At 61.7% G+C, this 163,297-nt stretch carries 151 protein-coding genes and 1 pseudogene; 84 read left to right on the top strand and 68 right to left on the bottom strand.

Annotation, left to right across the window (positions count from 1 at the left end):
• Positions 1-74: 74 nt before the first annotated feature.
• The 5 genes from AC13EY_RS15945 to dnaA form a co-directional block, all read right to left on the bottom strand.
• Entirely contained in the window at positions 75-4,442 is a 4,368-nt protein-coding gene (locus AC13EY_RS15945; RefSeq protein WP_482877565.1) for a DEAD/DEAH box helicase, read from the bottom strand.
• Positions 4,443-4,643: 201 nt separating this feature from the next.
• Positions 4,644-7,058 (bottom strand): DNA topoisomerase (ATP-hydrolyzing) subunit B, encoded by a 2,415-nt coding sequence (gene gyrB / locus AC13EY_RS15940; RefSeq protein WP_228246024.1) that lies wholly within the window; start codon positions 7,056-7,058, stop codon positions 4,644-4,646.
• A gap of 18 nt (positions 7,059-7,076) precedes the next feature.
• Positions 7,077-8,171, bottom strand: a complete 1,095-nt coding sequence (gene recF, locus AC13EY_RS15935; RefSeq protein ID WP_269688372.1) for a DNA replication/repair protein RecF — start codon at positions 8,169-8,171, stop codon at positions 7,077-7,079.
• Between the two features lie 6 nt (positions 8,172-8,177).
• Positions 8,178-9,281 (bottom strand): DNA polymerase III subunit beta, encoded by a 1,104-nt coding sequence (gene dnaN, locus AC13EY_RS15930; RefSeq protein ID WP_482877563.1) that lies wholly within the window; start codon positions 9,279-9,281, stop codon positions 8,178-8,180.
• Between the two features lie 49 nt (positions 9,282-9,330).
• Positions 9,331-10,812 carry a chromosomal replication initiator protein DnaA gene (gene dnaA, locus AC13EY_RS15925; protein ID WP_088275899.1) on the bottom strand — a complete coding sequence of 494 codons (1,482 nt, stop codon included), beginning with the start codon at positions 10,810-10,812 and terminating at the stop codon, positions 9,331-9,333.
• Between the two features lie 601 nt (positions 10,813-11,413).
• On the opposite strand from dnaA, the gene rpmH reads away from it, so the two are divergent.
• The 5 genes from rpmH (at position 11,414) to mnmE (ending at position 15,337) form a co-directional block, all read left to right on the top strand.
• The gene (gene rpmH, locus AC13EY_RS15920; protein ID WP_074496262.1) at positions 11,414-11,548 is read left to right on the top strand and encodes a 50S ribosomal protein L34; all 135 of its coding nucleotides are present in this window, start codon (positions 11,414-11,416) and stop codon (positions 11,546-11,548) included.
• 14 nt (positions 11,549-11,562) lie between these two features.
• On the top strand, positions 11,563-11,958 hold the full coding sequence (rnpA, locus tag AC13EY_RS15915) for a ribonuclease P protein component (protein WP_088275898.1): 396 nt from the start codon (positions 11,563-11,565) through the stop codon (positions 11,956-11,958).
• A complete protein-coding gene (gene yidD / locus AC13EY_RS15910) occupies positions 11,951-12,202 on the top strand; it encodes a membrane protein insertion efficiency factor YidD (RefSeq protein WP_088275896.1) in 252 nt (83 codons plus the stop codon). Before rnpA ends, yidD begins: the two co-directional genes overlap by 8 nt.
• Positions 12,199-13,893: a membrane protein insertase YidC gene (gene yidC, locus AC13EY_RS15905; protein WP_482877561.1), complete on the top strand. Its 1,695-nt coding sequence runs from the start codon at positions 12,199-12,201 to the stop codon at positions 13,891-13,893. The genes yidD and yidC overlap by 4 nt, the downstream gene beginning before the upstream one ends.
• A gap of 73 nt (positions 13,894-13,966) precedes the next feature.
• Positions 13,967-15,337 (top strand): tRNA uridine-5-carboxymethylaminomethyl(34) synthesis GTPase MnmE, encoded by a 1,371-nt coding sequence (gene mnmE, locus AC13EY_RS15900; RefSeq protein WP_228246021.1) that lies wholly within the window; start codon positions 13,967-13,969, stop codon positions 15,335-15,337.
• Between the two features lie 3 nt (positions 15,338-15,340).
• On the opposite strand, the gene AC13EY_RS15895 is transcribed toward mnmE, so the two are convergent.
• The 4 genes from AC13EY_RS15895 to codB all read right to left on the bottom strand — a co-directional run bounded on the left by AC13EY_RS15895 (position 15,341) and on the right by codB (position 20,053).
• Positions 15,341-16,678, bottom strand: a complete 1,338-nt coding sequence (locus AC13EY_RS15895) for an MFS transporter (protein WP_228246020.1) — start codon at positions 16,676-16,678, stop codon at positions 15,341-15,343.
• A gap of 86 nt (positions 16,679-16,764) precedes the next feature.
• Entirely contained in the window at positions 16,765-18,021 is a 1,257-nt protein-coding gene (gene codA / locus AC13EY_RS15890) for a cytosine deaminase (RefSeq protein WP_228246019.1), read from the bottom strand.
• Entirely contained in the window at positions 18,018-18,773 is a 756-nt protein-coding gene (locus AC13EY_RS15885) for a PucR family transcriptional regulator (RefSeq protein WP_216359007.1), read from the bottom strand. Before AC13EY_RS15885 ends, codA begins: the two co-directional genes overlap by 4 nt.
• Positions 18,770-20,053 (bottom strand): cytosine permease, encoded by a 1,284-nt coding sequence (codB, locus tag AC13EY_RS15880; protein ID WP_088275891.1) that lies wholly within the window; start codon positions 20,051-20,053, stop codon positions 18,770-18,772. The genes AC13EY_RS15885 and codB overlap by 4 nt, the downstream gene beginning before the upstream one ends.
• Before the next feature lie 594 nt (positions 20,054-20,647).
• Between codB and mnmG the strand changes: the two genes are divergently transcribed.
• The 17 genes from mnmG (at position 20,648) to AC13EY_RS15795 (ending at position 36,556) form a co-directional block, all read left to right on the top strand.
• On the top strand, positions 20,648-22,546 hold the full coding sequence (gene mnmG / locus AC13EY_RS15875) for a tRNA uridine-5-carboxymethylaminomethyl(34) synthesis enzyme MnmG (protein WP_228246018.1): 1,899 nt from the start codon (positions 20,648-20,650) through the stop codon (positions 22,544-22,546).
• Positions 22,547-22,551: 5 nt separating this feature from the next.
• A complete protein-coding gene (gene rsmG, locus AC13EY_RS15870; protein ID WP_434006952.1) occupies positions 22,552-23,187 on the top strand; it encodes a 16S rRNA (guanine(527)-N(7))-methyltransferase RsmG in 636 nt (211 codons plus the stop codon).
• A 17-nt stretch (positions 23,188-23,204) separates the two neighbouring features.
• On the top strand, positions 23,205-24,008 hold the full coding sequence (locus AC13EY_RS15865) for a ParA family protein (protein WP_228246017.1): 804 nt from the start codon (positions 23,205-23,207) through the stop codon (positions 24,006-24,008).
• A 17-nt stretch (positions 24,009-24,025) separates the two neighbouring features.
• The gene (locus AC13EY_RS15860; protein ID WP_228246016.1) at positions 24,026-24,886 is read left to right on the top strand and encodes a ParB/RepB/Spo0J family partition protein; all 861 of its coding nucleotides are present in this window, start codon (positions 24,026-24,028) and stop codon (positions 24,884-24,886) included.
• A gap of 299 nt (positions 24,887-25,185) precedes the next feature.
• Positions 25,186-25,584: a F0F1 ATP synthase subunit I gene (locus tag AC13EY_RS15855; protein WP_088275955.1), complete on the top strand. Its 399-nt coding sequence runs from the start codon at positions 25,186-25,188 to the stop codon at positions 25,582-25,584.
• 18 nt (positions 25,585-25,602) lie between these two features.
• Entirely contained in the window at positions 25,603-26,478 is an 876-nt protein-coding gene (gene atpB / locus AC13EY_RS15850) for a F0F1 ATP synthase subunit A (protein ID WP_088275885.1), read from the top strand.
• A gap of 71 nt (positions 26,479-26,549) precedes the next feature.
• Positions 26,550-26,804 carry a F0F1 ATP synthase subunit C gene (gene atpE, locus AC13EY_RS15845; protein ID WP_088275884.1) on the top strand — a complete coding sequence of 85 codons (255 nt, stop codon included), beginning with the start codon at positions 26,550-26,552 and terminating at the stop codon, positions 26,802-26,804.
• Positions 26,805-26,869: 65 nt separating this feature from the next.
• A complete protein-coding gene (locus AC13EY_RS15840; RefSeq protein WP_088275883.1) occupies positions 26,870-27,340 on the top strand; it encodes a F0F1 ATP synthase subunit B in 471 nt (156 codons plus the stop codon).
• 11 nt (positions 27,341-27,351) lie between these two features.
• Positions 27,352-27,888 (top strand): F0F1 ATP synthase subunit delta, encoded by a 537-nt coding sequence (locus AC13EY_RS15835; RefSeq protein WP_228246015.1) that lies wholly within the window; start codon positions 27,352-27,354, stop codon positions 27,886-27,888.
• 29 nt (positions 27,889-27,917) lie between these two features.
• Complete coding sequence (gene atpA, locus AC13EY_RS15830) at positions 27,918-29,462, top strand: F0F1 ATP synthase subunit alpha (protein WP_228246014.1); 1,545 nt, start codon at positions 27,918-27,920, stop codon at positions 29,460-29,462.
• A gap of 76 nt (positions 29,463-29,538) precedes the next feature.
• Positions 29,539-30,402 (top strand): F0F1 ATP synthase subunit gamma, encoded by an 864-nt coding sequence (atpG, locus tag AC13EY_RS15825; RefSeq protein WP_088275879.1) that lies wholly within the window; start codon positions 29,539-29,541, stop codon positions 30,400-30,402.
• A gap of 35 nt (positions 30,403-30,437) precedes the next feature.
• Positions 30,438-31,814 carry a F0F1 ATP synthase subunit beta gene (gene atpD, locus AC13EY_RS15820; protein WP_088275878.1) on the top strand — a complete coding sequence of 459 codons (1,377 nt, stop codon included), beginning with the start codon at positions 30,438-30,440 and terminating at the stop codon, positions 31,812-31,814.
• Between the two features lie 42 nt (positions 31,815-31,856).
• Entirely contained in the window at positions 31,857-32,300 is a 444-nt protein-coding gene (locus AC13EY_RS15815; protein WP_088275877.1) for a F0F1 ATP synthase subunit epsilon, read from the top strand.
• 204 nt (positions 32,301-32,504) lie between these two features.
• Positions 32,505-33,866: a bifunctional UDP-N-acetylglucosamine diphosphorylase/glucosamine-1-phosphate N-acetyltransferase GlmU gene (glmU, locus tag AC13EY_RS15810; protein ID WP_482877555.1), complete on the top strand. Its 1,362-nt coding sequence runs from the start codon at positions 32,505-32,507 to the stop codon at positions 33,864-33,866.
• 105 nt (positions 33,867-33,971) lie between these two features.
• Entirely contained in the window at positions 33,972-35,186 is a 1,215-nt protein-coding gene (gene cfaB, locus AC13EY_RS15805; protein WP_228246012.1) for a C17 cyclopropane fatty acid synthase CfaB, read from the top strand.
• 63 nt (positions 35,187-35,249) lie between these two features.
• Entirely contained in the window at positions 35,250-36,104 is an 855-nt protein-coding gene (locus AC13EY_RS15800; protein ID WP_228246011.1) for a flagellar brake protein, read from the top strand.
• Positions 36,101-36,556 carry a DUF192 domain-containing protein gene (locus tag AC13EY_RS15795; RefSeq protein WP_228246010.1) on the top strand — a complete coding sequence of 152 codons (456 nt, stop codon included), beginning with the start codon at positions 36,101-36,103 and terminating at the stop codon, positions 36,554-36,556. The genes AC13EY_RS15800 and AC13EY_RS15795 overlap by 4 nt, the downstream gene beginning before the upstream one ends.
• Position 36,557: 1 nt before the next feature.
• Here the strand turns inward: AC13EY_RS15795 and AC13EY_RS15790 are convergent, their stop codons facing one another.
• From AC13EY_RS15790 to AC13EY_RS15745, 10 genes are all read right to left on the bottom strand, one after another.
• A complete protein-coding gene (locus AC13EY_RS15790) occupies positions 36,558-36,911 on the bottom strand; it encodes an NADH:ubiquinone oxidoreductase (RefSeq protein ID WP_228246009.1) in 354 nt (117 codons plus the stop codon).
• 25 nt (positions 36,912-36,936) lie between these two features.
• Positions 36,937-37,905 carry a CobW family GTP-binding protein gene (locus tag AC13EY_RS15785; protein ID WP_228246008.1) on the bottom strand — a complete coding sequence of 323 codons (969 nt, stop codon included), beginning with the start codon at positions 37,903-37,905 and terminating at the stop codon, positions 36,937-36,939.
• 54 nt (positions 37,906-37,959) lie between these two features.
• A complete protein-coding gene (locus AC13EY_RS15780) occupies positions 37,960-38,343 on the bottom strand; it encodes a DUF3301 domain-containing protein (protein ID WP_228246007.1) in 384 nt (127 codons plus the stop codon).
• Between the two features lie 30 nt (positions 38,344-38,373).
• Positions 38,374-39,579: a GGDEF domain-containing protein gene (locus AC13EY_RS15775; protein WP_228246006.1), complete on the bottom strand. Its 1,206-nt coding sequence runs from the start codon at positions 39,577-39,579 to the stop codon at positions 38,374-38,376.
• A gap of 107 nt (positions 39,580-39,686) precedes the next feature.
• The gene (tsaA, locus tag AC13EY_RS15770; protein ID WP_228246005.1) at positions 39,687-40,388 is read right to left on the bottom strand and encodes a tRNA (N6-threonylcarbamoyladenosine(37)-N6)-methyltransferase TrmO; all 702 of its coding nucleotides are present in this window, start codon (positions 40,386-40,388) and stop codon (positions 39,687-39,689) included.
• On the bottom strand, positions 40,385-41,323 hold the full coding sequence (locus AC13EY_RS15765) for an alpha/beta fold hydrolase (RefSeq protein ID WP_228246004.1): 939 nt from the start codon (positions 41,321-41,323) through the stop codon (positions 40,385-40,387). Before AC13EY_RS15765 ends, tsaA begins: the two co-directional genes overlap by 4 nt.
• A gap of 92 nt (positions 41,324-41,415) precedes the next feature.
• Positions 41,416-41,940, bottom strand: a complete 525-nt coding sequence (locus AC13EY_RS15760; RefSeq protein ID WP_373315121.1) for a DUF3299 domain-containing protein — start codon at positions 41,938-41,940, stop codon at positions 41,416-41,418.
• An 80-nt stretch (positions 41,941-42,020) separates the two neighbouring features.
• Complete coding sequence (locus tag AC13EY_RS15755) at positions 42,021-43,010, bottom strand: response regulator (RefSeq protein WP_088275863.1); 990 nt, start codon at positions 43,008-43,010, stop codon at positions 42,021-42,023.
• Positions 43,011-43,018: 8 nt separating this feature from the next.
• Complete coding sequence (locus AC13EY_RS15750; protein WP_228246002.1) at positions 43,019-46,681, bottom strand: PAS domain S-box protein; 3,663 nt, start codon at positions 46,679-46,681, stop codon at positions 43,019-43,021.
• A 126-nt stretch (positions 46,682-46,807) separates the two neighbouring features.
• Entirely contained in the window at positions 46,808-47,461 is a 654-nt protein-coding gene (locus AC13EY_RS15745; protein ID WP_228246001.1) for a TetR/AcrR family transcriptional regulator, read from the bottom strand.
• A 160-nt stretch (positions 47,462-47,621) separates the two neighbouring features.
• On the opposite strand from AC13EY_RS15745, the gene AC13EY_RS15740 reads away from it, so the two are divergent.
• Positions 47,622-48,842 (top strand): acyl-CoA dehydrogenase family protein, encoded by a 1,221-nt coding sequence (locus tag AC13EY_RS15740; RefSeq protein WP_228246000.1) that lies wholly within the window; start codon positions 47,622-47,624, stop codon positions 48,840-48,842.
• A 425-nt stretch (positions 48,843-49,267) separates the two neighbouring features.
• Here the strand turns inward: AC13EY_RS15740 and AC13EY_RS15735 are convergent, their stop codons facing one another.
• The 5 genes from AC13EY_RS15735 to AC13EY_RS15715 all read right to left on the bottom strand — a co-directional run bounded on the left by AC13EY_RS15735 (position 49,268) and on the right by AC13EY_RS15715 (position 55,143).
• Positions 49,268-50,350 (bottom strand): 5-(carboxyamino)imidazole ribonucleotide synthase, encoded by a 1,083-nt coding sequence (locus AC13EY_RS15735; protein ID WP_228245999.1) that lies wholly within the window; start codon positions 50,348-50,350, stop codon positions 49,268-49,270.
• A gap of 10 nt (positions 50,351-50,360) precedes the next feature.
• A complete protein-coding gene (purE, locus tag AC13EY_RS15730; RefSeq protein WP_088275953.1) occupies positions 50,361-50,852 on the bottom strand; it encodes a 5-(carboxyamino)imidazole ribonucleotide mutase in 492 nt (163 codons plus the stop codon).
• Between the two features lie 164 nt (positions 50,853-51,016).
• Positions 51,017-51,724 carry a carbonic anhydrase gene (locus AC13EY_RS15725; RefSeq protein WP_228245998.1) on the bottom strand — a complete coding sequence of 236 codons (708 nt, stop codon included), beginning with the start codon at positions 51,722-51,724 and terminating at the stop codon, positions 51,017-51,019.
• Between the two features lie 111 nt (positions 51,725-51,835).
• Positions 51,836-53,647: a sodium-extruding oxaloacetate decarboxylase subunit alpha gene (gene oadA, locus AC13EY_RS15720; protein ID WP_228245997.1), complete on the bottom strand. Its 1,812-nt coding sequence runs from the start codon at positions 53,645-53,647 to the stop codon at positions 51,836-51,838.
• Between the two features lie 80 nt (positions 53,648-53,727).
• Entirely contained in the window at positions 53,728-55,143 is a 1,416-nt protein-coding gene (locus tag AC13EY_RS15715) for an acetyl-CoA carboxylase biotin carboxylase subunit (RefSeq protein WP_088275855.1), read from the bottom strand.
• A gap of 222 nt (positions 55,144-55,365) precedes the next feature.
• On the opposite strand from AC13EY_RS15715, the gene AC13EY_RS15710 reads away from it, so the two are divergent.
• Entirely contained in the window at positions 55,366-56,316 is a 951-nt protein-coding gene (locus AC13EY_RS15710; protein WP_323133555.1) for a LysR family transcriptional regulator, read from the top strand.
• Here AC13EY_RS15710 and AC13EY_RS15705 read toward each other — a convergent pair.
• Positions 56,310-56,516, bottom strand: a complete 207-nt coding sequence (locus AC13EY_RS15705) for a PA3496 family putative envelope integrity protein (protein ID WP_228245996.1) — start codon at positions 56,514-56,516, stop codon at positions 56,310-56,312. The genes AC13EY_RS15710 and AC13EY_RS15705 overlap by 7 nt on opposite strands.
• 95 nt (positions 56,517-56,611) lie before the next feature.
• Here AC13EY_RS15705 and AC13EY_RS15700 point away from each other — a divergent pair, with 95 nt between their 5' ends.
• The 4 genes from AC13EY_RS15700 (at position 56,612) to AC13EY_RS15685 (ending at position 61,678) form a co-directional block, all read left to right on the top strand.
• On the top strand, positions 56,612-57,718 hold the full coding sequence (locus AC13EY_RS15700; RefSeq protein ID WP_088275852.1) for a sugar diacid recognition domain-containing protein: 1,107 nt from the start codon (positions 56,612-56,614) through the stop codon (positions 57,716-57,718).
• 712 nt (positions 57,719-58,430) lie between these two features.
• Positions 58,431-59,789, top strand: a complete 1,359-nt coding sequence (locus AC13EY_RS15695; protein ID WP_228245995.1) for a GntP family permease — start codon at positions 58,431-58,433, stop codon at positions 59,787-59,789.
• Positions 59,789-60,937 carry a glycerate kinase gene (locus AC13EY_RS15690; protein ID WP_228245994.1) on the top strand — a complete coding sequence of 383 codons (1,149 nt, stop codon included), beginning with the start codon at positions 59,789-59,791 and terminating at the stop codon, positions 60,935-60,937. The genes AC13EY_RS15695 and AC13EY_RS15690 overlap by 1 nt, the downstream gene beginning before the upstream one ends.
• A 42-nt stretch (positions 60,938-60,979) precedes the next feature.
• The gene (locus AC13EY_RS15685) at positions 60,980-61,678 is read left to right on the top strand and encodes a DUF1294 domain-containing protein (RefSeq protein ID WP_228245993.1); all 699 of its coding nucleotides are present in this window, start codon (positions 60,980-60,982) and stop codon (positions 61,676-61,678) included.
• A gap of 27 nt (positions 61,679-61,705) precedes the next feature.
• On the opposite strand, the gene AC13EY_RS15680 is transcribed toward AC13EY_RS15685, so the two are convergent.
• Entirely contained in the window at positions 61,706-63,916 is a 2,211-nt protein-coding gene (locus AC13EY_RS15680) for a TonB-dependent receptor domain-containing protein (RefSeq protein ID WP_228245992.1), read from the bottom strand.
• 263 nt (positions 63,917-64,179) lie between these two features.
• A complete protein-coding gene (locus AC13EY_RS15675; RefSeq protein ID WP_228245991.1) occupies positions 64,180-65,769 on the bottom strand; it encodes an ABC-F family ATPase in 1,590 nt (529 codons plus the stop codon).
• Between the two features lie 189 nt (positions 65,770-65,958).
• Between AC13EY_RS15675 and AC13EY_RS15670 the strand changes: the two genes are divergently transcribed.
• From AC13EY_RS15670 to AC13EY_RS15645, 6 genes are all read left to right on the top strand, one after another.
• Positions 65,959-66,666 carry a response regulator transcription factor gene (locus tag AC13EY_RS15670; protein ID WP_228245990.1) on the top strand — a complete coding sequence of 236 codons (708 nt, stop codon included), beginning with the start codon at positions 65,959-65,961 and terminating at the stop codon, positions 66,664-66,666.
• Entirely contained in the window at positions 66,654-67,997 is a 1,344-nt protein-coding gene (locus AC13EY_RS15665) for a HAMP domain-containing sensor histidine kinase (protein ID WP_482890426.1), read from the top strand. Before AC13EY_RS15670 ends, AC13EY_RS15665 begins: the two co-directional genes overlap by 13 nt.
• A 141-nt stretch (positions 67,998-68,138) precedes the next feature.
• Positions 68,139-70,196, top strand: a complete 2,058-nt coding sequence (locus AC13EY_RS15660; protein ID WP_228245988.1) for a TonB-dependent receptor domain-containing protein — start codon at positions 68,139-68,141, stop codon at positions 70,194-70,196.
• Between the two features lie 97 nt (positions 70,197-70,293).
• Positions 70,294-70,596 (top strand): iron transporter, encoded by a 303-nt coding sequence (locus AC13EY_RS15655; protein WP_228245987.1) that lies wholly within the window; start codon positions 70,294-70,296, stop codon positions 70,594-70,596.
• On the top strand, positions 70,593-72,167 hold the full coding sequence (locus AC13EY_RS15650) for a PepSY-associated TM helix domain-containing protein (protein WP_228245986.1): 1,575 nt from the start codon (positions 70,593-70,595) through the stop codon (positions 72,165-72,167). Before AC13EY_RS15655 ends, AC13EY_RS15650 begins: the two co-directional genes overlap by 4 nt.
• A complete protein-coding gene (locus AC13EY_RS15645; protein ID WP_228245985.1) occupies positions 72,164-72,496 on the top strand; it encodes a DUF3325 family protein in 333 nt (110 codons plus the stop codon). Before AC13EY_RS15650 ends, AC13EY_RS15645 begins: the two co-directional genes overlap by 4 nt.
• A gap of 2 nt (positions 72,497-72,498) precedes the next feature.
• Here the strand turns inward: AC13EY_RS15645 and AC13EY_RS15640 are convergent, their stop codons facing one another.
• Entirely contained in the window at positions 72,499-73,119 is a 621-nt protein-coding gene (locus tag AC13EY_RS15640; RefSeq protein ID WP_096004906.1) for a flavin reductase family protein, read from the bottom strand.
• 79 nt (positions 73,120-73,198) lie between these two features.
• Complete coding sequence (locus AC13EY_RS15635; protein ID WP_228245984.1) at positions 73,199-74,287, bottom strand: NADH:flavin oxidoreductase/NADH oxidase; 1,089 nt, start codon at positions 74,285-74,287, stop codon at positions 73,199-73,201.
• Positions 74,288-74,388: 101 nt separating this feature from the next.
• Between AC13EY_RS15635 and AC13EY_RS15630 the strand changes: the two genes are divergently transcribed.
• Entirely contained in the window at positions 74,389-74,691 is a 303-nt protein-coding gene (locus AC13EY_RS15630) for an ArsR/SmtB family transcription factor (RefSeq protein ID WP_088275839.1), read from the top strand.
• A gap of 33 nt (positions 74,692-74,724) precedes the next feature.
• Entirely contained in the window at positions 74,725-75,432 is a 708-nt protein-coding gene (locus AC13EY_RS15625; protein ID WP_323133554.1) for a restriction endonuclease, read from the top strand.
• On the opposite strand, the pseudogene modC reads toward AC13EY_RS15625, so the two are convergent.
• The 3 genes and pseudogenes from modC to modA all read right to left on the bottom strand — a co-directional run.
• Positions 75,428-76,501 (bottom strand): annotated as a pseudogene (gene modC, locus AC13EY_RS15620) (molybdenum ABC transporter ATP-binding protein); the annotation flags it as partial. The gene AC13EY_RS15625 and the pseudogene modC overlap by 5 nt on opposite strands.
• Positions 76,498-77,193 carry a molybdate ABC transporter permease subunit gene (modB, locus tag AC13EY_RS15615; protein ID WP_228245982.1) on the bottom strand — a complete coding sequence of 232 codons (696 nt, stop codon included), beginning with the start codon at positions 77,191-77,193 and terminating at the stop codon, positions 76,498-76,500. The pseudogene modC and the gene modB, both read right to left, overlap by 4 nt.
• Positions 77,194-77,195: 2 nt before the next feature.
• Positions 77,196-77,945: a molybdate ABC transporter substrate-binding protein gene (gene modA / locus AC13EY_RS15610; RefSeq protein WP_228245981.1), complete on the bottom strand. Its 750-nt coding sequence runs from the start codon at positions 77,943-77,945 to the stop codon at positions 77,196-77,198.
• Between the two features lie 76 nt (positions 77,946-78,021).
• Here modA and AC13EY_RS15605 point away from each other — a divergent pair, with 76 nt between their 5' ends.
• Together AC13EY_RS15605 and AC13EY_RS15600 are read left to right on the top strand one after the other, a co-directional pair.
• Positions 78,022-78,783: a TOBE domain-containing protein gene (locus AC13EY_RS15605; protein ID WP_482877545.1), complete on the top strand. Its 762-nt coding sequence runs from the start codon at positions 78,022-78,024 to the stop codon at positions 78,781-78,783.
• A 32-nt stretch (positions 78,784-78,815) separates the two neighbouring features.
• Complete coding sequence (locus AC13EY_RS15600; protein ID WP_088275833.1) at positions 78,816-79,370, top strand: DUF1003 domain-containing protein; 555 nt, start codon at positions 78,816-78,818, stop codon at positions 79,368-79,370.
• Here AC13EY_RS15600 and AC13EY_RS15595 read toward each other — a convergent pair.
• A complete protein-coding gene (locus AC13EY_RS15595) occupies positions 79,361-80,521 on the bottom strand; it encodes a benzoate/H(+) symporter BenE family transporter (RefSeq protein WP_228245979.1) in 1,161 nt (386 codons plus the stop codon). The genes AC13EY_RS15600 and AC13EY_RS15595 overlap by 10 nt on opposite strands.
• 123 nt (positions 80,522-80,644) lie before the next feature.
• On the opposite strand from AC13EY_RS15595, the gene AC13EY_RS15590 reads away from it, so the two are divergent.
• Positions 80,645-81,226 (top strand): helix-turn-helix domain-containing protein, encoded by a 582-nt coding sequence (locus AC13EY_RS15590; protein ID WP_482890425.1) that lies wholly within the window; start codon positions 80,645-80,647, stop codon positions 81,224-81,226.
• On the opposite strand, the gene AC13EY_RS15585 is transcribed toward AC13EY_RS15590, so the two are convergent.
• Positions 81,214-81,492: a peptidylprolyl isomerase gene (locus AC13EY_RS15585; protein ID WP_083723822.1), complete on the bottom strand. Its 279-nt coding sequence runs from the start codon at positions 81,490-81,492 to the stop codon at positions 81,214-81,216. The two genes, AC13EY_RS15590 and AC13EY_RS15585, sit on opposite strands and share 13 nt — an antisense overlap.
• A gap of 18 nt (positions 81,493-81,510) precedes the next feature.
• On the bottom strand, positions 81,511-82,569 hold the full coding sequence (gene arsB, locus AC13EY_RS15580) for an ACR3 family arsenite efflux transporter (protein ID WP_228245977.1): 1,059 nt from the start codon (positions 82,567-82,569) through the stop codon (positions 81,511-81,513).
• A gap of 98 nt (positions 82,570-82,667) precedes the next feature.
• On the opposite strand from arsB, the gene AC13EY_RS15575 reads away from it, so the two are divergent.
• The 3 genes from AC13EY_RS15575 (at position 82,668) to arsJ (ending at position 85,334) form a co-directional block, all read left to right on the top strand.
• Positions 82,668-83,024, top strand: coding sequence for a metalloregulator ArsR/SmtB family transcription factor (locus AC13EY_RS15575; protein WP_269688673.1), 357 nt, complete (start codon positions 82,668-82,670; stop codon positions 83,022-83,024).
• Positions 83,025-83,094: 70 nt separating this feature from the next.
• A complete protein-coding gene (locus AC13EY_RS15570; protein ID WP_228245975.1) occupies positions 83,095-84,102 on the top strand; it encodes an ArsJ-associated glyceraldehyde-3-phosphate dehydrogenase in 1,008 nt (335 codons plus the stop codon).
• Positions 84,102-85,334, top strand: coding sequence for an organoarsenical effux MFS transporter ArsJ (arsJ, locus tag AC13EY_RS15565; protein ID WP_228245974.1), 1,233 nt, complete (start codon positions 84,102-84,104; stop codon positions 85,332-85,334). Before AC13EY_RS15570 ends, arsJ begins: the two co-directional genes overlap by 1 nt.
• On the opposite strand, the gene hexR is transcribed toward arsJ, so the two are convergent.
• Entirely contained in the window at positions 85,309-86,178 is an 870-nt protein-coding gene (hexR, locus tag AC13EY_RS15560; protein ID WP_088275824.1) for a transcriptional regulator HexR, read from the bottom strand. The genes arsJ and hexR overlap by 26 nt on opposite strands.
• 162 nt (positions 86,179-86,340) lie before the next feature.
• Here hexR and zwf point away from each other — a divergent pair, with 162 nt between their 5' ends.
• Complete coding sequence (gene zwf / locus AC13EY_RS15555) at positions 86,341-87,780, top strand: glucose-6-phosphate dehydrogenase (protein WP_228246056.1); 1,440 nt, start codon at positions 86,341-86,343, stop codon at positions 87,778-87,780.
• 7 nt (positions 87,781-87,787) lie between these two features.
• Here zwf and AC13EY_RS15550 read toward each other — a convergent pair whose 3' ends face one another.
• Complete coding sequence (locus AC13EY_RS15550) at positions 87,788-90,655, bottom strand: putative bifunctional diguanylate cyclase/phosphodiesterase (RefSeq protein WP_228245973.1); 2,868 nt, start codon at positions 90,653-90,655, stop codon at positions 87,788-87,790.
• A 207-nt stretch (positions 90,656-90,862) separates the two neighbouring features.
• On the opposite strand from AC13EY_RS15550, the gene uvrD reads away from it, so the two are divergent.
• The 7 genes from uvrD to lepB all read left to right on the top strand — a co-directional run bounded on the left by uvrD (position 90,863) and on the right by lepB (position 97,129).
• Entirely contained in the window at positions 90,863-93,037 is a 2,175-nt protein-coding gene (uvrD, locus tag AC13EY_RS15545; protein WP_228245972.1) for a DNA helicase II, read from the top strand.
• A 197-nt stretch (positions 93,038-93,234) separates the two neighbouring features.
• Complete coding sequence (locus AC13EY_RS15540; RefSeq protein ID WP_228245971.1) at positions 93,235-94,335, top strand: TRAP transporter substrate-binding protein; 1,101 nt, start codon at positions 93,235-93,237, stop codon at positions 94,333-94,335.
• A gap of 79 nt (positions 94,336-94,414) precedes the next feature.
• Positions 94,415-94,876: a GNAT family N-acetyltransferase gene (locus AC13EY_RS15535; protein ID WP_228245970.1), complete on the top strand. Its 462-nt coding sequence runs from the start codon at positions 94,415-94,417 to the stop codon at positions 94,874-94,876.
• A gap of 82 nt (positions 94,877-94,958) precedes the next feature.
• A complete protein-coding gene (locus AC13EY_RS15530) occupies positions 94,959-95,360 on the top strand; it encodes a nuclear transport factor 2 family protein (protein WP_228245969.1) in 402 nt (133 codons plus the stop codon).
• 64 nt (positions 95,361-95,424) lie between these two features.
• On the top strand, positions 95,425-95,826 hold the full coding sequence (locus tag AC13EY_RS15525) for a thiol-disulfide oxidoreductase DCC family protein (RefSeq protein ID WP_228245968.1): 402 nt from the start codon (positions 95,425-95,427) through the stop codon (positions 95,824-95,826).
• A complete protein-coding gene (locus AC13EY_RS15520) occupies positions 95,819-96,214 on the top strand; it encodes a DoxX-like family protein (RefSeq protein WP_228245967.1) in 396 nt (131 codons plus the stop codon). Before AC13EY_RS15525 ends, AC13EY_RS15520 begins: the two co-directional genes overlap by 8 nt.
• A 54-nt stretch (positions 96,215-96,268) precedes the next feature.
• On the top strand, positions 96,269-97,129 hold the full coding sequence (gene lepB / locus AC13EY_RS15515; protein WP_228245966.1) for a signal peptidase I: 861 nt from the start codon (positions 96,269-96,271) through the stop codon (positions 97,127-97,129).
• Between the two features lie 4 nt (positions 97,130-97,133).
• Here lepB and AC13EY_RS15510 read toward each other — a convergent pair whose 3' ends face one another.
• The 3 genes from AC13EY_RS15510 to AC13EY_RS15500 are packed head-to-tail and all read right to left on the bottom strand — an operon-like array spanning position 97,134 to position 100,535.
• Complete coding sequence (locus tag AC13EY_RS15510; RefSeq protein WP_228245965.1) at positions 97,134-97,847, bottom strand: dual specificity protein phosphatase family protein; 714 nt, start codon at positions 97,845-97,847, stop codon at positions 97,134-97,136.
• Positions 97,834-98,577 carry a phosphatase PAP2 family protein gene (locus tag AC13EY_RS15505; RefSeq protein WP_228245964.1) on the bottom strand — a complete coding sequence of 248 codons (744 nt, stop codon included), beginning with the start codon at positions 98,575-98,577 and terminating at the stop codon, positions 97,834-97,836. Before AC13EY_RS15505 ends, AC13EY_RS15510 begins: the two co-directional genes overlap by 14 nt.
• Entirely contained in the window at positions 98,574-100,535 is a 1,962-nt protein-coding gene (locus AC13EY_RS15500) for an LTA synthase family protein (protein ID WP_228245963.1), read from the bottom strand. The genes AC13EY_RS15505 and AC13EY_RS15500 overlap by 4 nt, the downstream gene beginning before the upstream one ends.
• A gap of 122 nt (positions 100,536-100,657) precedes the next feature.
• On the opposite strand from AC13EY_RS15500, the gene AC13EY_RS15495 reads away from it, so the two are divergent.
• The 6 genes from AC13EY_RS15495 (at position 100,658) to AC13EY_RS15470 (ending at position 106,616) form a co-directional block, all read left to right on the top strand.
• The gene (locus AC13EY_RS15495) at positions 100,658-101,335 is read left to right on the top strand and encodes a response regulator transcription factor (protein WP_228245962.1); all 678 of its coding nucleotides are present in this window, start codon (positions 100,658-100,660) and stop codon (positions 101,333-101,335) included.
• Positions 101,332-102,594 carry a sensor histidine kinase gene (locus AC13EY_RS15490; protein WP_228245961.1) on the top strand — a complete coding sequence of 421 codons (1,263 nt, stop codon included), beginning with the start codon at positions 101,332-101,334 and terminating at the stop codon, positions 102,592-102,594. Before AC13EY_RS15495 ends, AC13EY_RS15490 begins: the two co-directional genes overlap by 4 nt.
• Before the next feature lie 138 nt (positions 102,595-102,732).
• The gene (locus AC13EY_RS15485; protein ID WP_088275807.1) at positions 102,733-103,425 is read left to right on the top strand and encodes a class I SAM-dependent methyltransferase; all 693 of its coding nucleotides are present in this window, start codon (positions 102,733-102,735) and stop codon (positions 103,423-103,425) included.
• Entirely contained in the window at positions 103,422-104,132 is a 711-nt protein-coding gene (locus tag AC13EY_RS15480; protein ID WP_482877539.1) for a lipopolysaccharide kinase InaA family protein, read from the top strand. Before AC13EY_RS15485 ends, AC13EY_RS15480 begins: the two co-directional genes overlap by 4 nt.
• The gene (locus tag AC13EY_RS15475) at positions 104,122-104,526 is read left to right on the top strand and encodes a diacylglycerol kinase (protein ID WP_088275805.1); all 405 of its coding nucleotides are present in this window, start codon (positions 104,122-104,124) and stop codon (positions 104,524-104,526) included. Before AC13EY_RS15480 ends, AC13EY_RS15475 begins: the two co-directional genes overlap by 11 nt.
• Positions 104,527-104,552: 26 nt before the next feature.
• Entirely contained in the window at positions 104,553-106,616 is a 2,064-nt protein-coding gene (locus AC13EY_RS15470; RefSeq protein ID WP_228245959.1) for an LTA synthase family protein, read from the top strand.
• A 30-nt stretch (positions 106,617-106,646) separates the two neighbouring features.
• Here AC13EY_RS15470 and AC13EY_RS15465 read toward each other — a convergent pair whose 3' ends face one another.
• Genes AC13EY_RS15465 through AC13EY_RS15455 form a run of 3 tightly spaced genes read right to left on the bottom strand, consistent with a single transcriptional unit; the run spans position 106,647 to position 109,016 of the window.
• On the bottom strand, positions 106,647-108,023 hold the full coding sequence (locus AC13EY_RS15465; RefSeq protein WP_228245958.1) for a TRAP transporter large permease: 1,377 nt from the start codon (positions 108,021-108,023) through the stop codon (positions 106,647-106,649).
• Positions 108,023-108,583: a TRAP transporter small permease subunit gene (locus AC13EY_RS15460; protein WP_228245957.1), complete on the bottom strand. Its 561-nt coding sequence runs from the start codon at positions 108,581-108,583 to the stop codon at positions 108,023-108,025. Before AC13EY_RS15460 ends, AC13EY_RS15465 begins: the two co-directional genes overlap by 1 nt.
• Positions 108,584-108,623: 40 nt before the next feature.
• Entirely contained in the window at positions 108,624-109,016 is a 393-nt protein-coding gene (locus AC13EY_RS15455; protein WP_088275800.1) for an acyl-CoA thioesterase, read from the bottom strand.
• 246 nt (positions 109,017-109,262) lie between these two features.
• On the opposite strand from AC13EY_RS15455, the gene AC13EY_RS15450 reads away from it, so the two are divergent.
• The 5 genes from AC13EY_RS15450 to phoU all read left to right on the top strand — a co-directional run bounded on the left by AC13EY_RS15450 (position 109,263) and on the right by phoU (position 115,928).
• Positions 109,263-110,231, top strand: a complete 969-nt coding sequence (locus tag AC13EY_RS15450; protein WP_088275799.1) for a PstS family phosphate ABC transporter substrate-binding protein — start codon at positions 109,263-109,265, stop codon at positions 110,229-110,231.
• 118 nt (positions 110,232-110,349) lie between these two features.
• Entirely contained in the window at positions 110,350-112,626 is a 2,277-nt protein-coding gene (locus AC13EY_RS15445) for an ABC transporter permease subunit (RefSeq protein WP_228245956.1), read from the top strand.
• A gap of 17 nt (positions 112,627-112,643) precedes the next feature.
• Entirely contained in the window at positions 112,644-114,314 is a 1,671-nt protein-coding gene (gene pstA / locus AC13EY_RS15440; RefSeq protein WP_228245955.1) for a phosphate ABC transporter permease PstA, read from the top strand.
• Positions 114,315-114,341: 27 nt separating this feature from the next.
• Positions 114,342-115,175, top strand: coding sequence for a phosphate ABC transporter ATP-binding protein PstB (gene pstB, locus AC13EY_RS15435; RefSeq protein ID WP_088275795.1), 834 nt, complete (start codon positions 114,342-114,344; stop codon positions 115,173-115,175).
• Positions 115,176-115,193: 18 nt separating this feature from the next.
• Entirely contained in the window at positions 115,194-115,928 is a 735-nt protein-coding gene (phoU, locus tag AC13EY_RS15430) for a phosphate signaling complex protein PhoU (protein ID WP_088275794.1), read from the top strand.
• A 61-nt stretch (positions 115,929-115,989) separates the two neighbouring features.
• On the opposite strand, the gene AC13EY_RS15425 is transcribed toward phoU, so the two are convergent.
• Positions 115,990-116,289: a c-type cytochrome gene (locus AC13EY_RS15425; RefSeq protein ID WP_228246055.1), complete on the bottom strand. Its 300-nt coding sequence runs from the start codon at positions 116,287-116,289 to the stop codon at positions 115,990-115,992.
• 279 nt (positions 116,290-116,568) lie between these two features.
• Here AC13EY_RS15425 and AC13EY_RS15420 point away from each other — a divergent pair, with 279 nt between their 5' ends.
• Positions 116,569-117,723 carry an iron-containing alcohol dehydrogenase gene (locus tag AC13EY_RS15420; protein WP_228245954.1) on the top strand — a complete coding sequence of 385 codons (1,155 nt, stop codon included), beginning with the start codon at positions 116,569-116,571 and terminating at the stop codon, positions 117,721-117,723.
• Between the two features lie 185 nt (positions 117,724-117,908).
• The gene (locus AC13EY_RS15415; RefSeq protein WP_088275790.1) at positions 117,909-118,817 is read left to right on the top strand and encodes a response regulator; all 909 of its coding nucleotides are present in this window, start codon (positions 117,909-117,911) and stop codon (positions 118,815-118,817) included.
• On the opposite strand, the gene phoR is transcribed toward AC13EY_RS15415, so the two are convergent.
• The 4 genes from phoR to AC13EY_RS15395 all read right to left on the bottom strand — a co-directional run bounded on the left by phoR (position 118,814) and on the right by AC13EY_RS15395 (position 122,419).
• A complete protein-coding gene (gene phoR, locus AC13EY_RS15410; RefSeq protein ID WP_228245953.1) occupies positions 118,814-120,106 on the bottom strand; it encodes a phosphate regulon sensor histidine kinase PhoR in 1,293 nt (430 codons plus the stop codon). The genes AC13EY_RS15415 and phoR overlap by 4 nt on opposite strands.
• Before the next feature lie 64 nt (positions 120,107-120,170).
• Positions 120,171-120,860, bottom strand: coding sequence for a phosphate regulon transcriptional regulator PhoB (phoB, locus tag AC13EY_RS15405; RefSeq protein ID WP_088275789.1), 690 nt, complete (start codon positions 120,858-120,860; stop codon positions 120,171-120,173).
• A gap of 108 nt (positions 120,861-120,968) precedes the next feature.
• Complete coding sequence (gene ubiA / locus AC13EY_RS15400; RefSeq protein ID WP_228245952.1) at positions 120,969-121,859, bottom strand: 4-hydroxybenzoate octaprenyltransferase; 891 nt, start codon at positions 121,857-121,859, stop codon at positions 120,969-120,971.
• Between the two features lie 29 nt (positions 121,860-121,888).
• Positions 121,889-122,419 (bottom strand): chorismate--pyruvate lyase family protein, encoded by a 531-nt coding sequence (locus AC13EY_RS15395; protein WP_228245951.1) that lies wholly within the window; start codon positions 122,417-122,419, stop codon positions 121,889-121,891.
• A gap of 146 nt (positions 122,420-122,565) precedes the next feature.
• Here AC13EY_RS15395 and rubA point away from each other — a divergent pair, with 146 nt between their 5' ends.
• From rubA to AC13EY_RS15380, 3 genes are all read left to right on the top strand, one after another.
• A complete protein-coding gene (gene rubA, locus AC13EY_RS15390) occupies positions 122,566-122,733 on the top strand; it encodes a rubredoxin RubA (protein ID WP_088275787.1) in 168 nt (55 codons plus the stop codon).
• Positions 122,734-122,775: 42 nt separating this feature from the next.
• Positions 122,776-123,930: an NAD(P)/FAD-dependent oxidoreductase gene (locus tag AC13EY_RS15385; RefSeq protein WP_228245950.1), complete on the top strand. Its 1,155-nt coding sequence runs from the start codon at positions 122,776-122,778 to the stop codon at positions 123,928-123,930.
• 210 nt (positions 123,931-124,140) lie between these two features.
• Positions 124,141-124,413 (top strand): HU family DNA-binding protein, encoded by a 273-nt coding sequence (locus AC13EY_RS15380; protein WP_088275784.1) that lies wholly within the window; start codon positions 124,141-124,143, stop codon positions 124,411-124,413.
• A 51-nt stretch (positions 124,414-124,464) separates the two neighbouring features.
• Here the strand turns inward: AC13EY_RS15380 and AC13EY_RS15375 are convergent, their stop codons facing one another.
• The 3 genes from AC13EY_RS15375 to AC13EY_RS15365 form a co-directional block, all read right to left on the bottom strand.
• Positions 124,465-125,877: an aminoacyl-tRNA deacylase and HDOD domain-containing protein gene (locus AC13EY_RS15375; RefSeq protein ID WP_482877531.1), complete on the bottom strand. Its 1,413-nt coding sequence runs from the start codon at positions 125,875-125,877 to the stop codon at positions 124,465-124,467.
• Positions 125,878-125,973: 96 nt separating this feature from the next.
• Positions 125,974-128,049 carry an ATP-dependent DNA helicase RecG gene (recG, locus tag AC13EY_RS15370; protein ID WP_228245948.1) on the bottom strand — a complete coding sequence of 692 codons (2,076 nt, stop codon included), beginning with the start codon at positions 128,047-128,049 and terminating at the stop codon, positions 125,974-125,976.
• Between the two features lie 18 nt (positions 128,050-128,067).
• A complete protein-coding gene (locus AC13EY_RS15365) occupies positions 128,068-128,982 on the bottom strand; it encodes a hydrogen peroxide-inducible genes activator (RefSeq protein WP_228245947.1) in 915 nt (304 codons plus the stop codon).
• 161 nt (positions 128,983-129,143) lie between these two features.
• On the opposite strand from AC13EY_RS15365, the gene AC13EY_RS15360 reads away from it, so the two are divergent.
• Complete coding sequence (locus tag AC13EY_RS15360; protein ID WP_228245946.1) at positions 129,144-129,986, top strand: SDR family oxidoreductase; 843 nt, start codon at positions 129,144-129,146, stop codon at positions 129,984-129,986.
• A gap of 212 nt (positions 129,987-130,198) precedes the next feature.
• On the opposite strand, the gene AC13EY_RS15355 is transcribed toward AC13EY_RS15360, so the two are convergent.
• The 4 genes from AC13EY_RS15355 to gmk all read right to left on the bottom strand — a co-directional run bounded on the left by AC13EY_RS15355 (position 130,199) and on the right by gmk (position 133,778).
• Complete coding sequence (locus AC13EY_RS15355) at positions 130,199-130,579, bottom strand: RidA family protein (protein WP_228245945.1); 381 nt, start codon at positions 130,577-130,579, stop codon at positions 130,199-130,201.
• 17 nt (positions 130,580-130,596) lie between these two features.
• Positions 130,597-132,741, bottom strand: a complete 2,145-nt coding sequence (spoT, locus tag AC13EY_RS15350; protein ID WP_228245944.1) for a bifunctional GTP diphosphokinase/guanosine-3',5'-bis pyrophosphate 3'-pyrophosphohydrolase — start codon at positions 132,739-132,741, stop codon at positions 130,597-130,599.
• 64 nt (positions 132,742-132,805) lie between these two features.
• On the bottom strand, positions 132,806-133,066 hold the full coding sequence (rpoZ, locus tag AC13EY_RS15345) for a DNA-directed RNA polymerase subunit omega (RefSeq protein ID WP_088275776.1): 261 nt from the start codon (positions 133,064-133,066) through the stop codon (positions 132,806-132,808).
• Positions 133,067-133,154: 88 nt separating this feature from the next.
• Positions 133,155-133,778, bottom strand: coding sequence for a guanylate kinase (gene gmk, locus AC13EY_RS15340; RefSeq protein WP_228245943.1), 624 nt, complete (start codon positions 133,776-133,778; stop codon positions 133,155-133,157).
• Between the two features lie 128 nt (positions 133,779-133,906).
• Between gmk and AC13EY_RS15335 the strand changes: the two genes are divergently transcribed.
• The 3 genes from AC13EY_RS15335 to AC13EY_RS15325 all read left to right on the top strand — a co-directional run bounded on the left by AC13EY_RS15335 (position 133,907) and on the right by AC13EY_RS15325 (position 136,469).
• A complete protein-coding gene (locus AC13EY_RS15335; protein ID WP_228245942.1) occupies positions 133,907-135,184 on the top strand; it encodes a DUF2254 domain-containing protein in 1,278 nt (425 codons plus the stop codon).
• Between the two features lie 102 nt (positions 135,185-135,286).
• On the top strand, positions 135,287-135,598 hold the full coding sequence (locus AC13EY_RS15330) for an EthD family reductase (protein WP_088275773.1): 312 nt from the start codon (positions 135,287-135,289) through the stop codon (positions 135,596-135,598).
• Positions 135,599-135,713: 115 nt separating this feature from the next.
• Positions 135,714-136,469: a GntR family transcriptional regulator gene (locus AC13EY_RS15325; protein WP_228245941.1), complete on the top strand. Its 756-nt coding sequence runs from the start codon at positions 135,714-135,716 to the stop codon at positions 136,467-136,469.
• Positions 136,470-136,508: 39 nt separating this feature from the next.
• Here the strand turns inward: AC13EY_RS15325 and AC13EY_RS15320 are convergent, their stop codons facing one another.
• The gene (locus AC13EY_RS15320) at positions 136,509-137,867 is read right to left on the bottom strand and encodes an NCS1 family transporter (RefSeq protein WP_228245940.1); all 1,359 of its coding nucleotides are present in this window, start codon (positions 137,865-137,867) and stop codon (positions 136,509-136,511) included.
• Between the two features lie 96 nt (positions 137,868-137,963).
• Entirely contained in the window at positions 137,964-138,707 is a 744-nt protein-coding gene (locus AC13EY_RS15315) for an aspartate/glutamate racemase family protein (protein ID WP_088275769.1), read from the bottom strand.
• A gap of 150 nt (positions 138,708-138,857) precedes the next feature.
• Here AC13EY_RS15315 and puuE point away from each other — a divergent pair, with 150 nt between their 5' ends.
• From puuE to AC13EY_RS15300, 3 genes are read left to right on the top strand one after another with little or no spacing between them, the layout of a single operon-like run.
• Positions 138,858-139,799, top strand: a complete 942-nt coding sequence (gene puuE / locus AC13EY_RS15310; protein WP_228245939.1) for an allantoinase PuuE — start codon at positions 138,858-138,860, stop codon at positions 139,797-139,799.
• Complete coding sequence (locus AC13EY_RS15305; RefSeq protein WP_228245938.1) at positions 139,796-140,641, top strand: bifunctional allantoicase/(S)-ureidoglycine aminohydrolase; 846 nt, start codon at positions 139,796-139,798, stop codon at positions 140,639-140,641. The genes puuE and AC13EY_RS15305 overlap by 4 nt, the downstream gene beginning before the upstream one ends.
• A 22-nt stretch (positions 140,642-140,663) precedes the next feature.
• Positions 140,664-141,152, top strand: a complete 489-nt coding sequence (locus AC13EY_RS15300) for an ureidoglycolate lyase (protein ID WP_228246054.1) — start codon at positions 140,664-140,666, stop codon at positions 141,150-141,152.
• 45 nt (positions 141,153-141,197) lie between these two features.
• On the opposite strand, the gene AC13EY_RS15295 is transcribed toward AC13EY_RS15300, so the two are convergent.
• On the bottom strand, positions 141,198-142,064 hold the full coding sequence (locus AC13EY_RS15295; protein ID WP_228245937.1) for a YicC/YloC family endoribonuclease: 867 nt from the start codon (positions 142,062-142,064) through the stop codon (positions 141,198-141,200).
• 120 nt (positions 142,065-142,184) lie between these two features.
• Between AC13EY_RS15295 and rph the strand changes: the two genes are divergently transcribed.
• Together rph and AC13EY_RS15285 are read left to right on the top strand one after the other, a co-directional pair.
• Complete coding sequence (rph, locus tag AC13EY_RS15290) at positions 142,185-142,904, top strand: ribonuclease PH (protein ID WP_088275940.1); 720 nt, start codon at positions 142,185-142,187, stop codon at positions 142,902-142,904.
• 150 nt (positions 142,905-143,054) lie between these two features.
• Complete coding sequence (locus tag AC13EY_RS15285) at positions 143,055-143,447, top strand: DUF4870 domain-containing protein (protein ID WP_088275763.1); 393 nt, start codon at positions 143,055-143,057, stop codon at positions 143,445-143,447.
• Between the two features lie 152 nt (positions 143,448-143,599).
• Here AC13EY_RS15285 and AC13EY_RS15280 read toward each other — a convergent pair whose 3' ends face one another.
• Complete coding sequence (locus AC13EY_RS15280; protein ID WP_088275762.1) at positions 143,600-144,379, bottom strand: exodeoxyribonuclease III; 780 nt, start codon at positions 144,377-144,379, stop codon at positions 143,600-143,602.
• Positions 144,380-144,582: 203 nt separating this feature from the next.
• On the opposite strand from AC13EY_RS15280, the gene pyrE reads away from it, so the two are divergent.
• Entirely contained in the window at positions 144,583-145,227 is a 645-nt protein-coding gene (pyrE, locus tag AC13EY_RS15275; protein ID WP_228245936.1) for an orotate phosphoribosyltransferase, read from the top strand.
• Positions 145,228-145,356: 129 nt separating this feature from the next.
• A complete protein-coding gene (locus tag AC13EY_RS15270; RefSeq protein WP_228245935.1) occupies positions 145,357-145,962 on the top strand; it encodes a DUF4124 domain-containing protein in 606 nt (201 codons plus the stop codon).
• 21 nt (positions 145,963-145,983) lie between these two features.
• On the opposite strand, the gene AC13EY_RS15265 is transcribed toward AC13EY_RS15270, so the two are convergent.
• The 5 genes from AC13EY_RS15265 to coaBC are packed head-to-tail and all read right to left on the bottom strand — an operon-like array spanning position 145,984 to position 151,568.
• Positions 145,984-146,445 carry an acyl-CoA thioesterase gene (locus tag AC13EY_RS15265; protein ID WP_228245934.1) on the bottom strand — a complete coding sequence of 154 codons (462 nt, stop codon included), beginning with the start codon at positions 146,443-146,445 and terminating at the stop codon, positions 145,984-145,986.
• The gene (gene argB, locus AC13EY_RS15260) at positions 146,445-147,350 is read right to left on the bottom strand and encodes an acetylglutamate kinase (RefSeq protein ID WP_088275758.1); all 906 of its coding nucleotides are present in this window, start codon (positions 147,348-147,350) and stop codon (positions 146,445-146,447) included. Before argB ends, AC13EY_RS15265 begins: the two co-directional genes overlap by 1 nt.
• A gap of 26 nt (positions 147,351-147,376) precedes the next feature.
• Positions 147,377-149,848, bottom strand: a complete 2,472-nt coding sequence (locus tag AC13EY_RS15255) for a phosphomannomutase/phosphoglucomutase (protein WP_276530403.1) — start codon at positions 149,846-149,848, stop codon at positions 147,377-147,379.
• 43 nt (positions 149,849-149,891) lie between these two features.
• The gene (gene dut, locus AC13EY_RS15250) at positions 149,892-150,347 is read right to left on the bottom strand and encodes a dUTP diphosphatase (RefSeq protein WP_228245933.1); all 456 of its coding nucleotides are present in this window, start codon (positions 150,345-150,347) and stop codon (positions 149,892-149,894) included.
• Between the two features lie 9 nt (positions 150,348-150,356).
• A complete protein-coding gene (gene coaBC / locus AC13EY_RS15245) occupies positions 150,357-151,568 on the bottom strand; it encodes a bifunctional phosphopantothenoylcysteine decarboxylase/phosphopantothenate--cysteine ligase CoaBC (RefSeq protein WP_228245932.1) in 1,212 nt (403 codons plus the stop codon).
• 143 nt (positions 151,569-151,711) lie between these two features.
• On the opposite strand from coaBC, the gene radC reads away from it, so the two are divergent.
• The 3 genes from radC (at position 151,712) to rpmG (ending at position 152,987) form a co-directional block, all read left to right on the top strand.
• Positions 151,712-152,386 carry a RadC family protein gene (gene radC / locus AC13EY_RS15240; protein WP_228245931.1) on the top strand — a complete coding sequence of 225 codons (675 nt, stop codon included), beginning with the start codon at positions 151,712-151,714 and terminating at the stop codon, positions 152,384-152,386.
• A 197-nt stretch (positions 152,387-152,583) separates the two neighbouring features.
• On the top strand, positions 152,584-152,820 hold the full coding sequence (rpmB, locus tag AC13EY_RS15235; protein ID WP_088275752.1) for a 50S ribosomal protein L28: 237 nt from the start codon (positions 152,584-152,586) through the stop codon (positions 152,818-152,820).
• 11 nt (positions 152,821-152,831) lie between these two features.
• Positions 152,832-152,987, top strand: a complete 156-nt coding sequence (gene rpmG / locus AC13EY_RS15230) for a 50S ribosomal protein L33 (RefSeq protein ID WP_088275751.1) — start codon at positions 152,832-152,834, stop codon at positions 152,985-152,987.
• Between the two features lie 94 nt (positions 152,988-153,081).
• On the opposite strand, the gene AC13EY_RS15225 is transcribed toward rpmG, so the two are convergent.
• Together AC13EY_RS15225 and desA are read right to left on the bottom strand one after the other, a co-directional pair.
• The gene (locus AC13EY_RS15225) at positions 153,082-153,972 is read right to left on the bottom strand and encodes a peptidoglycan DD-metalloendopeptidase family protein (protein ID WP_228245930.1); all 891 of its coding nucleotides are present in this window, start codon (positions 153,970-153,972) and stop codon (positions 153,082-153,084) included.
• 87 nt (positions 153,973-154,059) lie between these two features.
• On the bottom strand, positions 154,060-155,244 hold the full coding sequence (gene desA / locus AC13EY_RS15220; RefSeq protein WP_228245929.1) for a delta-9 fatty acid desaturase DesA: 1,185 nt from the start codon (positions 155,242-155,244) through the stop codon (positions 154,060-154,062).
• Positions 155,245-155,393: 149 nt separating this feature from the next.
• On the opposite strand from desA, the gene AC13EY_RS15215 reads away from it, so the two are divergent.
• Both AC13EY_RS15215 and AC13EY_RS15210 read left to right on the top strand, forming a co-directional pair.
• On the top strand, positions 155,394-157,658 hold the full coding sequence (locus AC13EY_RS15215; protein ID WP_228245928.1) for a putative bifunctional diguanylate cyclase/phosphodiesterase: 2,265 nt from the start codon (positions 155,394-155,396) through the stop codon (positions 157,656-157,658).
• Positions 157,651-158,334: a cupin domain-containing protein gene (locus AC13EY_RS15210; RefSeq protein WP_228245927.1), complete on the top strand. Its 684-nt coding sequence runs from the start codon at positions 157,651-157,653 to the stop codon at positions 158,332-158,334. The genes AC13EY_RS15215 and AC13EY_RS15210 overlap by 8 nt, the downstream gene beginning before the upstream one ends.
• Here the strand turns inward: AC13EY_RS15210 and AC13EY_RS15205 are convergent.
• Positions 158,311-159,108 carry an undecaprenyl-diphosphate phosphatase gene (locus AC13EY_RS15205; protein ID WP_088275746.1) on the bottom strand — a complete coding sequence of 266 codons (798 nt, stop codon included), beginning with the start codon at positions 159,106-159,108 and terminating at the stop codon, positions 158,311-158,313. The genes AC13EY_RS15210 and AC13EY_RS15205 overlap by 24 nt on opposite strands.
• Before the next feature lie 178 nt (positions 159,109-159,286).
• Here AC13EY_RS15205 and AC13EY_RS15200 point away from each other — a divergent pair, with 178 nt between their 5' ends.
• Together AC13EY_RS15200 and AC13EY_RS15195 are read left to right on the top strand one after the other, a co-directional pair.
• A complete protein-coding gene (locus AC13EY_RS15200; RefSeq protein ID WP_228245926.1) occupies positions 159,287-160,306 on the top strand; it encodes a cyclase family protein in 1,020 nt (339 codons plus the stop codon).
• A 238-nt stretch (positions 160,307-160,544) separates the two neighbouring features.
• Positions 160,545-162,689, top strand: coding sequence for a methyl-accepting chemotaxis protein (locus AC13EY_RS15195; protein ID WP_228245925.1), 2,145 nt, complete (start codon positions 160,545-160,547; stop codon positions 162,687-162,689).
• Positions 162,690-162,903: 214 nt separating this feature from the next.
• Here the strand turns inward: AC13EY_RS15195 and AC13EY_RS15190 are convergent.
• Positions 162,904-163,297: FAD-binding protein (locus tag AC13EY_RS15190; RefSeq protein WP_482876723.1), on the bottom strand; the 394-nt coding region annotated here is incomplete at its 5' end.

Below are 163,297 nucleotides of genomic sequence, written 5' to 3'. Positions count from 1 at the left end.
CAGCGACTGCTCGAACCCATCGGATATATACCGCCGGCAGAGGCTGAGGCAAACTACTATCGGCAACTAGCCAGTCAGGCTTCCAAGGTGGCGGCTTGACTTAAACCAAACAGCCTCCGCGAAACCCGGGGCGGTTCAAAGTGCGCCAGACCAGCATCGGTAATGGCGGCGCGGCGGCGCAAACCACCTTCAACTGGCTCTGCAAAAAGGTCGTCTTTGGACGCTTGGGCGGTTTCGTCGTAGAGATAGAGTGGGAAGCATTGCGTACCTCCATCTGTCTGTAGCTCTGGCGGGCAATTCACCATCAACGCAAGTTGGCCAACCTCGGCGGGGCGTTGCTTAACCATGATGAGCAGATTTTCTGCCTTGGCATCCGGGAAGATTCGCGGCATCTGACCAACACGGTGGACTACGTTCGAATCATAAGTGAAGGCTTGCTTTGTAAATGGCCGGTAGACCATGGTTCCAATACAATCTGGACGAAGCCTAAGCGGGGCGCCATCAGCGGCATTAGCAAATAAACTGCTAGTCCAACTAATGCGTGTCGCATCGCTGGATAACAGTGGCCTTACCTGGTCGATTCGCTCCTTTTTCGATCCTTGGAGTGATGCCGCACCAACGCGCTGAATCTCTGCGTTATAGAAATCCAGCATTGATACGACGTTGAGCTTCACCTTCGACACACTGGAGTTGATGACCCAGGCATCGCGTCCGGTCTCTAGCCCTCTGGAGTAGTTTTCAAAAAGCACTTCAGAACCTGTGTCGTCCTTGGCCCCCAGGACGATAAACTGACCAAAGCTATCATCACGCTGCTTTAACCAGTCACCATGCTCGTCCGGGATTACATGCTGCCAGCTTGGTATTCCGGCTACGCTGGCATAGCTGACGATCTTCTCCAGCTTTTCTTCGCGGCTGAGATAGTCGCCAATATCATGGAAGTGGATCTGCCCATGAGCCTTCGCTTCTGGGTTCTTTACCAACAGCGAGATAGCAATCGGGGCCCGGCTGCCGCTGCCGAAAATCTTGCCACCTTCCTTCCGAGAGGTTTCGCCGCTGGTACGTTGGTTGCCACGCAGATGGAACACATACAGGCTGGAGAATTCGTCTACCAGGCACTTTCGAAGACCGTCAGCAGTATTGGCCTCTACAAAACCAGCGTTGGTCACGAACCCGATGATGCCGGCATTACCAATACGATCACTGGCCCAGCGAATTGAGCGAATGTAGCTGTCATAGAGTGCGTTCTTATTGTTCGCGTCTGAACGAGCGGCATAGGTTGTTCGGATGCGTTCATCAAGGCTGGGGTAAGGCACATTCGCGTTGTTGGCATTGGCATCCCCTTGCCCCACAGAATAAGGGGGGTTCCCCACTATCACCCGAATATCCAACGCCTTCTGACGCTTGCGCCGGGCACTGTTGTCCTCCAGCAGCGCATCCACCAAATCGTCCTTCTCGTACATCTGGAAGGTGTCAGTCAGACAGATGCCTTCAAACGGCGTGTACTCGTCGATCACTTCGCCGTGGTAGGCCGCCTCGATGTTGATCGCTGCAATGTAGTAAGCCAGCAGCACCAGCTCGTTGGCGTGGATTTCGTGCTTGTACTTGTGTGGCAGCTCCGCCGGTTTGATCAGGCCCGACTGAATCAGGCGGGTGATAAAGGTGCCAGTGCCGGTGAAGGGGTCGATGATATGGACACCCTTGCTGCCCAGGGTCTGGCCGAACTCCTGCTGTAGCAGGTCGTTGACGCTGTGGAGGATGAAGTCCACCACCTCGACCGGGGTGTAAACGATGCCCAGCCGCTCGGTCATCTTCGGGAAGGCATTGCGGAAGAACTTGTCGTACAGCTCGACGATGATCTTCTGCTTGCCCTGGGCGCTGGTGATGCCGGCAGCCCGTTGGCGGACGCTGGCGTAGAACTTCTCCAGGGTGTCGGCTTCCTTGGCCAGGTGATGCTCGTGAAGCGCGTCCAGCACGCCTTGCATGGCCTTGGACATGGGGTTGTGGCTGGCGAAGCTGTATTCCTCGAACAGCGCGTCGAACACCGGCTTGGTTACCAGGTGCTGGGCGAGCATTTCGACAATCTCGCCATCGCTGATGCTGTCGTTGAGGTCGTCGCGCAGCTCGGCGGCGAAGGCGTTAAAGGCAGCCTGCTCCTGCGTGTTAGTCGGGTTCTCCAGAATGCCCTGAATGCGGTCGATGTGGGTGCGGGCGATCTTGGCAATGTCGTTGGCCCAGTCTTCCCAGTGATGGCGGTTGCCGCACTTCTCAACGATCTTGGCGTAGATGGCCTTTTCGATTTCACCCACTTCGTAGGTCAGCTCGGCCTGCTGGGTGAGCTGGCCTTCAGCATCGTGCTTGCTGCGTTTTTCGCCGATGCCGTACTGACCTTTGCCGGCCTTGCCGTTGCTGGTTCCGCTGGACTTCTTGGCCTTCTTGTCCACCTTATCGGTGATGGCGATGACTTCCATCTTGCGCGGGTCGGAGCCGATCAGATCGAGCTTGTTGACCATGGCGTCAAAGCTGTCGTCATGCGAGCGCAGCGCCTGGAGCACCTGCCAGACCACCTTGTAGGTCTGGTTATCGTTGAGCGCTTCGTGAGGCTCCATGCCTGCCGGGATGACCACAGGTAGTACGACATAGCCACGCTTCTTGCCGGGTGCGTTGCGCATCACCCGGCCAACGGATTGCACTACGTCCACCTGGGAGTTGCGCGGGGTGAGGAACAGCACGGCATCCAGTGCCGGAACGTCCACGCCCTCGGACAGGCAACGGACGTTGCTGAGGATGCGACAGGTATTGGCGGGCGGCTCATCCTTCAGCCACTTGAGTTTGGCTTCCTTCTGGCTGGCATTCATGCCGCCGTCAACGTGCTCGGCCTCGCAAATCAGGCGCGAGGCTTCGTCGATGCTCTCGGATTCCTGATAGGCCTCGACCACCGACTGGAACATGCTGGCGATGTTGATGGAGCTGACCTTGTGCTTGGTACCTTTGTAGTTGGGTGAAATGACCTGGCAGAAGGCCACGGCACGCTTCATAGGCTCGTCATCACCTATCAGCTGCTCATGCAGGCCCTGTTTGGCCAACGCCTTCCAGCAGCCGACGATCTTGGCCGCGTCATCCACTTTGAGCTGGTTGTTCTCGTCCTTCAGCATGTCCTGAAGGCGACGGCTGATGGTGCTTTCCTCGACGGTGAGTACCAGCACCTTGTAATCGGTGAGCAAGCCGCGCTGAACGGCCTCGGAAAAGTTGATGACGAACAGCTCTTTGCCGTACAGCGCCTCATCATCCATCGAGCACAGGGTGACTTCGCCGGATTCAGCCTTGACCTTGGCGCTGTCACCGTAGATGCGTGGCGTAGCGGTCATGTACAGGCGTTTGGCCGCGCGGATGTAGTCGCCATCATGAACGCGCACGAAGTTGCTTTCGTCATCGTCGCCAAAGGTGGCGCCGGTAGTGCGGTGCGCTTCGTCGCAGATCACCAGATCAAAAGCGGGCAGGCCATGGTCTGCCTGGGCACGGCTGATCACGTCGATGGAGTGATAGGTGGAGAACACCACGCTCATGTGCTCGGCATCGTGGCGCTTGAGCATTTCCACCGCGAGGCGATCCGCCTTGGTGGTGGCCGGATAACGCAGCTCGTGAGTGAACACCTGAACCGCGTCATCCTCTGCCTTGCGCTTCTTGCCTACGTCGCTGTCGGAGCAGACGGCAAAGCTGTGGAGCGGCGTTGCGCTTTCCTGCGTCCACTCGGTAAGGGTCTGCGACAGCAGCGACAGGCTGGGCACCAAGAACAGTACGCGCTTGCCCTTGCCAGCCAGCTGCTCAGCGATCTTCAGGCTGGTGAAGGTCTTGCCAGTGCCACAAGCCATAATCAGCTTGCCACGCTCGGCGTCCTTGAGGCCGGCCGCCACGGCGTTCAATGCCGTCTGTTGGTGATCGCGCAGTTGCTTGCGCGCCTTAAGCACCACCGTCTGGTTGGATTGGTATTTGGCCCAGTCGATCTGGCTGTCTTCCAAAGCTTGCAGGTCGATCTTGCTGACCGGCGGCTGCTGGCCCTGCAAGGCGTCCTCGGCGTGCTCACTCCAGTTGTTGGTGGTGGTCACGATGACGCGGTGCGAGAACGGCGCCTTGCCCGAGGCAGTGAAGAAACTGTCGATGTCCTTTTTCTGGACTTTGTAGTCCTCGGCGTACAGCTTGCACTGAATCGCGTGGTACTCGCCGGTGCCCTGGGTGCGCGCCACCAGGTCGATACCTGCGTCCTTGCCGCTGAGGCCCTGCTCCTTGGCCCACTCTGCGTACATCCACACCTTGTCGTACAGATCACGGTAGGTGGCCTCATTGCGCAGGTAGGCGCAGATCAGCTCCTCGAAGTAGGTGCCTTTTTCGCGTTCAGTGACTGAGGCGGAACGAAAGTTATCGAGCAGAGCGGAGAGGGTGGACATTGCGAATTCCTTTTGATTACAGCTAGCGCAGATCTCAGGCGCTAAACTTTCTCAGTCTATCAATAGCCGCCTTAGCGAGCATCCAAAAGAAAACCCCAATAGATACGAGATCTAATGGGGTTTTCTCTGAGACCATTAGCTTTGGCCGAGCCACTTAACTTTGACCGTGTGGACAAATAACTTTGCCCACCTACAGCCTGATCAGACGTCCAGGTTGGACACCGCCAGAGCATTGGACTCGATAAATTCGCGGCGCGGTTCCACGTGGTCACCCATCAGCGTGTTGAAGATCTGGTCCGCAGCGATAGCGTCTTCAATATTCACCCGCAGCATACGGCGACTTTCCGGATCCATGGTGGTTTCCCACAGCTGCTCCGGATTCATCTCGCCCAGCCCCTTGTAACGCTGGATAGTATGACGGCGTGCGGTTTCGTTCATCATCCATTCAAGGGCTTCCTTGAAGTTGCTGATCGGCTTCTTGCGCTCGCCGCGCTGCATATAGGCGCCGGGCTCCAGCAGGGTCTGCAGCTTCTCACCCAGCTCGGCCATGGTGCGATAGTCATTGCTGGCGAACAGGTCACGATTGAAGGTGACATAGTTCGACAAACCGTGGGTAATGGACTCGACCTCCGGTAGCCAGAGATGCCGTTCCGGGTCTTCCCGAAGGCTGACACGGAACTCCTGACCGGATCGCTGCGTGGGTGCGACGCGCTCTGCAAACCCTTTAATCCAGGTCTCCATAAAGGCCTTATCGGCCAGGTTCTCCACACTCAGGCGGGGCAGATAGATGAAGTGCTCCATCAACTCCTGCGGATACAGGCGAGCCAGGCGCTTGAGCGTTTTCATCACGCTGCGGAATTCCTGTACCAGACGCTCCAGTGCCTGACCGGTGATCCCCGGCGCGCCTTCGGTAACGTACAGATAGGAATCTTCAAGGGCTGACTGTGTCAGGTACTCTTCGAGTGCCTCGTCGTCCTTCAGGTACTGTTCCTGCTTGCCCTTCTTGATCTTGTAGAGCGGCGGCTGGGCAATGTAGATGTAGCCGTTTTCGATCAGCTCTGGCATTTGACGGAAGAAGAACGTCAGCAGCAGAGTACGAATGTGCGAGCCGTCGACGTCAGCATCGGTCATGATGATGATGTTGTGGTAACGCAGCTTTTGGATGTTGAACTCTTCGCGGCCAATACCACAACCCAATGCGGTAATCAGCGTGCCCACCTCGGCAGAGGAGAGCATCTTGTCAAAACGTGCCTTCTCGACGTTGAGGATCTTACCCTTCAGCGGCAGGATGGCCTGGGTCCGGCGGTTACGGCCCTGCTTGGCAGAGCCGCCCGCGGAGTCACCTTCCACAATGTAGAGTTCAGACAGTGCCGGATCCTTCTCCTGGCAATCTGCCAGTTTGCCCGGCAGGCCGGCGATATCCAGTGCGCCTTTGCGGCGGGTCATTTCACGGGCCTTGCGGGCGGCTTCGCGTGCCCGGGCGGCATCAATCATCTTACCCACTACGGCCTTGGCCTCACCGGGCTTCTCCAGCAGGTAGTCGGCAAAGAATTTGTTCATTTCCTGCTCGACGGCGGTCTTCACTTCGGATGACACCAGCTTGTCCTTGGTCTGGGACGAGAACTTGGGATCCGGCACCTTGACCGAAATGATGGCCGTCAAACCTTCACGGGCATCGTCACCAGAGGTATTGACCTTAAGCTTTTTCAGCAAGCCTTCCTGTTCGATATAGCTGTTCAGGCTGCGGGTGAGAGCGCTGCGGAAGCCGGCGAGGTGCGTACCACCATCGCGCTGGGGAATGTTGTTGGTGAAGCAGAGAATGCTCTCGTTAAAGCTGTCATTCCACTGCATCGCCACTTCAACGCCGATGCCGTCTTCACGCTGAAGATTGAAGTGGAACACCGAGTTGATGGTGCTCTTGTTCTGGTTCAGGTACTCGACGAATGCGCGCAGGCCGCCTTCGTAGCGGAACAGTTCGTGCTTGCCAGTGCGCTCGTCTCGCAGGTTGATACCCACCCCGGAGTTCAGGAAAGACAGTTCGCGCAGGCGTTTGGCGAGGATATCCCAGCTGAATGAGATGCTGCTAAAGGTCTCGGCCGAGGGTTTGAAATGAATCTGGGTACCCGTGCTATCGGTGTCACCAACTGCCGCCAGAGGGGCTTGCGGCACACCATGGACGTAGGTCTGCTCCCAGACCTTGCCTTCGCGGCGAATGGTCAACACCAGCTTCTCCGAGAGGGCGTTTACCACCGATACACCCACACCGTGCAGACCGCCGGAGACCTTGTAGCTGTTATCGTCGAACTTACCGCCGGCGTGCAGAACAGTCATGATGACCTCTGCAGCGGACACCCCTTCCTCGTGTGCATCGACCGGGATACCGCGGCCGTTGTCACGGACACTGATCGACTCGTCGGTATGGATGGTGATGTCGATATCACTGCAGTAGCCAGCCAGGGCTTCATCGATCGAGTTATCGACGACTTCAAAGACCATGTGGTGAAGGCCGGTGCCGTCATCGGTGTCACCGATGTACATACCGGGACGCTTACGCACCGCATCAAGGCCCTTCAGAACCTTAATACTCGATGAATCATAGGCTTTGTTATCGGTCATCTTAAGTCACTCCAGACTTCATTCGGTCTGCACAATGTGCCCATGTTCCACGTGGAACATGGATAAGGGTGTGTCTGCTTGCCAGCATTCACTCAACGAATCCGCATCGACGCAGCTGATAAACACCTGACAATCGAGCGACTCGAGCAAGCGGCACAGCGCTTGCCGATGGTGACGATCCAGCTCAGAGGGGAGGTCGTCGACCAGGAATACACAATCTCGCTGCCTTTCCATCAGACCTAGCAGCCGCCCTTGCGCGATCTTCATCGCACAGACGACCAGCTTTTGCTGACCTCTGGACAACACTTCGGCGGCGTTCATCCCGTTGACCCGCAGTCGCAGGTCAGCGCGCTGTGGGCCAGCCTGGGTATGCCCGAGTGCCATATCACGATCGAACTGCGACTCCAGCACCTCAGCCAGACCGCGCTCGCGATCCCAACCGCGAAAATAGCTAAGCGTTAGCCCATCTATCTGCAGCAGCTCCGCGAGTACGCCTTCGAACACCGGCTTCAGCTGTTGCAGATACGCCTGTCGGAAGCCGTCAATCTGCTCGCCAGAAGCGACCAGCTCGGCCTCCCAGGGGGCTAGCAGCGAACGTTCGATTCTACCACGTCGCAGCAGCGAATTCCGTTGTTTGAGGCTCTTTTGCAGTCGTTGCCACGCCGGGAGAAAACGATGTTCCACGTGGAACACACCCCAATCCAGATACTGCCGACGTTGTTTGGGAGCGCCCTCAAGCAAGCGAAAACTGTCCGGGTTGATCAACTGCAATGGCAGGACTTCGGCGAGCTCGGCGGTACTACGTGCGTTCTGGCCATTGATACGAATGTCGTAGTCGGCCTGCCGACTGCGAGTAATACCAATCTTGCTGGAGTTGCCACCCGACAAAAAAACCTCGCCAAAGACAGTACAGCTATCCTGCTGGTACTGAATAACGGGCTGCAATCGGGTACTGCGGAAGGATCGGGCGAGGCCAAGAATATGAATGGCCTCAAGCAAGCTGGTCTTGCCACTGCCGTTCGGACCGGAAACGAGGTTGATACGAGGAGAGGGGAGAAGGGTCACCGAGTGCAGATTACGCACCGCGGTGACCGTCAAACGAGATAGCGGCATTGCGCGTCAGAGACGCATCGGCATGACGACGTAAAGGCTTTCGTCAGATTCGGCTTCCTGGATCAGTGCACTGCTGTTGGCATCAGACAACACCAGCTTGGCCTGCTCATGGCCGAGCACGTTCATCACATCCAGCAGGTAACTGACATTGAAGCCGATCTCCAACGGCGCACCGCTGTAATCAACCATTACTTCTTCTTCAGCTTCTTCCTGCTCGGGGTTGTTGGCCTGAATCTTGAGCTGGCCCGACTCCAGCGTCAGACGAATACCACGATACTTTTCATTGGACAGAATCGCCGTACGGCTGAATGCATCGCGCAAGCTATGCCGATCGGCCACGACAATCTTGTCGCCGCCCCGCGGCAGCACACGCTCGTAATCCGGGAACTTGCCATCGACCAGCTTGGAGGTGAAAGTGAAGTCGCCGGTGGTGGCGCGAATGTGGTGTGTACCCAGTACGACATTGACCAGGTCATCCGCTTCGCCGAGAAGACGGGCCAGTTCAAGAACGCCCTTACGCGGCACGATCAGCTGATAGCGTTCCTGATAGTCGATGTTCGCATCAACGGTGCACATCGCCATGCGATGACCGTCGGTTGCTACCGCACGCAGCTGGCCCTGATTGATCTCCAGCAGCAGACCGTTCAGATAGTAGCGCACGTCCTGCTGAGCCATGGCAAAGCTGGTGCGCTCAATCAGGCGCCGCAGCTTGCCCTGACTGACGGCGAAACTCATGGCACCCGGGCCGTCTTCAACATTGGGGAAATCGTTTGCCGGCAGGGTCGCCAGGGTAAACCGACTGCGCCCGGCCTTGATCAGTGCCTTGCCGTCTTCGACCTTGAAGTTCAGCGTGGCATCGTCCGGCAACGATTTACAGATATCCATCAGCTTGCGGGCAGGAACGGTTATCTCGCCGTCCTCGCAGGCTTCAACCAACGCGATACGGCCAACCAGCTCGACTTCCAGGTCGGTACCGGTCAGTGACAGGGTGTTGCCGTCGACCACGAGCAGGACGTTGGACAGAACCGGCAGGGTCTGGCGACGTTCCACAACGCCCGCAACCAGTTGCAGGGGCTTCAACAGAGCTTCTCGCTGAATGGTGAATTGCATTGTCTTCCTTCGACCTCGTGCTGGTTGGCAGTGATGTGGGCTGACGGGCTCAGGTCGTCAGCGTCCTCAACAGATTCTTGTAGTCCTCGCGGATATCCGCATCAGTCTCGCGCAACTCGGCAATCTTGCGCGTGGCATGCAATACCGTTGTGTGATCCCGTCCACCAAACGCATCGCCAATCTCAGGAAGGCTGTGGTTGGTCAACTCCTTGGCCAGGGCCATGGCAACCTGACGGGGCCGTGCAACGGAGCGGGAGCGACGTTTGGACAGGACGTCGGCTACCTTGATCTTGTAGTACTCGGCGACGGTGCGCTGAATATTATCGATACTCACCAACTTGTCCTGCAAGGCGAGCAGGTCCTTGAGCGACTCACGAATCAGCTCAATGGTGATGTCGCGTCCCATAAAATGCGCACTGGCGATGACCCGCTTGAGTGCACCTTCCAGTTCGCGGACGTTGGAGCGAATACGCTGGGCAATAAAGAAAGCCGCATCGTGAGGCAGATCAACCCGGGACTGCTCGGCCTTCTTCATCAGAATGGCAACGCGGGTTTCCAGCTCGGGCGGCTCGACAGCGACGGTCAGGCCCCAACCAAAACGAGACTTGAGCCGCTCTTCCAGGCCGTCAATTTCCTTGGGGTACCGGTCACTGGTGAGAATGACCTGCTGCCCGCCTTCAAGCAGCGCGTTGAAGGTGTGGAAGAACTCTTCCTGCGAGCGCTCTTTCTTGGCAAAGAACTGAATATCGTCAATCAACAGCGCATCGACCGAACGGTAATAACGCTTGAAGTCGTTGATGGCGTTCATTTGCAGCGCCTTGACCATATCGGCGACGAAACGCTCGGAATGCAGATACACGATCCGGGCAGCCGGATTCTTCTTCAGCAGATGGTTACCAACCGCGTGCATCAAGTGGGTCTTGCCCAGGCCAACGCCCCCATAAAGGAACAGCGGGTTATAGCCATGCTTGGGATTGTCCGCAACCTGCCAGGCTGCAGCGCGGGCCAACTGGTTGGACTTGCCCTCGACGAAGTTCTCGAAGGTAAAACTGCGGTTAAGCAGACTGGTGTGCTTGATCAGGGTCGGCGGCGCCTGCGGCTGATCTGCAGAATTACCGGCCAGTTCAGCGGCTGCCTCGGCAGTACCGCTGTGATCAACCAGCGGTTGCGGCTGAGACTCGACCACCACCGGCGTAACCGGAGCAGCTACCGGAATCGGTGCAGGGGCAGCTGTCGCTGACTGCAGCGGTCGCGGCGCAGGCGCGGAGACCGGCGCGGCAGCAGTACGACGACTGCCAATCAGCAGCGACACCATCGGCGCCTGCCCCTGAGACAGATCGTCCATCAACTCCTGGATGCGATTGAGGTACTTGTCATTGACCCAGTCCAGCACGAACCGGTTGGGTGCATACAGACGGATCTCCGCCTGGTCGCCATCGACCTGCAACGGACGAATCCAGGTATTGAACTGTTGGGATGGTAGCTCATCACGCAAAAAATCGATGCATTGCTGCCAAAGTGCAACAGACACTGAATTCCCCCGGGACCACTGATGCCAGCGGCTGTTATTGAGTACAAAAAAGAGACTTCAGACCGCACTGAAAAGCGGTACTGACAGAGCGCTCTATTCTATCTGCTCCCCCCCTACTTATCCACACGCGTGACCGAAGCCGGGCTAAAAAAGTATCGCCAACGCCGACCCTCGACGTGCAGCAGAAACGATGAAAAAACGGTAACACCCGCGAAATCAGGGCGCCGTAGAAGCTGTGGACAAGGCAGCCTCAACATTGTTGGCAACAGAGCACGATCAATGGGGATAACTCCACCTGTGGATATCCCGCCCGGTTATCCACAGGTGGAGCACAGGAGTCAGATAGGTCAGGCAACCGGATGTCAACAGCCTTATGCTTAGGGCAACCCGTTGAGCTATATGGGAAAATTCAGGTTACCCACAGAAATGTGGTCGCCTATACATAGCTATATCTTTAATCTCTTAAACAATCTCTTTTCTTATATTTTTATCTATTCACGGGACGTTGAAAGGAAATTGACCACGGCACACTTTTTCTCTAGAATCACCGGTCCCTCGGAGGGGCACTTTGCTCTGATGTAACTTACTCAGGTATCTGAAGATGAAAAGAACGTTCCAACCCAGCGTACTGAAGCGCAAGCGCAACCACGGTTTCCGTGCTCGTATGGCTACCAAGAACGGCCGCGCTGTTCTGGCTCGCCGTCGTGCCAAAGGCCGTGCACGCCTGTCAGCCTAAGACCCGGTTTCCAGGTGGATCTCGGATTCGGCCCTGAATACAGGTTACTTAAACCTGGCCAGTTCAAAACCGTATTCGATGGAGCCACCTGCAAGGCCTCAGGACCCAGTCTGCTGCTGCTGGCCAGAGAAAACTCTCTGAGCCACGCGCGACTGGGTCTGGTCATTGCCAAGAAAAATGTCCGGCATGCGGTAGACCGCAACAAGGTCAAACGCATTGCTCGTGAATCGTTCAGACAGCATCGCGCTGAACTGGGCAATCTGGACATTGTCGTACTCGCCCGCAAGGGAGTAGGCGACCTGGACAATGCTGCGTTACATGCTCTGTATCAGGGCATGTGGCGCAGGCTGATCAAATCTGCTGCCAAAAACCGCTCACGTGACCCTGGACCCTCGTCATCCAATGCGTAGCATCGCGTTAGGGCTGATCAAGGTTTACCGCTACGCTATCAGTCCCCTGATGGCCAGTCACTGCCGTTTCTATCCCTCCTGTTCCTGCTACGCCCAGGAAGCCATCGAACAGCATGGTCTTCTCAAGGGAGGCTTGCTCAGTGCGCGCCGCCTCGGACGTTGCCACCCATGGAATCCCGGTGGGTATGATCCGGTACCCCCAGCTTCTGCCAACCGACCGAACCGAATGGCCAACAAACCATGAACCTCCAACGAAATATCCTCATTGGTGCACTGCTGGTTATCACCTATCTGATGGTGGTGCAGTGGAACAAGGATTTTGTCCAGCAGGATCTTGCGCCCGCAGCCCAGACGCAAGTAACCCCCCAGGACAGCAGTGACCTGCCCGGCGATCCTGGCGCCGTTGCCGATCCGCTGAACAGCGACGTTCCCGCGGCGATCAGTGCCGACGGTGAGGCACTGACGCCGGCCCAGGTGACGACTCCTTCGGCTGACGGTCAGCTGGTTCAGGTGAAAACCGACACCCTGGAACTGAGCATCAACCCGGTTGGTGGTGACATCGTTTCACTCACCCTGCCTCAGTATCCGACTCGCAAGGATCGTCCGGATCTGCCGTTCCAGCTGCTGGAACAATCGGGTAACCGTACCTACATTGCTCAAAGTGGTCTGACAGGGCAACAGGGCCCGGACAAGTCCACCGGCCGTGCACGCTACAGTGTCGAGCAGAACAGCTACACCCTGGCAGACGGCCAGGAGCAGCTGGTTGTTGACCTGAAATCCAGCAGCGACGGCGTGGATTTCACCAAGCGCTTCACCTTCACCCGTGGCAGCTATCTGGTCGACGTCAGCTACCTGATCGACAACCAGAGCGCGCAGCCCTGGAGCGGCAGCCTGTTTGGTCAGATCAAGCGCGATGGCAGTGGTGATCCGTCCAGCTCTACCGCAACCGGTATGGCCACCTTCCTCGGTGCCGCCTACTGGAGTGCCGATAACTCCTACACCAAGTTGAGTCTGTCCGACCTGGACGACAAGCAGCTGAGCGAGAGCTTGTCCGGTGGCTGGGTTGCCTGGCTGCAACACTACTTTGTCAGCGCCTGGGTTCCGAATGCCGAAACCAAGCACACCTACCGCACCCTGAAGGACCGCGGTGGCAACTACATCGTCGGCTTCACCAGCCCGTCGGTTCAGGTTGCAGCTGGTGAACAGCAGACCATTTCTGCCAGCTTCTACGCCGGCCCGAAAATTCAGGACGACCTGAAAGCCATTTCTCCCGGTCTGGAATTGACGGTCGACTACGGCTTCCTCTGGTGGATCGCCCAGCCGCTGTTCTGGGTTCTGAGCCTGATCCACGGCTTCGTCGGCAACTGGGGCTGGAGCATCATCCTGCTGACCTGCCTGATCAAGCTGATCTTCTTCCCGCTGTCTGCAACCAGCTATCGCTCCATGGCCAACATGCGCCGCGTTGCACCCAAGCTGCAGGCGCTGCGTGAGCAGTATGGCGATGACCGTCAGAAAATGTCCCAGGGTATGATGGAGCTGTACAAGAAGGAGAAGATCAACCCGCTGGGTGGCTGTCTGCCGATTCTGGTGCAGATGCCGGTCTTCATCGCCCTGTACTGGGTACTGATGGAAAGCGTCGAGATCCGTCAGGCTGAATGGCTGGGCTGGATCACCGACCTGTCGCTGAAAGACCCATACTTCATCCTGCCGATCATCATGGGCGCGACCATGTTCCTGCAACAGCAGCTGAACCCGACGCCGCCGGATCCGATGCAGGCCAAGGTAATGAAGATGCTGCCGATTGTCTTCACCTTCTTCTTCCTGTGGTTCCCGGCAGGTCTGGTGCTGTACTGGGTAGTCAACAACTGTCTGTCGATCGCACAACAGTGGTACATTACCCGCCAGATCGAAAAGGGCGCTGCGAGCAAGGACTAAGGTTCGGCACACCGCCAGTCAAACGCCCCGTTTTCGGGGCGTTTTGCTATCCACTGAAAACACCGGAGCCGCCATGAGCAAGCCTTATCATGCCGATACCATTGCCGCGCTGGCGACTGCCCCCGGCCAAGGCGGCGTCGGTATCATCCGGGTCTCCGGTCCCGGAGCCCGAGACATTGCCCAGCGCATCGCCCGCCGCGAGCTGCAACCGCGCTATGCCCACTATGGCCCGTTCTGGTCAGGTGAGCAGACACTGGACGAAGGTATCGCGCTGTTCTTCCCCGGCCCGCATTCCTTTACCGGTGAAGACGTGCTGGAGCTGCAGGGCCACGGCGGCCCGGTGGTGATGGATCTGCTGCTCAAGGCCTGTCTGGCAGCTGGTGCTCGTCAGGCGCGTCCCGGTGAGTTCAGCGAACGAGCATTTCTCAATGACAAGCTGGATCTGGCCCAGGCCGAGGCCATTGCCGACCTGATCGAGGCGAGCTCCGAGCAGGCCGCGCGCAACGCACTGAATTCGCTGCAGGGCGCGTTCTCCCAGCGCGTGCACAGCCTGACCGAGTCGCTGATTGCGTTGCGTATCTATGTCGAAGCGGCCATCGATTTTCCCGAGGAAGAGATCGACTTTCTCGCCGACGGTCACGTGCTCAATCAGCTGCAGCAGGTGCAGGCAGACCTGCAGCAGGTCCAGCGTCAGGCCGGGCAGGGCGCACTGCTGCGCGACGGCATGACGGTGGTGATCGCCGGTCGACCCAACGCCGGCAAGTCCAGTCTGCTCAATGCTCTGGCCGGGCGCGAGAGCGCCATCGTCACCGATATTGCCGGCACCACGCGGGATATCCTGCGCGAACATATCCACATCGATGGCATGCCGTTGCACATCATCGACACCGCCGGCCTGCGCGACACAGAGGATCAGGTTGAGCGCATCGGCGTGCAAAGAGCGATGGCAGCAATCAGCGACGCTGACCGGATTCTGCTGATGGTCGATGCCAGTCAGCCGGAAGCGAAGAACCCGGAGTTGCTGTGGCCCGAGTTTCTCGAACAACGCCCTGATCCGGCCAAGGTCACGCTGATTTACAACAAGGTAGACGTCACCGGCGATGCGGTAGCAGTCGAAACGGCGGATGATGGCTCGGTGGTCTTGCACCTGTCGGCCCGTCAGGGTGATGGTATCGACCTGCTACGCGAGCACCTGAAGGCCTGCATGGGCTTTGAGCAGACCGGCGAGAGCCTGTTCAGTGCCCGCCGCCGTCACCTGGAGGCGCTGGAAGAAGCCGCCACGTATCTTCAGCACGGCTTTGATCAACTGACCCTGATGGGGGCCGGCGAATTGCTGGCCGAAGACCTGCGCATGGCGCAGCAGGCGCTCGGCAAGATCACCGGCGAGTTCTCCGCCGATGATCTGCTGGGGCGGATTTTCTCCAGCTTCTGCATCGGCAAGTAACCTTTATCCCGAGCGCGGCTGGCTTAGCCGCAAGGTACTGACAGCCGCTGCAAGGCAGGCAAAGCAACCGGCGGCGATCAACGCGGCATGGGTGCCATTGTCGACGAACAGGTTGAACATCAACGCCACCAGCGCCGCACCGCTGGTCTGGCCAACCAGCCTGGCGGTGCTCAGCATGCCACTGGCGCCGCCACTGCGGTGCAAGGGGGCAGCGGTAATGATGGTGTGATTGTTGGGCGACTGGAACAGCCCGAACCCGGCGCCGCACAGCACCATCCAGCCGAGTATTGCGCCAGTTCCCGGCTTGTCCGGCAATGCTGCCAAGCCCCAAAGACCTCCGGCGAACAGCAGCATGCCAATACCACCCAGCAAGCCCGCGTGAAAGCGCTCCAGCAGCCGCCCGGCCAGGGGCGCGCTAACCATGGTCGCCAGCGGCCAGGGCGTCATCAGCAAACCGGTTTGCATGGCATTGAGTCCAAGCTGCTGCTGGAAGTAGAAGGGGATGGAGACCATCGCCAGCATCTGCCCGGCGAACGCGGTGATCGAACTGCCGATCGACAGGGCAAAAATGGGAATGCGCAGCAGATCCACCGGCAGCAACGGCATGCTACGGCTCAGCTGTCGGCGCACGAACAGCCAACCCAGCGGGCCGCCAATCAACAATGGCCCGAGCAGCCACCAGCCGGCGTGGCCCTGGGCTACACCGGTGACAGCCATAAAGAAGCAACCCAGCGTAAGTACATTAAGCACTGCGCTTGGCAGATCAAAGCGCAGGCTCGGTACACCTTCATTGGCGGGCAGAAACTTCCAGCCCAGCAGCAGGGCCAGCAGGCCGACGGGGGCGCTGACCGCAAACAGCCAGGGCCAGCTGGCGAGCGACAAAATGACTGCTGCCACGCTGGGGCCGGCAGCGGCGGCCACCGAGACGATCAGGGTATTGAGCGCCACACCGCGGGCCAGGCGTGCGCGGGGATAAATCAGTCGGGTCAGGGCGCCGTTGACGCTCATCACCGCTGCAGCGCCCAGCCCCTGCAGCATGCGCGCAAGGGTCAGCTGCAACAATGAATCACTCAGGGCGCAGACTATCGACATGGCAGAAAACACCGCCAGCCCGATCAGATAGATACGCCGGTAGCTCCACAGGTCGCCAAGCGAAGCCAGAGGCAGCAAGCTGACCGCTATCACCAGCTGGTAGGCGTTGACCACCCAGATCGAGTTGGCCGCACTGGTGCCCAGATCATTGGCGATGGTGGGCAATGCGACATTGGCAATCATGCCGTCCAGCACGGCCATGGTCACGCCCAGCGCAATCGCAATGATCGCGCCGAGTCGTGCGGGCATGGGTAATCCGTCGTTGCTGGCAGGTGACACAACTCGCCTCGATAGCGCAGAACCAGCCGGTCACCTTAGCATAGAGGCGTGCGTTATCAGCTCCAGCCAGCCACCTCGTGGACCGGAGCGGCACGCTGCACCAGGCAGCGACCATCGCGCACCGATGCAAGAACCGGGCTCTGATTCAGCAGTACCTCATACGGCGTTGTGCCGTTGAGCACCATGCAGCGTGCGGGGTTGCCGACCGCGATGCCGTACTCGGCAAGATTGAGCGCCGCAGCGCCGTTATCGGTAACGATTTCCAGCGCGGTTTCTATCCGCTCCATACCCAGCATGTGGCAGGCATGCAGGCCGACATCCAGCGTGCGCAGCAGATTACCGTTGCCCATCGGATACCAGGGGTCACGGATCGAATCCTGACCAAAGCAGACCTTGAGACCGGCATCCAGCAATTCGGGTACCCGGGTGATGCCGCGGCGTTTCGGGTAACCGTCAAACCGGCCCTGCAGGTGCAGATTCTCGGTCGGCAGTGCCACAAAGCGCAGCCCCGACTTGCCGAGCAGGCGGAACAGCCGGCTGCAGTAGGCGTCTTCGTAGGAGTGCATGGCACAGGTGTGGCTGGCGGTAACCCGGCTGCCGTAATCGCGACTCAGGGCCTCGGCGGCGAGCACTTCCAGAAAGCGCGACTGCGGATCGTCGATTTCGTCGCAGTGCACGTCCACCAGGCAATCATTGGCTTCGGCCAGATCCATCAGCAGCTTGACCGACTCCACGCCGTAATCGCGAGTGAACTCGAAATGCGGGATACCGCCAATCACATCGGCACCCACCGTCACCGCGTCACTCATTAGCTCCTTACCGCCCGGGAAGGACAAAATGCCCTCCTGCGGGAAGGCAACAATCTGCAGGTCAACAAAGTCGCGCACGCGGTCCCGCACCTCAACCATCGCCCGCAACGCCGTCAGCTGCGGATCGGTCACATCAACGTGGGTACGCACGTACTGAATACCGTGAGCAGCAAACAGCTTGAGCGTTTGCTCGGCGCGGCTGATGACATCATCGCGGCTCAGCATCGCCTTGCGCTCGCCCCAGCACTCGATACCTTCGAACAGGGTACCGCTCTGGTTCCAGCGCGGCTGGCCGGCGGTGAGCGCAGCATCCAGGTGAATGTGCGGCTCGACAAAGGGCGGCAGCAGCAGGTTGCCGCCGGCATCCAGTTCATCGGCGGCAGCGACCACATCCGCGCTCTGGGGCTCGATCCGGCTGAACCGCCCTGCGCTGATCTCGACCCGATACAGGCCGGTTTCACCAGGCAGGCGAGCATTAACGATGGCAGACAGGGTCTGGGTCATGGGGTATCTCCACATTCGGGTGTCATAGTGGGCTCGTGCATCAGCAGATGAGCCAGAATCAGGTTGTAGATGTCTGTCGGCTTGGCCGGGTCCAGCCCGGTCTCACGGAACAGACGATCGAGGCGGTTGCGCACCGAGTTGCGATGGCTGCCCAGTGCAGCGGCCGCCGCGCTGATATTGCCGCCATGTCGCAGCCAGGCATCGATAGTCGGCGCCAGGTGCTGTAGCAAGGTCTGATGTTCGGCAAACCAGGGGGCGACGAAGTCGGCGCGCGCGCCCGCATCGCCAATGCGTAGCTGCAGCTTCTCCAGCAAACTGCCCGCTCGGCTTTCAGCATCCCGCCAGGCCAGCTGTTCACGTTGCACAATGGCCCGTCCGATGACCTCGGTCACCGTCACCATCGGCAGCGAATACGGCTGCTCAAGCAATGGCAACTGCTGCTGATCTGCCAACTTCAGAAGGGCCGCAGGCAAGCGACCGATGTAGGCATCACCGGTCAGAATCACCAGGCCGGCAACCTTGGCCGCCACCCCCTCGTAAAGCAGCTCAAACAGGTTATCGACGCTGTGGTGGCGACCAATGCCGGTGATGAACACCAGCTCTCCACCCTTGATCCACGGCGTAAAGGAACGGTTTTCCGCGACATACGGCCAGCGGACAACACGCTGCGCACCGGCGTGACCGGCACGCAGACGAATAGCCCCAAGCCCGGGTAACAACGGGACATCCTCGGTGCGCAGCAATGGACTCACAGGTTGCTCATCAGCGCCGCGCGGCGCTCCTTGACCGCACTGACCAGCAGGGCCAACAAGGCGTAGGACGCGGCAGCGACCAGTACGCCAACCACCGGCGCAATCCAGTTGGAGGTATAGGCCACCAGCGAACCCAGTGCGTAGGCTATCAGACCGATAACATTGAACGCGGGCAGGGCAGTGGAACCCAGATCAGCGTAGCGGCCGCGCCAGGTCACAAAATAGTTGGCCATGATCACGCCACCGACCGGCGGGATAAAGGTGCCGAGCAGAATCAGGAACGGGATCAGCCACTCATACATACCCAGTACCGCCAGCAGCGTGCCAATTGCCGCGCCGATCACGGTGATGGTCCGGCGACGCTCGGTGCGCAGCAGGTTGCAGCCGGCCACGGCAAAGTTGTAGACGGTGTTGTCCTGGGTGGTCCAGAGATTGAGGAACAGCATCAGCACGCCCAGCGTCGCCAGCCCTTGTGCCACCAGAATGTCGACGATGTCGGCCTGTTGATAGACCAGCGCGCCGAAGGCGCCCACCAGCGTCATCAGCCCGTTACCGATAAAGAACGCCGCCAGGGTCGCGATGACGGCTGCCTTGCCGGACTTGGCAAAACGGGTCCAGTTGGTCGCCTGGGTACCGCCACTGACAAAGGTCCCGAACACCATGGTGATGGCTGCAGCCACACTGAGCTCCGCACTGGGTGCGATGGCGCTCAGACCGGACAGGCCACCGGCGTCTTTGGTGGCGATCCCGAGGCTCACCGCGATCAGAATCAGCATCGCAGGTACGGCAAAGCGTGACAGCAGATCCAGACCTCGGTAGCCAACGAAGGCACTGATACAAAAACCGAACCCGAACACCACCATCAGCGGCAGCGTCAGGCTATCGGGCAGGCCGGTCATTTTCACCAGCAACAGCGCCATGGTTGCCGTACCCCAGGCGTACCAGCCGATCTGGGTAAAGCCGAGAATGAAGTCGGACAGCTTGCTGCCGATCTCACCGAAGGCGTAGCGGCTCATCAACGCCGTATTCAGCCCCGAGCGCGCGGCAATATAGCCCAGAATGGCTGCATAGGCGCCGAGCAGCAGGTTGCCAATTAACAGAACCCACAGAGTCGTAGAAAAATCAAAGGCAGCGCCGACACTGCCACCTGCCCACATGGTGGCACTGAAGAAGGTAAAGCCCAGCAGCACAAAACTCATCGACCACATGCTCTTGCGGGCGGTTTCCGGTACCGGACTCAACGGGTAATCGGGGTCCGTGGTGCGCTCTGACTGGTTCATCCTGGTATCTCCGCTTTGCTGAAAAAGGACGTCTGCGTGCATGCAGACGTACATCACCGGTGATTTAGCAACCGCTGTGCCAGTCCATGGATTTCCCGGTGAAGAGCGAGCATCGATGCGCAAATGCATGTGCAATCTGCACAGCATAGCTATAAGCATGCACCCGAACAGCGCGGTAAAAGTGAAAAAACGGCGTATAAGGTCTGTGGAAAACCCGGCCCCAACCCGGTCGATAACCCTGGGGACAGCCTGAGGTGAAATCCCCCTGTGGATAAACACCTCAGTTACCCACAGGCAACGCACCGCTTGCACCCCCATCCAACGACCGCTTTCACACAACCTTTTGAGTTGTGCAAGATTCTGATCTATAAGGATTTATATGAGTTATTCACAGAAAAGTGGCTACGTATATACATTAACTAATTCAAGGTTTATATAAATCTTTCTTTTCTTATCTATATCTATCTGGACGTTTTTCCACACTCGGCACGTTGTACAAAAAGTGTTCAGCCAAAGCTGCAATTTTTTCCCCTTGGGCCTATAATCAGTCCCTTTTTTCCGCGTCAGGCACAGGCCTGACAATCGAGGTGACAGGTGGATTTCCCCAGCCGTTTTGACGTCATAGTGGTAGGCGGTGGCCATGCCGGTACCGAAGCTGCACTCGCTGCTGCCCGTATGGGGGTGAAAACCCTGCTGCTCAGCCATAACGTCGAAACCCTCGGTCAGATGAGCTGCAACCCGGCGATTGGCGGGATCGGCAAGAGCCATCTGGTCAAGGAGATCGATGCGCTGGGTGGTGCGATGGCACTGGCTACCGACAAGGCCGGTATCCAGTTTCGTGTTCTGAACAGCCGCAAAGGCCCAGCCGTGCGTGCCACCCGTGCCCAGGCTGACCGAGTGCTGTACAAGGCGGCTATTCGTCATACCCTGGAGAATCAGGAAAACCTATGGATCTTCCAGCAGGCCTGCGATGACCTGATTGTCGAAAACCAGCAGGTTCGTGGCGTGGTTACCCAGATGGGTCTGCGTTTTCTGGCTGACAACGTGGTACTGACCACCGGCACCTTCCTCGGTGGCCTGATTCACATCGGTCTGGACAACTACTCCGGCGGTCGCGCGGGCGATCCGCCCGCCATCGCACTCGCGCAGCGCCTGCGTGAACTGCCGCTGCGGGTGGATCGGCTGAAAACCGGCACCCCGCCGCGCATCGACGGTCGCAGTGTCGATTTCAGCCAGATGACGCCACAGCCAGGTGATACGCCGATTCCGGTCATGTCGTTCATGGGCAATGCAGCAATGCATCCGGAGCAGGTCAACTGCTGGATTACCCATACCAACGAGCGCACCCACGATATCATCCGCGAGAACCTGGATCGCTCGCCGATGTACACCGGGGTCATCGAAGGCATTGGCCCGCGTTACTGCCCGTCGATCGAAGACAAGATCCATCGCTTTGCCGACAAGGATCAGCACCAGGTATTCATCGAGCCGGAAGGCCTGACTACCCACGAGTTGTATCCGAACGGCATCTCGACCTCGTTGCCGTTTGATGTGCAGCTGCAGATCGTCCGTTCGATCAAGGGTATGGAGAACGCGCACATCCTGCGCCCCGGTTACGCCATCGAGTACGATTACTTCAATCCGCAGGACCTCAAGTACTCGCTGGAAACCAAGGTCATCGACGGTCTGTTCTTCGCCGGTCAGATCAACGGCACCACCGGTTACGAAGAAGCCGGTGCTCAGGGTTTGCTGGCAGGTCTCAACGCCGCACTGCGTGCACAGGAGCGCGACGCCTGGTGCCCGCGCCGTGACGAGGCTTACATCGGCGTGCTGGTCGATGACCTGATCACCATGGGCACCCGCGAGCCGTACCGCATGTTTACTTCCCGTGCCGAGTACCGTCTGGTACTGCGTGAAGACAACGCCGACCTGCGCCTGACCGAAAAGGGCCGCGAGCTGGGTCTGGTCGATGATGAGCGCTGGGCGGTCTTCAACGCCAAGCGTGAAGCCATCGAACAGGAAACCCAGCGTCTGCGCAGCACCTGGATGCAGCCGAACAGCGAGCAGGGCAAGGCCTATAGTGCGCAGTACCGTACGCCGCTGACCCACGAATACAGCCTGCTGGATCTGCTGCGCCGCCCGGAAGTGGATTACACCGCACTGGTCGAACTGACCGGTGCAAGTGACATTCCGGCCGATGCCGCCGAACAGGTCGAGATTCAGGCCAAGTACGCCGGTTATATCGAACGTCAGCAGGAAGAAATCGAGCGTCTGCGTCAGCACGAGCAGACTCGCCTGCCGGAAGACCTGGATTACGCCAGCCTGAACGGGCTGTCGAATGAAATTCGTGCCAAGCTGGCCGATGTGCGCCCGCAGACCCTGGGGCAGGCCTCACGTATCCCCGGCGTGACGCCGGCGGCCGTCAGCCTGCTGCTGATCCATCTGAAAAAACGCAACGCCCTCGGCGATAGCTCGCTGGCCCGGGAGGCATAAGCGCAATGAGTCAACATGCGGTAGAGCTGGCGCAGGGCGCAAGGCAGCTGGGTGTCGCCCTGAGCGAGCAGCAACAGGAAAAACTGCTGGGCTACATGGCCCTGCTGAACAAGTGGAACAAGGCGTACAACCTGACCGCGGTGCGCGACCCGAACGAAATGGTCAGCCGTCACCTGCTCGACAGTCTGAGCATCGTCTCGTTCATCGAAGGTCAGCGCTGGCTGGATGTCGGCAGCGGTGGCGGTATGCCCGGCGTGATGCTGGCGATCATGTTTCCCGAGCGTGAGTTCACCCTGCTCGACAGCAATGGCAAGAAGACCCGGTTTCTCACCCAGGTTAAAAACGAATTGGGGCTGACCAATCTGCAGGTGGTCAACAGCCGGGTCGAGGCGTTCGAGCCAGGCCAGCCGTTTGATGGTATTACCTCGCGCGCGTTTGCCTCGCTGGCCGACTTTACCCAGCTGACCCGTCATCTAGGTACCGAACAAACCCGCTGGCTGGCGATGAAGGGCGTTTACCCCGACGAAGAGCTGGCTGCGTTGCCGGTCGACTTTAAGCTTGAGAGCAGTGCACAATTACAGGTTCCCGGTTGCGTTGGCAGCCGCCATCTGTTGATACTGCGACGGATGGATCAGGGCTGATATCAAGGGGGCTGAACGTGGGCAAGGTGCTGGCAATTGCCAACCAGAAGGGCGGTGTGGGAAAGACCACCACCACGATCAATCTCGCCGCCTCGCTGGCTGCGACCAAACGCAAGGTGCTGCTGATCGATCTTGATCCTCAGGGCAATGCGACCATGGGCAGCGGTATCGACAAGGCCAATCTGGATAACTCGGTCTACGAATTGCTGACCGGTCAATGCGAGTTTGCCGATGCGGTTTGTCGTTCGGAGCACGGTGGCTATGACCTGCTGCCGGCCAACGGCGACCTGACTGCTGCCGAAGTCGAGCTGATCAACACCAAGATGAAGGAAAGCCGGCTGCGTTACGCGCTGGTCAACGCCCGCGATCACTACGACTTCATCCTGATCGACTGCCCGCCATCGCTGAACATGCTGACGGTCAATGGTCTGGTTGCCGCCGATGGCGTGGTCATTCCGATGCAGTGCGAATACTACGCGCTGGAAGGATTGTCGGCGCTGGTCAATACCATCAGCCGGATCAGCTCGGTGCTCAACCCGAACCTGCAGATCGAGGGCCTGTTGCGGACCATGTACGATCCGCGCAACAGCCTGACGCTGGATGTGTCGGCCCAGCTCAGCGCGCATTTTGGCGACAAGCTGTATCAGACTGTGATTCCACGTAACGTGCGACTGGCCGAAGCACCCAGTTTCGGCATGCCGGCACTGGCCTACGACAAGCAGTCCCGTGGCGCCGTCGCCTATCTGGCACTGGCCGGCGAGGTGGTACGCCGCAGCAAGCAGGCAGCCAAGGCGGCTGCCGTTACCGATTTGAACGATTGACTACAAGGACATCAGGCATGGCGGGCAAGAAACGCGGCTTGGGACGGGGACTGGACGCATTGCTGGGTGCCAGTGTTGCGCCGACAGCGGACGGCGAAAGCCAGGATCAGATTCTCAAGGAGCTGCCGGTCGACCTGGTGCAGCGTGGCAAGTATCAGCCACGCCGTGACATGGACCCGCAGGCACTCGAAGAGCTGGCGGGGTCGATTCGTGCCCAGGGTGTGATGCAGCCGATTGTCGTTCGGCCGATCGGCGAGGGGCGGTACGAAATCATCGCCGGCGAACGTCGCTGGCGCGCCAGTCAGCTGGCCGGCCTGGACAGCATTCCGGCGGTGATCCGCGAGGTGCCGGATGAAGCCGCCATCGCCATGGCACTGATCGAGAACATCCAGCGCGAAGACCTCAACCCGATCGAGGAAGCCATCGCCCTGCAGCGTCTGCAGCAGGAATTCGAACTGACCCAGCAGCAGGTGGCTGACGCGGTTGGCAAGTCGCGGGTGAGTATTACCAACCTGTTGCGCCTGATGAGCCTGCCCGAAGACGTCAAGCTGATGCTTGAGCGCGGCGACCTGGAAATGGGTCATGCCCGGGCCTTGCTTGGTCTGCCGGCCGAGCAGCAAACAGTGGCTGCCCGTCAGGTGGTGGCCAAGGGGTTGACCGTTCGTCAGACCGAAGCGCTGGTTCGCCAGTGGCTGAGCCCGAAAAGGGATGCGACACAACAGCGCACCAACCCGGATATCGAGCGTCTGCAACAGGACCTCGGCGAGCGCTTGGGCGCAGAAGTGAAGCTGCAGCATGGTGCCCGCGGCAAGGGACGTCTGGTGATCAGCTACAGCTCGCTTGACGAGCTCGATGGCATTCTCGAACACATCCGCTAAGCTCTTTTGAGCGCAAAGCCAGCGTCGTTGCTGGCGTTGCGGCGGTCGTCAATTATTACAAAAGATGACTGCAGCGCGTCGCTGAATCGATTCAAACCACAACATGTAGTGCCTGGCTCCGGCGCACAACCAAACGCGCCGGCAGTGCCGCGCAGATCAGGCAGCATGCGCCTTAGCGGCGTGTAGTACGGGACCGGTTTGGTTGCCTCTGCGGGGTCGAACACATATAATCACGGCGCTTTGAGGGCAGCCCGGCAATTTATTCACGCATGCACCACCCGCAGGGGTACCGAGTACTGATGACGACTGTGAAGACCAATGCCATTCGTCGTCCCCCGCTGATCAAGTGGTTCGCGTTCCAGGCTGTCGTCGTGTTTTTGATGGGGGCGCTTTTCTGGATTAAAAGCCCTGTGGCGGCGTATTCCGCCCTGGCAGGAGGCTTCATCTTCCTCCTGCCCAATGTGTATTTCGCGATCAAGGCGTTCCGTTACACCGGTGCGCGGGCTGCGAAGCAGATCATGGGTTCTTTTTACAAGGGTGAGGCCGGCAAGCTCATCCTCTGCGCTGTCCTCTTTGCGATAGCGTTCAAAAGTATTAAGCCGATAGACGAATCGGCACTGTTTCTTACATTTGCGATCATGCTGGTCACGAACTGGCTAACACCTGCAGTAATGGGTGGAAAAACGCAGCATAGCTAAAGGACCTGAGAGAACGTTATGGCAGGCGCTACCGCATCAGATTACATCAAGCACCACCTTCAGAACCTGACCTACGGGAAACTCCCGGCCGGTTACGAACGTACCGATGGTACCGTTCTGACCCAGGACACCTGGACCATGGCTCATGGCGCTCAGGAAGCGTCCGACATGGGCTTCATGGCTATCCACGTTGATACCATGGGCTGGTCCATTTTCCTCGGTGCGCTGTTCCTGTTCCTGTTCCGCATGGCGGCCAAGAAGGCCACGTCCGGCGTCCCAGGTGGCCTGCAGAACTTCGTTGAGCTGATGGTCGAGTTCGTTGATCAGAGCGTCAAGGAAACCTTCCACGGCCGCAACAAGGTCATTGCACCGCTGGCGCTGACCATCTTCTGCTGGGTCTTCCTGATGAACTTCATGGACCTGATCCCCGTCGACTTCCTGCCGCAGCTGTTCCACATGGCCGGCGTCGAATACATGAAGGTCGTCCCGACCACCGACGTCAACGCTACCCTGGGCATGTCCCTGTCGGTATTCGCGCTGATCATCTTCTACAGTGTCAAGGTCAAGGGTGTTGGTGGCTTCCTCGGTGAGCTGACCCTGCATCCCTTCTCCTCCAGCAACATCTTCCTGAAGATCCTGCTGATTCCGGTCAACCTGCTGCTCGAAGGCGTCAGCCTGCTGGCTAAGCCGGTCTCTCTCGCCCTGCGTCTGTTCGGTAACCTGTACGCCGGCGAGCTGATCTTCATCCTGATCGCTCTGCTGCCCTTCTGGGCTCAGTGGGCTCTGTCCGTGCCGTGGGCTATCTTCCACATTCTGATCATCACGCTGCAGGCATTTATCTTCATGATGCTGACCATCGTGTACCTCAGCATGGCGCACGAAGACAGTCACTGATTCAGGCGATAACGATTTAGTTCTACCCGAAAACCCATAACTTGCAATTAACTGAAAACTGGGAGCTTTAAATGGAAACTGTAGTTGGAATGACCGCGATTGCCGTAGCACTGCTGATTGGCCTGGGCGCACTGGGTACCGCTATCGGCTTTGGTATCCTGGGTGGCAAATTCCTGGAAGGCGCTGCGCGTCAGCCGGAAATGATCCCCGCTCTGCAGGTTAAAATGTTCATCGTCGCCGGTCTGCTCGACGCCGTAACCATGATCGGTGTTGGTATCGCTCTGTTCTTCACCTTTGCCAACCCCTTCCTTGCCCAAGTTGCGTAATGCAGTCGCCGGCAACGGCGACTTCAACTTGAAGGTAATGAATACGACAGGCAAGAGGTGAAGACGTGAACATCAATTTGACGATAGCCGGTCAAGCGATCGCGTTCTTCATCTTCGTGGTGTTCTGCATGAAGTATGTATGGCCTCCGGTCATTGCTGCTCTGCAGGAGCGCCAGAAGAAGATCGCAGATGGCCTTGCAGCCTCTGATCGCGCCGCCAAGGACCTGGAACTGACTCAAGAAAAGTCGGCCCAGGAACTGCGTCAGGCCAAAGAGCAGGCAGCAGCTCTGATTGAGCAAGCTAACAAGCGTGCCAACCAGATTGTTGAAGCCTCCAAAGAGGATGCTCGCAAGGAAGGTGAGAAGATCCTGGCTCAGGCCCAGGCGGAAATCGAACAGCAGCGCATCAAGGCCAGAGACGCTCTGCGTGCCGAGATTGCTGCCATCGCAGTCGCCGGCGCCGAGAAGATTCTGGAAACTTCTGTCGACGCTGACAAGCACGGTGACATGCTGAACAAGCTGGTAGCCGAACTCTAAGCGAGGTCATCATGGCAGAACTGATTACGCTGGCCCGCCCCTACGCCAAAGCGGCATTTGAGCGGGCAAAAGCCCAACAGGCCCTGGCCGAATGGGCCGAGGTGCTGAACGCTGCTGGCCAGGTGGCCGCAGACGAGGCAACTCGCCAGCTGCTGACCGATCCGGGTCTGGCGGAACAGAAGAAAGCCGACGTCATCCTCGACTGCACCGGGAAATCGGTGAGCGAAGAGCAACGCAACTTTCTGACGATCCTCGCCGATAATCGCAGGCTTGCCCTGCTTCCCGAGATCGCGACGCTATTTAACAGCTTCCGAGCTGATCTTGAGCGTACCATCGACATCAATGTGAGCTCGGCTTTCGAGCTGACTGCAGAGCAGCAGCAGAAGCTGGCCGAGGCGCTGTCCCGCAAGCTCGATCGCAATGTGCAGATCGAAGCGGCTGTGGACAAGTCACTGATTGGTGGACTGGTTGTTCGCACCGGCGACTTGGTCATCGACGCCTCCGTGCGCGGAAAACTGACCAAACTGGCCGAGTCGTTGGGCTCCTGATTTCAGCATAAGGTTTTGAGGATAAAGGCATGCAACAACTGAATCCATCAGAGATCAGTGACATCATCAAGAAGCGGATCGAGCAGCTCGATATCGCTTCTCAGGCACGTAACGAAGGTACGATTCTTTCCGTATCTGACGGTATTGTGCGGATTCACGGTCTCGCCGATGTAATGTACGGGGAAATGCTCGAGTTTCCCGAAGGCGTATTTGGTATGGCACTCAACCTGGAGCAGGACTCCGTTGGTGCTGTAATTCTGGGTGACTACCTGGGTCTGGCCGAAGGCATGACCGTCAAGTGCACCGGCCGCATCCTGGAAGTTCCGGTTGGTCCGGAACTGCTGGGTCGCGTGGTCAACGCACTGGGCCACCCGATCGATGGCAAGGGCGACATCAACGCCAAGCACACCGACGCGGTTGAAAAGGTTGCTCCGGGCGTAATCTGGCGTAAGTCGGTCGACCAGCCCATCCAGACTGGCTACAAGGCCGTCGACGCGATGGTTCCGGTAGGTCGCGGTCAGCGTGAGCTGATCATCGGTGACCGTCAGACCGGTAAGACCGCTATGGCGATCGATGCGATCATCAACCAGAAAGGTTCTGGCGTTAAGTGTATCTACGTGGCAGTAGGTCAGAAGCAGTCGACCATCGCCAACGTGGTACGCAAGCTGGAAGAGCACGATGCAATGGCTCACACCGTCATCGTTGCCGCTTCCGCTTCCGACCCGGCTGCCCTGCAATTCCTGGCTCCCTACGCCGGCTGCACCATGGGTGAATACTTCCGCGACCGCGGCGAAGACGCTCTGATCATCTATGATGACCTGTCCAAGCAGGCTGTTGCCTACCGTCAGATCTCCCTGCTGCTGCGTCGTCCTCCGGGACGTGAAGCCTATCCGGGCGACGTGTTCTATCTCCACAGCCGTCTGCTGGAGCGCGCTTCCCGCGTTTCCGAAGAGTACGTCGAGAAGTTCACCAACGGTGCCGTAACTGGCAAGACTGGCTCGCTGACCGCTCTGCCGATCATCGAAACCCAGGCTGGCGACGTTTCTGCGTTCGTACCGACCAACGTGATCTCCATCACCGACGGCCAGATCTTCCTGGAATCCAACCTGTTCAACTCGGGTATCCGTCCGGCCGTTAACGCCGGTGTATCGGTATCTCGTGTTGGTGGCGCGGCTCAGACCAAGATCATCAAGAAACTCTCTGGTGGTATCCGTACCGCTCTGGCTCAGTATCGTGAACTGGCAGCTTTCGCCCAGTTTGCATCTGACCTGGACGAAGCCACCCGCAAGCAGCTGGAGCATGGTCAGCGCGTTACCGAGCTGATGAAGCAGGACCAGTATGCTCCGATGTCCGTCGCCGAGATGGGTGTCAGCCTGTTTGCTGCCGAGAAAGGCTTCCTGACCGATGTCGAGCAGAACAAGGTCGGTGCTTTCGAGAAAGCCATGATCGCCTACTTCAAGTCCGAGCACGCAGACCTGCTTGCCAAGATCAACGAGAAGGGCGATTACAACGACGATATCGAAGCTGCCATCAAGGCCGGCATCGAGAAGTTCAAGGCAACCCAGAGCTGGTAAGCCGACAGCGGGGCGCAGCATGAGCTGAGCCCCGCATCGTGCGACCCGGCCAAGGGCAAACCTGAAAGGGTGTGACATGGCAGGCGCAAAAGAGATTCGCGGTAAGATCGCGAGTATTAAAAGTACGCAGAAGATCACCAGCGCCATGGAAAAGGTGGCGGTCAGCAAGATGCGCAGAGCACAACAGCGCATGGCCGCCAGCCGTCCCTACGCTGAGCGTATCCAGCAGGTGATTGGTCATCTGGCCAACGCCAACCCCGAGTATCGCCATCCGTTCATGCAAGAGCGTGAAGTCAAGCGGGTGGGTTACATCGTGGTCAGCTCGGATCGTGGTCTCTGCGGTGGTCTGAACACTAACCTGTTCAAGGCCCTGGTCAACAGCATGAAAGAGTGGCGTGACCGCAACGTTGAAACCGAGCTCTGTGTGATCGGTAGCAAGGGCGCTTCCTTCTTTCGCAGCTACGGCGGAAACGTTGTCGCAGCGATCAGCAACCTGGGCGAACAGCCTGCGTTGAACGATCTGATCGGTAGCGTCAAGGTGATGCTGGATGGCTACAACGAAGGTCGCATCGACCGTCTGTACCTGGTCAGCAACGGCTTCGTCAACACGATGGTTCAGCAGCCCAAGGTGGATCAGATGATCCCGCTGGTCGCTTCCGAAGAGGAAGGCGCGCAGAAAGGCAGCTGGGACTATCTGTACGAGCCCGACGCACGACAGCTGCTGGATGGACTGCTGGTTCGTTACATCGAGTCCCAGGTCTATCAGGCGGTGGTCGAGAACAATGCCTGTGAGCAGGCTGCACGGATGATCGCGATGAAGAACGCGACTGACAACGCTGGTGATCTTATCAGCAACCTGCAGCTTATCTACAACAAGGCTCGTCAGGCAGCGATCACTCAGGAAATTTCGGAAATCGTCGGCGGCGCCGCCGCGGTTTAACGGTAACGGTTTCAACCATTTAGAGGAACCAACAAATGAGTAGCGGACGTATCGTTCAAATCATCGGCGCCGTCATCGACGTGGAATTCCCGCGCGAAGACGTGCCGAAGGTGTATGACGCGCTGCAAGTAACCGACAAGGGCCTGACCCTTGAAGTTCAGCAGCAGCTGGGTGATGGCATTGTACGTACCATCGCCATGGGTACCACTGAAGGTGTCAAGCGCGGTCTGACCGTTGCCAACACCGGTGCCAACATCTCCGTACCGGTCGGGGTCAAGACCCTGGGCCGCATCATGGACGTACTGGGCAACCCGATCGACGAAGCTGGTCCGATCGGTGAAGAAGAGCGTTGGGGTATTCACCGCGCTGCTCCCAGCTACGACGAGCAAGCTGGCTCCAACGAGCTGCTGGAAACCGGCATCAAGGTTATCGACCTGGTTTGTCCGTTTGCCAAGGGCGGTAAGGTTGGTCTGTTCGGTGGTGCCGGTGTAGGCAAAACCGTAAACATGATGGAGCTGATCCGTAACATCGCGATCGAGCACAGCGGTTACTCTGTATTCGCCGGTGTAGGTGAGCGTACTCGTGAAGGTAACGACTTCTATCACGAGATGAAGGATTCCAACGTACTGGACAAGGTAGCCCTGGTATACGGCCAGATGAACGAGCCGCCGGGTAACCGTCTGCGCGTTGCACTGACCGGTCTGACCATGGCCGAGAAGTTCCGTGACGAAGGTCGTGACGTTCTGCTGTTCATCGACAACATCTACCGTTACACCCTGGCCGGTACCGAAGTATCCGCTCTGCTGGGTCGTATGCCGTCCGCGGTAGGTTACCAGCCGACTCTGGCTGAAGAGATGGGCGTTCTGCAGGAGCGTATTACCTCCACCAAGACCGGTTCCATCACCTCCATTCAGGCCGTATACGTTCCCGCGGACGACCTGACTGACCCGTCTCCGGCAACGACCTTCGCGCACCTTGATGCGACTGTCGTACTGTCCCGTGACATCGCGTCTCTGGGTATCTACCCGGCCGTTGACCCGCTGGATTCCACCTCCCGTCAGCTGGATCCGCTGGTAATCGGTCAGGAACACTACGACGTTGCTCGTGGCGTTCAGTATGTTCTGCAGCGCTACAAGGAGCTGAAGGACATCATCGCGATTCTCGGTATGGACGAGCTGTCTGAAGAAGACAAGCAACTGGTAGCGCGCGCTCGTAAGATCCAGCGCTTCCTGTCCCAGCCGTTCTTCGTTGCTGAAGTATTTACCGGTGCGCCCGGCAAGTACGTTCCGCTGAAAGAGACCATCCGTGCATTCGGTGGCATCCTCAAAGGCGAATTCGATCACCTGCCCGAGCAGGCCTTCTACATGGTTGGTACCATCGACGAAGCGATCGAGAAAGCGAAGAAACTGTAATGGGTGTGCCCCCGCAAGGGGGCGCAAGACCGAGGCGATACAATGGCTATGACAGTGCACTGCGATATCGTAAGCGCGGAAGAAGAGCTGTTCTCGGGCCTGGTAGAGAGTGTCATTGCACACGGTAACCTGGGTGACCTGGGCATCATGCCCGGCCACGCACCGCTGCTGACCGACCTCAAGCCGGGCCCCATTCGGGTGATCAAGCAGGATGGCACAGAAGAGGTGTTTTACATCTCCGGTGGTTTCCTGGAAGTTCAGCCGAAAGTGGTCAAGGTGCTCGCTGACACGGCAATCCGTGCTGGTGACATCGACGAGGCAGCCGCTCTGGAAGCAAAGAAAGCCGCAGAACTCGCCCTCAGCGAGAAAGGCGCAGAATTCGACTACGGTTCGGCTTCTGCCCGTCTTGCCGAGGCCGCGGCCCAATTGCGGACAGTGCAGGAACTTCGCAAGAAGTACGGCGGACCGGCGCTCAACAACCGGTAAGGCTGGCGGCAAGCTTCAAGCCGCCAGCTGCAGGAAAAACCGCACGGCGCCAAGCCGGGCGGTTTTTTTTTGCGTCTCGACAGCTGCAACGGCTATCAGGCGATTAGTTGCAGGCTGGCGCGATGACCCTGTGCAGCGTGCGGCTTGCGCCGCTCGGCTTTGCTAGAATGCGCGCACTGCCATTTTTCACAGGATGTTTCCCAGATGAATCTTCACGTCGTTATTCTCGCCGCCGGTCAGGGCACCCGCATGCGTTCCAAACTGCCGAAGGTGCTGCATCCGGTCGCCGGAAAACCCATGCTGGGGCATGTGATTGACTGCGCGAGAACCCTGAAGCCGACGAAGATTCATGTTGTTATCGGGCACGGTGCCGAACTGGTGCGTGAACACCTGGATGCTGAAGACCTGAACTGGGTGCTGCAGTCCGAGCAACTGGGTACCGGCCATGCCGTTGCCCAGGCGCTGCCGGCCATTGTAGATGCAGACCAGATTCTGGTGCTGTATGGAGATGTACCTTTGCTGCGGGCCGAGACGCTGGAGAAGCTGAGCAAACAGGCGGGGACACAGGCGCTGGGCATGCTGACGGTCAATATGGTCAATCCAACGGGGTATGGTCGTATCGTCCGTGATGCATCGGGTCAGGTGCAGGCCATCATCGAGCAGAAGGACGCCTCGGCCGAGCAGTTGCTGATCACCGAAGGCAACACCGGCATCATGGCGCTCCCGGGCAGCCAGGCGGCCCGCTGGCTGAACAGCCTGTCCAACCAGAATGCACAGGGCGAGTACTACCTGACTGACGTTGTCGCCATGGCGGTGGCAGAGCAGGTGCAGGTTGAAGTGGCCCAACCGGAAGATGAACCGGAAGTGCTGGGCGCCAACAACCGCGTGCAGTTGGCGGTGCTGGAAGCCGAGTACCGCCGCCGCCAGGCTGAGCGACTGATGACAGAAGGCGTAACGCTGGCCGATCCGTTGCGCATCGATGTGCGGGGTGAGGTAACCGCTGGCCGAGACATCAGCATCGACGTCAATGTGGTATTGGAAGGGACCGTTGTCATTGAGGACGACGTCATCATTGACGCCAACTGCGTGCTGCGCAACTGCCGCATTGGCGCAGGAAGCCATATCAAGGCGTTCAGCCATATCGAAGACGCAACGCTGGCCGCTGATTGCGATGTGGGTCCTTACGCGCGCTTGCGCCCCGGCACCAACCTGGCACGCGGTGCCAGGATCGGCAACTTTGTGGAAACCAAGAAAGCCAATATCGGCGAAGGCTCCAAGGTCAACCACCTGTCCTATATCGGCGATGCGGAGGTCGGCCCTAGAGTGAACATCGGCGCTGGCACCATCACCTGCAATTACGATGGGGTCAACAAGCATCTGACCACGATTGAAGAGGGCGCCTTTATCGGTACCAATACGGCGCTGGTTGCCCCGGTCACGGTCGGCGCTCGGGCAACCACCGCTGCAGGGTCAACCATCACTGCGGATATTCCGGCCGATAGTCTGGGCGTCAGTCGTGCACGTCAGCGCAACATCGAAGGCTGGAAGCGACCGTCAAAACAGTGAGAGGCGGTTGGCAATAGCGTTCGGGCGGTTATCCGCAGCGTGAGGCATGCTCCCTCTGGTGTTCTATAGTGAAGGGAGTTTTGTTTTACCTCGGGAGATGTCCGTATGCTCGCGCAACTGGCCGCATCGTTGGGTGCGCTCAAGCTTCCGCTGCGCCTCACCCTGCCCGGCGGCGGAAGTGTGGATCTGGGGCCCTCGCCCCGGGTCGAACTGCAGATTCACGATCCCGCCTTGCTGGAAGAGTTGCAGACACCGAGTCTTGACCGACTCGGTGAAGCCTTCATTCAGCAGCGCATGGACATTCGTGGCAGCGTTCTGGATGCCATCGGTGTTGCTGACAGGCTGAGTCAGGCGCTGGTGCGGGATGAGGATGACGGCCCACCGCCGCACGATCCCCACGACCGGCAGACCGATGCCGAGGCTATTGCCTATCACTACGACCTGTCGAATGACTTTTACGCGCTCTGGCTGGACCCCGAGATGGTCTATTCATGCGGCTACTTTCGACATCCGGACGATACCCTCGCCAGGGCTCAGGTGCAGAAGCTGGACCATCTCTGTCGCAAGCTCCGCCTGCGCAGCGGCCAACGGCTGCTGGATGTTGGCTGCGGTTGGGGAGGGCTGGCCCGTCACGCGGCGAAAGAATACGGGGTTCAGGTACACGGCATTACCCTCAGCAGGCAGCAACTGAAACTCGCCCGCGAGCGGGTAGCAGCCCAGGGGCTGGGTGACCGTATTCAATTGGAGCTGCGCGACTATCGCGATCTGACGGGTAGGGAGAACTACGACAAGGTCGTCAGTGTCGGCATGTTCGAGCATGTGGGGCATGCCAATCTGCCGGCGTACTTTCAGATACTGCATCAACAGGTCAAACCGGGTGGCCTGGTCATGAACCACGGCATCACCGCGCGGCATACCGATGGCCGGCCGGTTGGCCATGGTGCGGGTGCCTTTATAGCCCGCTATGTGTTCCCCCATGGTGAACTGCCGCACCTTGCCACCGCTGTTAAAGCGATGAGTGATCAGGGGCTTGAGGTGGTCGATGTCGAGAGCCTGCGCATGCATTATGCGCTTACACTGGAGCACTGGAGCCGGAATCTCGAGGCAAACAGGGACGCGGCAGCGGCGCTGGTGGATGAGCGCGCGTTACGCATCTGGCGTATTTACCTGGCCGGCTGCGCCTACGGATTTTCGCGCAACTGGATGAATATTCACCAGATACTGGCGGTCAGGCCGCTGCCTGGTGGCGGTCATCACCTGCCGCTGACGCGAGACGACATTTATTTGCAGGGTCGGGGTGCTGGAGACAGTCAGAGATAGCGGCCACACGTCGGGGCTGCTACATTGTTCGGCACGATTGATTTGCGTTTACGGAGTATGTGCGTGTCGCTGATTCCATTGACGGAAGAAGAAATACCCCTTGGCAAGCCCCTGCCGTGGAACATTGTCGACTCCGATGGCAAGGTGCTGTTTCCGCACTCGAAGGTAGTCGATAACAAACCGCTGCTTCAGCAACTGCTCAAGCTTGGGCTGTTCCGTAACGCACAGCAGAACAGCGACAACAGTGCCGGGCCTGCGCCGGAGAAGGTGGTATCCAGGCTGGAGCAGATTCAGCTCGCCCCGGGTGATCTGGTCCAGCTGCAGACGATGAGTGCTACCAACGCAGAGCGCTATCAGGTTCGCATGATCGGCTTCCATGCACCGGTCAGCTTGCTGGTTACTGCGCCCACCAGTCAGGGCAAGCTGGTGTTCGTCAAGGAAGGTCAGCAGCTTCTGGTGCGCGGCTTTGTCGGCAAGGATGCCGTGGCCTACAAGACCCGGGTGCTGAAGTCGAACCTGTCTCCTTTCCCGTATCTGCATCTGGCCTATCCCGACAGCGTGCAGTCGATGCGTATTCGCAGCTCCGCCCGGGTGTCGGTCGATCTGGTGACTGCCATCAACCGTGAGCAGGGTGCCCAGGGTTCGGCACGCATGACCGATATCAGCGTGGGCGGTGCGCGCCTGGTCTCGCCCCGTGCAGTGGCCAACAAGGATGAGACGGTCAAGGTGTCCTTCCGTATCAATCCTGCGGGGCTGGATGTGTATATGACCTTGAATGCGCGGGTGAGGGCGGTCAGCACTGACGAGTCGCTCGACGGCCTGATTGCAACCGGTATCGAGTTCACCGATATCAGTGAACAGGACCGTCTCTATCTGACCAACATGGTCTACCAGAATCTGTTGAAAGATACCCTATGAAACCCATTGCCTGCGCTCTGGCCTTCAGCACCCTGCTGATGGCTCCCCTTGCAGCCATCGGTTCCGCCCTGACGGTGCGGCTGGCCGATACCGATTTCGTGATGGAGGTTGTGGCCGACCCGGACAGCCGGCGTCAGGGACTGATGGGGCGAGAAAACCTGCCCTTCGGTACCGGCATGCTGTTCGACTTTCCCGACGGGACGCGTCCGGCGATCTGGATGCGCAATATGCAGATCAGCCTGGATCTGGTGTTTGTGGCTGCTGATGGCCGGATAGCGCATTTGTTCGAGAGGGTACCGCCCTGTGCCGATCTGCCCTGTGCGATCTATCAGGCAGAGGCTCCGCTGCGCTGGGTACTCGAGCTGCCGGCCGGCAGTGTGGATACCCTGGGCTTGAAGGTTGGGGATAACCTTGATCTGTCGATGCTGCCTGCTGAGCCGCCGCTCAACTGAATCACGGCTGGTGCCAGCGTCCCCCGCTGATTTGCTCGCAGTAGGCCTTTAAAACCGGCGCGTCATCGGGGGCAGTGTAATAGTGGATATCCTGTTGATAAGCCACGCCCTCGGTGTGTGCGCCACGGCAGATGCCGTAGGCGTCCCCGGGGCAACTGTCCTGCATCTGAATACGGAACTCGCGACCGGGAATCCGGGGTTGGCAGAACTGTTGCTCGAACAGGGCTGGCGGAATGGTCCCGTTTTGCTGGCACATGCGCACCGGCAACTGATCGTCTGTCGACTCGATCAGGCAGGCACTGGCCAGCAAGGGTGGGCTGACCAGACAAAGCAGCAGTGTGATGACGCGGCGCATGACGGTTCCGGGTAAAACCACCACCTTACTGGCTCCGCAGGCAGGCCCGCAAGCCCTGCTCCAGTGCGCTGGTGTCAGGTTTGTGGGCAAACAGCAGTTCCAGCCGATTGTCACGACGCCATGGGCTTCGCTGCCAGTTTGTATCAGGTTGGCCAAGCTGATTGAACGAGCACCACCCTGCGTCGGTATGGATCACGCCCTTGGCGCGCAATACGCTCTGTTCGGCCAGCCAGCGCCTGAGTGCGGCTTGTTCGAATTGCTGCTGCGGTGCGATGCGCCAGCCAACGCTGTACGGTGTCTGGTTGAGCTGGTTTTCGCACTGCCAGAGATCATTCGCTTGCCAGAGTCGACCGCTGATACCCGCGTCGGCAGCAGCCGGCAGCGCTGCCAGTACCGGCTGCTGCCCCGGCGTTGTGGCACCGGGCAACAGCTGGCGTTCGACTTTGCCGTGGCTGCAGGGAATGGCATCGGGCCATTGGGTCCGGAGTATCTGCTGTTGTTGTGCACCCAGCTCATCGATCTTGTTGGCGATCAGCAGCCCGGTCAGTGGCAGTGCCTGTCGCTGCACTGGCGGCAGGCTATCCAGATCCAGCAGTTGGGATGCTTCACACACCATGATCAGTGGTTTCAGGTCGAGCACTCCCCGCCAGGGCGCATCAGCGAGCTGTTGCAGCAGGCTGACGGGATGTCCCAGGCCCGAGCACTCAATCCATAACCGGTCAGGCCTGGCCTTGCGCAGCAGGCGCGTCAGTCCGACCTGGAACGGCACGCCGTTAATGCAGCACAGGCAGCCTCCAGGTATTTCGCTCAGGCTGACAGCGTCATCAGCATTGGCGCTCAACAGCGCCTGGTCCAGCCCGATCTGGCCAAACTCATTGATCAGGATCGCCCAGCGCTCTTCAGCGGGGCGTTGCGCCAGCAATGCCCGCAGAAGACTGGTCTTGCCTGCCCCCAGCGGACCTGCGATCAGATGAGTGGGTATCTGGCTTAGCATGGTAAGGTGGGTTCCACGTGGAACAAAATATAAAGACTATCGAATATCTTATTCTTAATAGATTTTGTATATCTTGGCGCTTTCGCGCGCGGTTTCTGTCGCTGGCTCATCGTCCTTGCCATGCGGGAATGGGTGGGGTGCCAGCTCGATGTGCAACTGACGGGTTCCATGCAGATCGATATAGCCACTGTAGCGGTGCTCGCCGGTAACGGTAAATTCGAAAGCGTAACGCCGAACCAGCCCGTACCGGCCTCGATGCAGGCGGGACAGCCGCACGCCGCTGAGCGCGACGCTATCATCGAGTAGTTGCAGTGCGTTGCGCTCGCAGTGGCGGCGAACCAGGGCAAGGGCGTAATCGCGCTGGCCCAGCACCTGCCACAGCCACCAGGCGAGAAAGGTGCCGGCAATCAGCAGGGTGGCGTGAGCAAGGGTAAACACGTGGACAGGCTCGAGTGGCGGTGGTGCCGGTCAGTATGCCATGGAAGCGGGTGGTGACCACAGCTGCACCCGGTTGCGACCCGATGCCTTGGCCTGATAAAGCGCCAGGTCTGCCTGACGCAGCAACTGGTCCGGGCTGCCGCTGGTGGCCAGATCGGCCACACCGATGCTGACCTGCAGTTGGTAGCGTTGGTCCAGATAAAGGAACTGCTGCTCGGCGAGGGTTTGGCGAATGCGCTCCAGTAGCAGTTGTGCCTGTTTTGCGTCGGTTTCGGGCATCAGCAGCACAAACTCCTCTCCACCGAAACGCGCGAAGATATCCGTGCGGCGTGCCTGTTGTTCGCACAGGCGGCAGAAATTCTGCAGCGCCTGGTCACCAGCCAGGTGGCCCAGTTCGTCGTTCAGTTGCTTGAAATGGTCCAGATCAAACATGGCCAGGCAGAGCGGGCGGCCATACCGCTGGCTGCGGCCGACCTCGGCAATGAGTTCCTGATGGAAAGCTCGCCGGTTCAGGGTGCCGGTCAGCGGGTCGCGCGTAGCCTGTTCCTTCAGCTGGGCAGCCATCTGCCGACTGCGTGCGAGTACCCGCTGCGTGGTCATCAGGCTGCAGCCGACGAAGCCCAGCACCAGCGCCGGAATGGCGAAGTTGTACGACAGCAGGTAAGTAAAGGACGCATAGGGTTGAACATAGGGCGCGTCGTGCCACCAGTCGAGATAGGAGAGTGTGCCGCGCAGCAGCGTGGTGATCGAATAAACCATCAGGCTTGCCCCTACCAGTAGCCGGGCAGGTCGGGTGTCGGGGTCGCTGCGCTCTCTGAACAGCAGCCAGATGGCCTGCACCGGCAGCAGTCCGGCGATGCTGGAGTAGATGCCCATCAGCAGGTCGGAGTTGCCGTGCACCAGCCAGTAATGGGTATTGGCAATCACCATGGCGCCCACGCTGACCGGTAGTGTCCACCAGGGCAGAGGTCGGCCCATGAACCTGAAGATGCCAATCAGGAACAGGGCTTCGCCGGCGAGCTGGGCAGCGTTGCCAAGGACATTAAGCAGCGGGCTGCGGGTCACGATAAAGCCGATGAACAGCGCTACGCCACCGATCAGGGTCCAGCTACCGGCCATCCAGAAGCCCGGGCCCGGTTCCCCGGGCGCCATGCGGTACAGCGCGGTTGCGCAGAGCGCGATGGCGACCAACAGGAGGATACCCAGCAGGATTGGAGAAAAGTACAGCTGGGTCATGGCGAAAGGAACGTCCCCTGTTTACGCGTTGGCTGAGTATATCGTCATGTCGCCAGGATGCCAGGCGGATCGCCGCGTCGGACGACTGATGAGCGAGGGTCTTCGGACTAGGAACGCTGCGGCTGACTGACCTCAAGCACCCTAATCCTGTCGGGCTGCGGATAATGCCAGCGAACATTCACATCCCAGAGAGTCACGCCATACTCGCGCTCCGGGCCGGGTTGCTGGTAGGCCGGCTTCGGGTCCTGACTCAGGCATTGCTCGATCAGCGCTACCAGCGGCTGCCCAAGCCGTGTCTGATGTGCCTGTGCCTGTGCCAGTGCTGCATCGCTCCAGCTCACCGGCAGGGCTGGCGGCGGTATTGGTGCAAGCGGGTTGACGGCATTCTCAATACAGTCAGCGTAGGGCACGTAGGGCTTTATATCCAGCACCGGGGTGCCGTCCAGCAGATCCACGCCGGACAGCAGCAGGCGGTTTTGCTCAATGCCTTCCAGCCTTACCACCGATTGGCCAATCGGGTTGGGACGATGGGTAGCGCGGCTGGCAAATACGCCGATACGCTGATTGCCGCCCAGCCTGGGCGGCCGCACGCGCAGGTGCTGCGGGCCACTGGCGGCCGCGTGAAAGACAAAGATCAGCCACAGATGACTGACGCCCTCAAGCCCTTCGAGTGCTTCCGGCTGGTTGTAGGGCGGCAACAGCTCCAGGCTTGCGGTTGCGGCGGGCGCCAGCAGGGGCTGGCGCGGAATGGCGAACTTTTCTGCGAAGCAGGAGTGGATGATACCTACCGGGTCAAACTGCCAGCTCATGGGGTCAAGGTCGTCAGCGGGGGAATGCAGTCCGGGCGATCGGCGGTGATCAGATGGCTGCAGCCCTCGATTTCGATGATTTGCAGGCGTTCTGCCTGGCGGGCGCTGTGCAGCATCGCACGGGGCTCCAGAATACGATCCGCGCTGGGAACCAGAATCGCCCCGCGGCAGACGTGCTGATAGATGTCCGGGGTATTGGTCTGCATCCAGTTGGCCAGATCCAGAATATTGTGGACGAAGGTGCTGCCGCGTTTCGGGTTGAATGGCAGTGCCATGATCAGCTCGCGCTTGCGCGGATTGTCGAGTGGACCGAACAGGCTGCGGTTGGTGGCCGAGATGGGCTGCTGTTGCCAGGCAAACAGATAGAAGGGCAGAAACCAGCGGAAGAATCGTGGTACATCGCGATAGGGCTTGCCCTGGGGCAGTACCGGCGCCTCCAGTATGACCTCAACCCGCGTGAACAGGTCCGGGCGCTGGCGCGCCGCCTCCAGTACTACGGCGCCGCCGCGTGAGTGGCCATGCACGCGTATCTGTTTGCCGGTCGCCAGGTGCTGCAGGGCCTGGTTGAGTACCTCTGCGTCGTAGGCAATGGTGCCGGCGCGGGCCTTCGGCTGGCTGATCCAGTCTGCCTCGCTGAAGCGGGGCCGGTTGACCGGCACATGGTAGTCGGCACTGGTAAGCAGGATCAGCTGCAGGGATGGGTTTTCATAGTGCTCGGTGAAGTAGAGAAAATTCTCCACAAACCCGGGCATCACCAGGACAGTCTGTTCGGCATCCTGCGGGCCGCGGCGGGCCACGCAGGCCTGTCCGATTCGAAACAGTTCACCGTCGAAATCGACTGCCTGCACCTGCGGTGACTCGCGGCGCAGCAGCCAGCGACGCAGGCTGAACGCAATCAGAACGAACAGGCCGATCAGACCTATCAGCAGTTGCATGGGGCCTTCTCCTGAAAGCGGGTTTCAAAAATACGAGCTTAGCGCAGTTGATAATGGCGTGATGCCACCCGGGTGGGCGATTGCGGGCTGATCTACTCGCCATCGTAGAGCCATACCCGACTGGCCTGCAGCTGATAGCTTGCATCCGCCAGCGCGTTGCTGGTCTGCTCGACGCGCAGGGTACCCTGTACCCAGTAGGGTTGGTAGATGTCGTCGATCACCACGCCATCCGGATACTCGACCAGGATGATCTGGTTGGGCGGTGGTGGCGGCACATGGATGCAGGCGCCGGCGTACGGCACCAGAAAGAGGCTGGTGTAGCGTCCCTGATCGTCGGTTTCCAGCGGGACCGGATAGCCGCCTATACGCAACTCCTTGCCATCGTACTCGCCGACGACGCGGGTCGAGTACATCACCTCGGGGAGCCCCTCGCGTTGTCGCAGACTGGTGTCGAAGTTGCCATCGGCATCGGGTCCGAAGCCATGTTCGATATCGGGCATGTCGAGCATCGCCTGGTAGTCCTCGGCGGGCAGCAGATCGAGCCAGTCGACCGTCAACGGTTGCGCGGCATGGACTGGCAGGGCAATAGCAAGCGTCAAAAGGGCGTAGCGCAGCAGCATTGGGGTTTCCATCACAGGAGCGAGGCCGGCATCAGACCGGCGTTGGTGCGCAGTGTTCCACAGTCGCTGGTTGCCGGCTACTCGGCCCAGCGTTCGCGGATCTGATTTATTTCGTCCAGACGCCGTATAAAGCACTCGACCAGTTGCGGATCGAAGTGTCTGCCGCTCTGTTCGCGAATCAGTGCAACGGCATCCTCGACTGTCCAGGCCTTTTTGTAGGGGCGTACGCTGGTGAGTGCGTCAAATACGTCGGCGATGGCAACAATGCGCGCCTCAATGGGGATGTCATCGCCGGCGAGTCCGGCCGGATAGCCGCTGCCGTCCCATTTTTCGTGATGCCCGAGAGCAATACGCCGAGCCATCTGCAGCATGCTGGCGTTGTGCTCGCCGATGATCTGTGCGCCGATTTCCGGGTGCTTCTGCATGATCAGCCATTCGTTTTCGTCGAGCTTGCCCGGCTTTTGCAAAATGGCGTCCGGGATGCCGATCTTGCCGACATCGTGCATGGGCGCAGCGTGCAGCAGTTCTTCGGCTTCGTCCGGGCTGAAGCCGGCCTCCAGCGCGATGATGCGCGAGAAGTGGCTCATTCGGATGACATGCAGGCCGGTCTCGTTATCCTTGTATTCGGCCGCCATGCCCAGGGCCTGAACGATATTCAGACGGGTCTGGCGCAGCACTTCGGCGCGCACCAGAGACAGATGGGTGCGTACCCGTGCCTTGACGATCGGGGCGCTGACCGGTTTGCTGATGTAATCGACCGCGCCCAGCTCAAAGCCGCGTATCTCGTCCTCTACGCTGGACAGGGCGGTGACGAAGATCACCGGGATATCGCTGGTGTGTGGATCACTTTTCAGCTGCGCGCAGACCTCATGGCCGGTCATGCCCGGCATCATGACATCCAGCAGAATCAGCTGTGGCCGTTCGGCGGCAGCCAGCTCCAGTGCTCGCTGGCCGTCACGGGCAAACAGCAGTCGGTAGTCATCCTGCAGAATGTGTTTCAGCACGTGCAGGTTCGCGGGTTCGTCGTCGACCAGCAGCAGCGCCGGGCGTTTGTCCTTGAATGGCATTGGCGGATTCAGCCCTCGGTCTCGGTAGCGGCAAGGCTGCGCTCGGCTTCCAGCAGCGAGATCGCAGTCGCAAAATCAAAGTTGTCCAGCGCCTGCTCCAGAGCCTGGCGCTTGTCCTGCTCCAGCGTGTCGGCCAGTTGCTGCAGCGCCTGTTCGTTGACCTCGCCGCGGTTGAGAACCGTGATCAGATTATCGACCAAGTGCTGGCGCTGCTCTCTCGACAGAGTGCTGTGGCTCTTGTGATGCCGGCGTTGGCCAGGCTCTGGCATGGCGGCCCGGGTCTGCTCCGCGGCGGTCAGCAGGGCGTGCAGGGCGTCTGCCAGCGCAGGCGTCGGTGTTTGTGTGAGACGTTTCTCGAGTTCGGCAGCGGCCTGCTGCAGCTGCTGCAGCGACAGGTTGCCGGCGCTCCCGTTGATGCGATGAACCAGGCTGCGGGCCTGTTCGGCTGACGGTTGCTGCAGCGCCTGTTCGAGCTCTGCGAGCCGCGCCGGCAGATCGGCCAGGAAGCGCTGGATCGCCTCAATCAGCGCCTGACGATCGCCCCAGCGCTGCTCGCCAGCGTACCAGTCAACCAGCTGCGGCCCCCTGGCGGTAGCGGGCTTCAACGACACCTCATCAGCAAGTTGCAGACCCAAGACCCGGGCAATCTCGCGCTTAAGTGCCTCGCGATCAACCGGCTTGGAGGCGAAGCCCTCCATGCCGGCGGCACGGGCCGCCTCGCGGTCGCGGTCCAGCACGCTGGCTGTCAGGGCGATGATGGGGGTGGGCGGATAGCCCATGTTGGCCTCGTAGCGGCGGATGATCCGGGTAGCTTCCAGGCCATCCACCTCGGGCATCTGCATATCCATCAGGATCAGGTCAAAGCGGTCGTCGACAACGCGCTCGAAGGCACTCAGGCCATTACCGGCGCTGTACACCCGGTGGCCCTCGGCACGCAGCATCACTTCCATCAGTTGCACGTTTTCGGCGACGTCATCGGCGACCAGAATGCGCAGCGGCGGCAGTTCGATATTGCCGGCAGTTTTATTTGCCAGCTGCGCGGTGAGGTCGTCCAGCGGCTCCAGTGGCAGCCTAACCGCAAACGTGGAGCCCTGTTCCGGCACGCTGCTGACCCGGATCTCGCCGCCCATCAGCTCAACCAGCTGGCGCGCAATGGTGGTGCCCAGGCCGGTGCCGCCGAAACGCCGGCTCATTGAGGCGTCTGCCTGCGCGAACGGTTCGAAGATTTGCTGAATACGCTCGGGCTCAATGCCGATGCCGGTATCGCTGATACGCAGGCATACTCCATCGCTGTCAGCGTCGACCTGCAGGCGCACGCTGCCCTGACGGGTAAACTTGATGGCGTTACCCAGCAGATTGGTCAACACCTGCCGCACCCGCATGGGGTCACCACGGTAATGCTCCTGTTGCGCGTGATAGTCGAACTCGAGCGCCAGGCCCTTCTGACCGGCTTCCAGCGAAAATACATTGATCAGTTGTCGGCACAGGTCGCGCAGCGAGAAGGCGTGTTCTTCAAGCTGGACCGCTCCCTTCTCCAGCTTGGCAGTATCAAGAATGTCGTTAAGCAGCCCGAGCAGTGAGCGTGCAGACTGGTTTACGGTTTTCAGGTACTTGCGCTGGGTGCTGCTCAGCGACTCATTCAACAGCACTTCGCTGAAGCCGATAATGGCGTTCATCGGGGTGCGAATTTCGTGGCTCATATTGGCAAGGAAGGCGCCCTTGGACTCGGCGGCCAGTTCCGCGCGCTCCTTGGCGGCGAGCAGCGCCAATTCCATACGGTGACGCTCGCTGAGATCGGTAACCAGCATGACCACCTTTGCCGGGCGGCCATAGGCGTCGATGATGGGGTTGAAGTAGATCTGGGTGTGAATGCTGCTGCCGTTGGCATGACGCAGGGTGTATTCGCCTGCCAGATACTCGCCTTCGCGTACCTTCTGCCACTGCTGCGGATCAAATTGTCCGCTTACCAGCAGTTGCTGCAGATGCCGACCCTCCAGCTGCTCCGCCGGGTAACCGGACAGATCGATAAAGCGGCGGTTGGAGAAGATGATCCGGCCGTCGAGGTCGATATCCGCCATGCCCTGAGCCTGACTGATGGCCCGAACGATACCCTTGAACTCGGCATTGCGCAGTTTGGCATCGGTGATATCGATGATCACGCCGTCGATCCACTCGGCATTTCCCTGTTCGTCGAAAATCGCGCTGGCATATTCGCATACCCAGCGCAGTTGGCCGTCGCGATGGAAAATACGGTATTCGAGCGTGTGTTTCTCGCGTCGGCCGATGGCGCCCATGACGTGCTCAACGGTGAAGTCGCTGTCGTCCGGATGAATCAGGTCGGCGAAGCTCAGCTCTCCACTGAGGAAACGCTCGGCCGGCCAGCCGGTCATCTGTTCAACAGCGTCGCTGATGAACAGCATGCGCCAGTCTTCCCTGGGCAGGCAGCGAAAGGTAACCCCGGGGATGTTGGCAATGAGGCTGCGGTATTGCTCCTCGCGCTCACGCAGCGACTTCTCCAGCAGGTGACGCTCGGTTATGTCGCTGATAAATCCGACGAAATGATTCCGACCCTTGAGCGTCGCCTGGCCCAGGGCAACCCTGACCGGAAACAGTGTGCCATTGCGCCGGCGACACCAGGTTTCCAGATTCATCCCGGTGCGAGGGGGATGTCCGGCATTGCTGAAATCCTGCAGGAAGGCGTGTGTCTGTGCCGCCGAATCCTCGGGCAGCAGGATATCGATATGTTGTCCGACCAGTTCATCGCGCGGCCAGCCAAACAGGCTTTCTGCGGCATGGTTGGCTTCCTCGATGATGCCGCTGGTATCCCAGGTAATGATGGCATCAATGGCGGTATCGGCGATGCTGCGGATGCGCTCGGTATTGGCCTGGACCCGCTGGTACAGCTGACTGAAGCGCACCATCGCGTTGATTACGCCAACCAGACCGCCGAACACGACAACGGCGAAGGCGATCAGCAGTCCGTTGTTTTCCTGGTCGTTGAGCTGCGGCACGAAATCCGGCTGGGCGCTACCGACAAAGCGGGCTGCCGCCATACCGGCATAATGCATGGATGAAATTGCCAGCCCCATGACGATGGCGGCAATCAGCAGATGGGTGCGGCTCTCATGACCCAGACCAAAGCGCACCCAGAGCGCCAGAACCGCCATGGCCACGGCGATGATCAGCGATGCGAAAAACCATAGCGGGTCGAACCGTAACAGGGCGTCCATGCGCATGGCTGTCATGCCGTAGTAATGCATCATGCCGATTCCGGCACCAATCAGAACACCACCACTGAGCATGATTCGCCAGTCGAGATTCGGTCGTGCGAGCAGATGCAGGGCCAGCAGCGACGCAGCCATTGCCGGCAGCATCGACAGCAGCGTAGTTGCCTGGTCGTATCGGACAGGCAACGGCAGGGTGAACGACAACATGCCGATAAAGTGCATGGCCCAGATGCCGCCGCCCAGTACCATGGCTCCGCTGATCAGCGCGCCCTGGCGGGTGGGGGTGGTGGTTGCTTGCCGCGCGAGGCCGGCTACCTGCAAGCCGAGCCATGAGGCAGCGATGGCGACAAGCACCGAAACCAGTAAAAGGACGTCATGGTGGTGGCCATGCAGCAGCTGCCCTTGGTGCAGATCTGCCTGATAGAACCAGGAATGGGTCAACACGGCTCGCTCCTTACAGGCCTGGTGCGCCCAGGGGCGCAAGGAAGCGCGCGGTCATCCCGCATCCGGCGTGTGACAGCACAGGGTTATCATAGCGTCGTCGGTGCTGGCTGCCCAGCCCGCACCGTATCAGCGCTCAGCGTTTGGGTTATCGGCGGGCAAGCCCTCGGCTTGAGCGGGCTGCAGCAACGCCTGCCACTGCTGACGTATGGTCTGCAGGGCGCGTTCCCCGCCCAGTTGGCCGCGGAACAGCAGCACGCTGCCGAGGATCGTCGCGTACTGAATCATTGCCATGCCACGGGCAGTACCGGCGGGCACCAGCGGCGCAAGCAGGCGCGCGGTCTGCTCGACCCGGGCCTCGTCCACGGCGGCAACAATATCGCGGGCGTAAAGGTCGCGCTGGGCAAAGTCGCGGATGGCGAACTCGACCTTCATGCGTTTGAACTCGACCGCCGGCCCCTCGAACATCAACAGCAGTACCCGTTCAACTTCCTGCTCGGGGCTCAACTGCGGATCCAGCCCCGGTTGCCAGTAGCGCAGGCCCTTCATGCGCTGGGCCTGCCACTGATCAAGAAACAGCCGAATGAACTGCGGCAGGTCCTCGAAATGCCAGTAGAAACTGCCGCGGGTCACCTTCAGGCGCTTGGCCAGAGGCAGTACCCGCAATTGATCGAAGCCGCCCTCAAGGATGGCCTCGGTGGCGGCGTTGAACCAGTCCTGTGGGGTCAGCACGGCGCGGCCGGTTGGGCGACCGCGGCGCCCGGGTTTGCTGGCAGTCGGCATGTGATGACTCCGGTGAATGTTTCGGCCGAGCATTATAAGTCGGACGAAGCCTGCGTCATATCTATTTCCATACACAATTGACAATACACATGTGTATTGAGATTTTGTCTTCAGGACGGCTGCCATCGCAACCGCATGATCGACACCTCAGGAGTTCGCCATGTACCACCAGACCGAACGCTCACTGGATCTGCAAAAGCGCGTTTCCGATTTTATGGACGCGCACATTTTCCCCAATGAACAGCGTTACGAAGAAGAAATCCGCGCCAACGAGAAGGCCGGCAATGCCTACACCACCGTCAAACTGATGGAAGAGCTGAAGGCCAAGGCCCGCGCCGAAGGTCTGTGGAACCTGTTTCTGCCGGAAGCCGAGCACGGCCCGGGTCTGAGCAACATGGAGTACGCCCCGCTGGCCGAGCTGATGGGGCGGGTGCCGGGCATGTGGGCGTCCGAGGTGTTCAACTGCGGCGCGCCGGATACCGGCAACATGGAAGTGCTGGCCCGCTACGGCACCAAGGAGCAGCAGGAGCGCTGGCTGACCCCGCTGCTGAACGGCGAAATCCGCTCTGCCTTTGCCATGACCGAGCCACTGGTGGCGTCCTCCGATGCCACCAATGTGGAAACCCGCATCGAGCGCGACGGCGACGAGTATGTGATCAACGGCCGCAAGTGGTATATCTCTGGCGCCGCCAACGAGCGCTGCGAGATCATGGTGGTGATGGGCAAGAGCGACCCGGACAACCCGAACCGCCACCAGCAGCAGTCGATGATTCTGGTGCCGATGAATACCCCTGGCGTCACCGTGCTGCGTGATATGGGCTGCTACGGCTATATGGACCCGCCCTATGGTCACCCGGAAATCATCTTCGAGAACGTGCGCGTGCCGGCCAGCAACATGCTGCTGGGTGAAGGCCGGGGCTTCGAGATTGCTCAGGGCCGCCTTGGCCCGGGTCGTATTCACCACTGCATGCGGGTGATCGGTCAGGCTGAACGCGCGCTGGCGCTGATGTGTGAGCGTCTGAGCAAGCGCGTTGCGTTCGGCAAGACGCTGGCCGAGCAGGGCGTGTGGCGTGAGCGCATCGCCGAGTCGCGGATCATGATCGATCAGGCGCGCTTCCTGGTCATGAACGCGGCGTACCTGATGGATACCGTTGGCAACAAGGTCGCGGCCAAGCAGATTGCGATGATCAAGGTGGCAGCGCCGAACATGGCGTGTCAGGTCATCGACTGGGCGATTCAGGCCCACGGCGCCGGTGGTTTCTCCTCCGACTTCCCGCTGGCGCAGCTGTACGTCTACGCCCGGCACCTGCGCACCGCCGATGGTCCGGATGAAGTGCACCGCAACGCGATTGCCAAGGCGGAGCTCAAGCGCTTCCAGTAATGCGGTGAGTGGTGAGCAACCCCGCAGTGCCACATGGTGCTGCGGGGTTTTTGCTTGGGAACGCCTGTGAGGACGCTTTTTGTTGGGGCGTTTTTTAGGGCTAGTTGGCGCGTAATCTGACAGTTCGCTTTTCGCCTTCTCCGGCGAGCCAAGGGGGGCCGCTTGCCCGGCCCCCCTTAGCGATCCCCCCGGGCACCCGGCTACGCGGCCCTTCGGGTTCGCTGCGTTGCTCGGCCTGACGGGGGCCGGCAGAACTCGTCGCTACGCTCCTCAGACAGGCTGCCGTCCTATCTCCCGTCAGCCCTGCGCTACTCGCCCGCGTAAACGGGGATTGGTCCGTGCAGTTGTCGCTTCTGGATATTTAACCCAACAAAAAAGGCGCAACACCCAGTGTTGCGCCTTTCTCGGTTATCCCGCCAGCAAACTTATTTGCCGATCAGCGCCTCAACCTCGGCAATGCGCGCTTTCAGCGTCGCCATATCCGGGCAGCGCAGCGTCGCGTGGCCGACCTTGCGACCGGCCTTGAAGGCCTTGCCGTAGTGGTGCAGATGGCAGTGCTCAATGGCCGTGACGGCGTCGACGGCGGGGACTTCGCCGATAAAGTTCAGCATCGCGCTTTCACCGACCTTGGCGGTCGAGCCCAGCGGCAGGCCGGCGATGGCGCGCAGGTGGTTTTCGAACTGGCTGCACTCGGCGCCTTCGATAGTCCAGTGGCCGGAGTTGTGCACGCGCGGGGCGATCTCGTTGGCTTTCAGGCCACCGTCGACCTCGAAGAATTCGAAGGCCAGCACGCCGACGTAATCCAGCTTGTCGAGCACGCGGCCAACGTAGTCTTCGGCCAGTGCCTGCAACGGATGATCGGTACTGGCGATCGACAGCTTGAGGATGCCGTTTTCGTGGGTGTTGTGCACCAGCGGGTAGAAGCGGGTTTCCCCGTTGCGGGCACGTACGGCAACCAGCGACACCTCGCCTGTGAAGGGCACAAAACCTTCCAGAATGCAGGGTACGCTGCCCAGTTCGGCGAAGGCATCGGCCACATCGTCGGGGTGGCGCAGGACTTTCTGGCCCTTGCCGTCATACCCCAGAGTGCGGGTTTTCATCACCGCCGGCAGGCCGATGCGCTTGACCGCAGCATCGAGGTTATCCTGCGACTGGATGTCGGCAAACTCCGGGGTCGGGATGCCGAGGTCCTGGAACATCGACTTTTCAAACCAGCGGTCGCGAGCGATGCGCAGTGATTCGGCGTTCGGGTAGACCGGGACGAACTGCGAGAGGAAGGCGACGGTTTCGGCCGGGACGCTTTCGAACTCGAAGGTCACCACGTCGACTTCTTCGGCCAGCTGGCGCAGGTGATCGGTATCGCTGTAGTCGGCGCGGATGTGCTCACCGAGGGCCTGGGCGCAGGCATCCGGGGCCGGGTCGAGAAACGCGAACTGCTGGCCGAGCGGGGTGCCGGCCAAAGCCAGCATGCGACCCAGTTGTCCACCACCGATGACGCCGATCTTCATATCCGATTCCTCAAGCCTGACGCGGGTCTGGGTTGTTCAGCACGTTGTCGGTCTGCTGGGTGCGGAATTCCTGCAGCGCCTTGCTGAACTGCGGGTGCTTGCCGCCGAGAATGCTGGCCGACAGCAGCGCTGCGTTGACCGCACCGGCCTTGCCGATGGCCAGAGTGGCGACCGGCACGCCGGCCGGCATCTGCACGATGGACAGCAGCGAATCGACACCGGAGAGCATGGAGGACTGCACCGGCACGCCGAGCACCGGCAGGTGAGTCTTGGCCGCGCACATGCCCGGCAGGTGGGCTGCGCCGCCGGCGCCGGCGATGATCACTTCGATGCCGCGATCGGCCGCTTCTTCAGCGTATTGGAACAGCAGATCAGGGGTGCGGTGGGCGGAAACCACCTTCACTTCGTAGGGAATGCCCAACTGTTCAAGCATGTCGGCCGTATGGCTCAGGGTGGACCAGTCGGACTTGGAGCCCATGATCACGCCAACCAGTGCGGTCATCTGTAGTGCCTCGCTCATCAGGGCCGCCTCGGCGGCAGAAACCAACAAGCCACGGCAGCGGACTGGCGTGGCTTGCTTGGAGAGTGCAGACCCCGTGGGGTCTGCCGCTAAACAGACGGCGCAGTATACCCGTAATTGGGCAAATGCAGTAATGCGCCTGTCGGTTAGCTGGCGTTGCGGCCGGGGTAGCGCGCGCGCGGTGTGGCCATCGGCAGCGGGCCTTCGCCGATCTGGCGAAACTCGTTGGTTTCCGAGTCGTAGGCGCGAATGTGCGCGGTCTCGATGTCGTACACCCAGCCGTGAATGAACAGTTCGCCGCGAGCCAGTCGCGAAGCCACCGAGGGGTGGGTGGCCAGATGCTGCAGCTGAGCGATGACGTTTTCTTCGGTCATCATCGCCAGCTTGTTGTCGCAGCAGTCGCAGTTGTCTTCGACCACGATCTTGGCGACCTCGGCGTGGCGCAGCCAGGCCTTAACGGTGGGCAGTGAGTCGAGGGTTTCCGGGGCCAGTACCGCTTTCATTGCGCCGCAGTCGGAGTGGCCGCAGATAATGATGTGCTGCACGTTGAGCGCGAGTACCGCGAACTCGATGGCGGTCGACACGCCGCCCATCATCTGGCCGTAGGGTGGCACCACGTTGCCCACGTTGCGCGAGACGAACAGGTCGCCCGGCGCACTCTGGGTGATCAGCTCCGGCGCCACGCGCGAATCGGCGCAGGTAATGAACATGGCACGCGGGACCTGCTCGTGCGCCAGCTTCTTGAACAGCTCCTGCTGTTCCGGGTAGACCTCGTTACGAAAGCGGTTGAAGCCGTCGACGATCTGCTTGAGGGCTTCTTCGGCGCTTTCGTTGCGTCTGGAATCTTTATTCATGTCGCAGTCTCAATCCTTGGTTGGGCTGAACGGTAGACGATCAGTTTCCCGGTCACGACACCGACGCCGTTGCAGCGCTGCTCGCAGCGCCGCAACGGCACCCGTGTGGTGTCAGGCCTCAATCTCGATCAGGATCTCGCCCGGATTGACGCGATCACCCTTGGCGACGTTGACCGCCTTGACGGTCCCGGCGATGGCCGCCTGGATTTCGCTTTCCATCTTCATGGCTTCGCTGACCAGTACGGCCTGACCGGCCTTGACGCTGTCGCCGACCTTGACCAGCACGTCGACCACGTTGCCCGGCATGCTGGTGGTCACGTGGCCCGGTTCGCTGGCCTGCTTGCGCTTGCTGCTGCCTTCGCCAACGAAGGCATTCAGCGGCTCGAACACCACTTCTTCCGGCATGCCGTCGAGGCTCAGGTAGAAGTGACGCTTGCCGTCGCCCTTGACGCCCACACCGGTGATGTCGACACGGTAGGACTCGCCGTGAACATCAATGATGAACTCGGTCGGTACGCCTTCGCTGGCGGCAGCCGGTGCGCCTGCGCCCGGTGCCGGCAGCAGTTGCTCGGGCTTGAGGGTGCCGGCTTCGCGCTCTTCGAGGAACTTGCGGCCGATGTCCGGGAACATGGCGAAGGTCAGCACGTCTTCTTCCGACTTGGCCAGTGCACCGACTTCAGCGCGCAGGCGGTCCATTTCCGGCTTGATCAGATCAGCCGGGCGCACGTCGATCACCTCTTCGCCGCCGATGGCCTGACGACGCAGCGTCTCGTTGACGGTGCCCGGTGCCTGACCGTAGCGGCCTTGCAGGTAGAGCTTCACCTCGTTGGTGATGGTCTTGTAGCGCTCGCCGGCCAGCACGTTGAACACCGCCTGGGTGCCGACGATCTGCGAGGTTGGGGTCACCAGCGGCGGGAAGCCGAGGTCCTCACGCACCCGCGGGATTTCCGCGAATACGTCCTGGATGCGGTCCAGTGCGCCTTGTTCCTTCAGCTGGTTGGCCAGGTTGGACATCATGCCGCCCGGTACCTGGTTGACCTGCACGCGGGTATCCACGCCGGTGAAGTCGCTCTCGAACTGGTGGTACTTCTTGCGCACGGCGTGGAAGTACATGCCGATTTCCTGCAGCAGCTCCAGATCCAGACCGGTGTCGTACGGGGTGCCTTTCAGCGCGGCAACCATCGACTCGGTGCCCGGGTGGCTGGTGCCCCAGGCCATGGACGAGATAGCGGTGTCGATGTGGTCGGCACCGTTTTCGATCGCCTTGAGCTGACACATGGCGGCCAGGCCGGCGGTGTCGTGCGAGTGAATGAACACCGGCAGGTCGAGTTCGGCTTTCAGCGCCTTGACCAGATCGCCGGTGGCGAATGGGGTCAGCAGACCGGCCATGTCCTTGATGGCGATGGAATCGATGCCCATCGCTGCCATGTCCTTGGCCTGCTGCACGAAGGTTTCAACCGTATGCACCGGGCTGGTGGTATAGGCGATGGTGCCCTGGGCGTGCTTGCCGGCCGCCTTGACTGCTTCGATGGCGACCTTGAGGTTGCGCACGTCGTTCATGGCATCAAAGATGCGGAATACGTCGATACCGTTTTCGGCAGCCTTGGCAACAAAGGCGCGAACCACGTCGTCGCTGTAGTGACGGTAGCCAAGCAGGTTCTGGCCACGCAGCAGCATTTGCAGGCGGGTGTTCGGCAGCGCCTTGCGCAGGGTGCGCAGACGCTCCCAGGGATCTTCTTTCAGAAAGCGCACGCAGGCGTCAAAGGTCGCGCCGCCCCAGACTTCCAGCGACCAGTAGCCGACCTGATCCAGCTTGTCGCAGATCGGCAGCATGTCTTCGGTACGCAGACGGGTCGCCAGCAGAGACTGGTGGGCGTCGCGCAGGATGGTATCGGTAACGGTGATTTTGCGTGTGTTGCTCATTCTCTGTTCCTCATCAGCTTCAAGCGCCAAGCTGCAAGCGGTGTGTCTTGTCGCTTGCGGCTTGAAGCTTGCCGCTAGTGTCATAGTCCGGCGTGGGCGGCAATCGCGGCTGCGATGGCGAGCGCCAGCTCCTCGGGTTTGCGTTTGATCGAGTAGTTCAGCAGCTCGGGGTGGGCTTCCACGAAGCTGGTGTTGAACACGCCGGAGCGGAACTCGGCATTACGCAGGATTTCCTGGTAGTACGGGGTTGTGGTCTTGACCCCCTGCAGGCGCATGTCGTCCAGCGCACGCAGGCCGCGGTCCAGCGCCTCTTCCCAGGTCATGGCCCAGACGATGAGCTTGAGACACATGGAGTCGAAGTTCGGCGGAATGGTGTAACCGGTGTAGATCGCGGTATCGACCCGCACGCCCGGACCGCCCGGTGCGTAGTAGCGGGTAACCTTGCCGAAGGAGGGGAAGAAGTTGTTCTTCGGGTCTTCGGCGTTGATCCGGAACTGGATCGCAAAGCCCTGGTGCTGGATGTCTTCCTGCTTGATCGACAGCGGCAGGCCGGAGGCGATGCGGATCTGCTCGCGGACGATGTCGACGCCGGTGATCTGCTCGGTAATGGTGTGCTCGACCTGAACCCGGGTATTCATTTCCATGAAATACACTTCGTCGTCGGCCAGCAGGAATTCGACGGTGCCGGCGTTCTCGTAACCGACCGCCTGCGCGGCCTTGACCGCCAGATCACCGATGTAGGCGCGCTGTTCCGGGGTTAGCTGCGGGCTGGGCGCGATCTCGATCAGCTTCTGGTTGCGGCGCTGGATCGAGCAGTCGCGCTCGAACAGGTGCACGGTGTTGCCGAAGCTGTCGGCGAGAATCTGCGCTTCGATGTGTTTCGGGTTGACGATGCACTTCTCGAGGAAGACTTCCGCGCTGCCGAAGGCCTTGGTGGCCTCGGAGATGACTCGCGGGTAGGCCGATTCCAGCTCTTCGCGGTTGTTGCAACGACGAATACCGCGACCACCACCACCGGACGTTGCCTTGAGCATGACCGGGTAACCGACGCGCTCGGCTTCGCGCAGCGCCTCGTCAAGATCTGCCAGATTGCCTTCGGTGCCGGGGGTGACCGGTACGCCGGCGGCGATCATGCTGCGGCGTGCTTCGGTCTTGTCGCCCATGCGGGTAATCACATCGGCTGCCGGACCGATGAACTTGATGCCGCGCTCGGCACAGATCTTTGCCAGCTCAGCGTTCTCGGACAGGAAGCCGTAGCCCGGGTGCAGGGCGTCACAGCCGGTTTCTACCGCCAGGTTAACCAGTTGGCGCGGGTTCAGATAACCGGCCAGCGGGTCGCTGCCGACGTTGTAGGACTCGTCGGCGCGTTTGACGTGCAGGGCATAGCGGTCGGGATCGGTGTAGACCGCAACCGAGGTGATGCCCATCTCCGCGCAAGCGCGGACGATGCGAACGGCAATCTCGCCCCGGTTGGCAATCAGAATTTTCTTGATCACGTACGCGTTCCTCGTGTGGGTGATCGAGTGGATGCGGTGAACAGGTTGCGTACCGCGACCGGAATGCGTGGTTCCGGTGCGACACATTGCAAAATGTTTCCCGGCTACCCTAAGCGGACGCCTCTATTCTGTGAAATGAATAATACTTGGCTTATATATAAGTGATTGCTTATATATACTGCGGCCATACAAAGCTGCTCCGTTCATCAAGGCTAGACCATCATGCGCAAATCTTTGCTGCGAATGACCCTGCGCCAGTTGCAGGTGTTCCGCGCGGTGTGTGAGCACCGCTCCTACAGCCGCGCGGCCGAAACCATGGCACTGACCCAGCCGGCGGTCAGCCTGCAGATTCGCCAGCTTGAAGAACAGGTCGGTCTGCCGTTGTTCGAATATGTTGGCCGCAAGCTGTACCTGACCGAGGCTGCGGAGTCGTTGCTGGAGACCTCTGCTGACATCTTTGATCGGCTGGAAAGCCTGGATATGAACCTGTCGACGCTGGAAGGCAGCCTGCGTGGCGAGTTGCGCCTGGCGGCGGCGAGCAGCGTGCAATACGTCCTGCCGCATCTGTTGGCTGCGTTCCGCCAGCGCTACCCGCAGGTTACCTTTCGACTGGACGTAACCAGCCGGGCACAGATCATTCAGCGTCTGGCCGACAACCGTGATGATCTGGTGATTATGGGGCTGGTGCCGGCGGATCGCGCCCTGGAGTTCTTCCCGTTCCTCAACAACCCGATCGTGGCGGTGGTGCGGCCGGATCACCCGCTCGCGCGGCAGAGTCAGATTCCGCTGGCTAGACTGGAAGAGGAAATGGTCCTGCAGCGCGAGAGCGGGTCGGGCATTCGCAAGGCCTGCGACGAATTTCTTCAGCTCAAGCGGGTACATCTGGGCCAGACCATGCAGCTCGGGTCGACCGAGGCGCTGGTGCAGGGCGCAATTGCCGGGCTGGGGGTGGCGCTGGTGCCGGGGCATGCAGCGGCGGCCTGGATACGACAGGGGGAACTGGTCTGTCTCAATATCAGCGAATTGCCGCTCAAGCGCAGCTGGTGTGCGGTGCATGCCCGAGGCAAGCGCCTGAGCCCGGTGGCAGAGGCCTTCCTCGCCTTTTTGCGCGAGGAGAAGGCGTTGATCCGGCAGTTGGCAGAACCCTTCGAACCGTCGCCTGCGATTCAGTAGAGGCGCTGCGAACGATGAAAATCGGTCTGGCCGAGCAGTTCGGGGAAGTCGCTGAAGGAGGCCTGCAGGGCCTGGCTTTCTCGATAGGCCTCGATCGCGCGGCGATAGGCCATGCGCTTCTTGTCTTCGTTGCGACGGCGTTCGCGGCGCTGGTCCACGGCGGAGTTGAAGTCACCTGCAAATTCCGGATCAAAGGCCATGTTGGCATCTCCCGAGTCAGTGGTGTTCTGGCTTCACGGAGTCAGCATGGCCTCAGAGCATGACGCGGTGATGACAGCCGCTGAGGAGCACGAGCATGTTTGAACTGGACCGTCATCTGGCCCAGGACATCGTCAATCGAGCGATGGCTATCCTGCCGTACAACGTCAATGTGATGGATCGCCAGGGAGTGATCATCGGCAGCGGCGATGCCGAGCGCATCGACAGCCGGCACGAGGGCGCCCAACTGGTGCTTGCCAACCAGCGGGTAGTGGCGCTGGACGAGCAGGCGGCAGCCTGTCTGCAGGGCGTCAAACCCGGTATCAACCTGCCGTTGCTGCACGGTGGGAGGCTGGTTGGCGTGCTGGGTATTACCGGTGATCCAGAGCAGGTCAGGCCGTTTGCCGAGCTGCTGCGCATGACCGCCGAGATGCTGGTCGAACAGCGCGTGTTGCAGGCAGAGCAGCACTGGCGCGGTCAGCAGCAGGAGGCCTGGCTGGTCAACCTGCTGGAGCGTGGCTACCCGGTAGCCAGTCTGGAGGAGGATGCGGAACGCCTGCGCATGCGCTGGAAATGGCCGCTGCAGTGCTGTTTGCTGTGCCTGGCTACAGAAAGCGACCATCAGCATTCCCAAGGGCAACTGGTGACGCTGATGCGTGCCCGTCACCCGCACGACATCATTCTTCCGCTCGGGCTGCACGAGGTCCTTTGGTTGCGCAGTGGCAAGCCGCAACCTCCGCGCCGCAGCTGGCTGGAGCAGGCCGATCAGCGGGGCTGGCCGGTGGGCCGGGTGCTGCTGGCCGAGGCGGTCACGTCGCTCGCGGATCTGCGCGAGGCGACCGAGGCTCTGATCAGTCTGCGCGATTATGTGCAGGAGATGCGGGTGTCCGAGCGTATGGTCAGTCTGGCCGACAATCGGCTGGCGGTGCTGCTCCATCAGCAGCAGGGCAGCTGGACAGTGCAGCAACTGCTGGCGCCGATTCAGCCGCTGCGCCGGGCCGATGGCAATGGTCAGCTGGTGGCCACCCTGCGCAGCTGGTTGCAGCACAATGGCCATACTCAGGCCTGCGCCGAGCAGCTGCAGGTGCATCGCAATACCCTGCGCTACCGGCTGGACCGGATTGCCGAGATTACCGGGCTGGATCTGGATCGGATGACGGATCGAATGCTGTTGAGTATCGGGTTGGCGTTGTTTCCGGAGTAGTTGGGTGGCGGCTGCCGCTACGTTCTTACTTGAATAGGCGGTCCGCGTTTGATCGGTCCCACGCTCCTGCGTGGGAGCGCCCGTCAGGATGCTCTCGTCCGGGTCAGTGTTTTATGTCTGCTGATTTGTTTTGCGCCAGAAGCGGCTGCTAACACACGCCTAATTATCGCGCTCTGGCAAACTGCCAAAGACTTGGATGGTGGAGTGTGCACCGGGTTTCGTCCCGTTTACGCGGGCGAGTAGCGCAGATTTATCGGGAAAAAGAGTCATAGGCTGTCTGAGGAGCGCAGCGACGAGTTTTATGACTCCCCGATAAATCGAGCAACGCAGCGAACCCGAAGGTCCGCGTAGTCGGGTGCCCCGGGGGATCGCTAAGGGGGGCCGGGCAAGCGGCCCCCCTTGGCTCGCCGTAAAAGGCGAAAAGCTGATTTGGCAGTCGCACTCATGCTGTAGTCGGTTCGCTGCGACTGATGGTTTACACGCTTTCGCGAGCACGTCACTTCCGACTGGTCTTGCTCTCCGCCACCGCCCCCTAACCAGAGCGGATCTACCCAGTTTCAGGTTCATTGCTATTGGGCGAGCGAACAAGAATGCGTTGCTAATTCCCGTCTATTGTTGTGCGTGGGCATAAGGCTTTTGTCCCGCAGGCTGGGTGACAATGGCCGTTGTCATCGCCGCCCATCGCGGCAAACACAATAAAAAGGAGTTCAGCATGGGTCTGGTACTGATTCTGGTCGCCCTGATTGCCTTTATCGTTCTGGCGACATCGCGCCTCAAGTTACACCCCTTTCTTGCCTTGCTGGCGGCGGCGTTGCTGGCCGGTTTCGCCTATCAGGTGCCGACTATGGAGATCGTCAAGACGATCACCGGTGGCTTTGGCGGCATCCTTGGTTATATCGGCATTGTCATTGTGCTGGGGACCATCATCGGCGTGATTCTTGAGCGCAGCGGCGCGGCAATCACCATGGCGGAGACGGTGATCAAGCTGCTCGGCGAGCGTTTCCCGACGCTGACCATGTCGATCATCGGCTATCTGGTGTCGATCCCGGTGTTCTGTGATTCGGGCTACGTCATCCTTAACTCGCTGAAGAATGCTCTGGCCGCGCGCATGAAGGTCTCGGTCATCGCCATGAGCGTGGCCTTGGCGACCGGCCTCTACGCGTCCCACACCTTTGTGCCGCCGACCCCCGGCCCGATTGCCGCGGCCGGTAATCTGGGGCTGGAGAACAACCTTGGTCTGGTGATACTGGTCGGTCTGGTGGTGTCGCTGGTGACTGCCTTTGCCGGGATGTGGTGGGCCAATCGGTTTATCGGCAAGGACATCCCGCTGGAAGACAACGGCACCCACGTGATGGACGCTGAAGACTATGCCCAGATCCGGGCCAAATACGGTGTGTTGCCGAGCGCGACCAAGGCTTTTGCACCGATCTTTCTGCCGATCGGCCTGATCTGTCTGGGCACCCTCGCCAATCTGCCGGCCAAGCCGGTGGGTGAGGGCTTCGTCTACACGCTGCTGGCCTTCCTCGGTCAGCCGGTTGTGGCGCTGGCAGTCGGTCTGGCGCTGGCCTGCACGCTGTTGCGCGCGGACAACAAGCGTCAGGAGTTCCATGACCGCGTGTTGGAGGGTATTCAGGCCGCCGCTCCGATTCTGCTGATCACCGGTGCCGGCGGTGCCTTCGGCGCCATGCTCAAGGTGACGCCGTTGGGCGACTATCTGGGGGCGACCCTGTCGGCGCTGGGTATCGGGCTGTTCATGCCGTTTGTGGTGTCTGCTGCGCTGAAGTCGGCGCAGGGTTCAACTACCGTGGCGCTGGTGACTACCTCGGCGCTGGTTGCACCGCTGCTGCCGGAGTTGGGGCTGGATAGCGAGATGGGCCGGGTGCTCTGCGTGATGGCCATTGGGGCCGGCGCGATGACCGTGTCCCACGCCAACGACAGCTTCTTCTGGGTCGTGACCCAGTTCAGCCGCATGAGTGTCGGCACCGCTTACCGTGCGCAAACCCTCGGCACCCTGATGCAGGGCATCGCCGGCATTATCACCGTCTGGCTGCTGAGTCTGGTACTGCTCTGATGAAACTGGTTATCGCCCCTGATTCGTTCAAGGAAAGCCTGAGTGCCCGTGCTGTCGCCGAAGCCATCGCGGCGGGCTGGGCGCGGGTTTATCCTGATTCTGAACTGCTGCTCTGCCCGATGGCTGATGGCGGCGAAGGCACGGTTGATGCGGTATTGGCCGCGACCGGGGGCGAGCGGCAATGGACCGAGGTCAGCGGCCCGCTGGGTGATCCGGTAACCGCCAACTGGGGATTGTTGCCGGGGCGTCGGGCTGTGATCGAAATGGCCGAGGCCAGCGGACTGCATCGGGTCGAGCCGGCGCGGCGCGATGTGCTGAGGGCGAGCAGCTTCGGCACCGGCGAGCTGATCCGCGCGGCGCTGGATGCCGGAGTGCGGCGGATCGTGCTGGGCCTCGGCGGCAGCGCAACCAACGATGGCGGTGCCGGTTTGCTGTGCGCACTTGGTGTGCGCCTGCTGGATGCCGATGGTGGGGATCTGCCACCGGGCGGCGAGGCGCTGGCGCGGCTGCGCCATATCGACCTGACCGGACTGGATACCCGGCTGGCGCAGGTTGAAGTGCTGGTTGCCGCCGATGTCGACAATCCGCTCTGTGGGCCACGTGGCGCCTCGGCGGTATTTGGCCCGCAGAAGGGCGCGACTCCGGCGCAGGTGGACCAACTGGACGCCGCGCTGGGCCATTATGCCGATGTTATGGCGTCGACTCTGGGCGAGGATCTGCGCAACCTGCCCGGCGTTGGCGCTGCTGGCGGGCTCGGTTTTGCAGCCCGCGCGGTGCTCAAGGCAGGCTTTCGCCCCGGTATTGAACTGGTGGCGGAGCTGGCCGGGCTGGCCGAGGCCGTGCAGGGTGCCGATCTGGTGATCACCGGTGAGGGTCGGCTGGATGGCCAGAGTCTGCACGGCAAGACGCCCGTCGGGGTGGCGCGCATTGCCCGTGCCGCCGGCGTGCCGGTCATTGCTCTGGCTGGCAGTCTCGGTGAAGGCTATCAGCGCCTCTATGCCGAAGGCATCGGCGCGGCCTTCAGTCTGGCACCGGGACCGCTCAGTCTCGAGCAGGCCATGCAGCAGGCCGCCGACCAGCTCAGTGCCCGCGCCGCCGACCTGGCGCGCTTTTGGCAGATTGCGGGCATGGCTGCCCGGCGCGTCTGAGGGCGGGCTATACTCCGGCGCAGAGACGCGGGAGGGATGTGGATGGAGCAGGGCGGCAAGTTGGTGAACTGGAACGACGCCAAGGGCTTCGGTTTCATTCAGCCCGATGACGGCAGTGAGCGGGTGTTTGCCCATATTTCGGTCATGCGCGGTGACGCCAGGCCGGTGACCGGTATGGCGGTGCGCTTTGTGGCCGTCGCCGACGAGCAGGGGCGACGACGGGCCGAGCACATGCGTGGTAAGGGGCTGGCGCTGGATCGCCCGGCCATTCGCCGCAAGCCGCGCGAGCGCAGCGCGCCGACGCCGACGCCGACCCGCGGGGCCGCGCGCCGTCCCGGGCGGCACCGGCACCGGGTACATAATCGGGGTGCCAAGCTGGTGGTGCTGGCGCTGCTCTGCATACTGCCACTGTTCGGCAGCCTGCAGCTGTGGCTGGAACAGGGTCAGCCCTGGTGGCTGTTAGCCTACGCCGTGGTCAGCGTCGTCAGCTTTGTTCAGTATTGGCTCGATAAACGCAGTGCCGAGACGGGGCGCTGGCGCACGCCGGAAAAGACTCTGCATCTCTCTGCGCTGCTGGGCGGCTGGCCAGGCGCGCTGGTGGCCCAGCAGCTGCTTCGCCACAAGACCCGCAAGGCGTCCTTTCAGGCTCTGTTCTGGCTGATTGTTGCCCTGCACCAGCTGGCCTGGCTCGACTGGCTGGTGCTGGACAGTACCCTGTTGGGCGGGTTGCTGCCAACCTGAGCAGCGCCCGCACGACCGGCCTGGCGATCAGAAGGTCAGGTTGGCTGACAGCCAGAGGCGTCGTCCCTCTTCCAGCACACCGGTGGTCGATCGACCGCTGACGATGTAGTCACTGCCAAAGGCGCTGCCGTCAACTGCACCAGAGCTGGTGTAGGTCGTGTAGGTTTGCCCTTTCAGGAAGTCTTTGTCGAACAGGTTGTAGATGGTTGCGTTGAACGTCAGGTTCTCGGTTGCCTGCAGCGAGCCGCCCAGGTGGAACAGGGTATACGCCTTGGTGTTCTTGCCGAGGGCATCGTACAGCGCCTGGTTGCTTGAGTAGCTGCCGTTGGCGTTGGCCAGGTTGGCATAGCTGGAGGAGAAGCGGGCTCGCTCGCCACGGTATTCGCCACGCAGCCACAGGTCGATGCGGGCGCTGGCCTGCCAGTTCAGCTTGGCGTTGGCCAGGTGCTGCGGCGTGTTGGTCAGCGGCTGGCCCTTGTCGGCACCGCTTTTCTGCTCGCTGTCGGTATAGGTGTAGTTACCGCTCAGGGTCCATGCCGGCGCCACTTCCCAGCGTGCTGCCAACTCCAGACCGCGGGTAACCGCTTCATCGATATTCACCAGCTGTGAGCAGGTTCCGCCAGCGTTGCCGGCGCAGAGCGGATCGCTCACTGGGTTGCCATTGGCGATCTTGTCCTCGAAGGTGTTGTGGAACACCGTGGCATTGGCACTGATACCATCGTAGCTGTCGTAGTACACGCCAACTTCGGTGCTGGTGGTGGTCTCCGGCTCGAGCTCGGGATTACCGATGGTCACAACGGTGCCCTGACCGCTGATACCGTTGACGCCGTCGTGCAGATCGTTCAGGTCCGGTGTCCGGTAGCCGCGGCTGACGCCGCCCTTCAGGGTCCAGCTGTCTGTTGCATTCCAGACCAGGTAGGCGCGCGGACTGATATGGCCACCAAAGGCGTCATGGTCGTCATAGCGGGCGCCCAGGGTGAGTGCCAGGTCGTCACGCAGTTGCCATTCGTCCTCGGCAAATACGGCCCAGGTTTTCTGCTCGAAGTCCTCCAGGGCGATACCGTCGGTCATCTCGGCTTCCCACCATTGGGCGCCGACGGTGGTGATGTGATTATCGCCGATGGGAGTGACCAGCTTGCTGTCGAAGATCAGGTTGGTGGTTTCCAGTTCGCGGTCATCACCGGCCAGGCTACCGGGAATCCCTGATGGACTGCCGATCGGGCTGCCGGGCAGGGTGCGGCCGATGGTCTCGGTCGTGCTGTGGGTGATGCTCGAGTCCAGTGTGCCGATGCCCAGGCGGGCTGTATGGGTCAGGGCAATCTGCTCACGTTCAAAGCGCAGTTCGTCGGCGTAACCATTGGCTGTGTCGCTGGCGGCGGTGCAGGAGCGATTCAGGCCGTCGAGGGTGCCGAGCTGGCACTCGTCGTTGTTGTAGCGCTGGCGGCCTTGCTCCAGATCGAGGCTGAAATCGTGATTCTCATGGGGCGTCAGGGTCAACCGGGCACCCAGGTTGCGGTTGTTGCCATCAACGGGTGAGGGGCCGCGCTTGCTGACCTCGCTGCCGTTACCAAAGGTCAGGTCGGACTCCTGACGTTTGAAGGCGCTGGCGCGCAGCTGCAGGCCAAGCAGGTCTTCGACCAGCGGACCGCTGGCATACACGCTGGCATTGCTGGTGGCGCCGTAATCGCTGTTTTCCTGGAGGGTGTGGTCCAGAGTCAGGGAGCCGGTCCACTCGTCAGCGACCTTGCGGGTAATGATGTTGATCACGCCGCCCATGGCGTCCGAGCCATACAGGGTCGACATGGGACCGCGAATGACCTCAATGCGCTCAATCGCCGACAGTGGCGGAATGAAGCTGGTCGAGGTTTCGTTGAAGCCGTTTGGTGTGACATTGCCGGCGGCATTCTGACGGCGGCCGTCGATCAGAATCAGGGTGTACTCGCTGGGCATGCCGCGAATGCTGATGTTGAGGCCGCCGGTTTTGCCGGTGCCCTGGCCGATGTCGATGCCTTCGACGTCACCCAGCGCATGGGCAAGGCTGTTGTAGCGCTTCTGCTGCAGATCTTGCTGGCTGATGACGCTGATGCTGGCGGGGGCATTGGTGAGCTTTTGCTCAAAACCCGAGGCGGTCACGACCAGGTTGTCGAGAGTAACCACTTCGTCGGCTTGCAGAGAAGGTGTCGAGGCGACCAGAGCAACAGCGCTGGCCAGCAGTGAGCGGCGGCGGAAGGGGAACATACACGATCTCCATCGGAAAATATCCGCGGATGATAATCAGTTGCAAATGAGAGCGTGTCGTGCAGAGTGTGTCCAAGTGTGTACGTATCCCGCAGGCCCCGCAGTTCAGGACCTGGATGGGAGTGTAAATTCTGTAAAGGCGACGGGGCGGCAAACTTGCCTTTATGGCAGGTCTGCACTGCGAATACCTCAGCAGGAAGTAATCAGGCGGCGCGCCCGCCAATCACCGGCAGTGGTTGGCGGAGTGTTGGCGGCCGGTCGGATCAGACCAGCACGCCCTGACTGCGCAGGTAGTCGTCGTAGCTGCCGGAGAAGTCGGTCACGCCATTTTCCGACAGCTCGATGATGCGGGTGGCCAGCGAGCTGACGAACTCACGGTCGTGGCTGACGAAGATCAGCGTGCCCGGGTAGTTCTCCAGCGCCAGGTTGAGCGCTTCGATCGACTCCATGTCGAGGTGGTTGGTCGGCTCGTCCATCAGCATGACGTTGGACTTGCCGAGGATCAGCTTGCCGAACAGCATGCGGCCCTGCTCACCACCGGAGATCACCTTCACCGATTTGCCGATCTCGTCGTTCGAGAACAGCATGCGGCCGAGGGTGCCGCGCACCAGCTGTTCGCCGCCCTGGGTCCACTGCGCCATCCATTCGAACAGGGTGCAGTCGTCCTTGAAGTCGTCGGCGTGGTCCTGCGCGAAGTAGCCGATGTCGGCGCTTTCGGCCCATTTCACCTCACCGGCCATCGGTGCCAGTTCACCGACCATGGTGCGCAGCAGGGTGGTCTTGCCGATACCGTTGGGGCCGATGATGGCGACTCGCTCGCCGGCTTCGATCTGCAGGTTCAGGCCCTTGAACAGGGCTTCGCCGTCGAAGCCCTGGCTGACGTTCTGCAGGGTCACCGCCTGGCGGTGCAGCTTCTTGAACTGCTCGAAGCGGATGAACGGGCTGACGCGGCTGGAGGGTTTGACCTCTTCCAGCTGGATCTTGTCGATCTGCTTGGCGCGGCTGGTGGCCTGCTTGGCCTTCGAGGCGTTGGCCGAGAAGCGGCTGACAAAGGTCTGCAGTTCGGCGATCTGGGCTTTCTTCTTGGCGTTGTCCGACAGCAGCCGCTCGCGCGCCTGAGTGGCGGCGGTCATGTACTCGTCGTAGTTGCCGGGGAACAGGCGCAGTTCGCCGTAATCCAGGTCGGCCATGTGGGTGCAGACCGAGTTCAGGAAGTGACGGTCGTGGGAAATGATGATCATGGTGCTGGTACGCGCCTTGAGTACGTCTTCCAGCCAGCGGATGGTGTTGATATCCAGGTGGTTGGTCGGTTCGTCCAGCAGCAGCACATCCGGATCGGAGAACAGCGCCTGGGCCAGCAGCACACGCAGCTTCCAGCCGGGGGCGACTTCGCTCATCGGGCCAAAGTGCTGTTCCAGCGGAATGCCGAGACCGAGCAGCAGTTCACCGGCGCGGGATTCGGCGGTGTAGCCGTCCATTTCCGCGAACTCGCCCTCCAGTTCGCCGACTTTCATCCCGTCTTCTTCGCTCATTTCCGGCAGCGAGTAGATGCGATCACGCTCGGCCTTGACCTTCCACAGCTCCTCGTGACCCATGATCACAGTGTCGATCACGCTGAACTCTTCGTAGGCAAACTGGTTCTGACGCAGCTTACCCAGACGCACGTTCTGTTCGAGCATGACCTGGCCGCCGGAGGGTTCCAGCTCGCCGCCGAGGATCTTCATGAAGGTCGACTTGCCGCAACCGTTGGCGCCGATCAGGCCGTAGCGGTTGCCGTTGCCGAACTTGACGGAAACGTTTTCGAACAGCGGCTTGGGACCAAACTGCATGGTGATGTTGGCGGTGGCGATCACGGGAGAATCCTGGCTGAGCAAAGAAGCGGACTGAAAGGGCAGCCGCGAGGGGCGGCGCAAAGCCGCGCATTGTAGCGGTTGCGTTGACGCGGCGACAGGGCCGCGCCGACCGAAGGTCGTTTGCTTTGCAGTGCTCTGATGCAGTATTTTTACAGGTGCAAACAATTATCGTTTGTAACGAGGCGCGCCGTGCAAGCATTTCACCCCCACATTCTGGCTATCGAGGACGACCCGGTTCTGGGTCTCCATCTGAAAACGTCGCTTGAGCGCGCGGGTTTCGCCATCACCGTTGCTGCCGATGGCGACAGCGGCCTGACCCTGGCGCAGCGGACAGCCTACGACCTGATTCTGCTGGATGTGATGCTGCCCGGCATCGATGGGATGGAGCTGCTCAGGCGTTTGCGGCGCCAGCACGCCATACCGGTGCTGATGATGTCTGCCCAGGGTGATGAAGGGCACCGTATTGCCGGGTTTGACGGCGGTGCCGATGACTATCTGCCCAAGCCGTTCAGCACCCGCGAGTTACAGGTGCGGATTGCCGCCATCCTGCGTCGGGTGGCCTACGAGCGGGAGCGCGACTGCGTTGTGCCGCCGGCAGCCAACGACGATCTGGTGGCGTTTGATGAGCCTGCCATGCGCGTGCGTTGCGGGGATTGCTGGTTGAGTGTCACACCGACCGAGTTTCGATTGCTGCAGGTATTGTACGAACAAATGAATGAGGTGCTGACCAAGGCCTTTCTGTACCAGCAGGTGCTGCGCCGCGGCTACGCCCGGCATGACCGGGTATTGGACATGCATATCAGCAACCTGCGTCGCAAGCTGACCCAGGCCGGAATACACAACCTGCGGCTGGAGTCGGTCTGGGGGCAGGGTTATCTGCTCAGTTGGCTACGCTGATGCCGGGGCAGCGTTCGCTATTCTGGCCGCTGGTGATTCTGGTGGCTGGATTCTGCCTGAGTCTGATCAGCGCGACCCATTACCTGAGCGCACGTATTGATCGTTATCTGTCCTTTCTGCCGGACCGGGCACTCGGTACCCTGCAGGGCTATGCCGCCGAGGCCGCGCAGGCGCTCGCTGAAGGGCCCGACGCACTGGAACGCTGGCGCAGGCAACGCATTGAGGTGTCGCCGGAGTTGCTGGTGCTGGTGGACGAGGATCGACGACCGCTGGCAGGGCAGGCATTGACCGAGCGGCAGCGGCGCATGCTCGGCTTTGTCCGTGACTATGATGGGCTTATGAGCCGCCGCGGCGATGGTCGGCCGACCATCCGGGTGCCTCTGCCGGATCAGTCTCATTACCTGGTTCTGCGTTTGCCTGAGGCACTGGCACCCTGGGGGCAGCGCGCGCTGCTCAATCTGCTGCTGCTGTACGTGGTGCCCGGGTTGCTCGCGGTATTGTTCTGCGTGTTGCTTTACTGGCTGCTTATCTCGCCGCTCGAGCACTTGCGTCGACAGGCCAACGCGATGCGTGCCGATCCCTTGCAAAGTCTGCTGCCGGCATCGCTGGCACGGCGTCGTGACGAACTTGGTGAGCTGGGGCGCTCGCTGGAGTTTCTGACCCTGCGCCTGCGTCAGTCGGTCGCCCAGCAGCGCCAACTGATGCGAGACCTTTCCCATGAGTTGCGCACCCCTCTGAGTCGGCTGGGTGTGGCAGCCGAAACCGAACTGCCGTTGCCCGAACTGCGTAACAGACTGGAGCGCGAAGTCGGCAACATGCGAGAGCTGGTCGACAGTACGTTGGAGCTGGCCTGGCTCGACAGCGTGCCCGGGCGGCTGGATTGCGACGCGGTTGATGTCAATGCGCTCTGGGATGTTTTGCGCGAGGACGCCCTGCTCGAGTCGGGCTGGCAGCCGGAGCGAATCGTGACCGCCTTGCCGCAGGGCTGCCAAGTGCTGGGTAATCTGAACGCGCTGGCGCAGGCGCTGGAAAACGTGTTGCGCAATGCCATTCGCCACTCACCGCCGCAGGGGCGGGTCTTTTTCAGTGCCGAGCAGGCCGACGGCTGCTGGACCCTGTGCCTTGCCGATCAGGGGCCTGGCGTGGCCGAGGCGGATTTACAGGTTATCTTTCGGCCCTTTGCCCGACTGAACAAGGCCCGGCCGGATGGCGACGGTTTTGGTCTTGGGCTTGCCATCGCGCAGCGTCAGATCAACCTGCAGCAGGGGCATATCTGGGCGGAAAACGGTCAACCCGGACTGCGAATCTGCATGCAACTGCCAGCTGTATAGTTTGTAAATGCGCTTTACTCTCAAATAGGAATAATTAGCATTTGTCGCGAATCGAGCTCTGCCGTCCTCTCTCGCGGGGGCGCAGCGCAGGGAATGGCTCGGTGACTGTCTGCTGAATTCTGTCATAGGGGAGTGAAGTGCATGGGAATGTTCAAGCGCCAGCAACTGGCTCTGGCGGTGGCGACCGCTGCGTTGGGGCTGTCGGTCAATGCGATAGCCGAGGATACGACAAGCGACGGAATGGTCGAGCTGCAGCCCATTACCGTGGTGACCGCCGCAGGCTACGAGCAGAACATCGCCGATGCGCCTGCCAGCATCTCGGTGATTACCCGCGAGCAGCTGGAGAAGCAGTCCTACTCCGATGTGACCGATGCCGTGCGTAACGTCCCCGGTGTGTTCGTCACCGGCGGCGGCAATATGCAGGACATCAGCATTCGCGGCATGGATGACACCTATACGCTGTATCTGGTCGATGGCAGGCCGATTTCCGCCGGCCGCATGGTCAACACCAACGGTGCCGATGGCGGCAAGCAGATCGGCCTGCCGCCGATCTCGATGATCGAGCGGATCGAGGTGATCCGCGGGCCGATGTCCTCGCTCTATGGCTCTGAAGCCATGGGCGGGGTGATCAATATCATCACCCGTCGCGGCGGTGACGAATGGGCCGGCAGCATCTCGACCGAGTACACCGGCGCCATGAACGATATCAGCAGCGACGCGCAGCAGGCTGATTTCTATCTGGCCGGTCCGATCATTCAGGGCCTGCTCGGTGCGCAGTTCACCGGCACCTATGTCGGCACCGACGAGAGCGATTACATCGGTGGTGGCGATGCCGCCGCCAGCATGCCGGAGAGCACCCGCAAACAGGGTGGCGCCGAGTTCTACCTGACACCCAACGAGCAGAATCGCTTCAGCCTCGGCTACACCGCGTCCGAGCTGAAATACACCCATACCCCGGGCAAGAGCATTGCGGCTGACGCTGATCCGTCGACTTACCGCTACGAGAAGGATGTGTATGTCTTCAGCCATGATGGCAATTATGGCGACCTGATCATCAACAGCTTCCTGCAGCACGATGTGTCCGACAAGCCGGGCACCGGCAGCACCAAGCAGGAGGAGGTCAGCCTGCTCAATACCCAGGCAAGCTACTTCTGGGGTGATCACGTGGTGACCTTCGGCGGGCAATACAAGCAGGAGGAGTTTGTTGATGAAACCAACGGCCTGCTGATCTCCAACATTCCGGGAGCGGTAAAAAGCGTCGATCGCTGGATTGCGGCGCTTTACACCGAGGTGGACTGGGCGCTCACCGACGATCTGTCTGTTACCACCGGACTGCGCTACAACGATGACGAGCTGTTTGGTGGCGAGCTGTCGCCGCGTCTGTACGGCGTCTACCGGCTGAACCCGGAGTGGGTGATCAAGGGTGGGGTGTCTACCGGTTACCGCCAGCCGACCCTGTCGGATGCGACCGAGGGCTTTGGTCGCGGCACTGGTGGCGGCGGCTCGCCAGCGCCGCATCCGCGCGCGCTGATCATCGGCAACCCGGACCTGAAGCCGGAAACCAGCACCAACTACGAGATCGGTTACGTCTACGACAACGCCACGCTGGGACTCAATACCAGCGCGATGCTGTTCCACACCCAGTACAAGGACAAGATTGCCGAGGACCGCCTGTGCGAAAGCCCCAACGGTGATCGCAACGATCCGGCGACCTGGACCTGTTCGTTCGGTGGCAACAACTATTTCTTCCTCAGCACCCGCCAGAACATCTCCGAGGCCGTTATGCAGGGCGTCGAGCTGACGTTCGACTACCGCTTCCAGCCGAACTGGAACCTCTCCAGCAGCTACACCTTTACCCGTTCCGAGCAGAAGTCCGGCGAGTTCAAGGGCGAGCCTCTGAACCGGCAGCCACGCCATATGCTCAACGGCCTGCTGGAATGGGACGTCAATGCGCGCCTGAACGCCTGGCTGCAGGGTAACTATCGCAGCAAAACCTCCGATTACATGGGCCGCACCAGCATGTCGGACGGCACGCCCGGATACGGTTTTGTCGATATCGGCGCGGGCTATCGCCTGACCGACAACGTCAACGTCAAGGCCGGCCTCTACAACGTCGCCAACAAGGAAGTGACCAACGACAGCTACGGCGTGGTACTCGATGGCCGCCGGTTGACGGTGGGCATGACGGTCGATTTCTGATCCGCCGGTCAGACTGTCTGTCAGCCCGCCCGCTGAACCCGCTTAGCGGGCGGGCTGCGTTTTGCGTCAGGGCCCTCGCCCTGCAGGAGTGTGTTGGATGAATAAGCTGGTTTTCTCGACGACAGCGGTGTGGCCAAGGACCCTTGGCCGCCTTCTGCTGGCTGTTCCGGGCGGTTACCTGTTCACCTACAGCGTGACCGCAGCTCTGGCCCGGTTGCTGCCGCTGGAGCGGGTCGATGCACTGATCAGCGCGACGCTGCTGTCGTTTGCGGTCTACACCTTGTTTGTGCTTTGGGTATTTGCCCGCCCGTTGCGGCGCGCGCTCTGGGCGCTGCCGGTGACGCTGGTATTGCTGCTGATCGGCTTTGGCCCGCACTGGTTTGCAGGGGGGGAGGTATGAGTCGCCAACCCTCATTGACCCAGTCGATGTCTGCGTTGCACACCTGGGCCAGCCTGGTGCTGGGCTGGTTGCTGTTTGCGATCTTTCTGACCGGCACCCTGGCGGTGTTTGATCGGGAGCTGAACTGGTGGATGCAACCGGAACTGCAGGACCGGCAGGTCGATCAGGCCAGTGCCGTGCAGGTTGCCCAGCGCTGGCTGGAAGCCAACCATCCGGCGGCGAGTGCCTGGAATATCGGCCTGCCGACGGCGCGCGATCCCTGGCTGAGCGTCTCGGCGGGTGAACAGCGGCGTGGCCAGCGCACGCTGATCGACGCCGAGAGCGGCGAGCAGATAACGCCGCGAGAGACCGCAGGAGGCAGTTTCTTCTTCCGTTTCCATTACACCCTGCATATGCCGCGCTTTCTCGGCATTTGGGTCGTCGGGTTTGCAGCGATGGCAATGCTGGTGGCGATTATCAGCGGCATCATCATCCACAAGAAGATCTTCAAGGACTTCTTTACCTTCCGCCCGGGCAAGGGTCAGCGCAGCTGGCTGGATGGTCACAACGCCAGCGCCGTGCTGCTGTTGCCGTTCCATCTGATGATTACCTACACCGGTCTGGTGATCTTCTTCCTGATCTACATGCCGGCCGCAACCGATGCGCTGTACAACGGCGATCGCGATGCGCTGCTGCGCGAGCTGCGCCCGGGTGCCCAGCAGCAACAGGGCGCGGCGCGCGGGGGCGAGGGCGGTCGGCCATCGCGTGAGGTGCCGGCGGCGAGCGCCGCCATGCTGCCGCTGGAGCAGTTCATTGCCCTGGGCGAAGCCCATTACGGTGCCGGCATGCTGTCCTCTCTGTCGGTCAGTCAACCGGGCCGCGTCAATGCGCGGGTCGAGGTGCGGCCGCTGCTTGGCAGTCGTCTGGAGCTGACCAAGGGCGAGGCGCTGGCCTTCAATGCGATCACCGGCGAGCTGCTGCGCGCGCCGCCGCCAACCCGCACCAGCCTGCTGGTGCAAAAAGTGATGGCGGGGCTGCATTTTGCCCAGTTTGGCGGTTACCCCATGCGCTGGCTGTATTTCATATGTGGTCTGGTCAGCAGCGCCATGATCGCCAGCGGACTGGTGCTGTATACCGTCAAGCGGCGACGGCAGTCTGCGGCACAGGGCGTCTGGCTGCGTCAGGTGGAGTGGCTCAATCTGGCCTGCGTGGGCGGACTGATGCTGGCCTGCGTGGCGCTGCTGTGGGCCAATCGCCTGTTGCCGGCGGATCTGGCCGAGCGTGAGGGCTGGGAGTTGCGGGTATTCTTCGGCGCCTGGCTGGCAGCACTGCTGCATGCACGGCTGCGCGCGCCGTTGCGTGGCTGGCTGGAACAACTGGCGGCGAGTGCGGTGCTGCTGCTGGGCGTGCCACTGCTGGATCTGCAAACCGCGCTTGCCGTTCCTGACCGCATTCGACTGGGGGTTGATCTGACCGGGTTTGGGCTCGGAGCCTTGCTGGCGCTGGCCGCGTGGAAAGTGTCAAAGCGGCCGGCGGCAACGGTTCGGGCTGCGCGACGAGCGCCTGCGGTGATGGCGGAGGTGCAGTCATGAACGCCAGTCTGCTGTGTCTGGCGCTGAGCGCCAGCTATGCCGGCATGCTGGCGCTGTGTCTGGGCACGGAGCGGCACTGGAAGCAACTGGCTGCAGCGGCGCCGCCGAGTTTGCGAGCCTGGTGCCGCCCGCTGGGCGTGTTGCTGCTGTTGCTGGCAATGCTGCTGAGTCTGCAGATCTGGCCAGCCAGCATGGCGCTGGTCGGCTGGCTGGGCATGCTGTCGCTGTGCGGCCTGGTTCTGTTACTGCTGTTGCCCTATGCGCCAAGGTTGGCGCTAGGCTTGCCACTGCTGGGCGTGCTGCTGGCGCCAGTGTTCATGTCGGGGTGAGTTCAGCCGGGGCGGTGCATGCGAAACAGCGCGCCCGTCTCGACGCGGAAGTAATCGGCCGGGCCGCCGCCGCGCAGAATCGGCTCGGCGGCAGCGGTCTGGTAGACACCGTCGACCAGCAGGCGGCGGTCGATATGGACGCCAATCACTTCGCCGAGCACCAGCCAGGTATTGAGTGCATCGCCCGCCGCGCTCTGCAGCTGGATGATCTGGGTCTTGCGGCATTCGAAGGAGACCGGGCTTTCGCCTACCCTTGGTACGTCGATCTGGCGTGATGGCAACGCGGTCAGCCCCGCCAGCGCAAACTCGTCGACCTCGGGCGCCACCGCGGCGCAGCTTTGGTTCATCGCCTCGGCCAACGGCAAGGTAGCGAGGTTCCAGACGAACTCGCCGGTCTGCTCGATATTGCTCAGGCTGTCCTTGTGGCCAATGCTGGCAAAGCCGATGATCGGCGGTATGTAATTGAACGCATTGAAAAAACTGTAGGGAGCGAGGTTCAGGATACCGTCGCTGCTGCGGCTGCTGATCCAGCCGATCGGGCGGGGGCCAACGATGGAATTGAACGGGTCGTGGGCCAGCCCGTGGCCCTGCGCGGGTTCATAGTAGTAGCTGTTGTCCTGCATGTTGCCCCCATCCGGTTATCTGATTGGTTGCCTGCCATTGCAGCGCGCCGTGGCGGCGCGCGCAAGGGGTGGCTGTGGATCAGTAGCGTTCCAGCCAGTGGGCATAGGGTGCCGGCATGACCCAGGATGGGCGCTCCACCTTCAGTTCGCGGGCGGCGTGGTAGGCCCAGTGCGGGTTGGCCAGATGCGCCTTGCCGACCATGACCAGATCCAGTTGACCGTCCTGTACTGCTTTCTCGGCGATATGCGGCTCGCCAAAGCCCCAGGCCGAGGAGACCGGCACGCCGGCTTCATCACGCACGCGCTTGGCAATCGGGCCCATGAACGCCGGAGCCCAGGGGATTTTGGCGGTGGGGATGTTAAATCCCATGCTGACGCTCATCATGTCCATGCCGGCGGCCTTGAAGCGGCGGGTGAGGTCGATCGACTCGGTCATGGTCTGCTCGTCATTGCCGTCGAACTCGATGACGCCAAAGCGGATGGTCAGTGGCAGATGTTCCGGCCAGACTTCGCGCACGGCGGCCAGGGTTTCCAGCAGGAAGCGGCTGCGGTTATCGGCGCTGCCGCCGTAAGCGTCGGTGCGCTGGTTGGCGTGCGGTGAGAAGAAGCTTTGGGCCAGATAGCCGTGGGCGAAGTGCAGTTCCAGCCACTCGAAGCCGACTGCCAGGGCGCGGCGTGCGGCCGCAACGAAATCGGCCTTGACCCGCTCGATGTCCTGCAGGGTCATTGCTTCGGGAACTTTCGGCAGGTGTGCGCCGAAGGGGATGGCCGATGGGGCGATGGTCTGCCAGCCGTTGGCCGCGTCATTGGGGATATGGTCGTCGCCTTCCCAGGGGCGGTTGGCGCTGGCCTTGCGCCCGGCGTGGGCAATCTGGATGCCCGGCACCGCGCCATTGGCCTTGATGCCGCGCACCACCGGGACGAACGCTTCGGCCAGCTGGTCGTTCCAGATACCGGCGCAGCCGGGGGTGATGCGGCCTTCCGGTGAGACGGCGGTGGCCTCGACGATCACCAGACCGGCGCCGCCACGGGCCTGACTGGTGTAATTGGCGAGGTGCCATTCATTGATCAGGCCGTCGTTGGCCGAGTACTGACACATTGGCGGGACCGCGATGCGGTTGCACAGGGATACGTCCTTGAGAGTAAAGGGTTGAAACAGGGCTGACATGGATAACCTCCGACAGCAGGATTGGAATATGGATTGATTCAATAGTTCGATAATATTGGAACTATGGATCGGAAGTAAACCTCTGTGTATGATCTTTGTCCATGCGACCGTTCAAACACCCCCCTGCCAGCGACCTGATTCTCGAGCGTGTGCTCTACGCCCTGAGCGATCCGGTGCGACTGGAAATTGTCCAGCGTCTGGCCGAAGTCAGTGAAGCCAGCTGTGGCGAGCTTGATGGCGGTCGACCGAAGTCGAGCATGTCGCATCATTTCCGCGTGTTGCGCGATGCCGGGCTGGTCATGACCAAGAGTGTCGGCACGACTCACATGAATTCGCTGCGCCGGTCCGATCTGGACGCGCGCTTCCCCGGCCTGCTGGACGCAATTCTCGCCCAGCGCAGCTGATTCTTTACCGGATCGCCGGCAGCGGCTATCGTTATGGTCTGGTGGCATGGAGCCATCTTGCAGGAGTTAGGGATGCCTCGTCGTCAAAGTAGTACTCCCCTCGAACAGGCCGTGCTGGTCCGTCACCTCGTGCCGTGGTGGCTCTACCTGCTGCTGGCCGCATTTTGCTGGCTCGGGCTGCGGGCCATCGCCCAGTGGGCGCTTCCTTCCAGCCGTATCGGTGATGGCTCGGCTACCTTGCTGCACAGCTTTGCGCTGGTCGGTCAGGTGTTGCTGCCGCTGGCATTGCTGTGTGCCGGCGTCGCTGACCTGTTCAACCGGGTGTCCTGGCGGCGGCGGCTGGATCGGCTGCGACAGGAACGGGCGGCTGACTCGCTGCTGGAGCAGCTCAGCTGGCAGGAAATGCGTGATCTGATTGAGCTGACCCTGGAGACCGAGGGATATGAGCCGGTGATTGGTCCCATTTCGGGTAGCGATCTGCTGCTGCAGCGACAGGAGCAGAAAGTGCTGTTGGTCACCGAGCATTGGCGCGATCCCGTGCTGGAGCCCGCGCAACTGGAGCGAGCCGTCGACCGCGCCGACCGGGTGGATGCCGAGGGTGTGATCCTGGTCTGTGGCGGACGAATCGGTGCGCCCGCGCGCGCTGCTGCACGGCGACGCGGCATTCGTCTTATTGATCGGGGGCTGATGCTGCAATGGTTGTCGCAGAGCGAGACGACGGCGGGCCGGCAGCCTGACTGAGCAGCGCGACCGCCTTGATTTGAGCCCACAGCGTCTGGCCCGGGTGCAGCTCCAGCTGGTCAGCGGAGAAGCGGGTTACCCTGGCCAGCAGGGGCTGACCCTGAACATCCAGCCTGACGAGTACCTGTGCAGCATCGGCAATGGTTTCGACGGCGCAAACGGTTGCCGGCAAGCGGTTGAGCATGCTGCTGTGCTGCGGTTGCTCCAGCACCAGACTGACGTCCCGAGCCTGCACCGCTACCCGCACCCGCGTCCCCGGCGGCAGTTCGCCATGGATAACATGCAAGTGCTCGTCGCCAGCCAGCCGCAGGCTGAGCAACTGATAGGCTAAGCGGTAGCCGCTGACCACGCCTTCAAGCACGACACGAGCGTCGTCGCTGTGTGCCAATGGCAGATCCAGACGGGGCAGCAGCGCCTGCAGCGGGCCGCTGGCCTGCATCCGACCGTTGTTCAGCAGCACCAGGTGGTCGGCCAGTCTGGCGACCTCGTCCGGCGCGTGACTGACATACAGCAGCGGAATGTCCAGCTCGGCGTGCAATCGCTCCAGATACGGCAGTATCTCGGCCTTGCGCTGCGGGTCGAGGGCGGTCAGCGGCTCGTCCATCAGCAGCAGCCCAGGGCTGCCAAGCAGGGCCCGGGCAATACCGACGCGCTGGCGCTCGCCGCCGGACAGCCCGGCGATGTCACGTTTCAGCAAGTGGCCGATACCCAGCAGTTCAACGATCTGCGCAACCTGTCCTGCGTCTGCCGGGGTGCGGCTGCGGCGCCGGCCGTAGTCGAGGTTGCCCTGCACATCGAGGTGTGGGAACAGGCTGGCCTCCTGAAAAACGTAGCCGAGTGCGCGCTGGTGGGGCGGCAGCCAGACAGCGTGCCCGCTGTCCTGCCAGCTGATGCCGTTGACCTCGATTCGCGCCTCGGCCGCCCGCTCCAGACCGGCGACGCAGCGCAGCAGCGTGGTCTTGCCGGAGCCGGAGGGGCCGACGATGGCGGTGACGCCGCGACCGGGCAGGGTCAGGTCCAGATCGAGGGTGAAGTCGGCCAGCCGCTGTTTCAGCTGCAGACGAATCATGCGCGGGCCCCCGGCATGACGCTCGGGCGGCCGCGCCGGTTGAGCAGCAGCAGAATCAGAAACGAGCAGATCAGGACGCCGCCGGCCAGCCAGTGGGCACTGGCGTAGTCCATTGCCTCGACGTGATTGAAAATCTGCACCGAGACCACCCGGGTGCGCTCGGGAATGTTGCCGCCAATCATCAGCACTACGCCGAACTCGCCAAGGGTGTGGGCAAAGCCGAGCACGCTGGCGGTAATGATGCCGGGGCGGGCCAGCGGCAGGGCGATGGTGAAAAAACGGTCCAGCGGGCTGGCACCGAGGGTTGCTGCCACTTCGAGGGGGCGCTTGCCGATGGCTTCAAAGGCGTTCTGAATGGGTTGCACCACAAAGGGCATGGAGTAGCACACCGAGCCGATCACCAGTCCGCTGAAGCTGAAGGCGAGGGTGCCGAGACCCATTTTTTGGGTTAGTGCACCAAGCGGACCGTTCGGCCCCATCGCGACCAGCAGATAAAAGCCGATCACCGTCGGCGGCAGCACCAGCGGCAGGGCAACCAGCGCGCCGATCGGCCCCTTGAGTCGTGAGCGGGTATGCGCCAGCCACCAGGCCAGTGGCGTGCCGACCAGCAGTAACAGCGCGGTGGTCAGCGCCGCCAGCTTGAGCGTCAGCCAGATGGCGGCGAGGTCGGCACTGTCCAGCGGTAGACTCATGCTCAGAGCCCGTAGCCGTAACTACGGATGATTGCGGCGGCGCGTTCGCCCTTGAGGTAGCTCAGCAGTGCTGCCGCTGCCGGGTTGTCGGCGCCCTTGTCGAGCAGCACGGCGTCCTGATGGATTGGCTCATATAGCTCTGCCGGCAGCTGCCACGCCGAGCCAGTGGTGATCTCGCCGTTGCGGTAGACCTGTGAGAGCGCAACGAAGCCAAGCTCGGCATTGCCGCTGGCGACAAATTGATAGGTCTGGCCGATGCTCTGGCCCTCGACCAGCGTGTGTGCCAGCGCCGCGCTCAGCCCCAGCCGCTGCATGACCTGTTTGGCGGCCAGCCCATAAGGGGCGGTTTTCGGGTTGGCGATGGCCAGGTGCCGGAAGCTACCGCTGCGCAGCAGTTGCTCGCCATCGCTGATCAGGCTGGCGTCAGCCGACCACAGCGCCAGCGCGCCGGTGGCGTAGGTGAAGCGCGTACCGGTGACCGCGAGGCCGTCCTGCTCGATACGCGCCGGCGTCGTGGCATCGGCAGCCAGGAAAACCTCGAACGGCGCGCCGTGGCTGATCTGGGCGTACAGTTGGCCGGTCGAGCCGAAGGCGGCGACGACGCGGTTTCCGGTGTCCTGCTCGAATGCCTGGGCAATCTCCTGCATCGGCGCGGTAAAGTTGGCGGCGACCGCGACCTGCACCTCGTCGGCCAGCGCCAGCGGGTTGAAACTCAGGCAGGCGATGGCGGTGATGAGCAGCGGCAGACGCATGGAATCTCCTTGGCAGTGGACGGCGACTGACCGTTATATTATTCGTTATATAGCGTTTGGCAACGGGTCGCAGGTAATGAAACTTGAAGGACAGGTCTGGTTTTCCCATCAGGGTCGCCCGCTGGCGGGGCAGGATCGCATCGAGCTGCTGGTCTGCATCAGCGAAACCGGCTCTATCAGCAAGGCGGCCAGCGCGGCGGGCATGAGCTACAAGACGGCGTGGGACGCGGTCGATGCGATGAACAAGGCGTCTGGCAGCCCGCTGGTAGAGCGCTCGGTTGGCGGACGTGGCGGCGGTGGTACGCGGCTGACCGGGGCTGGCGAACAGTTGGTCGCGGCGTTTCGGCGCTATCAGCAGGAGCACGCGGCTTTCCTGCAACGGCTCCGCGAAGACGACAGCCTCGACCCCTACCTGCAGGTGATGAACCGGCTACGCCTGCGTACCAGCGCGCGCAATCAGCTGTTTGCCCGGGTTGCCGCCCTGCGTCCGGACGGATTGAACACGCGGGTGGAGTTGACCCTCGATGGTGGCCATGCGCTTACGGCGGTGATCACGCGTAACAGCGGTGAACGGCTTGGATTGTGCGAGGGTGCGGAGGTATTTGCGCTGATCAAGGCGCCCTGGGTAAAGCTGGCGGGCGACGTGATGTCTGGTAACCGACTGACCGCTACGGTAGTGGGCCGGGAGCAGGTTGGCGATCAGCTGGCGCTGGAGGCAGAGCTGCCCGGTGGCGTACTGCTGGTGGCCTCACTGGTTGATGATCTGTCTGTGCCGGGGCTTGGCGAATCGATAACCCTGTGGATTGACCCTGAACAGATCATCCTCTGCTCACTATAGTGCTTGTATCCCGTTGGCCAAGGAGTCAGCCGATGACCACGCCCAAGCAAGGCAAAACCGAATCCGCCGCGGCAGGCGCAGTGCCTGGCACCCATCACTTTCGCTTTCACCGACCGAACATGCATCTGGACTCGGTATTCGGTGATGGCTGGTTTGCCCTGCGTGCCGAAGCCTTTGCCCGCTTCTTCGGTACTCCGGTGTTTCTGATCGCGCAGACCCTGATCGTCGCGCTGTGGATCACCATCAACGTTTCCGATCTGGTCAGTTTTGACCGTTACCCGTTTATTCTGCTGAACCTGGCGTTCAGTTTGCAGGCGGCCTACGCTGCGCCCCTGATCCTGCTGGCGCAGACCCGTCAGGCAGACCGTGACAAGGCATCGGCGCAGGCTGATGCATTGCACCGTGAGGCCCTTGCCGAGGCCAGTGAGCAGCGCGCCGCCCACGCCGCCGAGCAGACCGAGCAACTGCTGCTGTTACTTGAGCAAAACACCCGGCTGACCGAGACCGTTCACCAGCTGAGTCAGCGTATCGAAACCCTGACCAGCGAGATTCACCGCGGGGTTTGTCAGCGTCCTGCTCAACCGTGACGGCGTGGCAGTCGCAGCACCAGCAGGCCCAGCAGCAACCCCCAGAAGGCGCTGCCGATACCCCACAGCGCCAGCCCGGACGCGGTTACCAGGAAGGTCAGAAAAGCGGCCTCGCGCTGTTGATCGTCGTGCAACGCGGACGCCAGCGCGTTGCCGATGGTGCCGAGCAACGCCAGGCCGGCAATCGCCATCACCAGCGCCTGCGGGAAGGCGGCAAACAGGCTGGCGACCGTGGCGCCAAACAATCCGGTCAGCAAATAGAAGAAACCACCCCAGGCACTGGCGCGAAAGCGCTGGCTCGGGTCGGCATCGGCGTCCTTGCCAGCGCAGATCGCCGCGCTGATGGCGGCGAGGTTGAAGGTGTAGCCGCCGAAGGGCGCCAGCAGCAGGCCGGTGATGCCGGTGGTGGTCATCAGCGGCGAGGCCGGCAGCTGATAGCCGTTGGCGCGCAGCACGGCCATGCCTGGCACGTTCTGCGACGCCATGGTGACGATAAACAGCGGGATGCCGACCCCGAGCAATGCCGGAACCGACAACGCCGGGGTAGTCCAGATCGGCTTCGCCAGAGACCACTCCAGTTGCTCCAGATGCAGCTGCCCGGCGAAGGCGGCAACCAGCACACCAACCAGTAGGGTGACGGGAATTACGTAACGGGGAAACAGCAGCTTGCCGGCCAGATAGCAGGCCAGCATCAGCCCGACCAGCAGGGTCTGCTGCTGTAGCGCGCCGAACAGGTTGAGGCCAAACGGCAGCAGCACACCGGCGAGCATGGCGCCGGCCAGCGGGGCTGGAATCAGGCGCATGATGCGGTCGAACCAGCCGAGCAAGCCGCACAGGGTGATTAATGCAGCGTTGAACAGAAACACACCGATGGCTTCGTTCAGGCTGAACCCGGGCAGACCGGTCGCCAGCAGTGCGCCGCCCGGGGTACTCCAGGCGATCAGCACCGGGGCGCGAAAACGCAGTGAGAGACCGATGCTGGTGACCGCCATGCCAATCCCCAGCGCCCACAGCCACGAGCTGATCTGGTCCGGGGAGGCGCCAGCGGCGGCGGCAGCCTGAAAGATGATCACTGCCGAGCTGGTGTACCCCACCAGCACGGCGATAAAACCGGCGGCAATGTGGGACGGGTTGAACCAGGCCTTCAGCATGTGACTATCCTCGATTGGCGGTTTGTGCGTTATAGCGCACGATTGGCCGATCCTAGCACCGTGCGCTATAACGCACAAAAGGAAATTGTTATGCTGTGCGCCCTTCAACTTACCGGACCTTTGATGCAGGAAATCAGCCAGTACCTTGCCGTCACCCTCAGGCAGCTGCGCAGCGACCGCGGCTGGAGCCTGGACCGTGCTGCGAGCGAGTGTGGCGTCAGCAAGGCAATGCTGGGGCAGATCGAGCGCGGTGAGTCGAGTCCGACGGTGGCGACGCTGTGGAAGATTGCCTCGGGCTTTGGTACGTCGCTGTCGAGCTTTATCGAGCCGCCGCCGACTGAGCAACGTGGCGTAACCCTGCGCAGCGCCGACACCGTGCGCCAGCGCCCGGCGGCCGATGCCATGCTGATTGCGCCACTGTTTCCGTTTGATCCGCGCTACGGCTTCGAGCTGTTCGAGCTGACTCTGCTGCCGGGTTATGAACGGCTGTCAGAACCCCACAGACCGGGCGTGGTGGAGCATGTGGTGGTGGTGCGCGGCTCCATGGAGCTGCTGGTTCAGGGCGTCTGGCAGCCGCTGAAAGAGGGCGAGGCCGTGCGTTTTGCGGCGGACCAGCCGCATGGCTACCGCAATCCGGGAGCGGTGCCCGCCGTGTTTCACAATCTGATTTACTACCCGCCGGGCAACGACGCTCAATCGCGGTAGAACACCTGCACCAGGTGGTAGCCGAACTGGCTTTTGACCGGGCCGTGCACCACTTTCAGCGGTTTCTTGAAGATGATCTGATCGATGGCCCGGACCATCTGGCCCGGGCGCACCTCACCCAGATCGCCACCGCGTTTTTTGGACGGGCAGGTCGAGTACTTCTTTGCCAGCACATCGAAGGCTTCACCGGCGGCGATGCGCTTTTTCAGTGCGGCGGCTTCGGCTTCGGTCTTGACCAGAATGTGGCGGGCCATGGCGACGGGCATGACGGGTTCCTCTCGGGTTCAGCGGGATTCGTACCAGGGGCGGCTGCGGTTGATCATACCGACCAGCCAGAGCATCAATGGTACTTCAATCAACACGCCAACGACCGTTGCCAGTGCGGCGCCGGAGTTGAACCCGTACAGCGCGATGGCCACCGCAACCGCCAGTTCAAAGAAATTCGAGGCGCCGATCAGGGTCGAGGGTGCAGCCACATCGTGGCGTACGCCGAAGCGGCGGTTCAGGCCGTAGCCGAGCGCGGCGATAAACAGCGTCTGCAGCAGGATCGGGATGGCCAGCAGGGCAATCACCAGCGGCTGCTGCACCAGCGCCTCGCCCTGAAATGAGAACAGCAGCACCAGCGTTGCCAGCAGCGCAGCCATCGACAAGGGTGCAATGGCGCTCAGCGCCTGCTCCAGCGCCGCCTTGCCGCGGCGCAGCAGCAGGTAGCGGGCGGCCTGGGCAACGGCCAGCGGCAGCACGATATACAGGCCGACCGACAGCAGCAGCGTATCCCAGGGCACGACGATATCGCTGACGCCGAGCAGCAGCGCGACGATCGGCGCAAAGGCGACCACCATCACCGCGTCGTTCAAAGCCACCTGACTCAGGGTGAACTGCGGGTTGCCGCGGCACAGGTTGCTCCAGACAAACACCATTGCCGTGCAGGGCGCAGCACCCAGCAGGATCAGACCTGCGACGTAGTGATCGAGCTGCTCGGCCGGCAGCCAGCCGGCAAACAGATGACGAATGAACAGCCAGGCAAACAGCGCCATCGAGAAGGGTTTTACCGCCCAGTTCACCAGCAGGGTGATGGCAATGCCGCGGGTCTGCTGCCGCACTTCGCCGAGCGCGGCGAAATCGACCTTCATCAGCATCGGGATGATCATCACCCAGATCAGCAGACCGACCGGCAGGTTGACGTTGGCCACGCTGAGCGAGCCGAGCGCCTGCATGGGGGCCGGCAGCAGCACGCCGAGCAGGGTGCCCAAGGCGATACAGAGGGCAACCCAGAGCGTCAGGTAACGTTCAAAGCGGCCCATGGGTGAGGGTTGGCGGGTGGATTCAGCGCTGCTGTGCATGGGCGGACCTTGTCTGGTGTCACGAAATATTCACTTTCCCGTATATACGGAATTTCATATATATTGCCCGCAGGCTGATTGTACAAGTGAATTTTATGTTGAATGACCCTTTGACGCCGCCGGCACTGTTCAAGGCGCTGGCCGATGACACCCGTGCCCGCATCTGCGCGCTGCTGGTCGACAGCCCGGAACTCTGCGTCTGCGAGCTGACCGGCGCGCTGGCCCTGTCGCAGCCGAAGATATCCCGGCATCTGGCGTCGCTGCGCAAGCTGAATGTGCTGATGGATGAGCGGCGCGGGCAGTGGGTCTATTACCGGCTGCACCCGGATTTGCCGGCTTGGGCGGGCGAGGTGGTCAGACAGGCCGCGCACAGCCAGCCGGGCTGGCTGGAGGCTGAGCGGGCCCGTTTGGCGGGCGCTGCTGCCACCTGCTGTGAGCCGCCCACGCGCCGCTGAGCCGCGCCAGGGACTATTCTGAGAACAAGGGCCCGCCTCAATCGGTGCGGGTCAACCGGAGGGACGCAACATGACCATCAAGGTAGGTATCAACGGCTTTGGCCGCATCGGTAAACTGGCGCTGCGCGCCGCCTGGGACTGGCCCGACCTGGAGTTTGTGCAGATCAACGACCCGGGCGGCGATCCGGCAACCCACGCCCATCTGCTCAACTTCGACTCGGTACACGGGCGCTGGCAGCACGAGGCACAGGCCGATGGTGATGCGATTGTCATTGCGGGCCGCCGGCTGCCGCTCACCCGCAACCGGGCGATTGCCGATACCGACTGGTCGGGCTGCGATCTGGTGATCGAGGCCAGCGGCGTCAACAAGACCCGCGCTGCGCTGCAACCCTATCTGGATCAGGGCGTACGCCGGGTGGTAGTCAGTGCGCCGGTCAAGGAGCCGGGCGTGCTGAATATTGTGCTGGGCGTCAACGATCAGCTGTTCGACCCGGCCGCGCACCCGATTGTGACCGCCGCCTCCTGCACCACCAACTGCCTGGCCCCGGTGGTCAAGGTGATCCACGAGGCACTGGGCATTCGTCACGGCTCGATCACCACCATTCACGACCTGACCAACACCCAGAGCATTCTCGATCAGCCGCACAAGGATATGCGTCGCGCCCGTGCCTGCGGCATGAGCCTGATCCCGACCAGCACCGGCTCGGCAACCGCGATTGCTGAAATCTTCCCCGAGCTGCGCGGCAAGCTGAACGGCCACGCGGTACGGGTGCCGCTGGCCAACGCTTCGCTGACCGATTGTGTGTTCGAGGTCGAGCGTGCGACCACGGTTGATGAGGTCAACGCGCTGTTCAAGGCCGCCGCCGCGGGCCCGCTGGCGGGGATTCTCGGTTACGAGGAGCGGCCGCTGGTGTCGATCGATTACCGTACCGATCCGCGCTCCTCGATCATCGACGCGCTCAGCACCATGGTGGTCAACGGCACCCAGGTGAAGATTTACAGCTGGTACGACAACGAGTGGGGCTACAGCAACCGCCTGGTCGAGCTGGCGCGCAAGGTGGGGCAGGCGGGCAATTGATGTGGCGACTGATGCAGTTGCCGGCGGAGGTTCGACAGTATCTGGTGGTTACCGGCAACTACTGGAGCTTCACTCTCACCGACGGGGCGCTGCGCATGCTGGTGGTGTTGCACTTCCACCAGCTCGGCTACAGCCCGCTGCAGATCGCCGGATTGTTCCTGTTCTACGAATTCTTCGGTGTGGTGACCAACCTGCTTGGTGGCTGGCTGGGTGCGCGGATCGGGTTGAACCGCACCATGAATATCGGCCTGGCGTTGCAGGTGCTGGCGCTCGGCATGCTGGCGGTGCCGACCGGCTGGCTCACGGTGGGCTGGGTGATGGCGGCGCAGGCGCTGTCGGGCATCGCCAAGGACCTGAACAAGATGAGCGCCAAGAGCGCGGTCAAGCTGCTGCTGCCAGACGAACAGCAGGGCGCGCTGTACCGTTGGGTGGCACTGCTGACCGGCTCGAAGAACGCGCTCAAGGGCGTTGGCTTCTTCCTTGGCGCGGGGCTGCTGGCGCTGCTCGGATTCCGTGGTGCGGTGCTGGCGATGGCCATCGCGCTGGCGCTGGTCTGGCTTCTGAGCTTGCGCCTGCTGCGCCGCGATCTGGGCCGCGCCAAGGGCAAGCCCAAGTTTCGTGACCTGCTGTCTAAGAGCCGGGCGATCAACCTGCTGTCGGCCGCTCGGCTATGCCTGTTTGCCTCGCGTGACGTCTGGTTTGTGGTCGCCCTGCCGGTCTATCTGTCGGCGGTATTTGGCTGGGATGTCTGGTCGGTGGGTGCCTTTATGGCGCTCTGGGTAATTGGTTACGGCGTGGTGCAGGCCCGCGCACCAGCCGTGACCGGGCGCGGCAGTGGTCACCAGCCGGGTGGACGCGCAGCGGCCGGCTGGGCGCTGGCGCTGGCCGTGGTGCCGGCGCTGATTGCGCTTGGGTTGATGCTGGATGGGCAATCGCGCTGGGCGTTGCTCGGCGGCTTGCTGGTGTTTGGCGTGGTGTTCGCGCTCAATTCGGCGCTGCACAGCTACCTGATCGTATCCTGGGCTGCGCGCGATGCGGTGTCGCTGGATGTAGGGTTTTACTACATGTCCAATGCAGCGGGGCGGTTACTTGGCACCTTGTTGTCCGGCTGGATCTATCAGCAGTACGGGCTGGTGGCCTGCCTCTGGCTGTCGGCGGTGCTGGTACTGGCAGCCGGTCTGATTTCGCTGGCGCTGCCTGAGGCGGCTACTCGCCCAGCTCGCTGCGACTAGCCTTGTTCGACAGGCGCAGGCCGCGCAGGCTGCGCTTGACGCTCTTGAGGTGGTTGACCAACTCCGGGCCGCGGCGCATGGCCATGCCCATCGCCAGCACATCAATGACCACCAGATGGGCGATGCGTGACGACAGCGGCGTGTAGATATCGGTGTCTTCCGGCACGTCGATCGGAATATGCACCTGGCCGAGTTCGGCCAGCGGCGTTCGGCTCGGGCACAGGCTGATCAGGGTTGCGCCGGTTTCCACCACCAGACTGGCCGAATGCAGCAGGTCCTTGGTGCGTCCGGTCTGCGAGATCGCGACCGCCACATCTTCCGGGCCCAGGGTCACGGCAGACATGGCCTGCATGTGCGGGTCGGAATAGGCGGCGGTGGAGACCAGCAGGCGGAAGAACTTGTGCTGGGCATCGCTGGCGACGGCGCCGGAGGCTCCAAAGCCGTAAAACTCTACGCGCCGGGCGTGGGTCAGGGCGCTGATGGCCTGTTCGATGGCGGCAGGATCAAGGCGTTCGCGCACATCCATCAGGGTGGCCAGGGTGGTGTCAAAGATCTTGTGCGACAGGGTGTCGACGCTGTCGTCCTCGCTGATCGAGAACTGCCCGAAACTGGCACCGGCGGCGAGGCTCTGGGCCAGTTTCAGCTTGAGGTCCTGAAATCCGCTGCAGCCAATTGCCCGGCAGAAGCGTACGATGGTGGGCTCGCTGACGCCGACCTGCTGCGACAGGTCGGCCATCGATGAGTGCATCACCTGCGCGGCCTGCGCGATGACAAAATCGGCGACCTTCAGCTCGGACTTTCTGAGCTGGTCACGGTGGGCAGCGATGTGCTGGAGCATGTTCATGATGGCATGATGTCTGGCAGCGAATGAGGGGCAGCTTGGCTGCCGTATCTGGGATAGTTCGATCACCCGTGGTGTAGTAATGCTTGTAGTTATACTACAAAAACGGCCGGGGTGTGGCGGGCAGGAGGATTTGACGTGGCTCGGGCGGGAATCAGGTGTGACATGGTGGTGTTCGGCGGCACCGGCGATCTGGCCATGCGCAAGTTGCTGCCAGCGCTCTATTACCTGCATCGCGACGGTCATCTGCACCCGGAGACGCGGATTCTGGCGCTGGCCCGCGCCGAGCACAGCCTTGAAAGCTATCGCAAGCTGGTCAAGCGCCATGTTGGTCAGCATGTCTCACGCCGCGATTTTGACCAAAGCGTCTGGGAGGTGTTCGCCGAGCGCCTGGACTACCTGTCGCTGGATGTCAGCCAGCGGGTGGCCTTTCCGCGGCTGACCAAGGTTCTCAAGCCCGGCACCGGTCGGGTTCGGGTGTTTTATCTGGCGACCCTGCCGAATCTGTTTGCGCCCACAGTTCAGCACCTGGCCTCGGTTGGCCTGGTCGACGAGCATGCCCGCGTGGTGCTGGAAAAGCCGCTGGGCGAGAGCCTGCAGACGGCGAACATGATCAACGAGCACATAGGCCAGGTGTTTGATGAGTCGCGGGTGTTCCGGATCGACCACTACCTCGGCAAGGAAGCGGTACAGAATCTGCTGGCGCTGCGTTTTGGCAACGCCCTGTTCGAGCCGTTGTGGCGCAATGCGCATATCGACCATGTGCAGATCAGCGTGTTGGAAAGTGTCGGCGTGGAAAATCGTGGTGACTATTACGACCGCGCCGGGGCGATGCGTGACATGGTGCAGAACCACCTCTTGCAACTGCTCTGCCTGGTGGCCATGGAAGCGCCGGTGCATTTCGAGCCGGAGGCGGTGCGCAACGAGAAGCTGAAGATTCTCGAGGCGCTGCGGCCGATTACCGGTATGGACGTCCAGGACCGCACCGTACGTGGCCAGTATGCTGCCGGTGAGCATGCCGGTGAGCGGCTGCCGGCCTACTACTTCGAGAAAAGTGTCGACCACGACAGCAACACCGAGACCTTTGTTGCCCTGCAGGTCGAGATCGACAACTGGCGCTGGGCCGGTGTGCCGTTTTACCTGCGCACGGGCAAGTGCATGGCGCAGCGCAAGTCCGAAATTGTCATCCAGTTCAAACCGGTGCCGCACAAGCTGTTCCCGCAGCATGGCGACAGCCCGGAAAACAACCGGCTGACCATCAGCCTGCAGCCGGATGAGGGTATTCGTCTGTCGCTGATGGCCAAGTCGCCCGGCCGCGGGATGGGATTGCAGGAAGTGGAGCTGGACCTGAATTTCGACGAGGCCTTTACCCGTCGCCGCTGGGACGCCTACGAGCGGCTGCTGCTGGATGTCATCGAAGGGGACGCTACCCTGTTCATGCGGCGTGACGAAATCGGTGCCGCCTGGCGCTGGGTTGATCCGATCATCGACGGCTGGCGTGACTGCTATCGGTCACCCAAGCGTTACCCCGCTGGCAGCTGGGGCCCGGAAGCGGCCGACAGCCTGCTCGAGCGGCGCGGTCACCGCTGGCTGGACCAGCGCTAGGCGGGCGTCAGCGTCCGAGCGTATCGAGCAGGTCGCGGGCGGGCTGGCTCTGCTCCAGCAGGGTGGTAAAGGCCTCGGCGTCGATCGGCCGGCTGATCAGGTAGCCCTGGACATCATCGCAGCCGTTTTCCTTGAGGAACTGCAGCTGGGCCTCGGTCTCCACGCCCTCTGCCACGACCTGCAGCGACAGGCTGTGGGCCATGGCAATCACGGCGCGAACAATGGCATCGTCGCCGGGCGCGTCGTTAAGCGCTGCGATGAAGGCCCGGTCGATCTTCAGGGTGCTGATCGGGAAACGCTTGAGGTAGGCCAGTGACGAATAGCCGGTGCCGAAGTCATCGACCGACAGGCTGACACCCAGCGCCTGCAGTGCGTTGATATTGTCGACGATCGCCTCGCTGTGCTCGGCCAGCATGCTTTCGGTCAACTCCAGCTCCAGCAGACGGGCCGGCAGGTTATGGCGTTCCAGCGCCTGTCGGACGCGGCTGGCAAAACCCTCCTGACGCAGCTGCTGAACCGACAGGTTGACCGATACGACGACCGACGCCGGACCCTGATGGCACCAGCGGCTGGCCTGTGCGCAGGCTGCATTCAGCACCTGCTCGCCCAGGGCGACGATCAGACCGGTCTCCTCGGCGATACTGATGAAGTCGCCCGGCATCATTATTCCGCGTATCGGATGCTGCCAGCGCACCAGGGCTTCGGCGCTGCGGATGCGATCGCTGGCCAGGTGCAGTTTCGGCTGGAAATGCACCATCAACTGCTGTTCGTCGATGGCCTTGCGCAGCTGGTTTTCCAGCTGCAGGCGGTCAAGGCTGTAAGCGCGCAGCTGGCGCGTGTAGAACTGCCAGCGGTTGCCGCCCAGGTGCTTGGCGTGTTGCATTGCCTGGTTGGCCTGGGTAATCAGCTGCAGGCTGTCGCGTGCGGTTGCCGGGAACAGGCTGATGCCAATGGACGCGGTGACCACCAGTTCGTGCTCGGCGATCAGCATGGGCTGGCTCAGGCGCTCAAGGATCTGGTCGGCCAGCGCTCCGAGGGCATCGCTGCAGTCGGCCTGCTCAACGATGACGACAAACTCGTCAGCGGACAGCCGCGCCAGGCCGTGTGTGTCGCCCAGCAGTGCGCTCAGCCGGTGGGCAACTTCCTGCAGCAGGGCATCGGCTACGGCATGGCCCAGTGTCACGTTGATGTGCTTGAAACGATCCAGATCGATGTGCAGCAGGGCCAGCTGGCTGTCGTTCTGCCGGGCGCGGGCAGTGGCTTCCTGCAGGTTCTCGCTGAAGCGGCGACGGTTGGCCAGCTGGGTGAGCGGGTCGTAGTTGGTCAGGTACTGCAGCTGCTCCTCGGTCTGCCGGTGGGTGGTCAGATCGGCGAAGAACCCGACATAGTGGGTAATCTGCGCCGCGGCGTTGCGTACCACGGTCATCTGCAGCCAGATTGGAAAGGACTCACCGCTGCGGCGACGGGCGGTCATTTCTCCCTGCCAGCGGTCCTTGCTGTTGAGCATGCTCTGCAGGTGCAAAAACTGCTGGCGCAGCTCATCCGACCCGCTGAGCTCGAGTATGTTGCGGCCCACGGCATCCTGCTGCTGCAGGCCGGTAATCACGCTGTAGGCCTGGTTTACTGCCAGGATGTCCAGCGCCGGGCTAAGAATGAAGATACCTTCGCTGGAGGCTTCGAATACCGTCGCCGAGAGCTGGGCCTGCTCATCCTGCAACTTGCGGGCGCTGATGTCGCGGCGGGTACCGATCATCCGCAGAACCCGGCCGTCGGGGTCGCGCTCTACCGCGCGACCGCTGTCCTCGACCCAGAGCCAGTGACCATCGGCGTGGCGCACCCGGTATTCCATGCGGTAGGCGACGGTCTTGTTCTTCATGTGCTGGGCGAGGGTCTTGCGTACCATGGTTACGTCGGCCGGGTGAACCAGCGGGCGCAGGTCCTCCAGCATGCTGGGCACGGCATCCTCGGGCATGCCGAACAGCGGCTTGAGGCGCGAGTGATAGACCTTGTCGGTGGTCAGGTCCCAGTCCCACAGCCCCAGCTGGCTGGCTTCCATGGCCAGGCTCAGCTGTGCCTCGCTGGCGCGCAGGTTATGGGTGGCCGCTTCCAGCTCCGCGGTACGCTGCCTGACCCGTTCCTCCAGCTCCATGTGGCTGTCGCGCAGCGACTGCTCGGCCTGCCGGCGCTGGGCAATCTCGCGGGTCAGTTGCTGGTTCAGCTCTTCGGTTCGCTGGTGCGCGCTGCCCAGATTGGCCAGCAGGGTTTCATTGCGCAGGTTGGTGATCATCGCCTGACGCATGGTGCGATGGATCAACGCGGCGGTCAGCACGATGAACACCAGCATCAGGCCCGACATTATCGCCCAGTTCTGGCTGCTTGCGCTGCCGTCGTACACCAGCCAGGCCAGCGGCGGCAGCCAGGCCGGCAGCAGAAACGAGGCAAAGGCACTGAAACGGGTGGCGTAGAGCACACCGACACACAGGCTGACGCCGCCGGCGATGCTGTACATCAGCGTCTGCCGGGCGAAGTCGTCTAGCGGTGTCAGCGCAATATAGACCCAGCTCAGGCAAAGGCCCGACGCCAGATTGCCGAGATGAAAGAAAAAGCTCCAGCGACGGCGCAGGCGGTCCTGGGAGGGGGTCTGCCAGTAGCGGCGAACCAGCATCTGGCGCAACAACGCCAGCAACACCAGGGCTCCCAGCCAACTGAACAGATTCAGCGCGGATGCCTGGTTCCAGACAAGGGGCGTGACCATCAGCGCAGTGCACAGCAACAGCCACTGCGGTAGCCGTGACTGGGCGTACAGCTGGTTCATCTGCTGCAGGCGCAGATCACTGTGCGAGATGGGGCTGAACGTGGCTCGGCTGCCAGTCATGGCTGTTTTGCGCTCCGTTGGCCCGTGATTGTTATTGTTATCATGCGTGCTACGTCGGGTGTTACTGTCGGATCAGGCTCATCACCTTACACCAGCCCTGCCGTTCGGCACAGTCCCTCGGTCGCAAAATATGACATCCGAAGCGTCTGCCATGCGGTTTAGCCGCGCGGCTTCCGGCGCGGGACGGCGGGCTGCTAGAATGCCGCGATGGATATCTCCCACCTGCTTAATTCGCTCAATGATGCTCAACGTCAGGCCGTGACTGCCGCGGTCGGCCAACAGCTGGTGCTGGCCGGCGCCGGCTCCGGCAAGACTCGGGTACTGGTTCACCGTATCGCCTGGCTGGTGCAGGTCGAACAGGCCTCACCCTGGAGCATTCTTTCCGTCACCTTTACCAACAAGGCCGCCTACGAAATGCGCGCGCGGATCGAGCAACTGCTCGGTATTGCGCCGCAGGGCATGTGGGTCGGCACCTTTCACGGCCTGGCACATCGACTGCTGCGCGCGCACTGGCGCGAGGCCGGGCTGGCCGAACAGTTCCAGATTCTCGACAGCGACGACCAGCAGCGGCTGGTCAAGCGGGTTATCCGTGAACTCGGTCTGGACGAGAACCAGTGGGCGCCCAAGCAGGCCCAGTGGTGGATCAACGCCCAGAAGGACGAAGGCCTGCGCCCGCAGAATATTCAGCCGGCCGGTGATCTGTACCTGAGCACCATGGTGCGCATCTACGAAGCCTATGAGCAGGCCTGCAACCGTGCCGGGGCCGTCGACTTTGCCGAGCTGCTGCTGCGTTCGCTGGAACTGTGGCGCGATAATCCGGCGCTGCGCGAGCAGTATCGGGCGCGCTTCAAGCACATTCTGGTCGACGAGTTCCAGGACACCAACGCGGTGCAGTACGCCTGGCTGCGCCATCTCGCGGGCAAGACACCCAGCCTGATGGTGGTCGGTGACGATGACCAGTCAATCTATGGCTGGCGCGGCGCGCGGATCGAAAACATCCAGCAGTTCCAGACCGACTATCCGAATGCCGAAATGATCCGCCTGGAGCAGAACTACCGCTCCACCGCGACCATTCTCAAGGCCGCCAACGCGCTGATCGGCAACAACTCGGGGCGGCTCGGCAAGGAACTGTGGACCGACGGCAACGAAGGCGAGCCGATTGCCCTGTACGCCGGCTTCAACGAGCAGGATGAAGCGCGCTTTATCGTCGAACGGATCGAGCAGGGCATTCGCGACGGGCTGGCGCGCAGCGAGATGGCCATTCTCTACCGCTCCAACGCCCAGTCGCGGGTGCTGGAAGAGGCCCTGCTGCGCAGCGGTATTCCCTATCGTATCTACGGCGGTCAGCGCTTTTTCGAGCGCGCCGAGATCAAGAACGCCATGGCCTACCTGCGGCTGATGGCCAACCGCGGCGACGATGGTGCGCTGGAGCGCATTATCAATCTGCCGACCCGCGGCATCGGCGACAAGACGGTCGAGCTGCTGCGCCAGCAGGCGCGCGAGCGAGATGTCTCAATGTGGCAGGCGGCCTGCGACCTGATCGACAACAAGGGGCTGCCGGGCCGGGCGGCCAACGCGGTGCAGGGCTTTCTGGTGCTGATCGAGGAAATGGCCGAGCGTGCCGAAGGGCTGCCGCTCTACAGCCAGACCCAGATTGCCATTGAGCACAGCGGCCTGCTGCGCTTCCATGAGCAGGAAAAAGGTGACAAGGCGCAGGCGCGGGTCGAAAACCTGGAAGAACTGGTCTCTGCCGCCCGTGGTTTCGAGAACGATATGGCGGACGAGGAAGAGGAAGGCGATGTACTGCTGGCCTTCTTGGCCCACGCCTCGCTGGAAGCCGGCGAAACCCAGGCTGACCGCTTTGAAGACAGCGTACAGCTGATGACCCTGCACAGCGCCAAGGGCCTGGAGTTCCCGTTGGTATTCATGGCCGGGGTAGAGGAAGGGCTGTTCCCGCACAAGATGAGCCTGGAAGATCCGGGCCGGCTGGAGGAAGAGCGCCGGCTGGCTTACGTGGGCATTACCCGGGCGATGCAGCAGTTGGTGATTACCTGGGCCGAAACCCGCCGCTTGTACGGCAGTGAAACCTTCAACAAGGTGTCGCGCTTTGTCCGTGAGATTCCACCTGAACTGATTCGCGAAGTGCGCCTGGGCAGCCAGGTCAGCCGACCCTTTGGCCCGGCCAAGAGTAACCTGTTCGCCAGCGAAGCCACCGAAAGCACCGGCTTTGCCCTTGGCCAGCGCGTCGAACACGCTCTGTTCGGTGAAGGGGTGGTGCTCAACTATGAAGGCCACGGCGCGCAGGCGCGGATTCAGGTCAATTTTGATGATGAAGGCAGCAAGTGGCTGATGGTGGCGTATGCCAAGCTGCAGGCGCTGTAGCGCCTGCAGCTTGGAGCGGCAAGCTTCAAGCTATAAGCCGCAAGTGGTTTGTGCGTGCGGGAAGTACGTTGCCAACTTGAATGAATCGGTGGCTGATGGTTCGCCGCAGGAGCGCGCGAGTCGACGCTCCCTGCACCAATATAGAAGTCTGCAGCGGGCAGCTTGCAGCTTGCCGCTTACAGCTTGGAGCTAAAAGAATGGATAGACGTGAATTGTTGACGGCCGCCGGTCTGGGTCTGGGCGCGGCGGCACTGGTTGGCTGCAAGGACGACAGCGCGCCTGCCGGCAGTGCGCCGGCGGCAGCCGAACAGCGCTTTCGCTGGAAGATGGTGACCTCCTGGCCGGAGAACTTTCCGGGTCTGGGCACCACCGCCCAGCACTTCGCGGACACGGTTGAGCGGCTGTCCGATGGCCGGTTGAGCATTCAGGTGTTTGCCGCCGGTGCTCTGGTGCCGGCGCTGGAAGTCTTTGACGCTGTTTCTGGCGGCACCGCTGAGCTGGGCCACAGCGCGGCCTATTACTGGAAGGGCAAGAGTGCGGCGGCGCCGTTCTTTACCGCCGTGCCGTTCGGCATGAACGCCCAGGAGATGAATGCCTGGCTGTACGAGGGCGGCGGGCTGGAGTTGTGGCAGAAGGCCTATGACCCGCTCGGCGTAGTGCCGCTGCCGTGCGGCAACACCGGCGTGCAGATGGCCGGCTGGTTCAACAAGGAGATCAACAGTCTGGACGACCTGCAGGGCCTGAAAATCCGTATGCCGGGCTTTGGCGGCGAGGTGCTGTCGCGTGCCGGCGCCACTACGGTCAACCTGCCGGGCAGCGAAATCTTTACCTCGCTGCAGACCGGGGTGATCGATGCGACCGATTGGGTCAGCCCCTATAATGATCTGGCCTTTGGTCTGCACAAGGCGGCGCAGTTCTACTATTACCCGGGCTGGCAGGAACCCTGCGCGGTGCTGGAGCTGACCATCAACAAGCAGAAGCTGGCCGAGCTGCCGGACGACCTGCGCAGTATTGTCATCAATGCGGCCCGCTCGACCAACCAGGCCATGCTGGATGAGTATGGCCGGCGCAATGCCGAGGCGCTGCATACCCTGGTCGACGAGCATAACGTCCAGCTGCGTCGGCTGCCTGATGCGGTGCTGGAGCGCCTGCGCGACATCAGTGCTGATGTGCTGGAAGAGACCGCCGCGATGGATCCGCTGAACCGCGAGGTGTGGGATTCCATGCAGGCCTTCCGCGAGAAGATCCAGGCCTGGCACGCGATCAGCGAAAAGGCCATGTACGATCTGCGTAGCTGATTCAGCCCCTTCCCGGTCCCGCGAGCGCGCCGGTCAGGCCTCGCGGGGTCTCAACAGCGTCCGCTGCGGAGGAAGCACAATGCCCGGTATCCATATCAAGCGCGCCAGTGCGGCGGATGCCGAGCGGGTGGGCGAGTTGTTCGATCTGTATCGCCAGTTTTATCAGCAGCCGACCGATCGGGCGGGCGCGATCGACTATCTGCGGCTGCGTCTGCAGCGTGGCGACTCGGTGGTGCTGATGGCGATGGTCGGCGAAGGCGAGCTGGCCGGATTCTGTCAGCTGTATCCGACGTTCTGTTCGGTCGACATGGCGCCAATCAGCATCTTGTATGACCTGTATGTCGGCTCCGGCTATCGTCGTCAGGGCGTTGCCGGAGCCCTGCTGGCGGCTGCCGAAGACCAGGCGCGTGCGCAGGGCGCGGTGCGCATGGAGCTGGCAACCGCGACCGACAACACTTCGGCGCAGCGATTGTACGAAGCCAGTGGCTGGGAGCGTGACCGGCAGTTTCTGCACTACAGCAAGCTGCTCGGGGCAGGTTGACGCCGGCACGTCTCCTCCATCTGAACGATTTGTTTCCCGAGAGGCTCGGGCAGGATCTGCTGAATTCATTGTGAGGCTGAATATGAACAGCAAGGAACTGGTTGAGCGTTATTTCGATTCGGTAGAGGGGCGCAGTGCGGCACCGATTACCGACTATCTGGCTGCGGATATTCGCTGGCACCTGCCGCCGGCGCACCCTTTCGGCAGCAATTTTTCCGGTATTGACGGTGTTCTCGGGATGATGGCCAAGGGGGCCGGCTGGCTGGATTTTGCTACCCTGCAGATCCGTCGCCATGCGCTGATATGTGAAGGCGACAATGTCGTCGTGCATTTCGAGCTGACGGCGCAGACCTGCAGCGGTGAGCCCTATCTGAACCAGTATCTGCTGCGCTTTCGCTGCTGCGACGCAAAGATCTGCGAGGTGTGGGAATTCCTTGATACCTACAGCCAGTACCGGGCCGGACTGTACCAGCAGGTGATCTGACATCTGCCGCTGGCGGCTGTTATGCTCGGGGAGTGTTCCCGGCTGCAATTGCAAAGGATAGATCGTGCCCGCCCCCATCATTCTGTTCGACGGTGTATGCAAGCTCTGCAGTGCCTGGGCCAACTTTATTATCGAGCACGATGCCGCGCGCCGGTTCCGGCTGTGCAGCGTGCAGTCGGCGGCGGGGCAGCGGCTGCTCGCGGAGCACAACTATCCGACCGATACCTTTGAGACCATGCTGGTGGTGGATGGCGAACGCCGCTTCGAGAAGAGCGCGGCGTTCTTTGTCGTCATGCATCGGCTTGGCTGGCCATGGCGCGCTCTGTGCGTGTTTCAGCTGATCCCGCGCCCGCTGCGCGACTGGCTGTACGACCGTATTGCGCTGAATCGCTACCGGCTGTTTGGTCGCTATGACCTGTGCCGGCTGCCCTCGGCCGATCACGCGGGGCGCTTTGTCGATGAATAACCCGGACCTGTTGAAGATGGCCCGCTGGTGCCGCTGGATGCTGGCATTTGTGTTCATTTATCACGGCCTGGTACCCAAGCTGCTGTTTCCCAGCCCGGTCGAAGTACAGATGATCGAGGCGTCCGGTCTGGGGCTTGATGCACAGGTGATTTCATCACTGGCCGGGGTGGCCGAGGTACTGCTCGGGATAGTGATTCTGTTCGGCTGGTTTGGCCGCTGGCCCGTGGTCGCCGCCGCACTCGGGTTACTCGGCCTGCTTGCCGGCGTTGCCCTGGTTGCCCCGGCGCTATTGGTCGGTGCATTCAACCCGGTAACGACCACGCTGCCTGCGCTGCTGCTGTGTGTGTTGATCATTCGCCTTGAAGCCGGTTGCAACACGGCCGCCTGATTGTGGTCATAACGCTCTGATGGGCCGCGTTGGCCCTGTATGCAAGGAGCTGTTGTGCTGTCACCCTGGAAACCCCGCCTCTGGCTGACTGTGCTGCTGGGTATCGTGCTGCAGCCGTTCGTGTTTCTCTACGTCAATCGCCCGCGTCTGTTCTGGGGTTATCTTCCGGTGACGCTGGTGGTCGCCGGGATCGACTGGTACTTCGAGCTGGCCCTGACACTGGCGTTCAGCCTGATCTGTCCGCTGCACGCGGTGCTGATCGCGCGCCGTTACGATGTATCGACGCCGCGCCGCTGGTTCAATCGTGCCAGCGTGGCAGTGGGGCTTTATCTGGCGGTGATGCTCGCGATTCTGGGTGCGCGAACCTTCCTTTACGAGCCTTATCAGGTGCCGTCGGCCTCGATGCACCCGACGCTGGTTGAGGGCAATCTGTTTGTGGCGCAGAAGTGGGGCTTTGCCCATCGCAGCCTGTTTGGCTTCACCCTGCCTGGCAGCGACCGCCTGGATGCGGCCCGCCTGCAGCGCGGCAAGGTCTACGTGTTCTATCCGCCTGACCACGACATGCTCTACGTCAAACGGCTGATCGCGCTGCCCGGTGACGTGATTGCCCTGACGCCGGATGGGGTTGTGATCAATGGTGAGCGCCTGCCGCGCGAGCTGCTGTCAGACACCGATGGGGTACGAATCTACCGCGAGCAACTTGGCGGGCAATCCTATCGGGTGCAGCAGCTGGACAGTGCGGCGCAGCAGCCGATTCAGACCTTCCGGGTGCCGGAGGGGCACTACTTCTTTCTGGGCGACAATCGCGACAATTCCAACGACAGCCGTTACTGGGGATCGGTGGCGGCTGAACGGGTGGTGGGCGAGATGATCTGGCTGGCAAGCAAGCCAGATGCTGCCGCGCCCGCGCCTTGACGGCTCAGTCTTCCAGCTGCGCGACCTGCTGATCGATCTCACCGCTCTGGCGGCGCCACCAGTCGCTGACGTGACACAGCGCCAGCACGCTGGTGCTGCAGCTGCCGCCGTCGATTGCCGCGCGCACGGCCTCCACGTCGACCCGATTCAGGTAGCCGACCGCATCGGTCATCAGCTCTCCGTCGCCGAAGCCGCCTTCGAGCATCTCGGCCAGCGCCTGTTCACGGCTCCAGCCCTCGAACACCATGCGGTACATGGCGGCCATCAGTCCGGTGCGGTTTTGCCCGTGCTTGCAGTGGATCAGTACGCCACCCTCATTCTGGCCGGCGCGGATCGCGCGCAGCACGCGGATCACGTCGGTGTCGGTCACCCGGTCGGCGTGCAGTGGTTCGTGAATGGTGGTCAGGTTGCTGCCTGCCAGCCAGTCGTCGTTGCGCTGGTAGAAATTGATCACGGTATGGATACCTTGCGCCTGCAGCGTGGGCATGTCGCCGCTGTCCGGCAATGCGCTGCGATACAGGTTGGGGGCCATGCGATACAGACGCAGCTGCGGATCAATCGGAGTGGCCCAGTCGGCCGGACGCGCCTGCCCGGCACTGAGGGTGGGTGCCGGCATGCCGACGTGGTCGCTGCGCAGTACATCGGGCCGGGCCAGCGCGATGACGCCCAGCAGCGCCAGCGGCAGCGCGGTTGCGAGCAGCAGGCTACGCGGCTTCATGGCGGAGCGCTCCTGTCTGGCTGACGGTGCGCGCTGCGGTGGCCGGCCGATACAGCAGCAGTCGGTAACAGAGCAGGCAAATGCACCAGTCGAACAACAGGGTCCAGACGTTGTGCGAGAGGAAATGCGCGCCCTGCATGGTGCGCCCGAGTGACAACACGGTGCCGAGTGCCAGTGCGCCGATCAGGGCGCCGCGGGCTGCTCGCGGAAAGCGGTCACGCAGGGCAAAGAACAGTGCCAGCAGCGAGAACCCGGAGGAGGCATGACCGCCGGGCCAGCAGCGTCCGGGCTTGTTGCTGTCGGGGCGAGCTGACAGCAGCGGCGTGTGAATCTCCGTGCCGCCGTACTGCACCAGACTCCAGGGGCAGGGCACGTTGGTCAGCTGCTTGAGCGGCGTGACCAGGCTGGTAGCCAGTGCCAGCGACAGCACCAGATAGCCCAGTTCCGGTCGCCAGCGCCGCAGCCGGGTCGGCAGCAGGCTGAGGAGAAAGGCGATGATCGCCAGTACGCCGATCAGGATGACGGCCTGCTTGACCCGGTCGTGCAGGATGTCTTCGAGGAAGAAGCTGTGGCGGCCGACGAAGCCGTCGGCCGGTACGTAGAACAGGTCGGAGAACCAGAAATCCAGCGCGCTGGTGTCAAACACCAGCATCAGCGCCATGACGGCAGCCGGAATCAGCAGCCAGCGACCGACCGGAAAGGGGCGCGATACCCGCGCAGGGCTGCTCATCGCTCGCTGACCTGACGGCCAGACTGAGCGCTGGAGGGTTGCCAGGCCAGTAGCCGGTGGCCGTAGTCGTAGCTGGCGCCCTGGTAGTAGGCAATGGCGCGGCGGACCAGCGGGTCAGTGGCCTGCGCCGCCTTTTCCACGCTCAGCCCCATGGCATCGTCGTGCCGGCGGATCAGGCCGCGCGGGCTGAGGATCGCCAGATCCTGACCGTCAAACAGACCCAGATGCTGGTAGTTGCCGATCAGTGCCCGCCCCGGGCCGGCATCCGCGCGCAGCAGGTTGTGGCCGAAGAAGGTCGAGGTGTAGTCCATGTTCAGCAGGCCCATCAGCGTCGGCGCCAGATCGATCTGGCTGGCCACACGGCTGTCCTCGCGGGCGTCGATCAGGCCCGGTGCGTAGACGAACAGCGGGATGTGGTAGTTGTGCACCGGCAGGTCTTCCTTGCCAGCACTGCCCGCGGTGTGGTCGGCAACGAACACGAAGACGGTGTCCTTGAACCAGGGTTTCTCGCGCGCCTGGGCAAGGAACTGGCCGATGGCGTAGTCGGTGTATTTCACCGCACCTTCGCGGCCGGTGCCGGACGGGATGTCGATGCGGCCTTCCGGATAGCTGTAGGGGCGGTGGTTGGAGGTGGTCATCAGCTGCAGCAGGAACGGCTTGCCCGCGGCGGCATCGGCGTCGGCCAGCTTCAGGGTCTGGTTGTAGAGGTCTTCGTCGCTCATGCCCCAGGCGTTGGTGAAGGTTACTTCCTCGTCAGGCACGCTGGCCTGATCGACTACCCGGTAACCGTTGCCGGCGAAGAACGCATTCATGTTGTCGAAGTAGCCACGACCGCCGTAGACGAACACGCTGTCGTAGCCCTGCGCGCCGAGTTGCTGGCCGAGGCTGGCAAACCCGGTTTCGCGGCCGATGCGCTTGACGATCGAGCGGCCGGGGGTCGGCGGGATCGACAGGGTGATGGCTTCCAGACCACGGGTGGTGCGGGTGCCGGTGGCGTAGAACTGGTTGAAGTAGAGGCTCTGCTTGCGCAGGGCATCGAGGTTCGGTGTCAGGTTGCGCGCATCGCCTTCGCTGCCCATGTATTTGGCGCTGAGGCTCTCGATGGTGACCAGAATCAGGTTCAGCTTGCGCGGCTGGCCGGGGTTATCGATCTGTCGGCGAACGCCCATCGGGTCGGTGTCGACAAAGCGGGCATTGGCTTCGCTGACCTCGTCACGCAGGGCGCTCGCAGCGGTGGCCTCGGGCAGTTGCGGGTAGAACTGGGTGTAGTCCAGTTCGTTGTTGCGGAAGGCGGCGAAGAACTGGTACGGGCCGTTGCTGGCCAGTTCGTGCTGATAGGCGTTGCCGCCGCTGCTGCGCGGGAAGTTCTGACCGACTACCAGAATACTCAGGGCGACGGCAGTAACCGCGCCTGCCAGGCTGACGCCGCGTTCCGGCCAGCTCAGCAACGGGGCCGCGGCGATGCGGCGCACCCGTGGTTGCAGCAGCGCGGTGGTGATCACGGCGATGACGGTCAGCGCTGCCAGCAGCGGATAGACCGGGTAGGACTCGAGGATGTTGTTGATCACCTCGTCGGAGTAGACCAGATAGTCGACCGCGATGAAGTTGAAGCGCACCCCGAACTCGTCCCAGAACAGCCATTCGGCCACTGCGGTGAACAGCATCAGGAAGACGCCAAAGGTCATGGCTACCTGCAGCAGGCGCAGGTGCCAGCGCTTGCGCCAGAGCCAGGCCGGACACAGCAGCAGGTACAGTGCCAGTGGCGCGAGGGCGTAGAGCAGGAAGGTCAGGTCATAGATTGCGCCTTCGCCGTACAGGCGCAGCACACCGCTGGCGCTGAGTTGCGCTTCGCCCAGGTGGGTCAGCAACAGGATCGAACGGGTAACAACGAAAACACCGAGCCAGAGGGCTGCGAGCAAGCCAAGAAAACGGGCCTGGGCGGATTTGAGCAGGGGCATGTGACGGTCCATGGTTGAAATCGACCGTCGCAGTGTGGTGATCTTGCTGTCGGCGCTGCGTCAACGCGCTGTGAAAATTTCGTCAAGCCGCGTCGATTATTCCCTTCGGAGACTCTCCCTGCATGCGCATTCTGGTGATTGAAGACAACCGCGATATCCTCGCCAATGTGATGGACTATCTGCAGCTCAAGGGCTACACCGTGGACTGCGCGCAGGACGGTGTTTCCGGGCTGCATCTGGCGGTCAGCGAGCACTACGACCTGATCGTGCTCGACATCATGCTGCCCGGCATGGACGGCTACCAGCTGTGCCAGCGCCTGCGCGATGACGCCGGTCGCGACACGCCGATCATCATGCTGACCGCGCGCGACGCGCTGGACGATCGACTCAAGGGGCTCAAGGTGGGCGCCGACGATTACCTGCTCAAACCCTTTGCGCTGTCCGAACTGGTGGCACGCATCGAAGCCATTCTGCGCCGCAGCAGCGGTAGCGGGCGTCACCGACTGCAGGTCGGTGATCTGAGCTATGACCTCGATACCCTGCAGGTCAATCGCGCCGGCAAGGCGCTGAAGCTCAACCCGGTCGGTCTCAAGCTGCTGGAAGTGCTGATGCGCAAGAGCCCGGCGGTGATCCGCCGCAGCGTGCTGGAAGAGGCGCTGTGGGGTGACGAGTTGCCCGACAGCGACAGCCTGCGCAGTCATATTCACCAGCTGCGTCAGATCGTCGACAAACCCTTTGAAACGCCGCTGATTCACACCGTGCACGGGGTTGGTTACAGCCTTTCGGAGCCGGCGCAATGATCCGCAAGCAGCCGCTGCGGCGGCGCATCGTGATTGCGTTTACGCTGATAACGCTGGCGGTCAGCGGGGTGTTTTCGCTGAGCATTGTTGCCATCGTGCACTTTGTCGAAGAGCACCTGGTCTCCCAAGAGATGAGTGAAGAGCTGACCACGGTGCTGGAGCAGGATCTGGCCCGTGGCCAGCCTCCCAGGCTGGATGCCAAAACCCGGCTGTATGCCTCGCATATGCCCGGATACCAGATCCCTGAGCTGCTGCGGGATATGGAAGAGGGTTTCAGCGAACTGGTGGATGACGAGCACGCGGCCTACGTGTTCATCCGTGACATTGGCCAGCAGCGTTACGTACTGGTGCAGGAGCAGGCCGAGTTCGAGGCGCGTGAGAAGGTGTTGTTTGCGGTGGTGTTTGCCGGCTTCATGCTCAGCGTGCTGCTGGGCTGTCTGCTGGGCTGGCTGATGGCGCAAAAGATTCTGGCGCCGATCATCCGGCTGGCCGGTCAGGTGCGACACCGGGATCAATTGCTGCCGCTGGCGCCGCCACTGGCGCCGGAATACCCGGACGACGAGGTTGGCCACCTGGCCGAGGCCTTCGATTCCACCCTCAGCCAGCTGCGCCTGTCGCTGGAGCGTGAACGGCTGTTTACCGGCGATGTCAGTCACGAACTGCGCACGCCGTTGATGATTATCGCCACCTCGACCGAGCTGCTGGAAGCGGCCGAGTTGGGCGAGCGCGAGCAACGGCAGGTCGAGCGCATTGCCCGTGCTGCCGAGGAGATGCGCGAGCTGGTTGGCACCTTCCTGCTGCTGGCGCGAGCCAAGGGCCAGCCGGTCAGGATGACCGGCAATGCCTCCTTGCTCTCGGTTGCGCAGGAGCAGGTCGAGCGCTGGCAGGGCGCCTTTGCCGACAAGGGCCTGGGCTTTGAGCTGATCGTCGAGGCGGAGGATAGCGGCCAGTATCATCCGGGATTGCTCGGCACGGTCATGTCCAACCTGCTGCGCAATGCGCTGCACTACACCGAACAGGGGCAGGTTCGATTGCTGCTGGGAGCGGGCTGCTTCCGCGTGGAAGACACCGGGCCCGGGGTGCCAACCGACCAGCAAAGCGACATCTTCGAACCCTTTGTCCGTGGCAACCAGGCCCGTGGTGAAGGGCTGGGGCTGGGGCTGTCGCTGGTCAAGCGTATCTGCGCCCATCAGGGCTGGTCAGTCAGCATGCATTCGCTGGCCGCCGGCGGCAGCTGTTTCGATGTGCGGCTGGGTTGATTGCCCGCTGCACCGCCGAGCGCGCGGGCCGATATCGCTCGGCCTCTGGCTTTTCACGAAATTTTGACATCGCTTTGACACGACCTTGATCCGTGGGCGCCTAGTCTGGCAGCACCTACTCCCACCAGGGTTATTGTCATGTCCGAAAGCAAACCGATCGAGCTCGCGTTCTCCGACAAGTACGACCGCGATCACTCACAACAGTATTTCGACAAGCATCAGGCCGGTTTGTCGCGTCGTTTGTCCAACTGGCGTGACATGCAGCTGGCTCGCCGCGCGCTGAAAGACGCCGGTGACCCCAATCTGGTGCTGGACCTGCCCTGCGGCGCTGGTCGTTTCTGGCCGTTGCTGGCCGAGGCGCCGAATCGGGTCATTCTGGCTGCCGACAATTCGGCGGACATGATCCAGACCGCACTAGCCGGCCAGCCGACGGAGGTGGTAAGGCGGGTCAAGGCGTTCCAGACCTCCGCCTTTGATATCGATCTGGGCGATAACGCGGTCGACAGCATCTTCTGCATGCGGCTGATTCACCACGTTGCCGATCATGAGCACCGTCTTGCCCTGCTGCGTGAATGCGCCCGTGTCACCCGCGATACCCTGATCATCTCGCTCTGGGTCGATGGCAATTACAAGTCCTGGAAGCGCAGTCGTCTGGAAGCGCGCCGGGCAAAGCGAGGGCGTGCCGGTCAGAATCAGAACCGCTTTGTGGTGGCCCGCGAGGTGATTGAAGCCGAGTTTCGCGAGGCGGGCTTCAGCGAAATCAGCCACCACGATTTCCTGCCCGGCTACGCCATGTGGCGGGTCTACGTGCTGCGCAAGGCGGACGCATGAGCGCCGTGATCTCGGCCCGGGGCCGATTGCCATCCTTTGGTCAGGCACGCTTCGAGCGTTGGTGGGAAATGGACGGCAAGTGGGTAGAGGAGCCGAATCAGCGCCGCGGTGGCCAGAGCGGGGTCAAGTTGCTGCCGCCCCAGAGTCGCGGCTTGCCCCGCTTGTACAGCAAGCGTCAGGTTGGGCATGTCTATCGTGCCTGGTTGCACCCTCTTGGTCGGCCCACGGTGCTGAGGGAGGAGCTGGCGCTGCGTGCCTGCGAGCAACTTGGTGTGCCGGTACCCAAACTGGTTTTTTGTGCTGCCCGTCAGCATCAAGGACAGTGGCAAGGGTTGCTGGTGACCGAAGAGCTGACTGGTTTTGTCAGTCTGGGCCAGTGGTACGCCAGCGAGGAGACAGTAACCAGGCGACGTGCCGTACTGCAGCAGTTGGCTGTGGTGCTGCGGCGGCTGCACGGGGGGCGCCGTCAGCACGGTTGTCTGTACGCCAAGCATATCTATGTCCGGGTTAACGGCGACCGGGCCGAGGTCGCACTGCTGGATTTGGAGAAGAGCCGTCGTCGCCTGCTGCGCAGTCGAGCGGTGCGGCATGACCTGGACCAGCTGTGCCGCCACCGCGAAGGGATGCCTGACGAGGATTGGCAGTATTTTCTGGCCTGCTATCAGAGCCTGACCGGCGGTAACGGGGACAGCCGTCATGCGGCCTGAGCCCCTGTCCGGCGCTGACGATGCGCTGAAACTGAAAAGTCGTGGAGGTGTGGTCCGGATCATCAAGGCGGCGGGTTACTCGCTCGCCGGCCTGCGGGCAGCCTTGACCTTTGAGGCCGCCTTCCGCCAATTGCTGTTTTTGGCCGTAGTGCTGATCCCGCTGGCGTTCTGGTTGCCGGTCAGCGGCGTAGAGCGCGCACTGATGGTCGGGGTGGTGCTGCTGGCGCTGATCGTTGAGCTGATCAATTCGGCCATAGAGGCGGTAGTGGATCGTATTTCGCTTGAGCTGCACCCGCTGTCCAAGCGCGCCAAGGATCTGGGCAGTGCGGCGCAGATGCTCGCGCTGCTGCTGATCACCAGCGTCTGGAGCCTGATTCTGTTCTCGCCCGCCTGAGCGGGCCTGCCTGTGGAACCTGTTTGATGACCCACTCTACTGCTCCGGCCAGCCGGCCGGTGGTTGGCCTGCGCGGCCAACTGATATTTATCGTTGGTGCGCTGGCGGCACTGACGCTCATGCTTACCCTGCTGCGCGGCGCGCTGCTGGCCTGGAACTGGGAGCTGGCCGCCGAGGTAACCCGTGGCGATTTGCTGGAAGCCTTCTTCAATGGCCTGCGTTTCGACCTGCGGGTCGTTGTTATCGTCGGTGCGCCGCTGATGCTGACCGTCCTCAGTGCGCGGCTGATGGCCATGCGCACGCTGCAGTGCCTGTGGCTGACGCTGGCAACCGTGCTGCTTTGCCTGCTTGGCACTGTCGAGCTGAGCTTCTACCGCGAGTTTCACCAGCGCCTGAACACGCTGGTGTTCCAGTATCTGCAGGAAGATCCGGCGACTGTACTGAGCATGCTCTGGTATGGCTTTCCGGTGGTGCGCTTGCTGCTGGGTATGGCGCTGGTCAGTTGGCTGATGTATCGCGGTTTTCGCTGGCTGGACCGCCGTACCAGGCTGCCCGCGACCGCAGCGAACCGTCGGCACAGCCGTCTGGGTGCGCTGGCGGCTCGCATCTCGGTGCTGCTGCTGTTGCTAGTCAGTTCAACGGTTCTGGCTCGTGGCACCCTGCGTCAGGGCCCGCCGCTGCGCTGGGGGGACGCTTTCACCACCGATTCGACCTTTGCCAATCAACTCGGCCTGACGCCGGCGCTGACCCTGTATTCGGCCGCCAAGGCGCAGTTCTCTGATCATCGCAATAACGCCTGGCTTGGTTTGATGGACGATGACCAGGCGACCGGGATTACCCGAAGCCTGCTGCTGACCGAACATGACCGGCTGATTGACGCCGAGCTGGCGCCGGTGCGTCGCGTATCTGAACCCGCTGTCGATAGCGTGTTGCCGGTGCGCAATGTGGTGGTGGTACTGATGGAGAGCTTTGCCGGCTACTACACCGGGGCGCTGGGCTCCCCGCTGGGCATTACCCCCGAGTTCGACAGGCTGAGCAAGGAGGGGTTGCTGTTCACCCGCTACTTCTCCAACGGCACCCACACCCATCAGGGCATGTTCGCGACCATGGCCTGCTTCCCCAACCTGCCGGGCTTCGAGTACCTGATGCAGGAGCCGGAAGGTGGCCATGCGTTTTCCGGTCTGCCGCAGCTGTTGAGCCAGCGAGGTTTCGACGACCTGTATGTCTATAACGGCGACTTTGCCTGGGACAATCAGAAGGGCTTTTTCGGCAAGCAGGGCATGCGCCACTTCATCGGCCGCAATGACTACGTCAATCCGGTCTTTTCCGACCCGACCTGGGGCGTATCCGATCAGGACATGTTTGACCGTGCTGTCACCGAACTGAATGCACTGGATCATACGCGCCCGTTCTATGCGCTGCTGCAGACCCTGTCCAACCATACGCCTTACGCGTTGCCCGACCCGCTGCCGGTGGATGCCGTGAGCGGGCAGGGTGTTAACGACGAGCACCTGACCGCCATGCGCTATTCCGACTGGGCGCTGGGCCGGTTCTTCGATCAGGTCCGCAACGAGCCCTGGTACAGGGATACGCTGTTTGTGGTGATTGGCGACCATGGCTTCGGCACGCCGCGCCAGCTGACCGATCTCGATCTGCTGCGCTTCAACGTGCCCATGCTGCTGATCGCGCCCGGTATCACCGAGCGCTTTGGCCAGCGCAATGACATTGTCGGCACCCAGGTTGACGTAGTGCCGACCATCATGGGGCGCCTCGGCGGCGCGGTGCAGCAGCAGTGCTGGGGGCGTGATCTGCTGGCGCTGCCTGCCGGTGACAAGGGCTTTGGCGTGATCAAGCCGTCAGGCGGCGGTCAGACGGTGGGGCTGTTGCGCGGTGATGAACTGGTGGTGCAGCCGCGTGGTGAGCAGCCCCGTGCCTACCGCTACCAGCTCGGTCCGCAGGCCACTGTCACCGAGCAGGCACAGGTGCCGGGCGATTTGCAGGAGCAGCTCAAGGCCTATGTGCAGACCGCGACCAGCGCGCTGCTGGAGGATAGAGTGGGTGTTGAGGTGGCTGCCGGCAAGGAAGGCTGAGGCGCTGCAGGCGGCCCAACCGGGCGGGTGTTATTGCGCCAGCAGCGTGGGCAACCAGGTCACCAGACCTGGCCAGCAGGCGGCGATCAGCAGCATCAGCAACTGTATGACGATAAACGGCAATACCCCGCGGTAGATGGCCGAGGTAGGGACGCCGGCAGGCGTGACGCCGCGCAGATAGAACAGCGACAGGCCGAACGGCGGGGTGAGGAACGAGGTTTGCAGGTTCAGCGCGATCATCACTCCGAGCCAGACCGGGTCGATGCCCATGCTCAACAGTACCGGGCCGACAATCGGCACGACCACGAAGGTGATCTCGATAAAGTCGAGAATAAAACCGAGCAGAAAGATCACCAGCATCACCACCAGTGTGGCGGTAAAGGCGCCGCCCGGCAGCGAGTGGAACAGCTCGTGGATCAGCTCGTCGCCACCGAACCCGCGGAATACCAGCGAAAAGATCGACGCGCCGAGCAGAATCATGAATACCATGGCGCTGATTTCGGCGGTGGCCTGGGCCACCTCGCGCAGCTTGACGATACTCAGCTGCCCCTTGCCCAGCGCCAGCAGACCTGCCCCCAACGCGCCGACAGCGGCGGCCTCGGTCGGTGTGGCGACACCACCCAGAATGGAGCCGAGCACCGCCACGATCAGCAGCAACGGTGGCAGCAGGCTGCGCAGCAATTGTGCGATTGAGACGGCGCTGCGCTCCTCCGGCGTCGGCGCTGGCAGTTTTTCCGGCTGGCGCCAGGCGACAAAGGCCAGATACAGCAGATACAGCACTACCAGCAGCAATCCCGGCAGCAGGGCACCGACGAACAGGTCGCTGACGGTGACGGTCTTGGGTGAAAAAATGCCGAGCCGTTGCTGCGCCTGCTGATAGGCGTTGGACAGCACGTCACCGAGCAGCACCAGAATGATCGACGGCGGAATAATCTGCCCGAGGGTGCCGGTTGCCGCCAGCGTGCCGGTAGCCAGCGCCGGGTCGTAGCCGCGGCGCAGCATGGTCGGCAGCGCCAGCAGGCCGAGGGTGACCACGGTGGCGCCGACAATGCCGGTACTCGCCGCCAGCAGCGCGCCGACGATGCAAACCGAGAACGCCAGCCCGCCGCGCAAACCACCGAACAGTCGCGCCATGGCGTCGAGCAGATCCTCGGCGATGCGTGATTTCTCCAGCATGACACCCATGAACACGAACAGCGGCACCGCCATCAGTGTCTGATTGGTCATGGTGCCGTACAGGCGGCTCGGCAGGGCGCCCAGGAAGCTCGGCTCAAACAGGTCAAAGATGATGCCGATACCGGCGAACAGCAGCGAGATGCCGCCCAGGGTGAAGGCCACCGGGTAGCCGGCCATCAACGCCAGACAGAGACAGACGAACAGCGCAATCGCCATGAATTCCCCGCCCATTACAGGTGCTCCTCATGACTGGCTGGCAGGTGTCCGGGCCGGACGCCACTCAGTACCGCCAGCGTTTTGAGGATCTGTGCCACGGCCTGCAGCAGCAGGCTGGCGACCAGCAGCAGGATGAAACTCTTGTGCAGATAGACCCAGGGCAGACCGCCGGCATCGGCCGAGCGCTCCTGTCGTTGCCACGACATGCCGACGTAATCCCAGCAGTTGTACGCCAGAAACAGGCACATGGGCAGCAGAAACAGCAGGCTGCCGGTCAAGTCGACCAGCGCTTTGCCGCGCTGCTGCAGGTGGCGGAAGAAAATGTCGACGCGTACATGGGCATCGCGCTGCAGAGCCCAGGCCGCGGCGCCGAGAAACACCAGCGAGTGCGCGTAGAGAATGAGTTCCTGGGTAGCAGTGGCGCCGATATCGAAGCCGTAACGCAGCAGCACCACGGCGCAGGTGAGCAGCACCATGAGCAGTGTCAGCCAGGCAACGCTGCGCCCCAGCAGGCTGGTGGCACGGTCGATGAGGCAGGCCAGTGAGAGGCCCGTGGCGGTAAGGCGTTGGAACATGTGACAGCAGTCCGTCAGGGCCGCCGGGCAGCCGTCTCGATCAGGACGGAATGACCCGGGTGCGGCCGCGATCGTCGATGGCAACGAAGACGAAGGTGGCCTCGGTTACCTTGCGGCTTTCGTCGTGGGCCAGATCTTCGCTCCAGACTTCGACCAGTATCTTGATCGAGCTGCGGCCGATATCCAGTACCTCGCCATGGAACGCGAGCTGGGCGCCAACCGGAACCGGCACCATGAACCCCATGCGGTCAATCGCAACGGTGGCAACCCGGCCGCGTGCTATGCGGGCCGCGATACTGGTGCCGGCGGTATCCATCTGGGCTACCAGCCAGCCACCATAAATGTCGCCAAAGCTGTTGCAGTCCCGCGGCAGGGCGGTAATTTTCAGCGCCAGTTCGCCCTGTGGCACGGGATCGGTATCTAATTCGTGCATTGGTAGACTCGACAGTGGTCTATTGTAATTGTTGTGCCAAGCTTCGGCGGAACGCCGACCGCGCGGCAAGCCGCCTATGGTAAGGGATTGGGGGCAGGCTCTCAATCGTTGTGTGAGCGCGTTGTGCCCGCTATCTCGCGGAGTTTGCGCCCTTCACACAATTGTCATAATTCCTGAATAGAGTTGTCACATCGCATCCCAATACTGAGTCGCGTGTTGCAAACACTACCTCAACAGGAGAATGACATGAAACTCAAGCGCTTGTTCGCTGCTGTGACCTTCGCTGCCGCCGGCGTCGCCGCCAGCTCCAGCTTTGCCGCCGTTGATCCGGCCCTGGAAGACTACCAGCGTGTCGGCGGTGTATCCGGCAACCTGTCCAGCGTCGGCTCCGATACTCTGGCCAACATGATGACCCTGTGGGCCGAAGAGTTTAAGCGCCTGTACCCCAACGTCAACATTCAGATTCAGGCAGCAGGTTCGTCCACTGCGCCGCCGGCTCTGACCGAGGGTACCTCCAACCTGGCTCCGATGAGCCGCATGATGAAAGACAGCGAGATCCAGGCATTTGAAGAGCGTTATGGCTACAAGCCGACCGCTGTTCCGGTTGCTATCGACGCCCTGGCTGTGTTCGCTCACAAGGACAACCCGATCGAAGGCCTGACCATGGCTCAGGTTGACGGTATCTTCTCCGCTACCCGCCTGTGCGGTGGTGAAGATCTGGATACCTGGGGCAAGCTGGGTCTGACCGGTGCATGGGCTGATCGCGACATCCAGCTCTACGGCCGTAACTCGGTTTCCGGTACCTACGGTTACTTCAAGGAAAATGCGCTGTGCAAAGGTGACTTCCGCAGCGGCGTGAACGAACAGCCGGGCTCTGCTTCTGTCGTTCAGTCGGTCAGCCAGTCGCTGAACGCGGTCGGCTACTCCGGTCTGGGCTACCGTACCTCCAGCGTTCGCGCCATCCCGCTGGCGGCAGAAGAAGGTCAGCCGTTCATCGAAGCCAACGAAGAGAACGCTATCGCCGGTACTTACCCGCTGTCGCGCTTCCTCTACGTTTACGTGAACAAGGCCCCGAACGGCGAGCTGGCTCCGCTGGAGCGCGAGTTCGTCAAGATGATGCTGTCCAAGCAGGGTCAGGAAGTGGTCTTCAAGGACGGTTACGTGCCGATGCCCAAGCGCGCTGTGGATAACGTCCACGAGCAACTGGGCTTCTAAGTTCGCAGCTGTCGGGCACGGATGCCGGGCAAAAAAGGGGGGTGTCACTGACACGCCCCTTTTTTGCCGTCATCAGGCTGTAATCAATTCGTCACATTGACCCTGTAGGGTGTGCGCCATGACTACCCAATCCCCATCCAAGACGTCCAGCGTCGACTTCAATACTCCGGCGATGCAGCGCCATCGGGCCATGCGTCATTTCAAGGACCATTTTACCCGTTGGTACGTTGCGGTCGGTGGTCTTGGCGTTATTGTCGCTGTCCTGCTGATTTTCCTCTATCTGCTGTATGAGGTGCTGCCGCTGTTCGGTGGGGCCGAGATTGAGGAGCGCGAGCGTTACAGCGCAAGCTGGGTGCAGGCCGACGATCCGCCGCTGATGCTGGCGATGGAAGAGCAGGGCGAGGTGGCGATTCGCGTGGCCCGGAGCGGCCAGGTGAGCTTTTTCAATGCCCGTGACGGCAAGGCGGTGCTGCAACAGCAGCTGCCGATTCCGGCCGGTGCGCAGGTGACCAGCTTTAACGTGGAAACCCCCAATTCCCGTCGCTTTGTGGTGGGCCTGAGCAATGGCCAGGTGCTGATTGCCCAGCATGACTACAAGGTGACCTATCCGGACGATGTGCGGCTGATTACGCCCAGCCTGAACTTCCCGTACGGTCAGGAAGCGATCACCCTGGACGAGCAGGGGCGTGCACTGGATCAGGTCGCCATGAGCAGCGACAGTAACGGTCTGACCCTGGCCGGCAGCATCGGCAGCGATCTGGTGGCGACCAGTGTCAGCATCAAGCGCAACATGATGACCGGTGCCGAAACTCGCAGCGAATCCCGGTTGGCACTCGACCCCGCTCAAGGCGAGGTCACTCGCATCCTGATCGATCCGCTGCGTCAGTGGATGTATGTGGTCAACGGTGAGCAGCACATTGATGTGCTGGCGCTGCGCAAAAAGGGCGAGCTCAATGGTCGCTACAAGGTGGTTGAGGGCATGGGCACCTCGATTACCTCGGTCAATCTGATGCTCGGCGGTATCTCGCTGATTGTCGGTGACAGCAGCGGCGAGCTGAAACAGTGGTTTATGGTGCGCGGCAACGGCCACCCGCTGCTGACCGAAGTGCGTGATTTCGATCAGCAGCAGGGCGAGTCGATTGCGCTGATTCAACCGGAAGAGCGTCGCAAGGTGTTCCTTGCTGTCGATACGGCTGGTCAGTTGGGCATCTACAATTCGACCGCGCACAACAATCTGCTGGTCGAGCCGCTGGGCGAGGGTACGGTGAGCGCCGTAGCCATCGGTCCGCGTGCCGATCATCTGCTGGTGGAGCACGGTAACGGCGAGTTGAGCTACTGGGACGTGCATAACGAGCACCCGGAGATTTCCTGGAGCTCGCTGTGGGGCAAGGTCTGGTACGAAAGCTATCCGGAGCCGGATTACGTCTGGCAGTCGACCTCGGCCACCTCCGAGTTTGAACCCAAGCTGAGCCTGGCGCCGCTGACCTTCGGTACCCTCAAGGCGGCCTTCTACGCCATGCTGCTGGCAACGCCGCTGGCGATCGCCGCTGCGGTCTACACCGCCTACTTCATGGCGCCGGCGCTGCGCCGCAAGGTCAAGCCGATCATCGAGCTGATGGAAGCGCTGCCGACGGTGATTCTCGGCTTCCTCGCCGGTCTCTGGCTGGCGCCTTTGCTGGAGGACAACCTGCCGGGTATCGTCTCTCTGCTGATCCTGACACCGATCGTGTTTATCGCCTTTGCCTACGGCTGGAGCCGTCTGCCGGCACGTATCCGGCTGCGGGTACCCGAGGGCTGGGAAGCGGTGCTGTTGATCCCGGTGGTGATGCTGCTGGGCTGGGCCTGTTTTGCCATGAGCGTCTATATCGAGGCCTGGTTCTTTGGTGGCGACATGCGGGTGTTCCTGACCCGCGACATGGGCATCAACTTCGATCAGCGCAACTCACTGGTGGTGGGTCTGGCCATGGGCTTTGCGGTGATCCCGACCATCTTCTCGATTGCCGAAGACGCCGTATTTAGTGTGCCCCGCCACCTGACTCAAGGCTCGCTGGCGCTTGGCGCCACCCCGTGGCAGACGCTCAGTCGCGTGGTCATTCTGACCGCCAGCCCGGGTATCTTCTCCGCGGTGATGATCGGCATGGGCCGTGCGGTAGGTGAAACCATGATCGTGCTGATGGCCACCGGCAACACGCCGATCATGGACTGGAACATCTTCGAAGGCATGCGCACCCTGTCGGCCAATATCGCGGTCGAAATGCCGGAATCGGAAGTGGGCAGTACCCATTACCGGGTGCTGTTCCTGGCAGCGCTGGTGCTGCTCAGTTTTACCTTCCTGATGAACACGGCGGCGGAGCTGATTCGTCAGCGCCTGCGCAAGAAATACGCCTCTCTCTGACCACAGGACTCTAGACAGTGAAACAAGGCAACTTCACAACCTGGTTCAAATCGGGCAGCCCCTGGGTCTGGATGAATGCAGGCGCGGTCGCCATCGCGGTGATCATGACCCTGGGTCTGCTGCTGCTGATCGCTGTGCGCGGTCTGAGCCACTTCTGGCCGGCTGACGTCATCGAGGCGGAATACACCATACCCGGTCAGCCGACCATTACCCTGATCGGTGAGGTCACTACCCGCGAACAGGTGCCGACCGAGCGTCTGCATGGTGCCGGCCTGCCGGTGGATCCGGAAAAAACCGAGTTTATGGATCGCGAGCTGCTGAAAGTCGGCAATCGTGACCTGTACGGCGCGGATTTCCGCTGGATCGTCGCCGACTGGCTGGAAAACGAGCGCGCGCCCGAGGATATCGTCGTTATCGAGCGTCGCGAGTGGGGCAACTTCTATGGCTATCTGCTGCAGGTCAAGCAGGCCGGTCAGGTCATCGCCGAAGGCGATCAGGCCTGGACAGCACTGCAGCCGGCGGTCGATCGGGCACTGGGTATTTACGATGAGATCCATGCGCTGGAGACCGGCGCCATTGGCAAGATCAACGCCGAGCTGGAGCGCATTCGTCTTCGCGAGCGTGGCTACGAGCTGGACAATGCGCTGACCGATGACCGCAAGGCGCAGCTGGAAGCCGAGCGCAAGGTTCAGAATGATCTGTATGCGGAGCTGGAAGCCAACCTGATCGACCTCTATCGGGAGTTCAATCGCGACAGCATCCGCGTGCGAGCGATGGACGGCCGCGAAAAGGACATCAACCTGAGTGCGGTAGTTCGGGTATTCCAGCCCAACGCCATGGGCCCGACTGCGAAGGTTGGTCACTATTTCAGCAAGCTGTGGGAGTTCGTCAGCGATGAGCCCCGTGAGGCCAACACCGAGGGTGGGGTGTTCCCGGCGATTTTCGGTACCGTGATGATGGTGCTGCTGATGTCGATCATTGTCACCCCGTTCGGTGTGCTGGCTGCGGTCTATCTGCGCGAATATGCCAAGCAGGGTGCGGTGACACGGACCATCCGCATTGCGGTGAACAACCTCGCTGGTGTTCCCTCGATCGTTTACGGCGTATTTGGTCTCGGCTTCTTCATCTACCTGCTCGGTGGCAATATCGACCAGCTGTTCTTCCCCGAGTCGCTGCCGGCGCCGACCCTGGGCACCGGCGGTCTGCTGTGGGCCTCACTGACCCTGGCGCTGCTGACCGTGCCGGTGGTGATTGTGGCGACTGAAGAGGGCCTGACCCGGATTCCACGGTCGCTGCGAGAGGGCTCGCTGGCCCTCGGTGCAACCAAGTCGGAAACCCTGTGGAAGGTGATTTTGCCGATGTCCAGCCCGGCGATGATGACCGGTCTGATTCTCGCCGTTGCCCGCGCCGCCGGCGAGGTGGCACCGCTGATGCTGGTCGGTGTGGTCAAGCTGGCACCGACCCTGCCGCTCAATGGCAACTATCCCTATCTGCACCTGGATCAGAAGTTCATGCACCTGGGCTTCCATATTTATGACGTCGGCTTCCAGAGCCCCAACGTCGAGGCAGCGCGGCCGCTGGTATATGCCACTGCGCTGCTGCTGGTGGGCGTCATTGCCGCGCTCAACTTTGCTGCGGTTTCGATTCGCAACCACCTGCGCGAAAAGTACAAGGCGCTGGAAAACTGATCACTCTTTCTAGGCGGACGCACACTTATGTCTAACACCACCAAAACCCATGCCATGGATATGAGCGCCCTGGGGCGCTCCCAGCAGGAACTGAACATGGACAAGGAGTCCATTGCGCTGGAAGTGCCGGACCTGTCCCTGTTTTATGACACCAAGCAGGCCCTGCATAACGTCAGCATGAGGATTCCGCGCAACCGGGTAACCGCGTTCATCGGCCCGAGCGGCTGCGGCAAGTCGACCCTGCTGCGCTGCTTCAACCGGATGAACGATCTGGTCGACAGTTGCCGCGTGGACGGCGAAATCCTGCTCGACGGCAAGAACATCTATGGCAAGGACGTCAACGTCACCGAGCTGCGTCGTCGCGTCGGCATGGTGTTCCAGAAGCCGAACCCGTTTCCCAAGTCGATCTACGAGAACGTCGCCTACGGCCTGCGCATTCAGGGTGTAAACAACAAGCGCACGCTGGATGAGGTAGTCGAGTGGGCACTCAAGGGCGCGGCGCTGTGGGATGAGGTCAAGGACCGTCTGAACGAGTCTGCTCTGGGCATGTCTGGCGGTCAGCAGCAGCGTCTGTGTATCGCCCGCACCATTGCGGTTGAGCCGGAAGTACTGCTGCTCGACGAGCCGGCCTCGGCACTTGATCCGATCTCGACGCTGAAGATCGAAGAGCTGATCAACGAGCTGAAGTCCAAGTTCACCATTGTGATCGTGACTCATAACATGCAGCAGGCGGCGCGGGTCTCCGACTACACTGCCTTCATGTACATGGGCGAACTGATCGAGTTTGGTGACACCAACACGCTGTTCACCAATCCGTCGAAGAAACAGACGGAAGACTACATCACCGGTCGGTACGGCTAACCGAGGGAGACATGCATCATGCCGTCAGATAAAGAAGCGTTTACTCAGCATATTTCCCAGCAGTTCAACGACGAGCTGGAGGAAATCCGTACCCACCTGCTGGAAATGGGGGGGCTGGTCGAGAAGCAGATCAACGATGCCATCGTTGCACTGGTTGAAGGCGACGCCAGGCTGGCTCAGCAAGTCCGTGAAAAGGACGATGCGATCAACCAGATGGAGCTGGATATCGACCAGGACTGCCTGCGCATCCTGGCGCGTCGCCAGCCCGCTGCCAGCGACCTGCGTCTGGTCGTGAGCATCAGCAAGATTATCGTTGATCTGGAGCGCATCGGCGACGAGTCGTCGAAGATCGCCAAGCGTGCGCTTGATCTGGTGGAGGAGGGGCAGGCACCGCGTGGCTACGTCGAGTGTCGCCATATCGGTCACCACGTGCGCCGCATGGTGCAGGAAGCGCTGGATGCCTTCGCCCGCATGGATACCGAGCAGGCGTTTGCCGTTGCCCGCGAGGACAAGGCGGTTGATCAGGAATACAAGACCGCGATGCGCGAGATGGTGACCTTCATGATGGAAGATCCGCGTTCCATCGGCCGGGTTCTGAACATCCTCTGGGTGCTGCGCTCGCTGGAGCGGGTCGGTGACCACGCGCGTAACATTGCCGAGCACGTCATCTATCTGGTCAAGGGTACCGATGTCCGTCACATCGGCCTCAAGCGCATGGAAGCCGAAGTGAAAAAGGACGGTGCCGACGAGTGAGTCGGTATCCGAGCCAACAAAAAACCCGCCTGGTGGCGGGTTTTTTGTTGGAGTTTTGTTATTACTGGCTGAGCACCCACTCGGCCAGAATACGGGCTTCCTCGTCGGTCACCTGGTTGGCCGGCATCGGAATCGGCCCCCAAAGGCCGGAAATGCCGTTCTTGATGTGGCCGGCCACGGTTTCCACCGCACCGTCCTGCCCGGCATACTTGGCGGCGACGTCCTTGTACGATGGTCCTACGACCTTGGTGTCGATCTGATGGCAGGCGACGCAAGCCTTGGTCTTGTAGAGGGTTTCGCCGTCGGTTGCGAACAGCGAGCCTGACGCCAGCAGTGCTGCTGCGCCCAGGGCAGAGATCATCAGGTGTTTCATCAGGTGTTCCTCACGGGCTGTTATGTGCAGGTTGGCCTGCTTGTGTGATCGTACCGGTACGAGTCCCTAACATGGACGCTGCGCGTTGCTTTGACAAGTGCTCTTTTGTCGCAGCAAGCATGGACGAAAGAGGCAGATTTGAGTATGTTTCGGGACATAATTGCATTTTGTATCTTGCGTTTGCCCGCACCCGAAGACCGATAAAAAACAGGCGGGCGCCAGTGGCGGACGTCTGCACCCATAAAAACCTGATAATTCGGAGATACCATGGAGATCAAGTCTTACAGCATGAACTGGCATTACCCCACCGCCGTGCGCGTGGGTGCAGGGCGCATCAGTGAGCTGCCGAAAGCCTGCCGCCAGTTGGGCATGACCTCTCCGTTGCTGGTCACGGACCCGGGCCTGGCGGCCCTGCCGATGGTTGAGGCTGCGCTGCAGCTTTGCCGTGACGCCGGCCTGCAGGTCGGGCTGTTCAGCGCTATCAAGGGCAACCCTACCGGTGGCAACGTGGCCGATGGCGTAGCTGCACTCAAGGCCGGCAACCACGACGGCGTCATTGCCTTCGGGGGCGGTTCCGCGATCGACGCAGCCAAGGCCATTGCGCTGGTTGCCCATCAGGATTGCACGCTGTGGGAAGCGGGCCCCGGTTCGGTTGATGCCAGCAAGATGCTGCCGGTGGTTGCCGTGCCGACCACCGCGGGTACCGGTTCCGAAGTGGGCCAGGCGGTGGTCATCACCGACGACGAGAATCACGTCAAGCGGGTCATCTTCCACCAGAAAATGGTGCCGGGTATCGTGCTGCTCGACCCCGAGCTGACCGTTGGTCTGCCGCCCAAGCTGACCGCCGCCACCGGTATGGATGCACTGGCGCACAACCTGGAAGCCTTCTGTGCGCCGGTCTACCACCCGATGGCGGAAGGCATCGCGCTGGAAGGCATGCGTCTGGTCAAGGACTTCCTGCCGCGCGCGACCAAGCAGGGCGATGACATCCAGGCCCGCCTGCAGATGCAGGTGGCTTCCAGCATGGGCGCGGTTGCCTTCCAGCGTGGTCTGGGCGGTATTCATGCTGTTTCCCACAGCCTTGGCGCTGTCTATGACGCCCACCACGGTTTGCTGAACGCGATCGTCATGCCCTACATGCTGCAGGCCAACCGCCCGGTGATCGAAGAGGAAATGGCGCGCGCCGCTCGCTATCTGGGTCTGCAAAAGCAGAACTTCGACGGCATGCTGGACTGGGTGCTGGATCTGCGTGCCGACCTGGGTATTCCGCATACCCTGGCCGAGATCAACATTGACGATGCCCAGGCTGAAACCATTGGCGCGATGTCGGCCAAGGATGTTGCCGGCAGTACCAACCCGCAGCGTTACAACGCCGAGCAGTATCAGGCGATCTTCCTGAAGGCACTGCGCGGCGAGCTGTAAGCGCGCCGTACCGAGAAAGCCAAGCCGGGCGTTTGCCCGGCTTTTTTCTATGGCGTGCGAGCATGGGCAAACGGTCGTGGCGGCTGACGCAGGGCTGAGGCGGCTGCAGCCCCATGTGCAATACGAAGTGCGGCTTTTTCTCCAGTCTGCGTTAAGCTAGACGCAGCACTTCAGGAAATTTCATTATGTCGAAAGTATCGGTCCTGGTCGTCGATGATGCGCCTTTTATCCGTGACCTGGTCAAGAAAGCACTGCGCAGTTACTTCCCGGGCCTGCAGATAGAGGAAGCGACCAACGGTCGCAAGGCACAGCAGATGCTGGCGCGTGCGCAGTTCGATCTGATTCTGTGCGACTGGGAAATGCCGGAGATGAGCGGGCTGGAACTGCTGCAATGGTTTCGCGCGCAGCCTGATGGAGCAGGGGTGCCCTTTGTCATGGTCACCAGTCGCGGTGACAAGGCCAATGTCGTGGAGGCGATTCAGGCCGGTGTCAGCGACTACGTCGGCAAGCCTTTCAGTAATGAGCAACTGATCACCAAGGTCAAGAAGGCCCTGCATCGTGCCGGCAAGCTGGCGCAGTTTCAGGTCGGTGGAGCGCCACGGCCAAGCACGGGAATCGCCGCGGGATCGGTCGCGAACCTGACCGCCGGTCGCCCTGCCGAGGCGCCTTCCGCTCCGGCGGCAGCACCGGTCAGCTCGCCGTTGCTGAACAGTAATCGTGCGCCGGAAAAGGCCGCGCCTGCCACCAGTACCCAGTCTGTACGCGGGCAGGGCCAGCTGCGTCTTGCCGGCGAGCAATTCGCCTGTGTAATCAAGACCCTCAGCCTGCGTGATGCCCTGGTTGTGGTACGTCGTGGCGACCGGCTGCCGCAGGTGTTTGAAAGCGGGGTGCTGGATCTGGAGCAGGATTCGGATCGTTCGGTTGCGCGTATCAATGGCTATGTGCACGCGGTGGCAGCGCTGGAAGCGAAGATGGACTGCGAGTGGGTCAAGGTGACGATCAAGTTCGTCGATCAGGACCCGGAGAAGCTGGATTACCTGTCGCGCCTGATCGCCTCCGGCACCGCCCAGTCACATTATTCGCCCAGCGCCTAGGCAGCGCGGCCTGGCGGGAAGTGGCAGCTGAAGGTGCTGCCCTGCTCCGGCACGCTGGTGATCTCCAGTCGGCCCTGATGACGCAGCAGCACATGCTTGACGATGGCCAGACCCAGACCGGTGCCGCCAGTGGTACTGTTGCGGCTGGTATCGACCCGGTAGAAACGCTCGGTCAGCCGGTTGATATGTTGCGGTGCGATACCGACACCATTGTCGCTGACACTCAGATGCTGGCCCTGCTCGTCACTCCACCAGCGCAGGGTAATTTCGCCGTGGTCCGGGGTGTATTTCACGGCATTGAACGCCAGATTGGAAAACGCGCTGCGCAGTTCGCCTTCGATGCCGTGCATGCGGGTATTGCCCTCAATTTGCAGGGCGATGCGGTGACCGCGTTCGCCGGACAGCGCCTCGGCATCCTTGCGGATATGCTCCAGTAGCGGGCGCACATCAACCCGCTCCTGCTCGCCGGGATTGTCCGACGTTTCCAGTCGGGCCAGCAGCAGCAAGTCGTGCAGCAGCGCCTGCATGCGGTTGGCCTGTTGCTGCATCTGCTGAAGGGGTCGTTTCCAGCGCGGATTGAGCTCGTCTTCCAGATCCAGCAAGGTTTCCAGGTAGCCAACCACCACCGTCAGCGGGGTTCGCAGCTCGTGGGAGACGTTGGCGACAAAGTCCTTTCGCATCTGCTCCAGATTGTGCAGTCGGGTGACGTCGCGCACGACCATGAGCCGATCACCGGGGCCGTAGCGGGTGATGGCGTACTGCAGCTGAACGTTGAGGTTGGTTGGCGCCGGAATTTCCAGTGGATCACGGAAATCACCGCGCTCGAAGTATTCGATGAAGCGCGGATCGCGGATCAGGTTGCCGACGTGCTGGCCGCTGTCGTCCGGGGTGCGCAGCCCCAGCAGGCGTTCGGCGGCGTGGTTCCACCATTCCAGGTGCCCTTCGCTGTCGATCATGACCACGGCATCACGCAGAGCGGAGGTAGAGCTCTGGATGCGGTCGATCACCGCCTGCAATCGCGAGCGCATCTTGTTGTCGCGGCGCTGCAGGTGGTAGATGCTGTCGAAGATCTCGCCCCATACGCCACGGGCTTCCGGCGGCGGATCGTTGGGGTGCGCGCTGAGCCAGTCGGAGAAGCGGGCCATCTGGCGCAGGGTCCAGACCAGATAGCCACCCAGGCCGATAACCAGCGCCCAGGCTGGCTGGCCGACAATCCAGCCCAGCAGCAGACAGATCAGTACCAGCAGCAGGACCTGGCCGAGCACACGACTGAAGCTATTCTTGGCCACTGAAGATCCTCTTCAAAACAACGGCATCCCGATCAGGGTAACGGCCTGTGTCGCGGCCTGGCTGTCAGGCTTTGGTGGAAAACCGGTAGCCGGTGCCGCGCACGGTCTGGACCAGGTGTTCGTATTTTTCACCCAGCGCCTTGCGCAGGCGGCGGATGTGGACGTCCACGGTACGCTCTTCCACATAAACATTGCCACCCCAAACCTGGTCCAGCAACTGGCCGCGGGTGTAGGCACGTTCCTGGTGGGTCATGAAGAATTGCAGCAGGCGATATTCCGTCGGGCCCATTTCGGCGGCGGCATTGTCGATGGTTACCCGGTGGCTGACCGGGTCCAGCATCAGTCCGGCCACCTCGATGGGGGCCTCGCTGTCGACCGGGCCGGCGCGACGCAGCACTGCCTTGAGGCGTGCTACCAGCTCTCGGGGGGAGAACGGTTTGGTGATGTAATCGTCGGCACCGACCTCCAGGCCCTGGATCTTGTTATCTTCCTCACCCTTGGCAGTGAGCATGATAATCGGCACGTCGGCAGTCAGCTCGTCACGCTTGAGGCGCCTGGCCAGCTCGATACCGGTGGTGCCGGGCAGCATCCAGTCGAGCAGGATCAGATCGGGCTTGCTGTCGACGATACAGGCGTGGGCCTGTTGTGTATTTTCAGCTTCGAGGCAGGTGTAGCCCGCCATCTCCAGGGCCACCGCGATCATTTCGCGGATCGGAGCTTCGTCATCAACGATCAAAATGCTTTTGCCAGACATGGTTCACCGTCTTGTTGCCGCTGTGAGTCATGCGCCGATTAGATAACACTTTTATTTCAGTTGTATGACGCCGCAACGACGGGCTTTTATTGATGCAGCGGCTCCGGGTCAGTCAAGCCAGTAGTTCAGTGCGATTCCCATGAAAACCAGCATGCCCGCCCAGTGGTTGGCCAGAAAGGCGCTGAGGCAGGCGTTACGGTCCCGGTCGCGGATCAGCCAGTGCTGCCAGGCAAAGCCCAGCGTCATGCCCAGCAGGCCGAGGTAGTAGTATAGCCCCAGCTCAAAACGCAGCCCGGTCAGTAGCAGGCAGATGAGAGTCAGCCCCTGCAGCAGGCCGATGATCAGCTTGTCGGCCTCGCCGAACAGGATGGCGGTCGACTTGATGCCGATGCGCAAGTCATCTTCGCGGTCGCACATGGCGTATTCGGTGTCGTAGGCCACGGTCCAGAGCAGATTGGCGAGAAATACCAGCCAAAGCGGAAGCGGCAGCGCCTCGGCCTGGGCCGCGAAGGCCATCGGAATCGCCCAGGAGAAGGCCGCGCCCAGAATCACCTGCGGATAAAAGGTGAAGCGCTTGCAGAAGGGATATAGGGCGGCCAGGGCTACGCCAACGAAGGCCAGCTTGATGGTCAGGGCGTTGGTGAGCAGCACCAGCAGGCCGCTCAGTGCGACCAGAATGGCGAAGGTGATCAGGGCCTGGCGTTCGCTGATACGCCCTGTGGCCAGCGGGCGCTCTCGGGTACGTTGGACGTGGCCGTCGAAGTGGCGGTCTGCGTAGTCGTTGATGACGCAGCCTGCGGCGCGCATCAGGATGACGCCGACGACGAAAATGATCAGCGTGCTGATATCCGGAACCCCCTCGGCGGCCAGCCAGAGTGCCCAGAGTGTTGGCCAGAGCAACAGGTAGGTGCCGATCGGGCGGTCCAGCCGCATCAGCTGAATGTAGTCATTGACCTTGGGGTTGATGCGCGCAATGGGTTTGATCAGCAGGCCAAGCAAAAGCGGTTCTCCCGTGAGAAGACAGACACTCAGGTGCCGGCCAGCGGCCAGCCCTGCAAGAATACTTCACATACCAGCAGCTGCAACTTGCCATCCGAGAAGTGCGAGCGGCGTGCCCACAGGCCCTCGCTGCGCCAGCTGGCCGGCAGCCGGTCGGCGGGGTAGCGGCTGATCTCGATCGGCCCCCGGCGGATCTGCGGGTTACGGAACAGCAGGTGACCCAGGCTGGTTGTGCCCAGACTGTCGAGCTCCACCGCTGCATTGCCCAGCGCACTGGTCGGTGCAACCGAGCGGGCGTAGACCCGGGGCGCTCCCGCCGTATGCAGCAACACCTCTCTGGTCCATACCAGGGTGCCGGGAGACAGCCCGAGGGCCGCAGCTTCGTCATCATGGGCGGGCTCGGGTGCCTGCTTCAGCAGTTCGACACGAAAGTCCTGGTCGCCGGCCTCGGTCAATCTGAGGGTGAGCGATCCTTCGTGGCAAAGCCAGTCGAACAGGGGAGCATCCGGAGGCGCGGGGTGGCGCTTGGCGGGATACCAGTCAGGCAGCATATCGGGCATGGGTGACGCGCAGGCAGCGTGGAAAAAGTGGGTAAAGGGTACCACGAAAGCCCTCTGCGGCGGGCACGGTCCGGCTGGCCTTGGACTTGCAGGGTAATTGCGGTAGTGTCGCGAAACCTTAATTCTGAACACCGTGGGAAACAAGCATGAAGAAGTGGCAGTGTATCGTGTGTGGGTTCATCTATGACGAGGCCGAGGGCTGGCCGGATGACGGTATTGCCCCCGGCACCCGCTGGGAAGATGTACCTGCGGACTGGATGTGTCCGGACTGCGGCGTCGGCAAGGAAGATTTCGAGATGATCGAGATCGGCTGAGCCTGCCTTTGTTCCAACTCATGTCACTGCAGGAGATGCCACGTGTCTGACAATGCCCCCCTGGTCATCATTGGCACAGGTCTGGCCGGGTATAACCTGGCCAAGGAATTTCGCAAGCTCGATGCCGAGCGCCCGTTAATGCTGATCAGTGCCGATGACGGCCGGTTCTATTCAAAACCGCTGTTGTCGACCGGCTTTGCCAAGGGCAAGGAAGCCGATGAGCTGGCCATGCAGGATGCCGAGGCCATGGCCGAACAGCTGGGTGCCCAGGTGCTGACCGGGCAGCAGGTGACCGCCATCGATACCCGTGAGCGCCTGGTTCGCCTGGGTGACCGCAGCCTGCCCTACAGTGATCTGGTGCTCGCGACCGGCGCACAGGTGCGCACACTGCCCTGGCGTGAGGCGCTGGGCGAACGTCTTCTGTCGATCAATGATCTGGTCGACTATGGCCGGTTCCGTGCGGCGCTGAACGGGCGTCGGAGTGTGCTGATCGTAGGTGCCGGCCTGATCGGTTGCGAGTTCGCCAATGACCTGCGCCTCGGCGGTTTCGAGGTGACTGTGGTGGCGTCCGATCCCTGGTTGATGCCGCAACTGTTGCCGGAGCAGGCTGCCGCTGCAGTGCAGGCCGGACTGGAAGAACTTGGCGTTGAATTTCATCTCGGTTGTGCGATCGAGAACATGGTGCTGGAGGGCGACGGCCTGCGGGTGCGACTCGACTCCGGCGTTGAACTGGTCGCTGATCAGGGGCTGTCGGCGATTGGCCTGGTTCCGCGCTCGGAACTGGCTGAAGCCGCCGGGCTGTCGGCAGGGCGCGGCGTGCAGGTGGACAGGCAGCTGCGCACCAGTGATCCGCATGTCTATGCGCTGGGCGATTGCGCCGAGGTGGCAGGCCTCAACCTGATGTACGTGATGCCGCTGATGACCTCGGCGCGGGCGCTGGCAAAAACCCTCAGCGGCACGCCGACCGAATTGAGCTATCCGGCGATGCCGATCATGGTCAAGACGCCGGCCTGTCCCCTGGTGGTAACGCCGCCGTTGAGTGGCGTTGCCGGAAGCTGGCAGTGCGACGCCGAGGGGCGTGACGTACGCGCGCGTTTTGTCGACGCCACCGGTCAGCTGCATGGCTTTGCGCTGACCGGTGCCGCTGTTGCAGAGAAGCTGCAGTTGACCCGCGAATTGCCCGCCTGGCTGGACTGATCTCACCGACAATGTGGGACAGTTTGGCCTTTTGTCGGGAAAATCCGTGATTTTGCCCGGCTTCAGGCCTGCGACGACTGGCGAAACGAATTCAGTCGTGCCATGCTGAGCGAGCCTTGACAGACGGCCCGACCGGGCTCGGGAGCGTCTGGCAGGCCCGCCCCGAGGACGCGGCGGTCACAACAAAAACAACAGACAATGAGGCTTTATATGCGCAAACCAGATCTCGCAGCGGCGATTGCCGAAAAGGCGGACCTGAGCAAGGATCAGGCTAATCGAGTACTCAACGCCGTACTGGACGAAATTACCCAGGCGCTGAGCAACAAGGACTCCGTAACACTTGTCGGTTTCGGTACTTTCCTGCAGCGTCATCGTGGCGCACGCACCGGCAAAAATCCCCAGACCGGTGCACCGGTCAAGATCAAGGCCAGCAATACCGTTTCCTTCAAGCCGGGCAAAAGCCTGCGCGACGCGGTCAACTGAGTCTGATTTCCGCGCCAGGGGCCCAGTCGGGCCCCTGCCACCCGGCTCACGTCAGTCCCGGGCATTGCCCTGATAGCGGCTAACCAGTGAGCGCAGCGCATCGCGCGCATCCAGCACCTTGTGTACTACCTTGTCTGCGCTTTCCCGTTCCAGCCCGAGGCGTTGCAGCAGTGCATCCGCAATGGGTAGTCGTGGACCGCTGCCGATACCGTGTTCGCTGAGCAGCGCCAGTGACAGGTAGATCAGGTTGGCGTACACGCAATCGTCGCCTGCGTAATGGGCGTTGTGCTGCTGACGCAGGGCGGTGCAGACCTCGTCTGGCATGTCCCAGTAGCGCATCAGCCAGCTGCCGATCTGGTCGCGGGTAACGCCGATCAGGTGCTGCTCGATCTGGTGAGGCTGGACATGCGGATTGGCTTCGATGTGGCGGCAGATCAGCTGGAAGTAGGGCGGAAAGATATATGCCAGCACCAGATAGCCGAAGTTGTGCAGCAGGCCACACAGGTAGTTCAGGCCCATTTCCGGGCGCCGTTTCCGCGGCATGGCCTTGGCCAGTCCTTCGATCACCGCGGCCGTGTAGATGGCCTGCTCCCAGTAAGGGGTAGCGCGGTCAGGCGCATCGTTGGGCAGCTTGAAGGTCTTGCCCAGCGCCAGACCAACCGCCAGATTGATTACCAGATCAAAGCCCAGCACCCGGCCGATGGCGTCCTCGACCGAACGAATCTTGCCCGGAGCGGCGTAGTAGGGTGAAGCGGCCCAGCTGACGACCTGCGCCGCCAGGCTCGGATCGGTTTCGACCACGTCGGCCAGATCGTCTACACCGGCATCCGGGTTGACCCGCAGCTTCATCACCTTCTGCGCGGTTTCCGGCAGGGGCGGAATCTCGATGGTTTCTTCCAGGCGCTGCTTCATGCGCAGGGCAGTGAAGTTCTGCACGGCGTTGCTGAGGTCCTGATCATCCTGCGCGGTGCTGATTGCCCGGGTATCCAGGCTGGCCAGCGGGACCGCAAACTGGGCCAGACTGACCTTGGCCAGCAGCGTGCGGGCATCGGCCTGATTAAGTACCAGGCTCCAGCCATCCAGCCCGCTGTCGAGAATCAGCTCGCTGTGATCCAGCAAGCTGCGCTCACAGACACAGGGCGAGTTGAACAGGATTGGCAGGCCCGGCAGCTGGTTCAGCTGATGCTTGCTGAGGATGCGCTGCAGTTCGCGGTTGCGTACCGGCTCCAGCTGGCGTCCGAGCAGGGCGCCGAGGGCCTTGAGGTCGAGCAGATGGTCTTTCGGGATCAGGGTCAGCACGGTGCCAACGCTGTCGCATAGCAGGCTCGCCTGAATACGCTGCGAGGCAGGCCAATTGCCGTTGGCGGGGCGCAGCTGATAGGCGATCCCCTGCTGTTGCAGCAGTTTTTCAATCAGATCGGGCAGGCTGGCGCCAAGTGGCTCGGAAGCGGCGGTATTATTCATTATCTGTTCCTTGCTGAGTCAGGCGGTGCTGGTGCCCCGGTGTTGCTGGATGCTTGCTTGATTCTAGCGGCTCGTCTGAGTGCAGCATAGCTGCACTCAGACCTGGGCAAAATGCTGGCCGTCGGCTATCCAGCGATCCAGCAGCGGTTGTACCCGCTCCGGGTGGCTGCGCGCGAGTTGCTGCGCCGCCTGCTGGACGTCCGGCAGCAGATCGGCATCACGCACCAGATCGGCAATCCGGAACTGCACCAGGCCGGTCTGCCTGGTCCCCAGTACCTCGCCGGGGCCGCGCAGGGCCAAGTCCTTTTCGGCGATGACGAAACCGTCGGTGCTTTCGCGCATGATGCCCAGTCGCTCGCGCCCAAGGGCCGATAACGGCGCATGATAGAGCAGCACGCAGTGGCTGGCGGCGCTGCCGCGTCCGACCCGTCCGCGCAGCTGGTGCAGCTGGGCCAGGCCCAGACGTTCCGGATTTTCGATAATCATCAGGCTGGCGTTGGGCACATCCACGCCAACCTCGATCACCGTAGTGGCGACCAGCAGGTGCAGGTCGCCTTCCTTGAAGGCGGCCATGATCTCGGCCTTTTCAGCCGGCTTCATGCGCCCGTGAATCAGGCCGATGGAGAGTTCCGGCAGGGCTTCGCAGAGCGACTCCCAGGTTGCCTCTGCCGCTTGCGCCTGCAGTTGTTCGGATTCTTCGATCAGGGTGCAGACCCAGTAGGCCTGTCGACCCTCGGCGCAGCCGGCGCGAACCCGCTCGATGACCTCCGCGCGGCGGCTATCGGAAATCAGTACGGTATTGACCGGGGTGCGTCCGGGCGGCAGTTCGTCGAGGATCGAGGTGTCCAGGTCGGCGTAGGCGCTCATGGCGAGGGTGCGCGGGATCGGTGTGGCGGTCATGATCAGCTGATGCGGCGAGACACCGCCCGCGGCACCCTTGTCGCGCAGCGCCAGGCGCTGCTGGACGCCAAAGCGATGCTGTTCGTCGATGATTGCCAGGCCCAGATTGCGGAACTGCACGTCGTCCTGGAACAGCGCGTGAGTGCCGACAATCATCACCGCCTCGCCGCTGGCGATCAGTTGCAGCTGGTTGCTGCGCGCCTTGCCCTTCAGTTTGCCGGCGATCCAGGCCACTGACAGGCCGAGTGCGGCAAACCAGCGCTGGAAGTTGTTGAAGTGCTGCTCGGCCAGAATCTCGGTCGGTGCCATCAGCGCCACCTGCCAGCCGGCTTCGATGGCCTGCAATGCGGCGAGCGCGGCAACGACGGTCTTGCCGGCACCGACATCGCCCTGCACCAGACGCAGCATGGGCCGTGGTTGGGCCAGATCAAGCAGGATCTCGTCAGCCACCCGGCGCTGGGCGCCGGTCAGCGGAAAGCCCAGCTGCGCGACAAAGCGGTCGGCCAGCTCACCGGCAGCGCGCATCGGCGGCGCCTTGTGCGCCCGCATCTGGGCGCGCAGCCGCAGCATGGCCAGTTGATGGGCCATCAACTCCTCGAACGCCAGTCGGTGCTGGGCCCAGTGGCGGCCGTCCTGCAGGGCCTCGAGGTCGATGTCCGGCGGCGGGCGGTGCAGCAGCTGTACGGCTTCGCGCAGCGGCGGCAGCTGATAGGCCTCGGCCAGCTCCGGCGGCAGCCATTCGGTCAGGTGATTGCCTTTGGCGAGCCAGGCCAGCGCCGCGTCACTGAGACTGCGCAGACGCTGTTGCGACAGCCCTTCGGTGGCGGGGTAAATCGGTGTCAGGGTATCGCTGACCGGCAACGCCTCAGCGCCGTCGAGGTTGTGCAGCTCTGGGTGATAGATTTCCAGTCCGGAGGCGCCCGGCCGTACTTCGCCATAGCAGCGCCAGCGGCTGCCGCGGCTGAGGTTGGCCTTGAGCGCGGCGGAAAAATAGTAGAAGCGCAGGCTGAGGGTACCGCTGCCGTCCTGAATGCGGCAGAGCAGGCTGCGGCGCCGGCCCATGACCACCTCAGCGCCGAGCACTGTGCCTTCGATGACCGCGTCGAGCCCGGGGCGTAACGCGCCAATCGGCGTGACACGGGTGCGATCCTGATAGCGCATCGGCAGGTGAAACAGCAGATCCTGTACCGATGACAGGCCGAGCCGGTCCAGTTTGTCCGCGAGGGCTGGACCAATCCCCTTGAGCACGGTCAGCGGTGTCTGTTCACCCACGCTGTCTCTGGCTCCGTATCAGCTTGACGGTTGATTGACCGAGCACAGACGAATCGAGTCGCTGAGCAGCTCAATGGCTTTCGGACGCGGAAAGCTGGCACGCCAGGCAATGGCGACGGTGCGATACGGCGCTGGTGCCTTGAACGGCTTGGTAACCAGCAGGTCGGAGCTGTAATAGCGGTCGTCGGCAGCAGACATCGGCAGCACGGTCATGCCGATCCCCGAGGCGACCATGTGGCGGATGGTCTCCAGTGAGCTGGATTCGACGGTGGTGTGCTTGTGCTGGTCGTCGCCCTTGCGCAGGGTCGGGCAGGCTTCGAGCACCTGGTCGCGGAAACAGTGCCCTTCACCGAGCAGCAGCAGCTTGTTGTCGTCCAGTTCGTCCAGGGTCACGCTGTCCCGTGCCGCCCAGGGGTGGCTGGCCGGCATCAGCAGGCTGAACGGCTCGTCATAGAGCGGCTTGGTCAGCACGTCGGGCTCCTGGAACGGCAGCGCGATGATGATCGCATCAAGCTCGCCATTGCGCAGCTTGTCGCGCAGTACGTGGGTGAAGTTTTCTTCGATGTACAGCGGCATTTCCGGTGCGACCCGGTGCAGCTGCGGTACCAGGTGCGGGAACAGATACGGCCCGATGGTATAGATGGCTCCGACCTTGAGTGGGGCGGCCAGCTGGTTCTTGCCGGCGGTCGCCAGTTCGCGAATGGCCAGCGCTTCCTCCAGCACTTTCTGGGCCTGGGCAACGATCCGTTCACCGATGGGGGTGACGCGAACGGCGCTTTTGCTGCGTTCGAAGATCATCACGCCCAGTTCTTCCTCCAGCTTCTTGACTCCCACGCTGAGGGTCGGCTGGGACACATGGCAGCGTTCGGCGGCGTGGCCGAAGTGCTGTTCCTGGGCAAGGGTGACGATGTAGCGGAGTTCGGTCAGGGTCATTGGCTGCAGTCTGTCTGGCTACGGAAGAGGGTCAAACAATGGGCTGTAGCATAGCCGGTTGGTTGATAGAGTAAAACAATCGAAGTGCCCTTGCTGACGGTGTGGCCGTCGGCCTCCGGCTGGTACAGTGGCGCTTTGCGGATACAGAATGGGAGAAACCGATGCGGCGCGTGGTCATTGCCGGATGTGGGGATGTGGGGTCGGCGCTGGCGGTGCGGCTGCTGGCGCGTGGCTGGCAGGTTTACGGTGTGCGTCGTGATGTCACCAGGTTGCCGGAGGGCGTACTGCCGATTGCGGCGGACCTGTGTGCTGCCGAGTGCCCTGCGGACTGGCCGGAGAAGGTCGATTATCTGGTGTTTTGTCCGGCAGCAGGCAAACGCGATGCCGAGCTGTACCAGCGTCTGTACGTGCAGGGGCTGGCGCATGTGATCGATTGGCTGGGGCAGGGCAAGCGTGGGCTGCGCCATCTGCTGCAGGTTTCCAGCACTGGTGTCTATGCCCAGCAGGATGGTGAGTGGGTCACCGAGAACAGCCGTGCCGAGGCCGACAGCGAGACCGGCAGGGCCCTGCTGGCTGCGGAAGATGTTGCCCTGCGCAGCGGTGTGCCGGCGTCGGTAGTGCGGCTGGCGGGCATTTACGGGCCAGGTAGAAACCGGCTGATCGAGCAGGCGCGTGCCGGCATGACGGTTCCGGCCGAGCCGCCGCAATATACCAACCGGATTCATCGTGATGATGCCGTCGGCTTGCTTGAGCACCTGCTGCTGCAGGCTGAAGCACGCGAGTTGTTGGCGCCTTGTTACCTTGGCGTGGACGATGAGCCGGCACCGCTGCACGAGGTCGTCCAGTGGCTGCGCGAGCAGCTCGGTGTCGAGGCTCGGGATGACGGCCCGGCCAGTACTCGAATGGGCAGCAAGCGCTGCAGCAACGACCTGGCGCGCGAAAGCGGCTGGGCACCGCAGTATCCGACCTATAGAGAGGGATATGCGACGCTGCTGGATCACTAGCAAGCTACAAGCTACAAGCTACAAGCTACAAGCTACAAGCGGCAAGCTACAAGCTACAAGCGGCAAGCGGCAAGCAAAAGCAAAAGCAAAAGCAAAAGCAAAAGCAAAAGCAGGTTTGTGGTAGTGGGGCCGAAAAAAAACCGCGCAGGTCGAAACCGCGCGGTTTTTTCTTGTAGCTTGCGGCTTGTAGCTTGCCGCTCGGGGGATGGGCGTTAGCCCACCACCATAATCCCGTCCATCTCGACCGGCACGCCCTTGGGCAGCGCGGCTACGCCGATGGCGGCGCGGGCCGGGTAGGGCTTCTCGAAGTAGCGTTCCATGATTTCGTTGACCTTGGCGAAGTTGCCCAGATCGGTCAGGAAAATGTTCAGCTTGACGATGTCCTGCAGCTTGCCGCCAGCGGCTTCAGCAACGGCGCTGAGGTTGTCGAATACGCGGCAGACCTGCGCTTCAAAGCCGTCGACCACTTCCATGGTGGCGGGGTCCAGCGGGATCTGGCCGGACAGGTATACGGTGTTGCCGACCTTGATTGCCTGGGAGTAAGGCCCAATGGCAGAGGGGGCGTGTTCACTGGTAATGACTTGCTTGTTCATGTGTTCTCCGACGGAATTCAGTTTTTGAGACGGGTAATGCGCATCACGCCCTTGAGGTTGCGGATGCGCTTGATCAGTTGCGACAGATGCAGGCGGTCGCGTACCCGAACGACCAGCTGTACGACGCTGACGCGTCCGTCGCGTTCGTCGACGCTGATCTTGTCGATGCTGGCGTCGGCGACGGTGATGCCGGTGGCGAGCTGGGCAATGATGCCGCGCTGGTGTTCCAGTTCGACGCGCAGCTCGACGGTAAATTCGCCACTGACGTCCTTGTCCCACGTCAGGTGCAGGGTCTTCTCGCTGTTATGGCGGTTATCCGCCAGATTTCGGCAATTTTCCTGGTGGATGACCATGCCCTTGCCGGAGGACAGATAACCGACGATCGGGTCGCCCGGGATCGGGTTGCAGCAGCGGGCGAAGCTGACCACCAGCCCTTCGGTGCCGCGGATCGCCAGCGGCTTCTCGCTGTTGTCGGCGTTGCTGTCGGGGCTGATTTTCTGGGTGTCTTCCTCTTCGCTGGCGCCTTCGGCGGCCAGCAGGCGCCGGGCGACCACGTATGCCATGCGGTTGCCGAGGCCGATATCCGCCAGCAGATCTTCCATCAGTTCCATCTGGCAATCGGTCAGCACGGCCTGAATGCGCGCTTCCGGAATGTCGCTGAGCTGGGTGCCGAAGCTCGCCAGTACCTTGTCGAGCAGGCGTTCGCCGAGGGCGATGGACTCTGAATGGCGCTGGTGCTTGAGGAAGTGGCGGATGTTGCTGCGGGCCTTGCCGGTAATCACGAAGCTGAGCCAGGCCGGGTTCGGGCGGGCGCCCGGGGCGGTAATGATTTCGACGGTTTCGCCGCTTTCCAGCGGCTCGGACAGCGGCGCCAGTCGTCGGTTGACGCGGCAGGCGATACAGCTGTTGCCGATGTCGGTATGCACCGCGTAGGCAAAGTCGACCGGGGTCGACCCCTTGGGCAGCTCCATGATGCGGCCCTTGGGGGTAAAGATGTAGACCTCGTCCGGGAACAGGTCGATCTTGACGTTCTCGATGAACTCCAGCGAGTTGCCGGCGTTCTGCTGCAGCTCCAGTACGCTTTTCAGCCACTGACGGGTACGGGCGTGGTTGCCGTTGATGACCTCGTCCTTGGACTTGTAGACCCAGTGCGCTGCAATGCCGTTGTTGGCCAGCTCTTCCATCTCGTCGGTACGGATCTGGATTTCGATCGGTACCCCGTGCATGCCGAACAGGGTGGTGTGCAGGGACTGGTAGCCGTTGGCCTTGGGGATGGCGATGTAGTCCTTGAAGCGGCCGGGGAATGGCTTGTACAGGCTGTGGACGGCGCCGAGCACGCGGTAGCAGGTGTCCGGCTTGTCGACGATGATGCGGAAGGCGTAGACGTCCATGATTTCATTGAACGACTTCTTCTTGCCGCGCATCTTCTGGTAGATGCCGTACAGGTGCTTCTCGCGCCCCATCACCTTGCCCTGAAGACCCTCGCGTTCCAGGCAGGCCTGCAGCGACTCGAGAATCCGGTTCAGCAGCTCCTTGCGGTTGCCGCGGGCGTTGCGCACGGCGCGGTCAATCAGCATCGAGCGCATCGGATACATGGCCTTGAAGCCCAGGTCCTCGAACTCGGTGCTCAGACTGTGCATACCCAGACGGTTGGCAATCGGCGCGTAAATCTCAAGGGTTTCCTTGGCGATGCGGCGGCGCTTCTCCGGTGCCAGCGCACCCAGGGTTCGCATGTTGTGCAGGCGGTCGGCGAGCTTGACCAGAATCACCCGGATATCGCGGGCCATGGCCAGGGCCATCTTCTGGAAGTTCTCGGCCTGGGCTTCGGCCTTGCTCTCGAAGGTCATCTGGGTCAGCTTGCTGACCCCGTCCACCAGCTCGGCAACGGTGTCGCCAAACTGCTCGACCAGAGCATCCTTGGGAATGCCGGTGTCTTCGATTACGTCGTGCAGCATGGCCGCCATCAGGCTCTGATGGTCCATGTGCATGTCGGCGAGGATATTGGCTACGGCAAGGGGATGGGTAACGTAAGGCTCGCCGCTGCGTCGGGTCTGGCCGTCGTGGGCTTGCTCGGCGTAGAAATAGGCGCGCCGGACCAGGTTGACCTGATCCGGCTCAAGGTAATTGCCAAGGGTGTCGGCAAAAACTTCTATCGCAGACATGCAGCTCTCCCGCACCCGTGGTAACGGGTGATGACCTCAGGAATGCCCGGCCTGCGCAATCCGTTTACTCGGCCAGTTCGGTAGTTTCCAGCGAGTACAGCGGCTCCTGCTGATCCTGCAGGGCTTCTTCGGCGAGGATTTCATTGGAAACCAGGCCTTCGGCGACTTCACGCAGGGCAACGACGGTCGGCTTGTCATTTTCCCATGCTACCTTGGGCTCCTTGCCGCCGGTGGCCAGCTGACGGGCGCGCTTGGAGGCCAGCATGACCAGTTCAAAACGGTTATCTACATTTTCCAGGCAGTCTTCAACGGTGACGCGGGCCATGGGGTACTCCGGAAAGGTAACAAGTGAACAAATCGACGCGCCCGGCACGGGGCCGGACGCAGGACCTGACAGTTTACTGGCTGAGGCTTCAGTCTGACAAGAGCGCCTGTAGCAGGGAGGCGTGACGCGCGCTCTGGGCAGTGGTCTTTAGTCGGTAGCTGCGTACGATGGCCTTGAGGTCGTCGAGGGCGTGCTCGAAGGTGTCGTTGATGACCAGACTGTCGAACTCGACGTAATGGCTCATCTCGGCAACGGCTTCGGCCATGCGGCGATCAATCACGTCGTTATCATCCTGGCCACGGGAATCAAGGCGGTAGCGCAGCGCTTCGAGTGACGGCGGCAGGATGAAGATCGAGTGTGCCTGCGGAAGCTTGCGGCGAACCTGTTCTGCGCCCTGCCAGTCAATTTCCAGAATGATGTCATGCCCACGGGCCAGGGCCTGTTCTACGGCGGTTTGCGAGGTGCCGTAGAGGTTGCCGAACACTTCGGCGTGCTCAAGGAAATCACCGGCTTCCACTAGTTTGAGGAAGTTGTCACGGTCGGTGAAGTGGTAGTTAACACCATCAGTCTCGCCCGGGCGCATCGGGCGGGTGGTGTGCGAAACCGAGACGTGCAGGTTGGGTGTCTGTTCGATCAGTGCCTTGACCAGGCTGGTTTTGCCTGCTCCGGACGGGGCGGAAATGATGTACAGCGTGCCGGTGGCATGGGTCATCGGACAGGGTTCCTGCGGTGCGTAATGGGTAAGCGCGCAATTATAGGGATTTCGTGCGGTGGCGTCATGGCTGGTCGTCGCTTCCGCTAAGCTGTTGGTTGAGGTCGAAACCGGAGGAAGGAGCAGGGATGATTTCAAAATGGCAATGGCTGCTGGCGCAGTTGACCCGCACGCTCTGGGTGCGTGCTTCCCTCTATGCCCTGCTGGCGGTGGTTGCGGCGCTGCTGTCGATTCTGGTCCAGCGGCTGCTGCCGGGCCCGTTGCCGGTCACCATCGGGGCTGATGCGGTTGAGCGCATTCTCGACATTCTGGCCTCCAGCATGCTGGCGGTGACCACTTTCTCGCTGAGTGTCATGGTGGCGGCATACAGTGCAGCGACTGCCAATGCGACGCCGCGGGCAACTCGGCTGCTGATGCAGGACACCACCACGCAGAATGTACTGGGAACCTTTATCGGGGCGTTTCTGTTCAGCCTGGTGGGGTTGATTGCGTTAAGCACGGAGGCATACGACGAGAACGGACGCGTTGTGCTGTTTGCCGTAACGCTGCTGGTGATTGTGCTGATCGTGGTCACCATCCTGCGCTGGATTGAGCACCTGTCGCGCTTCGGGCGGGTCGGTGATACCACCGCCCGGGTCGAGGCGGTCACCCGCATGGCGCTGGCGGATCGCATAGCCAATGCCTGCCTTGGTGCCCGTCTGCTGGATCCGCAGCGGCTGCCGTCCAGCGCCAGGCCGCTGTATCCCTGTGATGCCCTCTATCTGCAGCATCTGGATGTCGGCGCGCTGGCCGATTGCGCGCAGGAGCACAGCCTGCGTTTGTATGTCGTTGTGCAGCCCGGCTGCTTCGTGCATCCGGCGGCGCCCGTGTTGTGGTTTGAAGGCGATGCCGACGAAACCGTGCAGTCGCAGCTGCTGGACGCCTTTACCCTGGGCGACATGCGCTCCTTTGATCAGGATCCCCGCTTCGGGTTGTCGGTTCTGTCGGAGATCGCTTCACGCGCGCTGTCGCCGGCGGTCAATGATCCTGGCACGGCCATCGACATTCTCGGCCGTGGCGTGCGTCTGTTGTCGGCCTGGGTGGATCATTGCGAGCCGCAACCGGATGAGGTGCGCTATCCGCAGGTCTGGCTGGTGACGCTGGCGCTGGACGATCTGTTTGATGACCTGTTTGGCCCCATCGCCCGTGATGGCGCGGCGCGGATTGACGTTCAGCTGCGCTTGCTCAAGTCGCTGCAGGCGCTCGCCGCTCAGGATGAGCGATTCGTTGCGCCCGCCCGGCGGCTGGCGCACGAGGCCCGATCGCTGGCTGACCAGCTTATGCCGCTGGCTGTCGACCGCGAGCGGTTAGGCGCGGAGGTCGAGCGGCTGGAAGCCGGCCAGGACGTTCTGCGGCGCCAGTTATAGCGCCGCATTCGGCATCTCGGGGTAACGGCAATATCGCCGTTACGGGTGTTATCGTGGACCGACCCCGCCAGACCGTTCAAACAAATAGTGGAGTTCTGCAGCATGATTCGAATCACCGTTGCCTACCCCGCGCAGGACAATGCGCGTTTTGACCACAGCTATTACCAGCAGCAGCACGCCAGATTGATCCATGAGCAGCTGGATGCACACGGCCTGCTAAAGCTCGAAGTGGACCAGTGCCTGGCCGATGGCGCGGGGCAGGCGCCGCAGTTTGTGGCCTGCGCGCATCTGTTCTTTGCCGATATGGCGCAGTTTCAGGCCGCTTTCGCCGCCGGCGGCAAGGCGCTGAATCAGGACATGGCCAATTACACGGACATCACGCCGGTTGTCACCATCAGTCAGGTTGTTGCCTGATTCTCCCGCTGGCCGCGCCTGATCATCGGGCGCGGATCAACTGGCAGCATCCGTTGCCCTGAACCCGCTACAATAGGGCCGCCTTGCCCTTTCATCCTGTCGAGGAAACCCCCTGATGACCGCACGTCGGGTTGCATCAGCGTTGCGCGCTGCTGACAAAAGAGCTGTTTCCAGAACGCCAGCCTCCGGTGCTGGCGCTCTGCGTCAGGATCGAATCTATCAGGCCATCAGCGACGCCATCATCGAGCACCGCCTGCAGCCGGGCGCGCGCTTGCGCGAGGATGCGTTGGCCGAGGTGTTCGGGGTCAGCAGGACCGGTATTCGCAAGGTGCTGCAGCGCCTCGCCATGGATCAACTGATTACCCTGACCCCCGGCAAGGGCGCCAGTGTCACCCGGCCTTCCGCCGAGGAGGCGCGGGAAGTCTTTGATGCGCGGCGGATGGTGGAATGTGGCCTGATGCGGCAATTGGCACCGCAGATTGATGAGGCGGCACTGGCGGCCTTGCGCGCGCTGGCCGAGCAGGAGCAGCAGGCATTGGCGGCGCGCGATCAGAGTGCGGCGATCAAGTGCTCGGCGGAGTTTCACAGTCAGCTGGCGGTGCTGGCCGGCAATCAGACGCTGGCGAGTTTTGTCGTCCAGCTGTGTTCGCGTTCATCGTTGATTCTGGCGGTGTACGGCAACGCCGGGAATCTGGGCTGCGACTGCACCGATCACGACCGCCTGATCACGTTGCTGGAAGGTCGGGATGGTGAGGCGGCTGCCGCCTTTATGGCGCAGCATCTGGATGCCATTGAGGGCTCGCTGGCGATTGCCTACTCGCCGCAGACCACGCCGGATCTGCAGGATATCTTCGCCGCTTATCGCGGCTGATGACGCCGACGGTGCAGGCACCGTCGGCAGCCTCGGGGCTCAGCGGCGGAAGCGCTGGCAGGGGCCCCAGTATTGCATCAGCAGGTAGTAGCTGAGCCCGGCCGGAATCAGGCTGGCATACCACGACACACTGGATACGTTCAGCGCGACCACGGCACCAATGGCGGTCGCGATCAGCGCGGCGTAGTTGACCCCCTGATACGGGCCGTTGGCGTCGTACAGGTGCTCCAGATTCAGCGTGCGCTTGCGAATCAGGTAATAGTCCACCACCAGAATCGCGAAGATCGGGCCCAGGAACGCCGAGTAGGTCTGCACGAATACCTGCAGGCCGGCGGCCGAATCCTCGCTGACCAGTTTCCACGGGAAGGTGGCGAAGGCCAGCAGGCCGACGATGACGGTGGCCGGGCGGAACTTCAGCTTGAATACATCCATCAGCACGTAGGTCGGCGGCACCACGTTGTTCAGTACGTTGGTGGTGACCTGGGCGAAGGCGATGAACAGCAGGGTGGTCATCAGCAGCGGCGTGTTGTCGACCGCGTTGGCAAACACCTGGATCGGGTCGGCGACGCCGGTGGCTTCGGAGACCATGTAGCCGATCAGGCCCATGAACAGGGTGCAGGGCAGAATCGACATCGAGTAGATGGTGGTCAGCAGACCCGGGCCGGTGCCGTGTTTGTGCTCGCGGGCGTAGTCACTGACGTTGAGGATTATAGTGCTGTAGATGCCGAGGAACAGCATGGTCGCGCTCCAGAACGGCAGGCCCCATGAGCCCTGCATGGTCAACAGGCTGCTCGAGAGTTCGTCGCCGTAACGCTGCACGGTGCTGTAGAACATGTAGACCAGCGAGGCGAGGATAAAGGCGCTGCCGACATTCTCCAGCCACTTGATGCCCTGAAAGCCCATGACCGACAGGCCGATCTGCAGGAACTGGAAGGCAATAAAGAAGAACACCAGATTGTCGAAGCCGAACAGGGTGGCGGACACCATGTTCAGGGCGCCGGCGCCAATCCAGCTCTGGAAACCGTACCAGACGATTGCCGGTACCGCGCGCACCAGACCGGGCAGGCGGGTGCCGGTAAAGCCGAAGGCGCTGCGCGCCTGCACCATGAACGGGATGCCGTACTTGTAACCGGCGGCGCCGTTGAGCACCAGCGCAATACCAATGACGAAACAGCCGATGGCGATGGCGATGGTGGCCTGAATCAGGTTGAGGCTGCCGACCACGCTGGAGCCCATGGTAAAGGTGCCGATGGAAACGCAACCGCCAAACCAGGCCAGCAGATAGGACAGGCGCCCCATGATGCGGACTTTCTGGGGCGCAAGAGACTCCTCGCCGGCGGCCTTGGTTTCGTTGCTCGGCTGGCTGCCGGCGGTGAGCGTGCTGGCGTCAGTGTTCATGAGACTCCCCCGTGGGCTGTGTTATGCATTGTTGTCTCCCCGGATCATCCGATCCTGCGGTTTCTTGTGTGCCCCGCGGGGCGTGCTGTCACCTGATCAGCCGTGGGCCAGATCAGAGTACTCGGCAAAGCGTCCGGTGAAGCGTTTGCTGCCCGGAAACGCCAGATCGCCAAATTTGCTGGTACCCAGCCCCAGCCCAACTACGGCTTCGGCCAGCTTCACTGCCGCGGTCACGCCCTCCACCACGGGCAGACCGACCGCATCGCTGATCTGCGGGGTGAGGTCGGCCATGCCGCCGCAACCCAGCACGATGGCACCGATGTTGTCTTCGCGCTTGGCCTTCAGGCACTCGTCGATGATGCGCTCAAGGGCGATATCCGGGTTCTCTTCCAGATCCAGCACCGGAATGTCGGCCGCGCGCAGGCGTCGGCAGCTGTGGCGGAAGCCGTAATTGTCGAGCAGGTGCTCGGCGATGATCAGGGTGCGCGGCAGGGTGGTAACCACCGAGAAGCGGGTGCTGATCAGGCTGGCAACATGGAAGGCGGCTTCGGCGATGCCGATCACCGGGGCGCGGGTCAGCTCGCGGGCGGCATACAGCCCGGGGTCGCCAAAGCAGGCAATGATGTAGGCGTCGGTGCCTTCGCGCTCACCCGCGCGTACTTCCTCGATAACGCCCAGAGCACTGACCGCCTCGTCGAAATGGCTCTCGATCGACACCGGGCCGCTGTCTGGCTGGCTGGCGGTGATCCGCGTGCCGGGTGCGGCAACGGCTTTGGCCGCCGCGCCGATGGTCTCGGTCATGGCGTGGGTGGTGTTCGGGTTGATGACGCGAATATGCATGAATCTGGCCTGCCAATGTATGTACACAAAACAATAGATTAATTGTATACAATCGCTCGAGTCAAAAAATCAAAATGCCCTGCAGTTATCGCGCGTAATAAGCGCTGCGTGGTCGAATTGCGGGCTTTCTTCAGCGAAAGAGGTGTCTTAATGAGCTATAGCGCTGTGTATCCACGCGATCTGATCGGCTACGGTCGCACCCCGCCGGAAGCCCGTTGGCCCGGCCGTGCGCGGATCGCCGTTCAATTTGTGCTCAACTACGAAGAGGGCGGTGAGAACTGTGTGCTGCACGGCGACAGTCACTCCGAGCAGTTTCTGTCGGAAATCATTGGTGCGGCGGCGTTCGATGATCGCCACATGAGCATGGAGTCGATTTACGAGTACGGCTCGCGGGTCGGTGTCTGGCGCCTGCTCAACGAATTTGAGCGGCGCGGCCTGCCGCTGACCGTGTTTGGCGTGGCGATGGCACTGGAGCGGCATCCGGAAGTAGCCCAGGCGTTCCATGAGCTGGGCCACGAGATCGCCTGCCACGGCTGGCGCTGGATTCACTATCAGAACATCCCTGAAGCCGTCGAGCGTGAGCATCTGCAACGCGCATTGGAGATATTCCAGCGCCTGTATGGCGCCCAGCCGGACGGCTGGTACACAGGGCGGGACAGCCCCAATACCCGGCGCCTGCTGCTGGATCAGGGCGGCTTTCTGTATGACAGCGACTATTACGGTGATGATCTGCCATTCTGGACCCGTGAGGCGGACAGCGCCGGCGCGCTGCATAATCACCTGATCGTGCCCTACACGCTGGATACCAACGACATGCGCTTTGCCTCACCGCAGGGCTTCAATACGGGCGACCACTTCTTCCAGTATCTGAAAGACGCTTTCGACGTGCTCTACGCTGAGGGTGACGATCTGCCGAAGATGCTGTCGATCGGTCTGCACTGTCGGCTGATCGGCCGTCCCGGCCGCTTCCGCGCGCTGCAGCGTTTTCTTGATTACATCGAATCCCATGATCGGGTCTGGGTTACCCGCCGTGTCGATATCGCCCGCCATTGGGCCGAGCATCATCCCGCACAGAACCAGGAGTCAGTATGAGCAAGCAATCCGCACCCCGCAGCTACTACGCGCCAACCGGCGGGCACCCGCCGCAGACGCAGCTGACCACCGACCGCGCGGTCTTCACCGAGGCCTACGCGGTGATTCCCAAGGGCGTGATGCGCGATATCGTTACCAGCCACCTGCCGTTCTGGACCGGTACCCGTCTGTGGGTGCTGTCGCGTCCGCTCAGCGGTTTTGCCGAGACCTTCTCGCAGTACATCATGGAAGTGCAACCGGGTGGCGGCAGCGACAAGCCGGAAACCGACGCCTCCGCCGAAGGTGTGCTGTTCGTGGTGGAAGGCGAAATGACGCTGATCCTGAACGGTCAGCAGCATCTGATGAAAGAGGGCGGCTACGCCTTTATTCCGCCGAGCAGTGACTGGCAACTGCACAACAACAGCGGCGCTGTGGTGCGCTTCCACTGGATCCGCAAGGCCTATCAGAAGGTGGATGGCCTGGATGCACCGGAAGCCTTCGTTACCAACGAGAACGACATCATCCCGCTGGAGATGCCCGGCACCAACGGTGCCTGGAGCACCACCCGCTTTGTCGACATGAGCGACATGCGCCACGACATGCACGTGAATATCGTCAACTTCCAGCCGGGCGGCGCGATTCCCTTCGCCGAGACCCACGTCATGGAGCATGGCCTCTATGTGCTGGAAGGCAAGGCGGTCTACCTGCTGAACAAGGATTGGGTCGAGGTCGAAGCCGGCGACTACATGTGGCTGCGCGCCTTCTGCCCGCAGGCCTGCTACGCCGGTGGCCCCGGCCCGTTCCGCTACCTGCTGTACAAGGACGTCAACCGTCACATGAAACTGCCGACCTTCGGCCGTTGAGGAGCAGAAGATGAGTGCTGACGTGTTGCAGCTGACGGCTCAGCCCCTGACACCGGAGGCCTTCGAGGCCTTCGGTGAGGTGATCGACTCGCGCAGCTCCGCGCATTTCATGATCAACGCGGGCCGTACCCGTCGCCATCATGATCTGGCCAGGGTTGAGGTGGCCGGTGAATCACCGCGGGTGCTGATCAGCATCTTCGTCAGCCAGCCGGTCACCGTGCCGCTGGAGCTGACCTTTCTGGAGCGCCATCCGCTCGGCAGCCAGGCGTTCATGCCGCTGCACGAGGAGCAGTTTCTGATCGTGGTAGCGCCACCCGGCGATGCGATTGATCCGGCCGAGGTGCGCGCCTTCATCACCGACGGCCGGCAGGGCGTCAACTACCGCATCGGCACCTGGCATGCCATCCAGTCGGTGCTGGAGCGTGAAGGGGAGTTTCTGGTGGTCGATCGCGGGGGTGCCGGGCACAACTGTGACGAGTACCCGATCAACATCCGGGTGACGCTGGCGTGATCCTGCGCTGACGTTGCTGCCGCTCCGCAACGGAGCGGTATAGGCTTACTCGATATTCTGGATCTGCTCGCGCATCTGTTCGATAAATACCTTCAGATCGACCGCCGCCTGGGTGCTGCGCGTATCGATGGCCTTGGAGCCGAGGGTGTTGGCTTCGCGGTTGAACTCCTGCATGAGGAAGTCCAGGCGGCGGCCGATGGCGTCCTTGCTGTCGAGCACGCGGCGGGTTTCGGCGACGTGGGTATCGAGGCGGTCGAGTTCTTCGGCGACGTCGATCTTCTGCGCCAGCAGTACGATTTCCTGCTCGACGCGGGTGCTGTCCAGCTCGAGTTTGGCGTCGTTGAAGCGGTCGATCAGCTTCTGCCGGTGGGTGGTCAGCAGGGTCGGCATCATTTCGCGGATTACGGCGGTGCGCTCGCTGATGCTGCTCAGGCGGTCCTCGATCAGTTGCTTCAGCTCGGCGCCTTCGCGCGCGCGGTGTTCCTTCAGTTCCTTGAGGGCCTGATCGAACAGTTGGCGGGCCTGCTTGACCAGGTCACCCTGGTCCGTTTTCTCGCCAATCACCACGCCCGGCCAGGCCAGCAGCTCGAGCGGGTTGACCGGGCCGGCGTTCTGCAGGCGGGCGCTGAGCTGCTCGGTGGTGCGGATCAGCTGGTCGAGCAGTGGCTGGTTAAGGCTGAGTTCGCTGGACTGCTGCTCGACCGGGTTGAAGCGCAGGGTGCACTCGACCTTGCCGCGGGCCAGCTGCTTGCGCAGCAGCTCGCGCAGCGGGCCTTCCAGTTCGCGGAAGGCTTCGGGCAGGCGCAGGGTGACTTCCAGATAGCGGTGGTTCACCGACCGCAGTTCCCAGGCCAGGTTGCCCTGATCGGTGCTGAGTTCGCTGCGGGCGAAGGCGGTCATGCTGTAAACCATGCTGATCCTCTGTCTGGTTGGTTGGCCGGTAGGCATTGTAGCGCCTTGCGGCGGTCCGGGGGTATCGTCGGGGTGCTATACTCCGCGGTCTTCCCACCTGCAGTACAAGGATTCCAGATGATGAAACGCCCCAGCGAACGCGCCGCCGACCAGATGCGCCAGGTTACCCTGACCCGTCACTACACCAAGCATGCCGAAGGCTCCGTGCTGGTCGAGTTTGGCGACACCAAGGTCATCTGTACCGTCAGTGTCGAGGCCGGGGTGCCGCGCTTCCTGCGTGGCAGCGGTCAGGGCTGGATCACCGCCGAATACGGCATGCTGCCGCGCTCTACCGGCTCGCGCATGCAGCGTGAGTCGAGCAAAGGCAAGCAGGGTGGTCGTACACTGGAAATTCAGCGTCTGATCGGTCGTTCGCTGCGCGCTGCGGTTGATTTGAAGACGCTGGGTGAAAACACCCTGTACATCGACTGCGATGTTATTCAGGCCGACGGCGGGACTCGCACTGCGTCGATCACCGGTGCCTGCGTGGCGCTGGTCGATGCACTGCGGGCCATGAAGCAGCGCGGTGCGATCAAGAAGGTGCCCGAGGTGCAGATGATTGCCGCGATCTCGGTCGGCATCTATCAGGGTGTGCCGGTGCTGGATCTGGACTATCCGGAAGACTCGGCTGCCGATACCGACCTGAATGTGGTGATGACCGACAAGGGCGGCTTTATCGAAGTGCAGGGTACCGCCGAAGCGGCACCGTTCAGTGCCGAGGATCTGAACGCCATGCTAACGCTGGCGCGCAAGGGGACTGACGAGTTGTTCGCGCTGCAGCGCGCTGCGCTGGAAGACTGATTGCTGGTCTGTAGTTATATCGATGAGGGCCGCCACTGCGCGGCCCTTTTTTGTGCGGCATGCACGCTGGCGTGGGCAGCACCATAGGCAGGGTGTGTAAACTCTGCTAAAACTCGCCTGAATCTGTTTTGACGCCAAGGAGTGCCTGTGATGACTGATCCCGTAACCCAAGTTGACAACACGCCGCCACCGCCGCCCGGTGCCCCTGGTCCGGAGGCGCGTCAGTGGGCGTTGTTCGTGCACCTGTCAGCCCTGCTCGGATTCATTATTCCGTTCGGTAATCTGGTTGGTCCCTTGATCATCTGGCAACTGAAAAAGGACATGGATCCCTTCGTGGATGATCAGGGCAAGGAAGCGCTGAATTTTCAGATCACGGTCGCCTTGCTGATGCTGGTCTGCCTGCTGCTGGCGCTGGTGGTTATCGGCCTGCTGCTGATGTGGGTCGTAGGCGTGGGTGCGCTGGTGCTGACCATCATTGCTGCGATCAAGGCCAATGAGGGTCAGGCCTACCGCTATCCGTTCTGCTGGCGGTTGATTAAATAGCCGAAGCAAAAAAACACCCCTGGAGCCCATGGCTGCGGGGGTGTTTTCGTTTGTACGGCTAACTCGATTGATTCTGTTGCGCCAAGTGTGCTGGCGCGGGATCTTTGCTTGCCGCTTGCCGCTTGCCGCTTGCCGCTTGCCGCTTGCCGCTCTCAGATACTCAGCGTCCAGTCATAGTCGATAATCACCGGCGCGTGCTGCGAGAAGCGCACATTGCGCGGAATCTTGGCCTGTTTGACGAAGCGGCGCAGCCCCGGGGTCAGGAACTGGTAGTCGAAACGCAGACCAAGATTGAGGTTTTCCGCCTGCTCGCTGTTCGGCCACCAACTGTACAGCTCGGATTCGCGGGTGACTTCGCGCAGGGCGTCGACGTAGCCCATGTTGCCGAAGATCTCGTCCATCCAGGCCCGTTCGGGCGCCATGAAACCGGGCTCGTTCTGACAGTCTCGCCAGTTCTTCACGTCCAGCTTGAGATGGGCAACGTACAGCGAGCCGCAGTAGATGAATTCGCGGCGCTTGCGACGCTGCTTGTTCAGGTAGTTGGCGAAGTCTTCCATGAACTTGAACTTCTGGTTCAGGTCGGCATCGCCGTCGCGGCCGGATGGCAGCAGCAGCGAGCCGATGCTGAGCTTGTCGAAGTCGGCCTGCATGAAGCGGCCGTAACGGTCGGCAGATTCAAAGCCCAGCCCCATGATGATTGCCTTGGGCGCCGTGCGGGTGTAGATCGCAACGCCGCCCTGGGACGGGGTTTCGGCTTCGAAGCAGTACTGCCAGTAGCCATCCAGCCAGTACGGGTCCTGCTCCAGTTCGGGGGCGGTGACGCGGATGTCCTGCAGACAGATGACATCGGCATCCTGGGTGCGCAGCCAGTCAAACAGGCCACGCTCGGCGGCGGCCTTTACTCCGTTGACGTTGAGACTGATGATTCGCATGCATGGTCCCCCAAAAAACCAGCGTGTATGATACCCGAGCTTGAGGGTCTGTTGTAGTTTCGTTAACCCGCTAGGTGCAGCCGGTAAAGCTGCCGGGCAGGAAACGAGACGCCTGGTTTGGTCATTCCGGACAGGCGACGAGTGTCGCCGGATGACCCCGGCGTCAGCAGCCCCCGGTCCTTTTGTTAATGATGAGGGTGTAGATGCACGAATATCAGCGGGAGTTCATTCGGTTTGCGCTGGATCGCAATGTCTTGCGATTTGGCGAGTTCACTCTCAAGTCAGGGCGCAAGAGTCCGTACTTTTTCAATGCGGGCCTGTTCAATGATGGCGCCTCACTGAGTCGACTGGGCCGCTTCTATGCCCAGGCCCTGGTGCACAGCAGCCTGCCGGATGTCGACGTCATTTTCGGGCCCGCCTATAAAGGCATCCCGCTGGCGGCGGTGACCGCTGTCGCCCTGGCCGACAGCTTTGACCGCAACCTGCCCTACTGCTTCAATCGCAAGGAAGCCAAGGATCACGGCGAGGGCGGCTCGCTGGTGGGCGCGCCGCTGGAAGGCCGCGTGCTGATTATCGATGACGTGATCACTGCCGGTACGGCGGTACGTGAGGTCATGCAGATCATTCGCCAGGCTGGAGCCACTCCGGCAGCGGTCATGATCGCACTGGATCGTCAGGAGCGGGGCCAGGGCGAACTGTCCGCCATTCAGGAGGTTGAGCGTGACTTTGGCATTCCGGTGATCAGCATTGTCAGCCTGAATCAGGTGATGGCCTTCATCCAGGATGATCCGGAATTGCAGCAGCATTTGCCGGCCGTACAGGCCTATCGCGCCGAATACGGAATCTGATCACAGTCTCGCCTGCGCGCGGAGGATGGATTAACGGTTTGGCGTCTGCGGTCGATATACTGCCAATTGGCCATCTGGCCGGCATTGATGTTCGCAAGGAACGCTGGAACGGATGAGGAGCCGCCTGCGATGAAACGGATCTTGAGCTGTGTTGCACTGACCTTGACGGTACTCCCGTTGTCGGGGGTTGCCGAAGAGCTGTACCGCTATACCGATGATAACGGTGTGGTGGTGCTCGACCGTCAGGTGCCGCCCCGTTTCATTGCCAACGGATACGAGGTGCTGGACAGCCATGGCCGAGTCAAGCAGGTGATTCCGCCGGCGCCGACCGTCGAAGAGCGTGAGGCGCAGCGACGAGAGCAGGAAGCCCGCAGGAAACAGGATGCCGAAGACGCTACCCTGCTGCGGCTTTACAGCAGTGTCGCCGACCTGGATCGGGCTCAGGCGCGCCAGTTGCAGCAACTGGACAACCAGATTGCCGTCGCCCGGGCCAATATTGCCGAGCTTCAGGTGGAGCGCGAAACATTGCGCTCGCAGGCCGCTGATCTTGAGCGAGCCGGACGCAAGGTGGAGCAGGGGATCATTGACCAGTTGGCGACAGTGGATGCCGAAACCCGTCGGCAGCAGCAGCGAATCGAGCGCACTCAGGCCGATATCGAGGCGGTCAAGGCAGACTATGCCAGCCAGAGAGCACGTCTGGCTGTGCTGCTCGGTGTGGAGCCGGCTGCCCGGTAGCAGCTGGCCCCTGGTTGTGGTTCAGCCCTGAATGGCCGCGCCGGACTCCTCCGGAAGGCAATGTTCGAAGGCGCGCACTGCCGCCTTGAATGCTTCCGGAATGGGCGTTGGCCGACGTGTCTGCTGATCGGCATGCACATAGACAATCTCGCCGCTGACCAGCAGGCTGTCCTCCCGATAGATTCCCACCAGAAAGGACATGCTGGAATTGCCGAAGCGCGAGACCCGCAGATGAATATCCAGCAGATCATCGAACAGCGCTGGTGCCTTGTAGTCGAGTAGCGTTCTGGCGGCAAAAAACTCGCTGCCATCCAGCCCTTCGCCAGGCTTCACGCCCGCGGCGGCGCGCAATGCCCGGTAGTACTCGGTCACGCCAACGTCGGCAAAGTTCAGGTAGTGGCCGTTGAAGACGATGCCCTGAGGGTCCGCTTCAGACCAGCGCACGCGCAGCGGCGTGCTGAAGCGGAAGTCGGCCCTGTCCATTACTCGCTCCGTGCCTGATTGGTGATCAGGGTGCCGACGCCGGTGTCTGTGAACAGTTCCAGCAGCACTGCGTTGGGTACCCGGCCGTCGACGATGATGGCACTGCCGACACCACCCTGAACCGCATCCAGCGCGCAGCGAATCTTCGGCAGCATCCCGCCATAGATAGTGCCATCGGCGATCAGCGCATCAACCTGGGCGGTGCTCAGGCCGGTCAGCACCTTGCCTTCCTTGTCCATCAGTCCGGCGATGTTGGTCAGCAGCATCAGCTTTTCGGCGCCCAGCGCTTCGGCGACCTTGCCCGCCACCAGGTCGGCGTTGATGTTGTAGGAGGCGCCATCGGTGCCGACGCCGATCGGAGCGATGACCGGGATGTAGTCATCGGAGACCAGGCGGTTGATCAGGTTGGCGTTGACGCTGGAGACCTCGCCCACATGCCCGATGTCGATGATCTCGGGCTTGTCCATGCCGGGGGTGTGACGGCTGACTTTCAGCTTGCGGGCCTTGATCAGACCGGCATCCTTGCCGGTCAGGCCGATTGCGCTGCCACCATGCTGGTTGATCAGGTTGACGATGTCCTTGTTGACCTGGCCGCCAAGGACCATCTCGACCACATCCATGGTCTGGCTGTCGGTCACCCGCATGCCTTCGATGAACTGGCTTTCGATGTTCAGTCGCTTGAGCAGATCACCGATCTGCGGGCCGCCACCATGCACCACCACCGGATTGATGCCGACCGTCTTCATCAACACGATGTCGCGGGCAAAGCTGTTTTTCAGCTCATCGTTTTCCATGGCGTTTCCGCCGTACTTGATGACGATGGTTTTGCCGGTGAAGCGCTGAATATAGGGCAGGGCTTCGGTAAGAACGCGTGAAACCTGGGCGGCGGCGTCGCGACTCAACATGGTGGTCTGGTGTCTCCTGTGGTAATTCAGAACGTAGGTTGCAGGTCAGGGGCAATACTTAACAGCTGGGAGCGGAACAGGTCCTGCACGCGGATCAGTTCGTCTTCGCTGTCGGCCTCGAAGCGCAGTACCAGCACCGGGGTGGTGTTGGAGGCGCGAATCAGGCCCCAGCTGTTGGCGAAGTCTACACGGATGCCGTCGATGCTGGTGACCTCGCCGTCGCCCCAGTCACCCTTTGCTGTCAGCGCCTCGATGATCTGGAACTTGCGTTCCTCGCCGACCGTAAGGTTGATTTCCGGGGTGCTGATGCTGGCCGGATAGCGGGCCATCACCTGATCGGCGCTGTCGGGCTGCAGCGACAGCAGCTCCAGCAGGCGGCAGGCGCTGTAGAGGCCATCGTCAAAGCCGAACCAGCGTTCCTTGAAGAACAGGTGGCCGCTCATCTCGCCGCCGAGCAGGGCGCCGGTCTCTTTCATCTTGGCCTTGACCAGTGAGTGTCCGGATTTCCACATGATCGGGCGGCCGCCGGCGCGGCTGATGACCTGCGGCAGCTGGCGTGAGCATTTGACGTCAAAGACGATATCGGCGCCGGGGTTGCGGGTGACGATGTCCTCGGCAAACAGCATCATCAGTCGATCCGGGTAGATCATTTCGCCGCTGTTGGTGACAAAGCCGAGGCGGTCGGCATCGCCGTCAAAGGCAACGCCGAGATCGGCGCCTTCGCGCTGTACGGTCTCGATCAGCGCGGTCAGGTTCTCCGGCTTGCCCGGATCCGGGTGGTGGTTGGGGAACAGGCCGTCGACGTCGCAGTACAGAGGAATCACCTCGCAGCCGATCCCTTCGAGCAAGCGCTCGGCAATCACGCCGCCGACGCCGTTGCCGCAGTCGACCACCACCTTGAGCGGTCGTGCGATCAGGACGTCTTCAACGATGTGGTTCAGGTAGTGATCGAGTATCTCGAGGCTGCTGCGGCTGCCGCTGCCGCTCAGCAGTTGATTCTGCTGCAGGCGACGGTGCAGCGCGGTGATCTGCTCACCGGACAGGGTCTGCCCGGCGATGACGATCTTCAGACCGTTGTAGGCCGGCGGGTTGTGGCTGCCGGTGATCATCACGCCGGAGCTGGCGTCGGTGGTGTTGGTCGCGAAGTAGACAACCGGCGTCGGCACCATGCCAAGGTCGGCGACCTGACAGCCGCTGTCGACCAGGCCCTGAATCAGCCGCTCGCTCAGCGCCGGGCCGGACAGGCGACCGTCGCGGCCAACCACAACCCGCGGCTCGCCGGCGTCGAGCGAGGCGCTGCCGATGGCGCGGCCCAGCCAGTAGACACCTTCTTCGGTCAGGCTTTTGCCCACAACACCGCGAATGTCGTAGGCGCGAAAGATTTCAGCCGGCAGCTCGGGGATGCTGACGTGTTGGGTGCCGCTATCGGCGTCGGGTATCTGCATATTGAAGGGGTCGTCTTCCAGGATGTCGATATCAAGCACGTCGCCGTCCGGCAGTGGCGACGTGGCTGGCTTCGCCGGCGGGCTGTCCGGTTTGCCTTCGGGTGTGCTGTTGCCGCTTTCGGGCGCGCGCTTGAGCAACTGCTGAATGTTGCTCGGCAGTGGCTCCAGCGGGCCGAGCTTAATGCTGTGTGCCTTGTGGCCAAGGGTCAGCTGGGTCAGGGTGCTGGCGTCGGCGCGCAGGGCGCTGCTCCAGCTGCGTTGCAGCAACAGCAGCCCCAGCAGGCTGCCTAACAGCGCAACCAGACCGGCTGTGGTCAGCATCAGCCGATTTGGCGTGCTGGCCGAGACGGCCGGTCCCGGGCGGAATTCCAGGCGCCAGGCGGGGTTGTCGGTTTCCAGGGTAAGCGCGTTGCCGCTACCCTCGCCGCGTTGCAGCAGAACCTGTTCCGGGGCGTTGGGGAACTGTTGTACAAGGTGAACCTGACCCGTTTCAGGAGGCAGCTCCGGCAGGGTTGCGGTGATTCGGGACAGCTTCATCACCGTGGTCAGGGTGCCGCCGATCGGAGCATTGTCGGAGGCGCGCAGCGGCTTGACGCCGTAGATCAGCCACTGGTCGCCGACCTTGTGCGCTTCTACTGGCACGCTCAGCCCCCGCTCGGCACGGCGAATCATGTCCAGCGCAGCAAAATTCAACGGCGCCTCGTTGTCCTCGATGCGTTCTGCATGGCCGTTGGCGTTAGTGTAGATCGCCAGCGTGTCCGCACCGTGATAGCGCAGCAGGCGCTCCAGCGGGTTGCTCAGCGACACCTGCAGTTGCGGATTGGCGGCCAGGCGGGTGAGGTCCCGGTCGAGCTGGGCCATGCTCTGGTTGAGCGCGCTTACCTGCTGCTGGGCATAGCCGGATACCAGTTCGTCTGTACGCTGCGTGGCATAGTCGGATACCGCCAGCCAGAGTACCGCTGCCGCCGCTGCGATTCCGGTTAGGCTCAGTGCAATCGGCAGTCCGACGCTGGGCAAGCCCGGTTTGCTGCTGGTTTTTCGGGTCAGTTTCATTGTTGTTTCTGAGCCTCCCTGCACCGACACGCCGATTGCGCGATCAGTGGCTTCCTGTGTGACCGAATCCGCCAGCACCGCGCTGGCTATCATCAAAACTGTCAACAATCTGCAGTTGTGCCTGCAATACCGGGACCAGCACCAGCTGTGCGATGCGCTCGCCGGGGTTGATGGTAAAGGCACTGCTGCTGCGGTTCCAGCAGGACACCATCAGCTGGCCCTGGTAGTCGGAGTCGATCAGGCCCACCAGGTTGCCCAGCACTATTCCGTGCTTGTGGCCCATACCTGAGCGGGGCAGGATCATTGCCGCCAGCCCCGGGTCGGCGATATGAATGGCCAGCCCGGTGGGTAGCAGCTCGGTCTGGCCCGGCGCAAGGGTTAATGGAGCATCCAGCATGGCACGCAGGTCCAGTCCGGCGGAACCGTCGGTGGCGTAGGCCGGCAGCGGCCACTCGGTGCCGAGGCGGGGGTCCAGTACTTTGGCTTGCAGCGCGTGCATCAGGGCTCCTCAGTGGCGGTCCAGACGGGTGGCCAGACGGCTGATCAGGTCACGGGCCAGTTTCTGTTTGCTGGCCTGCGGCAGGTGGGTGCTGGTCAAATCCCGATCAATCAGGGTGACAGCGTTGTCATCACTATTAAAACCGATCCCGCTCTGGCTGACATCATTGGCGATGATCAGGTCGAGATTCTTGCGCTGCAGCTTGTCGCGGGCGTAACCGAGTAGATCCTGTGTTTCTGCAGCAAAGCCGACGCAAAAGCCCGGGCGCTCGCTGTGGCTGGCCAGGGTGGCGAGAATGTCGGGGTTGCGCACCAGCGTCAGGGTCATGCCGTCGTCGCTGCCCGGTGTTTTCTTCAGTTTCTGGTCGGCGCAGGCATCGGGCCGATAGTCGGCAACGGCTGCCGAGGCAATGAACAGATCCGCCGGCAGGGCGGCCAGGCACGCATCAAGCATCTGTTGTGCACTGACGACGTCGACTCGCTGAACCCGTGCCGGTGTCGGCAGATTGACCGGGCCAGCCACCAGGGTGACCCGTGCGCCCGCTTCGGCGGCTGCTTCGGCAAGGGCGAAGCCCATCTTGCCGGAGCTGTGATTGGAGATATAGCGCACGGGATCGATCGCTTCCCGGGTCGGGCCGGCGTTGATCAGGACGTGGCGGCCGGCAAGCAGGCCGCGCTCGAAACATTCGGCGGCCCGCGCCGCGATGTCGGTCGGTTCCAGCATGCGACCGGGGCCAACGTCGCCGCAGGCCTGACCACCGTCACCGGGACCAAACACCTTTACGTCGCGCTCCAGCAGCAGCGCCAGGTTGTGCTGGGTTGCCGGGTCGCGCCACATTGCCTGATTCATCGCCGGGGCAATGGCAACAGGCGCATCGGTAGCCAGGACCAGTGTGGTCAGCAGATCGTCACCACGGCCCTGGGCCAGGCGGGCCATCATGTCGGCGGTTGCCGGAGCAATAAGCACCAGGTCGGCCCAGCGCGCCAGTTCAATGTGGCCCATCGCGGCCTCGGCGGCGGGGTCCAGCAGGTCGCCGTGTACGGGGTGCCCGGACAGCGCCTGCAGGGTCAGAGGGGTAATGAACTCGCGGGCCGCGTTGGTCATGACAACACGTACCTCGGCGCCGGCGTCGCGCAGGCGTCTGATCAGCTCTGCACTTTTATAGGCAGCTATGCCACCACTGACACCAAGCACCACCTGCTTGTTAAATAGCGACTGCATTGTGAACTTCCCCTCATGCTGCGGGCGGGGCTGTGCGGGCCCTGCGAAATGCCCGCTACGATAGCACAGCGGTGGATGCCGCGCGCCTGTGAGCGAAGGGTTCGCAGGTGTTCAGGGACGGTCCGAGAGTGCGGAGAGGGAGTATGGCGATAACCGATTGGCCCGTGGCTGAGCGGCCCCGGGAAAAACTGTTGGCGCAGGGTGCCGGGGCGTTATCGGACGCCGAGCTGCTGGCGATTTTTCTGCGTACCGGTCTGCCCGGCTGTAGCGCTGTGGACCTGGCTCGGCGGTTGCTGGCCGGCTTCGGCAGCCTGCGCGCGTTGCTGCAGGCGGATCTGTCTACGTTCTCGGCCCACGCCGGGCTCGGGCCGGCCAAGTATGCGCACTTGCAGGCGGTACTGGAAATGGGCCGACGGCACCTGTTCGAGGATCTGAAACGGGGCGATGCGCTGACGTCGCCGGGCACGGTAAGACAGTTTTTGCGCAGTCGTCTGGCAGCGTTGCCGCACGAGGTCTTTGCCTGTCTGTTCCTGGACAGCCAGCATCGGGTGATCGCGTTCGAGGAGCTGTTTCGCGGCACTATCGACAGTGCCAGTGTTTATCCGCGCGAGGTGCTCAAGCGGGCGCTGGCACTCAATGCTGCGGCGCTGATTCTGACCCACAACCATCCGTCGGGCGTGGCAGAGCCCAGTCCGGCGGACCTGCAGCTGACCCGGCGCCTGCGCGACAGTCTGGCGTTGCTGGATATCCGCGTACTCGACCATCTGGTTATCGGTGATGGCGAGCCGGTTTCCATGGCCGAGCGGGGGCTGTTGTAAGGCTGGTAATAATTGCGCGCAGAATGAAAAAGCGTTGCTTGCAGGCACGCATTTTGGTATAAAGCTCCGCTCTTCTCGGGGCTGCGCCTGTTTAGCGTGTTTCAGGCAGGTTAAATCCACTCGCCCCGGCTGGACAACAGATTCTTTTATGGCTTCCAACCAGTTCGGGTTGGGCAAGTGGTTGGAGAGGGTTAACCATGTCTCGAGTATGTCAGGTGACCGGTAAGGGTCCGGTTACTGGGAACAACGTTTCCCACGCTAACAACAAAACCAAGCGTCGTTTTCTGCCTAACCTGCAGTACCATCGTTTCTGGGTTGAGTCGGAAAAGCGTTTCGTCCGTCTGCGCACTACTGCCAAGGGCATGCGCATCATCGACAAGCGCGGTATTGACGCGGTTCTGGCCGAAATCCGCGCCCGCGGCGAAAAAGTCTAAGGAGCATCATCATGCGTGAATTGATTCGTTTGGTGTCCTCTGCCGGTACTGGTCACTTTTACACTACCGACAAGAACAAGCGCACCACTCCCGACAAGATCGAAATCAAGAAATTCGATCCGGTTGCACGTAAGCACGTGACCTACAAGGAAGCCAAGATCAAATAAGATCTTCGCTTGCTGTCAAAAAACCCGCCTTGAGCGGGTTTTTTGTTGTCTGTGATTCAGGGTCCGGCGAGCGAGGTGTCAACAGACCTCAAGCTCAGGGTTCGCCGCCGATAGCAAAATTCGGCAGGCTGTCGACCGGCTGTGCAAACTCGAAGGGGATGGACACCGTCTGCAGACCGACATTCTTCTGCACGACAAAGTGCAGGTGCGGGCCCGTGCTGTTGCCGGTGTTGCCCGATAGCGCCAGCAGCTGACCGGGGTGGACTCGCTGTCCCTCGCTGACCTGAACTGAGCCGCGCTTGAGGTGCAGGTACACGCCCATGGTGCCGTCATCGTGCAGCAGGCGCACAAAGTTGCCCGAGGGGTTGGTGCCGCGGCCGGTCTGGTTGTTTTCGATCTTCACCACCTGGCCGGCGCGGGCCGCCACGATGGGGGTGCCAACCGGCATGGCAATGTCGAAGGCATAGCGACCCTTGGGGCCGGTATGGCTATAGCGGCCGCCCGGGCCCTGGGTCATGCGAAACGGGCCGCCACGCCAGGGCAGCGGGTAGTGCGTGAGCGTCTGCTGCGCGCGCGGGTCGCCGAGGGCATGTTCCAGCCGGTAGTCATAGTGCGGCTCACCGTTACCGGTGGGTTGCAGGGTCACGAGGCGGATCTGCTGGCGTGGTGGTAACACCCAGTTGATCGGGGCGGCGGGCACGCCAGTCACGTTGCGCGCGTTGCTGATGCTCAGGCGAACTTCGACCGGGGCGAACAGGTCATTGTGAACAATCAGGGTTTCACCGCCGGCGTGGCGCTGCTTGGTGACGTAGACCTCTCGATCGACGTTCTCGACCATGGCGTCACGGAAGACGATGACCTCGGCACCTTCGACTTTCCGGTCGGTATAGGTCGTGACACCGTTGGCGTCGGTGTATTTGTAGATATTGCCGGCCAGCAGCAGAGGGCTGGCCAGCAGCAGGGTCAATGGCAGTAAGGCTCGCATCCGCTGCTACCTGTCTTGTTCGTGCTGGCAGAGGCTGAGTCTAGCGCCTTGTGCGGATCATGGCGAGCCGCACAAGGACGGCTCTATTCAGGCCATATTCGGTCGCAGCGAGTAGCTGCGCAGGTGCCAGGCAAAATCCTGCAGTGCCTTGATGCCACTTTCCTCTGCCTGATGACACCAGTCTTTCAGTGCCTGCAGCATTTCGTGGCTGTTGGCGCTGGTACGTCCCCAGATCTGCTGCAGTGCAAGGCGCTTCTCGTAGATCACCTTGAGCGCCTGGCTGTGATCCAGCATGGCCTGGATGCGGGCCTGATGCCTGTCGTCCAGCAGGCTGGTTTCGCGACTGAGCAGACGCTTGGCGCGGCGGAACAGATGGTGCATCGAGTCGTCGAGACGGGCTATCTCGCTGCGCACCAGCGGCTTGATCACATGCTTGCGGTACTGCGCCATGATCTGGAAGCGGTTGTTGAGAATCGCCATGGCGGTGTCCATATCCAGCGTCTGCTTGCCGCGAATCTTGTGGGCGATCGGCGCGGTACGACGCACCTCGGCCAGACCCAGCAGGCTGAACAGGCGAATCCACATCCAGCCCATGTCAAACTCCCACTTCTTGACCGACAGCTTGGCGGAGTTGGGATAGGTATGGTGGTTGTTGTGCAGTTCCTCGCCGCCAATCAGAATGCCCCACGGCAGCAGATTGGTGGCCGCGTCGCGGCATTCGAAGTTGCGATAGCCGACGGCATGGCCCAGGCCGTTGATCACGCCCGCGGCCAGCACCGGAATCCAGAGCATCTGCACTGCCCAGACGGTAATGCCGAGCGCGCCGAACAGGGCGATGTCGATCAGCGCCATCAGGGTGACGCCTGCCAGCGGGAAGCGCTGGTAGAGATTGCGTTCGATCCAGTCATCCGGGCAGTTCTTGCCGTAGATGCGCAGGGTCTCTTCGTTTTTTGCCTCTTCCATGTACAGCTCGGCGCCCTTGCGCAGCACGGTCAAAAGCCCCTTGTGTACCGGGCTGTGCGGGTCGTCGGGTGTTTCGCACTTGGCGTGGTGCTTGCGGTGAATGGCGGTCCATTCGCGGGTGTTCATGCTGGTTGTCAGCCACAACCAGAAACGGAAAAAATGCTTGAGCGCCGGGTGCAGTTCCAGCGAGCGGTGCGCGGAATAGCGATGCAGGTAGACTGTGACGCTGACGATGGTGATGTGGGTCAGGACCAGAGTGGCCGCCAGCAGTTGCCAAGCTGACCAGTTGAGAATGCCGTTGTACCACATAAATCTGCTTTACCTCGTTAGAATACGCGGGCAAAAGCCCGTTTCCCGGTGATTATGGACCAACCGATGTGTGATGAACATGACCGCGGGTCGCTCCGCACCACCTGCTATAGTTTCCGAATGTTGATGAACTGCTCCGGAAAACCGGTATGAGATCCAGCGCTGGCGCCCTGACGGTGGCCCTGTCCTATGTCGTCATGGCCACGGCCTGGATTCTGTTCAGCGACAGCCTTCTTCAGTTGGTTGATCCCGCGCTGCAGACGCGGTTGCAGAGCATCAAGGGTACGGCCTTTGTGCTGGTGACCGGTATTGGGCTGTATTTTCTCGTGCGTTACCACCTGCGTCGTCGGCGCCAGCATGAAGAGGCGCTCAGACGCAGTCAGGAGCGCTTCAATCTTGCCCTGATAGGGGGCAACGATGGTCTCTGGGACTGGGATATCGCCAGTGGCGAAATGTATGTCTCGTTGCGCGGTCGGGAAATTCTCGGACTTGCCCAGCAGGGCGCCTTGCTCCCGGACTGGCTGGAGTTGCTGTATCCCGAGGACCGCGACCTGGCCCGCCGGGAGCTGGTGCGTCATCTGCGAGGGGACTCCGAGCGCCTGGATGTCAGCTATCGGATTAGCCGGCAGGATGGTAACCGCTGGATTCAGGTCGGCGGCAAGGCAGTGCGCGACGAAAGCGGTCGCGCCGTGCGGCTGGTGGGCATGCTGCGTGATGTTACCGAGCAGGTTGACCGTGAGCAGCGCCTGCGCCAGGCCGGTGTGATGTTCGACTGCACCAGTGAGGGGATGCTGATCTGTGACGTCGACCAGACCATCCTGGATGTCAACAATGCTTTCTGCAAGATCACCGGCTACGAACCCTCCGAGGTGATTGGCCGGCAGCCGCGCATGCTTGCCTCCGGCCGGCATGATCGCACCTTTTATCGTCAGCTCTGGCAGCAATTGCATGCCACCGGGCGCTGGTCCGGGGAAGTCTGGAATCGGCGCAAGAACGGCGAAATCTATCCGCAATGGCAGAACATCATCAGCGTGAAGGACCACCGTGGCGAGTTGAGTCATTATGTGGCGGTGTTCGCGGATATGAGCGTGATCAAGCGCAATCAGCAGGAAATCGATTATTTGGCGCACCACGATCCGCTGACCAAGCTGCCCAACCGGCTGTTGCTGAACGAACGTCTGAGCACCGCCATTGCCCGCTCGAGGCGAACGAAAGGAGAGCTGGGTCTGCTGTTTATTGATCTGGATCGCTTCAAGGGTGTCAACGATAGCCTCGGTCACAGCGCTGGTGACCAACTACTGCAGCTGGTCGCCCAGCGGGTGCTGCAGGTATGCGAGGAGAGCGACACGCTGGCCCGGCTCAGCAGCGACGAGTTTGCCCTGCTGCTTGAGCGCGATGTCTCGGCAAGCCAGATGGGCAAGCTGGCCGAGCGCATCCTGCGCCTGCTGCAGAAGCCGTTCGAGTTGTCGGGCCAGCTGCTACACATGAGCGCCAGTATCGGTCTGGCGCTGTTTCCGCAGGATGGTCGGGATGGAGCAGAGCTGCTGAAAAATGCCGACTCTGCCATGTCGCTGGCCAAGCAGCGGGGGCGCAACGGTTATGCCTTCTACACCCAGGAGCTGACCGAATTGGCGCGTCGCCGCCTGAGTCTGGAAACCGACCTGCACGAAGCGATCAGATACAACCAACTGCGTGTGTATTACCAGCTGCAGAAGGACCTGCGCAGTGACTGCTTTGTCAGCCTCGAAGCGCTGGTACGCTGGCAACATCCAACCCAGGGGCTGGTAGCTCCCAACGAGTTTCTGCCGGTCGCGCGCAACGCCGGTCTGATGAGCGATATTGATGAGTACGTGCTCAATGAGGCCTGCCGACAGTTGCGGTGCTGGATTGATGCGGGCTATCCGTTGAAGGCCGTTGCGGTCAACATGTCCGGCTACTGGATGGAGCGCGGTGATGTGTTTGGTAGTGTGTCGACGGTGCTCAGACGCTATGGACTGCCTGCCGAGTGTCTTGAGCTGGAGGTAACCGAAGACGAGGTCATGCACTTTAACGCAGCGGGCGTTCAGCTGCTGGATCGGCTGTCGGAGTTGGGTGTCGGCCTGGCAATCGATGATTTTGGCACCGGCTACTCGTCGTTGCTGCGGCTCAAGCGCATGCCGGTCAACAAGTTGAAAATTGACCGCGGCTTTGTCTCCGACCTGCCGGGCAGTGACAGTGACAGCGCGATGGCGCGTGCCATCATCGCGCTCGGCAAGAGCCTGCAGCTGAAAGTGATTGCCGAGGGTGTGGAAACCGGGGAGCAGGAAGCCCTGTTGAGCGGTCTCGGCTGCGATATGGGGCAGGGTTACCTGTTCAACCGTCCGTTACCGGCCGACGAAATCGAGAAGCTGTTGGGAGAGCCTGGCCATGACTGAATTTCAGCCGCTGCGCATGGACCGTCGACTGCCCTGTCGGGTCGGCCCGCAGGATCAGCACTGGCAGGCGGCGCCGCAAGCGCCGATCAGGCGCTGGCAGCTGGAGCGTGAGGCGCCGGAGAGCGGACAGGTAACCAGTCTGGTGGAATATCTGCCGGGTGCACGTTTCCCGGTTCATCGGCATCCGGCCGGAGAAGAGATTCTGGTGCTGGAGGGCGTGTTCAGCGATCAGTCGGGTGATTATCCTGCCGGCAGCTATCTGCGTAGCCCGGCGGGGTCAGAGCATGCGCCGTTTTCGCAGCCGGGCTGCCTGATTTTCGTCAAGCTCAATCAGTTCGCCGAGGACGATCAGGCAACCGTGCGTCTGACCGCTGACAGCGCGAACTCGGTGACCTTTTGTGCTGGTGTCAGCGGCAGCTTGCTGCACCAGCACGGCTGCGAGCGTACCTGGCTGCTGGATTGCCGGGCCGGGGCGGAGCTGCGCTGGCAGGGTGACCCGGCGGGTGAGCTGCTGGTGGTCAGCGGCGGTCTCGCCGAGGCGGGGCAGACTCACCGCGCGTTCAGCTGGTTGCGAGATACCCGCCTGGGCGAGCTGGGGCTTCGCGCCGCCGAACCGAGCCGGCTGTTGCTCAAGTTCGGCGCGTTGCGCGGGTTACAGGAAGACCCAGAGCAGTAGCACGCCCAGCACAATGCGGTAGATCACAAAGGGCTGCATGCCGATCCGCTTGATGAACGCCAGGAAGTAGTGGATGCACAGGTAGGCGCTGATACCGGACAGCAGCACACCGGCCGCCATGTGCAGCCAGTCGACGGCCACCTTGCTTTCGATCAGCTCGATGGTTTCCAGCCCGCAGGCCAGTACGATCACCGGAATCGACAGCAGGAACGAGAAGCGCGCCGAGGCTTCGCGGCTCAGGCCCAGCATCAGCGCGGCGGTCATGGTGATGCCGGAGCGCGAGGTGCCGGGAAACAGCGCCAGCGCCTGCGCGCAGCCGATGAACAGCACATCCTTCCAGGTCATCTGGTGCTCGCTGCGGCTGCCGCGGTGGCGCCAGTCGGCCCAGCCCAGCAGCAGGCCGAAGGCAATCAGGCCGATCGACAGATAGATGGGCGAGCGCAGCACGGTCTCGATCGTGTCTTTGAGCAGCAGCCCGGCCAGCCCTACGGGAATGGTACCGAGGATCACCGCCCAGGCCAGTCTTGCGTCGTCATCCAGCTGGCGGGTGGTCAGTGAGCGGCCCCAGCTGACAGTCATGCCGAGGATGTCGCGGCGGAAGTAGATCAGCACGGCGGACAGGCTGCCCAGATGCAGGGCAACGTCAAAGGCCAGCCCCTGATCGGGCCAGTCGGTCAGCACCGGCACCAGAATCAGGTGGGCCGAGCTTGATACCGGCAGAAATTCGGTGATGCCCTGAACTATTGCCAGAATGAAAACCTGCAGCCACTCCATCGTCAGCCTGTGCTCCGCTAGTTGAAAAGGCGCAAGTAAAGCACGCCGGACGGTGCTGGCGCGACCCTCGTTGCGATTATGCGCTGCCAACACCGGTACTGATTCGTGTGGCAGACAATGGTTCACCGCGCGGTTGTCATGTCATTGTCGGATGACGCACTACAACAAGGAGAATCACATGCGTTGGCAACATCGACCCGAGGGCTCCAACTGGGGCGATTTTGGTCCGGACGACGAGCTTGGCCGTCTCAATCTGCTGACCCCCGAGAAGGTGCTGCAGGGCGTTGCAGAAGTTCGCGAGGGGCGCAGCTTCTGCCTCAGCCTGCCGCTGGACTATCCCGGCGGTAATGCCCTCAACCGCCTGCGGCACCCGCCCAGACGCTTTACCGCCGGGCGTGCCGACAAGCTCAACTACAACTTCGAGCTGCAGCGCCTGAATCCGAGTTTTACCGACGTGGTCAGCGACGATGCGGTATTGCTGTTTACTCAGTATTCAACCCAGTGGGATGCGCTCTCGCACGTGGGCGGTTTGTTCGACGCCGACGGTGACGGGGTGGCCGAGCCGCTTTACTACAACGGCTGGAAGGCGGGCGAGCATATTTGCGGGCCTTCCGGTCACGAGGACGGGCTGGAGGGCGTAAACGCCACCCGGCTGGGCATCGAGAAGATGGCCGAGACGGCGGTGAGTGGTCGCGCTGTGCTGATTGACCTGGAGCGGCACTGCGGTCGGGAGCGGGTGCTGGTCGACTATGCGCGGCTGCAGCAAATCATGCAGGCAGACGGCGTGGTGGTGGAGCCGGGGGACATGGTTTGTCTGTATACCGGGTTCGCCGACGTGATTCTGGAGATGGACCGCCAGCCCGACGCGGCGCGGCTGGCATCCAGCTGCGCGGTGCTGGATGGCCGCGATCCGGCGCTGCTGCAGTGGATTACCGATAGCGGCCTGAGCGTGTTGATTGCCGACAACTACGCGGTTGAGGCCTATCCGGCGAGAGAGGGGCAGGGCTGTTGTGCTGCCTTGCCGCTGCATGAGCATTGCCTGTTCAAGCTGGGGGTGCATTTGGGCGAACTCTGGTACCTGACCGAGCTGGCGCAACATCTGCGAACCGGTGGCCGCAACCGGTTCATGTTGACGGCGCCGCCGTTGCGCTTGCCGGGCGCGGTGGGATCGCCGGTTTCGCCGGTTGCACTGGTCTAGTGCTCGTAACACGCGGAGCCGGCCGGACAATCTCGCGAAAACCCGACCATTCGGACAGGTAGTGCTCGATATTGGTGCGCGCGCGCAATTAAGGGGCGAATGCTGCTTTGTCGTGGTGCGCATCTGATGGCGGTGCAGTCATCGTGCTCATACGCGAGCTGCATGATGACGCGGTGCCATGCTTTATGGTGTGAATATTGCTTCGGGCCTGGTTCGACTGAAGCTGGAGATTGCCACCATGAGCCTGAAAAGCGACCAAATGAACCTGTCAGTGTCGGAGCGGCGGTGGCTCCCGTGGTTCGGGCCAGCCGGTAAACTCGCCATGGGCTGGGCCTGCCGGGTCAACCGCAACCGTTACGGCCAGCTTGAGTCCATTTTCGACAGTCTTGCCGCAACAAGGGTGCGGTTGTTGCAGCAATGGTGCGAGAACCAGTGGGCCGGGCTGCAGGGCATTGGTCAGCAGCTGAGCGACGGCGGTGCCGAGGCGAGCGAGGCACAGTTGCGTAAACTGCGCAGCAAGCTGCCGGATGCCTCAGAGCTGCTGCTGCTCGGCGCCGACGGTACCGTGTTGGCCAGCAGCGCCGGTCAGCTCAGCGACTTGCAGCTTGATGCCCAGGCGGTGCGGGCGGGGCTGCAGCATCGTTTTTTGCACGGGCCGTATGTCGATCAGCGAACCCTCAAGGTGGGGCCCTCCACTTCCAGCTTCCACGATGCCGTCACCCTGATGTTCTATTTGCCATTGCACGGTCCGAACGGCGAGGCGCTTGGTTGCCTCTGTGCACGGGTACCCAACGATGTGCTGGGTGATCTGATCCAGCGTGAGGCCGGACATATCTATCAGGAGTCGGGTGACAACTACATCTTCATGGTCGAGTCACGCTTCAGTCCCTCGATTGAGCCGGGCCGTGCGTTGTCTCGCTCGCGCTTTGAAGACAACACCTTCAGCCACGGCGACAACCTCAAAAATGGTATCCGGACGGCGTGGGGCACGGTCAGCGTGCGCGAGCATACCGAGTTCGAGGTGCGCTTTACCGATCCGGCCACCGGCGAGCTGCACCCGGGTGTGCGCGAAACCATTCGCAAGGGCGAGAACACCTACGTCAAATACCCCGGTTACTCCGACTATCGTCACATTCCGGTAATCGGCAAGGGTGTGACCTTCAGTCTGCCAGGCTCGCCCGACCGCTGGGGCATGATGTGCGAAGCAGACCTGGAAGAGGTCTACCGGTACCGTTCGCTCAGCTACAATCTGATGAAGGATTTCTGGGTTCTTGCCGCACTGGTCTTTGTTGCCCAGCTGGGTTTCGATCTGATCGGTCTGGATGGCTGGCCAGCGCTGGCCGCTCACGTTGGCGTGCTGGGCCTGGCGGGCCTGTGGTTTTGGCACAGTGCCACGAACAAGCTGGCGCGTCGGCTGGGCCGCATGACTGAAATCATCCGCAATATTGCCGAAGGCGAAGGCAATCTCAGTCAGCGCATGGACACCAGCCGCCTGGTGCCGGATGAAACCGGTGAGCTGGGGCGCTGGATCAACAGCTTTATCGATAACCTCGATACCATCGTCGGACGGGTCAAGCAGGCCAGTCGCCACGCCTTGCAGAACAGCGAGCAGATGCTGGGGCGCAATCAGCAGGCCAGCGATACCGCAGAGGAAGTGACCAGCAATATCCAGCAGATGCTGGGCATGATCGAGGCGCAACTGCAGACGGTCAACGCGGCGTCGGAAACTGCGGCGCAGATGAAGGCCAATATGGCCAGCGTGGTTGAAGCGGCCCGGGCGCGGCTGGACACCGTCACCAGCGGCACCCGCAAGATTCGCGACATCGTCGAAAGCTCGGCGGCCAGCGTGCAGGTGCTGGACAGCCGCACCGGCGAGATCGTCGGCATGGTTTCACTGATTACCGACATTACCAGCCAGACCAATCTGCTGGCGCTCAACGCCGCTATTGAGGCCGCCCGTGCGGGCGAGCATGGGCGTGGTTTTGCGGTGGTGGCGGACGAGGTCAGGGCGCTGGCAGCTCGAACCGCCAAGGCCGCCGACGAGATCAGCCAGGGGATTACCAGCATCCGCGATGCAACCCGGGAAACCGTGGTGGTGATGGAGCGCGGTGTTGCTGATGTAGACCTGCAGCTGCAACAGGCGGCCAGCGCGTCGGATGACAACGACTTGCTGTACCAGACCGTCGAGGAGCTGTTCGAGGTGATCTCGGTGATGGACACCAACAGCAAGGAACACGGTCGTCAGGCCGGCCACGTGGCTGAGGCGACGCGCTCAATGAGTCAGGTCATTACCGCACTGCGCGCCAGCTCGGGGCAGGTGAAGGAAACAGCGTCACGTTTGCATCAGCTGTCGGATACCTTTCAGGTCAGCGCCGACCGGTAGGCCAGCGATGCTGGCCTGGCGGTCAGCTGCAAGCTGCAAGCCGCAAGCTACAAGCAAAGGCAAACCCCAGGCACGTGCTGGTCTGGGTGTTTATTGCAGCTTGTAGCTTGAGGCTGGTTCTAAAACTAAAAAACCCCGGCTCTCACGAGACCGGGGTTTTTCTTGCAGCTTGCCGCTTAAAGCTTGCGGCTGCTGTAACCGCGCTTCGCGCCGGTTACAGCTTACCTTCCAGCTCCGGTACCGCCTCGAACAGGTCTGCAACCAGGCCGTAATCGGCCACCTGGAAGATCGGCGCTTCTTCGTCCTTGTTGATCGCAACGATCACCTTGGAGTCTTTCATACCGGCCAGGTGCTGGATGGCACCGGAGATGCCGACCGCAACGTACAGCTGCGGCGCAACGATCTTACCGGTCTGACCCACCTGCATGTCGTTCGGTACGAAGCCTGCGTCAACCGCGGCGCGCGAGGCACCCACAGCAGCGCCCAGCTTGTCGGCGACCTTGTACAGCATCTCGAAGTTGTCGCCGTTCTGCATGCCGCGACCACCGGAGATGACGATCTTGGCACCAGCCAGTTCCGGACGGTCGGACTTGGCCAGCTCTTCACCA

This window comes from Halopseudomonas sp. L-58 (assembly GCF_056859475.1).
Note: the sequence above shows the minus strand (reverse complement) of the source record. Positions and strands in the feature narration are given on the sequence as shown.

Bases quoted from the DNA above. Each gene is read 5' to 3' on its own strand.
- AC13EY_RS15335 (WP_228245942.1), top strand. From the start codon at position 133,907: ATGATTTCAAAATGGCAATGGCTGCTGGCGCAGTTGACCCGCACGCTC.
- AC13EY_RS15270 (WP_228245935.1), top strand. From the start codon at position 145,357: ATGAAACGGATCTTGAGCTGTGTTGCACTGACCTTGACGGTACTCCCG.
- tsaA (WP_228246005.1), bottom strand. From the start codon at position 40,388: ATGAGCTGGCAGTTTGACCCGGTAGGTATCATCCACTCCTGCTTCGCA.
- phoU (WP_088275794.1), top strand. From the start codon at position 115,194: ATGCCGTCAGATAAAGAAGCGTTTACTCAGCATATTTCCCAGCAGTTC.
- atpB (WP_088275885.1), top strand. From the start codon at position 25,603: ATGGCAGGCGCTACCGCATCAGATTACATCAAGCACCACCTTCAGAAC.
- AC13EY_RS15375 (WP_482877531.1), bottom strand. From the start codon at position 125,877: ATGAATAATACCGCCGCTTCCGAGCCACTTGGCGCCAGCCTGCCCGAT.
- AC13EY_RS15510 (WP_228245965.1), bottom strand. From the start codon at position 97,847: ATGAAGCCGCGTAGCCTGCTGCTCGCAACCGCGCTGCCGCTGGCGCTG.
- AC13EY_RS15535 (WP_228245970.1), top strand. From the start codon at position 94,415: ATGCCCGGTATCCATATCAAGCGCGCCAGTGCGGCGGATGCCGAGCGG.
- AC13EY_RS15785 (WP_228246008.1), bottom strand. From the start codon at position 37,905: ATGCTAAGCCAGATACCCACTCATCTGATCGCAGGTCCGCTGGGGGCA.
- codB (WP_088275891.1), bottom strand. From the start codon at position 20,053: ATGAACCAGTCAGAGCGCACCACGGACCCCGATTACCCGTTGAGTCCG.
- rpmB (WP_088275752.1), top strand. From the start codon at position 152,584: ATGTCTCGAGTATGTCAGGTGACCGGTAAGGGTCCGGTTACTGGGAAC.
- AC13EY_RS15360 (WP_228245946.1), top strand. From the start codon at position 129,144: ATGCGGCGCGTGGTCATTGCCGGATGTGGGGATGTGGGGTCGGCGCTG.
- AC13EY_RS15500 (WP_228245963.1), bottom strand. From the start codon at position 100,535: ATGCCCCTGCTCAAATCCGCCCAGGCCCGTTTTCTTGGCTTGCTCGCA.
- modA (WP_228245981.1), bottom strand. From the start codon at position 77,945: ATGCGTCTGCCGCTGCTCATCACCGCCATCGCCTGCCTGAGTTTCAAC.
- atpG (WP_088275879.1), top strand. From the start codon at position 29,539: ATGGCAGGCGCAAAAGAGATTCGCGGTAAGATCGCGAGTATTAAAAGT.
- mnmE (WP_228246021.1), top strand. From the start codon at position 13,967: ATGAGCAAGCCTTATCATGCCGATACCATTGCCGCGCTGGCGACTGCC.
- arsB (WP_228245977.1), bottom strand. From the start codon at position 82,569: ATGCACAGCAGCGCTGAATCCACCCGCCAACCCTCACCCATGGGCCGC.
- AC13EY_RS15445 (WP_228245956.1), top strand. From the start codon at position 110,350: ATGACTACCCAATCCCCATCCAAGACGTCCAGCGTCGACTTCAATACT.
- AC13EY_RS15895 (WP_228246020.1), bottom strand. From the start codon at position 16,678: ATGCCCGCACGACTCGGCGCGATCATTGCGATTGCGCTGGGCGTGACC.
- AC13EY_RS15365 (WP_228245947.1), bottom strand. From the start codon at position 128,982: ATGACCCTGACCGAACTCCGCTACATCGTCACCCTTGCCCAGGAACAG.
- AC13EY_RS15755 (WP_088275863.1), bottom strand. From the start codon at position 43,010: ATGCCATTCAAGGACAAACGCCCGGCGCTGCTGCTGGTCGACGACGAA.
- puuE (WP_228245939.1), top strand. From the start codon at position 138,858: ATGAGCTATAGCGCTGTGTATCCACGCGATCTGATCGGCTACGGTCGC.
- codA (WP_228246019.1), bottom strand. From the start codon at position 18,021: ATGACCCAGACCCTGTCTGCCATCGTTAATGCTCGCCTGCCTGGTGAA.
- rpmG (WP_088275751.1), top strand. From the start codon at position 152,832: ATGCGTGAATTGATTCGTTTGGTGTCCTCTGCCGGTACTGGTCACTTT.
- AC13EY_RS15255 (WP_276530403.1), bottom strand. From the start codon at position 149,848: ATGAAACTGACCCGAAAAACCAGCAGCAAACCGGGCTTGCCCAGCGTC.
- AC13EY_RS15210 (WP_228245927.1), top strand. From the start codon at position 157,651: ATGACTGAATTTCAGCCGCTGCGCATGGACCGTCGACTGCCCTGTCGG.
- AC13EY_RS15635 (WP_228245984.1), bottom strand. From the start codon at position 74,287: ATGTCAGCCCTGTTTCAACCCTTTACTCTCAAGGACGTATCCCTGTGC.
- AC13EY_RS15465 (WP_228245958.1), bottom strand. From the start codon at position 108,023: ATGGGCGGGGAATTCATGGCGATTGCGCTGTTCGTCTGTCTCTGTCTG.
- AC13EY_RS15725 (WP_228245998.1), bottom strand. From the start codon at position 51,724: ATGAATAAAGATTCCAGACGCAACGAAAGCGCCGAAGAAGCCCTCAAG.
- AC13EY_RS15505 (WP_228245964.1), bottom strand. From the start codon at position 98,577: ATGAGCAGCCCTGCGCGGGTATCGCGCCCCTTTCCGGTCGGTCGCTGG.
- AC13EY_RS15600 (WP_088275833.1), top strand. From the start codon at position 78,816: ATGACCACGCCCAAGCAAGGCAAAACCGAATCCGCCGCGGCAGGCGCA.
- AC13EY_RS15455 (WP_088275800.1), bottom strand. From the start codon at position 109,016: ATGCACGAATTAGATACCGATCCCGTGCCACAGGGCGAACTGGCGCTG.
- AC13EY_RS15540 (WP_228245971.1), top strand. From the start codon at position 93,235: ATGGATAGACGTGAATTGTTGACGGCCGCCGGTCTGGGTCTGGGCGCG.
- AC13EY_RS15695 (WP_228245995.1), top strand. From the start codon at position 58,431: ATGGGTCTGGTACTGATTCTGGTCGCCCTGATTGCCTTTATCGTTCTG.
- arsJ (WP_228245974.1), top strand. From the start codon at position 84,102: ATGTGGCGACTGATGCAGTTGCCGGCGGAGGTTCGACAGTATCTGGTG.
- atpE (WP_088275884.1), top strand. From the start codon at position 26,550: ATGGAAACTGTAGTTGGAATGACCGCGATTGCCGTAGCACTGCTGATT.
- rpmH (WP_074496262.1), top strand. From the start codon at position 11,414: ATGAAAAGAACGTTCCAACCCAGCGTACTGAAGCGCAAGCGCAACCAC.
- dnaN (WP_482877563.1), bottom strand. From the start codon at position 9,281: ATGCAATTCACCATTCAGCGAGAAGCTCTGTTGAAGCCCCTGCAACTG.
- AC13EY_RS15775 (WP_228246006.1), bottom strand. From the start codon at position 39,579: ATGACCCAGCTGTACTTTTCTCCAATCCTGCTGGGTATCCTCCTGTTG.
- AC13EY_RS15765 (WP_228246004.1), bottom strand. From the start codon at position 41,323: ATGCAACTGCTGATAGGTCTGATCGGCCTGTTCGTTCTGATTGCGTTC.
- AC13EY_RS15315 (WP_088275769.1), bottom strand. From the start codon at position 138,707: ATGCATATTCGCGTCATCAACCCGAACACCACCCACGCCATGACCGAG.
- atpA (WP_228246014.1), top strand. From the start codon at position 27,918: ATGCAACAACTGAATCCATCAGAGATCAGTGACATCATCAAGAAGCGG.
- AC13EY_RS15945 (WP_482877565.1), bottom strand. From the start codon at position 4,442: ATGTCCACCCTCTCCGCTCTGCTCGATAACTTTCGTTCCGCCTCAGTC.
- AC13EY_RS15855 (WP_088275955.1), top strand. From the start codon at position 25,186: ATGACGACTGTGAAGACCAATGCCATTCGTCGTCCCCCGCTGATCAAG.
- AC13EY_RS15470 (WP_228245959.1), top strand. From the start codon at position 104,553: ATGACCCACTCTACTGCTCCGGCCAGCCGGCCGGTGGTTGGCCTGCGC.
- radC (WP_228245931.1), top strand. From the start codon at position 151,712: ATGGCGATAACCGATTGGCCCGTGGCTGAGCGGCCCCGGGAAAAACTG.
- AC13EY_RS15355 (WP_228245945.1), bottom strand. From the start codon at position 130,579: ATGAACAAGCAAGTCATTACCAGTGAACACGCCCCCTCTGCCATTGGG.
- AC13EY_RS15570 (WP_228245975.1), top strand. From the start codon at position 83,095: ATGACCATCAAGGTAGGTATCAACGGCTTTGGCCGCATCGGTAAACTG.
- AC13EY_RS15790 (WP_228246009.1), bottom strand. From the start codon at position 36,911: ATGCGCCGCGTCATCACACTGCTGCTTTGTCTGGTCAGCCCACCCTTG.
- AC13EY_RS15705 (WP_228245996.1), bottom strand. From the start codon at position 56,516: ATGGCCTTTGATCCGGAATTTGCAGGTGACTTCAACTCCGCCGTGGAC.
- AC13EY_RS15295 (WP_228245937.1), bottom strand. From the start codon at position 142,064: ATGGTTTACAGCATGACCGCCTTCGCCCGCAGCGAACTCAGCACCGAT.
- AC13EY_RS15225 (WP_228245930.1), bottom strand. From the start codon at position 153,972: ATGCGAGCCTTACTGCCATTGACCCTGCTGCTGGCCAGCCCTCTGCTG.
- argB (WP_088275758.1), bottom strand. From the start codon at position 147,350: ATGTTGAGTCGCGACGCCGCCGCCCAGGTTTCACGCGTTCTTACCGAA.
- rph (WP_088275940.1), top strand. From the start codon at position 142,185: ATGAAACGCCCCAGCGAACGCGCCGCCGACCAGATGCGCCAGGTTACC.
- AC13EY_RS15735 (WP_228245999.1), bottom strand. From the start codon at position 50,350: ATGAAGATCGGCGTCATCGGTGGTGGACAACTGGGTCGCATGCTGGCT.
- AC13EY_RS15305 (WP_228245938.1), top strand. From the start codon at position 139,796: ATGAGCAAGCAATCCGCACCCCGCAGCTACTACGCGCCAACCGGCGGG.
- AC13EY_RS15265 (WP_228245934.1), bottom strand. From the start codon at position 146,445: ATGGACAGGGCCGACTTCCGCTTCAGCACGCCGCTGCGCGTGCGCTGG.
- rsmG (WP_434006952.1), top strand. From the start codon at position 22,552: ATGAGTCAACATGCGGTAGAGCTGGCGCAGGGCGCAAGGCAGCTGGGT.
- AC13EY_RS15330 (WP_088275773.1), top strand. From the start codon at position 135,287: ATGATTCGAATCACCGTTGCCTACCCCGCGCAGGACAATGCGCGTTTT.
- AC13EY_RS15530 (WP_228245969.1), top strand. From the start codon at position 94,959: ATGAACAGCAAGGAACTGGTTGAGCGTTATTTCGATTCGGTAGAGGGG.
- coaBC (WP_228245932.1), bottom strand. From the start codon at position 151,568: ATGCAGTCGCTATTTAACAAGCAGGTGGTGCTTGGTGTCAGTGGTGGC.
- AC13EY_RS15200 (WP_228245926.1), top strand. From the start codon at position 159,287: ATGCGTTGGCAACATCGACCCGAGGGCTCCAACTGGGGCGATTTTGGT.
- AC13EY_RS15585 (WP_083723822.1), bottom strand. From the start codon at position 81,492: ATGCCCGTCGCCATGGCCCGCCACATTCTGGTCAAGACCGAAGCCGAA.
- cfaB (WP_228246012.1), top strand. From the start codon at position 33,972: ATGCTCGCGCAACTGGCCGCATCGTTGGGTGCGCTCAAGCTTCCGCTG.
- zwf (WP_228246056.1), top strand. From the start codon at position 86,341: ATGGTGGTGTTCGGCGGCACCGGCGATCTGGCCATGCGCAAGTTGCTG.
- AC13EY_RS15380 (WP_088275784.1), top strand. From the start codon at position 124,141: ATGCGCAAACCAGATCTCGCAGCGGCGATTGCCGAAAAGGCGGACCTG.
- AC13EY_RS15685 (WP_228245993.1), top strand. From the start codon at position 60,980: ATGGAGCAGGGCGGCAAGTTGGTGAACTGGAACGACGCCAAGGGCTTC.
- AC13EY_RS15395 (WP_228245951.1), bottom strand. From the start codon at position 122,419: ATGCCCGATATGCTGCCTGACTGGTATCCCGCCAAGCGCCACCCCGCG.
- gyrB (WP_228246024.1), bottom strand. From the start codon at position 7,058: ATGACCGATAACAAAGCCTATGATTCATCGAGTATTAAGGTTCTGAAG.
- dut (WP_228245933.1), bottom strand. From the start codon at position 150,347: ATGCACGCGCTGCAAGCCAAAGTACTGGACCCCCGCCTCGGCACCGAG.
- yidC (WP_482877561.1), top strand. From the start codon at position 12,199: ATGAACCTCCAACGAAATATCCTCATTGGTGCACTGCTGGTTATCACC.
- AC13EY_RS15415 (WP_088275790.1), top strand. From the start codon at position 117,909: ATGTCGAAAGTATCGGTCCTGGTCGTCGATGATGCGCCTTTTATCCGT.
- AC13EY_RS15280 (WP_088275762.1), bottom strand. From the start codon at position 144,379: ATGCGAATCATCAGTCTCAACGTCAACGGAGTAAAGGCCGCCGCCGAG.
- phoB (WP_088275789.1), bottom strand. From the start codon at position 120,860: ATGTCTGGCAAAAGCATTTTGATCGTTGATGACGAAGCTCCGATCCGC.
- AC13EY_RS15550 (WP_228245973.1), bottom strand. From the start codon at position 90,655: ATGACTGGCAGCCGAGCCACGTTCAGCCCCATCTCGCACAGTGATCTG.
- AC13EY_RS15475 (WP_088275805.1), top strand. From the start codon at position 104,122: ATGCGGCCTGAGCCCCTGTCCGGCGCTGACGATGCGCTGAAACTGAAA.
- AC13EY_RS15640 (WP_096004906.1), bottom strand. From the start codon at position 73,119: ATGCAGGACAACAGCTACTACTATGAACCCGCGCAGGGCCACGGGCTG.
- hexR (WP_088275824.1), bottom strand. From the start codon at position 86,178: ATGAACATGCTCCAGCACATCGCTGCCCACCGTGACCAGCTCAGAAAG.
- spoT (WP_228245944.1), bottom strand. From the start codon at position 132,741: ATGTCTGCGATAGAAGTTTTTGCCGACACCCTTGGCAATTACCTTGAG.
- AC13EY_RS15325 (WP_228245941.1), top strand. From the start codon at position 135,714: ATGACCGCACGTCGGGTTGCATCAGCGTTGCGCGCTGCTGACAAAAGA.
- recF (WP_269688372.1), bottom strand. From the start codon at position 8,171: ATGCCGCTATCTCGTTTGACGGTCACCGCGGTGCGTAATCTGCACTCG.
- glmU (WP_482877555.1), top strand. From the start codon at position 32,505: ATGAATCTTCACGTCGTTATTCTCGCCGCCGGTCAGGGCACCCGCATG.
- AC13EY_RS15485 (WP_088275807.1), top strand. From the start codon at position 102,733: ATGTCCGAAAGCAAACCGATCGAGCTCGCGTTCTCCGACAAGTACGAC.
- AC13EY_RS15605 (WP_482877545.1), top strand. From the start codon at position 78,022: ATGAAACTTGAAGGACAGGTCTGGTTTTCCCATCAGGGTCGCCCGCTG.
- AC13EY_RS15215 (WP_228245928.1), top strand. From the start codon at position 155,394: ATGAGATCCAGCGCTGGCGCCCTGACGGTGGCCCTGTCCTATGTCGTC.
- pstB (WP_088275795.1), top strand. From the start codon at position 114,342: ATGTCTAACACCACCAAAACCCATGCCATGGATATGAGCGCCCTGGGG.
- AC13EY_RS15420 (WP_228245954.1), top strand. From the start codon at position 116,569: ATGGAGATCAAGTCTTACAGCATGAACTGGCATTACCCCACCGCCGTG.
- oadA (WP_228245997.1), bottom strand. From the start codon at position 53,647: ATGAGCAACACACGCAAAATCACCGTTACCGATACCATCCTGCGCGAC.
- AC13EY_RS15480 (WP_482877539.1), top strand. From the start codon at position 103,422: ATGAGCGCCGTGATCTCGGCCCGGGGCCGATTGCCATCCTTTGGTCAG.
- AC13EY_RS15795 (WP_228246010.1), top strand. From the start codon at position 36,101: ATGAAACCCATTGCCTGCGCTCTGGCCTTCAGCACCCTGCTGATGGCT.
- rpoZ (WP_088275776.1), bottom strand. From the start codon at position 133,066: ATGGCCCGCGTCACCGTTGAAGACTGCCTGGAAAATGTAGATAACCGT.
- gmk (WP_228245943.1), bottom strand. From the start codon at position 133,778: ATGACCCATGCCACCGGCACGCTGTACATCATTTCCGCCCCGTCCGGA.
- AC13EY_RS15495 (WP_228245962.1), top strand. From the start codon at position 100,658: ATGCGCATTCTGGTGATTGAAGACAACCGCGATATCCTCGCCAATGTG.
- AC13EY_RS15490 (WP_228245961.1), top strand. From the start codon at position 101,332: ATGATCCGCAAGCAGCCGCTGCGGCGGCGCATCGTGATTGCGTTTACG.
- desA (WP_228245929.1), bottom strand. From the start codon at position 155,244: ATGTGGTACAACGGCATTCTCAACTGGTCAGCTTGGCAACTGCTGGCG.
- AC13EY_RS15710 (WP_323133555.1), top strand. From the start codon at position 55,366: ATGCGCAAATCTTTGCTGCGAATGACCCTGCGCCAGTTGCAGGTGTTC.
- AC13EY_RS15650 (WP_228245986.1), top strand. From the start codon at position 70,593: ATGAGTCGCCAACCCTCATTGACCCAGTCGATGTCTGCGTTGCACACC.
- AC13EY_RS15815 (WP_088275877.1), top strand. From the start codon at position 31,857: ATGGCTATGACAGTGCACTGCGATATCGTAAGCGCGGAAGAAGAGCTG.
- AC13EY_RS15425 (WP_228246055.1), bottom strand. From the start codon at position 116,289: ATGATCTCTGCCCTGGGCGCAGCAGCACTGCTGGCGTCAGGCTCGCTG.
- AC13EY_RS15460 (WP_228245957.1), bottom strand. From the start codon at position 108,583: ATGTTCCAACGCCTTACCGCCACGGGCCTCTCACTGGCCTGCCTCATC.
- AC13EY_RS15655 (WP_228245987.1), top strand. From the start codon at position 70,294: ATGAATAAGCTGGTTTTCTCGACGACAGCGGTGTGGCCAAGGACCCTT.
- uvrD (WP_228245972.1), top strand. From the start codon at position 90,863: ATGGATATCTCCCACCTGCTTAATTCGCTCAATGATGCTCAACGTCAG.
- AC13EY_RS15690 (WP_228245994.1), top strand. From the start codon at position 59,789: ATGAAACTGGTTATCGCCCCTGATTCGTTCAAGGAAAGCCTGAGTGCC.
- AC13EY_RS15520 (WP_228245967.1), top strand. From the start codon at position 95,819: ATGAATAACCCGGACCTGTTGAAGATGGCCCGCTGGTGCCGCTGGATG.
- AC13EY_RS15630 (WP_088275839.1), top strand. From the start codon at position 74,389: ATGCGACCGTTCAAACACCCCCCTGCCAGCGACCTGATTCTCGAGCGT.
- AC13EY_RS15700 (WP_088275852.1), top strand. From the start codon at position 56,612: ATGTTTGAACTGGACCGTCATCTGGCCCAGGACATCGTCAATCGAGCG.
- AC13EY_RS15680 (WP_228245992.1), bottom strand. From the start codon at position 63,916: ATGTTCCCCTTCCGCCGCCGCTCACTGCTGGCCAGCGCTGTTGCTCTG.
- AC13EY_RS15745 (WP_228246001.1), bottom strand. From the start codon at position 47,461: ATGCCGACTGCCAGCAAACCCGGGCGCCGCGGTCGCCCAACCGGCCGC.
- pyrE (WP_228245936.1), top strand. From the start codon at position 144,583: ATGCACGAATATCAGCGGGAGTTCATTCGGTTTGCGCTGGATCGCAAT.
- AC13EY_RS15590 (WP_482890425.1), top strand. From the start codon at position 80,645: ATGCAGGAAATCAGCCAGTACCTTGCCGTCACCCTCAGGCAGCTGCGC.
- AC13EY_RS15860 (WP_228246016.1), top strand. From the start codon at position 24,026: ATGGCGGGCAAGAAACGCGGCTTGGGACGGGGACTGGACGCATTGCTG.
- AC13EY_RS15195 (WP_228245925.1), top strand. From the start codon at position 160,545: ATGAGCCTGAAAAGCGACCAAATGAACCTGTCAGTGTCGGAGCGGCGG.
- AC13EY_RS15320 (WP_228245940.1), bottom strand. From the start codon at position 137,867: ATGAACACTGACGCCAGCACGCTCACCGCCGGCAGCCAGCCGAGCAAC.
- AC13EY_RS15625 (WP_323133554.1), top strand. From the start codon at position 74,725: ATGGTCTGGTGGCATGGAGCCATCTTGCAGGAGTTAGGGATGCCTCGT.
- AC13EY_RS15835 (WP_228246015.1), top strand. From the start codon at position 27,352: ATGGCAGAACTGATTACGCTGGCCCGCCCCTACGCCAAAGCGGCATTT.
- AC13EY_RS15595 (WP_228245979.1), bottom strand. From the start codon at position 80,521: ATGCTGAAGGCCTGGTTCAACCCGTCCCACATTGCCGCCGGTTTTATC.
- AC13EY_RS15660 (WP_228245988.1), top strand. From the start codon at position 68,139: ATGGGAATGTTCAAGCGCCAGCAACTGGCTCTGGCGGTGGCGACCGCT.
- purE (WP_088275953.1), bottom strand. From the start codon at position 50,852: ATGACCGCACTGGTTGGCGTGATCATGGGCTCCAAGTCCGACTGGTCC.
- AC13EY_RS15450 (WP_088275799.1), top strand. From the start codon at position 109,263: ATGAAACTCAAGCGCTTGTTCGCTGCTGTGACCTTCGCTGCCGCCGGC.
- AC13EY_RS15205 (WP_088275746.1), bottom strand. From the start codon at position 159,108: ATGGAGTGGCTGCAGGTTTTCATTCTGGCAATAGTTCAGGGCATCACC.
- AC13EY_RS15740 (WP_228246000.1), top strand. From the start codon at position 47,622: ATGTACCACCAGACCGAACGCTCACTGGATCTGCAAAAGCGCGTTTCC.
- atpD (WP_088275878.1), top strand. From the start codon at position 30,438: ATGAGTAGCGGACGTATCGTTCAAATCATCGGCGCCGTCATCGACGTG.
- rubA (WP_088275787.1), top strand. From the start codon at position 122,566: ATGAAGAAGTGGCAGTGTATCGTGTGTGGGTTCATCTATGACGAGGCC.
- AC13EY_RS15285 (WP_088275763.1), top strand. From the start codon at position 143,055: ATGACTGATCCCGTAACCCAAGTTGACAACACGCCGCCACCGCCGCCC.
- AC13EY_RS15645 (WP_228245985.1), top strand. From the start codon at position 72,164: ATGAACGCCAGTCTGCTGTGTCTGGCGCTGAGCGCCAGCTATGCCGGC.
- modB (WP_228245982.1), bottom strand. From the start codon at position 77,193: ATGAGTCTACCGCTGGACAGTGCCGACCTCGCCGCCATCTGGCTGACG.
- yidD (WP_088275896.1), top strand. From the start codon at position 11,951: ATGCGTAGCATCGCGTTAGGGCTGATCAAGGTTTACCGCTACGCTATC.